The organism is Thermosynechococcus sp. GLH187 (assembly GCF_031583395.1).
In the GTDB taxonomy this organism is placed as follows: Bacteria; Cyanobacteriota; Cyanobacteriia; order Thermosynechococcales; family Thermosynechococcaceae; genus Thermosynechococcus.
Window position 1 is genome coordinate 1,258,777 of the sequence record NZ_CP134175.1, and the last position, 224,332, is coordinate 1,483,108.

Annotated in this window: 238 protein-coding genes, 4 tRNA genes, 1 pseudogene and 1 CRISPR repeat array (2 of these 244 running past the window's edge); of the genes and pseudogenes, 103 read left to right on the forward strand and 140 right to left on the reverse strand. The window is 53.5% G+C overall.

The annotated features are described in order from the left end of the window. Both apcB and RHI63_RS05990 read left to right on the forward strand, forming a co-directional pair. Nucleotides 1-278: the 3' portion of an allophycocyanin subunit beta gene (apcB, locus tag RHI63_RS05985; protein ID WP_149817471.1), read on the forward strand. The gene continues 208 nt to the left of window position 1, outside the view; only the last 278 of its 486 coding nucleotides appear in the window; its start codon lies off the left edge, out of view; the stop codon is at nt 276-278. Between the two features lie 142 nt (nt 279-420). After that, nucleotides 421-624, forward strand: coding sequence for a phycobilisome linker polypeptide (locus tag RHI63_RS05990; protein ID WP_206201483.1), 204 nt, complete (start codon nt 421-423; stop codon nt 622-624). A 144-nt stretch (nt 625-768) separates the two neighbouring features. Here the strand turns inward: RHI63_RS05990 and RHI63_RS05995 are convergent, their stop codons facing one another. Beyond that, the gene (locus RHI63_RS05995) at nt 769-1,104 is read right to left on the reverse strand and encodes a carbon dioxide-concentrating mechanism protein CcmK (RefSeq protein WP_024125880.1); all 336 of its coding nucleotides are present in this window, start codon (nt 1,102-1,104) and stop codon (nt 769-771) included. Nucleotides 1,105-1,299: 195 nt separating this feature from the next. Then, entirely contained in the window at nt 1,300-2,118 is an 819-nt protein-coding gene (gene tatC / locus RHI63_RS06000) for a twin-arginine translocase subunit TatC (protein WP_225901674.1), read from the reverse strand. Nucleotides 2,119-2,430: 312 nt separating this feature from the next. Here tatC and mfd point away from each other — a divergent pair, with 312 nt between their 5' ends. After that, on the forward strand, nt 2,431-5,859 hold the full coding sequence (gene mfd, locus RHI63_RS06005; RefSeq protein ID WP_310821996.1) for a transcription-repair coupling factor: 3,429 nt from the start codon (nt 2,431-2,433) through the stop codon (nt 5,857-5,859). Here the strand turns inward: mfd and rfbD are convergent. Beyond that, complete coding sequence (gene rfbD, locus RHI63_RS06010; protein WP_206201485.1) at nt 5,856-6,749, reverse strand: dTDP-4-dehydrorhamnose reductase; 894 nt, start codon at nt 6,747-6,749, stop codon at nt 5,856-5,858. The two genes, mfd and rfbD, sit on opposite strands and share 4 nt — an antisense overlap. Nucleotides 6,750-6,811: 62 nt before the next feature. Between rfbD and RHI63_RS06015 the strand changes: the two genes are divergently transcribed. Next, nucleotides 6,812-8,746, forward strand: coding sequence for an AarF/ABC1/UbiB kinase family protein (locus RHI63_RS06015; RefSeq protein ID WP_310821997.1), 1,935 nt, complete (start codon nt 6,812-6,814; stop codon nt 8,744-8,746). Here RHI63_RS06015 and RHI63_RS06020 read toward each other — a convergent pair. Next, nucleotides 8,682-9,812, reverse strand: a complete 1,131-nt coding sequence (locus tag RHI63_RS06020; protein WP_310821998.1) for a hypothetical protein — start codon at nt 9,810-9,812, stop codon at nt 8,682-8,684. The genes RHI63_RS06015 and RHI63_RS06020 overlap by 65 nt on opposite strands. 102 nt (nt 9,813-9,914) lie before the next feature. On the opposite strand from RHI63_RS06020, the gene RHI63_RS06025 reads away from it, so the two are divergent. The 6 genes from RHI63_RS06025 to RHI63_RS06050 all read left to right on the forward strand — a co-directional run bounded on the left by RHI63_RS06025 (nt 9,915) and on the right by RHI63_RS06050 (nt 16,209). Next, nucleotides 9,915-12,101, forward strand: coding sequence for an argonaute PAZ domain-containing protein (locus tag RHI63_RS06025; protein ID WP_310743521.1), 2,187 nt, complete (start codon nt 9,915-9,917; stop codon nt 12,099-12,101). A 410-nt stretch (nt 12,102-12,511) separates the two neighbouring features. Beyond that, nucleotides 12,512-12,820 carry a carbon dioxide-concentrating mechanism protein CcmK gene (locus tag RHI63_RS06030; RefSeq protein ID WP_011056791.1) on the forward strand — a complete coding sequence of 103 codons (309 nt, stop codon included), beginning with the start codon at nt 12,512-12,514 and terminating at the stop codon, nt 12,818-12,820. Between the two features lie 87 nt (nt 12,821-12,907). Further along, nucleotides 12,908-13,249 (forward strand): carbon dioxide-concentrating mechanism protein CcmK, encoded by a 342-nt coding sequence (locus RHI63_RS06035; protein ID WP_011056790.1) that lies wholly within the window; start codon nt 12,908-12,910, stop codon nt 13,247-13,249. Beyond that, nucleotides 13,249-13,548, forward strand: coding sequence for a EutN/CcmL family microcompartment protein (locus RHI63_RS06040; protein WP_149817455.1), 300 nt, complete (start codon nt 13,249-13,251; stop codon nt 13,546-13,548). Before RHI63_RS06035 ends, RHI63_RS06040 begins: the two co-directional genes overlap by 1 nt. An 18-nt stretch (nt 13,549-13,566) precedes the next feature. Continuing rightward, nucleotides 13,567-15,525, forward strand: a complete 1,959-nt coding sequence (locus tag RHI63_RS06045) for a ribulose bisphosphate carboxylase small subunit (RefSeq protein WP_310822000.1) — start codon at nt 13,567-13,569, stop codon at nt 15,523-15,525. A gap of 21 nt (nt 15,526-15,546) precedes the next feature. Then, the gene (locus RHI63_RS06050; RefSeq protein ID WP_206201490.1) at nt 15,547-16,209 is read left to right on the forward strand and encodes a hypothetical protein; all 663 of its coding nucleotides are present in this window, start codon (nt 15,547-15,549) and stop codon (nt 16,207-16,209) included. Here RHI63_RS06050 and rlmD read toward each other — a convergent pair. After that, the gene (gene rlmD, locus RHI63_RS06055; RefSeq protein ID WP_310744235.1) at nt 16,192-17,541 is read right to left on the reverse strand and encodes a 23S rRNA (uracil(1939)-C(5))-methyltransferase RlmD; all 1,350 of its coding nucleotides are present in this window, start codon (nt 17,539-17,541) and stop codon (nt 16,192-16,194) included. The two genes, RHI63_RS06050 and rlmD, sit on opposite strands and share 18 nt — an antisense overlap. Nucleotides 17,542-17,670: 129 nt before the next feature. Here rlmD and RHI63_RS06060 point away from each other — a divergent pair, with 129 nt between their 5' ends. The 3 genes from RHI63_RS06060 to RHI63_RS06070 all read left to right on the forward strand — a co-directional run bounded on the left by RHI63_RS06060 (nt 17,671) and on the right by RHI63_RS06070 (nt 19,281). Next, a complete protein-coding gene (locus tag RHI63_RS06060; protein ID WP_206201492.1) occupies nt 17,671-18,195 on the forward strand; it encodes an alpha/beta hydrolase in 525 nt (174 codons plus the stop codon). 395 nt (nt 18,196-18,590) lie between these two features. Further along, the gene (locus tag RHI63_RS06065) at nt 18,591-18,737 is read left to right on the forward strand and encodes a hypothetical protein (RefSeq protein ID WP_206201493.1); all 147 of its coding nucleotides are present in this window, start codon (nt 18,591-18,593) and stop codon (nt 18,735-18,737) included. Beyond that, entirely contained in the window at nt 18,730-19,281 is a 552-nt protein-coding gene (locus RHI63_RS06070) for an RNA-guided endonuclease TnpB family protein (RefSeq protein WP_225901703.1), read from the forward strand. Before RHI63_RS06065 ends, RHI63_RS06070 begins: the two co-directional genes overlap by 8 nt. 130 nt (nt 19,282-19,411) lie before the next feature. Here the strand turns inward: RHI63_RS06070 and RHI63_RS06075 are convergent, their stop codons facing one another. Then, the gene (locus RHI63_RS06075; RefSeq protein ID WP_206201495.1) at nt 19,412-20,563 is read right to left on the reverse strand and encodes a cysteine desulfurase family protein; all 1,152 of its coding nucleotides are present in this window, start codon (nt 20,561-20,563) and stop codon (nt 19,412-19,414) included. 125 nt (nt 20,564-20,688) lie between these two features. Here RHI63_RS06075 and RHI63_RS06080 point away from each other — a divergent pair. Both RHI63_RS06080 and RHI63_RS06085 read left to right on the forward strand, forming a co-directional pair. Then, a tRNA-Ile gene (locus tag RHI63_RS06080) sits at nt 20,689-20,761 on the forward strand. 77 nt (nt 20,762-20,838) lie between these two features. Then, on the forward strand, nt 20,839-21,210 hold the full coding sequence (locus RHI63_RS06085) for a ferredoxin-thioredoxin reductase catalytic domain-containing protein (RefSeq protein ID WP_206201496.1): 372 nt from the start codon (nt 20,839-20,841) through the stop codon (nt 21,208-21,210). Here the strand turns inward: RHI63_RS06085 and RHI63_RS06090 are convergent. Further along, the gene (locus RHI63_RS06090; protein WP_206201497.1) at nt 21,207-21,464 is read right to left on the reverse strand and encodes a spore coat U domain-containing protein; all 258 of its coding nucleotides are present in this window, start codon (nt 21,462-21,464) and stop codon (nt 21,207-21,209) included. The two genes, RHI63_RS06085 and RHI63_RS06090, sit on opposite strands and share 4 nt — an antisense overlap. Before the next feature lie 222 nt (nt 21,465-21,686). Between RHI63_RS06090 and RHI63_RS06095 the strand changes: the two genes are divergently transcribed. After that, nucleotides 21,687-23,021 carry an MFS transporter gene (locus tag RHI63_RS06095; protein WP_302679105.1) on the forward strand — a complete coding sequence of 445 codons (1,335 nt, stop codon included), beginning with the start codon at nt 21,687-21,689 and terminating at the stop codon, nt 23,019-23,021. Here the strand turns inward: RHI63_RS06095 and aguB are convergent. The 32 genes from aguB to rplC are packed head-to-tail and all read right to left on the reverse strand — an operon-like array spanning nt 23,018 to nt 40,016. Then, nucleotides 23,018-23,875, reverse strand: coding sequence for an N-carbamoylputrescine amidase (gene aguB, locus RHI63_RS06100; protein ID WP_206201499.1), 858 nt, complete (start codon nt 23,873-23,875; stop codon nt 23,018-23,020). The two genes, RHI63_RS06095 and aguB, sit on opposite strands and share 4 nt — an antisense overlap. Next, nucleotides 23,872-24,897 carry an agmatine deiminase family protein gene (locus RHI63_RS06105; RefSeq protein ID WP_206201500.1) on the reverse strand — a complete coding sequence of 342 codons (1,026 nt, stop codon included), beginning with the start codon at nt 24,895-24,897 and terminating at the stop codon, nt 23,872-23,874. Before RHI63_RS06105 ends, aguB begins: the two co-directional genes overlap by 4 nt. Nucleotides 24,898-24,906: 9 nt before the next feature. Next, nucleotides 24,907-25,182: a 50S ribosomal protein L31 gene (rpmE, locus tag RHI63_RS06110; protein WP_149817874.1), complete on the reverse strand. Its 276-nt coding sequence runs from the start codon at nt 25,180-25,182 to the stop codon at nt 24,907-24,909. Nucleotides 25,183-25,221: 39 nt separating this feature from the next. Next, complete coding sequence (gene rpsI / locus RHI63_RS06115; protein WP_149817876.1) at nt 25,222-25,635, reverse strand: 30S ribosomal protein S9; 414 nt, start codon at nt 25,633-25,635, stop codon at nt 25,222-25,224. Between the two features lies 1 nt (nt 25,636). Then, the gene (gene rplM, locus RHI63_RS06120) at nt 25,637-26,095 is read right to left on the reverse strand and encodes a 50S ribosomal protein L13 (protein ID WP_206201501.1); all 459 of its coding nucleotides are present in this window, start codon (nt 26,093-26,095) and stop codon (nt 25,637-25,639) included. A 16-nt stretch (nt 26,096-26,111) separates the two neighbouring features. After that, nucleotides 26,112-26,966, reverse strand: a complete 855-nt coding sequence (gene truA, locus RHI63_RS06125) for a tRNA pseudouridine(38-40) synthase TruA (protein ID WP_206201502.1) — start codon at nt 26,964-26,966, stop codon at nt 26,112-26,114. 6 nt (nt 26,967-26,972) lie between these two features. Then, on the reverse strand, nt 26,973-27,323 hold the full coding sequence (rplQ, locus tag RHI63_RS06130; RefSeq protein ID WP_206201503.1) for a 50S ribosomal protein L17: 351 nt from the start codon (nt 27,321-27,323) through the stop codon (nt 26,973-26,975). 22 nt (nt 27,324-27,345) lie between these two features. Further along, on the reverse strand, nt 27,346-28,311 hold the full coding sequence (locus RHI63_RS06135; protein ID WP_206201504.1) for a DNA-directed RNA polymerase subunit alpha: 966 nt from the start codon (nt 28,309-28,311) through the stop codon (nt 27,346-27,348). A 29-nt stretch (nt 28,312-28,340) separates the two neighbouring features. Beyond that, a complete protein-coding gene (rpsK, locus tag RHI63_RS06140) occupies nt 28,341-28,733 on the reverse strand; it encodes a 30S ribosomal protein S11 (RefSeq protein ID WP_011055959.1) in 393 nt (130 codons plus the stop codon). A gap of 42 nt (nt 28,734-28,775) precedes the next feature. After that, nucleotides 28,776-29,156 (reverse strand): 30S ribosomal protein S13, encoded by a 381-nt coding sequence (gene rpsM, locus RHI63_RS06145; RefSeq protein ID WP_024125578.1) that lies wholly within the window; start codon nt 29,154-29,156, stop codon nt 28,776-28,778. 33 nt (nt 29,157-29,189) lie between these two features. Next, on the reverse strand, nt 29,190-29,303 hold the full coding sequence (gene rpmJ / locus RHI63_RS06150; RefSeq protein WP_011055957.1) for a 50S ribosomal protein L36: 114 nt from the start codon (nt 29,301-29,303) through the stop codon (nt 29,190-29,192). A gap of 60 nt (nt 29,304-29,363) precedes the next feature. Beyond that, on the reverse strand, nt 29,364-29,588 hold the full coding sequence (infA, locus tag RHI63_RS06155) for a translation initiation factor IF-1 (RefSeq protein ID WP_011055956.1): 225 nt from the start codon (nt 29,586-29,588) through the stop codon (nt 29,364-29,366). Continuing rightward, nucleotides 29,581-30,168 (reverse strand): adenylate kinase, encoded by a 588-nt coding sequence (locus tag RHI63_RS06160; protein WP_206201505.1) that lies wholly within the window; start codon nt 30,166-30,168, stop codon nt 29,581-29,583. The genes infA and RHI63_RS06160 overlap by 8 nt, the downstream gene beginning before the upstream one ends. Then, nucleotides 30,168-31,478 (reverse strand): preprotein translocase subunit SecY, encoded by a 1,311-nt coding sequence (secY, locus tag RHI63_RS06165; protein WP_206201506.1) that lies wholly within the window; start codon nt 31,476-31,478, stop codon nt 30,168-30,170. The genes RHI63_RS06160 and secY overlap by 1 nt, the downstream gene beginning before the upstream one ends. Before the next feature lie 12 nt (nt 31,479-31,490). After that, nucleotides 31,491-31,955: a 50S ribosomal protein L15 gene (gene rplO / locus RHI63_RS06170; protein WP_206201507.1), complete on the reverse strand. Its 465-nt coding sequence runs from the start codon at nt 31,953-31,955 to the stop codon at nt 31,491-31,493. A 13-nt stretch (nt 31,956-31,968) separates the two neighbouring features. Then, complete coding sequence (gene rpsE, locus RHI63_RS06175) at nt 31,969-32,493, reverse strand: 30S ribosomal protein S5 (protein WP_011055952.1); 525 nt, start codon at nt 32,491-32,493, stop codon at nt 31,969-31,971. Between the two features lie 11 nt (nt 32,494-32,504). Beyond that, entirely contained in the window at nt 32,505-32,867 is a 363-nt protein-coding gene (gene rplR, locus RHI63_RS06180; RefSeq protein ID WP_206201508.1) for a 50S ribosomal protein L18, read from the reverse strand. Next, complete coding sequence (rplF, locus tag RHI63_RS06185; protein WP_206201509.1) at nt 32,868-33,431, reverse strand: 50S ribosomal protein L6; 564 nt, start codon at nt 33,429-33,431, stop codon at nt 32,868-32,870. Nucleotides 33,432-33,449: 18 nt separating this feature from the next. Then, nucleotides 33,450-33,851: a 30S ribosomal protein S8 gene (gene rpsH / locus RHI63_RS06190; protein ID WP_149817898.1), complete on the reverse strand. Its 402-nt coding sequence runs from the start codon at nt 33,849-33,851 to the stop codon at nt 33,450-33,452. Between the two features lie 29 nt (nt 33,852-33,880). Beyond that, nucleotides 33,881-34,426 (reverse strand): 50S ribosomal protein L5, encoded by a 546-nt coding sequence (gene rplE / locus RHI63_RS06195; RefSeq protein WP_206201510.1) that lies wholly within the window; start codon nt 34,424-34,426, stop codon nt 33,881-33,883. A gap of 57 nt (nt 34,427-34,483) precedes the next feature. After that, nucleotides 34,484-34,837: a 50S ribosomal protein L24 gene (rplX, locus tag RHI63_RS06200; RefSeq protein WP_225901675.1), complete on the reverse strand. Its 354-nt coding sequence runs from the start codon at nt 34,835-34,837 to the stop codon at nt 34,484-34,486. Further along, on the reverse strand, nt 34,837-35,205 hold the full coding sequence (gene rplN / locus RHI63_RS06205; RefSeq protein WP_149817900.1) for a 50S ribosomal protein L14: 369 nt from the start codon (nt 35,203-35,205) through the stop codon (nt 34,837-34,839). Before rplN ends, rplX begins: the two co-directional genes overlap by 1 nt. 12 nt (nt 35,206-35,217) lie before the next feature. Beyond that, nucleotides 35,218-35,466, reverse strand: coding sequence for a 30S ribosomal protein S17 (gene rpsQ / locus RHI63_RS06210; RefSeq protein ID WP_011055945.1), 249 nt, complete (start codon nt 35,464-35,466; stop codon nt 35,218-35,220). Continuing rightward, nucleotides 35,466-35,678: a 50S ribosomal protein L29 gene (gene rpmC, locus RHI63_RS06215; RefSeq protein WP_206201511.1), complete on the reverse strand. Its 213-nt coding sequence runs from the start codon at nt 35,676-35,678 to the stop codon at nt 35,466-35,468. Before rpmC ends, rpsQ begins: the two co-directional genes overlap by 1 nt. Before the next feature lie 2 nt (nt 35,679-35,680). Continuing rightward, a complete protein-coding gene (gene rplP / locus RHI63_RS06220) occupies nt 35,681-36,112 on the reverse strand; it encodes a 50S ribosomal protein L16 (protein ID WP_149817904.1) in 432 nt (143 codons plus the stop codon). A 14-nt stretch (nt 36,113-36,126) separates the two neighbouring features. Next, nucleotides 36,127-36,843, reverse strand: a complete 717-nt coding sequence (rpsC, locus tag RHI63_RS06225; protein ID WP_149817906.1) for a 30S ribosomal protein S3 — start codon at nt 36,841-36,843, stop codon at nt 36,127-36,129. 12 nt (nt 36,844-36,855) lie between these two features. Next, on the reverse strand, nt 36,856-37,224 hold the full coding sequence (rplV, locus tag RHI63_RS06230; RefSeq protein WP_011055941.1) for a 50S ribosomal protein L22: 369 nt from the start codon (nt 37,222-37,224) through the stop codon (nt 36,856-36,858). Between the two features lie 30 nt (nt 37,225-37,254). Further along, entirely contained in the window at nt 37,255-37,533 is a 279-nt protein-coding gene (gene rpsS, locus RHI63_RS06235; protein WP_011055940.1) for a 30S ribosomal protein S19, read from the reverse strand. A gap of 22 nt (nt 37,534-37,555) precedes the next feature. Then, on the reverse strand, nt 37,556-38,422 hold the full coding sequence (gene rplB, locus RHI63_RS06240; protein ID WP_302676458.1) for a 50S ribosomal protein L2: 867 nt from the start codon (nt 38,420-38,422) through the stop codon (nt 37,556-37,558). An 11-nt stretch (nt 38,423-38,433) separates the two neighbouring features. Continuing rightward, the gene (locus tag RHI63_RS06245) at nt 38,434-38,736 is read right to left on the reverse strand and encodes a 50S ribosomal protein L23 (protein WP_206201513.1); all 303 of its coding nucleotides are present in this window, start codon (nt 38,734-38,736) and stop codon (nt 38,434-38,436) included. Continuing rightward, on the reverse strand, nt 38,729-39,361 hold the full coding sequence (rplD, locus tag RHI63_RS06250) for a 50S ribosomal protein L4 (RefSeq protein ID WP_302676457.1): 633 nt from the start codon (nt 39,359-39,361) through the stop codon (nt 38,729-38,731). Before rplD ends, RHI63_RS06245 begins: the two co-directional genes overlap by 8 nt. Nucleotides 39,362-39,377: 16 nt before the next feature. Beyond that, nucleotides 39,378-40,016, reverse strand: a complete 639-nt coding sequence (gene rplC, locus RHI63_RS06255) for a 50S ribosomal protein L3 (RefSeq protein ID WP_206201515.1) — start codon at nt 40,014-40,016, stop codon at nt 39,378-39,380. 367 nt (nt 40,017-40,383) lie between these two features. On the opposite strand from rplC, the gene tgt reads away from it, so the two are divergent. The 7 genes from tgt (at nt 40,384) to RHI63_RS06290 (ending at nt 45,936) form a co-directional block, all read left to right on the forward strand. Continuing rightward, nucleotides 40,384-41,520, forward strand: a complete 1,137-nt coding sequence (tgt, locus tag RHI63_RS06260; protein WP_206201516.1) for a tRNA guanosine(34) transglycosylase Tgt — start codon at nt 40,384-40,386, stop codon at nt 41,518-41,520. Beyond that, nucleotides 41,504-41,977: a DUF2752 domain-containing protein gene (locus RHI63_RS06265; RefSeq protein WP_206201517.1), complete on the forward strand. Its 474-nt coding sequence runs from the start codon at nt 41,504-41,506 to the stop codon at nt 41,975-41,977. Before tgt ends, RHI63_RS06265 begins: the two co-directional genes overlap by 17 nt. A 3-nt stretch (nt 41,978-41,980) precedes the next feature. Beyond that, complete coding sequence (locus RHI63_RS06270) at nt 41,981-42,952, forward strand: bifunctional 2-polyprenyl-6-hydroxyphenol methylase/3-demethylubiquinol 3-O-methyltransferase UbiG (protein ID WP_149817921.1); 972 nt, start codon at nt 41,981-41,983, stop codon at nt 42,950-42,952. An 86-nt stretch (nt 42,953-43,038) separates the two neighbouring features. Next, nucleotides 43,039-43,470 (forward strand): BLUF domain-containing protein, encoded by a 432-nt coding sequence (locus RHI63_RS06275; RefSeq protein ID WP_206201518.1) that lies wholly within the window; start codon nt 43,039-43,041, stop codon nt 43,468-43,470. A gap of 1 nt (nt 43,471) precedes the next feature. Next, entirely contained in the window at nt 43,472-43,969 is a 498-nt protein-coding gene (locus RHI63_RS06280; RefSeq protein WP_225901676.1) for a DUF177 domain-containing protein, read from the forward strand. Next, a complete protein-coding gene (locus RHI63_RS06285) occupies nt 43,966-45,465 on the forward strand; it encodes an AAA family ATPase (protein WP_310822005.1) in 1,500 nt (499 codons plus the stop codon). The genes RHI63_RS06280 and RHI63_RS06285 overlap by 4 nt, the downstream gene beginning before the upstream one ends. Nucleotides 45,466-45,468: 3 nt before the next feature. After that, complete coding sequence (locus RHI63_RS06290; protein WP_206201520.1) at nt 45,469-45,936, forward strand: SH3 domain-containing protein; 468 nt, start codon at nt 45,469-45,471, stop codon at nt 45,934-45,936. A gap of 3 nt (nt 45,937-45,939) precedes the next feature. Here the strand turns inward: RHI63_RS06290 and RHI63_RS06295 are convergent, their stop codons facing one another. Further along, nucleotides 45,940-46,374 (reverse strand): hypothetical protein, encoded by a 435-nt coding sequence (locus tag RHI63_RS06295; RefSeq protein WP_310438370.1) that lies wholly within the window; start codon nt 46,372-46,374, stop codon nt 45,940-45,942. Nucleotides 46,375-46,389: 15 nt separating this feature from the next. Here RHI63_RS06295 and RHI63_RS06300 point away from each other — a divergent pair, with 15 nt between their 5' ends. From RHI63_RS06300 to RHI63_RS06320, 5 genes are read left to right on the forward strand one after another with little or no spacing between them, the layout of a single operon-like run. Beyond that, entirely contained in the window at nt 46,390-46,515 is a 126-nt protein-coding gene (locus tag RHI63_RS06300) for a hypothetical protein (protein ID WP_302676450.1), read from the forward strand. Nucleotides 46,516-46,517: 2 nt separating this feature from the next. Further along, the gene (murD, locus tag RHI63_RS06305; protein ID WP_206201522.1) at nt 46,518-47,882 is read left to right on the forward strand and encodes a UDP-N-acetylmuramoyl-L-alanine--D-glutamate ligase; all 1,365 of its coding nucleotides are present in this window, start codon (nt 46,518-46,520) and stop codon (nt 47,880-47,882) included. Further along, nucleotides 47,879-49,051, forward strand: a complete 1,173-nt coding sequence (locus RHI63_RS06310; RefSeq protein WP_310822006.1) for an AI-2E family transporter — start codon at nt 47,879-47,881, stop codon at nt 49,049-49,051. Before murD ends, RHI63_RS06310 begins: the two co-directional genes overlap by 4 nt. Nucleotides 49,052-49,055: 4 nt before the next feature. Further along, complete coding sequence (locus tag RHI63_RS06315) at nt 49,056-49,733, forward strand: hypothetical protein (RefSeq protein ID WP_206201524.1); 678 nt, start codon at nt 49,056-49,058, stop codon at nt 49,731-49,733. Between the two features lie 2 nt (nt 49,734-49,735). Continuing rightward, complete coding sequence (locus tag RHI63_RS06320) at nt 49,736-50,536, forward strand: DUF1838 domain-containing protein (RefSeq protein WP_206201525.1); 801 nt, start codon at nt 49,736-49,738, stop codon at nt 50,534-50,536. A 17-nt stretch (nt 50,537-50,553) separates the two neighbouring features. On the opposite strand, the gene RHI63_RS06325 is transcribed toward RHI63_RS06320, so the two are convergent. Next, complete coding sequence (locus RHI63_RS06325; RefSeq protein ID WP_310800564.1) at nt 50,554-51,108, reverse strand: anti-phage-associated DUF3780 domain-containing protein; 555 nt, start codon at nt 51,106-51,108, stop codon at nt 50,554-50,556. Nucleotides 51,109-51,116: 8 nt separating this feature from the next. Next, on the reverse strand, nt 51,117-54,212 hold the full coding sequence (locus tag RHI63_RS06330; RefSeq protein WP_302679114.1) for an anti-phage-associated DUF499 domain-containing protein: 3,096 nt from the start codon (nt 54,210-54,212) through the stop codon (nt 51,117-51,119). Nucleotides 54,213-54,286: 74 nt separating this feature from the next. Here RHI63_RS06330 and RHI63_RS06335 point away from each other — a divergent pair, with 74 nt between their 5' ends. The 5 genes from RHI63_RS06335 to RHI63_RS06355 are packed head-to-tail and all read left to right on the forward strand — an operon-like array spanning nt 54,287 to nt 60,989. Further along, the gene (locus RHI63_RS06335; RefSeq protein WP_302679153.1) at nt 54,287-54,637 is read left to right on the forward strand and encodes a DUF4351 domain-containing protein; all 351 of its coding nucleotides are present in this window, start codon (nt 54,287-54,289) and stop codon (nt 54,635-54,637) included. 27 nt (nt 54,638-54,664) lie between these two features. Further along, complete coding sequence (locus RHI63_RS06340) at nt 54,665-57,691, forward strand: anti-phage-associated DUF1156 domain-containing protein (protein ID WP_302679115.1); 3,027 nt, start codon at nt 54,665-54,667, stop codon at nt 57,689-57,691. A 44-nt stretch (nt 57,692-57,735) separates the two neighbouring features. Then, nucleotides 57,736-57,978: a CopG family ribbon-helix-helix protein gene (locus tag RHI63_RS06345; RefSeq protein WP_302679116.1), complete on the forward strand. Its 243-nt coding sequence runs from the start codon at nt 57,736-57,738 to the stop codon at nt 57,976-57,978. A 2-nt stretch (nt 57,979-57,980) separates the two neighbouring features. Next, complete coding sequence (locus tag RHI63_RS06350; protein WP_302679117.1) at nt 57,981-58,265, forward strand: type II toxin-antitoxin system RelE/ParE family toxin; 285 nt, start codon at nt 57,981-57,983, stop codon at nt 58,263-58,265. 18 nt (nt 58,266-58,283) lie between these two features. Further along, nucleotides 58,284-60,989 (forward strand): phospholipase D-like domain-containing anti-phage protein, encoded by a 2,706-nt coding sequence (locus tag RHI63_RS06355; protein WP_310800567.1) that lies wholly within the window; start codon nt 58,284-58,286, stop codon nt 60,987-60,989. 11 nt (nt 60,990-61,000) lie between these two features. Here the strand turns inward: RHI63_RS06355 and RHI63_RS06360 are convergent, their stop codons facing one another. Continuing rightward, nucleotides 61,001-62,017: an aspartate-semialdehyde dehydrogenase gene (locus RHI63_RS06360; protein ID WP_302679119.1), complete on the reverse strand. Its 1,017-nt coding sequence runs from the start codon at nt 62,015-62,017 to the stop codon at nt 61,001-61,003. Between the two features lie 189 nt (nt 62,018-62,206). On the opposite strand from RHI63_RS06360, the gene RHI63_RS06365 reads away from it, so the two are divergent. Continuing rightward, on the forward strand, nt 62,207-67,153 hold the full coding sequence (locus RHI63_RS06365) for a CHAT domain-containing protein (protein WP_310822008.1): 4,947 nt from the start codon (nt 62,207-62,209) through the stop codon (nt 67,151-67,153). A gap of 33 nt (nt 67,154-67,186) precedes the next feature. On the opposite strand, the gene ribH is transcribed toward RHI63_RS06365, so the two are convergent. Next, complete coding sequence (ribH, locus tag RHI63_RS06370) at nt 67,187-67,723, reverse strand: 6,7-dimethyl-8-ribityllumazine synthase (RefSeq protein ID WP_206201529.1); 537 nt, start codon at nt 67,721-67,723, stop codon at nt 67,187-67,189. A gap of 47 nt (nt 67,724-67,770) precedes the next feature. Next, nucleotides 67,771-68,223, reverse strand: a complete 453-nt coding sequence (locus tag RHI63_RS06375; protein ID WP_302679121.1) for a hypothetical protein — start codon at nt 68,221-68,223, stop codon at nt 67,771-67,773. A 134-nt stretch (nt 68,224-68,357) separates the two neighbouring features. Here RHI63_RS06375 and RHI63_RS06380 point away from each other — a divergent pair, with 134 nt between their 5' ends. Genes RHI63_RS06380 through RHI63_RS06405 form a run of 6 tightly spaced genes read left to right on the forward strand, consistent with a single transcriptional unit; the run spans nt 68,358 to nt 73,898 of the window. Continuing rightward, a complete protein-coding gene (locus tag RHI63_RS06380) occupies nt 68,358-69,191 on the forward strand; it encodes a thiazole synthase (protein ID WP_206201531.1) in 834 nt (277 codons plus the stop codon). After that, entirely contained in the window at nt 69,188-70,342 is a 1,155-nt protein-coding gene (locus tag RHI63_RS06385; RefSeq protein WP_310800569.1) for a glycosyltransferase, read from the forward strand. The genes RHI63_RS06380 and RHI63_RS06385 overlap by 4 nt, the downstream gene beginning before the upstream one ends. Nucleotides 70,343-70,394: 52 nt before the next feature. Further along, a complete protein-coding gene (psb34, locus tag RHI63_RS06390; RefSeq protein ID WP_206201533.1) occupies nt 70,395-70,565 on the forward strand; it encodes a photosystem II assembly protein Psb34 in 171 nt (56 codons plus the stop codon). 40 nt (nt 70,566-70,605) lie between these two features. Further along, complete coding sequence (gene tsaB, locus RHI63_RS06395; protein ID WP_310744241.1) at nt 70,606-71,184, forward strand: tRNA (adenosine(37)-N6)-threonylcarbamoyltransferase complex dimerization subunit type 1 TsaB; 579 nt, start codon at nt 70,606-70,608, stop codon at nt 71,182-71,184. Then, on the forward strand, nt 71,174-72,628 hold the full coding sequence (locus tag RHI63_RS06400) for a CIA30 family protein (RefSeq protein WP_310822009.1): 1,455 nt from the start codon (nt 71,174-71,176) through the stop codon (nt 72,626-72,628). The genes tsaB and RHI63_RS06400 overlap by 11 nt, the downstream gene beginning before the upstream one ends. A gap of 13 nt (nt 72,629-72,641) precedes the next feature. Continuing rightward, entirely contained in the window at nt 72,642-73,898 is a 1,257-nt protein-coding gene (locus tag RHI63_RS06405; RefSeq protein WP_206201536.1) for a DNA repair exonuclease, read from the forward strand. On the opposite strand, the gene RHI63_RS06410 is transcribed toward RHI63_RS06405, so the two are convergent. The 5 genes and pseudogenes from RHI63_RS06410 to RHI63_RS06430 form a co-directional block, all read right to left on the reverse strand. Next, on the reverse strand, nt 73,895-74,638 hold the full coding sequence (locus RHI63_RS06410; RefSeq protein ID WP_310743535.1) for a DUF928 domain-containing protein: 744 nt from the start codon (nt 74,636-74,638) through the stop codon (nt 73,895-73,897). The two genes, RHI63_RS06405 and RHI63_RS06410, sit on opposite strands and share 4 nt — an antisense overlap. 69 nt (nt 74,639-74,707) lie before the next feature. Beyond that, nucleotides 74,708-75,619 carry a serine protease gene (locus tag RHI63_RS06415; RefSeq protein WP_310742777.1) on the reverse strand — a complete coding sequence of 304 codons (912 nt, stop codon included), beginning with the start codon at nt 75,617-75,619 and terminating at the stop codon, nt 74,708-74,710. Between the two features lie 112 nt (nt 75,620-75,731). Then, nucleotides 75,732-76,234 (reverse strand): annotated as a pseudogene (locus tag RHI63_RS06420) (GTP-binding protein). A gap of 4 nt (nt 76,235-76,238) precedes the next feature. Then, entirely contained in the window at nt 76,239-77,162 is a 924-nt protein-coding gene (gene era / locus RHI63_RS06425; protein ID WP_206201538.1) for a GTPase Era, read from the reverse strand. Between the two features lie 9 nt (nt 77,163-77,171). After that, on the reverse strand, nt 77,172-77,666 hold the full coding sequence (locus RHI63_RS06430; protein ID WP_206201539.1) for a biopolymer transporter ExbD: 495 nt from the start codon (nt 77,664-77,666) through the stop codon (nt 77,172-77,174). A gap of 76 nt (nt 77,667-77,742) precedes the next feature. Between RHI63_RS06430 and gmk the strand changes: the two genes are divergently transcribed. After that, nucleotides 77,743-78,318 carry a guanylate kinase gene (gene gmk, locus RHI63_RS06435; protein WP_149817966.1) on the forward strand — a complete coding sequence of 192 codons (576 nt, stop codon included), beginning with the start codon at nt 77,743-77,745 and terminating at the stop codon, nt 78,316-78,318. On the opposite strand, the gene RHI63_RS06440 is transcribed toward gmk, so the two are convergent. Together RHI63_RS06440 and RHI63_RS06445 are read right to left on the reverse strand one after the other, a co-directional pair. Continuing rightward, nucleotides 78,315-79,037: an ABC transporter ATP-binding protein gene (locus RHI63_RS06440; protein WP_206201540.1), complete on the reverse strand. Its 723-nt coding sequence runs from the start codon at nt 79,035-79,037 to the stop codon at nt 78,315-78,317. The two genes, gmk and RHI63_RS06440, sit on opposite strands and share 4 nt — an antisense overlap. Further along, the gene (locus tag RHI63_RS06445; RefSeq protein ID WP_206201541.1) at nt 79,034-79,294 is read right to left on the reverse strand and encodes a hypothetical protein; all 261 of its coding nucleotides are present in this window, start codon (nt 79,292-79,294) and stop codon (nt 79,034-79,036) included. The genes RHI63_RS06440 and RHI63_RS06445 overlap by 4 nt, the downstream gene beginning before the upstream one ends. Before the next feature lie 114 nt (nt 79,295-79,408). After that, nucleotides 79,409-80,730: direct repeats of the CRISPR family, unit length 36 nt; unit sequence GTGCTGGGATTCTTTCCCAGCCGAATTAATGGAAAC. Nucleotides 80,731-80,897: 167 nt separating this feature from the next. On the opposite strand from RHI63_RS06445, the gene RHI63_RS06450 reads away from it, so the two are divergent. Both RHI63_RS06450 and RHI63_RS06455 read left to right on the forward strand, forming a co-directional pair. After that, complete coding sequence (locus RHI63_RS06450) at nt 80,898-81,911, forward strand: zinc-dependent alcohol dehydrogenase family protein (RefSeq protein WP_302679130.1); 1,014 nt, start codon at nt 80,898-80,900, stop codon at nt 81,909-81,911. Between the two features lie 14 nt (nt 81,912-81,925). Then, nucleotides 81,926-82,282 (forward strand): hypothetical protein, encoded by a 357-nt coding sequence (locus RHI63_RS06455; protein ID WP_206201543.1) that lies wholly within the window; start codon nt 81,926-81,928, stop codon nt 82,280-82,282. 1 nt (nt 82,283) lies between these two features. Here RHI63_RS06455 and RHI63_RS06460 read toward each other — a convergent pair whose 3' ends face one another. Beyond that, the gene (locus tag RHI63_RS06460; protein ID WP_310821363.1) at nt 82,284-83,435 is read right to left on the reverse strand and encodes a trypsin-like peptidase domain-containing protein; all 1,152 of its coding nucleotides are present in this window, start codon (nt 83,433-83,435) and stop codon (nt 82,284-82,286) included. Nucleotides 83,436-83,509: 74 nt separating this feature from the next. On the opposite strand from RHI63_RS06460, the gene RHI63_RS06465 reads away from it, so the two are divergent. The 3 genes from RHI63_RS06465 (at nt 83,510) to RHI63_RS06475 (ending at nt 84,740) form a co-directional block, all read left to right on the forward strand. Then, on the forward strand, nt 83,510-83,704 hold the full coding sequence (locus RHI63_RS06465; protein ID WP_149817974.1) for a hypothetical protein: 195 nt from the start codon (nt 83,510-83,512) through the stop codon (nt 83,702-83,704). A gap of 3 nt (nt 83,705-83,707) precedes the next feature. After that, on the forward strand, nt 83,708-84,202 hold the full coding sequence (locus RHI63_RS06470) for a hypothetical protein (RefSeq protein WP_310821364.1): 495 nt from the start codon (nt 83,708-83,710) through the stop codon (nt 84,200-84,202). 262 nt (nt 84,203-84,464) lie between these two features. After that, nucleotides 84,465-84,740 carry a transposase gene (locus RHI63_RS06475; protein ID WP_304941097.1) on the forward strand — a complete coding sequence of 92 codons (276 nt, stop codon included), beginning with the start codon at nt 84,465-84,467 and terminating at the stop codon, nt 84,738-84,740. Nucleotides 84,741-84,854: 114 nt separating this feature from the next. On the opposite strand, the gene RHI63_RS06480 is transcribed toward RHI63_RS06475, so the two are convergent. From RHI63_RS06480 to RHI63_RS06495, 4 genes are all read right to left on the reverse strand, one after another. After that, nucleotides 84,855-86,453: a radical SAM protein gene (locus RHI63_RS06480; RefSeq protein WP_310821365.1), complete on the reverse strand. Its 1,599-nt coding sequence runs from the start codon at nt 86,451-86,453 to the stop codon at nt 84,855-84,857. Further along, nucleotides 86,454-89,117 (reverse strand): type I DNA topoisomerase, encoded by a 2,664-nt coding sequence (topA, locus tag RHI63_RS06485; RefSeq protein WP_206199462.1) that lies wholly within the window; start codon nt 89,115-89,117, stop codon nt 86,454-86,456. 307 nt (nt 89,118-89,424) lie between these two features. Then, a complete protein-coding gene (locus RHI63_RS06490) occupies nt 89,425-89,937 on the reverse strand; it encodes an inorganic diphosphatase (protein ID WP_149821614.1) in 513 nt (170 codons plus the stop codon). Between the two features lie 220 nt (nt 89,938-90,157). Next, entirely contained in the window at nt 90,158-91,330 is a 1,173-nt protein-coding gene (locus RHI63_RS06495) for a hypothetical protein (protein ID WP_310742782.1), read from the reverse strand. Nucleotides 91,331-91,571: 241 nt separating this feature from the next. Here RHI63_RS06495 and RHI63_RS06500 point away from each other — a divergent pair, with 241 nt between their 5' ends. Next, a complete protein-coding gene (locus RHI63_RS06500; protein WP_310821367.1) occupies nt 91,572-92,978 on the forward strand; it encodes a type II CAAX prenyl endopeptidase Rce1 family protein in 1,407 nt (468 codons plus the stop codon). On the opposite strand, the gene RHI63_RS06505 is transcribed toward RHI63_RS06500, so the two are convergent. After that, nucleotides 92,946-93,722 carry an SDR family oxidoreductase gene (locus tag RHI63_RS06505; protein WP_310821368.1) on the reverse strand — a complete coding sequence of 259 codons (777 nt, stop codon included), beginning with the start codon at nt 93,720-93,722 and terminating at the stop codon, nt 92,946-92,948. The genes RHI63_RS06500 and RHI63_RS06505 overlap by 33 nt on opposite strands. Before the next feature lie 67 nt (nt 93,723-93,789). Here RHI63_RS06505 and RHI63_RS06510 point away from each other — a divergent pair, with 67 nt between their 5' ends. Further along, nucleotides 93,790-94,680, forward strand: coding sequence for an alpha/beta fold hydrolase (locus tag RHI63_RS06510; RefSeq protein WP_206199465.1), 891 nt, complete (start codon nt 93,790-93,792; stop codon nt 94,678-94,680). On the opposite strand, the gene RHI63_RS06515 is transcribed toward RHI63_RS06510, so the two are convergent. From RHI63_RS06515 to recN, 8 genes are all read right to left on the reverse strand, one after another. Continuing rightward, entirely contained in the window at nt 94,677-95,630 is a 954-nt protein-coding gene (locus RHI63_RS06515) for a heme o synthase (RefSeq protein WP_302677839.1), read from the reverse strand. The genes RHI63_RS06510 and RHI63_RS06515 overlap by 4 nt on opposite strands. 17 nt (nt 95,631-95,647) lie before the next feature. Beyond that, nucleotides 95,648-96,568: a heme A synthase gene (locus tag RHI63_RS06520; protein ID WP_399378062.1), complete on the reverse strand. Its 921-nt coding sequence runs from the start codon at nt 96,566-96,568 to the stop codon at nt 95,648-95,650. 145 nt (nt 96,569-96,713) lie between these two features. After that, nucleotides 96,714-97,283, reverse strand: coding sequence for a hypothetical protein (locus RHI63_RS06525; protein WP_206199467.1), 570 nt, complete (start codon nt 97,281-97,283; stop codon nt 96,714-96,716). 63 nt (nt 97,284-97,346) lie between these two features. Next, nucleotides 97,347-98,366: a polysaccharide pyruvyl transferase CsaB gene (csaB, locus tag RHI63_RS06530; protein WP_206199468.1), complete on the reverse strand. Its 1,020-nt coding sequence runs from the start codon at nt 98,364-98,366 to the stop codon at nt 97,347-97,349. Continuing rightward, nucleotides 98,363-99,085, reverse strand: coding sequence for a CbiX/SirB N-terminal domain-containing protein (locus RHI63_RS06535; protein ID WP_310800605.1), 723 nt, complete (start codon nt 99,083-99,085; stop codon nt 98,363-98,365). Before RHI63_RS06535 ends, csaB begins: the two co-directional genes overlap by 4 nt. Further along, complete coding sequence (hisS, locus tag RHI63_RS06540; RefSeq protein ID WP_310821369.1) at nt 99,055-100,323, reverse strand: histidine--tRNA ligase; 1,269 nt, start codon at nt 100,321-100,323, stop codon at nt 99,055-99,057. The genes RHI63_RS06535 and hisS overlap by 31 nt, the downstream gene beginning before the upstream one ends. A 41-nt stretch (nt 100,324-100,364) precedes the next feature. Then, on the reverse strand, nt 100,365-100,730 hold the full coding sequence (locus RHI63_RS06545) for a resolvase (protein ID WP_206199471.1): 366 nt from the start codon (nt 100,728-100,730) through the stop codon (nt 100,365-100,367). Nucleotides 100,731-100,797: 67 nt separating this feature from the next. Next, nucleotides 100,798-102,516, reverse strand: coding sequence for a DNA repair protein RecN (recN, locus tag RHI63_RS06550; RefSeq protein ID WP_206199472.1), 1,719 nt, complete (start codon nt 102,514-102,516; stop codon nt 100,798-100,800). 154 nt (nt 102,517-102,670) lie between these two features. Between recN and crtR the strand changes: the two genes are divergently transcribed. Genes crtR through RHI63_RS06565 form a run of 3 tightly spaced genes read left to right on the forward strand, consistent with a single transcriptional unit; the run spans nt 102,671 to nt 105,823 of the window. Next, on the forward strand, nt 102,671-103,555 hold the full coding sequence (gene crtR / locus RHI63_RS06555) for a beta-carotene hydroxylase (RefSeq protein ID WP_399364977.1): 885 nt from the start codon (nt 102,671-102,673) through the stop codon (nt 103,553-103,555). A gap of 14 nt (nt 103,556-103,569) precedes the next feature. Next, a complete protein-coding gene (locus RHI63_RS06560; protein WP_206199474.1) occupies nt 103,570-104,529 on the forward strand; it encodes an ABC transporter ATP-binding protein in 960 nt (319 codons plus the stop codon). Nucleotides 104,530-104,584: 55 nt separating this feature from the next. Further along, nucleotides 104,585-105,823: an endo-1,4-beta-xylanase gene (locus tag RHI63_RS06565; RefSeq protein WP_310744374.1), complete on the forward strand. Its 1,239-nt coding sequence runs from the start codon at nt 104,585-104,587 to the stop codon at nt 105,821-105,823. 2 nt (nt 105,824-105,825) lie between these two features. Here the strand turns inward: RHI63_RS06565 and RHI63_RS06570 are convergent, their stop codons facing one another. Beyond that, nucleotides 105,826-107,478 carry an aldehyde dehydrogenase family protein gene (locus RHI63_RS06570; protein ID WP_206199475.1) on the reverse strand — a complete coding sequence of 551 codons (1,653 nt, stop codon included), beginning with the start codon at nt 107,476-107,478 and terminating at the stop codon, nt 105,826-105,828. A 151-nt stretch (nt 107,479-107,629) separates the two neighbouring features. On the opposite strand from RHI63_RS06570, the gene sufC reads away from it, so the two are divergent. Both sufC and sufD read left to right on the forward strand, forming a co-directional pair. Continuing rightward, nucleotides 107,630-108,412, forward strand: a complete 783-nt coding sequence (gene sufC / locus RHI63_RS06575) for a Fe-S cluster assembly ATPase SufC (protein ID WP_310800048.1) — start codon at nt 107,630-107,632, stop codon at nt 108,410-108,412. Beyond that, a complete protein-coding gene (gene sufD, locus RHI63_RS06580) occupies nt 108,409-109,695 on the forward strand; it encodes a Fe-S cluster assembly protein SufD (protein ID WP_310821370.1) in 1,287 nt (428 codons plus the stop codon). Before sufC ends, sufD begins: the two co-directional genes overlap by 4 nt. Here sufD and RHI63_RS06585 read toward each other — a convergent pair. From RHI63_RS06585 to RHI63_RS06640, 12 genes are all read right to left on the reverse strand, one after another. Continuing rightward, entirely contained in the window at nt 109,692-110,315 is a 624-nt protein-coding gene (locus RHI63_RS06585) for a Crp/Fnr family transcriptional regulator (protein WP_206199478.1), read from the reverse strand. The two genes, sufD and RHI63_RS06585, sit on opposite strands and share 4 nt — an antisense overlap. Before the next feature lie 85 nt (nt 110,316-110,400). After that, complete coding sequence (gene fldA / locus RHI63_RS06590; protein WP_206199479.1) at nt 110,401-110,913, reverse strand: flavodoxin FldA; 513 nt, start codon at nt 110,911-110,913, stop codon at nt 110,401-110,403. A gap of 335 nt (nt 110,914-111,248) precedes the next feature. Continuing rightward, complete coding sequence (locus RHI63_RS06595) at nt 111,249-111,797, reverse strand: PepSY domain-containing protein (protein ID WP_206199480.1); 549 nt, start codon at nt 111,795-111,797, stop codon at nt 111,249-111,251. Nucleotides 111,798-111,848: 51 nt separating this feature from the next. Continuing rightward, nucleotides 111,849-112,523, reverse strand: a complete 675-nt coding sequence (locus RHI63_RS06600; RefSeq protein ID WP_310742790.1) for a Fe2+-dependent dioxygenase — start codon at nt 112,521-112,523, stop codon at nt 111,849-111,851. Between the two features lie 128 nt (nt 112,524-112,651). Next, entirely contained in the window at nt 112,652-112,873 is a 222-nt protein-coding gene (locus RHI63_RS06605; protein WP_206199482.1) for a hypothetical protein, read from the reverse strand. Nucleotides 112,874-113,011: 138 nt separating this feature from the next. Next, the gene (locus RHI63_RS06610; protein ID WP_206199483.1) at nt 113,012-114,415 is read right to left on the reverse strand and encodes a cell wall metabolism sensor histidine kinase WalK; all 1,404 of its coding nucleotides are present in this window, start codon (nt 114,413-114,415) and stop codon (nt 113,012-113,014) included. Beyond that, nucleotides 114,369-115,058: a response regulator transcription factor gene (locus RHI63_RS06615; RefSeq protein WP_149818035.1), complete on the reverse strand. Its 690-nt coding sequence runs from the start codon at nt 115,056-115,058 to the stop codon at nt 114,369-114,371. Before RHI63_RS06615 ends, RHI63_RS06610 begins: the two co-directional genes overlap by 47 nt. A 50-nt stretch (nt 115,059-115,108) precedes the next feature. Next, nucleotides 115,109-116,368, reverse strand: a complete 1,260-nt coding sequence (argJ, locus tag RHI63_RS06620) for a bifunctional glutamate N-acetyltransferase/amino-acid acetyltransferase ArgJ (protein WP_206199484.1) — start codon at nt 116,366-116,368, stop codon at nt 115,109-115,111. An 81-nt stretch (nt 116,369-116,449) separates the two neighbouring features. Then, nucleotides 116,450-117,037, reverse strand: a complete 588-nt coding sequence (locus RHI63_RS06625) for a Uma2 family endonuclease (protein WP_206199485.1) — start codon at nt 117,035-117,037, stop codon at nt 116,450-116,452. Nucleotides 117,038-117,043: 6 nt separating this feature from the next. Further along, nucleotides 117,044-120,079, reverse strand: a complete 3,036-nt coding sequence (ppc, locus tag RHI63_RS06630; protein ID WP_310800052.1) for a phosphoenolpyruvate carboxylase — start codon at nt 120,077-120,079, stop codon at nt 117,044-117,046. A gap of 102 nt (nt 120,080-120,181) precedes the next feature. Then, nucleotides 120,182-121,681 (reverse strand): DUF3352 domain-containing protein, encoded by a 1,500-nt coding sequence (locus RHI63_RS06635; RefSeq protein ID WP_310744379.1) that lies wholly within the window; start codon nt 121,679-121,681, stop codon nt 120,182-120,184. A 26-nt stretch (nt 121,682-121,707) separates the two neighbouring features. Continuing rightward, on the reverse strand, nt 121,708-122,712 hold the full coding sequence (locus tag RHI63_RS06640) for a phosphoribulokinase (protein WP_149818046.1): 1,005 nt from the start codon (nt 122,710-122,712) through the stop codon (nt 121,708-121,710). Between the two features lie 210 nt (nt 122,713-122,922). Between RHI63_RS06640 and RHI63_RS06645 the strand changes: the two genes are divergently transcribed. The 5 genes from RHI63_RS06645 to RHI63_RS06665 all read left to right on the forward strand — a co-directional run bounded on the left by RHI63_RS06645 (nt 122,923) and on the right by RHI63_RS06665 (nt 125,575). Then, nucleotides 122,923-123,105, forward strand: a complete 183-nt coding sequence (locus RHI63_RS06645; protein ID WP_024124949.1) for a 50S ribosomal protein L32 — start codon at nt 122,923-122,925, stop codon at nt 123,103-123,105. Nucleotides 123,106-123,108: 3 nt separating this feature from the next. Beyond that, complete coding sequence (locus RHI63_RS06650) at nt 123,109-123,282, forward strand: hypothetical protein (RefSeq protein WP_149818048.1); 174 nt, start codon at nt 123,109-123,111, stop codon at nt 123,280-123,282. A gap of 24 nt (nt 123,283-123,306) precedes the next feature. Further along, the gene (gene crtG, locus RHI63_RS06655) at nt 123,307-124,089 is read left to right on the forward strand and encodes a 2,2'-beta-hydroxylase CrtG (protein WP_206199488.1); all 783 of its coding nucleotides are present in this window, start codon (nt 123,307-123,309) and stop codon (nt 124,087-124,089) included. Nucleotides 124,090-124,160: 71 nt separating this feature from the next. Continuing rightward, nucleotides 124,161-124,946, forward strand: a complete 786-nt coding sequence (locus RHI63_RS06660) for a hypothetical protein (RefSeq protein ID WP_302676411.1) — start codon at nt 124,161-124,163, stop codon at nt 124,944-124,946. A gap of 110 nt (nt 124,947-125,056) precedes the next feature. Further along, a complete protein-coding gene (locus tag RHI63_RS06665) occupies nt 125,057-125,575 on the forward strand; it encodes a (2Fe-2S) ferredoxin domain-containing protein (protein WP_206199490.1) in 519 nt (172 codons plus the stop codon). Here RHI63_RS06665 and RHI63_RS06670 read toward each other — a convergent pair. Beyond that, nucleotides 125,552-127,789, reverse strand: coding sequence for a heavy metal translocating P-type ATPase (locus RHI63_RS06670; protein ID WP_310821372.1), 2,238 nt, complete (start codon nt 127,787-127,789; stop codon nt 125,552-125,554). The genes RHI63_RS06665 and RHI63_RS06670 overlap by 24 nt on opposite strands. 138 nt (nt 127,790-127,927) lie before the next feature. Here RHI63_RS06670 and RHI63_RS06675 point away from each other — a divergent pair, with 138 nt between their 5' ends. From RHI63_RS06675 to RHI63_RS06685, 3 genes are all read left to right on the forward strand, one after another. Next, nucleotides 127,928-128,527, forward strand: coding sequence for a Uma2 family endonuclease (locus RHI63_RS06675; RefSeq protein ID WP_302677856.1), 600 nt, complete (start codon nt 127,928-127,930; stop codon nt 128,525-128,527). A 94-nt stretch (nt 128,528-128,621) separates the two neighbouring features. Then, nucleotides 128,622-129,404 (forward strand): ABC transporter permease, encoded by a 783-nt coding sequence (locus RHI63_RS06680; protein ID WP_206199492.1) that lies wholly within the window; start codon nt 128,622-128,624, stop codon nt 129,402-129,404. Between the two features lie 67 nt (nt 129,405-129,471). Beyond that, nucleotides 129,472-129,543 (forward strand) — tRNA-Thr (locus RHI63_RS06685). 45 nt (nt 129,544-129,588) lie between these two features. Here RHI63_RS06685 and RHI63_RS06690 read toward each other — a convergent pair. Together RHI63_RS06690 and trxB are read right to left on the reverse strand one after the other, a co-directional pair. Then, nucleotides 129,589-130,344 (reverse strand): sulfite exporter TauE/SafE family protein, encoded by a 756-nt coding sequence (locus tag RHI63_RS06690; protein WP_206199493.1) that lies wholly within the window; start codon nt 130,342-130,344, stop codon nt 129,589-129,591. 19 nt (nt 130,345-130,363) lie between these two features. Beyond that, entirely contained in the window at nt 130,364-131,725 is a 1,362-nt protein-coding gene (gene trxB, locus RHI63_RS06695; RefSeq protein ID WP_310821373.1) for a thioredoxin-disulfide reductase, read from the reverse strand. A gap of 113 nt (nt 131,726-131,838) precedes the next feature. Between trxB and smc the strand changes: the two genes are divergently transcribed. Both smc and RHI63_RS06705 read left to right on the forward strand, forming a co-directional pair. Beyond that, nucleotides 131,839-135,345 (forward strand): chromosome segregation protein SMC, encoded by a 3,507-nt coding sequence (gene smc, locus RHI63_RS06700; protein ID WP_310822015.1) that lies wholly within the window; start codon nt 131,839-131,841, stop codon nt 135,343-135,345. A 121-nt stretch (nt 135,346-135,466) separates the two neighbouring features. Next, nucleotides 135,467-136,093, forward strand: coding sequence for a DUF3747 domain-containing protein (locus tag RHI63_RS06705; RefSeq protein ID WP_206199496.1), 627 nt, complete (start codon nt 135,467-135,469; stop codon nt 136,091-136,093). A 2-nt stretch (nt 136,094-136,095) separates the two neighbouring features. Here the strand turns inward: RHI63_RS06705 and smpB are convergent, their stop codons facing one another. Continuing rightward, a complete protein-coding gene (gene smpB, locus RHI63_RS06710) occupies nt 136,096-136,554 on the reverse strand; it encodes an SsrA-binding protein SmpB (protein ID WP_206199497.1) in 459 nt (152 codons plus the stop codon). A 103-nt stretch (nt 136,555-136,657) separates the two neighbouring features. Between smpB and RHI63_RS06715 the strand changes: the two genes are divergently transcribed. Next, nucleotides 136,658-137,284 (forward strand): bifunctional 4-hydroxy-2-oxoglutarate aldolase/2-dehydro-3-deoxy-phosphogluconate aldolase, encoded by a 627-nt coding sequence (locus tag RHI63_RS06715; RefSeq protein WP_310821374.1) that lies wholly within the window; start codon nt 136,658-136,660, stop codon nt 137,282-137,284. On the opposite strand, the gene RHI63_RS06720 is transcribed toward RHI63_RS06715, so the two are convergent. Beyond that, complete coding sequence (locus tag RHI63_RS06720) at nt 137,229-137,927, reverse strand: DUF1997 domain-containing protein (RefSeq protein WP_206199499.1); 699 nt, start codon at nt 137,925-137,927, stop codon at nt 137,229-137,231. The two genes, RHI63_RS06715 and RHI63_RS06720, sit on opposite strands and share 56 nt — an antisense overlap. Nucleotides 137,928-138,076: 149 nt before the next feature. On the opposite strand from RHI63_RS06720, the gene RHI63_RS06725 reads away from it, so the two are divergent. The 4 genes from RHI63_RS06725 (at nt 138,077) to RHI63_RS06740 (ending at nt 142,707) form a co-directional block, all read left to right on the forward strand. After that, nucleotides 138,077-140,149: a glycosyltransferase gene (locus RHI63_RS06725; RefSeq protein WP_206199500.1), complete on the forward strand. Its 2,073-nt coding sequence runs from the start codon at nt 138,077-138,079 to the stop codon at nt 140,147-140,149. Between the two features lie 623 nt (nt 140,150-140,772). Further along, entirely contained in the window at nt 140,773-141,165 is a 393-nt protein-coding gene (locus RHI63_RS06730) for a CHAT domain-containing protein (RefSeq protein WP_255521427.1), read from the forward strand. A 101-nt stretch (nt 141,166-141,266) separates the two neighbouring features. Beyond that, nucleotides 141,267-141,953, forward strand: coding sequence for a photosystem II repair protein Psb32 (gene psb32, locus RHI63_RS06735; protein WP_310744382.1), 687 nt, complete (start codon nt 141,267-141,269; stop codon nt 141,951-141,953). A 19-nt stretch (nt 141,954-141,972) separates the two neighbouring features. Continuing rightward, the gene (locus RHI63_RS06740; RefSeq protein WP_149818073.1) at nt 141,973-142,707 is read left to right on the forward strand and encodes a 2-phosphosulfolactate phosphatase family protein; all 735 of its coding nucleotides are present in this window, start codon (nt 141,973-141,975) and stop codon (nt 142,705-142,707) included. On the opposite strand, the gene RHI63_RS06745 is transcribed toward RHI63_RS06740, so the two are convergent. Continuing rightward, complete coding sequence (locus RHI63_RS06745; protein WP_310821375.1) at nt 142,697-143,575, reverse strand: 4-hydroxybenzoate solanesyltransferase; 879 nt, start codon at nt 143,573-143,575, stop codon at nt 142,697-142,699. The genes RHI63_RS06740 and RHI63_RS06745 overlap by 11 nt on opposite strands. Before the next feature lie 156 nt (nt 143,576-143,731). Here RHI63_RS06745 and corA point away from each other — a divergent pair, with 156 nt between their 5' ends. From corA to RHI63_RS06760, 3 genes are all read left to right on the forward strand, one after another. Further along, the gene (corA, locus tag RHI63_RS06750) at nt 143,732-144,922 is read left to right on the forward strand and encodes a magnesium/cobalt transporter CorA (protein WP_206199502.1); all 1,191 of its coding nucleotides are present in this window, start codon (nt 143,732-143,734) and stop codon (nt 144,920-144,922) included. A gap of 220 nt (nt 144,923-145,142) precedes the next feature. Continuing rightward, on the forward strand, nt 145,143-146,045 hold the full coding sequence (locus RHI63_RS06755; RefSeq protein ID WP_206199503.1) for a Tic22 family protein: 903 nt from the start codon (nt 145,143-145,145) through the stop codon (nt 146,043-146,045). A 9-nt stretch (nt 146,046-146,054) separates the two neighbouring features. Further along, nucleotides 146,055-147,122 (forward strand): esterase-like activity of phytase family protein, encoded by a 1,068-nt coding sequence (locus RHI63_RS06760; protein WP_310821376.1) that lies wholly within the window; start codon nt 146,055-146,057, stop codon nt 147,120-147,122. Here RHI63_RS06760 and RHI63_RS06765 read toward each other — a convergent pair. Both RHI63_RS06765 and ebsA read right to left on the reverse strand, forming a co-directional pair. Then, a complete protein-coding gene (locus tag RHI63_RS06765; protein WP_310800627.1) occupies nt 147,119-148,186 on the reverse strand; it encodes a phosphotransacetylase family protein in 1,068 nt (355 codons plus the stop codon). The genes RHI63_RS06760 and RHI63_RS06765 overlap by 4 nt on opposite strands. 45 nt (nt 148,187-148,231) lie before the next feature. Further along, the gene (ebsA, locus tag RHI63_RS06770; protein ID WP_206199506.1) at nt 148,232-148,606 is read right to left on the reverse strand and encodes a type IV pilus biogenesis protein EbsA; all 375 of its coding nucleotides are present in this window, start codon (nt 148,604-148,606) and stop codon (nt 148,232-148,234) included. A 138-nt stretch (nt 148,607-148,744) separates the two neighbouring features. Between ebsA and RHI63_RS06775 the strand changes: the two genes are divergently transcribed. Both RHI63_RS06775 and RHI63_RS06780 read left to right on the forward strand, forming a co-directional pair. Then, nucleotides 148,745-149,077 (forward strand): DUF760 domain-containing protein, encoded by a 333-nt coding sequence (locus RHI63_RS06775; protein WP_206199507.1) that lies wholly within the window; start codon nt 148,745-148,747, stop codon nt 149,075-149,077. Between the two features lie 33 nt (nt 149,078-149,110). Further along, a complete protein-coding gene (locus tag RHI63_RS06780; RefSeq protein ID WP_206199508.1) occupies nt 149,111-149,539 on the forward strand; it encodes a hypothetical protein in 429 nt (142 codons plus the stop codon). On the opposite strand, the gene RHI63_RS06785 is transcribed toward RHI63_RS06780, so the two are convergent. After that, complete coding sequence (locus RHI63_RS06785; RefSeq protein ID WP_225901511.1) at nt 149,536-149,832, reverse strand: TM2 domain-containing protein; 297 nt, start codon at nt 149,830-149,832, stop codon at nt 149,536-149,538. The two genes, RHI63_RS06780 and RHI63_RS06785, sit on opposite strands and share 4 nt — an antisense overlap. A gap of 75 nt (nt 149,833-149,907) precedes the next feature. Between RHI63_RS06785 and RHI63_RS06790 the strand changes: the two genes are divergently transcribed. Further along, a complete protein-coding gene (locus tag RHI63_RS06790; protein ID WP_310742797.1) occupies nt 149,908-151,191 on the forward strand; it encodes a glycosyltransferase in 1,284 nt (427 codons plus the stop codon). On the opposite strand, the gene RHI63_RS06795 is transcribed toward RHI63_RS06790, so the two are convergent. The 9 genes from RHI63_RS06795 to RHI63_RS06835 form a co-directional block, all read right to left on the reverse strand. Beyond that, entirely contained in the window at nt 151,179-152,402 is a 1,224-nt protein-coding gene (locus RHI63_RS06795; RefSeq protein WP_255521428.1) for a methionine gamma-lyase family protein, read from the reverse strand. The genes RHI63_RS06790 and RHI63_RS06795 overlap by 13 nt on opposite strands. Before the next feature lie 47 nt (nt 152,403-152,449). Then, nucleotides 152,450-153,658 (reverse strand): 2'-O-glycosyltransferase CruG, encoded by a 1,209-nt coding sequence (cruG, locus tag RHI63_RS06800; protein WP_255521429.1) that lies wholly within the window; start codon nt 153,656-153,658, stop codon nt 152,450-152,452. Next, nucleotides 153,655-153,975 (reverse strand): cell division topological specificity factor MinE, encoded by a 321-nt coding sequence (gene minE, locus RHI63_RS06805; protein ID WP_206199511.1) that lies wholly within the window; start codon nt 153,973-153,975, stop codon nt 153,655-153,657. Before minE ends, cruG begins: the two co-directional genes overlap by 4 nt. Next, nucleotides 153,972-154,775, reverse strand: a complete 804-nt coding sequence (gene minD / locus RHI63_RS06810) for a septum site-determining protein MinD (RefSeq protein WP_206199512.1) — start codon at nt 154,773-154,775, stop codon at nt 153,972-153,974. Before minD ends, minE begins: the two co-directional genes overlap by 4 nt. A gap of 38 nt (nt 154,776-154,813) precedes the next feature. Further along, a complete protein-coding gene (minC, locus tag RHI63_RS06815; protein WP_310821377.1) occupies nt 154,814-155,602 on the reverse strand; it encodes a septum site-determining protein MinC in 789 nt (262 codons plus the stop codon). After that, entirely contained in the window at nt 155,599-156,387 is a 789-nt protein-coding gene (locus tag RHI63_RS06820) for a nuclear transport factor 2 family protein (protein WP_225901512.1), read from the reverse strand. The genes minC and RHI63_RS06820 overlap by 4 nt, the downstream gene beginning before the upstream one ends. A 33-nt stretch (nt 156,388-156,420) precedes the next feature. Beyond that, entirely contained in the window at nt 156,421-157,263 is an 843-nt protein-coding gene (locus tag RHI63_RS06825; RefSeq protein ID WP_206199514.1) for a Ycf66 family protein, read from the reverse strand. Nucleotides 157,264-157,366: 103 nt separating this feature from the next. Further along, on the reverse strand, nt 157,367-157,519 hold the full coding sequence (locus RHI63_RS06830; protein WP_149818106.1) for a photosystem II reaction center X protein: 153 nt from the start codon (nt 157,517-157,519) through the stop codon (nt 157,367-157,369). Between the two features lie 61 nt (nt 157,520-157,580). Continuing rightward, entirely contained in the window at nt 157,581-158,495 is a 915-nt protein-coding gene (locus RHI63_RS06835; protein ID WP_310742799.1) for a phosphodiester glycosidase family protein, read from the reverse strand. 275 nt (nt 158,496-158,770) lie between these two features. Between RHI63_RS06835 and RHI63_RS06840 the strand changes: the two genes are divergently transcribed. Genes RHI63_RS06840 through RHI63_RS06850 form a run of 3 tightly spaced genes read left to right on the forward strand, consistent with a single transcriptional unit; the run spans nt 158,771 to nt 162,074 of the window. Continuing rightward, the gene (locus RHI63_RS06840; protein ID WP_310438328.1) at nt 158,771-159,757 is read left to right on the forward strand and encodes a cytochrome c oxidase subunit II; all 987 of its coding nucleotides are present in this window, start codon (nt 158,771-158,773) and stop codon (nt 159,755-159,757) included. Between the two features lie 33 nt (nt 159,758-159,790). After that, entirely contained in the window at nt 159,791-161,449 is a 1,659-nt protein-coding gene (ctaD, locus tag RHI63_RS06845) for a cytochrome c oxidase subunit I (protein ID WP_206199517.1), read from the forward strand. 19 nt (nt 161,450-161,468) lie between these two features. Then, nucleotides 161,469-162,074, forward strand: coding sequence for a heme-copper oxidase subunit III (locus tag RHI63_RS06850; RefSeq protein ID WP_206199518.1), 606 nt, complete (start codon nt 161,469-161,471; stop codon nt 162,072-162,074). Here the strand turns inward: RHI63_RS06850 and RHI63_RS06855 are convergent. The 6 genes from RHI63_RS06855 to RHI63_RS06880 all read right to left on the reverse strand — a co-directional run bounded on the left by RHI63_RS06855 (nt 162,071) and on the right by RHI63_RS06880 (nt 166,685). Then, complete coding sequence (locus RHI63_RS06855) at nt 162,071-162,784, reverse strand: DUF4079 domain-containing protein (protein ID WP_286626565.1); 714 nt, start codon at nt 162,782-162,784, stop codon at nt 162,071-162,073. The genes RHI63_RS06850 and RHI63_RS06855 overlap by 4 nt on opposite strands. Before the next feature lie 40 nt (nt 162,785-162,824). After that, a complete protein-coding gene (locus RHI63_RS06860) occupies nt 162,825-163,334 on the reverse strand; it encodes a hypothetical protein (protein WP_310742801.1) in 510 nt (169 codons plus the stop codon). A gap of 19 nt (nt 163,335-163,353) precedes the next feature. Continuing rightward, a tRNA-Arg gene (locus RHI63_RS06865) sits at nt 163,354-163,426 on the reverse strand. An 18-nt stretch (nt 163,427-163,444) separates the two neighbouring features. Next, complete coding sequence (locus tag RHI63_RS06870) at nt 163,445-164,161, reverse strand: ABC transporter ATP-binding protein (protein ID WP_310744384.1); 717 nt, start codon at nt 164,159-164,161, stop codon at nt 163,445-163,447. Nucleotides 164,162-164,164: 3 nt separating this feature from the next. Continuing rightward, a complete protein-coding gene (locus tag RHI63_RS06875; protein WP_310744385.1) occupies nt 164,165-164,404 on the reverse strand; it encodes a hypothetical protein in 240 nt (79 codons plus the stop codon). Nucleotides 164,405-164,561: 157 nt separating this feature from the next. Beyond that, nucleotides 164,562-166,685, reverse strand: a complete 2,124-nt coding sequence (locus tag RHI63_RS06880) for an EAL domain-containing protein (RefSeq protein ID WP_310821379.1) — start codon at nt 166,683-166,685, stop codon at nt 164,562-164,564. Nucleotides 166,686-167,223: 538 nt separating this feature from the next. Here RHI63_RS06880 and RHI63_RS06885 point away from each other — a divergent pair. Then, complete coding sequence (locus RHI63_RS06885; RefSeq protein WP_206199524.1) at nt 167,224-167,841, forward strand: hypothetical protein; 618 nt, start codon at nt 167,224-167,226, stop codon at nt 167,839-167,841. On the opposite strand, the gene RHI63_RS06890 is transcribed toward RHI63_RS06885, so the two are convergent. From RHI63_RS06890 to RHI63_RS06930, 9 genes are all read right to left on the reverse strand, one after another. Then, complete coding sequence (locus RHI63_RS06890; RefSeq protein ID WP_310800068.1) at nt 167,838-169,079, reverse strand: zinc ribbon domain-containing protein; 1,242 nt, start codon at nt 169,077-169,079, stop codon at nt 167,838-167,840. The genes RHI63_RS06885 and RHI63_RS06890 overlap by 4 nt on opposite strands. Beyond that, nucleotides 169,076-170,083 (reverse strand): tryptophan--tRNA ligase, encoded by a 1,008-nt coding sequence (gene trpS / locus RHI63_RS06895; protein ID WP_310744388.1) that lies wholly within the window; start codon nt 170,081-170,083, stop codon nt 169,076-169,078. Before trpS ends, RHI63_RS06890 begins: the two co-directional genes overlap by 4 nt. 143 nt (nt 170,084-170,226) lie before the next feature. Then, nucleotides 170,227-172,818 carry a M1 family metallopeptidase gene (locus tag RHI63_RS06900; protein ID WP_206199526.1) on the reverse strand — a complete coding sequence of 864 codons (2,592 nt, stop codon included), beginning with the start codon at nt 172,816-172,818 and terminating at the stop codon, nt 170,227-170,229. A gap of 40 nt (nt 172,819-172,858) precedes the next feature. Beyond that, the gene (locus RHI63_RS06905) at nt 172,859-173,083 is read right to left on the reverse strand and encodes a DUF167 domain-containing protein (RefSeq protein ID WP_206199527.1); all 225 of its coding nucleotides are present in this window, start codon (nt 173,081-173,083) and stop codon (nt 172,859-172,861) included. 6 nt (nt 173,084-173,089) lie between these two features. After that, nucleotides 173,090-173,503: a hemerythrin family protein gene (locus tag RHI63_RS06910; protein WP_206199528.1), complete on the reverse strand. Its 414-nt coding sequence runs from the start codon at nt 173,501-173,503 to the stop codon at nt 173,090-173,092. A 14-nt stretch (nt 173,504-173,517) separates the two neighbouring features. Next, nucleotides 173,518-174,372 carry a DUF4388 domain-containing protein gene (locus RHI63_RS06915; RefSeq protein ID WP_310821381.1) on the reverse strand — a complete coding sequence of 285 codons (855 nt, stop codon included), beginning with the start codon at nt 174,370-174,372 and terminating at the stop codon, nt 173,518-173,520. A gap of 37 nt (nt 174,373-174,409) precedes the next feature. Further along, on the reverse strand, nt 174,410-174,976 hold the full coding sequence (locus RHI63_RS06920; RefSeq protein ID WP_310821382.1) for an ATP/GTP-binding protein: 567 nt from the start codon (nt 174,974-174,976) through the stop codon (nt 174,410-174,412). A 46-nt stretch (nt 174,977-175,022) separates the two neighbouring features. Continuing rightward, the gene (locus RHI63_RS06925) at nt 175,023-175,418 is read right to left on the reverse strand and encodes a roadblock/LC7 domain-containing protein (protein ID WP_206199531.1); all 396 of its coding nucleotides are present in this window, start codon (nt 175,416-175,418) and stop codon (nt 175,023-175,025) included. 54 nt (nt 175,419-175,472) lie between these two features. Next, a complete protein-coding gene (locus RHI63_RS06930) occupies nt 175,473-176,027 on the reverse strand; it encodes a protoglobin domain-containing protein (protein ID WP_310821383.1) in 555 nt (184 codons plus the stop codon). Between the two features lie 444 nt (nt 176,028-176,471). Here RHI63_RS06930 and RHI63_RS06935 point away from each other — a divergent pair, with 444 nt between their 5' ends. Next, on the forward strand, nt 176,472-176,765 hold the full coding sequence (locus tag RHI63_RS06935; protein WP_206199533.1) for a hypothetical protein: 294 nt from the start codon (nt 176,472-176,474) through the stop codon (nt 176,763-176,765). An 8-nt stretch (nt 176,766-176,773) separates the two neighbouring features. On the opposite strand, the gene RHI63_RS06940 is transcribed toward RHI63_RS06935, so the two are convergent. Further along, nucleotides 176,774-177,145 carry a cupin domain-containing protein gene (locus RHI63_RS06940; RefSeq protein ID WP_310742806.1) on the reverse strand — a complete coding sequence of 124 codons (372 nt, stop codon included), beginning with the start codon at nt 177,143-177,145 and terminating at the stop codon, nt 176,774-176,776. Nucleotides 177,146-177,292: 147 nt separating this feature from the next. Between RHI63_RS06940 and dapB the strand changes: the two genes are divergently transcribed. Continuing rightward, complete coding sequence (dapB, locus tag RHI63_RS06945) at nt 177,293-178,108, forward strand: 4-hydroxy-tetrahydrodipicolinate reductase (RefSeq protein ID WP_206199535.1); 816 nt, start codon at nt 177,293-177,295, stop codon at nt 178,106-178,108. A gap of 9 nt (nt 178,109-178,117) precedes the next feature. Here the strand turns inward: dapB and RHI63_RS06950 are convergent, their stop codons facing one another. Then, nucleotides 178,118-178,981, reverse strand: a complete 864-nt coding sequence (locus tag RHI63_RS06950; protein WP_310744389.1) for a Tab2/Atab2 family RNA-binding protein — start codon at nt 178,979-178,981, stop codon at nt 178,118-178,120. Nucleotides 178,982-179,242: 261 nt separating this feature from the next. Between RHI63_RS06950 and RHI63_RS06955 the strand changes: the two genes are divergently transcribed. Both RHI63_RS06955 and trmB read left to right on the forward strand, forming a co-directional pair. Next, nucleotides 179,243-180,688, forward strand: coding sequence for an ammonium transporter (locus RHI63_RS06955; protein ID WP_310744390.1), 1,446 nt, complete (start codon nt 179,243-179,245; stop codon nt 180,686-180,688). 154 nt (nt 180,689-180,842) lie between these two features. Continuing rightward, entirely contained in the window at nt 180,843-181,484 is a 642-nt protein-coding gene (gene trmB, locus RHI63_RS06960) for a tRNA (guanosine(46)-N7)-methyltransferase TrmB (RefSeq protein WP_255521432.1), read from the forward strand. On the opposite strand, the gene RHI63_RS06965 is transcribed toward trmB, so the two are convergent. Both RHI63_RS06965 and RHI63_RS06970 read right to left on the reverse strand, forming a co-directional pair. After that, on the reverse strand, nt 181,481-182,185 hold the full coding sequence (locus RHI63_RS06965) for a triacylglycerol lipase (protein ID WP_206199538.1): 705 nt from the start codon (nt 182,183-182,185) through the stop codon (nt 181,481-181,483). The genes trmB and RHI63_RS06965 overlap by 4 nt on opposite strands. A gap of 4 nt (nt 182,186-182,189) precedes the next feature. Then, a complete protein-coding gene (locus RHI63_RS06970) occupies nt 182,190-183,077 on the reverse strand; it encodes an MBL fold metallo-hydrolase (protein WP_206199539.1) in 888 nt (295 codons plus the stop codon). 290 nt (nt 183,078-183,367) lie between these two features. On the opposite strand from RHI63_RS06970, the gene RHI63_RS06975 reads away from it, so the two are divergent. From RHI63_RS06975 to RHI63_RS06985, 3 genes are read left to right on the forward strand one after another with little or no spacing between them, the layout of a single operon-like run. Beyond that, nucleotides 183,368-184,525 (forward strand): sigma-70 family RNA polymerase sigma factor, encoded by a 1,158-nt coding sequence (locus RHI63_RS06975; RefSeq protein WP_310821385.1) that lies wholly within the window; start codon nt 183,368-183,370, stop codon nt 184,523-184,525. Nucleotides 184,526-184,579: 54 nt separating this feature from the next. Further along, a complete protein-coding gene (locus RHI63_RS06980) occupies nt 184,580-185,962 on the forward strand; it encodes a DUF1822 family protein (protein ID WP_310744392.1) in 1,383 nt (460 codons plus the stop codon). A gap of 30 nt (nt 185,963-185,992) precedes the next feature. Then, on the forward strand, nt 185,993-188,413 hold the full coding sequence (locus RHI63_RS06985; protein WP_310742810.1) for a CHAT domain-containing protein: 2,421 nt from the start codon (nt 185,993-185,995) through the stop codon (nt 188,411-188,413). A gap of 163 nt (nt 188,414-188,576) precedes the next feature. Here the strand turns inward: RHI63_RS06985 and RHI63_RS06990 are convergent, their stop codons facing one another. The 3 genes from RHI63_RS06990 to RHI63_RS07000 all read right to left on the reverse strand — a co-directional run bounded on the left by RHI63_RS06990 (nt 188,577) and on the right by RHI63_RS07000 (nt 192,332). After that, nucleotides 188,577-189,293 carry a Uma2 family endonuclease gene (locus tag RHI63_RS06990; RefSeq protein WP_206199543.1) on the reverse strand — a complete coding sequence of 239 codons (717 nt, stop codon included), beginning with the start codon at nt 189,291-189,293 and terminating at the stop codon, nt 188,577-188,579. An 85-nt stretch (nt 189,294-189,378) separates the two neighbouring features. Continuing rightward, nucleotides 189,379-190,692 (reverse strand): exonuclease subunit SbcD, encoded by a 1,314-nt coding sequence (gene sbcD / locus RHI63_RS06995; RefSeq protein WP_206199544.1) that lies wholly within the window; start codon nt 190,690-190,692, stop codon nt 189,379-189,381. Nucleotides 190,693-190,697: 5 nt separating this feature from the next. Further along, on the reverse strand, nt 190,698-192,332 hold the full coding sequence (locus RHI63_RS07000; protein WP_310821387.1) for an alpha-D-glucose phosphate-specific phosphoglucomutase: 1,635 nt from the start codon (nt 192,330-192,332) through the stop codon (nt 190,698-190,700). Between the two features lie 169 nt (nt 192,333-192,501). Between RHI63_RS07000 and RHI63_RS07005 the strand changes: the two genes are divergently transcribed. The 3 genes from RHI63_RS07005 (at nt 192,502) to RHI63_RS07015 (ending at nt 195,333) form a co-directional block, all read left to right on the forward strand. Next, nucleotides 192,502-192,574 (forward strand) — tRNA-Phe (locus RHI63_RS07005). An 11-nt stretch (nt 192,575-192,585) separates the two neighbouring features. After that, a complete protein-coding gene (locus RHI63_RS07010; RefSeq protein WP_310453559.1) occupies nt 192,586-193,524 on the forward strand; it encodes a cobalamin-binding protein in 939 nt (312 codons plus the stop codon). Nucleotides 193,525-193,743: 219 nt separating this feature from the next. Then, nucleotides 193,744-195,333 carry a glycoside hydrolase family 57 protein gene (locus RHI63_RS07015; RefSeq protein ID WP_310453560.1) on the forward strand — a complete coding sequence of 530 codons (1,590 nt, stop codon included), beginning with the start codon at nt 193,744-193,746 and terminating at the stop codon, nt 195,331-195,333. A 12-nt stretch (nt 195,334-195,345) separates the two neighbouring features. Here the strand turns inward: RHI63_RS07015 and ffh are convergent, their stop codons facing one another. Beyond that, on the reverse strand, nt 195,346-196,755 hold the full coding sequence (gene ffh / locus RHI63_RS07020) for a signal recognition particle protein (protein ID WP_302676361.1): 1,410 nt from the start codon (nt 196,753-196,755) through the stop codon (nt 195,346-195,348). Nucleotides 196,756-197,013: 258 nt separating this feature from the next. Between ffh and RHI63_RS07025 the strand changes: the two genes are divergently transcribed. The 5 genes from RHI63_RS07025 to RHI63_RS07045 all read left to right on the forward strand — a co-directional run bounded on the left by RHI63_RS07025 (nt 197,014) and on the right by RHI63_RS07045 (nt 200,780). Further along, nucleotides 197,014-197,241, forward strand: a complete 228-nt coding sequence (locus tag RHI63_RS07025) for a hypothetical protein (protein WP_206199549.1) — start codon at nt 197,014-197,016, stop codon at nt 197,239-197,241. 25 nt (nt 197,242-197,266) lie between these two features. Further along, entirely contained in the window at nt 197,267-198,703 is a 1,437-nt protein-coding gene (locus tag RHI63_RS07030; protein WP_399363684.1) for a circularly permuted type 2 ATP-grasp protein, read from the forward strand. Between the two features lie 129 nt (nt 198,704-198,832). Then, nucleotides 198,833-199,303, forward strand: a complete 471-nt coding sequence (locus RHI63_RS07035; RefSeq protein WP_206199550.1) for a CAAD domain-containing protein — start codon at nt 198,833-198,835, stop codon at nt 199,301-199,303. Nucleotides 199,304-199,311: 8 nt separating this feature from the next. Beyond that, nucleotides 199,312-200,004: a type 1 glutamine amidotransferase gene (locus RHI63_RS07040; RefSeq protein ID WP_310821388.1), complete on the forward strand. Its 693-nt coding sequence runs from the start codon at nt 199,312-199,314 to the stop codon at nt 200,002-200,004. After that, a complete protein-coding gene (locus RHI63_RS07045; RefSeq protein ID WP_315862923.1) occupies nt 200,004-200,780 on the forward strand; it encodes an RNA methyltransferase in 777 nt (258 codons plus the stop codon). Before RHI63_RS07040 ends, RHI63_RS07045 begins: the two co-directional genes overlap by 1 nt. Here the strand turns inward: RHI63_RS07045 and psbZ are convergent. The 11 genes from psbZ to RHI63_RS07100 all read right to left on the reverse strand — a co-directional run bounded on the left by psbZ (nt 200,777) and on the right by RHI63_RS07100 (nt 208,258). Continuing rightward, nucleotides 200,777-200,965, reverse strand: a complete 189-nt coding sequence (gene psbZ, locus RHI63_RS07050; protein ID WP_181496775.1) for a photosystem II reaction center protein PsbZ — start codon at nt 200,963-200,965, stop codon at nt 200,777-200,779. The genes RHI63_RS07045 and psbZ overlap by 4 nt on opposite strands. A 116-nt stretch (nt 200,966-201,081) precedes the next feature. Then, nucleotides 201,082-201,936: a M23 family metallopeptidase gene (locus tag RHI63_RS07055; protein ID WP_310821389.1), complete on the reverse strand. Its 855-nt coding sequence runs from the start codon at nt 201,934-201,936 to the stop codon at nt 201,082-201,084. A gap of 131 nt (nt 201,937-202,067) precedes the next feature. Continuing rightward, a complete protein-coding gene (locus tag RHI63_RS07060; RefSeq protein WP_206199553.1) occupies nt 202,068-202,823 on the reverse strand; it encodes a phycobilisome rod-core linker polypeptide in 756 nt (251 codons plus the stop codon). A gap of 33 nt (nt 202,824-202,856) precedes the next feature. Continuing rightward, a complete protein-coding gene (locus tag RHI63_RS07065; protein ID WP_206199554.1) occupies nt 202,857-203,597 on the reverse strand; it encodes a phycobilisome rod-core linker polypeptide in 741 nt (246 codons plus the stop codon). Nucleotides 203,598-203,600: 3 nt separating this feature from the next. After that, entirely contained in the window at nt 203,601-204,434 is an 834-nt protein-coding gene (locus tag RHI63_RS07070) for a phycobilisome rod-core linker polypeptide (RefSeq protein ID WP_206199555.1), read from the reverse strand. A 15-nt stretch (nt 204,435-204,449) separates the two neighbouring features. Further along, a complete protein-coding gene (locus RHI63_RS07075; RefSeq protein WP_225901515.1) occupies nt 204,450-205,091 on the reverse strand; it encodes a HEAT repeat domain-containing protein in 642 nt (213 codons plus the stop codon). Then, nucleotides 205,088-205,918 (reverse strand): HEAT repeat domain-containing protein, encoded by an 831-nt coding sequence (locus RHI63_RS07080; protein ID WP_206199556.1) that lies wholly within the window; start codon nt 205,916-205,918, stop codon nt 205,088-205,090. The genes RHI63_RS07075 and RHI63_RS07080 overlap by 4 nt, the downstream gene beginning before the upstream one ends. A 7-nt stretch (nt 205,919-205,925) precedes the next feature. Then, the gene (locus RHI63_RS07085; protein WP_149818199.1) at nt 205,926-206,162 is read right to left on the reverse strand and encodes a phycobilisome linker polypeptide; all 237 of its coding nucleotides are present in this window, start codon (nt 206,160-206,162) and stop codon (nt 205,926-205,928) included. 43 nt (nt 206,163-206,205) lie between these two features. Next, nucleotides 206,206-207,069, reverse strand: a complete 864-nt coding sequence (locus RHI63_RS07090; protein WP_149818201.1) for a phycobilisome linker polypeptide — start codon at nt 207,067-207,069, stop codon at nt 206,206-206,208. A gap of 113 nt (nt 207,070-207,182) precedes the next feature. Continuing rightward, the gene (gene cpcA, locus RHI63_RS07095; RefSeq protein ID WP_149818203.1) at nt 207,183-207,671 is read right to left on the reverse strand and encodes a phycocyanin subunit alpha; all 489 of its coding nucleotides are present in this window, start codon (nt 207,669-207,671) and stop codon (nt 207,183-207,185) included. Nucleotides 207,672-207,739: 68 nt separating this feature from the next. Then, the gene (locus RHI63_RS07100; RefSeq protein ID WP_011057792.1) at nt 207,740-208,258 is read right to left on the reverse strand and encodes a phycocyanin subunit beta; all 519 of its coding nucleotides are present in this window, start codon (nt 208,256-208,258) and stop codon (nt 207,740-207,742) included. Between the two features lie 433 nt (nt 208,259-208,691). On the opposite strand from RHI63_RS07100, the gene RHI63_RS07105 reads away from it, so the two are divergent. Next, nucleotides 208,692-209,405, forward strand: a complete 714-nt coding sequence (locus RHI63_RS07105) for a uracil-DNA glycosylase family protein (protein ID WP_206199557.1) — start codon at nt 208,692-208,694, stop codon at nt 209,403-209,405. 1 nt (nt 209,406) lies between these two features. Here RHI63_RS07105 and RHI63_RS07110 read toward each other — a convergent pair whose 3' ends face one another. The 9 genes from RHI63_RS07110 to RHI63_RS07150 form a co-directional block, all read right to left on the reverse strand. Continuing rightward, nucleotides 209,407-209,766, reverse strand: a complete 360-nt coding sequence (locus RHI63_RS07110; RefSeq protein ID WP_149818207.1) for a PadR family transcriptional regulator — start codon at nt 209,764-209,766, stop codon at nt 209,407-209,409. 391 nt (nt 209,767-210,157) lie between these two features. Continuing rightward, a complete protein-coding gene (locus RHI63_RS07115; protein ID WP_206199558.1) occupies nt 210,158-210,718 on the reverse strand; it encodes a 2'-5' RNA ligase family protein in 561 nt (186 codons plus the stop codon). Beyond that, nucleotides 210,718-211,374 carry a class I SAM-dependent methyltransferase gene (locus RHI63_RS07120; RefSeq protein ID WP_206199559.1) on the reverse strand — a complete coding sequence of 219 codons (657 nt, stop codon included), beginning with the start codon at nt 211,372-211,374 and terminating at the stop codon, nt 210,718-210,720. Before RHI63_RS07120 ends, RHI63_RS07115 begins: the two co-directional genes overlap by 1 nt. 3 nt (nt 211,375-211,377) lie before the next feature. Next, complete coding sequence (locus tag RHI63_RS07125; protein WP_206199560.1) at nt 211,378-211,968, reverse strand: DUF3177 family protein; 591 nt, start codon at nt 211,966-211,968, stop codon at nt 211,378-211,380. 63 nt (nt 211,969-212,031) lie between these two features. After that, nucleotides 212,032-213,381 (reverse strand): gluconeogenesis factor YvcK family protein, encoded by a 1,350-nt coding sequence (gene yvcK, locus RHI63_RS07130; protein WP_206199561.1) that lies wholly within the window; start codon nt 213,379-213,381, stop codon nt 212,032-212,034. Continuing rightward, the gene (locus tag RHI63_RS07135) at nt 213,365-213,775 is read right to left on the reverse strand and encodes a hypothetical protein (protein ID WP_206199562.1); all 411 of its coding nucleotides are present in this window, start codon (nt 213,773-213,775) and stop codon (nt 213,365-213,367) included. Before RHI63_RS07135 ends, yvcK begins: the two co-directional genes overlap by 17 nt. 74 nt (nt 213,776-213,849) lie before the next feature. Beyond that, complete coding sequence (locus RHI63_RS07140; protein WP_310821390.1) at nt 213,850-214,791, reverse strand: folate-binding protein; 942 nt, start codon at nt 214,789-214,791, stop codon at nt 213,850-213,852. 18 nt (nt 214,792-214,809) lie between these two features. Beyond that, complete coding sequence (locus tag RHI63_RS07145; protein WP_310438311.1) at nt 214,810-216,000, reverse strand: class I SAM-dependent methyltransferase; 1,191 nt, start codon at nt 215,998-216,000, stop codon at nt 214,810-214,812. Further along, nucleotides 215,997-217,052, reverse strand: a complete 1,056-nt coding sequence (locus RHI63_RS07150; RefSeq protein WP_310742815.1) for a thiamine phosphate synthase — start codon at nt 217,050-217,052, stop codon at nt 215,997-215,999. The genes RHI63_RS07145 and RHI63_RS07150 overlap by 4 nt, the downstream gene beginning before the upstream one ends. A gap of 84 nt (nt 217,053-217,136) precedes the next feature. Here RHI63_RS07150 and RHI63_RS07155 point away from each other — a divergent pair, with 84 nt between their 5' ends. The 9 genes from RHI63_RS07155 to nusA all read left to right on the forward strand — a co-directional run. Continuing rightward, complete coding sequence (locus tag RHI63_RS07155; protein WP_310742816.1) at nt 217,137-217,694, forward strand: hypothetical protein; 558 nt, start codon at nt 217,137-217,139, stop codon at nt 217,692-217,694. Nucleotides 217,695-217,833: 139 nt separating this feature from the next. Then, nucleotides 217,834-219,150, forward strand: coding sequence for a DNA methyltransferase (locus RHI63_RS07160; RefSeq protein WP_310742817.1), 1,317 nt, complete (start codon nt 217,834-217,836; stop codon nt 219,148-219,150). Between the two features lie 74 nt (nt 219,151-219,224). Next, nucleotides 219,225-219,941: a hypothetical protein gene (locus RHI63_RS07165; RefSeq protein WP_310742818.1), complete on the forward strand. Its 717-nt coding sequence runs from the start codon at nt 219,225-219,227 to the stop codon at nt 219,939-219,941. Continuing rightward, nucleotides 219,928-220,539 carry a DUF4033 domain-containing protein gene (locus tag RHI63_RS07170; RefSeq protein ID WP_310742819.1) on the forward strand — a complete coding sequence of 204 codons (612 nt, stop codon included), beginning with the start codon at nt 219,928-219,930 and terminating at the stop codon, nt 220,537-220,539. Before RHI63_RS07165 ends, RHI63_RS07170 begins: the two co-directional genes overlap by 14 nt. A gap of 87 nt (nt 220,540-220,626) precedes the next feature. Continuing rightward, complete coding sequence (locus RHI63_RS07175) at nt 220,627-221,637, forward strand: ArsJ-associated glyceraldehyde-3-phosphate dehydrogenase (protein WP_206199569.1); 1,011 nt, start codon at nt 220,627-220,629, stop codon at nt 221,635-221,637. 10 nt (nt 221,638-221,647) lie between these two features. After that, nucleotides 221,648-222,901 carry an organoarsenical effux MFS transporter ArsJ gene (gene arsJ / locus RHI63_RS07180; protein WP_206199570.1) on the forward strand — a complete coding sequence of 418 codons (1,254 nt, stop codon included), beginning with the start codon at nt 221,648-221,650 and terminating at the stop codon, nt 222,899-222,901. 74 nt (nt 222,902-222,975) lie between these two features. Further along, entirely contained in the window at nt 222,976-223,275 is a 300-nt protein-coding gene (locus RHI63_RS07185; RefSeq protein ID WP_206199571.1) for a hypothetical protein, read from the forward strand. 215 nt (nt 223,276-223,490) lie between these two features. Further along, complete coding sequence (gene rimP, locus RHI63_RS07190; protein ID WP_190278200.1) at nt 223,491-223,952, forward strand: ribosome maturation factor RimP; 462 nt, start codon at nt 223,491-223,493, stop codon at nt 223,950-223,952. 40 nt (nt 223,953-223,992) lie between these two features. After that, nucleotides 223,993-224,332, forward strand: partial view of a transcription termination factor NusA gene (nusA, locus tag RHI63_RS07195; protein ID WP_149818240.1) — the start only. 848 nt of this gene lie beyond the right edge of the window; the window shows 340 of its 1,188 coding nt (coding positions 1-340); the start codon lies at nt 223,993-223,995; its stop codon lies off the right edge, out of view.

Below are 224,332 nucleotides of genomic sequence, written 5' to 3' on the forward strand. Positions count from 1 at the left end.
GCAACATGTACACCACCCGTCGCTATGCGGCCTGTATCCGCGACCTCGACTACTACCTGCGCTATGCCACCTATGCCATGCTGGCTGGGGATCCTTCCATCCTCGATGAGCGGGTGCTCAATGGGTTGAAAGAAACCTACAACTCCTTGGGCGTGCCCATCGCTGCCACTGTGCAAGCCATCCAAGCCATGAAAGAAGTCACCGCCAGCTTGGTGGGTGCCGATGCCGGCAAAGAAATGGGCATCTACTTTGACTACATCTGCTCTGGCTTAAGCTAAGTACAGCTCTCCAGTCGCACATCTGTCTGGGAGTTAGGGGTTAGAATGTCAGCCTGTCATGGCAATTGTGCTTAAACAGTCTGAGTCTGGCCTTTAGCTCCCAGACGTGTAATCACCCTACACAGATTTGGAGTCCCATCCCATGCGCATCTTCAAAATTACCGCCTGTGTGCCGAGTCAAACCCGTATTCGCACCCAGCGCGAACTGCAAAACACCTATTTCACAAAACTGGTGCCCTACGAAAACTGGTTCCGCGAGCAACAACGCATCCAAAAAATGGGTGGCAAAATTGTGAAAGTGGAACTGTTTACGGGTAAGCCGGGGGTCAACACTGGTCTAGCCTAGGTACCCCTCTAAAACTGTTTCCTAGCGATTTTGAGGCTTCACTGTTGAGATAGTTGATTGGGGGGGTGTTCCCTTCTGAGGCAATTATCTGGGCGGTGGAGCTTTGCTCATCAGAGAAGCTTTAGAGAACTTTTCCCAAGGCTGCTAAACGAGAAAACGCTCCCAGCCATCGCCATATTGGAACCGCATTTTCGGGAAAACGGCCTCTAAATTCTCGTGGGGGCGCGGGATCACCGTTGACGACAGATAGAGCGTTTTTTCCTTAGGACTTTGAGCTGGAATTTTCTTGGCGGCTTCCACACCCGCTGCAACCGCAATTTGCACTTCAGAAACGTCGCCGCGCACAATAATCGTCAGGCGAGCACCACTGACCACTTCATAGCCCACAAGGGTAACACGCGCCGCTTTCACCATGACATCGGCAACGGCTAAGGCAGGGGGATGACCCAGTACTTCTACCATCCCAAGGGCAATGGGCATGAAGACCGCTCCTAAACACAAAAATTTGTTAAAGTAATGCCATTCTTGCGATCGCGAAGGGATGCACTAATTTGGCAACATCAGCATATCATCTCTATTGAGAGCCTTGATAAGTTCGAGGGGCGATCGCGATAATTGATTTTTATCGCCAAAATCATCTTTTCTGATTGAGTCTTTTTTGAGGGTATTGCAAGTTTAAGCCTCAGAACGCCCCACCCCCATCAGCTTGGCCAAGCCAATCCCCGTAAAGTAGAGGGCAAGCAGAGCACCCGCCAACAGTCCTTGAGTAATCGGATCAATGGAGGGGGTCAAAACCGCTGCCACGGCTACGGCAATAATCACCACGTAGCGCCATTGGCTGAGCATTTGCGGGATGGAAACAATGCCGAGGGCAATGAGTACCAACTGGAGAATCGGGACTTGGAAGGCGAGGCCGGTGGCAAGGAGCAATAGCAAAATAAAATCCACATAGCGATCGATCGACCACAGTTGCTCAACCACATCTGCCCCATAGTTAATGAAAAAGCCAAGGGCTGCGGGTGCCAAGAGGGTATAGGCAAAGGCCAAACCGGCAATAAAGAGAATGGATGAACCAAAAACCACCGGTGCCAGCAAGCGTTGCTCACGTCGTGTCAATCCCGGCAGGATAAAACGGATGGCTTGGTAGAGAATCATCGGCGTCGCTAGGAGGATGCCACTGTAGGCCGCCGCTTTACAGGAGACAAAAAAGTACTCCCCCGGACTTAGTTGCAGGAATTTCGCACCATGGGCTGGTTTTTCAAGGAACTGAATGATCCAGCGGACTTGGGTAAAGCAAAGAACAATGGTGACAGCAACAGTGCCGAGGACAACAAAGAGCCGCTGTCGCAACTCCTCAAGGTGATCCCAGAGGGACATTTCCACTTCATTGGGCAGTTCATCCTCAGGGTCAATGGGGTCGCTTGCCTCAAGGGTGCTGTCAACAATCGCTGAGGATTCTGGAGCCGGACTCTCAATATCGGGCGATCGCGTCATTCAATCTCTGCAATTCCTACTCTTTCACAATTATGAAGGAAGTGCCCACGGGGTTCCACCCTCTCTTCAGCAGTGATGTAGCTCTTTTTACAGGGATGGCACACACTGAAAACAGCCAAAGCGGCTACCAAACAGGAGCATCCCCCCTTCTTTACCCCCTAATTGTCGAAAAGCGCTTTAGCTAGAGTTTTCTGAATCCTTGTCCTGCTTTTTACAATGATAGGAGAGCGTAAGAATTATAATGCGTTAGCGCTGCCCCAAGGGGTCGCAATTCAATTCTGAAGTCTTGATCACCTGCACTGACACTCGTCTATGTCCTTAATGGCAATTCCCCGCAGTTGGGGTAAGCTGCCGCTGACGGCTGAACTGCTCAGCAAATTACAACACCAACGGGAACTGATCCTCACGGGGATGCCCCGCCTTGTCAAGGGCTTTGTGGCCACCACATTGGCGCAGCAGAGTCAGCAATCGCTGTGTGTGATTACTTCCACCTTAGAGGAGGGGGGACGCTGGGCGGCGCAATTGGAACTCATGGGTTGGGAGGCGGTGCTCTTTTACCCGACATCGGAGGCCTCTCCCTATGACCCCTTTGACTTGGAAGCGGAGATGGTCTGGGGGCAACTGCAAGTTCTAGTCGAGAGCGATCGCCCCAATATTGCAATTGTCACCACGGAACGGGCACTGCAACCCCATTTACCCCCACCAGAGCAGTTTCGTGCCGCCTGTCTAACTTTAGAGGTGGGTCAAGAGCACTCCCTAGGGGAAGTGGCCACCGCCTTGGCAGCCCTTGGTTATGAGCGGGTTTCTCTCGTGGAAACGGAAGGCCAGTGGAGTCGGCGCGGCGACATTGTGGATATTTTCCCCGTCTCGGCGGAGCTACCGGTGCGCTTGCAGTGGTTTGGCGATGAGATTGAGTCCATTCGCGAGTTTGATCCGGCCAGTCAACGCTCCCTACACACCGAGGGCGATCGCCTTGATGCCCTTGCGCAGGTAACCCTGACGCCCATTAGTTTTACTCCCCTGATTGCCCAAGCCCTGCGGGCAGCAGATCACGCCCATCTCATTTCAGAGGATCAAGAGGGATTGCGGCGCTATCTGGGGGTGGCTTTTCCGCAACCGGCTTCGCTCTTGGATTATTTGCCTGCCCAAACCCTCATTGCCGTGGATGAGCCGCCCCTCTGTGCTGCCCATGGCGATCGCTGGTATGAGCACAGTCAAGCCTACTGGCAAAGCCTTGAAACGCCACCCCCCCCCATTCATCGTCCGTGGTCAGCCAGTGCCCAAGCCCTCGAGCGGTTTCAACGGGTGCACCTCTACGAACTGGCCAGTGAGGGACTCGGTCTCAATTTATCAGCACGGGCGGTTCCAGCCATTCCCCACCAATTTGGTCGCTTGGCGGCAACCCTGCGGGAGGAACGGGACAAGGGGTACACCGTGTGGTTGGTCTCTGCGCAGCCGAGTCGCTCTGTAGCCCTGTTGCAGGAGCATGATTGCCCCGCCCAGTTTGTGCCCAATCCCAAGGACTTTCCGGCCATTGATAAGCTGCAACAGCAGCGACTGCCCATTGCCCTCAAGGCCAGTGGTCTAGCGGAAATTAGTGGCTTTATTTTGCCTACGTTCCGCACGGTGCTGGTGAGCGATCGCGAGTTCTTTGGCCAGCACAACCTAGTCAACCTTGGCTATGTGCGCAAACGCCGCCGCGCTGCTGCCAAACAGGTGGATCTCAACACGCTTCAGCCGGGGGACTACGTCGTCCATCGCCAACACGGCATTGGTCAGTTCCTGCGCCTAGAAACGCTAACGATTAACAACGAAACCCGCGAGTATCTCGCCCTGCAATATGCCGATGGCATTCTCCGCGTTGCTGCCGATCAACTCAACAGCCTCTCCCGCTACCGCAAACAGAGCGATGGCGTTCCCCAACTCAATAAGTTAACGGGCAACACTTGGGAACGTACCAAAGCCCGGGTGCGTAAGGCCATTAAAAAAGTAGCGGTGGATCTGCTGCAACTCTATGCTCAACGTGCCCAACAACAGGGCTTTGCCTTCCCTCCAGATACACCGTGGCAGCAGGAAATGGAGGACTCGTTTCCCTATCAGCCCACTCCGGATCAACTCAAGGCCATCCAAGAGGTTAAGGCCGATATGGAGAGCGATCGCCCCATGGATCGGCTGGTCTGCGGTGATGTTGGCTTTGGCAAAACCGAAGTGGCCATTCGTGCTATTTTCAAAGCCGTGATGGCAGGCAAACAGGTGGCCGTTCTTGCCCCGACGACAATCCTAACGCAGCAGCATTACCACACCCTCAAGGAACGCTTTGCCCCCTATCCGATTCAAGTGGGGCTGCTCAACCGTTTCCGCACCGAGAGTGAGCGGCAAGAGATCCTGCAAAAGCTGAAAACGGGCGAAATGGATGTTGTCGTGGGCACCCATCAACTCCTGAGCAAAACCGTTAAATTTCGGGACTTGGGGCTACTGGTGGTGGATGAGGAACAACGCTTTGGCGTCAACCAAAAGGAGAAAATCAAAGCCCTCAAAATCCAAGTGGATGTGCTCACCCTCAGTGCAACGCCAATTCCCCGCACCCTCTATATGGCCCTGTCGGGGGTTCGGGAGATGAGCCTGATCACCACACCACCCCCCTCGCGGCGCCCGATTCAAACCCACCTTGCCCCCTATGACCCAGAAACGGTGCGCAGTGCGATTCGCCAAGAACTGGATCGAGGCGGTCAAGTCTTCTATGTCGTGCCGCGGGTTGAGGGAATTGAGGAGGTAGCGGCAAAGCTGCAAGGGATGGTGCCCAGTGCTCGTATTCTCATTGCCCACGGTCAGATGGCAGAAGGAGAACTGGAATCCACGATGCTTGGCTTTAGCAATGGTGAAGCCAATATTCTGGTGTGTACGACCATCATTGAGTCCGGCTTGGATATTCCCCGCGTCAATACGATTTTGGTGGAGGATGCGCAGCGGTTTGGCTTGGCACAACTTTATCAACTGCGGGGTCGGGTTGGCCGAGCGGGCATTCAAGCCCATGCGTGGTTATTTTACCCCCGCCAAGAGGTGCTGACTGAAGCGGCACGCCAACGACTGCGGGCAATTCAGGAGTTTACCCAACTGGGATCGGGCTACCAACTGGCAATGCGAGACATGGAAATTCGCGGTGTGGGCAATCTCCTAGGGGCGGAGCAGCACGGTCAACTGGACAGTGTTGGCTTTGATTTGTATGTGGAACTGCTCGAGGAGGCGATCGCTGAAATTCGTGGCCAAGAGATTCCCACCGTTGACGATACCCAAGTGGATCTCAATGTCACTGCCTTTATTCCCGCCGACTATATGCCCGATTTGGAACAAAAGATGGCCGCCTACCGTGCGGTGTCCGCTGCAACGACAAAAGAAGACTTGATGCAATTGGCGGCAGAGTGGAGCGATCGCTATGGGGCATTGCCCAAATCAGTTCAGCAACTGCTGCGGGTTGTGGAACTCAAACAACTGGCACGGCAGTGTGGCATTAGTCGCATTCGTCCCGAAGGGAAGCAGCACGTCATCCTTGAAACCCCGATGGCGGAGCCAGCATGGAAACTGCTCCTAGAGCAACTGCCCACCCATCTCCAAAATCGGTTTGTCTATAGTCAGGGCAAAATTACCGTGCGGGGTCTAGGGACGCAACCGGTGGAGAAACAACTGGCGCAACTCATCGACTGGTTCAGCCAAATGAAAACAACCGTTGCGACAACCCCCTAAAGCACGGATTGCGGATCTAGTTGGTCTAAAAGGGGCTGAAGAACCGCTTCCCAAGGGGGGAGGGGAGTCCCCAAAACCGCCTCCAACTTCTCGCAGTTGAGGGTGGAAAAGGCGGGTCGCTTGGTCGGTGTCGGATACTCACTGCTGGGAATCGCCTCTAGGGTGGCAGTTGCATAGCCCTTGGCACGCAGGTGATCAAAAATTTTTACCGCAAAGCCATACCAACTGGTACTGCCGCGGGGCGTCAGGTGATAGAGACCGCTCAAGGAGGGATCCGCCTGCCAGCGTTCCAGCAGTTGATAGGTGACTTGGGCAATGAAGGGGGCAGCCGTGGGCGTACCGATTTGATCGGCAACGACCCGAACCACAGGACGGGTTTGAGCAAGGCGAACCATGGTGCGCAAAAAGTTCTTGCCCCGCAGGTCATACACCCAACTGGTGCGCAAGATCAGGTGGGCGGGGTGATGGGTGGCGATCGCCTGCTCTCCTAGCCACTTACTATAGCCATAGGCATTGAGGGGGGCAGTGGCATCGGTTTCGCGATAGGGTCGCGACTGCGTACCAGCAAACACATAATCCGTCGAGTAGTGAATCAACAACCCTCCCAAAGAGGCCATCGTTTCTGCCAAAAGACCCACAGCTGTGCCATTAATCCGTTGTGCCCGTTCCGGTTCCTGTTCCGCCTGATCCACGGCAGTATAGGCCGCCGCATTGATGACCACATCGGGGCAAAGGGTTTTTACTAGGTTGGGAATGGCCTCTAAATCTTCCAAGTCCAGTGTTACGGCAGTGCCTTGGCGAGCAATGGGAATGACTTCTACCCCTTGGGGAGCCTGCTGCACCAATTGCCAGCCCACCTGCCCCGTTGCCCCCAAAATCACTAGCCGCATTTTCCGCCCTCCCTGATGATGAACTGATTGTTAAAATACTTTAAGAGTTTGCGCGACTGCCCATGAATACGGCAATTGTCCCCAGTGATTCCGCGCCCCAAGAGATTGCGATCGCGGCTGAAACCCTTCCCAATGATCCGGAGACCTTTCAACCCTATGATCCCGTGGCCATTGGTGCCTACTACCGGCAGCGACCTTTACTGGTCTTCAGTCGCTGGTTGCGGATTCTCTGGCCAGTGTTTTGGCTGCTCTTTAACCGTTGGTGGGACAGGGTCACAGGCCAAAGTAAACAAAATCAACACCAGCGAGCGATCGCCCTGCGGGAAACCCTCACCCGCCTTGGACCAGCCTATATCAAAGTGGGGCAAGCCCTCTCCACTCGTCCGGATCTCTTGCCAGCGGTCTATTTGGAAGAATTAACAAAACTCCAAGATCAGTTGCCACCCTTCCCCAATGAAGTGGCCTTTCAGTTTATTGAGGAGGAACTGGGCGCCCCCCCCAGTGAGCTTTTTGCTGAACTGAGTGATCATCCCATTGCGGCTGCCTCCTTGGGACAGGTGTACCGGGGCAAACTCCACAGTGGCGAAGAGGTGGCCGTCAAAGTCCAGCGTCCCGGCTTGGCAGAAAGTATCACCTTGGACATTTACATTCTGCGGGGGGTGGCCTATTGGGCAAAACGCCTGATCAAGGAGATTCGCAGTGATTTAGTGGCCATTCTCGATGAATTTGCTGGTCGCCTCTTTGAGGAAATGGATTATACCCAAGAGGGACGGAATGCCGAACGCTTTGCCCGTCTCTATGGCCACCTCACCGATGTCTATATTCCCAAGATTTACTGGAATTATACGCGGCGGCGGGTGCTCACCATGGAGTGGGTGACGGGGGTCAAACTCAACCAACCGCAGCAAATTCAAGCCTTGGGGATTGATCCGCGCTACATGGTGTATGTGGGGGTGCAGTGCTCCCTGCGGCAGTTGCTCGAACATGGGTTTTTCCATGCTGATCCCCATCCAGGGAATCTGCTGGCCATGCCTAGCGGCAAATTGGCCTATCTCGACTTTGGCATGATGAGTGAGATTGCCCCAGAGCAGCGCTATGGCTTGCTGAATGCCATTGTCCACATTGTTAACCGTGAGTACGAAAGCCTTGCCTACGACTATGTTCATTTAGGGTTCCTAACCCCCGATACAGATCTGGAACCAATTATTCCGGCGCTGGCCTTGGTCTTTGAGGATGCCTTGGGGGCGAGTGTCTCGGAACTAAATATCCAACGCATTTTCGATCGCCTGTCAGAGGTGATGTACGAGTATCCCTTTCAGGTGCCTGCCTATTATGCCTTGATCGTGCGATCGCTCCTGACCATGGAAGGGATTGCCATGGGCGTTGACCCCAACTTTAAGGTACTCAGTGCCGCCTATCCTTACATTGCCAAACGACTGCTCACGGATCCTGCCCCAGAGCTGCGCACAAGTCTCACGAACCTGCTCCTCAAGGATGGTCAATTTCGCTGGACGCGCCTAGAAAATCTGCTGCGCAATGCCCGCGAGAGCCGTGACTATGACTTTAATGTGGTGCTGGAGCAGGCTTTAGATTTTCTCTTTTCGGAGCGGGGAGTGGAGTATCGCGATCGCCTAGCGGATGAAATTGTCAAGAGCCTTGACACGTGGGCACGGACAACCATAGGGCAATGGAACTTGGTGCAACTCTTACCCCTCGTCACCCGTCCCGTACCGGCAACGGCAAGTTCTAATATCGTCAGTGAAGCCAATGCCCTAGAGCATTTGCGCCGCATTTTCAGCATTTTGCAGGATACCCCCGGCTTTGACTGGGGCAAGGTGATGCCGGCAATTCTGCGGATTATTGTGCGCCCAGAGGTACAGCAAATGGGTCAGCGTATTGTCAACGGCCTCCTGCAACGGGCGATCGCCCGCTTTATTCGGGAGATGTTGCTGGCGGACTCGCAGCCCGCGCTTCAGACGACGAGTTTGTCTCGCTAGGTTCTGGGGATACGGGCGGTGGCGCTTCTTCAGTGGGTGTGGGTGTTGGTGAGGCTTCACTCGCAGGGGATGGTCTAGCCTCTGGTTTTGGTGTTGGTGGTGGCGTTGCCGGTGCTGGCATAGCAGGCTGTGGTCTTGGGGTGGCAGCAGGTTGCTGACCTCGGCACACTTCGGGGCGATACTCAAAAGCAAAGGTGAGCGCTAAGGCTTGGTACTGCCCTGTGGCCTCAAAGGATTGCTGACGTACCCGTTCTAGGGCGGCTTGATCGAGGAGTGCAGAACCACTGCTGCGAATAATCTGGGGATTGCGGGTGAGCAAACCCGTTTCGGGGGCGGCATTGGCAGGCAGCAATTGCCCTTGGGGAGTGACCACCACCGCAACGGTTGTTTCCCCCTGCAGGCGATCGCCACAGGCCTCTTGGGGATAAAAGTCCGTGATCCGCTGGGCTAAATTCACTTGTAGATTCGTCGTATTGAGGGTCAATCGCGTTTGATTAAACCACCGCGATAACGCTGCTGCCGCTTCGCCTTCTGTGGTTGCTAGGGGTTCTTCAGGGGTGGGTTCAGGCGTAGGCGTCGGTGAGACGAGTTCCGGCGCAACGGCCACATCCTCATTCGGGGTTGTCGGGATAACGGGTAAGGGGCGGGCGGGCGGGGGCAATTGCCATAGCGGCGGCAAAGGTTGCAGCGGTACTGGATTGGGTAGGGGCGGCAGTTCCGTCAGCGGCGGCAAGGGGGGCAGGGGTGCCAAGGGGGCAAAGGAAAGAGGGGGTGGCTCAATGCCTGTAAACGGTAGAGGCGGTGGTGCGGTCGTGGCAAGGGGCGGCAGTTCCGTGGGCAAGAGCGGTTCAATCGAAGGTAAATCCGCTTCGAGTTCCGGAGAAAGGCTGACCAAGGGCACCAGTTGATCACTGGCCAACTCTGGCGGTGTGGGTTCGGGCACCCGCACAAAGGAAAGAATCACAGCGTGCAGCAGAATTGAACTGGCGATCGCCAGCCGTGTTGGCTCCCACACCGGCCACTGGGAAACCCTTTGCCAAATGGGTTGCATTGGTAGCCGCAGCACCCCAGATCCTCCACACCTACCATTTATGACAATTGTATCTCGGCTGCTTAAATTTGTAACAAGACTTGCTATAATCATCCACATTTACATTCCCTGTAAATCATGTTCGCCCAATTTCCAGAAGTTGAAGTTATACTCAATCGTTTTTTTGTGAAAAATCTGACTCAACAGGATCTCAGATTTTATGAATACCAATGCCAATTTACTCAAGTGCCAGAGGAAGGTAGCGAGCAAAAAGCCCTTTCCAGCGTTTGCTACAAACTAGGTGTAACTGCTGTTCGACTAGGGAACCGCATTATTACAAGGCAGCCTATTGATACTAGTAAGATGCAAACTCAGGGTTGGCAGTTACAGCAAATAGGATGTAGAGAGCTGAGTTGTCAAAATGATCACGAAAGGCAGGCACTGGAATCCTTTGAACGCAAAATCCTAGAGTGCAAATTAAAAGAAAAATTTAACAAAACCAGAATTGAAAAAGATTACGAAGTCGGATTGATTTGGTGGATTCCTGCTGAAGAAGGGGTAGAAAAAAGGGGGGATGGCTGGGAAGTACATAGAGGTAGAGCAATCAACGTTAGAATTGAGCCAGATGGAAAATTATACTTGGAAATTGATATTCATCATCGCTTTTATACTCCATTTACACTTGAATGGTGGCTCAACGAATACCCCGATATTCAGATCAAGTACGTCAGAAATACTTACGAAGATAAAAAAGTTTGGATTCTTGAAGATTTTTCGAATAAAAGTCCAAATGACGTAGAAATAAAAGAACTCGGAATCAGTTTAGCGGATTACCACCGTCGAAAGGGTGCATCTGAAGAAGAAATAAATGAATCACGTATTGTAATTGTTAGAAAAACTAGTGACTATAAAGCTAAGCCAGTATATCATCTATCTCAAAGACTATCACCAGTTCTCACAGTGGAAATTTTAGCACAAATTGCTGAACAAGGCAGAGAAAAAAGTGAAATTCAAGGTGTGTTTGACTGCATTAGGAAAAACATTAACCTGCGTTTGTCGGAATCCCAAAAAACAGCCGAACTCATTTTCAAACACATCTATAATCTTAGTTGTCAACCAGAGCCGATCAAAGTTAACGGGTTTGTCATGCCTCGCGCAAAACTATTAGCTCGCAATAATAAAGAAATTGACAAAACAGCTAAAATTAGCTCCTTTGGCTGTGCAAAAATTGGTGAAAAGAAATTTGGTTGCCTTAATCTTTCTGATGATAAAACTGAATATCCAGAAGAAGTACGCAAATGCTTACTGGAAATAGCGAAAAATAGTGGCACCCAGATACAAATAGACTCCTATTTTACCAAAAGCGAATACCCGGAAGGTTATCTGGCTCAACAAAGATTCTGGCAGCAATGGGCTGCTCAAGAAATTAAAACTGTCTTAGTGGTGATGCCTTGGTCACCCAATGAAGAAAAACAGAAATTGCGAAATCAAGCATTAAAAGCAGGTATAGCAACTCAGTTTATAGTGCCAGTTAATGTAAATAATTATAAATCTCTCAATGTTTGCCTAGGGCTGTTGTGTAAAGCCAAGTGGCAGCCTGTCTATCTAAAACCATTAGATCATCCTGAAGCTGCTGACTTGGTTATCGGTTTTGACACAGGTACAAATGGAAGACTGTACTATGGCACTTCTGCTTTTGCAGTTTTAGCCAATGGTCAAAGCTTGGGTTGGGAGTTACCACATGTGCAACGGGGAGAAACTATCTCTGGCCAAGCAATTTGGCAAGTTGTGTCTAAGCTAGTGCTTAAATTCCAAGACAATTGTCATTCCTACCCTAAAAAGATACTACTGATGCGTGATGGCCTTATTCAAAAAGGGGAATTTGAGCAGACAATTGAAGAACTAAATAAAAAAGATATTGCTGTCGATATTCTCAGTGTCCGTAAAAGTGGCTCAGGCAGAATGGGACGTGAGATTTGTTCAACTGATAGCAAAGTAACCTATCAGGACGCTGCAGTGGGTACTGTTGTCTTGTTCGAGGAAACGAACTCATTTATTTTACAAAGTAGCGAGGAGGCAAGCAAGAAAAAATATGGAGGCAGTGCTAGACCGTTGCGCGTTGTGCACACCCATGGCAAGACCCCTTTAGAACTACTGGCTTTACAGACCTATCATTTGACTCAATTGCATCCTGCTAGCGGATTTTGCTCTTCTCGACTGCCTTGGGTACTGCACCTCGCCGATAAAAGTAGCAAAGAGTTTCAGCGCATCGGTCAAATCAGCGTTTTACAGAATATTGATCGAGAAAAGTTAATTGCTGTTTGATAGAACAATAGATTTTAATCTAGCAAAATACAGGGCAACATTGAAATACCTTATGCAGTCTGCCCAAACAGCGGCAGAACCCTCTTAATCGAGCAATCAATCTATGAGAAGGTAACCAGTTTTAGATAAAATTCTATGGATTAACTGATTCATACTCACCTGCCTTGAGCTGAAATAGGGGTCAAGGGCTTAAAATTAGGTTTGATAATACGAGAAACTAGAAAATATTATCAATCATTATATTGTCAAAAGAAACCCCTGACCCTATGCTTGTTTTAGAAATAATGAGGACGGTGATTAACGTTACGATAACAATCGGCTATCCCGTCATTATTTTCTGTAGCGATCGCTCTGATTGCAACTCTAGCTTTTGTACTGCTTACCCTTATTCTAATTAGGAGAGCTTACTCATGCCAATTGCTGTGGGAATGATTGAAACGCGCGGATTCCCCGCCGTCGTCGAAGCAGCAGACGCAATGGTAAAAGCCGCTCGGGTCACCCTTGTGGGCTACGAGAAAATTGGGAGTGGTCGGGTCACCGTGATTGTGCGGGGTGATGTCTCCGAGGTGCAAGCCTCAGTGGCTGCCGGGGTCGATTCTGCCAAACGTGTCAATGGCGGCGAGGTACTGTCTACGCACATCATTGCTCGTCCCCACGAAAACCTTGAGTACGTATTGCCCATTCGCTATACCGAGGCAGTGGAGCAATTCCGAAACTAAGGGGTTTGGCAGTTGGGTGGAGTTTTCAGTTGCATCGCTTATCGATCCTCTAGTTCTTAACTTGTCTGACGTTTAGGAGTTATTACAATGGCAATTGCCGTCGGTATGATTGAAACCCTTGGTTTCCCCGCAGTGGTGGAAGCCGCAGACGCAATGGTGAAAGCCGCTCGCGTTACCCTTGTGGGCTACGAGAAAATCGGCAGTGGTCGGGTCACCGTGATTGTCCGTGGTGATGTCTCTGAAGTGCAGGCTTCGGTGGCGGCGGGGGTCGAAAACGTGAAGCGTGTGAATGGGGGTCAAGTGCTCTCCACCCACATCATTGCACGTCCCCACGAAAACCTCGAATACGTCCTGCCCATTCGCTACACCGAAGCGGTGGAACAATTCCGCGAAAGCGTTAGTGGTATTCGTCCGATGGGTCGCCCATAGTGAAAATCGCGCGAGTGTGCGGCACCGTTACCAGTACTCAAAAAGAAGACACCTTAACGGGAGTCAAGTTTCTCGTCTTGCAATATTTGGGTGAGGACGGCGAATTTTTACCCGACTACGAAGTGGCTGCAGATACGGTGGGTGCAGGACAGGATGAGTGGGTATTGGTAAGCCGAGGCAGTGCCGCCCGCTGTATTATCAATGGCACCGACAAACCCATTGACGCAGCCGTTGTCGCCATTATTGACACCGTAAGTCGGGATAATTATTTGCTCTACAGCAAACGTACCCAGTATTAGCATTGGAGACTTCTCCCTATGGCGGTTCAAAGCTATGCGGCACCTCCGACGCCGTGGTCTAGGGATTTAGCGGAGCCAGAGATTGCCCCCACGGCTTACGTCCACTCCTTTAGTAACCTCATCGGCGATGTCCGCATCAAAGATTATGTTCACATCGCACCCGGCACGTCCATTCGTGCCGATGAAGGAACACCCTTCCACATTGGCTCCCGCACCAACATCCAAGATGGCGTTGTCATCCACGGCCTCCAGCAGGGACGGGTGATTGGCGATGATGGCCAAGAGTATTCTGTCTGGATTGGTGACAATGCCTCAATTACCCACATGGCGCTGATCCACGGCCCTGCCTACATTGGTGATGGCTGTTTCATTGGCTTTCGTTCGACGGTCTTTAATGCTCGGATTGGCGCAGGCTGTGTGGTGATGATGCATGTCCTCATTCAGGATGTGGAGATTCCACCGGGAAAATATGTGCCCTCAGGAATGGTGATCACGACGCAGCAGCAAGCCGATCGCCTGCCGAATGTGGAAGAGTCGGATATTCACTTTGCCCAGCACGTGGTTGGCATCAATGAAGCACTGCTATCGGGGTACCACTGTGCTGAGAATATTGCCTGTATTGCCCCGATTCGGAATGAACTCCAGCGTCAAAAAGACCCACCCATCCTACACGTTGAAACGCTCACCGGGGAAAAGAACACTATGACCGCAGATTATGGGACTCATGTCCGCCAATTGTTGCAGCAGGGATACCAAATCAGCTTGGAATATGCCGATGCGCGGCGGTATCGTACGAGCTCTTGGCAGAGTTGCCCGACGTTGACGGGGCGGCAGGAGTCTCAAGTGATGGCGGCGATCGCCCAACTCCTCAAGGAACACGAGGGTGAGTATGTACGCCTGATCGGTGTTGATCCCAAAGCCAAGCGTCGCGTTTTCGAGGAAATTATTCAACGCCCCGGTCAAGCTGCTGTGACTAGTTCTAGTAGCTATCGTCCTAGCGCAACCGTGAGTGCAGCCCCAGTGGGTTCCTTGGATGCCTCCGTTGTGGCTCAGGTGCGGCAGTTACTTCAGCAGGGCTATCAAATTGGCACAGAGCACGCTGATGCTCGCCGCTATCGCACTAGTTCTTGGACTAGCTGCGCCCCCATTCAATCCAAAGAGGAACGGGAAGTGCTCGCCGCCCTTGAGGCCTGCCTCCAAGAACATGCAGGGGAATATGTGCGCTTGATTGGTATTGATCAAAAGCAAAAGCGGCGCGTCCTTGAGCAAATTATTCAGCGACCCGATGGCGCGGTGGCGATCGCCACAAAAGCAGCAACCCCAGCGGCTACTAGCCCTGTCTCCGTCAGTTCGGCCAGCAATGAAACCGTTCTCAGCGCCGATCTCCTGAACCAAATTCAAGACCTGTTGCGCCAGGGCTGCCAAGTCACCACCGAGTATGCCGACCAGCGTCGCTTCCGTACCAGTTCTTGGCAAAGCGGCATCAAAATTACCTCAGCGCAGCAGCTCAATGACCTCAGGGCCTTCCTTGCCGAGCACCAGCGGGACTATGTCCGCCTCGTAGGTGTCAATCCCCAAGCCAAACAGCGGGTACTGGAAACGATTATTCACCGCCCCAATGGTAAAACCGCCAGCAATGGCAGTAGCACCCGTGGTCAAGGGTTCGCACCGCGCCCAACCGCCTCTAGTCAAGGGAGCACTAGCAGCCACAGTCTCAGTCAAGAGGTGGTTGAACAAGTACGGCAACTGCTACAACAGGGCTATACCCTCGGCCTAGAACACGTGGATGCCCGTCGCTACCGCACCAACTCTTGGCAAAGTGGCCCCCGCATTGAGGCCAAAAATCTCAATGAAGCCCTTGCTGCGATTCAGGCTTGCCTCCAAGAATACAGTGGCGAGTACGTGCGGCTGATTGGCATTAATCCTGCCGGTAAGCAGCGGGTGGCCGAAATCCTGCTCCAACAGGCTGCTAAGTAGCCCTCCCTGTGAGGTGCCCCAATGCCCCTGCCGCCTTTAGCCCTGCCCCCTTCACCTGCGGTTCGCATTGTTGGTGATGTGGTGGTGGATCCCCAAGCCGTTTTGGCACCCGGGGTGTTGCTTTGGGCAGAAGCAGGGGCTTCAATTCGCATTGCCGCAGGTGTCTGTATTGGTATGGGCAGCGTCATTCATGCCCACGGCGGCACCATTGAAATTGGCGAAGGGGTCAACATTGGCGCGGGCGTGCTGCTGATTGGGGCAGTGACCGTTGAACCCCATGCCTGTATTGGCGCCAGTACCACCGTGATGCAAACAACGATTCCGGCTGGTGCTGTGGTGGCCGCTGGTTCGCTTCTTGGTGATAGTAGTCGCCGTTGGCAGCCCCCCACAGAAACGAGTCCCCCCCAAGAGAGTGCCGTTTCCTCTGAGGATCCTTGGCAAGAGCCATCAACAACTGCCGATACTGCAGAGAATTCCACGCCAGAGCAGCAGGAGTCTACAGCCTCTCCCTCTAGCCATCAGGAAAGTCCAACCGCCGCGCCACCAGAGACAAGCACTTCGCCAACAGCTAAGACCAGCGTGGTCTATGGCCAAGCCTACGTTAGCAAGATGTTTGCCAAAATGTTTCGCGTAGAGCCAATCCAACCCACTGGGGAGAATCCTGCCCTAGGAAGTAGTCAGTAAAGCAACCGTTTCTACATGGGCTGTTTGCGGAAACATATCGAGGGGCTGAATTTTGGTTAGTTGATAGGCACCGGTAGCGCAGAGGTGAGCCAAATCCCGTGCCAAGGTGGCAGGGTGACAACTGACATAGAGAATGCGCGGCGGACGGTGGCGGAGAATCGCCTCAAGAACGGGGCGATCGCACCCTTTGCGCGGTGGATCAAGAATTAGCACATCCACGGCCTGATCGGACTGGGGTAGCCACTCTTCTGCTCTGGCACAGAAAAAACGAGCATTGTTAATACCATTGTGTTGGGCGTTGGCGATCGCCTGTTGTACCGAAGCAGGATGCACTTCCACACCAATCACTTCAGCGACAGCGCCGGCAAGGGGTAGGCTCAGTGTCCCGACTCCACAGTAGAGATCGACCAGTCGTTCGTGACCTGTTGGGGCAATCCACTCTCGCAGGGTGCTAACCAGTTGCTCCGCTTGCGCCGTGTTGACTTGAAAAAAGGTGGTCGAAGCAATCTGAAACCTCACCCCTGCCATCTCTTCCCAAAGGTACGATCGCCCCGCCAATACCTGGGTCTCGTCACCAAAGATGCGATTTCCCACTTGATGATTGAAGTTGACACAGACCCCCACCACCCCTTGAAACTGCTGTAACCAACCTTCTGCCTCTGCCTGCAAGCCAGCGGGTAATGCCCCCGCAAGCACGAGGGTAATGAGCTGCTCCCCGGTACGCTGACCAATGCGCAAGCCCAAGTGGCGCAACCCCGGTTCATGGGTCTGCTCGTTGTATATCGGCCAAGGTTGTAACGCTTGCTTCAGGGCAGCCAAGAGCGGATTGAAGCGCGGATCTTGCACGGGACATTGATTCAGGTTTACTAGGTGATGGGAGCCTTTTTGGTAATAGCCCGCAACCACGGTACCATGGCGGCGACCGAGGGGGTACGTCACTTTATTGCGATAGCCAAAGGGGTTAGAGGCAGCCAAAATCGGTAGGAAAATTTGCGGTTTCAGATGAGCAATGCGAGCGATCGCGTCCTTCACCAGTTGTTCTTTGGCCGCCAATTGCGCCCCATAGGCCACCCGCTGCCACTGACAGCCGCCACATTTATCCGCCACAATACAGCTTGGCCGCACCCGCTGCTCTGAGGGTTGCACCACCTCCAAGACCTTGCCGTGGGCATATTGCCGCTTGACATGGGTCAGTCGCACCCGCAGGCGATCGCCCGGAACCGTATCCGCCACAAAAACCACCCGATCCTGCCAGCGTCCTACCCCCTCCCCCGTGTGGTTCAAGGAGTCAATTGTTAGCTCAATGGTGGCGCCCTGCTGCCAAACGCTCATCAATTTACGTCTAAGCCTACTAAACGTTAGGGATAAGTTAAGGAGAGCCAGCAAGCTCTATTTTCGCTGCTATACTGCTAGCGGTGCAATCCGACGTTTGTACTGAAGTGATTTTGGAGTCGATCCCCTATGCTGAAGCGTCTTTCGCCTTGGTTACTGGCACTGGCACTACCCGTGGGTGCCCTTTTCACCACCCCTGCCAAAGCAGCTAACTTTGTCTCCCTCACCTATGGTCCTTTTCAGCGCTCCTTCCCGATGTCGGAGCTAGAGGAATTTGTGTCCACTCAAGAAGCTACGGGAGAATTGCGAGCATTGATGCGGATGGTTTCCAAAGATGACCAAGCCAAGCTCCTTGAATTCTTGGGTATGCGGCTGCCCTTTAATGTTGTGCAAACCAATAAAATTTTGAGTAGTCCCATTGGCAAAGATTTACTCAAACAATTTTCTCAGGTCACGATTCGCCGCGATAAAGCCGGTGAAGTGGCTCTCCGTGGTGCCATGCTCACTGCCGCTGCTTCTCCGGAAGGGTTGAGCATGATGTCGTTTTTGAAAAACTATCCTGCTGAAACCATCAACCTTGATTTGCGCAAGCTCAACCAAATGCTCAAGAAACAAGATGGCATTATGAGCATGCTCGGGAAACTGCGCCCATAGCGCTAGACGATTGACGAAGAGTTAAAATTAACGATTCCAGTGCAGGGGCAAAGAGGCTCCTGCATTTTTTAGCAATCTACCAAAATTCGCCGTAGTACTCCGTCTATACCGCAAAGCGGTTAGGTGGTGGTGAGGTGGCGGGCGACTGCAGGGAGCAGTCACTCAATCTCAGCTTGTTGCTGGACATATTGAGCTGGCACCGAACATCGGGCGCGACTAATAGCTATAGTCCACTCATGCTCACCCTGACGTACGAGTACAGGCTAAAACTAACCCAGCAGCAGGCCAAGCAGATCGACTACGATCTAGACGTGTGTCGCCAAGTTTGAAATGATGCGCTGAGGGAGCGCAAAGACTGGATTGCTTCGCGCAAATGTCCAGTCAATGCCTGCTCTGTGCCTAGCGAGTACATCATCCCAGCGGATGCCCCCTACCCCAGCTTCAACGTGCAGTGTCAACGATTCACCCAAGCAAAGCAGTTCAACCCTGATTTAGCGTCGGTTAACGCCCAAGCATCAGCAAGTCTTGAAGCGGGTGGTTAGCCTCGATGTTGGCTTGGAATACTTTCTCTCCACCTCGGACGGACTTCAACTAGCACGGCCTAGGTTTTTCGTAGAGATGCAACGCAAGCTTCAATTGCTGCAACGCAGACTGAAGCGGAAACAGATTGGGTCAGCCAACTGGAAGAAGATTCAACGCAAGGTGGCGAAGCTGCATGAACAGATTGCCCGCACCCGCAGGGACTGTCACTTCAAGGTTGCCCACCAACTTTGCGACGGGGCTGATGTGATTGTGGTGGAGGATTTGAATCTGATTGGCCTCAGTCGTGGGACGCTGGGCAAGCACATGCTGGATGCGGGTCATGGGCCATTCCTGAACTCGGTGTTGCCTTGGGTGGCCTGCAAGCGTGGCAAGGTGGTTGTCAAGGAGAAAGCAGCGGGCACCTCTCAAGAGTGTCCCAACTGTGGCGAAGCAGTCCGCAAAACGCTATCAATCCGTTGGCATGAGTGCCCCTGTGGCTGTTCAATGCCTAGGGATATTGCCGCTGCGGAATCGATTGATAGGCGGTGGGGCGCACCGTCTTGAAAATGCCCCTGGAGAGGTTCTGGCGGGGATGACTTTCGGGTCATCTAGTCAAGACTCTGTGAACGGGGAATCTCCTGCTATACGCGTTGGCCTAAGCCTGCCGTTAGGCATAGCGTTACCGGGATGAGCGTCAACTCTGGTGGCGTAGTTGTTGAATGCTGTGGTGAATCTGCTGAAGCGCTAAATCAATCTCGGTCTCTGTGGTGGTACGTAATAAACCAAATCGCAGCGAAGCATGAGCAAGGGTGGGCGATCGCCCCAAGGCAAGCAGAACGTGAGACGGTGTTGGTTTGTCGCTACTACAGGCTGCCCCCGTTGAGAGGGCAACATGGGGATAAATCGACTGTAGGAGGGCATTGCCCTCAACCCCACCAATACTGACATTGAGACAGTTGGGTAAACTCTGTTGCCAATCACCATTGAGATAAATGTCTCCAAGGGAGGCTAAGCCCTGCCACAGCCGTTCTTTCAGGTGCCGCAGATGGGGAATATCCGTGGCTTGACGTTCCTGAGCGAGTCGTACTGCTACCCCAAAGCCGACAATGAGGGGAGTGGCCAAGGTTCCGGATCGCCAGCCCTGTTCTTGACTGCCACCATGAAGTTGAGGCGCAAGTTGGACGCGGGGGCGATCGCGCCGCACATAGAGGGCACCAATGCCCTTTGGTCCGTAGAGTTTATGGGCAGTCAGGGACATGAGATCCACCTGAAGCGCCTGAACATCCAAGGGAATTTTGCCCAAGGCTTGAGCGGCATCGGTGTGGAAGAGTACCCCGCGATCGCGACAGCGGCGACCAATCTCGGCCAAGGGTTGGAGCACCCCAATTTCATTATTCGCGGCCATCACGGATACCAAGATGGTCTCATGGGTAAAGGCTTGCTCTAACTCCGCCAGATCAATGAACCCTTTCTCATTCACCCCCAGATAGGTCACCCGAAAGCCAAGGGACTCCAAATAGCGACAGGGAGCGAGCACTGCATTGTGTTCTGTCTGCACGGTAATGATATGGCGACCGCGACTGTAGTAGGCTTCAGCCACCCCCTTGATTGCCAAGTTGTCTGCTTCAGTGGCACCACTGGTGAAAATGATTTCTTCGGGATGGGCATGGATGGCTGCGGCAATCGTTTCACGGGCAAGATCAATGGCGGCGGCGGCCTCCCAACCGTAGGCATGGGCACGATTACTGGCATTGCCGGGGCGATCGCTAAAATAGGGCAACATGGCTGCCAGTACTTGGGGATCCACCGGTGTGGTTGCCAGTCCATCTAAGTAAATTGGCTTCATCCCCAGTCTTCTTGAAACCCCTTCTCCTTTAGCCTAGCAAGGAACCCCGCACTCAATGGCCATTCAGACCATCTGGCGGTAGAAAGCGCCAAGTGGGACTATATTGAAAAGTGATAGGCATTTTCCCAGGGTTGGCCGAGCGGATGAGGCAGCGAACTCATAATTCGCCATAGGCTGGTTCAACTCCAGCACCCTGGATCTTTTAATCCAGTCAACGCCGATCCAGCGATCGCCTTCCGCTAAACTGAAAGAAGTTTCGTGTCGCAAATTTTGCCATGAGTAGCACCTATAAACCGCAACAGGCCTCCGACAAAAATCTTGAAGCCATGCGCAAGTTTGCGGAAACCTATGCTAAGCGCACAGGAACCTACTTTTGCTCAGATTTGGGGACAACGGCGGTTGTTCTGGAAGGATTGGCCAAGCATAAAGACGACTATGGCTCTCCCCTGTGTCCCTGCCGCCACTATGAAGACAAAGAAGCAGAGGTAGAAGCGGCCTACTGGAACTGCCCCTGTGTGCCCATGCGCGAACGGCGGGAGTGTCACTGCCTTCTCTTTTTAACTCCGGATCATCCCTTTGCGGGTACAGCTCAGGAGATTTCCTTTGAACAAATTCGCGAGGAAACCAATCGCTTTACGGTTTCTTAGTATTCCAGTGTCACTACAATCGTATCGCTGTAGATGCCCGCAGGCACAAACTGCCGGGTGGGGATGCGACCAAAAATTTCAAGGGTTGTAGGGGCATGATTCACAGGCACTAAGGTACGCAAACTGCTCCCACGGGTACCATCCCCCCAGATTTGGGTGCGAGCGGCATCAATGTAAAGGTTGTAGTCAAGGCGCCCCCTGCCAGAGGTCATTTGTCGAGGGGTAAAACGACCGGCATTGCCAGTAGGCGCCAAAGTTTAGGCCAGTCACGCTGTTAATGGTGCAGTTTGCAAAAGTAACTGTCGGTAGAGCTAGGCCGCTGGCGATCGCGAGCAGGATACTGAGATGTAGCTGCACCACTCACAGGTATTTAAGAACAACCTACGCCAATCCAATCATAGTTCATCCGTGATTTCCCTTGGCAGACATCCCCCTAGGGGGGATATAGTAAACGCGTGGGTTCTGAGGTGGCCACCATGACCTTTCAACTTCCTCCCCTGTTGCAGTGCCTACGGAATCGAGCCTTTGCCGGTCTCTATACGGCGCAAACGATCAATCTGATTGGGGATGCGTTCACATGGCTCGGCTTAGCACTCCTTGCTTTTGAGTTAGCAGGAGAGAATTCAGGACTGTGGCTCTCAACTGCCTTAACTCTGCGGGTCACCATTTTTGTGCTATTGGCTCCTATTGCTGGTGTCTTAGCAGATCGATTGGATCGCAAGGGATTGATGGTGACTACCCATCTTGTGCGGATGGTTTTGGTATCCTTCTTGCCGTTTGTTACTGACGGCTGGCAACTGTATCTCGTAGTGGCTTTGCTGAGTGGCTTTCACGCCCTTTTTACCCCAACCTACACGGCCACATTACCCTTGATTACGACGGCTGAAGAGTGCCCACCGGCGATCGCCCTCTCGAATGCCACGTACCAACTCCTGAGTGTTTTAGGCCCAGCCCTCGCAGGTAGTGTTGCGGCGTTATGCAGTACCCGTTCAGTGTTCTTTTTGGATGCTTTGACCTTTTTGGTTGCAGCGGTGTTGATTGCTGGGCTGCCCACTGCTTTGATCGTACCTAGAGCAGGATCAGTCCCCCCCCGTAGCGGATTTCTTGAGGAGCTAAGTGTTGGTAGTCAGTGCCTTTGGTGGGATGCAGCAATTCGCTATGGATTACTACTGCAATTGGTGGCGGCGATCGCTGGCGCGGAAATTTTGGTGAATACCGTCGGCTATGTTCAGGGCACGCTACAGGCAGGAAGTCAGGCCTACGGCTCAATCATGGCGGCATTTGGTGTGGGTGCTACTTTGGCTGCGGTGATTTGGGGTTCTTCCTGTCGCAGGATGAGTGCAGTGGTGGTGATGGCCCTAGGGGGGATACTGACGGTGCTGCCGCTGTTGGCTGCCTATGGTGCCAATGTCCCTACCCTCGCTCTGTTGTGGGCGATCGCGGGTATCGGTAAAACCCTCGTCAATGTGCCTATGCAGACGGTAATTGCTGAGAGAGTGGCCGTGGACTTGCAGGGTCGGGTTTATGGCGCTCAGTTTGCTTGGAGTCATCTTTGGTGGGTCTTGGCCTATCCCCTAGCGGGATGGTTCGGCAGTCAGTTTCCAGCCCAACATTTTTTCTATACTGGCCTCAGTAGCATGGTGCTTTTCATCGCTTTTGTGGTGTTGACCCAACCGTGGCACCTGCGGCATCTCCCCGCTGGTTTTTGGCACACTCATCCCCATGAGCACGACAGCGAGCATGATCATTGCCATCGGCTACAGGCTCATCAGCACCTACACTTTCATCTCCAGCCAAGCCACGGCAATTAACTAACACCATCCGCAGTCAACAGGGCTTTGTAGAGGCCGGGTCGGCGATCGCGAAAGAAGCCATAGGCCGCCCGTAGGTGCTCAATTTCCTCTAAATCAAATTCATGGACAAGCACTGCTTCTTGGGTGCGATCAGCCTCGGCCACCAGATCTCCCCTTGGATTAGCAATAAATGAACTGCCATAGAATAGTTGTCCCCCCTCATCACCCACACGGTTGGCTGCCACCACTGGAATCACATTTGCCACTGCATGACCAACCATCACCCGCTGCCACGGGTCTTTGGTGTCCAGTGTGGGATCGTGGGGTTCACTACCAATGGCAGTGGGATACACGAGCACTTCTGCTCCCATCAGGGTCATCACCCGTGCAGCCTCTGGAAACCACTGATCCCAGCAGATGCCGACACCGATTTTGCCGTAGCGGGTACGCCAGACTCGAAAGCCTGTATTGCCGGGGCGGAAGTAAAACTTTTCCTCATAGCCGGGGCCATCGGGAATATGACTTTTGCGATAGACACCGAGGTTGACACCCCCCGCATCAATCATGGCCACACTGTTGTAATAGACGGTGCCCGCCTTTTCAAAAAAGGACACTGGAATCACCACCGCCAGTTCCCGCGCCAAGGCCTCAAAGTGAGCAATTGTTGGGTGGTTTTTCACGGGGTGTGCCCGCTGAAAGTGACTCTCCCGCTCTTCCTTACAAAAATAGTGACCTTCAAATAGCTCTGGCAGGACAATGACCTGTGCCCCCTGCTGATGCGCCTGCCGCACTAGATCACTGAGGTGCAGAATATTGGTCTCAACATCATCGGTCAGTTGAGCTTGAATGGCAGCAACGGTCAGTGTTCTCATAGTTCCTGCTGAGTAATGCAATGGAAGGCGCCTCCCCCTTCTAAAATCGTCCGTGCGGGAAGGCCAACAGTTTTGCGACTGGGAAAGAGCTTGGCGATCGCCTCAACCGCTTTGGCATCCGCTTCGACACCATAGGTGGGGACGACAACGGTGGTATTGGCAATATAAAAATTCACGTAGCTAGCGGGTAAAATCTCCCCCTTTCGACTCGTCACCCGCCCCGGCGAAGGCACTGGGATCACCTCTAGGGAGCGCCCCTTGGCATCCGTTAGCGTTTGCAACTGCTCATAAATCGTCAGCAGGACATCGTAGTTCGGATCCTCAGGGCTGTCGGGCAGCATACAAACCACGGTTGCTGGAGCCACAAAACGCACCAGCGTATCGATGTGACCATCGGTGTGATCGTTGGCCAGTCCCGATTCAATCCAGAGGATTTTGCTCACGCCAAGGGCGGGCTTGAGGCGGGCTTCCACTTCTGCGCTGTCTAAATAGGGATTGCGGTTGGGGTTGAGGAGGCACTGGCGGGTGGTGAGGCAGGTTCCTTCGCCATCCACTTCGATCGCCCCCCCCTCCAAGAATAACGGCATCGCCCCATAGGGGAGGCCGATGGCTAGAGCAAGGCGCACAGCCAAGTCACTATCGCCGGGAAGTTGATACTTCTTGCCCCAACCATTAAAGGGCAAACAGAGGAGTCGGCGCTCCCCTGCCTCATTGATTAAGCCCACAGGAGCGGTATCCCGCAGCCAAATGTCACCAAAGGGGAGCTGATAAAACTGTGGATTCAGATCCCCGAGATAAGAACGAGCAGTGGCTTCTCCCACCTCATCTAGCACCAGAATCTTCAGTTGCTCCCCGCGGCACTGACCTGTTACGGGATCGGGGTCAGCGATCGCGCGACACAGGGCAGTAAATTCTAAACGCACCTGCGGTAATAGTTCTCCCCACAAATCCTCGTGACTGGGGAAAGCTAACCAACAGGCGCGATGGGGCAGCCACTCAGCCGGCTGAAAAAAGGGGGACATGAAGAGCGATTAGCCCTTTTTGTTGGTTTTGGGTGCAGGTTTAGCGGCAGCTTTTTTCCCTTTAGCAGTTTGCTGGGGTTTGGCACCGCTGTATTTCCGGCGGAAGCGTTCCACCCGCCCTTCAGCGTCAACGATTTTCTGAGTACCCGTGAAGAAGGGATGGTTGCCTGACCAGATATCCACGTGCAGTTCGGGTTTCGTGGAACCCACGGTCATCACTACTTCACCGTCACAATAGACTTTGGCTTCGGGATACCACTGGGGATGAATGTTCGGTTTTGGCATAGGCGTCTCACCACAAACGAGAAGTAAAAGACGAAAATCCTAACGTTTTGAGTATTGGGGGGCTTTGCGGGCTTTGCGCAGACCGTATTTACGCCGCTCCTTGGCACGGGGATCGCGGGTGAGATAGCCTTCCGTTTTCAGCGGCTTGCGGTTTTCGATGTCCAGTTGACACAGGGCGCGGGCAATCCCTAAACGAATGGCATCTGCTTGCCCCGTCAAACCACCCCCCGTGGCATTGACATAAATATCATAGCTACTTTCAAGGCCAAGGGTTTCAAGGGGGGCTTTCACCAAGTTGAGATAGGTGGGGTTGTTTTGCAGGTAGTCAGCCCCATTGCGGCCATTGATCAACAGTTGACCGCTACCGGGGATCAGGCGCACCCGTGCCACCGCCGACTTACGGCGACCGGTTCCCAAATAAACTACCCGCTTAGACTGATCAGCAATCTGCATGTTAGGCTCCCGGAATCGTGTTAATGGTCAAAGGCTGGGGTTTTTGCGCTTGGTGGGGATGCTCTGGCCCAGCATAAACTTTCAGCTTGGTAAAGAGTTTACGGCCAAGGGAATTTTTCGGCAGCATCCCTTTGACAGCATGCTCAATAATCCGCTCGGGAATGCGGGCTTGCAGTTGATCAAAGGTTTCAATTTTCATGCCGCCGGGGCGTCCCGAGTGACGACGGTAGAGTTTTTGGGAGCGTTTTCTGCCGGTGACGGTGACTTTCTCGGCATTGATGACAATCACAAAGTCACCCGTGTCCATGTGGGGGGTGTAAATGGCTTTGTTTTTACCCCTGAGAATACGGGCAATTGCTGCGGCTAGCCGACCCAAGCGTTGATCAGCGGCATCAATGACATACCACTGGGGAGCAAGGTCATCCACGGCGGGCAGTGGTGTCTTTACGGTACTGGTCATCACAAACTCCATGATTCTATGCAATGGACAATTCAGGGCTAATGGAGGCTAACTGAAACTGGGGCATCGCCTCGGTGCACAGGGCAAGGGGGAAAGGCGATTCAGGATAACCCACCCCCAATAGACAAAGGCCTACAGGGGGGGCAGCATACTTGACGAGGTGGCGTTGCTCCTGCTGCCAAATTTCCGTAAAACTGGCGGGCGATCGCTGGCCTTGCCCCACCTGTACCAAGAGTCCCACCAACAGGCGCATCATGCCGTAGAGAAACCCCGAAGCTTGCACCTCAATTTCCACAAGGGCACCGCGCCGCTGGCAGCTCACCGCCTGCACCTCCACCCAAGAATGGGCACGATTCGAGCCCGAACGGTGAAAGGCACTGAGGTGATGCCGCCCCAATAATGGCTGAAGCACGGCTGCCATTTTTTCCACATCTAAGGGGGCATAGTAGTAGTGCCATGTCCAAGGGCGCAGAAAGATATTGGGGCAGGGATCGGTATAGAGGGTATAGCGATAGCGACGCCACAGCGCCGAGAAACGGGCATGCCAGTGATCGGGCACCACCGCCGCCGCACGAATCACCACATCGGCAGGCAAGCGAGCATTGAGAATCCCCGGCCAACGATGAACGGGAATGGGCGAGTTGACCGTGACGTGAGCCACTTGACCAGCAGCATGAACCCCTGTATCGGTGCGACCGGCTGCGACAACAGAGACGGGATGATTGACAACACTGGCGATCGCCTGCTCAATCACCTCCTGTACTGTGCGCTGTCCCACCTGCCGTTGCCAGCCGTGGAAATGGGTGCCCTGGTACTGAATAAGCAGTGCCAAGCGTTGGCCGCTCTGAGGAGGTGCGATCGCCGTCATCATTGCCTGCTACACCAGTTCAATGACCGCCAATTCGGCATTATCACCTCGCCGCCGCACACTGCGGATAATGCGGGTATAGCCACCCTTGCGATCGCCATAGCGCTCTGGAGCTTGGGCAAACAGAGCATGCACCAGTTGCTTATCGTAGAGATAGCCAAGGGCACGCCGCCGTGCCGCCAAGGAGCCATCCTTTGCCAAGGTGATCATCCGCTCCGCCTCTGCGCGTACCGCCTTTGCCCGCGCTTTGGTGGTGGTAATGCGGCCATGGCGAATCAATTCAGTGGTCAGTGCCCGCAGCAGTGCTTTTCGTTGATCGGCTGGCAGTCCTAGCTGGGGAACCCGACGTTGGTGACGCATAGACAAACCTCATTCAATCTCTCTAGTTACGGGCAGCTTTTTGGGGCGGTAGCGTAATGCCCAAGTGTTTTTGCAGTGCTTCGATCACTTCCTCGGCAGACTTTTGACCGAAGTTTTTGATCTCCAGTAGCTCTTCTTGGGAATACTCAAGGAGGTCAGCGACCGTATTGACTTGGGCACGCTTGAGACAGTTGTAGGCACGCACCGACAAATTGAGTTGCTCAATGGGAATTTGTCCCGTTTCGTCATGCTCATCGGTGGTGGTGGCCTCAGAGGTGTGCAGGGGCACTTCTTTCAAGGGGCTAAAGAGATCCACGAGAATCGTTGCCGCCTGATTGAGGGCATCTTGGGGGGTCAAGCTGCCATTCGTCCAGATTTCCAGTTTTAGATAGTCTTGGAGCTGGCGATCGCCCTCTGCACCCGCACTGCGCACCGAATCAACGGTATAGTTGACCCGCCGCACGGGCATAAAGACCGCATCCAATTGCAGATAGTCCAAGGCAAGGCGATCGTCCCGTACCCGCTCCACTGAGCGATAGCCGCGATCCTGTTCAATCTTGAATTCCATCTCCAAGGTTGCCCCCGGCATCAGCGTGGCAATATAGTGGTTGGGGTTGACCACTTCCACTTCAGAGCCAAGTTGCACCATGCCAGCAGTAACCGTCAATGGCTCATTCTCAGGGGCTTGGGCAAAAAGGCGACCCATTTGGGGTTCTGAGGTGTGGCTGCGAATCACCAACTGCTTCATTTGCAGCAAAATGTCCATGACATCTTCGCGCACACCGGGAATTGTTGAAAACTCATGATTCACACCGGCAATGCGCACCGCTGTCACAGCACTACCGGGTAAGTTGGCAAGAAGAACCCGCCGCAGGGCATTCCCCACCGTAATCCCTTGACCGGGGGCGAGGGGGTACAGCGCAAATTGGCCGTACTGCCCTTGATCCTCCTCAACCCGTGTTTCCAAACATTCAATTTGATATGCCATAACTGTGCTCCCAAGTGACCCAAACGAACCTAAACCCGCCGCCGTTTGGGGGGACGGCAACCATTGTGGGGAATGGGGGTCACATCCCGAATGAGGGTAATTTCTAGACCTGCGGCTTGCAACGCCCGAATCGCTGTCTCGCGACCGGAACCGGGACCACTCACCATGACCTCAATTTGCCGCATTCCCTGATCAATGGCACGGCGAGCTGCATTATCAGCAGCAGTTTGAGCTGCAAAGGGTGTGCCTTTTTTGGCACCTTTGAAACCACTGGAGCCAGCGGAGGCCCAAGCAATCACCTCACCATTGGGGTCGGTAATTGAGACAATCGTGTTATTAAATGTGGACTGAATGTGGGCAACGCCACTGGGGACATTGCGCTTTTGCTTACGAGGGCCAGAGCGTTTTGCAGAGGGTGCCATAATCTATCCAAACCGTGAATCAGGTAGCAGGAGCGGAAAAATTTATTTCTTAGCAGCGGGTTTTTTCTTACCCGCCACAGTGCGGCGACCACCACGACGGGTGCGCGCATTGGTACGGGTGCGCTGACCACGAACCGGCAATCCAAGGCGATGCCGCCGCCCGCGGTAGCAGCCAATGTCCATGAGCCGCTTGATATTCATGGCCTCGAGACGGCGCAGATCCCCTTCCACTTGGTACTCGTCAATCGCAGCCCGCAGTGCCGCAATATCGGCATCCGTCAAATCGCGAGTGCGGGTATCTGGGTTAACACCCGTTTTTGCCAAAATTTCCTTGGAGCGGGTCAAGCCGATGCCATAGATGTAGGTGAGGGCAATTTCAATGCGTTTGTCGCGGGGTAAATCAACACCAGCAATACGAGCCATGAATCTAGTTCCTATGTGTGCAACAACAGTGGGTTACCCTTGGCGCTGCTTGTGCTTCGGATTGGTGCAGATCACCATGACCCGACCACGTCGCCGAATGACGCGGCATTTTTCACAAATACGCCGTACCGATGCTCTTACTTTCATATCAGTTGCTCATGTAGTCGCAAATTTTATATCTTAGCAGAGTGGCCAACAAAGATCAAACTACTTTTTGCGCAGGCGATAGGTAATCCGCCCCTTGGTCAGGTCATAGGGGGTCAATTCAACCTTCACGCGATCGCCCGGCAAAATTTTGATGTAGTTGCGGCGAATCTTACCGGAAATATGGGCAAGGACATTAAAGCCATTGTCCAGATCCACCCGAAACATGGCGTTGGGCAATGACTCGGTCACTGTCCCTTCAATTTCAATAGCATCCTGTTTAGACACGGTTCACCTCCCCAATACGTGCTTGAATGGCAGCAGTTACCTCTTCGATCGTACGTGTTCCATCAATGTGCACAAACTTGGGATGACTCATGTACTGTTGAATCATCGGTAGGGTTTCCCGCTCATAGACCTGTACCCGCTTGAGGATGGTTTCAGGGGTATCATCGGAGCGCTGCTGACCATTGGCCGCTTGCTGAGCACGCTTGAGGGCGCGTTCCTGGAGAATCGCAGCAGGCACATCTAAGAAGAGCAAGTAATCATAGTCTTGGTGAATGCTTTTGAGCATCTCCTCAAAGACTGCTGCTTGTACCACATTGCGGGGAAAACCGTCCAAAAGCCAACCCGCAGCCGTATCTGGCTGTTGCAAGCGATTGGCCACCATATCCACAATCACCTGATCCGGTACCAGTTCACCGCGATCCATGTAGCTTTGAGCCTGTTGACCGAGGGGGGTGCCCGCAGCTCGCTCTGCCCGCAGAATATCCCCTGTAGAAATATGGGGAATCCCCAAAAGTGTGGTCAGAATTGCTGCCTGTGTCCCTTTGCCCGAACCAGGGCCGCCAAACAAAATTAAGCGCATTACTGCTTCACCATCCCCTCATAACGTTGTGAAATCACATAGGTTTGAATCTGTTTTGAGGTGTCAATGGCCACCCCCACCAAGATCAACAGGGAGGTCGCCCCCAGGCCTTGAAATGTTGTTACTTTGGTTGCACTTTCGACTGCCGTGGGAATAATCGCCACCAGACCCAAAAAGATCGCCCCTAGGAATGTCAGGCGGTTGAGAACCCGCTCTAGGTAATCAGAGGTGGCTTTCCCCGGTCGAATTCCCGGAATACTAGCGCCCATCTTTTTCAGGTTTTGGGACATATCCACAGGGTTAACAATCAAAGAAGCGTAAAAGTAGCTAAAGAAGAGAATCAAGAGCAAGTAGAAAATCACATATGCCCATGGGGTAGGACCTGCGGGGGAAACATAGCTGGCCAGTCGTGCCACGAGTTCGTTGCGGGTAAACTGCGCCAAGGTGGAAGGCAGAATGAGTACCGCTGAGGCAAAGATAATTGGCATCACCCCCCCTTGGTTTAAGCGCAGGGGCAGGTAACTGGTTTGCTCGCGGTAGAGTTTGCGCCCCACTTGGCGACGTGCCGAAACAATGGGGATGCGGCGAGTCCCCTCTTGCACAAAGACAATGCCGACAATCATGGCCAAAAAGACGGCCACCAAAATAACGATGCCGCCAATATTGCCCCCACTTTCGGCGAGGGCGATCGTCTGACCCACTGAGGCAGGCAAGTAGGCAACAATGCTCAAAAAGATCAAGAGTGAGGCTCCATTACCCACGCCCCGCTCAGTAATCAATTCCGAAATCCACATCACCACCATTGAGCCAGCGGTCAGGCCAAGGACAATTTCAGCAACAAACCACGCCCCCGGATGCAAAGCCGCACCGGGAATGGAACTGACAAAAATGGCAATGCCAAAACTTTGCAGAACTGCCCAGCCCACAGCCACGTAGCGAGTAATTTGGGAAATTTTGCGGCGGCCGGCTTCTCCCTCATCCTTTTGCAGCCGCTCCAAGGAGGGGAGAGCAGCAGTCAGCAATTGCATGATGATGGAGGCGTTAATATAGGGCAGAATGCCGAGGGCAAAAATCCCAAGGGCAGAGAGGCCACCGCCTGAAAAGATGTCGAGGAAGCGAATCACGGCATTATCTTGGACGCTCTGGGCAAAAACGGCGCGATCGATCCCCGGAATGGGTAGATAAATCCCCAGCCGTACCAAGATCAATAGCCCAATGGTGATCAGGAGTCGACCCCGCAGACCAGCCGCTTGAGCCATCTGCATAAAGGTTTCTTGGGCAGTGGGTGCCTTGCCGCGATTCACAATCATATTGGGGTTCCTCTATTCACTGTCGGCAGCAACGGAGGTCTCCACACATACCCCACCAGCAGCTTCAATCTTGCTGCGGGCACTGCCACTAAAGGCAGCGGCATGAACCTCTAGCTTGACGTTTAGCTCACCATCCCCCAGCACTTTGAGGGGATATTTGGCGGTGGTGAGAATGCCAGTCTCAAGGAGAGACTCAACCGTCACTACACTATTGGCGGGTAGGGTATTGAGACGACCCACGTTGATCGTAGTGTAAACCTTCCGGTTGACGAGGGGAAAGTGCTTGAGTTTGGGGAGACGACGGTAGAGGGGGTTTTGACCGCCTTCAAAGCCGGGACGGGTAGGGCGACCAGAACGGGATTTTTGCCCGCGCATCCCAAAGCCACCACTTGCCCCTTGACCTGCGGCAATGCCCCGACCAATCCGCCGTTTGCGTCGTCGCGATCCCGCTTGGGGGTGCAGATCTTGAAACCGCATGGACAACTCCTACCTATTTGCTATAGAGGTTTTCAATGGGGATTTCCCGCTCCTCGGCAACTTCTTGGAAGGTGCGCAAGGCCGCAAGGGCTTCGAGGGCGGCGCGGGCATTGTTGAGGGGGTTGCTGGAGCCTAGTTGTTTGGCCAGCACGTTGCGTACCCCTGCTAGTTCTAGAACGGTGCGCACAGAGCCACCAGCAATTACCCCGGTTCCCGGTGCAGCGGGGCGAATCATGACGCGGGCAGCACCGCCTTCGCCAAAAGTGGGGTGGGGAATAGAGTTGGACTTGGTGATCGGGACATCAATCAGGTGCTTTTTGCCATCGGCCACACCTTTGCGCACTGCACCAATGACATCGGCAGCCTTACCGACGCCCACACCCACTTGGCCACGCTCGTTGCCAACAACCACAATGGCGCGGAAGCTCAGTTTCTTACCGCCTTTGACTACTTTGGAGACGCGGCGGATCTGGACGACCCGCTCTTGCCAGTCGGTTTCTTTTTCAACTTTGCGGGGGTTTTTACGACGATTTGCCATCGGGTCATCCTCTAAAAGTCTAGTCCAGCTTCACGGGCGGCATCCGCCAAGGCCTTGACACGACCATGGTAGAGATTGCCACCGCGATCAAAGACAACGCGCTCAATGCCAGCGGCTTTGGCACGCTCTGCAATTAGTCGCCCCACTTCAATAGAGGCGGCACAGGTGCTGCCATCCCCCAGCTTTTGCCGCAGTTCTGGCTCAACACTGGAAGCGGCCACAAGGGTATGGTGCCGGGTGTCATCAATCACCTGAGCATAGATGTGCTGATGAGAACGAAAGACAGCGAGGCGGGGGCGATCGCTAGTACCTTTGACTTTGCGGCGAATGCGCTGATGCCGACTTTGGCGAGCCGCAGTACGAGTTTGTTTCATCTATTTCTTCCCTGTCTTACCAACTTTACGACGCACAAATTCACCCATATAGCGAATGCCCTTGCCTTTGTAGGGTTCAGGGGGACGTACGGCGCGAATACGGGCAGAGGTGTTGCCGACTAGTTCTTTATCAATGCCACTGACAAGGACAATCGTACCCTGCTGCACTTTTTTACCTTGGTTGTCCTCAATTTCTAGGGTAATGCCCTCAGGTGGCACAATCTCAACGGGGTGGCTGTAGCCCATACTGAGGACAAGGGTTTTGCCTTGGAGTTGGGCGCGGTAACCGACCCCTTGAATCTCCAGCTTTTTCGTAAACCCTTGGGAGACGCCTTCCACCATGTTGGCCAATAGCGTGCGGCAGAGGCCGTGGCGTTCTTTAGCAGGTCGAGAATCATCGCGGCGTTTGACAACAATATTTTCGCCCTCTTGGGCAACATTCACCTCGGGCGGCAAAACCCGACTCAGTTGACCCTTGGGGCCTTTGACCGTGACCTGCTGCCCGTCTAGGGTGAGGGTAACATTCTTTGGCAGGGGGATGGGACGCTTGCCAATACGAGACATGTGGGACTTCCTCCGAGCTTACCAAACGTAACAGAGTACTTCGCCGCCAATGCCCTGCTTCCGTGCCTCGCGATCAGTCATGATGCCGCTAGAGGTGGAGATGATGGCAATGCCGATGCCACCGAGCACCCGGGGCAACTCACGGGAATTGGCATAGACGCGCAGACCGGGTTTGCTCACCCGCTTGAGCGCAGTAATAATCGGCTGGCGCTGCTTACCGCGATATTTTAGGGAAACCACAAGATGCCGTTTGATGCCGTCCCCTTGCTCTTCAAAATCGCGAATAAACCCTTCCGCTTTCAGCACCTGCGCAATACTGCGGGTCATGCGCGTGGCCGGAATGGTGGTGGTTTGATGACGCGCAAGGTTTGCGTTGCGGATGCGAGTTAGCATATCGCCAATCGTGTCATTTACTGCCATAGTTGCTCCTTAAAAATCTGCCTCCGGCGTTAGTTCTCACGGAACGGCATGCCCATTGCTTTGAGCAGGGCGCGTCCTTCTTCATCAGTATTGGCAGTGGTGATGATTGAGACATCCATGCCGCGAATTTGATCAATGTCGTCGTAGTTGACTTCGGGGAAAATCAGTTGCTCGCGCAAACCTAGGGTGTAGTTGCCTCGGCCATCAAAGCTTTTGGGGTTGACACCGCGAAAGTCACGGATCCGTGGCAGTGCCAAGTTAATCAAGCGATCCAAAAAGGCATACATGCGATCGGATCGCAGCGTCACGGCCACACCAACGGGCATGCCTTTGCGAATTTTGAAGCCCGCGATCGCCTTCTTGGCGCGGGTGACCACGGGCTTTTGTCCCGTAATCGTGGCAATTTCGGCAATGGTGGCTTCAAGGGCTTTGGCATTTTGCGCCGCTTCCCCCAGACCGCGGTTGACGGTTATTTTGACAATCTTGGGGACTTGGTGAATGTTTTTGTACTGAAACTGCTGCATGAGCTGCGGCACAACGGTTTTGTTGTAGTGATCTTTGAGGCGTTGGGACATGGGGCTTCTCCTAGGGGCATTCTCTGGGCTGGGTCAGAGAGGGAAAACGGGTTAGACCTAATCAATGATTTCGCCAGTTTTCTTGAGCATCCGCACCTTACGGCCATCTTCGGTGTAGGTGTAACAGATGCGGCTGGCCACGTTGTGCTTGGTGGAGTAGAGCATCACTTTACAACTGTAGATGGGAGCCTCCTTGGTGATGATTTGGCCGGATTCTCCCTCTTGGCGGGGCTTCACATGTTTGGTTTTCAGGTTCACCCCTTTGACAATCACCTGACTGGTTTTGGGGAAGACCGCAAGGACTTCGCCGACTTTAGCTTTGTCGCTGCCAGCGATGACTTGAACCGTGTCCCCTTTTTTCACGTGCATGCGATAGCGCACTGGCTTTTTGTTTGCTTTCTTGGCCGCCATTAGAGTACCTCCGGTGCCAATGAAACAATTTTCGTAAAGTTTTTATCCCGCAGTTCACGAGCCACAGGACCAAAGACACGGGTACCGCGAGGGTTACCCTCTTGGTTGATCAAGACAGCGGCATTGTCATCAAAGCGAATGCTCATGCCACTTTCACGGCGGATGGTTTTGCGGGTGCGCACAATGACAGCGCGAACCACATCGGATTTTTTCACGGCCATATTGGGGGTGGCATCTTTGACGGTGGCAATGATCACATCGCCAACACTGCCGTAGCGACGGTTACCGCCGCCGAGCACACGGATGCAGAGGAGCTTTTTGGCGCCGCTATTGTCGGCAACGTTGAGATAGGTTTCCTGTTGAATCATGGCTGGCTCTCCTTAGGCAGTGCGAGGACTGAGAATCTCGGCAATGACCCAACGCTTGGTGCGACTCAGGGGACGGGTTTCCCGAATGCGCACGCGATCGCCCACTTTGGCTTCGTTATTTTCATCATGGGCTTTGTAGCGGCGGGTTTTGACGACAATTTTGCCGTACTTGGGGTGGGGGGCGCGGTTTTCGACGGCAACGACGACGGTTTTTTGCATTTTGTCGCTGACGACGACGCCAACACGTTCTTTAACTGCCATTAGTCTTGGCCTCCACTGCGGCGACGTTCATTCTCAAGGGTTAAAAGCTGTGCCAACTCGTGGCGCAGATGCTTAAATTGATGGGGCTTGACCTCTTGGCGGGTGGCTTTTTTGAAGCGGAGATCAAAGAGTTCTTTTTTAATGGCGGCAATGCGATCGCTCACCTCTTGATCACTCAGTTCCCGCAGGTCTTTCATTTTTGTCAGTGCCATTCTTAACCCTCCTGTTGTTCCTCTTCTTGATTGCGCACCAGAAAACGGGTCTTGATCGGCATTTTGTAGGCAGCAAGGCGCATGGCTTCGCGGGCAACCGCCTCCGGCACACCGGCAATTTCATACATAATGCGACCGGGTTTGACCACTGCCACCCAGTATTCCGGTGAGCCTTTCCCTGACCCCATCCGCGTTTCGGCAGGCCGCATTGTCACGGGCTTATCGGGGAAAATGCGAATCCAGATTTTGCCACCGCGGCGGATATAGCGGGTCATGGCACGACGGCCAGCCTCAATTTGCCGTGAGGTGATCCAAGCGGGTTCAAGGGCTTGAAGGGCATAGTCGCCAAAGTGGATAGAGTTACCGCGACTGGCAACCCCCGTCATGCGACCCCGCTGCTGTTTGCGAAATTTTGTACGCTTTGGACTTAACATCGCTGGCTTCCCTGTTAGTTAGAGCGATTTTCAAATTGGGGTAGGCGGCGTTGGGGACTGCGGCGACTGGGTTCCCGTGTTACGGCTTCGGTTTGTCCCGGCAGTACCTCACCTTTAAAGATCCACACTTTCACGCCCAAAATGCCGTAGATTGTGCGGGCGGTGCGGTAGGCATAGTCAATGTCTGCCCGTAGGGTATGCAGAGGAACGCGACCCTCCCGTGTCCACTCGGTACGGGCAATTTCCGCCCCATTCAGGCGACCCGCCACTTGGACTTTGATCCCCTCAATGCCTGCTCGCTGTGCCCGCTGAATGGCTTGGCGCACGGCGCGTCGGAAGGCCACCCGTCGCTCTAGTTGCTGGGTGATGTATTCCGCCAAGAGGCTGGCCTCAGCATCGACACGGTTGACTTCCACCACGTTCACTTTGATCGTGCGGTTGCTAGGGAGCATCTGCCGCAGTTGCTTGCGCAGTTCCTCAATCCCTTGGCCGCCTTTACCAACGACGACGCCGGGACGAGCGGTGCGAATTTGCAACTCCACTTGATCCGCTTTGCGCTCAATGCGCACTTCCGCAATGCCAGCGTTGGCCAGTTGCTTGTTAATAAACGTGCGGATGCGGTGATCCTCCTGTAATAGCTCAGGATAGCGATCGCTATCGGCGTACCAGCGGGAGCGATGTTCTTGTGTAATGCCGAGGCGAAAGCCAATTGGATGAATCTTCTGTCCCACGATGGTATCCTTCTACGATTCGTCAGCAGTGTTTTGGGGCGCCACAGCAATCGTGATGTGGCAGGTGGGCTTGCGAATTTGGTAAGCGCGGCCCTGGGCGCGAGGGCGAAATCGCTTCAGGCAAGGCCCTTGATCGGCATAGGCTTGACTAATTACCAAGGTGGCGGGATCCAAGCCTAAATTGTGGGTGGCATTGGCTGCCGCCGATCGCAAGACCTTTGTAATCGGCTCACAGGCACGATAGGGCATAAAGCGCAGCATAATCAGGGCATCGCGGTAGGTGCGACCCCGCAGTTGATCCAGTACCCGCCGCACCTTGTGGGGTGACATGCGGACATACTTGGCGCAGGCACGGGCAGTAGGAGAAGAGGTAGAAACCATAGACGGCTATCCCAGACGCGAACAAGAGAATCAATGGCGGGCTTTTTTATCGCCCTTAACATGACTGCGGAAGTTGCGGGTGGGGGCAAATTCCCCCAGTTTGTGACCCACCATCTGCTCAGTGATGTACACGGGCACGTGCTGCTTGCCGTTATGGACGGCGATCGTGTGGCCAATCATTTCTGGCACAATCGTTGAGGCACGCGACCACGTTTTGATCACTTCCTTGGCATTGCGCTCATTGAGGGCTTCAATCTTGCGTAAGAGATGATCCGCCACAAAGGGGCCTTTTTTTAATGAACGTCCCATAACCTAACTTCTCCGCAAAAACCTAAGACTGACGACCACCGCGACCCCGCTTGGAAGACTTCTTACGACGCCGCACGATGAGAGCATCGCTGAGTTTTTTCTTCTTGCGAGTTTTGTAGCCAAGGGTGGGTTTACCCCAAGGCGTGACAGGCCCAGGACGACCAATGGGGGCGCGTCCTTCACCCCCACCGTGGGGGTGATCCACCGGGTTCATCACCGAACCGCGCACCTTCGGACGACGACCTTTCCAGCGATTGCGACCCGCTTTCCCTAAGCTGATGTTGTTGGCTTCAACATTCCCCACTTGGCCAATGGTGGCATAGCACTCCTTGCGGAAGAGCCGCACTTCACCCGAGGGAAGCTTGAGGGTGACCATATCCCCTTCTTTGGCCACTACTTGTGCCATCGCACCAGCAGCTCGCACCATTTGCGCACCGCGACCGGGGATAATTTCCACATTGTGCACACTGGTACCCAAGGGAATTTTGCCCAGAGGAAGGGAGTTACCCACTTCAATAGGGGCATCGGGACTGGCAATAACCTCGGTGCCGGGGGTCAAATCTCGAGGATGGATGATGTAGCGTTTCTCGCCATCGCGATAGTGGAGCAGAGCAATGCGGGCATTGCGGTTGGGATCGTACTCCACAGTTGCCACTTTGGCGGGGACATTGAGCTTGCTACTGCGGCGAAAATCCACAATACGATAGCGACGCTTGTGGCCACCCCCCCGCCGCCGACTGGTAATGACACCGCGATTGTTGCGGCCTTTGTCGCGCTTGAAGCCACGGGTCAGCGACTTTTCGGGCTTGTCGGTGGTAATTTCAGCAAAGTCAGAAACAGTTTTTTGGCGAACGCCGGGGGTGTAGGGTCGGTAAACGCGAATGCCCATGATCTACTCCGTTAAACTTCGGGGAAGAGAACGATCTTGCTGTCGGGGGCAAGGGTGACGATCGCCCGCTTGTAGCGAGGACGATGACCAACAAACCGACCCACACGGCGCTCTTTAGGGGGCAGATGATAGGTATTCACTGCTGTAACTTTGACGTTAAAGAGTTCTTCAATCGCAGCCTTGATTTGCGGTTTGGTGGCGCGCCGGTCCACATCGAAGCTGTATTGATTGTTTTCCAATAAAATCGTGGCCTTCTCTGTGATGATGGGGCGCTTGATGAGATCCGCAAGAGCGCGGGGTTGGACTTTAGTCACCGTACACCTCCTGAATTTTGGCGATCGCGCCAGTGGTGGCAACAATGCGATCGGCATAGAGTAAATCAAAAACATTCAATTGATCGGCACGCAGGAGTTTCAGGGTGGGCACATTTCGCGCCGAGAGTGCCACCATTTCGGCAATGTCTTCCACCAGTAGCAGCACCTTTTGCTCTGGCTCAATGCCCCAGCGTTGCAGCGCCGTCACCAGTTCCTTGGTTTTGGGACGGGGCAAGTGATCGGCAAAGTCTTGAACCACAATCAAGTCTTCAACGCGGCTCATCAGGGCTGTGCGCAGGGCAAGCCGCCGCTCCTTACGATTCATTTTTTGGCTGTAGTCGCGGGGCTTAGGACCAAAGATCACACCGCCCCCCCGCCAGAGGGGAGAACGAATCGAACCAGCACGGGCACGCCCTGTTCCTTTTTGCCGCCAAGGTTTGCGACCGCCGCCGCGCACTTCGGCACGGGTTTTGGTGGAAACGGTTCCCTGCCGAGCATTGGCTAACTGCCGCACAAGGGCACGATGAACAATATGACTGGCGGTTTCAGGTTTTGCCGTCGTTAGATCAAGGGTGGCTTCACCACTGTCGGCACCCTGCCAGTCTTTAACCACACATGCAACCATAACTACTCTCCAGCCCTTATTTGCGACCGACAACCTTGGCGGGGGTAATGCTCACCAGTGCCCCCGGTTTACCCGGTAGTGCCCCTTTGATCAGGATTAAGTTGCGCTCAGGATCAACGCGCACCACCTGCAATTTGCGAATGGTGACTGCCGTATTGCCCATGCGACCGGCCATCCGCTTGCCGGGGAAAACCCGACCCGGGGTGGTTCCTGCCCCAGTGGAACCGGGCAGACGGTGGTTTTTCGAGCCATGCGCCATTGGACCGCGCTTAAAATTGTGGCGTTTTTGATAGCCCGCAAAGCCTCGGCCAATGCTGGTGCCGTGGACATCCACAAGCTGCCCCGGACTAAAAATATCAACGGTGATGGCCTGACCCAATTGATAGGCAGAGGCATCTTCGAGGCGAAATTCCCGCAGATGACGCATGGGGGGCGTTTGCGATTTGTTGAGGTGGCCGCGCTCGGGGCGACTCAGGTTTTTCTGCCGCACTTCGCCGTAGGCCACTTGAATGGCCGTGTAGCCGTCGGTTTGGGGGGTTTTGATTTGTGTGATCGGACACGGCCCCGCTTGTACCACCGTAATGGGGACAGATCGACCCGCCTCGTCAAAGATTTGGGTCATGCCCAACTTTGTCCCTAAAATACCAACTGTCACGATCGCGTTCCTTAAAAATACGAATCACAACAAAACAGCGAGAGGCAGCCCGTAGGCTACACCTCGGCAGATTCCTACAGTTAGGAATGGTGGATTGACCCAGCAGTTACACGGTCAAGACGATGACGCTCAAGGCGCATCCATCGTTGATCAAGGACAGGCGCAGGTAAAGATGGCAAGGCTATGATTGCAAGTTGCGAACACGCTGCCACCCCTGGATCAGTGGAACCAAGGACTTAAGGGGGTTGAGGCGATCGCGCCCACTCAGTATCCGTTTTTGGTCACAAGTTTTAATCATAGATCAGCGATTGTGGGTTTGTCTAGGCATTTGGTAACATTTTTTACGCCTTCTTGTGGATCCAGCAGCGTGTTTGAATTTGTCTGCCAGCAGGACTGTGCCCATACCCAAGCGCGGGCAGGCCTGTTTCACACCCCCCATGGCGCAGTGGCAACGCCGCGTTTTATGCCCGTGGGTACTTTAGCGAATGTGAAAACCCTCACCCCAGAACACCTCAAGGCGGCGGGCGCTCAAATGGTTTTGGCCAACACCTACCATTTGCACCTGCAACCGGGGGAAGACATTGTGGCCGCAGCGGGGGGGCTGCACCGTTTTATGGGCTGGTCAGGGCCAATTCTCACGGATTCGGGGGGGTTTCAGGTCTTTAGCCTCAGCGAAATGCGGCAAATTTCCGATCAGGGGGTGGTGTTTCGTTCACCCCACGATGGTCAAATCATTGAACTGTCACCCGAGCGGGCGATCGCCATTCAAGAGGCCTTGGGGGCAGATGTGATCATGGCCTTTGATGAGTGCCCCCCCTATCCTGCAAGCCGGCAGGCAGTGATCCAAGCGACGCAACGCACCCTGCATTGGCTAGAGCGCTGCATTGCTGCAAAGCAACGATCCGATCAAGCCCTCTTTGCCATTGTGCAAGGGGGAGTGTATGCCGATCTGCGGCGAGAATGTGCTGCGGCGATGCTGCCCTATGACTTGGCGGGCTATGCCATTGGTGGCGTGAGTGTGGGGGAACCCAACAGTGCCATGCATGAAATTGTGGCGGTGACGGCTCCCCTCTTGCCTGCCCATAAGCCACGTTATTTGATGGGGGTGGGAACTCACTTAGAAATGTTGCGGGCGATCGCTGCCGGGGTCGATCTCTTTGACTGTGTGATTCCCACCCGCTTGGCTCGCCACGGCTGTGCCATTGTCCAAGGGCAGCGCTGGAACCTAAAAAATGCTCGCTTTCGCCGCGATTATGAACCCTTGGATCCCACCTGTCCCTGCTATACCTGCACCACCTTTAGCCGAGCCTACCTAAGTCATTTAGTGCGTGCCAAGGAGCTACTGGCCTACACCTTACTCTCGATTCATAATGTGACGGAACTGATTCGGTTCACCCAAGCAGCACGCCAAGCCATTTTAGAGGAGCGATTTGTGGCGTTTGCGGCAGAATGGGAGCAGCGACTGTTGGTGAATGCCGAGGAACCGGATGCTGCGCTTCTCTGATGCCGTTTTATCAAGGCAGGAACGCTTGAGCCGCTGGGGCTTTTTGGGACTGACCACAGCACCTTTAGTGGGAGCGGCACTCTTTAACCATACGGGGACGCCGCCTTTTTTACTTTGTCTTTTTCGAGCAACAACGGGTATTCCCTGTCCAGGCTGCGGTCTGACCCGTTCCTTTATGGCGATCGCTCGCGGCAATGTTGAAGATGCCCTGAGAATGCATCTCTTTGGCCCTGTGCTCTTTCTCGCATTTACGGTGATGGCGGTTTTTATAGGCCTAGAGCTGAAAACTGGCCGGCGATTGCAGCACACCCCCTTTCGCTACATCAATGAACGCATTCAAAACTGGTGGTGGCTAGGGGTGATTTATCTTGGCTACTATGGTTTGCGGCTGTACAGCCTATTTCACACCGGGGAATTTTATATCAATCCCCTAAAAAACATCTTTCTGAGGAGTTAATCAATGACTATCTCCATTCATTACGTTGATCCCAAGACGAAAGCACCACTTAGAAAGGATCATACTGCGTACTATAGTGAGACGGGTTCTGTTTATCCAATTGTTAATCAGATTCCTAGATTTGTAGATTCAAGCCAAAACTACACCCAAAGTTTTGGTCTGCAATGGAATAAGTTCTCAAAAACACAAATAGATGATACAGATCAAAAACAATCTGAAACTCGATTCTTTGCAACAACAAACTGGCAGCCTGAGGAGCTTGCTGGCAAAAGTATTTTAGAAGCCGGTTCTGGTGCAGGTAGATTTACACGGGTTATCCTAGAAAAAACGTCTGCTTATCTTTGGAGTTTTGATTATTCAGAGGCGGTTGAGGCAAATTGGCAAAATAATTCTGATATTGCTGGCGGAAGATTACACCTATTTCAAGCGAGCATCTATGACATCCCTTTGCCTGAAGCCTCTTTTGATAAGGTGTTTTGTTTTGGGGTTCTACAACATACACCTGACTTTGAAGAATCTGTAAAAAATCTGATTAAATACGCAAAAATCGGTGCTGAGATTGTGGTTGATTTCTATCCGATTAAAGGTTTTTGGACAAAAATACACGCAAAATATCTTTTAAGACCCTTGACAAAAAAGATGTCACACCAAGCTCTGTTGAATTTAATTGAGAAGAATATTGATGGTTTAATTACGTTATTTGATTTTTTAGTGAAAGTTAAACTAGGCGTACTGACTCGATTTTTACCAATTGTTGATCTACGAACAATTCCTAGTACTGTGGATCAGCAAAAACGCCGTGAATGGGCAATTTTAGACACCTTTGATATGTTCTCGCCGGAGTATGACAATCCCCAAAGAATAAAAGATGTTGCTGCTATGTTTGAACGTCACGGAGCTAAGGTTACTTTTGCCGGATTTGTCAAATCAAGCGCTGGCACTAGCGCAGTGGTCAGAGGCGTTCGCGAAACTTAAAGTAAAGATCACGGGAGTCGTCTTTAGCAAGGGTCCCTTTCATGGGATATTGAAATCGGTTGTGTGCGATCGAGAACCGGAGACCCATGAGATTACATCGCTTGCTTTATCTCAGTTGTGCCACAGATGGCCTGTCCTACCCAGACCTGCGGGATATTATGGCCAAGTCAGAGGTGAACAATCTCCGCGATGGCATTACGGGAATACTGTGCTACGGCAACGGCATGTTTCTGCAAACCCTAGAGGGCGATCGCCAGAAAGTGAGTGAAACCTACGCCCGCATCCTCAAGGATCCCCGCCACCACAGCGCTGAGATTATTGAATTCAAAGCGATCGCAGAGCGCACCTTCATCAATTGGTCAATGCGTCTGGTGCAGTTGGGCGAGATGGACAGTGATAAAATTCGGTACCTGCGGTTAAAATACTCACCAGCAGCAACCTTTCAGCCCACCTCAATGACGGCTGAGCAATGTTTTCACTTCCTCAAAGAACTCTATGAAATGAGCCAAGGAACTTAGTGTGAGCGATGCCCACTGGCTAAGTATTCCCGATCTACTGCGGCTGCCCGCCCAGACCTATGAGTGGCGGGTGGATACCGGTTTTCCAGACTTGGCAACGCTAACTCCCGTGCAAGGAATGGTGACTGCCAGTCACCGCCACACCTACTTAGAAGTCAGCGCCAGTGTGCAGACAATTGTCACCCTCTCTTGCGATCGCTGTTTGCAGTACTATAACCATCGCTTGGTGTGTACCACTACGGAACTGATTTGGCTAGCGGAAACCCCAGCCAGTCAGCCCGACGATGATCTGGTGGAAACCTTGCCCGCTAACGGTCGCATTGATCTTGCGGATTGGCTCTACCAGCAACTCTGCCTTGCCCTGCCCTACCCCCAATACTGTGACCCCAATTGTGGCGGTATTCACCCCCCTGTCCCTGCGGACCCCCCCATTGATCACCGCTGGGCAATGCTTGCGCAACTACAATCGGTTCTGGAGCGTTCGGAACCATCGCCGTGAGTGCTCAGTCTGACCTTGAACTGTTGCTGCGGGCACGCTATCCCCTGTTGTATGTGGCCACAACAGAGGAAGAACGCCTTGAGGCAACACTGCACACAATTAGCGATCGCCTGAATCAGCGCCCCATCTACATTTGGGATTTTGTGGAGGGGTATCAGGGCAATCCCAATGATCTGGGGGTCGCCAAGCGCAATCCCCTCAGTGCCCTTGAATTTGTTGAAAAACTACCGCCACCGGCAGCGGCCATGATTCTGCTGCGAGATTTTCACCGCTTTATTGAGGATGTAGCGGTCTCTCGCAAACTGCGTAACCTCGCGCGGCAACTCAAGTCCCAGCCCAAAAACCTGATCCTGCTGGCTCCGACGGTGCAGTTGCCCCCGGAACTGCGGGATGTGATTACCGTTGTGGAGTTCCCTTTGCCCCAACGGGAGGAAATTCGCCTTGAACTGGTGAAGCTCTGTCAAAGCCTCGGCAACATTCCCGCAGAACCCATTCTCGATGAGTTGATCCGCGCCTGTCAGGGCTTGACCCTAGAGCGGATTCGCCGCGTCATTGGTCGGATCATTGCCCTCCACGGTGCGCTGGACGGCAGCCATGTGGATCTGGTCTTGGAGGAAAAGCGGCAGATCCTGCGGCAAACCCAAATTCTCGAGTTTTACCCCACCCAAGAAACCATTGCCGACATTGGTGGTCTTGATAACCTCAAGGAGTGGTTGCTGCGGCGCGGCGGTGCTTTTTCCGAGCGGGCACGGCGCTATGGGCTGCCCTATCCGCGGGGGGTGCTGCTAGTGGGAATTCAGGGCACCGGTAAATCCCTAGTGGCAAAGGCGATCGCCCACCAATGGCACTTGCCTCTGTTGCGATTGGATGTGGGGCGACTCTTTGGCGGCCTCGTGGGGGAATCCGAAGCACGTACCCGCGAGATGATTCAAATTGCTGAAGCCCTAGCCCCCTGCGTCCTCTGGATTGATGAGATGGATAAAGCCTTTGCGGGCATTGATGGCCGAGGGGATGGCGGTACCAGTAGCCGTGTTTTTGGCACGATTATCACTTGGCTAGCGGAGAAAACCTCTGCTGTTTTTGTTGTGGCCACTGCCAACAATGTGCAGGTCTTGCCCCCGGAACTGCTGCGTAAGGGTCGCTTTGATGAAATCTTTTTTGTCGGACTACCCAATGTGGATGAGCGGCGAGCGATTTTTGAAGTGCACCTCAGTCGTGTGCGGCGCGATCGCCTGCAAAACTATGATTTAGAGCGGTTGGCCTACGAAACCATTGACTTTTCTGGGGCTGAAATTGAGCAGTGTATCATTGAGGCAATGCACCTTGCCTTTAGCCAAGACCGCGACTTTACCACCGAAGATCTGCTGCACGCGGCCAGTGAGATTATCCCCTTGGCACGCACCGCCCGTGAGCAAGTGCACCAATTACAAGAATGGGCGGCCTCCGGGCGGGCACGGTTTGCCTCACGAATCCTGTCTCCCCCCACAGGGCGTTAGATCATGAAACCAGTGGTGCGTGTGCTGCAATGGCTCCTAGGAACCTTTTTGGGTTTAGGTCTGATTACCCTTGTGGCCGCTGCTATCATTACACCCCTTGTCTTTAACTTGCTCTGGCCACCCCCCCGCCCCGAGGTCGAAGCACAAAATTCACCACCGCCTACGCCACCAGAGTCGTCACCGAATTCCCCCTCACCCCCTCCTGAACCAACCCCGACCCCCTCACCGCAGCCAAACTCTGAAGGGCGGGTGATCTATGGCGATGGTTTACGGTTGCGCGATCGCCCCAGTCGCGAGGCAAATGCTCTGGGGGGTGTGGCCTTTGATGAAGTGGTGACGATCCTAGAGCGCAGTGAGGATGGGGAATGGCTGAAGATTCGCACCGCCAACAATCTTGAAGGCTGGGTACTGGCCTTTGGTGTGCAGGAAACAACAGCTCAATCTCCCACCTCCAGTGAGACGCCCCAGTAGGCGCTATTGGGAAAATTCCTGCATTTGCTGAAACGAACGGTACTCACGATCGCCACTCAGCCATTCCACGAGCGTGATTTTCACCCGCCCCCCCGCATTGGGAGTTGCCAGAAACTCCGCCTCTCCTTCGCTATTAATCACGCGATTGCGCAACTGGGTGGATCCCGCTTCCAGTAGTCGCTTGCTCGTCGGGTCATAAATCTCGTAGTAGATCTGGACATTGCGCGCTGGTGTCGCGGTTTCATTGCGCACGCGCCCCGTGAGGCGGTGGTACCAGACACCCGCAATATTCTCGCTCTGCAATTGGACATCGGTGACGCGCACCACTTTGGGCGCTTCGCGACGGCGGGCGATCGCGGGCTTGCCTTCAAAAGACAAGAACCCGACACTAGTCGTCAACAGCAGACCGCAGAGCCAAATTGTGCGTAAGCTAGGCATTGTTCTCTACCCGGTGTGACAATAATAGAGTCTAAGACGCAACATTTAGCGGGAGCGATCGGCCTCATTGGCCTTGAGGATACCACCTTAGTGACCGCTGCCCCGAGTCTGTACCTGCTGGATTGGATTCACCCCACTTAACTATGCCAACTGTTCATGTGATTGGTCTTGGTCGCTCTGGCATCGCCGCTGCCCGTTTACTGAAACGTCAAGGCTGGCAAGTGGAGGTGAGTGATAGTCGTCAAACCCCTGCCCTACAATCGCAGCAGCAACTCCTAGAAGCCGAAGGCATTGCTGTTCAACTCAACTACGACTTTGATTTACAAACCCTCGCCAGTGTGGGTCTGCGTGTCCCAGCGGAAATTGTCATTAGTCCCGGTGTCCCTTGGCAGTCTCCTGCTCTGATTGCCGCTCGCCAAGCGGGCATCCCCGTTCGGGGGGAAGTGGAAATTGCTTGGCAGACCCTCGCCCATCTGCCGTGGGTATGTATTACGGGCACCAATGGCAAAACAACCACCACCGCACTCACTGCCGCCATTTTTCAAGCAGCGGGGTACAATGCTCCCGCCTGTGGCAATATCGGCAATAGTATTTGCGAAGTGGCTTTGACCGCTAGCGCCCTTGATTGGGTGATTGCTGAGATCAGTAGCTATCAATTAGAGTCTAGCCCCCCCCTGCAACCCCAATTTGCCCTTTGGACAACCCTCACACCAGATCACTTGGAACGCCACGGCACCCTCGACGCTTATGTCGAAACCAAAGCTCACCTCATGAATGGTGCGAAACAGGCGATCCTCAATGGGGATGATCCCTACCTGCGTCAGCACATGGTGAATCGTTGGCCGCAAGCTTGGTGGATCAGTACCCAAGGGGCGGCAGCCCTACCCAAGGGGATTGAACAGGGCATCTATATTGCTAAGGATCAAGTGTGGTTTCAAGATCAACCCCTGCTGCCCACCCATGTCCTGCAAATGCCGGGTCAACACAATCAGCAAAACTTTCTTCTAGCCGTGGCAACGGCTCATTTAGCCGGTATTCCTGCCGAAACAATTGCCAAAGCGGTGGCAGGGTTTGCCGGTGTGCCCCATCGTCTAGAGCGGATTCGCCAATGGCGACAGGTGGAGTGGATCAACGACAGTAAGGCCACCAATTATGACGCCGCCGAAATTGGGCTGCGTTCTGTGACAGGGCCAGTGATTCTCATTGCCGGTGGACAGGCCAAAAAGGGGGACGATCGCGCTTGGCTCAAGCTGATTCAGGAGAAAGCCGCTTGGGTGCTCTTGATTGGTGAAGCGGCACCGCAGTTTGCGCAGCGCTTAGAAGCCACGGGCTTTACAAATTATGAGATCATGGAGACACTGGATCGGGCAGTGGCGGCGGCTGCTGAACTGGTGACCCAGTACCCGATCAAAACCGTTCTCTTTTCCCCTGCCTGTGCCAGCTTTGACCAGTACCAGAATTTTGAAGAACGTGGTGATCACTTTCGTCAACTGTGCTTAGAGCTATGAGCCAATCTGCGGCCTCGGGTCACTGGTGGAATCGCCTCTCCATTGCCAGTCGGTTTCTGATTATTGGCTTGGCAGGGCCTATCCTGACGGTGAATTTCTGGGCCTTTGCGACCATTCTCAAGTTTTTTGGGCCGCTGGTGGCGGTTCTGGTGCTGGCTTCCCTGTTTGCCTTTTTGCTGAACTATCCGGTGCGCTGGATGGAGGAGCAGGGAAATCCGCGAGGCCCCTCAGCCATTTTCGTCTTTCTGCTGGCCTTGGTACTGATTGCCATTATTGGCTTGGTGGTGGTACCCAATGTCTTTAATCAGGCACAACAGCTCATTGCCCGCTTGCCCGAATGGTTTAACTCCAGCCAACGGCGACTCTTGGAATTTGGCCAGTGGGTGGACTCCCTCAACCTGCCGGTAACGGTGGATGTGGATGCCCTTGCCAACCAACTCTTGGAAAAACTCAAGGATCAACTCCAAAGCTTGGCCCGTGAGGCTTTGAATTTAATCTTGGGCACCCTCAGCAGTGCGGTGGATGTGCTCATTAATCTGATTTTGACCGTTGTGCTCACGTTTTATTTGCTGCAGCATGGGGATGAATTGTGGGATGGCCTCCTCAGTTGGTTGCCAGATACGCTCCGCCCCACGGTTTCAGAAACGATACGCCGCAGTTTTGAGAGTTATTTCATTGGTCAGTTGGTGCTGGGGCTGTGCATGGGGATTGGCTTGACGACGATTTTCATTTTCCTCAAGGTGCCCTATGGACTGCTCTTTGGTGTCATTATTGGCGTGATGGCCTTGGTGCCCTTTGGCGGTACGGTGGGGATTATTTCAATTAGTTTGCTCGTCGCCCTTCAGGATGTGTGGTTGTCCCTCAAGGTAGCGGGATTTGCGTTTCTCTATCAGCAGTTTTTGGAGAATGTGGTTGCCCCTCGGATCATCGGTAGCTTTACGGGCTTAAATCCAGTCTGGGTTTTCTTGGCGATCCTGACTGGGGCTAGGGCTTCGGGGTTAGTCGGGGTTCTCATTGCGGTTCCGATCGCGGTAGTGATTAAAACGTTCTTGGTGAGTGTGCGATCGCGCCTCAATGCCGAGGATGTGGAGGAGACGGTCGCGTTGCCCAATAATCCACCCCCCTTGCCCCCTGTCTCTTCGTCAATGAAACCATCCTCAGTGGAGTAGAACGATGCTACGTGCCCTTCAACCCGGAGTTCTCACCTCCCTTGTGCTGATCAGTACCACAGCTGCCATTACCCTAGTCACGGCTTTTATTGGCTACCACCTAGGGCGAGAGTCATTGCGCGGTGTATCCCAGCCCGTCGTGAATCCGATTCTGGGCAGTGCCGTGAATGCCAATGATCAAACCCAAGGGGAGCGATCGCCCATTCTTGACGAGGCACAGATCATTGCCCAAACCAAAGCCCGCATTGCCGAAATGACTGAAGGTGCCAGCGATCGCGAGATTGTGCCTGCCCCCACCACTGCCAATGACCCCCCAGCAGCGGAACCGGCGACGAGTCGGACACTGCCCATCGTTGCTGAGGATAAGGGGGTGCGCCTAGAAATTAGCCATGTGGATACCATTGGCCAAGATTTAGCCCTGCACGTCAGCTTGAAAAACGACAGTAGCCAAGGGGTGCAGTTTATCTACACCTTTCTTGAAATCAAAAATGATAAAGGTACCCTTTTGAGTGCCCTCACCGAAGGCCTACCCACGGAATTACCCCCCGGTAGTGATCTGGTCAAAGGCACAATTTTGATTCCCAAAAGCCTCCTTGACAATGCAAAAACCTTGACCCTGCGCCTTGCCAGCTATCCGAATCAGGATGTGCAATTGCAGGCTGCCCATATTCCTGTGGAGTAGCCATGCCCGCCGCTGAATTTGTTCAAAAATGGTTGAGTGCTCGCGATTGGGTGCGGGTACGGGCAGATTTGACGGGCAAGACCACGTTTATGGCGTGGCAGGGAGCGGTGTATAGTTTTGTTCCCCAAGAGCGTCGCCGTCACCTCTTCAACATTGTTGGCATGAGTGCCGCTCGCTGTTTGCCCCATCCCGAGGGCGGGTGGTATTTTCTCTCCCGTGAATTGACGTTTTATCTGGATCCAGAAAAGCAATCCCTGTGCGATCGCTGGCACAATCCTTGGACAGAGGACGTGGTTCCCGTGATTCCCGTTGCTAATGATCCCGTGCAGGGGCTATTTCGCCGTGAGGTGCCTGCCCAAGTCAGTGAGCGAACCACTACGTTTCAGTTTGATCTATTTCCCTACTATGACAATCCCCTTGCGGGTGAGGAACGGTTTCAGGCCTACAGCCCCCAGCCGATCTACCAAGCGGCAGAACTCTTTAAGCTAACGGTGGCCACCGCCGATTTACAACAAGATACGGAGACGATTGCCGATGTCCATTTGTGTTGGAGTCGGATTGGGCCTTGGTTGCCTTGGATGAAGATGGGCGATCGCCCCGGTTATCTCATCTACAGTGCGACTGGCTGCAAAGCCCTGACCGTCGAAGACTTGCCCTCCCTCCTACAAGACCAATTAGAGCGACTGCCCCAATACCGTGAAGCCCCCACTGAATACCGCGAGGGTGCTGATATGACCTCTTGGCTGTATTTTCAGGAGCACTTTGAAGCCTATTTGGAGGGTGCACTGTTTCCAGTGACTTGATGAATACCAACCTGTCCCTATTCCCGTGGGGGCAGGCTAAAAAGCGGCAACTCGGTAAACTGTGGTTCTACAGGACGGCGTGAACGGGGGGTTGTTGGCGGAGCATCGGAGAGGGCAAAATACAGAGCACGCCGCCAACCGCGATCGCGATCTTCGGGGAAACCCGCTTCCGCCACCGTTTTGAGAAAGAGCCACCAGCGTTCTTCAGGACGTAGAGCCAGCCATTTGCGGCAGATGGTGGAAATTTGAGTGTCACTCGCCTGTTCCGCTGCCCAAGCTAAAACGCAGAGTTCTCGTCCGAGGAGGCGATCGAGGTAATTCATGCCTGGGTGCCACCGTCCTTGACGCAGTTTTGCCGCTCGCAGGCGGGCATTAAATTCCTTTTGCGCTACATCAGCAATAGCCACCCAAACCCGTCGTTCTATGAAAATGCGGGGTTCCTCTTCGGGGGGAAGAGTGCCGTAAACTTCAACGATGGCGATCGCTTGGCTGCGTTGACTGGGAATTTCGACGCGAAAGTGATCTCCCTCCAGAGAAATGGGAGCGCCAAAATTGCTCGCTGGCTTACTCATCGGGGATGCTACTGATACACGTCGTCGTGGGAGACATTCAACCCTAGCTCTTCGGCCAATTTCTGCAAATCATGGGCGGTTGTTAGATTGGCTTCCTGAAAGGTCAAGGTCAAAGGGGCATCGGGGGGAAGGAGCGTCATCATCTGACTCAGTAGTTGCTTGAGAAAGATAGCCTCCACTGCCAAATCAGAACCAATAGTCAATGACATGATTGCTTTTCCTTGACCCAAGTTGAGAACAACGCCGCGAAACTTTGTTTGGGCGCGATCGGCCACCTCCAAGCCTTGGAAAATCTTTTGCCGTGAGCTGATCAATGCCCCTTTGCGGGGTTTCCACTGCGCGGGTTGATCGGTAACGATGCTGGGTGTGGCGGGGTGGGAGTTGTGAACCGCAGGAAAGGTAAACTTGGCTTTGGTTGCTAGATCCTCGGCAGTGGCGAAAACTTGCAGCAGCACCTCTCCCTCACCAATCTGAATCGGTTGAGTATAAACCATGCCATTGCGGGGTTCAGAACCATCGAGGGTGTAGCGCAGTTCACCTCGGGGAGCGACAAATAACTCAACGAAGCGCTGGCCATCGCGAACGATTAATTGATTACGGATGGTCAGTTGATTCCGCCAAGTGTAGGCATCCCCTGTTTCACTCTTACCCGTGGGGTCTTTAACCAAGAAGGTGACCTTGAGGGCATTGGTGGTCAGGCTGGTTTCTTGGAGGCGGGGACTCAACTCTGAGACAGTGTCGCTCTCTTCGGCATAGAAAATCATGGCGTTGGCACCCACATTGATGGGCGTGACCCGTAGGCGGACGGTGCCCTTTTCATCGGGGTCTGATTCTGGAATGACTTGAACACTAGTGCGCTTGGGTCTGGGTTTCTTGGTCAAGTAGCCATTACCGAGGTCTTCCCAGCGACCCCGTTGACAGGCAAAGGTGCGCAGTTGATCGAGTCCCCTTGGGGGCAGCCAAGGCATTCCGGGCTGTTCGGCATAGCGATCGCCCACATCTGACCAGCGCGTATCATCTTGATTTTCAGGCCAGAGGAGCAATTCTGCCTTTTCCACTAGGGCATTGTAGTCTTTTTCAACATCGAGATAGAGCTTGATCGGGTCACGGCTGAGGGTCTGCTCAATTTGTAATTCGCCGTCAAAGGGCTGGTTGGGATCCCGTGTAATCAAGGGTTTTGAGACCAACTGTGGTTGTCGCCCTAGCCGTTGAATGGGAAACACCACTTTATCAAAGAGACTTTCGACGGTTGTTGTAAATTGATGGGCATACTCCGCTTGTTTGTTTTCTAGCTCCTCCCGTTGGGGATGACCCTTGGGGATGCGTTTATCGGCTTCTTGGGCGGCATAGTCATAGCGGGCGGCCTCAGTCAAACTAGCCATGTGGCTTTTTTCACCCGTCAGTACGAGGAGATGATTTTTCTGGGTCAAGTTGACAAATAACTCTGTCAGTTGCGCTGAAGGAATGGGATGATTGGGTTCGAGAATCAGGAGCACGCGATCGCGCCGCAATTTTTCAACGACTTCATCCGGACGCGGCAGAGGGAGTACATCGGTGTAGGCAGTTTTGCGCTTCGGTTCAAACATTTGCCGCAATTTACTGCGAATGCGCTCGTCAATTTTATTCTCAGGGGCTTCGGTGGCCAAACTTTTGAGCAGCTTGGTGAGATTTTCTTGGCGATCGAAGTAGTAGCGACCTTCAGCAGTGTGGTGCAGATACCAAGCGGTATTCTTTAGCTTATTAAAGGCAGCGGTAATCTCAGAGGCATGGGTCGTCGGCGTCAGCAGGTGTGCAACAATTTCATCGGGGGTTAATCCCTTGACGGCATTGACGGCGGTTGAACAACTAGCAGTCAACAGGAGGGTAGCAATCTCAGTGGCAGCTCGATGTTGGATCGTTTGATCAATGATTTGGGCATGGGCACTACCTTCGGCATCCCAAATATCGCGGCTAATCACATCCCGCATCTGGGAAATTTCAGTGAGTTTGTCGCGCACATCGGGAATTGAGAGGTCAAAGTGTTGGGCACCGAGAAGATACACATCATCGGTGGCTCGCTCCCACACCGATCGCAACAACAGGGAAGTGAGTTCAAGTAGGCCACGGGTTTGCTTAAAGTTCTCGTTTTCTTTGAAAAGAGCAATGAGATTTTTCAAGCGGGGATGGAAGGGATAGGTGTTATAAATTTCATTGGCTAGGTCAACTGCATCCCGTTGAATCGTTTTTGCTTTCGCTGCTTCTGTGAGTTTGGCGGCGTAGGCATTGGCAATGGCACGGATCGTTTCAGGGGGTGGCAACTGGGCAAAGAGGCGTTTTTTCAGGATGTCATAGACTTCATCGGTGGAAAGATCCACAGGGGTAATCACCCGTTCTTGACGCCCCAATTCTGAACGGGCATCCTCTAGGGCACGGTTAATTAGGCGGCTCCCTGTTTCATAGGCGGCAGCCAAGTCAGAGACAACGACACAGACATTGCTTTTTTTACTGGCAGCAGTGAGGAGGTTGGCAAAGGCACGGGTGGCAATATCAGCAACGGTTACCGTCCCCGCAGGGCGACTTGCCAAGTTTTGGAAGTAGGGAGGCAATTCATCCAACAGAATCAAAATTGGCTGAGGTTGATCAAACAATGCCAACCAATCTTCTTCGGCTGGAGCAAGGGGGCCTTGCTGCCAAAACTGTTGAAAACTCTCTGGTTGACTCAGTTGTGTGGCAATCTCCCCCCAGAAAAAGCGAGGCGGATCATTGCGGCCATTAAAGGCAGCGATCGCCGCACTCTCAAAAGGATAGCGATCGCTCAATTCTGGAACAATCTGTTGTCGCAAGCTCAGGTGCTTCGCCAAGAGACCAAAGCCCACCAGCAAATGGGTTTTGCCACCCCCCATGGCCTGCTTGAGATGAAAAACCGCTTGCGCAGAGCAGCCCGCCAATCGTTTCAACCCTTCCTCAATCAAGGAGCGCATCCCCTCAGTGATATAGGTACGCTCAAAGAAGGCAACACCATCCCCCTCAGCAATGATTAGCTCTTCTAACTTCTCAACTTGATCGCTAACGCGAATACTGAGAGCATTGGGTTGGAGAACACAGACCTTACGAACAGATTCCATAGGACGCTTAGAGACTTTGATCTATCATAACAACATTGTCTGTGCTGAACATGGGAGGGGCAAAGGTGGAGCAGATGTTGGGATTCACGAAGGATGAACTGAAGCAAACACGCTTCTATCGTGAGCTATATGACGAGATTTACAGCACAGCAAAGACAGAAGGGGAGATACTTGGTAGGCAACAGGGCTTAGAGGAAGGGCTACAACAAGGGCTGCAACAAGGTCGTCAGGAAGAGATAAAGGAGGGAGAAAGTTTGATAGTATTGCAGCTCCTAAAGCGGCGCTTTGGCGATCTTCCTGCGGTGATGGAAGAAAAAATTAGAAATCTCTCCCCTGAGAAAATTACTGCTTTGGCAGGCATGCTGCTTGATATTACCTCCCTTGAGGCGGTGAATGCTTGGCTACAGGAGCATTCTGAGGACTAGACTAAATTCACAGCAATCAAAGCCACAATGCCCGATCGCCCCCCAACTACCGAATCCCCACCCACCCTCTCCCCCTGCGCTTGGGCACATCGCCCCGCCCTCATTGAACGTCTTTTACCTGTCCAGAAACTTTCTGCCGAAGTCTATAAAGAGCGTATTGCATCATCAGGACAAACCCTTACAGGACTGGGGAATTTTTGGAAAGGTCGCAAACCCCTGATTCTTGCCAAGGCCTGCATTTTGGGGTGTCTCTTGCCCGCCACGGATGACCCGCAGCGCGATTTGGAAATTTTTGAACTACTGATGGGCATGGATGATGCCTCCCTAGCTGCCCGCACCAAAAAGAAACCCACCCCCAAAGAAATTGCTGCCAAAGTCACCCTTGCTCGCCTACAGGATTTTTTCGATATTTCACCGCCTCAGTTGCTCCTGCGCTCTGCCCCTGTGGATTGGTCAACCCCCCTCTATGCCAATGTGAAATTAGCTTGGCGCGATGATGTCCCCCTCTGGGATCGTCGTCACCTCGAAGCTGAACTCTTGCCCAAAGTGCCCTATCGGCAGCGCATTGAAAATCTCTACCGCCCCGAAGAAGTGGCCGATGTCCACGATCACATTTGGCAGCGGGTCAATACCCACTTGGGAACCCATGCCCATTCCTTTCCTGAACTCATTGAACAGTTGGGTATTCTGCGCTTTGGTCATCGCCCCCGTGTGGCAGATACCTTTTGCGGTTCGGGGCAAATCCCCTTTGAAGCGGCTCGCCTTGGCTGTGATGTCTATGCCAGTGACCTGAATCCCATTGCCTGTTTGCTGACGTGGGGCGCATTTCACATCGTCGGTGGCACTCCCGAAGAGCGGGCACAACTGGAGCAAGATCAACAGGAACTAGTGGCCAAAGTCCAAGCAGAAATTGATCAACTGGGCATTGAAGAGGATGGCAATGGTTGGCGTGCTCGTAACTATATCTATTGCGTAGAGGTTGTTTGTCCACAAACAGGCTGGCTCGTACCCTTAATGCCTTCATTTATTTTGAGTGAAGACTACAAAACAGTCGTTAGGCTAATACCTGATTATGTAAATAAACGTTATGATATTGATATTTATTCAAACGTTAGTGATAGCGAACTGAAAGCTGCGGAGCGTGGGACTGTAAGATCAGATGGGCGTGGCTCTAATCCATATTTGTTTCACGTAGTCAATGGTAAAGAATATCGCACAAAAATATCGACTTTAAGAGGAGATTATCGCAAGTCTGATCGAACAAGTGGCAATAAACTGCGGCAGTGGCAACTAGAAGACTTCATGCCTGCTGAGAATGATATTTTTCAAGAAAGGCTTTATGCAGTTTTGTGGTGTAGGCCTAAAGAATCAGGTAAGGGTGAAGAGTTTGAGTTTAGGCCTGTTACTGAAGAGGACTTGAATCGAGAGAAGATTATTGAAGATTGTGTTGCTCAGCATTTGCATGAGTGGCAAGAAAAAGGCTGGATACCCGATATGGCAATTGAGTCTGGGGATAAGACTGATGAGCCAATTCGGACACGTGGCTGGACATACTGGCATCATCTATTCACAGCAAGGCAGCTATTCTTGGGTGCATTACTCAGAGAGAATACTAGTGCATATACAGCATTGGGTGTGTGCCAAGCAATTAACTACAACAGCCGTCTTTGCCGCTGGCTAGGCCGAAAGACCCGAGGTGCTGGTAATAATGTCCAAACCTTCGATAATCAAGCTCTGAATACCCTATACAACTACGGCACAAGGGGTTTTGTAGGTCTGAAAGGTCTAATTACACAACAATACTCCGAGTCGCCTTTGCCTAACTTCATCAACTTATCTTTGGCCTGTCACGAAGCAAAAGCAACCAATACTTCCAATGATATTTACATTACAGATCCGCCCTATGGTGATGCGGTGAAGTACGAAGAAATTACTGAGTTTTTTATTGCTTGGTTGCGCAAAAATCCACCGCCAGAGTTTGCCGATTGGCTTTGGGACAGTCGCCGTGCGCTTGCCATCAAAGGGGAAGGGGAAGAGTTCCGCCGTAATATGGTCGAGTCCTACCGCCGCATGACCGAGTGTATGGCGGACAATGGCCTGCAAGTGATCATGTTTACCCATCAGTCGGGGGCAATCTGGGCAGACATGGCCAACATTGTTTGGGCAGCGGGGTTGCAGGTGACAGCAGCATGGTATGTGGTCACTGAAACCGATAGTGGGTTGCGCAGCGGTAGTTATGTCAAGGGGACCGTTCTGCTCGTGTGTCGCAAACGCCAAGGCCATCTCAGTACCACCCGCGATGATTTGGCATGGGACCTGCAAGAGGAAGTGGAGCAGCAGGTGAATTTGCTGACGGGGCTAAATCAGCAGGCGCGGGGATGGTATCGCGATGAAAATGTCTTTGAAGATGCTGATTTGCAGATGGCGGGCTATGCAGCTGCCCTGCGGGTCTTGACCCAATATGACCGTATTGATGGGCGCGACATGACCAACGAAGCCCTACGACCTCGCATTAAGGGCGAAACCACCTTTGTGGATGAACTGATTGCCTTTGCCGTGGATATTGCCAACCAGCACCTTGTGCCCTCAGGGCTAAGCCGCGACCTCTGGAAGGAACTCCAGCCAACAGAGCGGTTTTATCTAAAAATGCTGGATCTTGAACTGCGGGGCCTGAAAACCCTAGACAACTATCAAAACTTTGCCAAAGCCTTCAAAGTCCGCGATTTCTATCCCCTGATGGCCGACAAACGCGCCAACCACGTCCGCCTCAAAAGTGCCATCGAACTGGGCAGCAGCCTCATGGACAGCGGCAGTGAATTTGGGGGAACCCTTGTGCGCGGCATCCTCTATGCCCTCATGGAACTGCAACAGGATGAGGACGTAGATGTGGTGATTCAGCACTTGAGCCATAACCTGCCCGATTTTTATCGTCAACGGGAGCAAGTTATCGAAGTCTGCCAATACATCGAACACCACCTGCGCTACCACCGTGCCGCCGAAGCCAGTGCCGCCCGCATTCTTGCCGAAGCCCTCTTGCATCAACGATTAAATTAGGATATGAAGAACCCTCCTTGCTGCCATCGCTGGGTGAACTAACCATGCCTAAAGAAACTATTACCCTTGAGCTAGATTCAGAAACACGACGTGCTTTAGACACCTTAGCCGCTGAACTAGGGCGCGATCGCGCTGAAGTCTTTGATGAAGCAGTGAAACTCTATCTGGAAATGCACCTTTGGCAAGTCAAGCATATTCTTGAAGGCATCCATCAAGCCGACTCCGAACGTTTTGCAACACCAGAGGAAGTGGCTACTGCTTTTAATCGCTGGCATCAACCCCAATAAAAATGCAAATTCTGTGGACAAAGCTGGCGATCGCTGACCTGAATGCAGCTTATGAGTTCATTGTGGAAAGCAATCCAACAGCCGCCCCTGAACTGATCCAGCGCGTTGAGAAGGCACTAGAAACCCTACGTCAATTCCCTGAAATAGGGCGTGTTGGGCGTGTTAAAGGTACACGGGAGCTTGTGATTCCTCAAACGCCTTTTATCATTCCTTATCGAATTCAAAACAATCAAATTCAACTACTTGCTTTTATGCATAGCGCACGACAATGGCCTGACCAGTTCTAAAGCGAAAAGTTGGAGTCTATGACTGCTTTGCATCGCTTTTCCTCGCGTCTCCAACCCCTCGATCGCACCTTTCTTGAGGATCGCTTGCAGGGGGCAGTGGCCTACCGTCGCATTGCGGGCTATTTCCGTAGCTCCATCCTAGAACTGGTGGGCGAATCCCTCAGTACCATTCCCACCATCCAAGTGGTTTGCAACAGTGACCTTGACCCCCAAGATTGGCAAGTCTCCCGCCGTGCCCGTGAAGCGGCTCTTCTCGATCGCTGGCAAGAAGCGGATCCCGCCCTCGAAGCCGCTCTCTATCGTCCCCAATACCGCCGCCTCTATGAATTGCTCCGCCAAGGCAACCTCCAGATTCGGGTCGTGCCCGCGCAGCAGCTTTTTCTCCACGGCAAAGCAGGGGTCATTGAATCAACCACAGGCCACAAGACCTGCTTTCTTGGCTCCGTGAATGAGTCCAAACGAGCCTTTAGCACCAACTATGAACTCCTCTGGGAAGACCCCACCCCCGAAGGTGTAGCTTGGGTCGAAGCGGAATTTGCTGCCCTCTGGGAGATGGGCATTCCCCTACCTGAAGTGATTATTGAGCAGATTCACCGCATTGGCGATCGCCAAGAAGTCAAACTGATTGACCTTGCTCCCCCCGACCTCCCTGCTGCCAGCCTTGCTGAAAGCCCCCTCTACCGCCGTGGTGAAACCCTCCAACCGTGGCAACGGGACTTTGTCGCCCTCTTCCTTGAGCACCGTGAAACCTATGATCAAGTCCGCCTCCTCCTCGCCGATGAAGTGGGGGTGGGCAAAACCCTCTCCCTCGCCACCGCTGCCCTTGTGGCCAATCTATTGGGGGATGGCCCTGTCCTCATCCTCTGTCCTGCCCCCCTCACCCTGCAATGGCAAACCGAACTCCTCGACAAACTCGCCATTCCCAGCGTCGTTTGGATGTCCCAAGGCAAATACTGGCAGGATGCCCAAGGTCACATCATCCGCACCCGTGGCGTTGAAGACATTGCCCGCTGTCCCGTACAAATCGCCATTGTCTCTACAGGCTTAATCATTCAGCAATCCCCCGAATGTGAGGTTTTGCTGAGTCGCCGCTATGGCACGGTCATCCTCGATGAAGCCCATCGGGCACGGCGGCGGAGGGGTATCGGTCAAAAAGCAGGCCAACCCAACCACCTGCTGGACTTCATGCAGCAAATCGCCCAACGCAGCCGACACGTTCTACTGGGTACTGCCACCCCCATTCAGACCCAAGTCTATGAACTCTGGGATCTCCTCGGCATCCTCAACCAAGGAGCAGGCTTTGTTTTGGGAACCTACTCCCGCTGGCAAATATGGGAAAACACCCTCCCCATTGTCAAAGGCGAACAATTTCCCCCGACTGCCCGCGAAATGTGGGAGTGGCTGCAAAACCCCCTTCCCCCCGCCAAAGAGCACCCCATCTTTTCCGCCATCCGACTTCAGCTAGGGTTGGATGACAAAGAATACCGCGTCAGCACAGGATTTGCCAGCCTTCCTTGTTTTATCCAGACACGCTTAGAAGTTGAGCTACCCGCAGCATCTGAATTCCTCTACCACCACAATCCCATCGTTCGCCATACCGTTGTACGTCGCCGCCGTACTCTCGAAGAAAAAGGCCTCCTAGAGCGAGTGGGTGTCATTGTCCACCCCCAACCCGATGCCCCCTTAGGCACCTATGGTGACGTTCCCTTTATGGGTGTAGGCCTCATGGCCAACTATACCTTTGAGCGTGCCTACGCAGCCGCTGAAGAATTTAGTCATGCTCTTGGTCAACGTACCCGTGCCGCTGGCTTTCTCAAAACTATTCTCCTGCAACGCCTTTGCTCTAGCTTCGCGGCTGGACGGATCACCGCTACCAAAATCCTCAACCATCAATCCCTTGATGAGGACAGCGAACTTGCCCCCGCCACTTCTATCCTCAGTGACCCTACCCCTGCCGAACAGCAAGCCCTCGAACAGGTGATTGCCGAGCTAGAGCGTCCCGAAGCCCGAGATCCCAAACATGCTGCTGTCTTGGCCTTCCTCACCCAGCCCCTCACTGACGCCCAACCTTGGCTAGAGTACGGTTGCATTATTTTCAGTCAGTTTTACGATACCGTGACCGCCGTGGCCACTGCCCTGACCCAAGCTCTACCCACAGAACTCATTGCTGTGTATGCTGGTGTCGGCAAAAGTGGTCTTTGGCAAGGGGGACAATTCACAAGTGTCGATCGCGAAGCCATCAAAGACGGCGTCAAGCACGACCGCATCCGCCTCGTCATTGCCACTGATGCTGCCTGTGAAGGGTTGAACCTTCAGACCCTTGGCACCCTGATTAACGTTGATCTCCCTTGGAACCCCTCCCGTCTAGAGCAACGTTTAGGTCGGATCAAACGCTTTGGCCAACGCCGCCCCACCGTAGAAATGCTCAACTTGGTCTATCACCACACCCTTGATGAAAAAATCTATGAAGCCCTCTCGCGCCGCATGAAAGATCGCTACGACATCTTTGGTAGTCTGCCCGACACCCTTGAGGACGAATGGATTGACAACATCGAGGAACTCGAAGACCTCATGGACAAGTACCTCCACCTACGCCAAGAAGCCCGCAATGCTTTTGAATTGCGCTATGAACGCCATGTCAGCGACGATCCCGATCAGTGGCGCAACTGTGCGCGGGTATTGGCACGGCAGGACATTCTCAATGTACTCAGTCAACCGTGGTAAGCTCTTTGGGCTTAGAGGAGTCCTTGGGCAATCAGAGATTCAGCAATTTGCACCGCATTCAAGGCTGCCCCCTTGCGAATTTGATCGCCACACAGCCACAGTTCAAGGGCATTGGGTTGAGAAATATCTTGGCGCAGCCGCCCCACTAGCACTGGGTCTTTACCTGTGGCCTCTAGGGGCATGGGGAAATAATTGCGCTGCCAATCTTCAACAAACTGGACGCCTGCGGCCTGTTGCAGGCGATCGCGCGCCTCTTGCAGCGGAAAAGGCTCAAAGAACTCAACATTCAACGCTTCCGAATGGGCACGCAGCACAGGGACGCGCACACAGGTCGCCGTTAGCCGCAACTCTGGGGCATGGAAAATTTTGCGGGTCTCATTGACCATCTTCATCTCCTCTTGGCAGTAGCCCTGCTCATTGAGGGGAGAATTGTGGGGAAAGAGGTTAAAGGCCAAGGGATAGGGAAAGGCCTCTGTGCGTGGTGGTTGCCCCTTGAGAATATCGAGGGCTTGATCCTTGAGTTCTTGCATGGCCTTTGCCCCCGCCCCACTGGCAGACTGATAGGTGGCCGCTACAATTCGCCGAATCGGTCGCACCTGATGCAAGGGCCATAGCGCAACCGTCATCAAAATCGTTGTGCAGTTGGGATTGGCAATGATGCCTTGGTGGGTTTTTAGATCTTCAGGGTTGACTTCGGGCACCACTAAGGGGACGTTGGGATCCATGCGATAGGCACTGGAATTATCAATGGCGATCGCTCCTTCCTGAACCGCAATTGGTAGCCACTGCCGTGACACACTTGCCCCCGCCGAAGCCAAAATCAAATCCAGTCCCTTGAGGGTCTCCTCACTCACCGCCTGCACGGGCAGCACTGTCTCACCAAAAGAAAGGGTTTGACCGGCGGAGCGGGGCGAAGCCAACAGCCGCAACTCTGCCACTGGAAACGAGCGTTCCGCCAAAATGGCCAAAATTTCCGTGCCAACCGCACCTGTCGCTCCTAAAATGCCAACCCGTAATCCCTGTGCCAACGTTATTACTCCTAGGAAGATAAGCTCATTTTACGATCGTCGGGGATTGAGAAATTAAGAAAGCGTAGCATTTTGGAAATTTTACTGCCATATCTATAATGGCTATAGCCAATTTCCACCACAGCCTCTGCACTCCCCCACAAGAGTCGCCAGCGGCAGGACTCGATAAATCATCTGGAGGCTGGGATCATGAAAACTCTCCAACAGTACCTATTTTCCATCACCTTAGTCTTTTGGGGACTGTTGAGTGGCAACGTTTACAGCCAGATTACCCCAGCCACCAATGGCACTGGTACCACCGTCATCCAAAATGGTCAACAGATTGATATTGGTGGTGGCAGCCTATCGGGGAATGGCCAAAACCTCTTTCACCTGTTCCGTGACTTCAATATCAGTAACGGCCAAGTTGCCAACTTTCTCTCTAATCCGCAAATTCGCAACATTCTTGCGGGGGTCAATGGTGGCAACGCCAGTTACATCAATGGCTTGATTCAAATTACGGGTGGCAACAGTAACCTTTATCTGCTCAACCCTGCGGGAATTGTCTTTGGCCCCAATGCCCGTTTGAATCTCCCCGCTGCCTTCCATGCTTCTACCGCTCAACGGGTGCTGTTTGAGGGAGGGATCTTTGATGTCAATGGCCAGAATCTTTATCAATCCCTCAATGGTCAGCCCACAGGTTTTGAATTTCTGAGTAAAGGCCTCATCATCAATGAAGGTGAGCTGAGGGTGGGTCGTGGTCAAACCCTCAGCCTGATGGCGCACCAAGTGATCAATACGGGTACACTCGCAGCCCCCGCAGGAAATATCCACATTGCGGCTGTACCTGAAACAGGAATGGTGCGCGTCTCCCAAGAGGGAATGCTGCTCAGTCTTGAGATTCCTCAAGAGCGACTACCGACTGGGGGAGCGATCGCTGCCGTGGACTTACCCAGCTTACTCACTGGCAATGGTTCACAACCTGTCAACAGCGTCATTCAAAATCCCGACGGCACAATTCGCCTTGTCCATGACCCCAACAAAATTCCCACCACAACGAACACCGCCGTCATCAGTGGCAGCCTTTCCGTCGCCAATCCCATCGGTATGGGTGGCCAAATCACGATCACTGGTCAAAATATCGCCCTCATCAATGCCAACTTAACCGCCTCTGGTCAACTCGGGGGTGGCACGATTCTCTTGGGGGGCGATTACCTAGGGGGCACCACTGGCACTAACCGCTTGCATAGCAGTTTCAATGCCCAGAATCTCTTTATCAACAGCGGCAGTGTGATTGCAGCGGATGCCTTCAATCAAGGCAATGGTGGCACTGTCATTGCATGGGCAGACAACAGCACGCAATTTGCCGGCACGATCAGCGCACGCGGCGGGCAACTTAGCGGTAATGGCGGCTTTGTGGAAACCTCTGGGCGAGAATTACTCAGCGTTCGGGGAACAGTAGATGCCAGTGCAGTCAAGGGTCAGCCCGGTACATGGCTCCTTGATCCACGAAATGTCACCATTTCTAACTCCCCTACGAGTGGCGGGAGTTTCTCTGGGAGCAATCCTGATGTCTTTACCCCCACCACTGATGATGCTTTTGTTGTGAATACTGCCATTGAAGCTGCCCTGAATCTCGGCACTAGCGTCATCATCACAACTGGTGATACTGGAACCCAAGCAGGGGATATTTCTGTACTTGCCTCGATTACCAAAATAGGCGGCGGCGATGCCTCCCTAACCTTGCAAGCTGCAAATAACATTCTTGTTGCCGATGACATTCGCTCAGAAGAAGGCCGACTGAATATCATTCTCCATGCCGATGCCGATAACAGTGGTGCAGGAGCAATTAGATTAGACTCAGTTACACTCATTACCAATGGTGGCAATATTATTTTGGGGGGTGGCTCTAATCCCTTCACCAGTCCAGCGATCGGTGTCAGCACTGCTGGGGTTAATATCGGAAACTCTACTCTCAATGCAGGTGGCGGCCATATTAGGATTCATGGCAGCGGTGCAACAACTAATGGCCAAGAAGGGGTGCTGATCGGTGGGAGTTCAATCCTCACCTCAGGGTCTGGAGAGATCACCATTCTAGGGACAGGTAGTTCTAGTGTTTATAGCCCTGTGGATGGTATCTCGATTCAAAACTCCTCCATCAGCGCCGAAGCTGGCAATCTGACCTTAACGGGTACTGGGGGCAACGTCTCCGAAGGAGTTTCCAACGTTGGCATCCATCTTGAAGAGTCAGGAATTCGAACCACGACTGGAAATATTACCCTGACGGGTACTGGTGGTACGGGCTTTGCCTTCAACCAAGGAGGTATTCTGAGTCGCTTCACAAGTATTACCAGTCAAAGTGGTGACATTATCCTGAGAGGTACAGGGGGTGAATTCGGTGCTGGTCTTGGCTTTAAGGCAGCAACTGACACAGAGTACTCTGCTGAGGTCAGAACGGCTGGAAATGGGAAGATTCTCATCGAAGGTCGCGCCACTGACGGCAATCCTGGTCTGGTCATGGAAGTCTCTGACGCCCCCCTGACATTAGCTGTTCAAGATGGCATGCTCACATTAGCAGCTCAGGGGGGGATTGAAGTCTTGGGTGATCTTCTAGATATCCATAGTGCCGGGGCAGGCCGCCTTGTCTTTCAACCGATTGATGCGCATACTCCCGTCGGCATTGGCGATGGTGCAACGGGTAACTTAATCATTGATCAGTCTCTCCTCAACCAAATCACGGGTGGATTTTCTTTGGTGACCATTGGTCACCCTAATGGTACTGGTCTCATTGATGTTCGTCCCTTCAGCCTCAACTACAATCTTGCGCTGCAAACCCCCGGCGTAAGTTCCCTAGGTATTCAGTTCAATGGCTCTGGCACGACGAATCTCAATGGTCGCAATCTCACACTCAATAGCGGTGGCGGCGTTACTCAGGGCAGCCATGTCATTTCTGCGGGAACGCTGCAACTTCTTGGACAGGGGACTTTCACCCTCAACAATGTCAACAATAGGTTTCAAACACTCTCAGGCAATGTCAGTGGAAATGTGAACTTGAGTAATCAAGGTGCCCTAGGTATCGTTAGTTTCAACAATGGTGTCAATGGCCTCACCACTGGCATCAATACCAACGGCAATACCCTAATCCTCAGCTTAAACAGTGGGAACCTAACGCAAAGTGCACCGATTCGAGCAGGCAACTTGGGTTTAACTTTACAAAATGGCAGTGCAATCCTAACCAACCCCAATAACCAAGTGGGGATCCTAGCTGCTGAGCTGAACAGTGCGAGTGATTTGCAATTTGTCAATAACAGTACCCTTACCGTTGGCAGTGTTAACCCAACAGGCATTACAGGGCGCAACATTTTCCTACAAACACTAACAGGCGATATTGTTCTCAATGCGCCAATTTCTGCCGTTGGGACTGGGGATGCGATTGTCCTTGCTGCCGAAAATAACTTTATTAACAACTATGGCTCTAGTGTCTTTAGTACCCCCAATGGTCGCTGGCTAGTTTATTCGACTGACCCGAATCTCAATATCAACGGCGGACTCACAGGTTCAGAGCAATTCAACACCACCTATCCTGAGCTTGCCCTATTTTCTGGTTCTGGGTTTCTCTATCGGGTTTCTCAAGCACCGCCAACTCCACCCACGGAGCCATCCACACCGCCAACACCGCCAACTCCACCCACGGAGCCGTCCACACCACCAACACCTCCAGAACCCCAAACTCAAGAGAATCTGGGTCGGATTTTATTGGGAGAGGAGATACAAGGCACTCAACTGCCCCAGAATACCGCTCAAGTCATTTACTTCCCCGGAGTTGAGATCATTCGTCAGCAAATCAGTACTGCTTTTGATCAGGGAGACTACAACAGTGCGATCAAACTGCTTCAGCAGCTTTATTCCTTTGAGTTTAGTGAGTACTTTGATGAATTTTTCAGCACTCCTAGTCAAGAGGGACTACAGTTCCTTGACATTGAGCAAATCAAGGAATTATTGGGGCGTATGGCTGAAGAAACAGGTCAAAAACCTGCCCTGAGCTATGTCTTTTGGCGACCTGAACAGTTGGATATTCTCATCATCACACCGGAAGGGGAACCCATTTACCAACCCCTTCGAGTGCCCCAAGAAGCAGTGCGCCGTGTCATTGCTGCTTTTAATCGTGAGGTGCGAGACCCAACGAAAACCAATAGTGAATCCTATCTACCCTTTGCGCAGCAGCTCTACCAATGGATCATGGGCGGCATTGATGCTGAATTGCAAAATCGAGGCATTAATACACTGGTTTTTGCCCTTGATCAGGGGTTGCGGAGTGTGCCGATCGCTGCTCTGCACACGGGGTCAAATCTTATTTCCTCGACGGTCAGCGATAGTCCAATCGGTCGTCGTAATGGTCAGTTTCTAGTGGAACGCTATAATCTGGGTCTCATTCCCAGTATCAACTTGGTGGATACCCGCTACCAGCCGTTGCAAAATGCTTCTGTACTGGCAATGGGTGCCTCTCAGTTCACAAAGCAAAGTCCTTTGCCAGCGGTTCCCATCGAGCTGCAAACCATTACGCAACTGGTAGGACGAGGGCAAGTATTCCTCAATGAAGCTTTTACGGTCTCAAACTTGCAAACCCAGCGGCGGCGCAGTCTCTACCCTATCCTACACTTAGCGACCCATGGTGAATTTAATGCGGGTAAGCCACAAAATTCCTATATTCAGTTTTGGGATAGCCAGCTTTCAATGGCTCAAGTGCGGCAGTTGCACTTATTCCGGCCACCCACAGAGCTAATGACGCTGAGTGCCTGTCGTACAGCGGTAGGAGATACCAATGCAGAACTTGGGTTTGCTGGACTGTCACTCCAAGCGGGTGTAAAGAGTTCCGTTGCTAGCCTTTGGTATGTCAGTGATGAAGGGACACTGGCTTTGATGACGGCATTTTATGGACAGTTGAGAACTGCTCCGATTAAAGCAGAGGCCTTGCGACAGGCGCAGCTTGCCCTGATCCATCAGCAGGTTGTGATTGAAGAGAATCACCTGCGCAGTGCTGGGGTGCGGGGAGGGCTTTCAATTCCTTTGCCCCAAGAAGTTCAAACTGGGGGTGGGCGTCAACTTTCCCATCCCTATTTTTGGGCAGGATTTACGATGATTGGCAGCCCTTGGTAGCCCTAGGAAGCAATTTCTGCTTCACCATTTGGATTACCCATCAGCGAGAACGGGGGTACTGGGGCTGAGTTTGGCTGTGGGTGGATTGATGCTGCTGGGCAGGGTTTGCATCAGGTTTGCCATTTCGAGGGCATTGAGGGCATATTCCCAACCTTTATTGCTTTTAATGCCAGCGCGCTCAAGGGCCTGTTGCATCGTGTCGGTGGTAAGAATGCCGTAGATAATGGGCACACCCGTTTGCATAGAGGCCGTGGCAATGCCTTTGGTGACTTCAGCAGCCACATAGTCAAAGTGGGGGGTTTGGCCACGGATGACTGCCCCGAGACAAATAATGGCAGCATAGCGACGACTGGCTGCCAGTTGAGCCGCCACAAGGGGAATTTCAAAGCTACCGGGAACCCAGGCGTAGTCCACCTGAGAACCATGGGGATTGGGATCAACACCATGGCGGCGCAGACAATCTTGGCAGCCCTCTAGCAGCTTGGTGGTAACCAAGTCATTGAAGCGGGAAATCACAATCCCAAAGCGAGGCGTTCCCAGAACGTGATAGGTGCCTTCAAAAACAGCCATAGGTGGAGGTGCCAAATCTTACCCAAAAGAGTATAACCTGCAATGGCCTAGGAGGAGCGATCGCCCTGCTCCACGAGGAAGTCTTGGGACTGCCACTGCTGCACAATACTAGTTAACTTGGTAACAAATGGGTCAGACGCTAAATCAGGGTGAAATTCACTAATTTTTGTATTGGTAGGTGTCTCTGAAAGGCCAGAGGGAGTAGGTTCCGGCACACTAATGGGCAATGACTGGCAGATAATGGCTTCAAACTCACTGTTGAAGTGATAAATCGGTTGCTCACGCCGTTGCCATAGCTCTAAAATTTGCTCTACGGAAATGGCTTTATAGCGCCCCAGATAGAGGGCTTCAATGAGGGCAAGACGAATCCAGCGGGGAGGAAAATGGCGCAACCAGCGATCTAGGATGACCTCAACTGAGGAGCCATCCAAATCAAACCCATATTGACGTAGCAGGCGATCGGCAGCCTGAATGGCGGCATTGTTGCCAATATGTGCCATGCACCAACTGTTGCACTCCCAAGGTTATGGTGCCTCTATGATGCCACAAGTTTTCCAAGGTCGCAGCAGTGAAGAGCGTAACCCTGATATGGTAGAAAGGCAAACTCTAGTGCTGTTCACTTCACAAGTGCATCATGGTGACTGCGCCTCCTCCTGAGCTGCTAATTGAAGATGCCCCGCTAACAATCGCTGGGCGGCAGTTTCGTTCACGCCTGATGACCGGTACGGGCAAGTATCGTTCCATTGCGGATCTCCAGGCCAGTGTTGCCGCGAGTGGCTGCGAAATTGTTACAGTAGCCGTACGTCGCGTTCAAACCAATGCCCCCGGTCACGAAGGACTTGTGGATGCCCTTGACTGGCGTAAAATCTGGCTGCTGCCCAACACCGCTGGCTGTCAAACCGCTGAAGAGGCGATTCGCGTTGCCCGTTTAGGCCGCGAAATGGCCAAGCTCTTGGGTCAAGAGGACAACAACTTTGTCAAGCTAGAGGTGATTCCCGACCCGAAATACTTGCTGCCCGATCCCTTTGGCACGCTTGCTGCCGCAGAACAACTGGTCAAAGAAGGATTTGCGGTTCTTCCCTACATCAATGCAGATCCCCTGCTGGCCAAACGCCTTGAGGAAGTGGGCTGTGTTACTGTGATGCCGTTGGCCTCCCCCATTGGGTCGGGGCAAGGTCTGCGTAATGCCGCCAATATTCAAATCATTATTGATCAAGCCAGTGTTCCCGTTGTGGTTGATGCGGGCATTGGCACGCCCAGTGAGGCGGCCGCCGCGATGGAGTTAGGGGCAGATGCACTCTTGATTAATACCGCGATCGCCCAAGCGGGCAATGCGCCGGCAATGGCCAAAGCCATGGCACTGGCAACCACGGCGGGTCGTCTTGCCTACTTAGCGGGTCGGATTCCCGTCAAAGCCTATGCCAGTGCCAGTTCCCCCTTGACGGGGACGATTGCGACAGCACCATGATGGTTGCCCTCATTCTCCTGAGCCTGCTGAGCCTCACGGGAAGCCTGTTCTACATTGTTGCCGCTGCCCTCACCTATCAATTTTTCACCCCCCAGCGGACGACTCGCCTAGAGTCCTTGCCGGCGGTCTCGATCTTGGTTCCTGTCTGCGGCTTAGAAGCAAGGGCTTGGCAAAACTGGTCTTCACTGTGCGAGCAAGATTACCCCCTCTACGAAGTCCTCTTTGGGGTTCAAGACCCCAGTGATCCAGCCATACCGGTGTTAAAGGCCATTTGCCAGACCTATCCCCACCGGGCTCGCTGGTATCTTTGTCAGCGGATTTGCGGGCTGAACCGTAAGGCCAGCAATGTCGCCCAATTGTTTACCCATGCGCGCTATGGGGTAATTGTTGAAACCGATAGTGATGTGCGCGTTAGACCCCATTACTTAGCCACTTTGGTGCAACCCTTGGCGGATCCCCAAGTGGGGGTCGTTACCTGTGGTTACATTGATCACCATCCGCGCCGCTTAGGAGCTGCGTTTCTGGCCATGGGGCGATGCCTTGACTTTATCCCCAGTGTGCTTGTTGCCCGCTTCCTTGATCGGGGGCTGCGCTTTGCCATTGGGCCAACCGTGCTGCTGCGGCGGGAAGTCCTAGAAAAAATTGGTGGTTTTGAGATTGCACTCAATCGCATTGGTGAGGACTACCAACTGGGGTATGCAGCGTGGCGTGCTGGGTATCGCGTGGAGTTATCGTCCTATATTCTTGACAATGACTGCGCTGATGAGTCCTTTTTGAAGGCGGTGCAACGGGAACTGCGCTGGTGTCGCAGCATTCGTGCCAATCGCGGCAATCAGTATTTTGGCATGGTGTTTATGTTTGGCACCGTCTATAGTGCCCTGCTGTGGGGACTATTTCCAACCCCATGGACTCTCAGCGTCTTTCTGGGGGTTCAGGGCCTTCGCTGGTTGCAGGCGATCATGAGCATGGTCTTGATGGGTACCCCTCGGCTACTGTTGTGGCTCTGGCTATTGCCCCTGCGGGATGTGATGAGCTTCCTGATTTGGCTGGGGGGCTGTTTTGGCAATCGCATCTACTGGCGCGGTCGCTGGTTGCGGGTCTATCGCCACGGTCAATTGCAAGAAATTGTTAAGGATTCTCAAGACTCGTAAAGTTCGCTTGTTAGAATAGCTGCACTGTAACGCTGAATTGAGGTTTGTTTCGATGCGCTATACCACCGATGAGGGCGGTCGCCTCAACAACTTTGCCATTGAGCCTAAGGTCTATCAAGCACAGCCTTGGACACCGCAGCAAAAAGTACGGGCAGCCCTGTTGGTTGCGGGCGGATTGCTCTTAGTGGCTGGCTTGGTGGCGATCGCCGTCGGAGTGAGCTAAGCTGCTTTGTCTTGGTTTTGATACCAGCGATGCCACCCTAGTGGCAGGCCTCTATGACTTGGGGGCAGATCAACTGCTGGAGATGAAAACATGGCCCTTGGGTCGAGAACTGGCCAGCCAACTTCACCCTTGCCTTGGGGAACTGATGGGTCGCTACACTTGGGGTGAACTAGGGGCGATCGCTATTGGCTGTGGCCCGGGCAGCTTTACGGGAACGCGCTTGGGGGTCGTGACTGCCCGCATCCTAGCCCAGCAACTGGAAGTTCCCCTTTTGGGTCTGTCTAGCCTTGGCACAATGGCGTGGCACTATCGTGATGAACTCATAGAACGGGATGGGGTGGTGTCGCGTCGTGCCCAACAGGGGCATCAATACCTTGGCATTTACCGTTATCAGGGGGGGAGTCTCAACTCTCTTTGGGGCGATCGCCTGCTGGCAGACCACGAAGCAGAAACGCTTTTAGCCACTTGGCCTCACCCCTACAAACACCTGAGTCCCCCTAACCCCACCGACTATGGCCGCGCTTTGCTCACATGGGCAGCCCAACAGTGGCACGATACACTAAGGGCAGGGGAGAAACTTCCCCATTGGTCAAGCGTGGTGCCCCTCTATGGCAAATAACTGGGAACTTGGTCGCTTTCTCGATACACTGCGCTTTTTTCAAGCCCTTCCCTTTGTGGGAACCCTAGAACCTCTGCGCCCTGTGCTGTCACCCCTTTTACCGGATCTCTTTAAGCCGCCCGCCTATCGGGGCAGTGGTCTTGTTGTGGTGATGGGGGCAACGGGTCGAACCGGTCAAGCGGTGGTGAAAACCCTCTTGAGTCAAGGCTATGCGGTGCGGGCAGGGGTGCGCGATCGCGCCAAGGCGGAGAGTGTACTTCCCTCAGACCCTTTTTTAGACATTGTTGTTGCCGACGTGACTCAACCCTTGCCTGCCGATCTCTTGCAGGGCAGTCGGGCGGTGATCAACTGTGTTGGGGCAAAGGTACAGCCCAATCCCAACGCGTCACCCCCCGGCCTTGAAATTGTCGGTGCGAGTCCAGAGGCGGTTGAATTTGAGGGCATGCGGCATTTGTTGGAACGTGCCCAACCCTATTTTCAAAGTCAACCCAACACCTATCCCCTCTTTGACTATCGCTATCCCACGCCCCCCCTGAAGGAAGTTTGGGGTGCCCTCGATGATGTGGTCATGGGCGGCGTCAGTGCCAGCCAGTTTTACCTCAAGGATCACAGTGCCCTCTTCACGGGGCTGGTTTCTACGGAAAATTCTGGGGGGTTTGTCTCGATTCGCACCCGCAACCTCACCCCAGCCCTCAATCTCCAAGGCTACACGGGCATTCAACTCCGGGTTCGCGGCGATGGGCAGCGCTATAAATTTTTCCTACGCAGTGACCCCGCTTGGGATGGCGTCGGCTATGCCATGTCCTTTGATACGGTGGCCGATCAGTGGATCACGGTTGAATTGCCCTTTAGCCACTTTATTCCGGTGTTTCGGGCCCGCACCGCCACCAATGCGCCGCCTCTGAATGTGGGGCAAATTTACTCGCTGCAACTGATGCTCAGCAAATTTGAGTATGACGGTGCCCTCAACCCCCACTTCCGCCCCGGCACCCTCAGCCTTGAGATTGAGTCGATTCAAGCCTATGGGGGGTTGCCCTTGCCCCGCATGATTCAGGTGAGTTCTGCGGGGGTGACCCGTCCGCAACAAGCGGATCTTGACCTGAAGGGGCAGCCCCTAGCGGTTCAATACAACGACCAATTGGGGGGCATCCTCACCTGGAAACTGGCGGCAGAAAATATGCTGCGCCAAAGTGGCCTCCCCTACACCATTGTCCGTCCCTGTGGTTTGACGGATCAGCCCGGTGGCAAAGAGCTGCGCCTTGATCAGGGCGATCGCCTGACGGGTTCTCTGAGTCGCGAAGATTTAGCGGCGTTTCTGGTCAGCTTACTGAATTTGCCCGTGGCCTGCTATCGCACCGTAGAAGTGGTGGCCACAGATCAAACCGCCGAGGCCTATCCCAATTGGGCAGCACGCCTTGCCCAAATCCCTAGCGATCGCCCCTAGGAGACAGTGCGAAATGGTACGTTTTCTCCATGTTGCCGATGTTCACCTTGGCTTTAATAAGTACCGTCAAGAGAATCCCAATCGCACGTTTGATTTTTTCACCGCCTTTGACAGTGCCCTGCAAACCTACGCCATCGAGGCACAGGTGGATTTTGTCCTGATTGCCGGTGATCTGTTTGAGGAGCGGCTGATTACCCCCGGCATTCTCAATCAAGCGGAATACGTCCTCGACAAGGTGCGATCGGCGGGGATTCCCGTGCTGGCGATCGAGGGTAACCACGATAACTGCCCCTACGGTGTCAAGTCCAATTGGCTCCGCTACCTCTGTGAAAAAGACTATCTCTATCTCCTAGAACCTGACGAAAGTGGCCAATTACAGCCGTGGGACGCCGAGGCAGCGCGGGGTGGCTATATGGATCTCCCCTGTGGCGTGCGCGTCATTGGTTCCCAGTGGTATGGTGCCAGTGCCCCCCGTGCCATCCAACAGCTGGCCAGTCAAATTCAGGCACTACCGCCCGCTGCTGGTGCGACGATTTTGCTCTTTCACCACGGCCTTGAGGGGCAAGTCTCCCGCTACCAAGGGGCATTGCGCTACAACGATCTTTTGCCGTTGCGCCGAGCCGGTGTTGATTACTTGGCCTTGGGGCATATTCATCGCCACTACGCCGTTGAGGATTGGATCTTTAATCCTGGCTCCGTTGAGGCCAATTCGATTCAGGAAAATCAGCAGCAAAATCCGCGGGGGGTTCTCTTGGTTACCCTCGATCAGGGGCCACCCCAAGCGGAACTGAAGCGCGACTATTGGCAGCGTCCCATCCATCGCTACACCCTCACCCTCACCCCCAGTGACACCGTGAGCCATGTGGAGAGCCAACTCCAGCAGTTGGTGCAGCGGCATCGCTCAGACATGGCAGAGGCGATTGTTGAAGTCACCCTAAAAGGCGAAGTGGGGTTTGAGCGCGGCGATTTGTCTGTGCGATCGCTCCAAGGGGAATTGCAGGAGGCAGCCAATGCGTTCATTTTTCGATTGGGGTTTGCCGCAACCCCTGTGGCCTATCAAACCTACCGTGATGCGACGGCTGAACCACCCCCCCGCGCCCAGATTGAAGAACAGGTATTTACGGATCTGCTGGCCAGTGTTGCTGAGTATCGCGATCGCGCCGAACCCTTGGCCAAGGTGCTGATGCACATCAAAGAAGATCTGCTGCAACCCAACGCCAATATTCCTGACCTTTACCAGTGGCTGGCAGACCTTTCCCTAGAGAGTTAGGGCTGGGGTGGTAAGGGGATGAGGGGTTGATTCGCCACATTGGCCAACTGGACAGCGGCAGACTGCAACAGGGCTTGCCATTTTTGCTGAAGTTGGGCATTCCCCGGCTGCGCTAGGCGTTGTTTGGCCAGTTGATTGAGGGTGTCGTACCAGTAGCCCGCCATGGCAAAGGCATCCGCCACATCTTTAGCTTGCACGATTCGCTGCTGTTGGCTTGGCGATAAGGGCATCGGTCGAAACCAACTGACGGTTTTGACGGCTGTGGTGCCATTGGTACAGGTGAGGGTGAGTTGCCACTGGTAATCCACACCATTTTTGAGGGCAACATTCTCCACAGGCCAGCCAATAATACCCGCTTCTGTGGGGGCAAGACGCTCTTGGCGATAGACTTCTGTGCCTTGGGGATCCCGCAGCGTCAGGGTTAGGGTTGCCCCCTTGTTGGCGGGAATGAAGCTATAGAGGGTAGGGGTGGGGGTGCTGCTAAGGCCATTGTTATCCTTGGGCACGAGGGCAACCACAGTTTGTTTTGGCTCAGTTAGACAGCTTTCGATGCCACCAGTACTTTCCCGCAGTAGCATGGGACGGGCAATCCGCGTTGCAGCTCCCTCACGGTTACCGGGGCGGCCAATATTAGCGGGTGGACGATAACTTGCCCAAGAGGCATGGGCGATCGCCCCAATCATGACCACTGCCAAACTTAGGGGAACGGCAAGGGGGCGGATCCCAAATTGAATAGCCATATCACTCAATCCTCGCAATTGAACAGGCAATGAACCGGGACTCAGTTCAACAGGTCATTGGAATTCTTTCTAAAAACCAAAAAAGATGTTGCGAATGACGCTGACACCCGTATTGACGGTATTCAAAATTGAATTGATGTTCTCAATGCGATCGCGACTATCGGGTTGACTCGGTGCGGTCACAACCACAGGCGCAGTGCCACTGGCGATCGCCTGATTATCTACTTGCAGAGAGAGAAATACACCCGCCGCTGGCGCACCCGTCAGAAAGGTGTTAATCGGAATCGCGTAATTAAACCCCGGCTTAATCAAGCTGGCAATGCTCGCTGCCGCCTCTGGACTCAAGCCTTGGCGCTCAAGGGAGCGGGGGTCTTCTGTATCACCGAGACCATGAACCCCGACCACACGCCCTGCACTATCCAAAACAGGGCCACCACTCATGCCGCGACGGGTAACATTGGTGTAGATCATTTTATAGCCATCGATGGGTTCAATCAAAAAGCCGGAGATACGGCCATCGGTAAACTGCCGCACTAACTGACCACTGCCCCCCGGCTGCGGCCACCCCGAGATAAAGACCTGCGACCCTTCCTTGGCAAAGTCAGAGTTTGTCAGCGTAGCCACCTGATAGTCTTTTTTCTCGCTTGTGAATTCCACAATAGCTAAATCTGTATTCGGCAAAAATTTAATCTTATTGAAATCAACGGCGTAGGCCTGCTGATCAATGGGAATCACGCGGTAATTATCCTGACGATTGACAACGTGCTTTGCCGTAAGCACATAGTAGGTCGAACCGGAGCGGGAAATAATGGCACCAGAACCGTGGGCATCTTTCCCCACAATCAAGACTGTGATGTTGCGGGCAATCTCGTTAATTTGCTCACCACTCAGGGGTTGGACTTGACCCACTGCGGGTAAAGCCATTGCCACTAACCCCGTTGCTCCGAGCGTCGCACCCCTCACCCATGCGTAGCTCATCATACTTCCTACCTGACGACACCGATAGGACGATTCTAAGGGGCAAATTGTTGCCTTGCCAGTGATGGTGATCAGTGATTTTTTGTGCGTTGGGTCAACTTCCGTACCATTCTGTTTAGGCTGCTAAATGGGATGCGAGAAAGGCAATCACCTGATCTAGCCCAAGGCCAGTTTTCAAGTTCGTCATCACATAGGGGCGATCGCCCCGCATTTTCAGGGTGTCCCGTTTCATTACCTCTAAATCAGCCCCTACATAGCGGGCAAGATCAATTTTATTAATCACCAATAAATCCGACTTGGTAATCCCCGACCCGCCTTTACGGGGAATTTTATCGCCAGCAGCCACATCAATCGCGTAAATCGTTAAATCCACCAGCTCTGGGCTAAAGGTCGTAGCCAAGCGGTGTGGGGACATCCCCCCGTTTCAACACTGAGAATTCGCTCGGGGGGAAGGGCTTGGGAACGCACCAAAAACTGGGCATCCTCTTGGGTGTAAATATCATTAGTCACAACCGCTAGGCGATCGCGATCGCCCAAAGCTTTACAAAGGGCATCCACAAGGGTGGTTTTACCTGACCCCACAGGCCCTGCCACACCCACTCGCAATGCTGTCTCCATCGGCTTAATCCTTCTCAATGCGATAGCCCAGCTCCGCCAAGCGCAACCGATCCTGTCGCCAGCGGGGGCGTACCTTGACAAACAGTTCTAAGTAAATCTTGCCACCAATGAGAGTTTGAATTTCTTGGCGGGCAGCGGTGCCCATTTGTTTGAGCAACTGACCCCCTTGGCCGATAATAATCGCCTTTTGGGTTGGACGCTCCACATAAATCACGGCGTGGACACGAGTCAGGTTGCGATCTTGCTGCACCTGTTCAATCGTCACGGCCACCGAATGGGGGACTTCCTCGCGGGTGTGATGCAAAATTTGCTCACGGATCAATTCCGCCATGATGAAGCGCTCCGGCTGATCGGTGACCATCTCTGGCGGATAGTAATAGGGGCCAAGGGGCAACTGCGCTTCAATCGCCGATTGCAATACACCAACTCCCTCTCCCGTGAGCGCCGAGCAGGGATAGGCTGGCCAAGGGCCAAGGGTTTGATAGTCCTGTTGCCGCTGTGGACGCTCCCCTGCCGGCAAGAGGTCAATTTTATTGATGGCCAAAAGCACAGGGGATTTTACTTTAGCCAGTAATTCTGCTACGTAGCGATCGCCCCCACCGGGGGCACTTGCCGCATCCACCACAAAGACAATGGCATCCACCCGATTGAGAACGCCCTTGGCATTATGCACCAGCACTTCCCCAAGGCGATGGTGAGGCTTATGGATGCCGGGGGTATCCACAAAGATCAATTGCGCCGTTGCCGTTGTCAGGATGCCCCGCAAGCGATTGCGGGTGGTTTGCGCTACGGGAGAGGTAATGGCCACCTTTTGCCCCAGCAGATGGTTAAAGAGGGTGGACTTGCCTACATTGGGGCGACCCACTAAGGCGACAAAGCCAGAGCGAAAGCCGTCTGGGGCAACAGGAATACTGGAAATGGGTTCCACCGTAACTGCCTATGGATTCGAAGGCGTGGGTTGATCGTTGGCTGGTGGCGAGGGGAGAGGGTTAGGGCGGGTCTGTGTACTCAGCACCGGTTGTTCGACGGGTTGCGTGGCCAAGGCCACACGATTGCCCCCGAGCGATCGCAGGAGATCCAAGACTTGGATGACTTCGTTGTAGCTCACCACCTGTGATGCCCGCAAAATCACCATTCCTTGGGGATTCGTTTTCAAGTAGGTGGCCAAGCGTTCATAGAGTTCACTGCGGTTGACGGGGTCTTTATCCACAAAAAGTTGCCCCGCCGGATCAATGCTCACCACCAGCATCTTTTGCGACTGCGCTTGACTGGTGCTGGCTTGGGGCAAATTCAAGGTAATCGCCTGCTGCCGCGTCAGACTCACCGCCGCCAAAATAAAGAACGTGAGGATACAAAAGACCACATCAATCAGCGGCAGCATTTCAATGCGAGCATTTTCACTCTCACTGGGCAAATGAATCTTCACGGCCATTCCTCAACCACGCTGCCTTAATGATAAAACTCTGAGCAAACAGAGTAGGATCAAAAAGTTTCCCACCCGTGCAGTTATGACCAGTGCAACCCCCCAGCCCGGACAACTCATTGTGATTACTGGCCCTAGTGGGGTCGGCAAAGGGACGCTTCTACGGCAACTGCGACAGCGACATCCCGAACTGGCACTTTCGGTTTCGGCAACGACCCGTCCGCCACGCCCCACGGAGGTTGAAGGGGTGGATTACTATTTTGTCTCTGTAGAAGAATTTAAGGGAATGATTGCTGCTGGGCAACTCTTGGAATGGGCAGAGTTTGCCGGCCACTACTACGGCACCCCACGCGATCCGTTGCTGCAACTCATTGCCCAAGGAAAAACCGTCATCCTTGAAATTGAACTGCAAGGGGCACGCCAAGTTCGCCAATCCTATCCTCAAGCGCGTCACATTTTTATTCTGCCGCCATCTTTAGCAGAACTTGAACATCGTCTGCGTAGCCGTGGCCAAGATAGTGAGGAGGCCATTGCCCGCCGTTTAGCTCAAGCGGAAACCGAAATTGCTGCGGCCCCAGAATTTGATGTTCAAATTGTCAATGATGATTTGGAAAAAAGCCTGATTGCTCTCGAAACAGCAATTTTTAGCCCTGTGCCCTAAGGCTCTGCCCGCACAATTCCGAGGTAGAGTTCCCCCACTTTAGGGTCATTGAGTAGTTCGCTGCCCAATCCCTCATAGCGATCTTTGCCCATTTCTAAGACATACCCGCGATCGCTCATGGCAAGGGCTTTGCGGGCATTTTGCTCCACCAGAATAATAGCGGTGCCTTGGGCATTAATTTCCTTGATTTTGGCAAAGACATCATTGACAAGAGCTGGGGAGAGAGCCGCGGAGGGTTCATCCAAGACCATAATTTGCGGGTCTAGCATCATGGCGCGTCCCATGGCCAGCATTTGCCGTTCTCCCCCGGAAAGTGTGCCTGCCCGTTGCTGTCGGCGCTCAGCCAAGCGGGGAAAGGTGTCATAGACCCGCTCTTTGAGGGCCTTGAGGTTGCCGCTTTTCGTAAAGGCACCCATCTCCAGATTTTCTTCAACCGTCAGGGTACGAAAGACATTGGCAATTTGCGGCACGTAGCCAATTCCCTTTTTGACAATTTGGTTGGGACGCAAGTAGGTAATATCTTCGCCAGCGAGGGTAATTGTGCCGAGGCGGGGCGTCAGTAACCCAGCGATCGTTTTTGCCAAGGTTGATTTTCCCGCTCCATTGGGGCCAATGACCGCCACTAGCTCGCCGGCTTCGAGACGAAAATTAACGCCCCGTAGAATATCCACATCGGGAATATAGCCAGCATAGACATCAGCAACGTGGAGCAAGCTCATGGTGCAAAGGACATCGCCAGAGGTTCAACATCCTCAGTATAGAGGTTTCGCGCTGTGTCCCTAATTTTGCTCCTGAAGGCAAAAGATTGCTGTTGTGAATTGAGATCCTTGAGGACTTGATCAAGCACCTCTGGACAAAAATATCCTCTCAGCTCGGCAATTTTCTCAAACCCAGTCTCCACAACGCTTTGAGCAATTTCTAACAGATTTGGAGGTGCTTGAATTTTCCCGAAATTCAGTTCCAGAGTGACTTTCACGTCCTGTGACCCTACGGATCTAAAAATTTTACAAAAACAAAAAAATGATCTCGTCTAGGTGCTTGAAAATGACCTGTGCTATAGTAGTCGTAGAGCACCTTCTAGGAGGGTGCCGTGCTGGGATTCTTTCCCAGCCGAATTAATGGAAACAGTTGTACCTGTTATGTTGTGGAATCTTCTGTCAAAGTGCTGGGATTCTTTCCCAGCCGAATTAATGGAAACCGCAGGTTGCACGGATTCCGCAGGTTGCACGGTTTGTGCTGGGATTCTTTCCCAGCCGAATTAATGGAAACAACCAACGGCTAGATGCTTTTATGGAAAAAGATGGTGCTGGGATTCTTTCCCAGCCGAATTAATGGAAACCCTGATTGAGTAGAAAGCGCCAGTCGATAGCCGCGTGCTGGGATTCTTTCCCAGCCGAATTAATGGAAACATAAGCTTCAAGCCACCCTCAAACTCTCGTTCTAATGTAGTGCTGGGATTCTTTCCCAGCCGAATTAATGGAAACATTGTGCTGCTAATGAAGATTTCGATGTTGTGCCCTGTGCTGGGATTCTTTCCCAGCCGAATTAATGGAAACAAGTCTTTGGCGGAAAAAAGCGTATCTCTGTAGAAAATGTGCTGGGATTCTTTCCCAGCCGAATTAATGGAAACAGTATTCTGTAGAAAGTTTTAGTGGACTGTTAAAGTGCTGGGATTCTTTCCCAGCCGAATTAATGGAAACGCCTTAGCAGCGCCACCATCCCTCGCTGGCTAAGTGCTGGGATTCTTTCCCAGCCGAATTAATGGAAACATTACCAGCGGCGATAATCTGGGTTTTTGAATGAAGGTGCTGGGATTCTTTCCCAGCCGAATTAATGGAAACTTTAGATGGTAACTATTTTGTTTTAGATGCAGAAAGGTGCTGGGATTCTTTCCCAGCCGAATTAATGGAAACCTTTTTTGGATGATAAACCTGTTAAGTTATTGCATGTGCTGGGATTCTTTCCCAGCCGAATTAATGGAAACTCTTTGGTGAAAATTTCAAAAGCAAGGGGTTCAAGTGCTGGGATTCTTTCCCAGCCGAATTAATGGAAACACCAGCGGCTACGATTTTTGTGTTTGAATGAAGTTTGTGCTGGGATTCTTTCCCAGCCGAATTAATGGAAACTCTCTTTTCCTGTTCCTTCTTTTTCTGGTTTTTTTGGTGCTGGGATTCTTTCCCAGCCGAATTAATGGAAACATGGACGTTAGGCTCTTTCCCGTTCTTCACGTCATCGTGCTGGGATTCTTTCCCAGCCGAATTAATGGAAACTAGGCCTCGTCAAAAATGACACTGTCAAAGTAGGCCGTGCTGGGATTCTTTCCCAGCCGAATTAATGGAAACATTCTGCGGCAGTAGCTTTGGATTCTGCATTAGCGTGCTGGGATTCTTTCCCAGCCGAATTAATGGAAACACTTCCTCCTAAAAGGGGGCTTCAGGGGGGGAGATCAGTGCCTGAACCTGAGGTGGCAAGCAAGGTCGCGGAACCAGTAACAAGCATCCCTGACCTTTAGGGCGGGCAGTGTGTCAAAATTGGTGTTAAGTCGTGCACCCAGCGGAGTCAACGGAAACGCAGCAACAATGAAAGCCGTTGCCATCACAGAATTTGGTGACCCCGATGTTTTAGCGCTGCGGGAGATGCCTGAGCCGCAGATTCAAGCTGCCAATGAGGTGAAAATTCAACTGCGGGCGGCCAGTGTGAACCCCATTGATACAAAGCTGCGACAGCGGGGAACATTTTTTCCCGATCGCCGGCCCGCCATTCTCGGCTGTGATGGCGCAGGGGTGGTCGTGGCTGTGGGTGCAGCGGTGCAGCGGTTTCGCGTAGGGGATGAAGTTTATTTTTGCTATGGGGGCTTGGGCGATCGCGGCGGCTGCTATGCCGAATACACCGTTGTTCCTGAAGTTGCCGTTGCCCACAAGCCCAAAACCCTTTCCTTTATTCAGGCCGCTGCCTTGCCCCTAGCAGTGATTACGGCCTGGGAAGCCTTGGGCGATCGCGGGGCAGTCCCGCCTTTGAATGTCCTCTCCACCGCAAAAACCGTTCTCATCCATGCCGGGGCGGGCGGGGTGGGGCATCTCGCCATTCAACTGGCGCGGCGATCGGGGGCAACAGTTGCCACAACGATTAGTTCCGCAGCCAAAGCCCGTTTTGCTGAACGTCTCGGAGCCACCCTTGCCATTAACTACACCACCAGTGATTGGGTACAGGCAGTCTTGGACTGGACAGAGGGCAAAGGAGTTGATTTTGCCCTTGATACCGTTGGTGGTACCACCTTTAGCGACACCTTCAAAGCGGTGCGTCCCTATGGCACCCTCGCCACCCTCTTGGAACCCGCCGCCGATACGCCGTGGAAAATTGCCCGCCAACGCAACCTCTTGATCCAACTCACACTGATGCTGACGCCGCAACTCATGGGGTTGAGTGATGCCCTTGCCCATCAGGGCAAAATCCTTGAGCAGGTGGCCACCCTCGTGGATCGCGGCGAACTAGAGGTTGTTGTCGATAAAACCTTTCCCCTCGGTGCAGCGGCGGATGCCCATCGCTATCTCAGCCAACGCTTGGTGCAGGGTAAGGTGGTACTCGTCCCATAATTGGGGATTTTCTGATGGTTGCTCAGATTCTTGCCGCCCTTCTCATCGGGCTGGAACAGGCTCAAGGGGTGCCGACATGGCTCAGCCAAACGCCCCGCAGTGATGTTTATCGGGTTTGCCGCATTTTTAACGGACGCCTTAGCTATTGTGGCCGTTGGTTCACAGGGGAAACGGTGCTGTTGCAGAACAACTTCTATCGCACCTGCCGCATCTTTAATGGACGCCTCAGTTATTGTGGCTGTTGGTTCACAGGGGAAACGGTGCTGTTGCAGAACAACTTCTATCGCACCTGCCGCATCTTTAATGGGCGCCTCAGTGACTGCGGTCGGTGGTTCACGGGGGAAGCAGTACTGTCGGAGCCTCGACGCTAACTTATTCTGGCTGCGAAGAGGGATACAATTCTGGTGGCATTGGCTCCGGTTGCAGGCTCACGGTTTGCCGGCGATCGCCCCGTTGAATCTCTAAGGTAATGGTCTGCCCTAGCTTTGTTTGCTCAACCACGCTTTGCACCTGTTGCGGGGTGGGTTGATTGAGATCGTTAATTTTGGCAATCCAATCTCCCACTTGCAGACCCGCTTTAGCCGCCGGCGAATTGGGGGCAATACCAACGATTAGCGTCCCTTGGGTTTGATTCAGTGTCCAGTTGGGCTGATCTTGACGGATTTGGGCAGCCACTTCTGGCGTCAATTGCACCATGCGAATCCCCAGATAGAGGTGCTGGGCGCGCCCCGTAGTAATAATCTGTTCAGCAATGCGATAGGCCGTATTGATGGGAATGGCAAAACCCAGGCCCTGCGCTTGGGAAATCACGGCGGTATTGACGCCCACCACTTGACCAGCAGCATTCAGAAGAGGGCCCCCGGAATTGCCCGGATTAATCGCCGCATCCGTTTGAATGAAGTTCACCCGCTTATCGGCAGCGCCAATTTCATTACTGGCACGCCCCGTTGCACTAATAATGCCGGCGGTTACGGTGTTACTTAGCCCCAAGGGGTTACCGATGGCGATCGCCCACTCGCCCGGGACAAGGGTATCCGAATTCCCCAGCTGTACGGTGGGTAAATTTTCGGCATCAATTTGAATAACAGCCACATCCGTCAGGGAATCTGCACCCACCACCTTGCCATCATACTGGCGACCATCGGGGAGCGTGACTCGCACGGCACTGGCGCCTTCCACCACATGGGCATTGGTCATAATCTTGCCATCGGGGGTAAATATAAACCCAGAGCCTTGACCTTGGCGCAGCGGCACATCTGGTATTGGAAAAGGATTGAGAAAACTATCCTCTTGACTGCGGGGCAGTCGTAGGGTGTCAATGCTCACCACCGCTGGCCCTGCCTCAGCAACCACCTTGGCAATGAAATTCTCCCCCGCATTGGGTCGCTCCGTGGGGGCAAGGGGAGGCAAAGATGCCCCCGTATTAGGGGTGGGGGAGTTGCGATCGGGCAAACGCAATGGACAGCCCGTCAGTGCCACAAGGGCGATCGCCATCCCAACGAGACTCAAGCGCGTGCGAACCATACTCAACTCAACTCGGCAGCAGATCCACTCTAGCCTTATCCTGAAAATAGTGAGTTTGTCGAACCTCTGCTGGCATGCTGACTGTGATTAGCTACCTCGAACAGCCCATGACCTTTGATAGTTTCTTTGGACCTGTGACCCTGCAGCCCGGTCGCAATGAAAATGTCGATGAGCGGCGCTGGCGCAACTGCAAAACCCACAATGCTGACCTGCAAGCGCTGCTCAAAAAGGGGCTTATTGTGGTCGAAGACGTGGGGGTCAGCTCATAGGCCATGACGGATGCAGTCACTGCCCTCTTTCAGCAAGGGCAACAGGCCTTCGAGCGGGGAAACTACCAACAATCGATTGCTCTTTTGGGACAGGCGGCGGCGCTGGCGGAGGGAAATGCGGTGCGATCGGGGGAAATTAGCCTCTGGTTAGTCACGGCCTATAGTGCTGCTGGCGATCAAGGGGCTGCCGTCAGCCTCTGCCGTCAACTCCAACGACACCCAGATCATCACACGCGGCAGGAAAGTCGTCGCTTGCTGGCGATTTTGGAGGCTCCCCAACTCAAACGCCGTCCGGAATGGTACAGCGAAATTCCCGACCTATCCCATGTGGGCGATCGCGCCTACACGTCCCCCTACAGCCGTTCCCCGAAAAAGCCATCGGCTGCCACCCCAAAACCCCAAGAACCACCCTCTCCTGCTACGCCTTTACCGAATGCCTTCATCTGGCTTGCCCTCACGGGCTTGGGCGTGGTCACACTCTTGGCAGCTTGGATATAGTAAACTTCCCACCGACTAAAGTCGGGGGCTTTCAGTATCGGAATCTAGGAACACATGGGTAGAGAGCCACGGCAAGGAAACGCTGGTGTCTATCGATGAGAGGGGGTTTGACTCTCGAGTGGAGTGTGAGTATGGGTGGTCAGCGCAAGGCGAACGAATTGATGGAGAGCGAGCGGGGAAGCGTCAGAAAAGAGAGAGTTGAGTCGCAGGACGGTATAGACACCAGAAAGACTTCATCGCCCCAATCCTGTTTTCAGGATATTTGAATGCGGTAGGGTTTGTGAGCTGGCTGAGTCAGTACTGTTTGCCGGCATTAAAGAGACCTTCGTTGTTGATGATGGATAATGCACCAATTCATCCAAAAGGGGCGATTCAGGCAGTGGTGAAAGCGGCGGGTCACGAGGTGTTATTTTTACCGAAATACTCTCCTGATTTGAATGTGATTAAGCACGACTTCAGTGCGTTGAAGCGATCGCGGATGTATGCAGGGTCAAACAGTTCGATTGATGAGGTGATTGGCAATTGTTGTGCTGGATAATGTCTTATTCTTTATTGGAATAACTATATTTGCCCACTTGTGCATCAGTGGAACCAACAACGTGTCTTTTCATCCGCCTAAAGTCACTAAAGAGGGGTATCAGCGCAGACCGGCCTAGGCGATCGCGCGCTGCAGATGCTTTTGCAAGGTTTGAGTGGGCAGGCCACTCTGGAGATGCTGCCACGGTAAGATCGTCTCCTCTGGCCAATGGGCAGTGACGTAGGCTTCAAAGTCGGGCAACTGTCCGCGCAGTTCCTTAAATGCCCGCCGATAACTGCCCAAGGAAGTGCCGTAGTGGCGTACCTGCTCAAGCAGGGGAGCAAGCCGGCGATCGCCCCGCGAAATTAAAGCTTGAATCAGCGAGTCATTATAGGATTCAGGACGAAACTCAATCCCCAATTTGGCCAATTCTTTTTTCAGGAACTTCAGGCGTTTTTCGGCCACGGGTTGCACGCCCCACCACTGAAAAGGAGTATGGGCCTTGGGCACAAAGGTACTACAGCCAAGGGTGAGTCGCAGGCGCGGCGCTGTTTTTTTCAATTGGCGAAAGAGATCCACCGTAGCTGCAACATCGGCATCGGTTTCTGTGGGCAGTCCCACCATGCCATAAAACTTTAGCCCCTTGAGGCCGCCGGCTTGGGCATGGCTGGCAGCGGCAAGAATCTCCTCAGTCTCAAGCTTTTTGTTGATCACTTGGCGCAGCCGCTCAGACCCCGTTTCGATGGCGATCGTCAGGGATTGACTGCCCCGTTGACTCAAGAGTTGGGCAAGGGATGCAGTGACCGTATTTGTGCGCACAGACGCTAAACTCACCCGCACATGGTCAAATTGTGGTTGGCCTAGATGCTCAATCAAGGCGGGAAATTCGGGATGCTGGGTAATCGAGGCACCCAAAAGCCCTAGGCGATCGGTGACCGCTAGCCCCCGCTCAATGGCAGGAATCAGTGTTTCGAGACTGGGCGTGCGAAAGGGCAAGGTCAAATAACTGGCCAAACAAAAGCGACATAGCTCTGGACAACTGCGCACCACCTCCACCATGTAAATCTTTTCCCAAGCGGCGAGGGGGGTGACCACCGTTGAGGCAGCAAGGGTATTGCCGCGATGGACTTGTTTGGTCACTGTGGCGGGTACCGTGGGCTTTCGGGGTTCAATTCCTTGAATCGGGCCTGTGGCACTGGCATAACTGACGGCATAAAGACTGGGGACATAGAGGCCGGACACTTGGGCAAGGGCTTCCAACTGTTGCGATCGCGGGGCAGCGCGCACCTGTGCCATGGTCGTCAAAAACGGCTCAAGGAGGGGTTCGGCATCCCCCAGTAAAATCACATCGAAAAAGTCGGCAAAGGGTTCGGGATTGGCCGTCAGCACTGGACCACCGCCAAAGACCAAAGGATGGCGATCGTGGCGATCGCGCTGCCAAATGGGAATGCCCAACTGCTCCAAGAGGGCCAATAGATTGCCGTAGTCCAACTCCCACGAGAAGGAAAAGCCCACCAACTGCGGATCCCGAGGCAGTGGCTCCTGCACATCGGTAAAGAGGCGACTCACGGCCACATCAGGACGGCTGGCCAGTTGTGCCCACACTAGTTGATACCCTAAGCTGGTAATGCCAACGCTGTAGGTATTGGGAAAGCCGTAGATGACCCGCAGTGCCTCTGGCCGCGGGCGGGATCGCTCAAAAAGGAGGGTTTCAGCAGTAAAGGGGGAATTCACCTAGGTTTCCGTTGACTTACGGCGGCTGGTTTTTGCGGTCTTGGTGGCCGTCTTTGTACTGGTCTTTTTGGTGGTTGATTTTGGTTTCGGGGCAGTGGCTGTTGCGCTGCGGCGGGTTTTCTTCGGTGCTTTCTCCGCCAAGAGGGGCAGGGCTTGCTCAAGGGTCATGGTCTCTGGACTCACCCCCTCCGGTAGTGAGGCATTCACCTTACCGTGGTTGACATAAAGACCATAGGGACCATCAAAGACTTGCACTGGCTCGCCATCCTCTGGGTGAGTCCCCAACACCGCGAGCACCTGCTTCTTGGCACGGCCACGACTGGATTTTGGGGTTGCCAGTAGCTCTAGGGCACGCTCTAGGGTAATCGTATAGACATCATCCTCCCCCTTGAGGGAACGATAGTCCTTCTCACCGTCGGGGTCATGGACAATGTAGGGGCCAAAGCGACCTTGATTGGCCTGAATCAGCTTGCCCGTTTCGGGATGAACTCCCAATGTGCGGGGCAGCGACAACAGCGTAATCGCCAAGTCTAGGGTAACTTCGTCGGGACTGACCCCCTTGGGTAGAGAAGCTCGTTTGGGTTTTGGATTGGCCGCTGTGGCTTCCCCCAACTGTACATAGGGGCCAAAGCGTCCCGTGAGTAAGAAGATCGGTTCCCCGGTTTCAGGATGCACGCCCAGCTTGTCGGGACCCTCTAGTTTTTGGCGAATTAATTGCTCCACTTGTTCGCGGGTGAGGCTACCGGGAGTGGCATCTTGGGGCAAGGAGGCTTTAATGGGTTCGCTGCCATTGCCATTTTGATAGACGACAAAAGGACCAAAGCGACCCACCACCACTTCGGCATTCAGTTCTGGCAGGGCGATCGCCCGGGCTTCTGTGGACTCAATTGTGCGCTCCCGCTCTTTGACCTGCTGCTCAAGGCCATTTTCACCCAAGTAGAAGGATTCAAGGTAGGGCTGCCACTGCACCTCCCCCGTGGAAATATCATCAAGGGTTTGCTCCATCCGCGCCGTGAAGTTAATGTCCACTAAGTCGGGGAAGTATTTCTCCAGCAGTGCCGTAACCGCAAAGGCAGTAAAGGTGGGTTCAAGGGCATTGCCCCGCCGAATGGCATACTCGCGGTCTTGGATCGTGCTGATGATCGTGGCGTAGGTGCTGGGACGCCCAATGCCGGCTTGCTCGAGGGCTTTGACCAGGCTGGCTTCGGTGTAGCGTGGCGGCGGCTGGGTTTCGTGACCGACACTTTCAAGGGCTTGGCAGCGGAGAATATCCCCCACCTGCATCAGGGGCAGCATCACCTCTTGGCTTTCAAGGGCGGCATCGGGATCATCCGACCCTTCCACATAGGCACGGAAAAAGCCGGGAAAATCAATGCGTTTACCGTGGGCACGGAAGAGGGCATCCCCTGCCGTAATCGAGACCGTTAGCAGGGTGACGCGGGCATCGGCCATTTGTGAGGCCACTGTGCGCTTCCAGATCAGGTCGTAGAGTTCCAGTTCCCGATCCTTAAGGCCAGTTTCTTGGGGGGTGCGAAACTGACTACCCGCAGGGCGAATCGCTTCGTGGGCTTCTTGGGCGCCCTTGGTTTTGGTGGTGTATTGGCGCGGCTGGGGCGACAAAAAGGCTTTGCCATACATGGCTTCCACACAATTGCGGGCAGCAGCGATCGCCTGTTCCGACAGATGCACCGAGTCCGTGCGCATATAGGTGATATAGCCCTCTTCATAGAGCTTTTGGGCAATGCGCATCGTCTCTTGGGCGGAGAGGTGCAGTTTGCGGTTGGCTTCCTGTTGCAGCGTCGAGGTGGTAAAGGGGGGAGCCGGTTTGCGGGTTTGTTGGCGCTCCTCCTGTTCAGTGACCGTCCATGTTTCCGTCAGCAGGCGATCGCGCAGGGCATTGGCCGCCGCCTCATCCAAAAGCAAGACCGCCTCAGGGTTGCGCACCTGTCCTGTAGCAGGATCAAAATCATTGCCCGTGGCCAAGCGTTGACCGCCGACACTCACCAAACGGGCTGGAAAGAGGGTTCCCCGTTGATCCAGCGTGGCCTTGAGATCCCAAAATTGCCCCTTGCGGAAGGCCAGCCGTTCCCGCTCCCGTTGCACCAATAGACGCACTGCCACCGACTGCACCCGCCCCGCCGACAGATGGGGAGCAATTTTCCGCCACAGCAGGGGCGACAGGGTATAGCCCACTAGGCGATCGAGGATACGCCGCGTTTCTTGGGCACGCACGAGTTGTTGATTGACATCGCGGCAATTGCGCAGGGCTTCTTGGATGGCCTCTTCCGTAATTTCATGGAAGACCATGCGCCGCACGGGCACCTTTGGCTCCAACAGTTGCAGCAAGTGCCAACTAATACTTTCGCCTTCGCGGTCTTCATCGGTCGCAAGCAGGAGTTCATCAGCAGTTTTCAGGGCCGTTTTCAGGTCTTTGACAACTTTTTGCTTGTCTTTGGGGACAATGTAGAGGGGTTCAAAGCCAGCAGCGACATTCACCCCTAGGGTTGCCCACTCCTCCCCCTTGAGTTCAGGGGGCACATCAGCAGCGCTGCGGGGCAGATCACGGACATGACCCATCGAGGCTTCAACGCGATAGTCCGGGGGCAGAAATTTGCGAATGGTACGGGCTTTTGTCGGGGATTCAACGATGACAAGGGTGGACATAGCAGATGCTGCGGGATGGGTTTTTCGGCACTCTCAAGTTTAGCGATCGATCATAGAATTGTGTTCTCCCACCGTATCATGGGGAGCAAGGAGAAGCACTTCTTATATTGATAACCCTAGCCTAACCAATAGGCGATGCGGAGAATCTGTTTAGTCAGCATAACGGTTTTTTTGCCCGTGAAGTCTCTTGCCGCGTCGTCTTTCTTGCCGATGGCCAAATTATTGAGGAAGGATCGCCCCAAGAACTGTTTCGTCGTCCGCAACAGGAGCGAACCCGCCTCTTTTTAGAGCCTGTGCTGGTAAGATACTAGCCCTTGTAGGCCTTGATGCATTTTTCAACAAGGGGCTGCACCGCATCCACATCCTGCCAGCCAAGAATTTCAGTCACTTTCTTTTGCAGATTCTTGTAGGTACGGAAGAACTCAGCGATTTCTTCGAGGCGGTGGGGCGCAATGTCCTTGAGGGACGTCACCTCAGCATAGCGAGGATCATCAACAGGCACACAGAGAATTTTCTCGTCGCGATCGCCACTGTCAATCATCTCCAGCATGCCAATGGGACGGGCAGGAATCACACATCCCGGAAACGTCGGCTCATCCATAATCACTAGACCATCGAGGGGATCGCCATCATCCGCCAGTGTATTGGGAATGAACCCATAATCATAGGGATAGGTCACCGCCGAATAGAGCACGCGATCGAGGGCAAAGACGTTCATTTCCTTGTCAAACTCATATTTATTCCGACTGCCCCCCGCAATTTCCACCAGCACATTGACAACACCCGGCTTGGGTTGGGCAGGAATACGGCTCAGATCAATACCCATAGAATCATGTCCACGCAACAAGTCTCCATTTAATCGAGATCGGGACATTGAAGCAAGCACCCAATCAAGAACAGCCCTAAAGCGCTTGTAGCTATAGATTGACATACTCCCCCGCCTAAAATCGAGGGATTCTTGATACTTCAACGGCGCGATCGCTCCTCCATGTCCCGATGCCCCATCCCGACGATAGCCTTTGTTTGGTCAGAGTGTTGGACTAGATATGATGTTCTTCGGTTAGCAGTGGCCATAGTCCCCAAAGGGCAAAGAAAAGGAACATGAGGCCATAACGATGAGATAGGAAACTGAAGTCTAGATGCTGATTCAGTATACTGATCAGAAAAACGCCACACCCCATAGGAAGGGCTTGGATCACTGCAGCGTAGATCATGAAGGAACGGAGTAAATTTGTTCTGGGAACCTTGATCAACTGCAGTGAGAGTAAAACAGCGATCAATAATGTCAGAGCAATAACTCCAGTGCTGGCAAATGGCATGGAAACATTCAGTTCATTTAACTTGTTCCCAGCAAAAAACGGTGGAAATGAATCAGGTAGAATAAGGTAAAATGGCATCACTATAAAGATGAGCGTTAGTATAGAGAGAGATAAGTAAGTCAACGCTACTCGCCTGGCAGCAATCCGCCAAAAAAGAACCAGTAATGGGGGCAGTAGTGTTAGAAAATTGCTTCTTGAAGCCAAGGCAATGCCTGTAAAAATACTCGTACTAACCTTTGCGATGACTGAATTAGATGACAAAGCTTTTATTTGCAGAAAGATTGCTATTAAAATATAAATACTATTAGCAATCAAATCACCACCCGAAATATATTCATGCTGAAATGCAGGTGATAAAACTGCTAGAAATATAAACATTACAATGGCTGAAACATGACTTTCTAGATATATTGTTGTTAAACAAAGAAATACTGCTATCCAAAATAGATTTTGATAGGCGCTGTTGCCCATTAGGATAAATGGTGCAGCAATGAGTATAGCACCGGGTAGCGGCGTGATCTGTCCACCGAGATGAGTGGTTGCAAAATAGGGGTATCGTCCCTGTATAAGTTCCCAAAAAGCAATATTCAATGCTTCGTCGCGATCGCTCCCACGTCCTAGAAGACCTGCTGTTTCTAGTGGATACAGAATCCAAAAAGAGGTGATACCAAAAACAATAGTGATCGCAAGGACACCAAAATAAAATCTGGAAACAAAAGCGAAAATCTTAGTCTTAAATTTTAGCAGAAATAAGAATACCAGTGTAACAATTAAAATATAGCTAGAAACGCCGATTAAACCGAAATATTTTTGAATCAGTGCCGTTGATGGCAATGAAAAAAGCAACAAAAAAGCAACTAACAAATAAACCTTATAGCAATTACCTTTCACCATATTGAGATTAAACCTAAGTATTTTTACAGGAATATTAAAACCGCATTTGCACTACGGCTAGCCAGTTAATGGCGAGAGCCATCTCTTTTTACAATCATAGGGTGGAGTTAGCAATACCGAGCATTTGAGCTAAAGACCTGTCAATCACTAGCCATGCAACAGCTCCTAGCAAAAGGACTAGATTGATCCCTTGGGTCGCTTTCCGCTAAGGTTTTGGGGAGTCCCTTGTCAGCTTTGCCCTATGTCTCTAAAGCGGTTGGTGCTTGCAGCCCTCAGTGTCGTGGTCGCTGCCCTCATGACGGTGTCGTTGCTGGGCAGTTATTTAGAACCCCAAGCCCAAGGGCAAATTAACCTATTTCAGACCAATTTGTCACTACAAGCCCGAGAATGGCAGGGTCTGGGAGATGCCACAACCCGCGATCGCCTAGTGGGCAATTTAGAAGCTGCCATCCAAGCCTACGAAGCGGTGCTGGCAACCCCCACACCGCAAAATCAGCCTCTGCGTCTGCAGTTGGGACTGCTCTATGCTGAAGCAGGGCAGCGCGATCGCGCCCTCAACACATGGCAACTCCTCATTAATAAGGCTCAAGGGACAACCCGCTGTACCGCAGAAGTGCTGATGGCTTTGTGGGCTGATTCCCCCCAACTGCTTCCCGATGGGGAAACGTTGATTAAAAACACCCTTCAAGGCTGGTTTCGCGATCGCGCCCTCGAACGCCTCTATGAACTGCAACAGCGATCCGACGCCCTGATGACCTTGACCCGTGCAGAACAGCAGCGCGCCCAAGCAGCCTTCTATCGCCTTGCCCTGATTGGCACAACTCCTCTGCTAGGAAGTTTGATTGGGATTGTTCTTTGGATGGTCTGGATCTATCAACACCTGCGCCGCCGCCATCAAGGGAACACTCTGCCACCCCTGACCCCCGTGACATGGGGCTGGGAAACCCTCTGGGAAGGCATGGTAATCTGGTTTGCTCTCTTTTTTGCCATTAGCTTGGTGCTCATGCCCTTGGTGCGCTCCCTGATTGGCATGGGACTGCCGTTGCCCTCTGCGATGGCTCAAACGCTGTATGCCTTAGTGAGCTACGGGATGATGATGGTTGCTGGCTTGGGCTGGCTGTGGTACTTTCTGCGTCCCTTTGGTAAGCGCCCTGCGGATTGGTTATGTTGGCAAGGGGGGTTAGGGGGTGCCTTGCGTTGGGGGGTCGGCGGTTATTTGGCGGCACTGCCCTTAGTCGTGGTCAGTTCGCTGATTAGTCAAGCCCTGCTGAAAAATCAAGGGGGCGGCAATCCTTTACTGGAAATTATTTTACAAAGCCGCGATTACACCACCTTTGCCCTGCTTTATATCATGGTGGCAGTGATGGCGCCCTTCTTTGAGGAGATTCTCTTTCGGGGATTCTTCTTTCGTTCGGTGCAATCCTATCTGCCCCTCGGCACTGCCATGGGGGTGACGGGACTCCTCTTTGCCATTGCCCACCTGAATTTAGCCGATCTATTGCCCTTGACGGTTTTGGGAACCGTGCTCAGCTACATCTACTGGCGATCGCACAATATCGGTGCAGCCATGATTCTCCACAGCATCTGGAACAGTGGCTCCTTTTTGGGCTTGCTCCTATTGAGCGGGGGGACGGAAGCGGGGTTCTAACTGCTGCACCAACCAGTGGCGGGGCACCAACCGACCAGCAAGGGCAAGGAAGCGATTGGCGGGCTGACCGGGAATGACCGTGGCCACATCGGTTTGCAACGCCGCAAGGGTTTCGGCAACCACCTGTTCGGGAGTGTCCTGCCGGGCAATGAGAGCCGGGTTGCGGGTCATATCGGCACGCTCAAAGAAGTTGGTGGCAGTGGGTCCGGGACAGACGGCAAGTACCCGAATACCCAAGGGTTTGACTTCTGCCCACAGGGCTTCGCTGAAGTGGCGAACAAAGGCTTTGCTGGCGGCATAGACGGCGAGATAGGGCAGGGGCTGAAAGGCAGCAATGGAGCTAACGTTGATAATCGTGCCTTGACGACGGGGGCGCATTTCTTGGAGCACGAGATGGGTGAGTTCTACTAGCGCTGTGATGTTCACTTGGAGCATGGCCGTCAATTGCTGGCGATCGCGCTCGTCAAAGGCCCCATAATCGCCAAAACCAGCATTATTGACTAATACATCCACCGTTAGTCCTAGGGATTGAATCTGTTCATAGAGGCGGAGCGCCGCATTGGGTTCGCTAAGGTCTTGGGGAATACCTACAACCGGTACTTGGGTGCTGAGCTGCGTCTTTAGCTTTTCTAGGGTGTCGAGGTGGCGACCAGTGAGAATCAAAGCGTGCTGGCGATCGGCCAAGGCTTGGGCAAAGGCCTGCCCTAATCCCCCCGTTGCCCCCGTAATCAGTGCGGTTGCCATAAAATAAAATTGTTACGAAACTTAAAGATCGCTATTCTAAAAGTAATACATTTCGGGAATGGGCAGAATGACCTCTACGCTTTCAGCCACCGCAGCTTTTCCCACCGCAGATTGGACTTGGCGTGGCCATCACATTCGCTACAGCGTCAATGGCAGTGGTGCCCCAGTGGTGTTGGTTCATGGTTTTGGTGCCTCTATTGGTCACTGGCGCAAAAATATCCCTGCCCTCACCGCCGCAGGTTACCGTGTTTATGCCCTTGATTTACTGGGTTTTGGTGCTTCGGCAAAGCCGGATTTAACCTACAGTTTGGATCTGTGGACCGAGCTACTGGCGGACTTTTGGCAAGCCCACATTGGGGAACCCGTGGTTTGGGTAGGGAATTCCATTGGTGGTCTGCTGTGTCTGATGATGGCGGCTCGCTATGGCCACACCTGCCGTGCGGTGAGTGTTCTCAACTGTGCCGGGGGACTCAACCACCGTCCCAATGAACTGAATTGGATGCAAAGCCTCTTTACGGCCATCTTTCGCACCTTGGTTGCCTCTCCCGGCATTGGTCATTTGATCTTTAACCAGATTCGGCAGCCGGAGCGCATCCGCAAAACCCTGACCCAAGTCTATGCCAATCCCGACGCCATTACCGATGAATTGGTGGAACTACTGCATCGACCCGCCATGGATGCCGGCGCCAAGGAAGTGTTTGCCCGTGTGATTTCAGCACCGCCGGGACCGAAAATTGTGGATTTGCTGCCAGAAATTCAAGTGCCGATTCTGGTGCTCTGGGGTGAGGTGGATCCTTGGACGCCGGTGTCGGGGACTCAGCACTTTGCAGCCCATCAAGATCGCTTGCCGATTCGCATTGAGCGACTGCCCAATACTGGCCACTGCCCCCATGACGATCGCCCGGAGCTGGTGAACCCGATCCTCATTGAGTGGTTGCAACAGTTGGGACACGCCTAACTCAAGAGGCAAGCAAGGGCATCGAGGCTTTCTGGCAACTGGGGCAAGAGAATGCGATCGCCGACCATGGCAGCACACAGCAGCATCATATAGAGAATCGAGAACTTAAAGAGGCTGCGTGCCTGTTCTTTGTCCTCTGGGGCTTGGGTCAACTGCCACGCGCGGTAAATAAACCAACTACCAAGGGCGATCGCCACCACACCATAGCCCCAGCCCACGACACCACAGGGGTAGATTAACAGCAGACTGGTGGGCACCAGTGCCAAGGTGTAGAGAAAAATCTGCCGTGCCGTGACGCGATCGCCGTTAACCACCGGCAGCATCGGCACCCGCACACGGGCATAGTCCTCTTGAATCAGCATCGCCAACGGCCAAAAATGGGGCGGCGTCCAGATAAAGATAATGGCAAACAGCACCCAAGCCGCCCAACTCAGTTCTCCCGTCACCGCTGCCCAACCCACCAAGGGGGGAATCGCCCCAGCCGCACCGCCAATCACGATATTTTGCGGCGAAGACCGCTTCAGCCAGTGGGTATAGACTCCCACATACACCGCAATTCCGGCCATAGCAAGGCAGGCACTCAGGAGATTGGCAAAGACCGCCAAGAGGCTAAAGGCCGTTGTTGCCAAGAGCACTGCTAGAAACACCGCTTCCCAAGGAGCCACCCGACCCGCTGGCAAAGGGCGATGGCGCGTCCGCTCCATAATGGCATCAATATCGCGGTCATAGAGACAGTTGATCGTATTCGCTGCCGCCGCTGCACAGGCACCACTGACAAGGGTTATCAGGAGCAATTGGGGAGCCACCCGACCTTGGCTTGCTACTTCCATTGCTGCTGCAGTTGTAATCAAAAAGAGCAGAATTAAGCGCGGTTTGGTGAGTTGGACATAGTCCACTAATTTTGTCGAGAGATCCCCCGTTGAGGAGGAAAGTCTGGCTAGGAATGTCATGCGAGCCTCAAGATCGTTCAAAATTCATGCTTCAGGGAACCAGCTTGGCGATCGCGCCATGCCAATGTGGAAATGGCAACCAACACCCCCAAGAGGGTGGCGCCAATCATTTGATGGGCAACGGTGAGTGCCGGCACCTGTAGCTTTAGTTGTAGGGTGCTCCAGCCCAAGGCTACTTGCAGAGCCACCACCGGCAGAAGCGAGAAACTCAGTTGCCGCAAGAGGGGAGCCGAGGCTGGGCTACGCCAAGCAACAATCACCACCCCTAAAACGCTCAGGGTGGCTGGGACAACACCGATCAGATGGCTATTGAGGACTACACACAGGCGATCGCCATAGAGGCACTGCTGCACTGCCCACTGCGAAGACACCAAGCCCCCTAACAAACTTTGGCCATAGACACATAGCGCGGCAATCACTGCGGCAATCCGCAACCAACGGGCGCTCCCCGTACCCCGAAAGGGAGCTAAACCAACGGTGATGGCTGCCAAAAGGCAAAAGAAGAGCAGTCCTGTGCCCAGGTGAGCGGTAACAATTTCAAAGCGCAGCAACTCAGTCACCGTCAGGCCACCGAGAATCCCCTGCACAATCACAAGGCACAATGCCGCAGCAGCAGCAGAGGGCACCCAAGGGGGCAGAGCTTGCCGCCAAGCCACACTCAATCCTACAAAGGCGATCGCCATCAGCCCTAAACTGGTGGCCAGCAGGCGGTGGAACCACTCTAGGAAGATCTGCAAATCCATTTGCGGTACCAGCGTGCCAAAGCACAACGGCCAATCGGGACAGGCTAAACCGGCATCCATCACCCGTGTGGCACTGCCCACCGCCATCAAAAAGAGGGTAAAGACCGTCATCAGCAGCACGAGGCGAAAAATCCACTGGCGACGGGCACTGGGATCACTGCCTAGGGTCAAGGGTGAGACATGAAAAGGCCCCAGCACGGATTTTTCCTCGACAGCAACAACTTCTTCATGGTAAAGAAGCTAAGGGGGAGATCAGGGCTGGCGTGAAAATCTATAGCTTTTCTTTAAGTTTTCGCTAGAGTATAAATTTTTCTTGCATTTGATTGCCGAGTTTGAAGGTCTAAAACGATGGCTCTCCGGCACTGGGTTGACGCTGCAAAAAGTGGAGAAAATCCAAGAGTTCTTCATCGCTCAGTTGCTGGCGCGATCGCTTGCCATAGCGTTGCAGCAAACAAGCCCGCCCTTGGGCTTCTGTCCATCCCAAGCGTTTCATTTCCACGGTAGTTTGGGCAATTTCATCCGCTAAATCCACGGGTTCGCGCTTAGGGGGGGGCTTCTCGCTAGCCGGTTTGACCGCTGGCTTACTGCGGCGGGAATTGGCAGGAGTGGTGGGTTCCAAGAGCAGATCAGTATTGCTGGCCTCTGACCAAGGAGCTGCCTCGAGGACTGCGGGGGTGCGGGGAATCAGTTCCGCCTCCGTTTGCACAGGGAGGTGAATACCGAGAAGTTGCAGGGCACGCTGGCGAGCACTATCTTCCGCCTGTTCTAGGGTGGGGGCAGCAGCCATCCCCGTGGCTAGAATCGTGTCGCCCACAAGGAGGGTGGTTTTGACAATAAAGAGGCCGTCATGGATTTGCAATAAATCACTGACAATGCTGCCGGTGGGATAGCGGCGGTGGAATTCGCTCATGGGGTTGCCGCAATAAAACGACGCATCGAGTTGATCTTATCCTATCCTTGCTGAAGGGCTGGCCTAGAGGAGATTCAGTACTGCCTTGTGAACCGCAGCCGATTGCAGGTAGGGTTGATAGTCGGGCACGGGGGCTGTGAAGGTGTGTTGCCATTGGTGGATCAAGGCAGTGGGGTCAGGGGGCAATGCTGCTAGTTCAACCCCCGCCATACCCGTATCGGCCATGAGGTAACTCACCTTGGGATCATAACTGAGGGCAAAACAGCGACAACCCACACTAGCCGCCATGATCAGGGCATGGAGGCGCATGGCGATCGCCCCCGCCGTTGTCGCCAACAGTCCCTTCATCTCGCGGGGATCCTCACAGGACACGAGTTGCGTCTGCTCAGGGACTAATGCCCCATAGAGATCCTCAGCCAAGGGCAAATCCTGTTGGGGCTGAAAGGGCAACAGCAAAAGCGGTACCCCCGTCTCTGCCTGCCACTGCCGCAAGGCCATTTTCAGAAGCTGCCAGCGATCGCCCGTGAGGTGTCGATGGGGACGTAAACACACAGCAATGGGCGCCTTGTCCTTGGGAGGTAGCACAGGACGGGCTGACATCAGCCACACGGGATCGGCACCCTGTTGATGGGGAATGCCCCACTGCCGCAAGAGAGCCGCTGACCCAGAATCGCGCACCGTGACTGCAAGACAACGCCGCAGAAGGGCCCGTGTCCACCAACGATAGAAAGGCGATCGCAGAGGGCCAATCCCCTGTGCCCAAGCAATAGTGCGACAGCCAAAGCGCTGTGCAAGGGTCATCAAACCAAGGTAATAGAGGGGGCTGCGCCAACTGGTGACATCCTGAATGAGGCTCCCACCACCCCAAATGAAGGCTTGGCTCTGTTGTAGGGTGCGCAGCACCTTTGGCCACTGGCGGCGATCGCAGGTAGCAACGCCATAGCGGACTGCTGTGGCTGTAGGATTGCCGCTGAGGACGACCGGTGAAACGTGGGGCGGCAACTGTTCGAGGAGCGTTGCCAAGAGGGCTTCATCCCCGGCATTGCCATAGCCGTAGTAGCCACAGAGAAAGACTTGACTCATGCGACAGGCTCCACTAGCGGCACTGCCTGAAGAATGTCTTGAAGAACATTGATCAAGGCAGGGGTGGGTTGAATGGCTGGCACCAAGGAAACAGCGTGGTGGGGATACCTGACTTGCAATGTCGCCAGTTGGCTGTGAACCTGATCAACGGTTTTACCGCCAAAGAGAAAGTAGCCATAAATTTTGCTACTGGTATACCCCTGAGCCATCCGCGTCTCAAGGGCATGGTCTAAACTTCCCACTTCGGTCAGCAGCGCTGGACGCACACCACAGGTCTGACACAGTTCCTCAAACCAAGGGTGAACTTCAGGCCGACGACTGCCGTGGCCAAGGAGAATATCGGCGGCTGCATCGGCGATCGCCTGCCGTAACCACGCTTGAAACAGGGGTTGCCCCCCTAAGAAGGTCAATAGTTCTAAAGGTAAAGGCGAGTCAGTACTCGCGATCGCCTGCGGCAGATCCACCACCACATGGTTGCCCGGTAGTAAAAACAGGGGTAGAATGACTACCCGCTGAGCGCCTTGACGTTGCGCTTGGCCACTGAATTCCTGAATCTTGTTAGGTAGTGGTTCTTCCTCAAGGGTGCCCCAGCCCACCATTCCTAGGCGGGTGAGTTGCTGACACAAAAAGGCCATTGCCGCCTGTGGCTCAGGGGCAGGACTGCCGTGGCTAATGAGAAAATAGGCCATCATGATGGGGCAGAAAAGCGCGATCGCCAAGTTTCGCTCAACAGTTCCTGTTGCGGTACCAAGACCTGTTCCCCAGAGGCCAGCCACTTCACCTGTACTGTGCCATCGGCCGCTTCGCTCTCGCCAATCACCAAACAAACGGTGGCACCGACGCGATCGGCGCGTTTCACCTGTTTACCAAAGGCACTGCCGCTGAGATCCATTTCTACGGTATAGCCTTGATGCCGCAATTGCTGTGCCAAAATCAGGCCTTGGCGTTCGGCAGCTTTGCCACGGGTCACCATATAAAGGTAGGGTTGATCACGCGGCGGCAACGGGCGATCGCGCAGGAGTAAAATCAACCGTTCCAGTCCCATCGCCCAACCAATGGCGGGGGTGGCAGGTCCCCCTAATTCCTCGACAAGGTGATCGTAGCGCCCCCCTCCACAGACGGTTCCCTCGTTGCCCAAACGCAAATCCTGAAATTCAAAGGCGGTATGGGTATAGTAGTCGAGGCCGCGCACAAGGGCAGGATTTATCTGGTAGCGGATACCCAGATCCTGCAAGAGGGATTGCACCTGCTCAAAATGGTCGCGCGATCGCGGACTGAGATAGTCCAACAGCCGCGGCGCTTCCTTCACAATCGCTTGGGTGTGAGGGTCTTTGCTATCGAGAATGCGCAGGGGGTTGCGGTGCAGACGCTCTTGGGAATCGGGGTCTAACTCTGCTTTGTAGGGGGTGAGGTAATCCACCAAGGCCTGGCGATAGGCACTGCGATCCTCGCGATCGCCCACGGAGTTGAGCATCAGGGTTAACTCCTTCAGTCCCAAGGCCTGCAAAATATCTAAAGCCACAGCAATGACTTCGGCATCGGCACGGGGATCGGCACTGCCTAAAACTTCCACCCCCAACTGGTGAAACTGGCGATAGCGACCGGACTGTGGCCGCTCGTAGCGAAACATGGGCCCTAGGTACCACAGGCGTTGGACGCCCCCTTGGCTGTGCAAACCATGTTCAATATAGGCGCGCACCACCCCCGCCGTGCCCTCTGGCCGCAGCGTCAGCGACCGTTGAGCGCGATCGCTAAAGGTGTACATTTCCTTACTGACAATATCGGTGGCTTCGCCAATGCCCCGCTCAAACAGAGGGGTTTGCTCAAAAATGGGAGTGCAAATTTCGCGGTAGGCAGCGCGATCTAAAATCTGGCGAGCAATGGTTTCTAAATACTGCCAATAGACCCGCTCAGCGGGCAAAATATCGCGAGTTCCCCGTGGTGCTTGCAAACCCATGTGTGGTCAATGCGCAAATGAAACAGACGTATTATACCTGCCTAGCTTCCTAGTAACTTCTCCACCCGCTCTAGAACCTCGCGAATGTGCTTTAATTCCCCGAGAATTTCCTTGAGGAGATCATCTGTCGGATTGGGGGGCGTGGTTTTTAATTCCACTTGGAGGGTGGTAATGCCCATCACGTCACGGGCAAAACGAGCCACTTCATTGGGGTGAAACAGCAGCGGTTCACGACGGCTTTTGCGATGCTCTGGATTGAGGCGTTGGGGATCAAAGGGGGGATTCATGGTTTCATGATTGGTGTTGACATAACGATAAATAGACGCACGGGAGCGGCGGAGAGTTTGCTGCACTTGATCAATGGTCATTAACTCATCCCCGCCCGCAGGATAGGAAGAACGCTGCATTGAGAACGGCCAAACGGTAATGTTGCTATCAAACTTATTTTACTGTAAGGATATGGACATCAAATGGTTAGGTTTTCATGCTAATTCCTTTGGCGTTAGGCGGAAAGGGGCGTTGTTGCTGTGCCAATAGGCCACTGGCAAATGACAGTGCCATTGCCGAGCGATCGCCCCCCGCTAAATCCGCAAGGGCTTGGACACGTGCCTCACTGGTTAAGTATTGCACACGAATTACCGTTGTGGCGGTACTGGGATCAATGTCCTTTTGCACCAAATAGTGATGATCAGCCGCTGCCGCAATCAAGGATTGATGGGTAACGCACAACACCTGATGGGTTTGCCCCAATCGGCTTAAACTCTCGGCGATCGCCCCCGCGACGCGGCCAGAGACCCCGACATCAATTTCATCAAAAATTAGCGTTTTCGGTGTTTGCTGTGTCGTCAAGCAGGTCTCCAACGCCAGTAAAAATCGGCTCATTTCACCGCCAGAGGCCACCTCCCCAAGGGGTTGCAGGGGTTGACCGGGGTTGGCGCTCCAGAGAAAGGTAATCTCATCACTGCCGCTACTACTGGCTTCTGTGGTCGTCAACTGCACAGTAAAACGGGCTTGGGGAAGTCCAAGGGGGCAAAGGTGGGTAAGGAGGTCTTGTTCGAGGCGTTCTGCCGCCCTTAGTCGTAATTCGTGAAGTTCAGCACTGGCTTGTTCAAGGGCCTGCCGCAGTTGGGCAACTTCTGCCGCTAGGCGCTCTTGGCTGATGGATTGTTGACTCAGGGCTGCTAATTCTGCTTGGATGCGATCGCGATAGGCAATAACACTGGCCAAATCAGAGCCATACTTGCGACACAGGCGTTGTAATTGGTGAATGCGCTGACCTAGGGCATCGAGCGTAGCTGGATCCGCATCGAGGCGATCAGCATAACTGCGCAGTTGGCGGGCGGCTTCTTCGGTGTGGGCGATCGCCCCCTCTAACAATTCGCTCATCGGCTGAAGCGCTGGATCCCAGTCGACAATGGATTGCAGTGCCCCTTGGGCTTGCGCCAGCAACGTCACCACACTGGGTTCCCCTTCGTAGAGGAGGTAATAGGCCTGTTGGCTTTGGCTTTGCAGTTCCTGCACATGGCTGAGGCGTTGGTAATCCTGTTGCAATTGGGTCAGTTCTTCAGGGTCGTCTAGGGCAGCCGGCAGCAGTTCTTGCAGTTGAAAGTGCAGTAAGTCGAGTCGCTGGAGCCGTTGCTGTTCCTGAGCGGCAAAATCCTGCAATTCCCGTTGCCGTTGTTGCCATACTCGGTAGGCGTCTGCCACCCGCTGCCGCTGGCTCATTAAGGCCTCGCCCCCATAGCGATCGAGCCAATCCCGCTGTTGAGAAGCGCTGGCCAGTTGCACTGCCTGTCCTTGAGCTGTCAGGCGCACAAGGTGCCGCCGCAATTCCTGAAGTTGCTGGCGATTCACTAGCACACCATTGACCCGGCTGCGACTGCGAAAGGTTTCCCCCTTGAGACTAAACTCGCGGCTACAGATCACCTCATCCCCTTCAGCATCAATTTCTAGGGTGGCCAGCCAGTCTCTCACTGGGGGGGTCAGGGTGAAAATAGCTTCGATACAGCCCTGCTCTGTCCCCGATCGCAATTGCCGCGCCGAGAGCTTCCCCCCAAGGAGAGCATCAATGGCATCGAGGAGAATCGACTTGCCTGCCCCCGTTTCCCCCGTGAGGACATTCAACCCCCGCTGAAAGGTCACCTCTAGCTCCGCAACGAGGGCAAAGTTCTGAATCCGCAGCGTTTGTAGCATTGTGGCTCCACTAGAGCAACGGTTCTAGGGCCATCCTTGAGCAAAGGGCGGTGACCCACTTTTGGGATCGTGCGACTTGATTTTGTACCGCTGATTAGCCTACATAGTATGAAGGTAACATTTTGCAACAATGTGAGGAGCGACCGCGCGGATGATCACGGAGGCAGCGATCCCGGCCACGGTTCCCAAGGAATTTTTAGGTCCACCGGTGGGCTTTAATCCCACTTTAGTGATGTTTTTTGCCGCATTTGCGATCGCCATTCTATCCACTTGGGGCTACTTTCAGGGTCACTGGCCGGGCTGGGTCTCATTTGTGGCCAATATGCTGGCCTTGCACCTCATGGGCACAGTAATCCACGATGCCTCCCACAATGTTGCCCACAGTAACCGCATCATGAATGCAATTATGGGTCATGGCAGTGCCCTGATGTTGGGCTTTGTTTTCCCTGTCTTTACGCGGGTGCACATGCAGCACCATGCCCATGTCAATGATCCCGAAAACGATCCCGACCATTATGTTTCCAAAGGGGGACCCCTGTGGCTAATCGCGCCCCGCTTTTTCTACCACGAGGTTTTCTTTTTTAAGCGGCAGCTTTGGCGGAAGTACGAACTCCTAGAGTGGTTTCTCAGTCGCTTGACGCTGGTGGGCATTGTCACCTTTGCGGCGCTTAATGGCTATTTAGACTACGTGCTCAACTATTGGTTTTTGCCCGCTGGGGTGGTGGGTCTGATGTTGGGGCTATTTTTTGACTATTTTCCCCATCGTCCCCATACCGAGCGCGATCGCTGGCACAATGCGCGGGTCTATCCCAGTCGCCTCCTGAACATTCTCATTTTTGGCCAAAACTATCACCTCATCCATCACCTCTGGCCGAATATTCCTTGGTACAAAGTGCAGCCGGCCTACTACGCCGTTAAACCGCTTCTCGATGCCCACGGCTGCAAACAAACCCTTGGTATATTGGAACCAGGGAATTTCTTGCCCTTTCTCTATGATGCTTTGGTGGGTTTGCATTTCCATCGCCCTCGTTCTTCCTGAGGTGAATCTCCGATATGCTGGCTGACGCTGCGGGCGATCGCCCCCCTGTGGTGGCGGTTGAGAACTTACAAAAGTCCTACCGTAGCGGATTTTGGCTGCGGACGGTGCTCACGCCCCTCAAGTCTGTCTCGCTGCAAGTGCACCAAGGGGAAACCTTTGGCCTGCTGGGACCCAATGGTGCCGGTAAAACCACCCTGCTGAAGATTCTCTTGGGGCTAGTGCAACCCAGTGCAGGGCAGGGTACGCTGCTGGGACATCCCTTGGGCGATCGCGCTGTGCGACAGCGGATTGGCTACCTGCCGGAAAATCCCTACTTTTACGACTATTTAACCGCTTGGGAGTTTCTAGAGTTTACGGCGGGACTCTTTGGCCTCAGTGCTGCCACCCGCAAGGAACGCATTCCTCTGCTGTTGGAAATGGTGGGCCTCAACCTCAAGGATGCCCGCAAAAAGCAAATGCGCCGCTACTCGAAGGGGATGGTGCAGCGGGTAGGATTGGCGCAAGCCCTGATTAACGATCCCGAAGTGGTCTTTTTGGACGAACCCATGTCGGGTCTCGACCCCCTTGGCCGCTACCAAATTCGCGAGATCATTCTTTCTTTAAAACAGCAGGGCAAGACGATCTTCTTTAATAGCCATGTGCTGGCGGATGTCGAGGCCATTTGCGATCGCATTGGTATTTTGGCGCAAGGGCAATTGATTTGCGCAGGCGGTGTGGATGAACTCCTTGGCAGTAGCGAAGCTTATCACGTGGTGGGCAAAGGCGGTCATGTGGACGGCCTTCAGGAATGGCTCTATTCCTTAGAAATTCAGGGCGATCGCTGGCAAGGCGTGATCAAAATTCCCCTCCAACGCTTCCTCACCCTCGTTGAAGAGATGGGCGGCAACATCCTCCAACTGCGCCTTGCGCGCCCCACCCTCGAAGAGTTTTTTGTCGAACAACTGCGTCAACAGGGGATTCAAGTGACCCATTAGGGAGCTTGGGATAGCGACAATCCGTCTGAAGCTGTAGTGATCTAAGGGTTGATTCATGCTGAACTGGCGCCGTTTTCTCTGGTTGAGTTGCCTAGCTGCTCTTTTGGTGGTGGCCTGCGGTACCTCTGCCTCTTCTGTGGCCACTGATGCCCTCAGCCAGCAAATTGAGCAATTGCGACAGGCGCCCCTCACCGTCGTTGTTGAGAATGGCCAAGGCCGTCCGATTCCCCATGCCCGCATCCAACTGCTGCAGCAAAGCCATGCCTTTCCCTTTGGCATTGCCCTCGATACGGAGATGTTTCGCCCCACCCCACCCGCGGCTGCGCCTTGGTACAAACAAACGGCTCAGGCAAACTTCAATGCCGCCGTCCATGAAAATGCCCTCAAGTGGTATCAATTGGAGCCAGAGCAGGGCAAGCTGGACTTTACCATGGCTGACACCATTTTCAGCTGGGTGCAGGCCCAAGGCTGGCCAATGCGGGGGCATACCCTTTTTTGGGAAGTAGAGCAGTTTAATCCCCCATGGCTGAAAACACTGCCACCAGAGCAATTGCGCGCAGCGGTGAAAAACCATGCCATTGCCGTGTGTCGCCACTATCGCGGTCGGATCAACGAATTTGATGTCAACAATGAGATGCTCCATGGCAATTTTTTCCGCAGTCGCTTGGGTGAGGGCATTGTCAAAGAGATGTTTGCATGGTGCCGTGAGGGCAATCCCGATGCGATTCTCTATGTCAACGACTACGGCATCATTGAGGGCGATCGCCTGAATGACTATGTTGAGCAGATTCGTCGTCTCTTGGCGCAAGGGGTTCCCCTTGGCGGGATCGGTATTCAAGCCCATCTGGAATATCCCTTGGATGAGGCCAAAATGCAGCGTGCCCTCGATACCCTCGCCCAGTTCAATCTGCCCTTGAAAATTACGGAAGTGAGTGTGAGTTTGGCGGACGAACAACAGCAGGCCCAGACCCTGCGCCAAATTTACCGCATTGGTTTTGCCCACCCCGCAGTCAAGGAAATTTTGCTTTGGGGCTTTTGGGCGGGGAACCATTGGCGTCCCCAAGCCGGACTCTATCGCCAAGACTTTTCCGCCAAGCCAGCGGCGATCGCCTACCGCAAACTCCTTTTTGAGGACTGGTGGACAAGGGTGACGGGTCAAACCAATGCCCAAGGCCAATGGCAAGGACGCGGCTATCTTGGTCGCTATCGCTTAACAGTGACAGCCCAAGGCCAAACCCGCACACAGGAGTTGACACTGCCTCAAGGGGGGAAAACCGTCACCGTTCGGCTATGAGCCTAGCCCCGCATCGCCGCCATCAAGAGGGACAGCCAACCCAAGGGATTGCCGCCAGCGTAAATGTCCATGACCGCCTGCGCCAGTTGGGGTAGGCTGCGATGGCCATAGAACCAAGGGGGCGTGACCGGTAACTGGAAGGGAACACGAACCACGGCTTTTTCGGGATAGTCAAACAGGAAGCTATTGTGAACCACGCCCACCCCAGAACCAATGGCCGCTGGTGTATGTCCAGGAAAGGCTCCCCAAGGGGTACAGCCCAACCCATAGGCCAAGGAAACCCATGCATTGATGGCAATAGAACCATAGCGCAATTGGGCGATCGCCTGTTCCAGCACGTCTGCATAGCTGGCCTCAGTACGCGGATCAACGATTAGACTACAGCCGAGGGTACCCCAGAGCCGCTCATTGACAAAGGGCACGGCAGTGGTGAGGTAGGCGGCGGCATCGCTAACGGGCAATTGCACCTCTGCCAACAGACCACAGAAGACCTCCTCTTGGAAAATGCGGGGATTGGCCGTGGGGGTGAGGCCTTCAATCAGGGTCCAGGGAATCGTGCCTTCGACAGCGGGACTCAGCACTGTGGCTTGGGGATAATCCGCCAGAAACGACTCATAGCGGGCGATCGCCCCCGGATAATAGGCAGGGCGAGGGGGAATCGCTTGCAGTTGTGCCTTCAGGGTGTTGAGGAATGCCTCTCGCTGGGACCATCCCGCAGCCGTGACGAGGATTTGCGCCCCAATGCAGTTAAAGCTGGCGTTATGGACAAGGGCACCGGCCACTTGGCGGGCTTGGTAGGTCAGTTCTGCTGCTGTCCATTCGCCGGGAACGATCAACAGGGGAGTGACATTTCCCAATTCTGCTGTCACGGGTTTGGTTAGCTTCCGTTGTTGGCGGGCTTTGCGGATGGCCTGTTCTGCAGCGGTTTCCCCCCAAACTAGACGATTGTAGGTGTGGTGGGACCCAGTAATATGAATGTGCTGCGTCAATGGATGATGGCAGAGGGCTTCCCCTAGGGCGGCATCTCCTTCAACAATCTCAAGGAAACCCGCCTCAATTAAGGGCGCACAAATCTTGCGAAAACACTCCGTCAAAGGCGCCAAGAGGGGATTCATCTTCAGTAGTGCCACTCGATTGGCCGCCACCAGTTGATAGAGGGCATCCGCCAAGCACAATGATGTGATATTGCCCGCCCCCAGCACCACAGCGACCCCCGGCGGCGGTGGGTTACGGTAAGCACTGCCCTGACTTGGGGGTTGATCGGGTTGGAGCCAAACTTCGGCTTTCACCCCAAACCAAAGTAAACGCTCTTGCCAATTGCGCGGCAGAATGTCAGCGATCGCCTGACCACTGGGGGCAGTTCGCCAGCGCGGCACTGGAGGAGTTGCCTCGTGACGCAGGGCATGGAGATAGTGATCGAGCTTGAGAATTAAGCCCAAAGGGCCTGTTGTCCATTCTTCCCCTGCCCAAACCCCCTGGGGGTCAATACCTTTGATTTGACAGGCCAAGGTCACCCATTCTGGAGCATGGCGACGGGCAAGGGTCTTCATGGCTTGAAGATAGCCCATGCGCTCTCGCGGTGCGAGGCATTGCCAGCGGCTGGCCTGCTGATGGAGGCGTTCCAGTTCGGGAATGGTGGTTGTTGAGAGTGTCATAAAAGGTGGTTGATTTTCTCCTGTGGGCATGGTTTGACAGCGGTGCCGGTGTACTGTTGTCGTCAATACTCCTCTGCCAAGAAACTCAATCGCGATCGCCAGCCTGCTGCGCTACATTAAAAAATTATGAACGATGCAAGGGAGGTAAGGCGTGATTCGTCCCGACAGCGAAGTCATTTTAGAGGTGCGTGATCTCACGGCCAGTGTGGAGGACACCCCCATTCTCAAAGGCCTGAATCTGACGATTCGCGCTGGGGAAATTCACGCCATCATGGGTCCCAATGGCTCCGGCAAAAGCACCTTCTCCAAAATTCTCGCGGGTCATCCCGACTACACCGTAACTGGTGGCGAAGTGCTCTACAAAGGCAAAAATCTCTTGGACTTGCCCCCAGAGGAACGTGCTCGCGAAGGCGTCTTTTTGGCGTTTCAATACCCCCTTGAAATTCCGGGGGTGAGCAATCTCGACTTTTTGCGGGTGGCCTACAACGCCAAGCGCAAGCATCAAGGTCTCGAGGAACTGGATGCCTTTGACTTTGATGATCTCGTGCGACAGAAAATTGAACTGGTGAAGTTGGATGAAGGCTTCCTCAATCGCGGGGTGAATGAGGGTTTCTCCGGCGGTGAGAAAAAGCGCAACGAAATTCTGCAAATGGCGCTCTTGGAGCCAACCCTTGCCATTCTTGATGAAACCGACTCTGGGCTTGATATTGATGCCCTGCGCATTGTTGCCAATGGCGTCAACCAACTCACTCGCCCCGATAACTGCATTCTCCTGATTACCCACTATCAACGGCTGCTGGACTACATCGTGCCTGACTATGTCCATGTGATGGAGGGGGGACGGATTATCCTCACTGGCTCGAAGGAATTGGCACTAGAACTGGAAGCGCGCGGTTATGACTGGGTTCGCGAAGAGGAGGGGGCTGTATCATGACCATTACAGTCAACGCCAATTCCGATCAAGCGGATCTGCCCAAGGCCAGTCGCACGAATGAACTCAATGATCTATTGAACTGCGCACCGCCCCCGCGCCATGCTGAGTTAGAATCCCTGCGGCAAGCGGCCCGCGATCGCCTCCATGAGCAAACCTTGCCCACCCCCCGCGATGAGGATTGGCGCTTTACGGATTTATCGGCTTTACGGACGCGATCCTTCCAAGCCCCCATTGCCCCCCTCAATCCAGAAATTGTTGCCGAAGTGCGGCATCTGCTGTGCGAGCGCAGCTTTCCAACCGTTGCGCAAATTGTTCTGATTGATGGCTATTTTTGCGGAGAACTCTCCCGTGTGAATGCCGCTGGGGTTGAGCTATTGCCCCCTTCCCTGCCAGCGATCGCGCCGCCAGAGGTCTTTAGCGATCTCAATGCCGCCATGCTTGCGGATCGGGTTTGTCTGCGTCTATCGGGGACTCTCCCTGAACCTGTGGAGGTGTTCTGTGTCAGTAGTCGGCAGCAGCAGAGTGTGGTGTCACCGCGTCTGACGGTTCAAGTTGCTGCCCAAGGTGAAGCTACCCTGATTGAACGCTTTTTGTCCCTCACGGGCGATCAACAGTTCACCAACAGTGTCACGGAACTCTCCCTAGGCGCCAGTGCCCGCCTGCGCCATGTGCGGATTCAACACCAATCACCAACGGCGATTCACATTGGCTGTACAGCGGTGTGCCAAGCCCAAGACAGTGACTACGAGGGGCACGCCGTTGATTTGGGGGGATGCTTGAGCTGCCACAATTGGCAGGTGCAGATCCAAGGCAGTGGCAGCCAGACAATCCTGAAGGGACTGGCGATCGCCATGGATAGCCAAATTATGGACACCCACTCGGCAGTGTTCTTTAATGCTCCCCATAGCGGCAGTGAACAGATTCACAAGTGCATTCTTGGCGATCGCGCCCACGGCATTTTTAATGGCCGTATTGTTGTGCCACAGGTTGCCCAACTAACCGATGCCAGTCAACTGAACCGCACCCTGCTGCTTTCGGACAAAGCGCGTATTGATACCAAGCCTCAATTGGAGATTGTTGCCGACAACGTCAAGTGCTCCCATGGTGCCACGGTGAGTCAACTGGCCAGCGAGGATCTGTTCTATCTGCGCAGTCGGGGTCTAGAGGTGAGCCAAGCGCAGGATTTGCTGGTCAAGGCCTTTGCCCTTGAACAACTGACGGATCTTCAACCCGAGCCCCTGCAGCAGGAAGTGGAAGCGGCGCTCTTGGCTAAGCTACACTAACCCCTGTTCTTTGGGCAGCATGAATCTTGGCCAAGAAGAATCAGGTGGCGATCGCGCCCCCAGCGGAGCTGCTGTTGCTGACGCAGTTGGTGGAGCAAGCGGGTTACGGTTACCCGAGTAATGCCTGTGTAGCGGGACAGTTGGGCATGGGTGAGCCGCACAGGGAGGCGAACACCCGCGGGGGTGCTGACGCCAATCATTTGCCCCAAAACCACTAAAACTTCATACAATCGCTGCACAGCAGTGGGATAATGACCGGCCTTCAGTAACAGATCACTGTAGTACTGCCGATACTGTTGCCCCTCGCAAATGAGGCGTGGCAAGTGGGCAGATGCGTGTACCTCAGCGGCCGTAAATGAGAGGAGGCGACTTGGGCTCAGCGCCTGTATTTCATAGCAAAGATCAGGGGAGCCACAAACGGCCATTCCCGCCGTCCCTAACCCAATAAAACAGAGGTTGCCGTCGCTGTCGACGAGGTTGATCTCAATAATCCCTGTTTGAATCAGCCAAACACGCTCCCGCAGCACGAGGGATGCGTTGCGGCCTAGTTCAGAAGCTGGGTAGGCTTTCGCCACAGTTGTGGCTGGATCAATAGGTGTATAGAGGGGGACGGACATCATTCCCATACCCAAAAACGGAATGATTACTATTATCAAAATTCAAAAGAGAGGCAACCCCGCATTCACTGAGTTGCCCCAAAACCGTCTAGAGACCAAACTCTTGCTTGAGTTGTGCGACCCACTGCTGAACGCGTTGATCCGTAAGATCGGACTGGTTGTCTTCATCAATGAGTAAACCCACAAACCGATCTCCCCGCAGCGCTTGGGAGGCATTGAATTCATACCCCGCCGTCGACCAGTATCCTACCGTCTCACCACCCCGTTCACTGATTTTTGCCTCAAGAATACCAATGGCATCGCCAAAGTTGTCAGCGTAGCCCACTTGATCTCCTGCGCCAAAGTAGGCCACTTGTTTGCCAGTGAAATCAATGCTGTCTAGCTCCTCGTAAAAGCCCTCCCAGTCGGCTTGAAGTTCGCCCACATTCCACGTTGGACAGCCGATAATCAGACGATCATAGGCCTCAAAGTCAGAGGGACTTGCTGATGCTATATCATGCAGTTCTACCACCGCAGCATTGGCAAAGGCGGACTGGATTTTCTCTGCAATCATCTGGGTGTTGCCAGTTTGGGTTCCATAAAATAAGCCAATTGTTGCCATCGATAACATCCCCGTAAGAATTGTTTGCCGGCGTTCTCCTTGGAGGTTCTGGGGCGATCGGCAGGATTGGGGAGCCTGTGAACACTGTCGTGCTCCCCTATTTATTATTGCAAATTTATTTCAACTGGAAACCTGTTTTAGAAGACTCGCTGTTGATCGTCCAAAAATTTCGAGCCTCTGTTCAGCACCGATTGTGCCCTCAATGGAGTCGTCGTAGTTGGCAATCAAAGCTCCCTTGTACTGAAGCAGCTATGGTCAAGAGGCCAACCAAGGCAGAAGGTTCTTAGGAATCTGAGTAAGCGATCCCCACCATCTAGGCGGTGCTGCTGGCGAGATCACCCGAAGCGCTTACCGCGCATTTTCCAGCCCGTTAAAAACATCAGGAGCAAGACGCCACTGAGCGCCAAGATGTAGAGAGGCTTGAAGGCAACACCCAAATAGGCTCCTTCATGGATCTGGAGCAAGACAGCCAGCTGCTGTTTTGGCAAATGCAGCCACTGTTGACTCAAGTGGTAAGCAACTCCTGTGATGGCACTCACCAAAAGCGGCAGCAAGACAACAATAGCTCCATACTGATGGATGAGTCTCAGGCTGCTGCTTGGCTGAGCCAGCCGGTGGTACTGCTTGAGTCGTCTGGGATTGATTAACCTAAAACCACTGACGGTCAGTACGACCACCCCTAAGCCCAAGCAGAGCACATAGAGCAAACTGAAGGACTCCCCCAAAAAGGCGCCCGTATGGATTGTCATCATCAATTTGCCAAAGTCTTTGGATAGTCCTAACCAACTGCGACCCAACCGATAGGCCAAGCCTGTCCACATCGTTAACCCCAAGGGCAGCCACAGCGCGATCGCGACTTGACGATGCAGTTGACGTATTTTCATTCTCGCCCGTCTCCATTCAACTCAGTAGATTCCTGAAAGGAATACCTTGGCTTAAACATCTGCCCATTTGCGCAGTAAATTGGCGTGCACCTTGCAAAGCAGGTCAAACTCAATGGTTTTCCCCTGTTTTTCAAAAATGCTGCGACGAACAGTATCCAGTTCAAACAGCAGTTCTCGTTCCAAGGGATCTCGAACTAAACTTTGCACCCATGTGACTGCTACAAGGCGAACACCCTGACTCAGTGGTTCCACTCGATGCAAAAAGATGGCTGGATACGCAATCATTGAGCCCGCAGACAACCTAAAGGACTGTTCGCCCAAACTGGTATCGAGAACCAAGGCTCCCCCTTCATAGGTACAAGGATCACTCAGAAAGAGGGTGAGGGACACATCAGAGCGACTCAACTGCTCACCGCTACCCATTAGGGCATTATCCATATGGGTGCCATAGACCATGCCGGGTTCGTAGCGGCTAAAAAGGATGGGACGGATGACCTTAGGTTGTACATAGGCTTGGAAGAGATGATTCCTTGTTAAGGCTGCAAGCACGATTTCTGAAGCCAGCGCATACGCTTCACTGTCTTGCGCCAATTGTTGATTGTCTTTAACCGTTCTTGCATAGAGCCCGGCAGTCAATTTGCCATCTACAAAGACCCCTGACTCAAGGATGGCATTTAGGCGATGCAGTTCTTCAGAGGTTAAGACTTGATGGACTTGCAGTAGCATTGGCTCGCTTTCCTAGGGGCTGACCCATAAAGACAACAACTTGGGGGGAGGAAAAACAAGGTTGACATCCTCCCCGGCCTGAAGGTTGTAGATTCCTCACCTCGGAATTCGGACTTCCTACTCTAACTTTACGAATGGGAATAGGACCACCAGCGTCGGCGTCGATAACGACCCTCTCCACCTTCCTCGCCTTCGCCCCATTCACCTCCTTCGGCCATCAGGTAAATGCTGGAGCCAATGGTTCGGTTTTTCGTAGCAGCGACAGCAGAAGCGCTGGCAGCCGGCGCTGGAAACTCATAGGAGACCCCTCCCTCTTCATTACCGGCACTGAGATTGCTGCAACTCGCCATTGTGCTTGCCAATCCTAGGGAGACAAATAGGCAGAGGGCTTTTGAACCGTAACTATTCATAGGTTGCTCCTTGTTCAATGGGCTTTTACTCTATGATTGTGCTCAAGAAAAGTAACAATCTAGGGAAGGTTGCTGTACTTAGGAGCGGGCGAGGAGCTTGACTGTAAAGGTGGTTCCCTGATGCCGCTGACTCTGGACGTCTACCGTGCCCCCATAGTGCTCAACCAGCGCCTTCACCACTGCTAAACCTAACCCTGAGCCTTGGGCATGGTACAACTGTGCCTCCTGAGAACGCCAAAAGCGATTAAACACTTGGCAGATGTCTTCGGGAGGAATACCGATGCCAGTATCCTGAACCTCAACAATCGCAAACGCCCCCCTTTTTTTGAGGTTAATGGTTACAGCCCCATGGCTAGGGGTATAGTGAAGCGCATTATCCAAAAGATTGCTAAAAATCTCATAAATTTGTTCAGGATTGCCATAGACATAGGCATTGGTATCACAGTGATAGGTCAGATGAATCTGTTTTTTCTTAGCGCGATCGTACTGTAGCTCAACGAGTGACTCCAATAGCTCATCCAAGTCAACATTGACCCATTGACTCTGATCAAGTTTATGATGATCCATACGCGCTAGGAGCAATAGCTGATTGATCAAGGTATTCATCTGGTAACAGGCGGATAAAATTACTTTGAATTTATTTGATTGGGATGGTTCAAGATTCTTGGAGTATTGCTCTAGCAAGGAAATCGAAGATTGAATTGCCGTTAGGGGATGTCGCAATTGATGGGAGGCATCTGCAGTGAATTGTTTTAATTGATTGAGTGAAATGAGAATCGGTTGAAGACTTTGATTAGTTAACCAAAATGCTGCCAAAAGGGTAATCATACTAATGCCGAGGATATTCAATAGAAAGATAGATTTTAAGTATTCTAGCTCCCGATCTAACTCAGCGGTTGATTCTATGACACAGACATAGCCAATGGCTTGGCGATGAGGCTCCATTTTGTTTGCTCTGGCATATACCGGCAGAAAGAAATAGCGATATTGATCTTCTTTGACAATTGTTCCAGCGTCAGAAAGATGATTCGGTATACTCACTTTGTCCATCCTTCTGCCTTCATAAACAATTAATTTCCTATCCTTGTCATACCATTGAACACTCTGAGAAAAATGACTGGGGAAGTTTGTCATGACTTCATAGACAGACTCAAAATAATACTTGCCCATTAATTGAGAAACTGTAATTGGTTGCAAGTCTCCTGAAACATTTTTAGGAACATACCCTTTATATTTTGGTTCTTTCTTTAACTCTTCATACTCGTGCTGCAGGATTTCCAAGATATTTGCAGACTGGGTGCCTACTTCTTTTAGATGATCGTCGAGTTGATTGTAGCGGTGATAAACAATCAGAGAGTAAATTGAGAATGAAGAGATAGATAAAATTCCAGTAATCACCAAAAAGTATATAAAAAATAGGCGATGCCGCAGATTGCTAACTCGGCGATTCAAAGTTGGGATTAAGCCGATAGCCAAAACCATAGACAGTTTCAATAAAATTAGGAGGAGCCCCGCCTGCGTTCAGTTTGTGCCGCAGTCTCTTTAAGTGTACTTTAACGGCTTCTTCCCCTGGCACTTCCTCCAATGACCACGCATGATCGATAATTGCTGAGCGGCTAAGGATGCGACTGCCGTTACGCAACAACACCTCCAAAATGGCATACTCTTTGGGGGTCAGCTGGAGCTCTTGGTTGTTATAGGTGACTTTGGCTTTGTCTAGATACAGGGTGAGGGCGCCCCACCTAAGAACAGAGGAAAATGGTAACGACTGACGCCTCAGTAGGGCACGTACCCTGGCCAACAGTTCAGCCAGATCAAAGGGCTTGACTAGGTAGTCATCGGCGCCGGCATCAAGACCCATGACTTTGTCAGTACTGGTATCTCGAGCCGTTAGGATCAAAATAGGCAGCTGGTAGGCTCTCTGGCGAAGGATTTGGCATAGTCTTAGGCCGTCCATGCGCGGTAAGCCCAGATCTAAAATCAGTAGGTCAAAGGCAGTGGCCTCTAAATACTCAAGAGCTGATTCGGCATCATGTACCACTTCAGGGGTGTAGCGCTGATGGGCTAGGGATTCGGCAATTAAGTTGGCGATGGTTTGATCGTCTTCAACAATTAAAATCTTCATTAAGGCCGGCGGCGTGGGGACACCCCTGTGTTCGTTGCCCAGCTGTAGGACTAGGTGGTGTACTCGGCATTAATTTTAACGTAATCATAGCTGAGGTCACAGCCCCAAGCGACACCTCGACCACTGCCATGACCAATACTGACTTCAATCACCACCGGCTGTTCGAGGGACTGCTGGCCACTGGGATCGCTACTAGCGGCGGCTTGATTGACTAAGTAGGCATTGGCAGCGGCGCGATCGAAGGGTAAGGGTTGACCTTGGCGCATCATGGCAATTCCCCCAAGGGAAATGGCCAGATTACTGGCATCAAAGGGCACCCCAGCGCGGCCAGCAGCGGCGGCAATGCGTCCCCAGTTGGGATCCCGTCCATAGATGGCTGATTTGACGAGCATTGAACCCGCAATGGTTCTGGCCACTTGACGGGCAGCGGCATCATCACTGGCACCACTCACCTGAACTTCAATGAGACAGGTCGCCCCCTCGCCATCACGGGCGATCGCCTTGGCTAAATGGACACAGACCGCCGTTAACATTTCCTCAAGGCGGCTGGCTGCTGCGCCCGGCGCCGTAATCGCAGGGGTGCGCGATTGTCCATTGGCCAAAGCAATCACACTGTCATTGGTGCTGGTATCGCCATCAACGGTAATTTGATTGAAGGAGCGATCGCAGGCACGTTGCAGCATCTCCTGCCACAGAGGGGGCGACACAGCAGCATCACAGGTAATAAAAGCCAGCATCGTCGCCAGATTCGGGTGAATCATCCCTGACCCCTTGGCCATGCCACCAATGCGAATGGGCTGCCCCTCCCACTCGGCTTCGAGGGCAATTTGCTTGGGCACCAAGTCTGTGGTCATAATTGCCCGCGCCGCGGCATCTCCACCTGCATCACTCAAGTTCGCTGTCAGTGTCGGTAGAGCTTGGCGCATTTTCTCAAGAGGAATGGGTTGACCAATGACCCCCGTCGAAGCCACGAGCACCATCTCTGGACTTACCCCCAAGGCCGTTGCCACCATATCTGCTTGGGCGAAAACCGCCTGCCAGCCCTGTTCTCCCGTAGCCGCATTGGCCTGACCGGAATTACACAAAATCGCCTGCGCTGTTCCCTTCGTTTGTAACCGTTGACGACAGTAGGTGACAGGTGCCGCACACATGTGGTTCGTCGTAAATACCCCAGCGGCGATCGCCGGCACATCGGAAACAATCAAGGCCAAATCCAGTGCCCCCGAAGCCTTCAGTCCTGCCGCAATGCCCGCAGCTCGATAGCCTTTGGCGGCAGTCACACCACCCGTAATCTGTTGCCAGTGGCTCATAGCGTCGTCAATAAGAGAATCGTTGCGATTATATCAAGGGTCTTTCCCAAAACAGCCACTATTAACGGTTTTTGCAGAAGTCTAGGGGAAAATACGACTCAAGGGGAGCCGTTGTTCAGTGATCGGCAGGGCGATCGCTCCCGTCGCGGGCACAATTCGCCGATTCAAATACCCAAAGGTTGTCGGTGTAATTTGCGCTGGTTCACTATAGGCTTCGAGAGTGCGATCCACCAAGTTAAAAAGCCAGTAGTGGGGAATCCCTGCCTCGGCATAGAGCATCAATTTCACAGTGCGATCGTACTCTAGGGAAGAGTCCGCCACCTCAATTAGCAATTGCACTGCCGCTGCTGTCGGATGCGCCGTGGCGTAATCATCCTCCCGATTGTCAACAAGGGTAATGTCTGGCTCAGGTTCACTGTGATCTGCAATTACAATCGGCGATTGACAGCGTAGGGTTGCCCGCTCACCCACCATTGGCATTAAGACCCGCAGGAGTCGGGTGATACAGGTTTCGTGGGCTGTCCCCTTAGCCGCCATCTTAATCAGTTCCCCCCGCACTAATTCGATGGGATCATCCTCGCCCAAAAAGCCGAGTTCAGCTAAACGGTGATAGTCCTCAATGCGGAAGTGCAGCGGGGATGGTGTTAATGTGCGAGTCGTCGGGTTCATGATTGTTTAGCCCGTATTGCGCATACCTGCCGCCACACCATTGATCGTCAAGAGAGCGCCCCGCAGCAACTCACCCCGGCCATAGCGGGAGCGGAGAATCGCCCCAGAGGTGGTTTGGCTGTTGTGCTGGCGTAGCCGTTTCAGGAGAGATACTTGCAGGAACCCCAAGGGAACAATGGTGCGATTGCGCAGTTGCACCGATCGCTGCAGGGCGGGATCGCCATCGAGTAGCCGCTGATGGCCAGTAATCGTGAGCACCAGTTCCGTGGTCAGGCGATGTTCCTGAGCAATCTGATCGTAGAGGCGGAAAAAGGCTTCACGGTTTTGGGGTTGGCTGAGTTCTTGGACATAGTAGCGGGCAATCTCTAGATCCACTTTGGCAAGGGTCATCTCAACTTTGGAGATCACCATGCGGAAAAAGGGCCATTTGTAGTAGAAGTAGCGCAACAGGGAGAGATGCTCAGCGGGTTTTTCCTCAAGGAATTCCTTCAGGGCAGTGCCCACACCATACCAAGCCGGCAGCAGGAAACGGGTTTGCGTCCAACTAAAGACCCAAGGAATTGCCCGCAAACTCTCAAGGGTTTTCTTACCTCCCCGCCGCGTGGGTCGGGAGCTAATTTGCAGTTGGCTAATTTCTTGAATCGGAGTAACTTCGTTAAAGAATTCAATGAATTCTGGCTGCTCATAGATGAGATGGCGATAGCATTGGCGCGATCGCGTGGCCAACTCCTCCATAATCTCGTGCCAAGGCTCAATTTCATCAATACTACTGCGCAGCAAACTCGCTTGGATCACCGCTGTCGCCACTGTTTCGAGGTTAAAGAGCGCCAATTCCGGCAACGAGTATTTAGAAGCCAGCACCTCGCCCTGCTCCGTAATCTTGATTCGTCCTTTGATCGTTTGCTCTGGCTGTGCCAAAATGGCTGCGTAGGCAGGCCCACCCCCCCGTCCCACAGAGCCACCCCGGCCGTGGAAAATCCGCAGTTGGAAGCCAAAGTTTTCAGCAATTTTTTGTAGCCGTTGCTGTGCTTTATAAATTTCCCAGTTGCTGCTGAGGAAGCCCGAATCTTTGTTGCTGTCGGAATACCCCAGCATCACTTCCTGTAAAAAGGGAGTGCTATGACTGCCTAGATAGCTGTGGCAAAAGGGGAGAGAAAATAATTCCGTCAACACCGCTGGGGCGTGCTTGAGATCCTCAACGGTTTCAAACAAGGGAATGGCCTGAAGGGTACTTGTCCCGGTGGCTGGGTCGAATAGCCCCGCCTCCTTGGCAAAGAGGAGCACCTCCAACAGATCGCTGACCTCGTGGCTCATGCTGATGATGTAGGTATTGCACAAATCCGTGCCAAACTCTTGCTGAAGTTGCCGCACCATGCGGAACGTTTCAATGATTTCATTGGTGCGATCGCTAAAGGGGAGTTCCCCCGGAATCAAGGGGCGACGGGTTGAGAGTTCACTGAGGAGCCAGCGAGTGCGTTCCGTTTCCGACAATTCCGTATAGGGACAGGGGAGAATGCCCAAATAGGCGGTAATTTCATTAAGCGCCTCAGCGTGACAGGTGCTTTCTTGGCGAATATCCAAGGCTGCCAAATTAAAGCCAAAAACCTCGACTTGGCAAATCAAATCATCCAGTTCGCGGCAGGCCAGTCCCGTTTCCTTGAGGTTGCGCTGAATTAGCAGCAGCTCCGCTAAAAAATCTTGACCATGGCGATAAAATTGACCACTGTTGAGATCTTCGGCCTCATGGCGGCGAATACAGTAGGTTTGCAGCGCTCGGTTGCGATCGCGGGTATTTTGCAGCCGTTTGAGCACATAGGTGAGTTTCAGACGGTAGGGTTCCTGCCGATAGCGCACGGCATACTGGTCATAAACGCTAGGGAGTTGCCGTTGATCCTGCTCAAGGGAATCCAGTAAATCCGGCAGCACATCACACCAGTGCAGGGACAAGCTCAGCAGATTAATCAACCGCTCAACGGACTTAATATATTCCTCAAGAACTAGGTTGCGCTGATAGCAGGCGGTTTGCCACGTTACTTCTGGTTTGACGTAGGGATTGCCATCGCGATCGCCCCCCACCCAAGAGCCAAAGCGACAGAAGCTGCAGCGGGGTGGCTGTAGCTGGGGAAAGGTTTCCTGTAGGGCTTGCCCAAGGCGGCGATAGAGCTTGGGAATAACAGCAAAAATCACCTCCTTAAAGTAGTGCAGGGTGTATTCCACCTCGTCGAGCACTTCGGGCTTAAATTGGTGCAGCTCATCGGTGCGCCACCAGAGGCGAATTTCCTCCATCAGTTGTGCCCGCAGGGTTTGGGCATCCCAATCCGTCAGGTGGGGAGAGGCTCCCTCTAGCACATCCAGTTGCTCGAGTAAGCGGGCAACCCGCCGCTGCTTATCACGAATCGTTTGCCGCACAATCTCTGTCGGGTGAGCGGTGAAGACCAGCTTAATGTCCAGTTGATCCAGCAGCTTTTGAATATGGCGCGGCGGTACATTCAGTGTATGCAGCCGCGGAAAAAGCCAAGCAAAGGAACCATACTGCTGAGTGGCGGGAATGGCTTCGTAGAGACTATGCTCTAGGCGTTCACTCGGTCCACTGCGCACATCCGTTGCATTGGCAGCATGATGGGGCAAGGGAAAGCCTTCACCACTGACACCGGAAATCGGTTCACTCATGACACTGCGGCGGCACAGTCCCTCTTGGGCAGCTCGTTCGCGATTGTATTGTTGCTCGTAGTGCTGCTCGACAATGTTGATAATTTGAAAGTAGAGGTTAAAAGCACGCGCTGCTCTGATCGCTTGATTAAGTTCGAGGGATTCAATGACCTTCAGCAGTTCCCCTTCTGGGGCATGGAGCGCATGGCCTTCTGGCGAAGAGAGAGCACCCAAGCGCCGCAATAGATCAACCAATTCTTGACCGGATTCTGCCGCCAAGACATCTACCAAGACCTCTTCCACCAGTCGCAAACGTGCCTGTAGGGTGCGGGCTGCTAAACTTTCACTTTCAATCAAGCGATCGCGAGTGGTCGCATCGAGGACTGATGTCATATTTACCCCAGTCTGCAAACATAATACTCCCTACTTTACCCAATCCTGAGCCAGGGCAGTACAACAATTGATAACAGGCGTATTAAGGATTTGTTAACAGTTCTAATCTTTTTTGCTGCTGAGAATCAGTTCTAGGTGTTGCAAGCGATCGCGCACGCCATAATTCACCAAAGTCATGCTTTGCAGACGTTCCAGCCAGCCGGCACTGATGCCATTGAGATACTGAAGTAGCGGCCAACGCTGGCTCAAGGGAGCAAATAGCTCTGGCCAACGGGCATAGACCAACCCACGAATCCCTTGCCGCTGTCGCAGGAGGTTCTCCGGCAGCCAAGACACCTTTTTATGCTGGCTAGGGAACAGTACCGATAGGGAGGAGGCCAAGATCAGGCGATCGCCCCGTTGCTCATAGGCCGCGGCCACATCAGAGACCAAGCCTTCACTGGTCTGCGGGTCAAGAATTAATTTCACCCAAGCAGTGACGGGTTCTTTATTCAAGACCAAGCGATTCACCTCATAGCCATTGGCGCGGGCAAGATCATCCAATTGTTGCAGCACAGTTGCCGCCTCTGGGGTATTGCGCGTCTGCCACCACCATTGCCACTGTTCATCGCCTTGGTGCCAAAGGGCAAGGCTAAAGCGATCGCTGGCCAAGGGAAAAATTTGCCTCGTCACGTCCAAGGGTATCTCTCCTGTCAAATCCCGCAGCAGTTGGCTGGCAATCTCATCCCCTTGGGGCGTTCTGCCAAAGCGGTAGTCTGCCAAAGCCTTGGTGAGTTGGCTATAGCCCTCTGGCAAGTGGGAACCCGCAACCACCACCGTCGGCAGTGGTTCTTGGGCACGGCGGAACTCAAGGTCAAGGGGATCAGCAGCTAGTGTCGGATCACTGGTGCGGTGCAGCAGCGTTTCCAGATGCAGCTCGTTGTTTTGCGCCTTCACGGCCAACAGCAGGCGATCGTAGGTGGGTGCCAGTTCACGATCCTCACGACTTAGGGATTGCAGGTTGGCATAGTAGAGGGCCGTAGGTTGAGCGTCTAATTGAGATCGCGCCGCTTGATAAAAGCTCAAACCCGCCAGATTGCCATCCCCAGTCACCGCTGACCCCAAGCTAGCGATCATGGTCTCCACATCGGCAGCAAGGAGCAGGCGATCGCCCAGTCGTGCCGTCACCAAGTCCTTACCCACTTGGAGGGGGATATTTTGATAGACTTGCGCCTCAAAAGGATGGCTTTGCCAGTAGGTCTCTAAGAAAGCCGTTGCTGCATCTGGCCGCTTCAGGGGCAGAATCCACAACTGCCGCGGGGATGGACACACTTCAGGACAGGGGAACTGGGCAACCGTCACCCCCTCTCCCACCCAAGTACTGACCTCAGACCACGACCAGCCCCAATCAGCCAGTTGGGATACCCCAAAACGCTCCCACAAAAAACGCAACGGATCGCTACTGGGACGTTGATTGAGCCTGAGGACACTCTGGGCTTGGCGGGGGACAAAGATCAGGTCATCGCTATCGGCAGCGAAGGCTGGCTGGCCACAGGTGAGAACCAACCAGCAGAGGATAAAGACCAAAAACGATGACCATAGCGATCGATGGTGCGGTTGCATCAGTGCCCTCAATGTGGCAGGCCAAATTAGCGGTTGGTGACAGTGGCCACATCCCGCGAGGTCAAGCGCTCATAGGTCGCCCGCATTTTCAGCCCCGTCAGCACTTGGAACAGACCCGAACCATTATCGGAACCCGGATAGTCACGGTGCTTCAGCAGCAGTTCCGTCATTTCACCATAGTGCTTGGTGGAGGTGTTGCTCAGGTGGCTTTCGATGTAGATCAGTTCATCGAGTTTTTCAAAGCGACCGTCCACTTCTAACACCGAAACGGGGTGACCATAGTATTCATCAGGCCCGTAGCTGAGGCGGATGCCCGGATAAGAGCAGGTGAGCTTACGACCGCAGGGAATCCAAGTAATCGTGGAGCCTTCATCAAAAAGATAGACTGGCTCAAAGCCGGGGATGCCTTCCCGTTGCAGCATCCGTACCCGCAGGATATTGCCGACTTTTTCCTCTTTGACCAACTGGGTCGGCAGAATTTGCAAGACCACGTCAGCGTACTGCTTTTGGGGATCGATATAGGCCATGAAGTCGGGTCGACGGGCATTGATGGAGGCAATCACGTCTTCGTAGCTGTGACCCCGCTCGGCCATGTCGCGCTTGATCTTCCAAGCAATTTTTACATCGTCGCTGATGTCGAGATAGACACTAAAGTCAATCAGCGATCGCACCCGTTCATCGTAAAGGGGATGCAGCCCTTCAATCACAATCACGTGGTTAGGATCAACCCTCTCTGGCGGGTCAATCGTCCCCGTTTCGTGGTTGTAGATGGGTTTCATGATTGATTCGCCATTTTTGAGAGCCTTGATCTGCTCATACATCAGATCAAAGTTGTTGGCACGGGGATCAAGAGCCGTAATCCCCGTTTCTTTCCGCTGCTTGCGATCCAGACTGTGATAGTCATCCAAGCAAATCACAGTCATAAACTCTTCGCCAAACAGATCGGCCAGTCGGCGCAAAAACGTTGATTTACCACAGCCGGAGTCTCCAGCAACGCCGATGAGAACCACACGGTCTGGCTTACTGCTCATAGCTGACGATTCCCTTTGCTCGTAGAAGTGGACATCCCCTGATGGGGTGGTTCAGTATTCCCTTACTGATATTACAAGGGTGGTGTCCCTCTGTGATAGTTTTTTGGTCAAAAAGAGGAACATTGCCCTCCATAGGGGGGAGCGGTGGTTGCCCTAGGGAAGCGTTTGGGATACACTAGTAGATTGCGAAAGTTAGTCCTAGGGATCATCATGGCCTGCCCCAAGAAGAAAACCTCGAAGTCCAAGCGCAGTATGCGTCGTGCGGTCTGGAAGCGCCAAGCTGCCCTTCAAGCGCAACGTGCCCTTTCCATTGGCAAGTCTATTTTGACCGAGCGCGCCCAAGGCTTCTACTTCCCTGAAGCTGAAGAAGAAAACGAAGACGAACAGGAGTAATCCATGGCCACTCCCACGGAGCCAAGCCGCACCCCAAAACTGGAAACCCCCAAGTACGGCTTTAATACTTTTGCTGAGCGGATCAATGGTCGTGCTGCTATGGTTGGTCTTGTGGCTCTTTTGTTATGGGAATATTGGACAGGAGAGGGCTTGCTCCACTGGTTGGGCTGGGTCTAGGGGACGCATTTAGCACTTTTTTGCATGATTCCCTACAACCTCAGTGACCCCCGCCTCTTTGGCATTATGGTTGGGGTCATGTTTTTGATGGTGGTCAGCCGCCTCGTTCTGGTGGCCGGCTTTTTTTCGCTTGTATATGTGGTGGCTCGCTGGACGCCCCTGAGGAAACGGCGGGTCAATTTGCGCCCCTACCAGCGGGGACAGTTTTGGCAGGAGTTTGGCTGGTCGTTGGTGACAGCGGCTATTTTTGCGTTGGCGGGGGCGATCGCCGCAGTGATGTGGCAGCGGGGCTGGACAGCGGTTTATCTAGAGTTAAATTCCCTTTGGGACTACATTTACTTTCCCTTGAGCATTGGCCTTGTGCTGCTGCTTCACGAGACCTATTACTATTGGCTCCATCGCTGGATGCACCAACCGAAAATTTATCGCCGTGTCCATCGGGTGCATCACCATAGCATTGTGGCCTCGCCTTGGACGGCCTTTTCATTTCACCCGTGGGAAGCGCTTCTACAGGCCATTTTCCTGCCGCTGATTATTGTGCTTGTGCCGCTGCACCCCTACGCGATCGTGATTCAGCTCAGCCTGATGACGGTCTCCAGTGTGATCAACCACCTGAATTTAGAGATTTATCCCTGTGGCTTTGCCGAGCATTGGTTGGGACAGTGGTTGATTGGCGCCACCCACCACAGTTTGCACCATAGTCAGTTTCGCTGTAACTATGGCCTCTATTTCACCTTTTGGGATCGCTGGCTGGGGACAGAGAGCCGCGATTACCTGCCCCTGTTTCGCGATCGCACCCAAGGCTGAAGAAAGAATGAATTCTGCATAGGCCAATTGGCCAAGGCGTAGGACAGTTCGTCTAGTTCAGTGGCAGTGAGATGGTCAAGGCACTTTCCTTTCCGATGATGGCGGAGCGGCAACATCCTTTAATTCAGCCGCTACTCACTTGGTCTGATGAAGCACTGATCAAAGCCTTTCAGGAGGAGCGCGATCGCGGCTGCTACTTTGTTGCTCTGTATTGTCGCTATGCCGCCCTTGTCTATAGTGTGCTGCAACACCACGGGCGATCGCCCGTACAAGTGGACTATCTCTTTGCCAAGGTGTGGCATGGGCTATTTTTTAGCCTTGACCGTTTGGAATTTACTCCTGAAGGGGTGAAAATTGGCGATGAGGAAGCTCGCTCCCTGCGCAATTGGATTGTCAACCGCACTGCTACCCTGATTCAAGAGGAACTCCCCGGCATTGAGCACATTACCTATGTCCTGCAGGATGCGCCACCGCCCCTTTGGTGCTACTTAGAAGCCAGCCTTGCCTACTTGAGTCCCCTGAGCCGCCTCGTGCTAGTGACCACCCAAACCTTTCACTGGAACCTTGAGCGCGTGCGCGCCTATTTAGAAGTTCAAGGGGAAACCTACAGCCTTGAGGAACTCAACCAGCATTTAGAAGAGGGGCTAGTACGCATCGCGGAGTATCTGCCGCCGGATATTCGCCAAATTTACTTAATGCCCGATCTCGCTTCAGAGGAACCCCCCACCGTTCAACCCACTCTCGAAGAACTCTTTCCCAATAGCGTTGAGGAAGTGGGCACCCACCTTGAGAGTAACCCGACGGACGCTAGTATTGATAACCTACTGGCAGAGTGGGAGCGGATTCTCTCCAGCTAAGATTATTTTTCCACAGGTGAATCTCACAACGATCTGGGATGCCCCCAAGACCGTCCCTTGTATGCTAGACTCAATTTGTTGAGAAAAATTTCTAACAAGGTTTGACGTTCATGGGTCTGGGTGTTATTGATTTGCCGACATTTTCCCTTGAGGGCACTGTCGAAGCGGTCTTTTATAAGAAGGGGCGACCCAAAGTCGTGATTCTAAAAACCGCCACAGGAACGGTCTGGGTTAAGCTAGAAAAGTCTCTGCGCCGTGAGTTAGCGCAACCCCCCAAGGTGGGCGATCGCCTGCGGTTAGAGGGAATGATCAGCGATAAGTACGATGGCTGGGTCAAGCAATACAAGGCCAGTCATTTAGAATTTTTAGCAACGGCTCAACCCGCAGCGGCAAAGCGTTCTCAGCCCTGTAAGGTGCTCATTTGTCAAAAATCCTCCTGCTGTCGGCGGGGTGCCAAGGAACTCTGGCAAGAACTAGAGGCACAACAGCTCCCCATTGCCCTGAAGGCGACGGGCTGTATGGGGGAATGCAAACGGGGACCCGCGGTGGTTGTCCTGCCCCACAAGAAACGGCTGACCCGCGCCAATGCCCAACAGATTCGCGAGCTAGTTTGCTCGACTGAGGCTTAGGGAATTCAGGACAACGGCAATCGAACTCACAGCCATACAAGCGGCAGCAATTCCGGGGGTGAGACTAAGGCCCCATAGGGGTAATCCAACACCGGCTGCAAGGGGTAAACCGACGATATTGTAGGCCACTGCCCAAAGAAGATTCTGCTGAATTTTGCGGAAGGTGGTGCGGCTAAGGCTTAGCACAGCGAGCACATCCTCTAGATGATTGCGGGTGAGGATAATATCCGCTGCTTCAATGGCCACCTCTGTACCCGTACCAAGGCTAATCCCCACCTGAGCTGCCGTTAGAGCTGGCGCATCATTCATGCCATCCCCGACCATGGCCACGGTTTTGCCTTGGGCTTGCCAACCTTCAATAAGAGCCAGCTTTTGTTGCGGTTGGAGGTCTGTGTGAAGATGGGTTGTGGGTAAGCCTAGTGGTTCTAGGAGTTGCTGTGCGGCTTTGGCCGTGTCTCCCGTCAGCACATGGATCGCATAGCCTTGGGCTTGCAGGGCTTGAACGGTGCTCACTGCCTCTGGGCGCAGGCGATCGCGAAAGGTCACAACGGCAATCAACTGGCGATCGCAGGCCAAGGCCACATGGGTTTCCACTTCTAGGGAGGGGCAGTCAACCCCCTGATCACGCAGCCAACTGAGGCGACCCGCCTGATAGTAATGCCCCTCAATCCAACCGCTGATCCCCAGTCCGAGGGCAGTTTCCACCTCTGTCACCGTTGCTAGCTCTGTTGTCTGGCCGGTCGCAACCCACGCCTTCTGAATCGCCACTGCAAGGGGATGGCGACTCTCGCGCTCTAAACTGGCTAGCAGATACAGCACCTCTTGAGAGGAGTGATCGCCATAGAGGTTGATCTCGGCCACTGCCAGTTCACCGGTCGTCAGTGTGCCCGTCTTATCAAACACAATTGTGTCCAACGTCTGACTGCGCTCAAGAACATCACCACCTCGAATAATTAAGCCTTTGGCAGCGGCGTGACTGGTGCCCACAAGCAGCGCGATCGGGGTGGCAAGGCCAAGGGCACAGGGACAGGCAATCACCAGAACACTCAAGGCTAGCTTTAAGGGCAATAGGGGTGTGCTATTGGTCATTTCTGGGAAGAAATGGGGGGCGATCGCGCTCCAAAAGAGAGCCGTTGCTGCCGCCAAGGCTAGCACCCCATAGCCAAAATAGCCGGCCACCCCATCCGCCATTTGCTGCACCGGTGCTTTGCGATTTTGTGCCTGCACCACGAGGTCTAGAATCTGCCCCAAAAATGAGGCACGACCACAGCGTTCCACCCGTAGGGTAACGGCAGCACCAACATTGCAACTGCCCGCCAGAACGGATGCCCCCACCCCCTTGGCCACCGGTAGAGATTCCCCTGTGAGCATGGATTCATCCACCAGGGTTTCCCCGGTCACAATCGTGCCATCGGCAGGAAAGGGTTCTCCAGCATCTACCCACAGCCAGTCCCCGACTTGGATACGACTGACGGGAATGGGCCAGCGATCGCTAGCGGTCAAACTGGGTTGCCATAGCGCCTGTTGTGGCTGAAGCGCAAGGAGGGATCGCAAGTCCCGTTGTGCCTGTTGACGTACCCGTTGCTCCAGCGATCGCCCCAGCAAAATAAAGCCAAGGATCATCACCGGTTCATCAAAGAAACACGCCCAGCCCAAGGCCGGCCAGAGCCACGCCACCGTACTCGTGAGGTAAGCCCCCAAGGCGCCAAGAGCCACCAGCGTATTCATATTCGGGCGACGTTGGAACAGGCCCATCATTCCTTCCCGCAGAATTTCCCACCCCGGTAGGACAAGGGCAATGGTTGCTAGCCCCCAATGCCAGATCATTGCCTCTAACATGGGCCAGTGCCCCGGCAGCAGATCAATCCCGTGGCCGACACTGGAGAGAACAAGGAGCACAAGGGCGATCGCCAACCTTGGCAAAGAGGTTTCCTCAGAGGCCGTGGGCAGTTCCAAAAGGGCATTGGCTTCTGCGAGGGTGGCTTGAAAGCGACCTTGGTTCAGGCTCTCGACAATGGCGCTGGGGGTCGTCTCAGCGGGGGAATAGGTGACAACGGCGGTTCCCGTGACCAGATTGACTGCCGCAGCATCTACGCCCGGCTGCTCTTTTAACTGATTTTCCAGCGATCGCACGCAGCCAGCACAACGCAAGCCGCTCACCCGCAGGATGGCTACCTCAGGGGCGTGAGAATCAACACTTGAACTTAGGGACACGTCGCACCCTCTCCAAAAAGAACTACGTTCAATCTCCTAACTGCGTCCCCACCGCCTATTGTGGCACGTTGGCTTTGGGATGTCAGGGAAAGGGCGAGCTATCCTAAAGAAGTGAGGTTTTCACGAGAAATACAGAGAATGGTGACTGCCAAGGAGACGGGCGATCGCTATTTCACACCAGAAGAATACTTCGCGTGGGAAGAGCAGCAGTTAGAAAGGCATGAGTTGATTGATGGTTACGTGTATGCGATGGCGGGTGGTACAAGAAACCACAGCGATATTGCTGGTAACTTTTTGTTAATTATTAAATCCCACTTACGGGGTAAAGGCTGCAAAACCTATACTTCTGATTGTCGCGTGAATATTTTTGAGACATCGAATTTTACCTATCCCGATCTGAGTGTCACCTGTGACGATCGCGATCGCCAGAGTCCCTTTTTCATCACTTATCCCTGTCTGATTGTGGAAGTGCTCTCACCCGCCACCGAAGCCTACGATCGCGGCAAAAAGTTTGATCTCTACCGTCGTAACCCCAACCTCGTGGATTATGTGCTCGCTAGCTCAGAGGAAATGGCGATCGACATTTACCAGAAAAATGAAGGGGGGGATTGGCTGCTGCGCTGCTACCGCGCGGGCGATCGCGTTGAGTTGAGGAGCATTGACCTCAAAGTGCCTATTGAACAGTTTTATGAAGACGTTGACCTCTCTGCCCCCGCCGTAGATACCACTGCTCCGTGAAACGGCAAGCGGCTCTCCCTATGAACGCCGAGGCTATCGAAAAAGCAAAATTGGGTATTCTTTGAGAGGAGAGTAAATTCAAGGGGTACCAGACATGTTGCCGTTAACGGTGAGTCGCCTCTGGACAATTAGCCGTAATGTTTTCAATGAAACCCTGCGGGAGCGGGTTCTTTACGTCACTGCTGTTTTTGCCATTGGCCTCGCCTTGGCGGTTGTGATTTTGGGACAGGTGTCAGCAGGCACCCAAGACAAAATTAGCCTTGATGTGGGGATGGCAGGAATTTCCCTCTTTGGCTTGCTGATTGCTGCCTTTGTCGGGGGTGGTCTGCTCAATAAAGAGATAGAAAAGCGCACGATCTTAGTGATGTTGGCGAAACCCATCAGTCGCGCGGAATTTATTATTGGCAAACATTTGGGTCTATCGGCGGTTCTGCTGGTACTGGTAGCACTGATGACGCTGATTCTGTTTATTCTGATGAGCTTGAATCAGTTTGCCTATCCCGCAGGACCTTTGATGGTGACCTCTTTCTACATTGCGCTGCAACTCGCCCTCTTGACGGCAGCCGCTTTGCTCTTTGGCAGTTTCACCAGTTCATTGATTGCCACGCTGTTAACGGTGGCACTGTACTTTATGGGGCACTTTAGTCAAAACTTGGTGATCCTCAGCCAAAAGATGGAGAGTGATGCCGTACGGCAACTGATGCAGTTTCTCTATCTGATCTTTCCCGATTTATCCCGCTTGGATTTTAAGAATACAGCGGTCTATGGCATGCTGCCCTCTGTACCAGAACTCGTGGCCAATGCCTTCTATGGCGTGATTTATACGGTAGCACTGCTGGCGATCGCCACTTGGATTTTCTCCCGTCGCAATTTTTAAGAAAAACCCACCGCCCCGCTGTGCAATTGCTCCCCCAATGGGCTATGATAAAGCTCTGGGAATTTTTGCCCGTGTAGCTCAGTGGTAGAGCACACCCTTGGTAAGGGTGAGGTCACGAGTTCAATCCTCGTCACGGGCTTTGTTGGGCAAATCTCATGGAAGTTGCCATCGCGAGTGGGGGCATTTATCGCTGTCGCTGCCAGTAAATGAGTGCCAGTACGACGGCCAAAAGAACCACTGTACGGCGTAACAGCAGCGGGTTAACCGCACGGGCAAATTTACCCCCCAAAAGTCCGCCAACAATGGCAGCGATCGCCATCCCCAAGGCAACGGGCCACACCACCTCCCCCGATACAACAAAAAACGCGGCAGCGGCAACATTGATTCCAAAGGCCAAAATGTGCTTCAAGCCATTGAGGCGCGTCAAGCTTTCCCCGAGAACAATGCCCAGCACGGCGAGTAGAATCACACTCACCCCCGCGCCAAAATAGCCGCCATAGACCGCCGCTAAAAACACAAGGGGAATAGCTCCCACTTCAGATACGGCTGGCGCACTGATTCGCCGCAGTAACCAAGCCCGCACCTGCTCCTGAATCCCCAAGAGGACGGCGGCCAAAAGCAGCAAATAGGGAATCAAGGCATTAAAGAGTGCCTCGTTGGTGTGCAACAGTAACATTGCCCCTGTGATGCCCCCGGCCACCGCACTGGGAAAGAGCCAACCAAGGCGCCGTTGCTGACCCTTCAGATCCTGCCGTTGCGCCACTGTCGCCCCCAAATAACCGGGTACCAAAGCCACCGTGCTGGTGAGATTGGCAACCACTGGCGGCAAGCCGATCGCCACCAAGGCAGGAAAACTAATCAGTGTTCCCCCACCGGCAATGGCATTGACAAAGCCCGCCGCCAGACCTGCAACGGTCAGCAGTCCGATCCCGCTGATCATGCCCCTGACTAGCTAGAGCCTAAGCAAGGTAGCGTTGGATGGTCTCGCGGTACTGACTCTTGGGTTTCATCCCCACGATCACTTCTAGGAGTTCTTTGTTCTTGAAGAGTTGAATCGTGGGTGTACTGGTAACCCCTGCTTGCTCGGCGATCGCGCTATCTTCAGTAATGTCAATTTCAATCAGCTGCACCCTGCCATCGAACTCCTCGACTAGGCGATCCAAAATCGGCTTGAGGGTGTGGCACGGGCCACAGGTGGGCGAGACATATTTCACCAGCAGCAGGCGATCGCTCTCGTGGAAAAGCTTGCGCAAGGCATAGCTACCCCGATGCTTAATGGCATTGGGATCAAACGCCTGTTCTGGGGAGGTCGTAGGTTTCGTCGTTTCTGCGGGTTTGGTTTCGGTTTCCGTTTGGTGAAACTCCTGAATTAGCCCCCGCGCCGAGAGCCAGCGTTCCGCATCAAGGGCGGCCATACAGCCACTGCCTGCCGCTGTTACTGCTTGGCGGTATTCATGGTCTTGAACATCCCCTGCGGCAAAGACCCCTGCCACATTCGTTTGTGTCCCGTGGTGGGTGACGATATAGCCCACACTATCCAATTCCAGAAAATCTTTGAAGAGTTGGGTGTTGGGGGTATGACCAATGGCGTAGAATAGGCCGCGCACCGGCAGGACGGATTCTTCCCCTGTGGCTTTATTGATAATCCGCAGACCCGTCATTAAATTGCCATCGCCAAGGATTTCCCGTGCTTCAGTTTGCCAGTGAACCGTAATTTTAGGATTGGCAAACACGCGATCCTGCATCGCCTTACTAGCGCGCATTTTGTCACTACGCACAAGAAGATGGACGTGGGAGCCATATTTAGTGAGATAGACTGCTTCCTCCGCTGCACTATCACCGCCGCCAATCACCGCCAACTCGACATCCTTGAAAATCGGCGTTGCCCCATCACAAATGGCACAGGCGGAGACCCCCTTAGTCCAATACTGCTCTTCGCCGGGGAGATGGAGTCGTTTGGCCGTGGCACCCGTACAGATAATGACGCTGTGGGCATAGACCTGCCGCTCTGCTGAGCTAATGAGAAAGGGGCGTTGACTAAAATCCACCTGAATCACATCTTCAGTGACCATTTCTGTGCCCCAGCGCTCTGCTTGCGCCTTCATCCGTGCCATCAGTTGCGGCCCTTGAATGCCTTCCGGAAAGCCGGGAAAGTTTTCCACTTCGGTGGTGGTCATGAGTTGTCCCCCCGGCAGCCCCCCAATTTGATAGCCTTCAAACATAAAGGGCTTGAGGTTGGCGCGAGCGGCATAGATGGCTGCTGTGTAGCCCGCAGGGCCAGAACCAATAATGACAACGTTTTCAATCCGTGGCGGTGTCATGGCTAAAACAAACTCGAAACGACTATGAGTTATTTGATTTTAGCTTGATTTTCCGTGGCAAACAAGGGAAGCATCTTTGGGCATAATGAAACGGTTAGGCACGCTCCTTGGCTGTGTATATCAAGCAGTTAGAACTCACGAATTTTAAGTCCTTTGGCGGCACAACCGTGATTCCGCTGCTGCCGGGGTTTACGGTCATTTCAGGCCCCAATGGCTCAGGGAAGTCGAACCTCTTGGATGCGTTGCTGTTTGCCCTTGGCCTTGCGGGGTCTAAGGGGATGCGGGCAGAACGATTGCCAGATTTGGTGAACCATAGCCAAACGCGGCGTGGCCATAGTGTGGTCGAAACGCGAGTCACAGTGACCTTTGCACTGGATGCTGAAACGGAATGGCGGGTAACGCGGCGACTGCGGGTAACCAAGCAGGGCACCTATACCTCTACCTATGCGGTGAACGATCAACCCTGTACCCTCAATGAACTTCACGAGCAGTTGCAGGCATTTTGTATCTATCCCCAAGGCTATAACGTGGTCTTGCAGGGGGATGTCACCAGTATCATTTCTATGAATGCCAAGGCGCGGCGGGAAATTATTGACGAACTAGCGGGGGTGGCAGATTTTGACCGCAAGATTGCCCAAGCACGGGAAAAACTAGAGACCGTCAAGGAGCGCGAAGAGCGCTTTCGCATTGTTGAGCAGGAACTCATCCAACAGCGCGATCGCCTGCAACGGGATCGCCTGCAAGCGGAAAAATATCAAGCCCTACGGCTAGAACTGCAAGAGCGAGAGCAATGGCTGTTGGTGCGCCAATGGCAAGCCCAGGAAGCGCAAAAGGTGCAACTACAAACACAGATTCAGACGCTACAAAAAGAACAAGCCCAACGCCAAGAGCAACTGCAACAAAAGGCACGGGAGATGGCAGCGGCAACGGTTACGCTAGAACAACTCAATCAACAGGTGAAAGCCCTCGGCGAAGAAACGTACCTCCGCCTGCAAGCAGCGTTGGCGGATCTCCACGCCCAACAGCGGCAGTGTCAACGCCAGCAAACAGCCTACCAACAGCAGCAGGCACAGTTGGCAGAACAACTCCAGCAACGGCAAGCTCAGTACCACAGTCAACGGTTGCAGCAACAGCAACTTACTCAAGAGTTAGAACAGCAACAGGGCGATCGCCCCCCCTTAGTGACAGCCGTTGCCACCAGCCAAGCCACCCTCGACGCCCTACGGCAGCAAGCTCAGGAGTTGAATACGGCAGCCCAAGCTTGGTTTCAGGAGCACAGCCAGCGACGGCAGCGGATTGATGCCCTGATCCACGAACTGGAACCGAGTCGCAGTGAACTCTCTCGCCTTCAGGAGCGATCGCAACAATTGCGGCAACGGCAGGGGGAATTGCACCAAGCGGCCACCAGTTTAGAAGCTCAACAATTGGAATTGCAAGACGCGCTCACAAAAGCTGCAGCAGCAGTCCAACAAGAGGAGCAGCAACTACAAAACCTCGCCCAACAACTGGCCACAGCTCAGCAACAATTGAGCTTAACAGAAGAAACCTATCAACGCCTTGAGCGAGAACAGCGCCAAAAGCAGCGAGAACTGGATCAACTGGAAGCACGGCAACAGGCGGTTCAGGAAAGCCAAGGGAGTTTTGCGGCGCGGCTCATTTTAAGTGCTGATCTCCCCGGCGTGTTTGGGCTGGTGGCACAGCTCGGTCAAGTGGAACCCCGCTATCAACTGGCCTTGGAAATTGCGGCCGGGGCACGCCTAGGCAATATCGTTGTGGCGGATGACAGTGTGGCGGCAGCAGCGATCGCCATCCTGAAGCGGGAACGGGCTGGTAGAGCGACATTTTTGCCCCTGAACAAGATGGCACGTCCCAAGACCCTACCCCTTATCTCCTTGGCAGGCTGTATTGACTATGCCTTGAATCTTGTGACCTTTGAGCCGCAATATGCCCCCATTTTTGCCTACGTGTTTGGCAGTACGCTGGTCTTTGAGAGCCTTGAGGCGGCGCGACCCTACCTAGGGCAATATCGGATGGTCACCCTAGAGGGAGACTTGCTAGAACCCTCAGGGGCAATGACCGGGGGTAGCTATAGTCGCACAAATACCCTCCGTTTTGGTCAGGGAGCCACCCCCCAAGAATCGGCAGAAGTCCAACAACTGCGCGATCGCCTTGGGGAACTGGAACGCCTCTTAGATCGCCTCATTCAAGAGCGCACGCAAAAACAGGGGAGAGTGAATGAGCTGAGCCAAGCCCTGAGTGACGCCCGCCAAAGCCATCGCGATCGCCAGCGGCAATGGGAGCAACTTCAGCAGCAACAGCAGCACCTCAACCGCCAGCAAGCAGACTTAGCGCGCCAACAGCAGCACCTTAGCCAAGAGTTAACCGCCGCAGAGACTGAACTCGCGCACCTAGAGGCTCGTCTTCCTGAACTCGAAGCAGAACTCGCCGCCGAACGCCTTGCCCTCAATGCCCTTGAAGCCAATCCCAGCCATCAGCAGTGGCAGCAGCTTCAGGAACAGCTTCAGGCACAGGAAAAAATTCACGCCGACCATGTGGCCGCCCTGCAAGCGGTGGATCAAGCCTTGGGCGATCGCCACCGTCAACTCGAGCAACTAGCACGAGACCTAAAACAAACAGAACAGGAGATTCAGCGACTGCACCAAGCCCAACAGGAGACGCTTTGTCAGCAGCAAGCCCTCGATCAGATGCTTGGGGACTTAGCGACGCAAACTCAAAGCACGCAAACTGCCTTGAGGGAATTGGACGCCCGCCTTGGCCACCTCAAGGGCGATCGCGATCGCCAAGACTACCAACTACGACAGCAGCAAAAGGACTACCAACAACTGGAATGGCAATACCAAAAAGCCAGCGACACCCTCACCACGCTGCAAGCCCAACTTCAGGAATTCAGCACCATCGAGGCACCCCCTTTACCCCAGCCATGGCCGGAAGTGCCCGCCAATCTCTCCCTCAGCGACATTCAACAGCAGTGCCAAGCCCTCGAAAAACAGCTGCGTGCCATGGAACCCGTCAATATGTTGGCGATTCAGGAATTTGAGGAAACACAAGGGCGGCTTAATGAGCTACAGGAGAAGCTCGCCGTTCTAGAAGCGGAGCGCACGGAGATCCTACTGCGGATTGAGAACTTCACCACCCTGCGTCAGCAGTCCTTCCGTGAAGCTTTTGATGCCGTCAATGCCAACTTCCAAACCATTTTTGCCACCCTCTCCGAGGGTGATGGCTATCTGCAACTGGAAAGTCCTGAGGATCCCTTTGCCGGGGGTCTGAATCTGGTGGCACATCCCAAGGGGAAACCCGTACAACGCTTGGCCTCAATGTCGGGGGGAGAAAAATCCCTCACGGCCCTCAGTTTTATCTTTGCCCTACAACGCTATCGCCCTTCCCCCTTCTATGCCTTTGATGAGGTGGATATGTTTCTCGATGGTGCCAATGTTGAGCGCCTTGCCAAAATGATTCAGCAGCAGAGCCAAGAGGCACAGTTTATTGTTGTCAGTCTGCGGCGACCAATGATTGAAGCGGCTCAGCGCACGATTGGCGTCACCCAAGCGCGGGGTCAACATACCCAAGTGATTGGCCTCGATTTGACCGCTCACCATTGATGCCTAACGGTGGCTGAAAAATAATTCCTAGATTTTCGATAGTTGATCGGCGTGGATCGTAGAGGAACAGTAGAATCCATTTAACTGTCAAAACCTCGAAGTTCTGCTGAGGAGTGTCCCTATGAAATACTGGCAAAAATTTGGCCTGAGCTTACTGACGGTGGCCTGTTTGGGAACAATTGCCCCTCGACCTGCCCAAGCCAATATGTTTACACAAACGGAAGTGGATCAAAGCCGCTATGTGGTGATGGCTGTGCCCCTTGCCCGCGGTGGCTATCGCCTCTTAGTGGTGGAGCAAATTAAGGATACTCGTCCCTGCTGGAGTGAGTCGGGCAGCAACCCCGTGGTGATTGACCCACTGTTGACGACGTTTGACTTTACGGGCATTTGTGGGCGGGCTACGGATAGCAATGGCTACTCGATTCGGGTGGCGCAACAGGATTTAGGGTTGCAGTATGGTCTGCGCATTGAACAGGGGGATGGCGAGTTACTCCTTGTTGGCAGTAGCAATCGCGGTGGCCCGCGTATGGTCATTGGCCGCACCCACGGTATGCAGGAAGGGCAATTTCTCAAGTTTCATCTGGAACCCACTTGGCGGCTAACGCGGCGCACCTATGAGGGGCAAGTGCTGGGTCATGTGTATTTCACCAATGACTCTTGGGAAGCAGCAACCGGGAGTATCCCTGCCCCTGCAACGCCCATCGGCACGGAAACCAACATTGATCCCATACCCACTCCCCAAAGCTAGGTTTACCGCTGCTTCATTGCCCGCTCCATCTCCCGTTTATCTTGGCGCTGCTTGAGGTCTTGGCGTTTGTCGTGGAGCTTCTTACCACGGGCTAGCCCTAGGGAAACCTTGACCCGCCCATTTTTTAGGTAAAGCTTCAGGGGCACAAGGGTTAGCCCCTTTTGTTCCACCTTGCCCACTAGCTTGCGAATTTCCTGTTTGTGGAGAAGGAGCTTGCGATCGCGCAGGGGGTCATGGTTGTAGGATTGGTTAGTGCTCTCATGGGGCGAAATGTGCACATTCATCAACCAAACTTCACCATTGCGGATGCGGGCAAAGCCATCCCGTAAATTCACCTTGCCAGCCCGAATGGATTTGACCTCAGTGCCAAGTAACACGAGACCACATTCATAGGTTTCCAGAATTTCGTATTGGAAGCGCGCTTGGCGATTTTCACTCAGGACTTTAACGCTATCACCCATTTGAGACTCACAAGGGTATTGCCAATATACCGTAGTTTAGGGGTAGGCGGAGTTTTCATCTTATCACTGCCCTCCCACCCCCCTGCTCAATGGTTATGACGCTATGCCCAAGCCGCAGCAGTTAGCGTTTTTGCAAGGCCTGCCTTTGATTGCAGTGGTGCGTGCTGCTCATCCTACTGCAGCGATCGCCCACGCTCAAGTCTGTATCCAAGCGGGCTTCACCTGCCTAGAGGTGACTTGGACAACCCCCGATGCTGCTGGCGTCTTGCAACAACTCCGTCAAGACGCTCCCCACTGCACCATTGGCGCTGCGAGCCTGCAAAACCCAGAAATGGTTAAAGGAGCGATCGCTGCTGGCGCACAATTTTTAGTGACCCCCCATACAGCCCTAGAGGTGGTGCCCCTCGCAAAGGCGGCCAATTGTCCTCTGATTTTGGGGGCATTAACGCCAACGGAAATTCTCCACGCTTGGCAAGCCGGGGCAACGGCAGTGAAGGTTTTTCCAGTGATGGCGGTGGGGGGGGCGAGCTATCTACGCGCCTTGCGACCCTTGTTGGCTGAGATTCCCCTGATTCCCTGTGGCGGTATTGGTTGGGGGGATGTGGTACCCCTCTGGAAAGCGGGGGCGATCGCCATTGGTATGGGCAGTCAACTGGGTACGGATGTCACAATGCTCAAGCAGCAGGTGGCTCAGGCTCGTCAGGCGTATCAGGCACTGGCGCAGGGGTAAGGGTGCGCACCCGCTCAGCATGGAACCGTTTGCGGCGCCAGCGTTTGCCCAAATCGAGGCCAATGGTTTTGTGGAAATCATCCTGCACCTTTGCCGTGAGGCGGTAGGACACTTGGCGGACAATTTGAGCCAAGACGCGATTGCCTGTCCCTTGAATCAGGCCATGGGGCAAACGGTAGATAAACCGCGGAAAGTACATTTCCACCCGCAAATCCAATTCCCAATTGACCCGCGTGTAATCAATGACATTCAGCGCCAACAGGTCGCTATCCGTCTCAGGGGTGGCTCGCATCGGTACCAAGGCCATGGCCGCTTGAAAATTCACCTCATAGTTCAAAAACGGCTGTTCGGGCACAGGAATTGTTTCAATGCGATAGACCCCCTGCTCTTGGGGCAGTAGGTGCAGTCCAATTTTGGGTTCCACTTCATAGCCATGGGAACCATAGCGGCCAATGGTGAGAATGTAGCCATGCTTGCCCACAGGTTCTGTTTTCATGGGATGGGCGCAGCGGTGAAACCATTCTTGGTGATTGTTCAAATAGGTCTCGTAGCGTTGAACGGGCGCATAGACTTCCATCCAGCCTTGGAATTGGTTGTGAAAAATAAAGGGGGGTAGCTTTGTCCCCTCTTGGGCATCGGTCATAGTATTAGATCAGCATTTGGTGATTTTGATCCTGACATACGGCTGGGGGCGATCGATCGCTACTGCGGGGAACCTTGGAAATATTGTCCCTGTCCAATGGTTGGTTTACATTTCGTTACATTACTATTCAGTTGCTTGAGGCTCCAGCGATGCCCCCTGTCCCTCCTTGGCTCGCCATTGAACACTTGGACAAGCCGTGGATTTTTTGGCCATTGTGCTTGATGGTGCTTCTCAGCAGTATTGTTTTGCGCTGGGGGAAAGTGCAGCAGCAGTGGGCGCGGGTCATTGTCGTTGGCAGTTTAATGGCCGTGATGCTGCATTATCTGCTGTGGCGATCGCTGGCTACCCTCAATCTACGCACCCCCCTAGAAGCTGCCCTCAGTCTTCTCCTATTGGCCATCGAAGTTTTCATGATGGCGGGCTATGGCCTGCAACTCTACCTGCTCTTGCACATCAAAAATCGTCGTCCTGAAGCCGATGCTGCTGCCCTTGCGGTCAAAAGTGGCCACTATCAGCCTTGGGTGGATATTTTTATTCCGACCTACAATGAACCTCTGACGATTTTGCGACGCACGATTGTTGGCTGCCAAGCCCTCGACTATCCCCACAAACGTATCTATGTTCTTGACGATACCCGTCGCCCTGCCCTACGGGAATTGGCCTGTGAACTGGGCTGTGAGTACCTCAGCCGTCCAGACAATCGCCATGCCAAAGCGGGCAACCTGAACCATGCCCTTACGCAGACCAAGGGTGAACTGATTGCGGTCTTTGATGCTGACTTTGTTCCCACTCGAAATTTTCTCACCCGCACTGTGGGCTTTTTTCAGACCCCTGATATCGGCCTTGTCCAAACCTACCAGAGCTTTTACAATCCCGATCCCATTGCCCGTAACCTTGGCCTCGAGGATCACCTACCCCAAGAGGTGGAAATCTTCTCCCGTCATTATCAAGTCCTGCGGGATGGCATTGAAACAGCGCTGTGCTACGGCAGTTCCTTTGTGGTGCGGCGATCGGCCCTCGAGGCCATTGGCGGCTTTGTTACTGAATCCCTCAGCGAGGACTACTACACAGGAATTCAATTGGCGGCAGCAGGTCATCGGTTGATTTACCTGAATGAAAGTCTCAGTGCAGGCTTGTGTGCAGAGGACATGACGGCGCATATTCGTCAACGTCAACGCTGGGCACGGGGCACCCTCCAAGGATTATTCATTGTGGCAAGTCCACTGCGGGTACCCAATCTCACTGGGCTTCAGCGCCTTGCCCACCTAGAGGGGATCACGCAATGGTTTCACAGTCCCATGCGTTTGCTGTTGCTGCTGTTGCCCTTGATTGCCGCCTTTTGGGGTGTCGTCCCCCTTGAAACCACCCTGCGGCAGTGGCTTTACTATTTTGTGCCCTACTACTGGCTGCTGTTGAGTACATTCCGCTGGCTCAATGGTCAAAGTCGCTCTGCCTTGGTATCTGATATTTATGCGGTTCTTCAATGTGTGCCGTTGACATTGACAGTGATTGACACGTTGTTGCGTCCCTTTGGTCGCGGCTTTTGGGTGACTCCCAAGGGGAGTTATCGCGATCGCTACCATTTTCAGTGGCACCTAGCGACACCGCTCCTCGTGCTTTTTCTTCTCTCTGTGGCGGCTGCTGTATTAAATTGGCAGGCATTACACACCAAGGGGCTACTATTGGCTTGGGTCTGGAACCTCTACAATCTGGTAATTCTCGCCCTTGCCCTCTACAGCCTCATCGAACGCCCCCGCCCCGATCCCTATGATTGGCTCAATGTCCAGCAAACCGTTGAACTCCATCTCGCTTGGGATCAAACCACTGCCCTGTGGGGCACGACAATTCGCCTTTCTGAAGGGGGGGCGATCGTGCATCTGCATCAACCCCTCCCCCCCTCCGCAATGGGTGTACCCCTCACCTGTCGGCTTTTGGAGGCAGGCATTGACCTCAGCGGCCAAGTTGTTGATATGCCCAACCCAACGACCCTAGAGATTTACTTTGACCCCCTGACCTTGGCTCAATACCGCCAATTGGTCACCTTACTTTTTTGTGAACCCAACCGTTGGCAATGGCAAAAAGCCCCCAGTGAATTACAAACCCTGTGGCTGCTTCTGCACACTCTCATCTCGCCTCCCCTGAGTCGTCACTGGATGCGGATCACCCGCCCTAGTCAGGCAAAAGCGTGGCATCGAGCCTATAGCTATGCCAATGAAAAATGATTTTTGCCAGCTCTTTGTAACATTAAGCTTATAGGTCTTAAACGAGGGGACTATCCATCCAAAAGCCGTCCACAAATTGCCTAGTTGCTCCATCGCAACGAGTCCACCATTACTCGCTGGCTCAATGTCTATCGTCCAGTGTTGAATTCTGCATTGGCAGTCACTGTCTCTCCTCTGAAAAAAACACTTGAATGGTGCATTGGCTAAGATATAGCTTGGCTAGAGCGACAACACTTTCTTGGAACACTAAAGATGCACCGACACCTCCTCCGAATCTGTATTGCTCTGGTGTTGGTGCTGTCTCTTCAGTCCATTGCTCAAAGTGCCTTACCCGCTGGTGCAGGGGAATTTCTCACAGGTCGCGAGGCCACTTGGCAACGGGAATATGAAGTTTATTTTCAAAATCAATTTACTAGTCGGCGACTCAATCCCTCTGCCATTCAGCGCATTCTCAGGCAAATGTCCAAGCGTACGGGTCGGCGCACAGCTCTTTTGCACTTGGTACCAACGGCCAACGAGATTAAGCTCTTAGTTACCTCTCTACAGGGAGAGCCACTGTTGCTGACTGTGCCAGCAGTGTCGCAAGCTGATCTGATGGCATCGTTCATCTGGCTACCCATGCCTTGTTTCGCCCCGGTCAAGCCCAAGAGTCCTTTATTCAACTGTGGGGCAGTGAAACAGTCACGCTGCAAAACCTCCCCCAACTTAATCTAGAGCAACCCCCTCTCGAACTGCTGGTTTTGAGTGCCTGTCAAACCGCTCTGGGAGACGATCGCGCGGAGTTAGGCTTTGCGGGTCTTGCCCTTCAATCGGGTGCCAAAAGTGCCGTCGCTAGCCTCTGGCAAGTGAGTGATGCGGGTACCCTAGAACTCATGGAACACTTCTATAGCCATCTGCACCACACTGCTAGTAAAGTTGCTGCTCTGCAAAAGGCTCAATTACACCTTCTGAGATATTCAAGATTCCAAGCACCTTATTTTTGGGCAGGCTTTACACTCGTGGGCGCTCCTTGGTAAAGCAATTTTCTGGCCATCGTTTTAAGATTTGTTAGAAGAAAATTTATTTTTGCAAGCAACATCTGAGAAAATTGCATTGAGAGATACAGGATTAAGCACAGATGCATTGGCAAGTGGCTTGGAAAAACGGCATTCGCTATCTTTTGCTGGCACTACTCGCTAGTACGTTGTGGGTCACCCCCGTCTGGGCAACCAGCGCGATCGATATCCCTTTGCCGGAAACAGCGGCCGGGGTCGTTGATGAAGGTAATGTGCTTAGTGCCGTCACCCAAGGCAGTGTCGGGCGATCGCTCCAAGACCTCTCCGAGGCAGCGGGCATCAATGTTCATGTAGTTACACTGCACCGCCTCGACTATGGTGAAACCCCCCAGAGCTTTGTGGATGACCTCTTTAACCAGTGGTTTCCCGATCCTGAGTCCCAAGCCAATCAGGTGATCATTGCCCTCGATACCGTTACCAATGGCACAGCGATTCACTATGGCGAGGCCGTGGCCGAACGCTTGAATCCTGAAACTGCCGAAAGTATTGTCCAAGAAACGATGCGGGTGCCCCTACGGGATGGCAACTACAATCAATCAGTCCTTGACACCGTCGATCGTCTTGCGAAAGTCCTCAAAGGCGAACCGGATCCAGGCCCGCCCGTAGTACGCGAAGTGGTTGTCGAGAAAACCTACAAGAGCAAAGAGGAAACCGACGATCGCTCCGCCACAATTATCGTCGTTGCCCTGCTAATCGCCGCTACAGTGATCCCAATGGTGACATACTTTATGTATCAAGGATCATCGTAGCCAAGCTCCCCTTCCATTTATGAAAATCTATACCTACCACACACCAGAGCGTGTACCAGCCGACTGGCAACCCGACTGTGCCATTGCTGTTGATGTCCTGCGGGCAACCACTACGATCGCCACTGCTCTTGCGGCTGGGGCAGAAGCCGTTCAAGTCTTTAGTGATCTAGCAGAGCTAGAACAAGTGAGTCAGCAGTGGCCGGCAGCCAAGCGGATTCGCGTTGGTGAACGGGGTGGGAAAAAAGTTGCTGGCTTTGACATGGGCAACTCTCCTGCTGAATGCTTGCCAGAGCGGGTAAAAGGATGTCGCCTCTTTATGAGCACCACCAATGGCACCCGTTCCCTTGAGCGAATTCAAGCCAGTCCCCTCGTTCTTGCCGCCGCCCTTGTCAACCGTGCTGCCGTTGCCGAGTTTGTCCAAAAACATCAACCGGAAACCATCTGGATTGTTGGTTCGGGCTGGGAAGGTAGCTATTCCCTCGAAGATACCGTCTGTGCTGGCGCGCTGATTCATCACCTCTGGGGTCAGCAGGATGCCCCCCTCGAAGCCCTTGCGGGTAATGACGAAACTATTGCTGCCACTGCTTTGTACCGCTACTACCAAGATGATCTATTGACCCTCTTTCACCATTCCAGCCACGGGCAGCGCCTGCTCAACCTTGGCAATGAAGCCGATCTCAAATATTGTGCCCAAGTGGATATTCTGGCCATTGTGCCGTGGCAGGTTTCCCCCAAGCTCTTGACTAAGGCCTAGGGCACCACATCCCCACCCAGAGCAAAAAGCCCAACCAGACATTTTCATTGAAGTAACGACCATAGGTCTGAATGGGGAGCGTTGTGGTTTGGGTGTCACGGCGTTCGTGGGTATAAATTTGTAGAGATTGCCGCAGCCAAAAGTAGGTGGTCACGGCCAAGGCCAGCCAAAATCGCCAAGTGAGTCCCGCACTCCAGCCAACAATGATCAGGAACACCACCGTCAGCCCATAAAATAGCGCGATCGCCAAGGGCGCATAGGCACCGAAAAATAAGGCACTGGAATTTACTCTCAGTCGGCGATCGTCGGGGCGATCGGGCATGGCATACACCGTATCAAAGGCCAATGTCCACATCACCACTGCCACCCACAACCACGCGGTGGTCAAGGTTAAGCGTCCCTGTACCGCTGCCCAAGGAATGAGGACAGCAAACCCCCAAGCCACTGCCAAAACGAGTTGCGGAATGGGAAAGACTCGCTTCGCCAAGGGATAGAGCAGAATCACCGGCACTGCGGCCACCGCCAGCCAATACCCCAAGGGAGTGAGGTAAAACGTCAATCCCCAAGCACAGAGGAAGGCAATCACCATCAAGCCCAAGGCCACACTGAGGGAAAGGCGGCGACTGGCTAGGGGGCGGTTTTGAGTCCGCTGCACATGGGGGTCAATATTGCGGTCCCAGCAGTCATTGACAATGCAGCCCGCCGCACTGGTGGCGATCGCCCCCACCGTGATAATCAGCAGCAACTGCAACGACGGCAAGCCCTCACTCGCCAAAGTTAAGGACCACAGCGCCGGAATGAGGAGAATCAAACGACCCGCAGGCTTATGCCACCGCAACAGTTGGGCAATGGCCACCCAAGTTGGCACTGAGGTTCTCGAAACTTGAGAATTCACCACACCGCTCCCACCGTGAATGCCACTACACTTAAAAATCTTAACTTTTCAGGCGATTTTGGGACGTTGCCGCCCCATTTGCCCTAGGTTTCTAGTTAGCCCGTTTGCACTCTGTCGATTTCCCCTTTTATGGCCAGAAAACCCTTTCACTTTTTCCGTAGTGCTGCCCCGCCAGACCCCACACCCCCCGCCGAGGAAGAAGATAACTATCTCGAAGATTACTTCTTTGATGAACCCGGCGCCATGCCCGGTACCCTCAGTATTGAGGCCGATGCGCCACCGCCGACAATTATTCTCATTGACTATCAGCCGGATCAGGCCAGCCGTCGCGTTTTAGAAACGCCGGAAGAATGTGGCCCCTACCTCAGCAGTCCCTCCGTCAGTTGGATAGATGTTCAAGGGATTGGCGATGAAGACGTGATGCGGCGACTTGGCCAAGTTTTTCACCTGCACCCCATTGTCCTTGAAGATATTGTCAATGTCCCCCAGCGCCCCAAAGTTGAGGATCATGACGATTACCTTGTGCTGATTACCCGCATGGTCACCCCCAAGGAAAATGAACACGGCTTTTATACTGAACAAGTGAGCTTTGTCTTGGGGCCGCATTTCTTGCTCACAGTACAAGAAGAACCCGAACGGGATTGTTTTGACATGGTTCGGCAGCGGATTCGCACCAGTCGCGGCATCATTCGTCGCTATGGCCCCGATTATTTAGCCTATGCCCTTTTGGATGCCATTATTGATGGCTTCTACCCGGTTCTAGAAGACTACGGCGAGCGCATTGAGGAATTAGAAGATGCCGTAGTTACCCGTCCTAGTCGCGCCATTCTCGAAGAAGTCCACCAAGTGCGCCGCGAATTACTGGCGCTGCGCCGTGCCATTTGGCCACAACGGGATGCCATCAATGCCATGATTCGCGATCCCAGCCCCCTTCTCTCCGAGGAAGTGCGCATCTACCTACGAGATTGCTATGACCATGCCATTCAAGTGCTAGATATGGTGGAAACCTACCGTGAACTGGCGGCCAGTTTGATGGATGTGTATCTTTCTTCCGTTGGCAATAAAATGAACGAAATTATGAAAATTCTGACGATCATTTCGACCATTTTCATACCGCTGACCTTTATTGTCGGTATCTATGGCATGAACTTTGATCCCGATACCTCCCCTTGGAATATGCCTGAACTGGAGTGGTATTGGGGCTATCCAGCCTGCTGGGCGGTCATGCTTACCGTGGCGGGCAGTTTATTTTTCTTTTTCTGGCGCAAGGGCTGGTTCCAAAGCAGCACCAGTATAGGCTCCCTAGATACTGAACGCTAGTTCCCCATCGACTTTAGAAACTTGCCCCTTGTCCCTTGCGTCAAATTGGCTTAGGGTGGGAAAGCAAAGGGAGTACTTCATATGTAAAAATACTCACTTGTTACGTGCATAAGTTTTGGTGTGAGTTAGGTACTACAGGGCGATCGCCCCTCTCTCCACACGTGAAGAATGGGATTGGGAGAGTTAACCGACTGCAATCAAGCATGAATTAGGAGACTGTATGAAAAGATTGGCACACTTGGGTGTTTTGGCAGGGTTAGTGAGTAGCCTATGGCTAGCACCCGCCATCAGCCGCTATGACATTGCCACTGCCTTGCCCGAAGAACAAGTGTTGCGCATCCTCAACAATGTGCCCATTTTTATGATCACCAATGATAAGGGGGAACCGCTGACCTTTGAGATGCCCAATCCCCAAGATCAAAGCAAGAAAATTCAAGTTTTTACCTTCTTTGTCAATCAGCAGGATGCCCAAACTGCCCTGAACACCATTAAAACCCAGCAACCGGATGTGGGTCGCGTGGCGCGGGTCTCGGCAGCCGCTCTCAGTGGGGCGGTGAAAATTGCCCTCGAAAGCCAAAAAAATCCTGCCATTGGTGTGGACATTATCCCCTCCAGACCACAACTGGAAGCAGCGGTGAATCTGCTCAAACAAAGTGGCGATCTAGTGGAACGCGATGGCAAAATTCTCACCAAGGATGGTAGGCCGTTCATGGGCGGTACCCCCCTCTTTTTCCTAGCAGATAGCAAAACAGGCAACCCCATTGCCATTGAAGCCCAAATGCGCGAAAACGGCCAGACCCGCACCCAGCGGTTTATTCCCTTTTACTTTGATAAAACCCAACTCCAACGGGAAGTGGATCAAGCCCGCCAGCAGCGTCCTGAACTGGCCAAGGATACCGGGATTCGCGTCGTCATGCTGGATAATTTGGTGGCAACCATGTTGAGCACCAACGATCCTGTGGCGGGTCAAATTCAACTGGTACAAACCCCTGAGGCGATTCAGTTTGCCGTGCAACAGAGCGGTGGCAATAATGCCCAGCGACCCAATCAAGCGAATCAACCCGCGTCTCCCCAGCGCCCAAATCAACAGGGGGGCGGTCAAGGCACAAACCGCAACCGCTAAGACACACCCATGCCCTGGCGACACCTGCTAACGGCAATTCTGCTCCTTGGCTTCCTGTGGGGATGTGCCCTGCCTCAAGTGCGAGCAGAGGAGCGCCTGTTTCTGAATGTCGGGGTGGAATTTCGTGGCGAAGTGCAATTAGCCGTTGGCAGCCAGTGGCAGAATACCGAGGTGGGGGGGCTGTCGGGTTTGATCTACGATCCGCGTCAACAGCAGTTCTATGCCATTAGTGACGATCGCCAGCAACCTCGGTTTTACACCCTCGAAATCACTCCCGAAACCATTACCCCCAAGGACGTAACCTTTCTCCAGCAGCCTAATGGTGAGGTGTATCCGCCCAACACTGCCGACACTGAGGGGATTGCGCTGACGCCTGAGGGGCACCTTGTAATTAGCAGTGAAGGGGTAACGGCCACGGCTAGCCCCCCTTGGATCAAAGAGTTTGAGCGCGCGAATGGACGAACCATTGCAGCTCTCCCTATGCCCAAGTACTATCTCGCCAATGGTCAGCAGGGCATTCGCAATAATCTTGGTTTTGAGGCACTGACGCTTTCGCCGGCGGGCGATCGCCTGTTTGTCGGCGTTGAATCGGCCCTTGCCCAAGATGTCCGCCCCAATATCCCCATTTACTGCCGCCTGCTCCATTACCTGCGGGGGGATGTTGCCCCTGTGTTGGTGGCGGAGCATCTCTATCCCTTGGAACCCTCAGAGGCCCTGTTTAATGGCCTCGTGGAGCTACTTGCCCTTGACAATGGTGGCCATTTTCTGAGCTTGGAGCGCACCTATAGTCCGGGAGCAGGGCATGGCATCAAGCTCTTTGAAGTATCCCTAGCGGGGGCGACAGATACCCTTGGCATGGCCACGTTACCGGTTGATCTGCGCACTCTCCGCCCTGTGCAGAAACGGCTGATTTTGGATTTCAAGACGCTGGGGATTCCCTTGACCAATTTGGAGGGGATGAGCTTGGGTCCCCCCTTGGCCGATGGGGCGCGATCGCTCTACATCATTGGCGACAACAACTTTGATGGCAAGACGCCGACCCAAGTCCTGATTTTTGCCTTAACCTTCCAGCGCTAGGCCTCAACGGTCAAGAGTCCCAGTTGTGCTAACAGGCGATCGCCCTCCACATGCTCCTGCATCATTTGTTCGACGCATTTGACTTTAGCGATTTCATGGAGGCGCACCTGACCAAAGGCACGATCCACAATTTCCACGGCTGTTAGGGTGTCTAAGTCCACCGAGAGAATGGGAATTTCCAACTCTTCGGCACGGGCAAGAATCGCAGGGGAAGGCGGCAAATGCCCCGTGAGGATCAGACAGTGGGTGGAGGTCTCCAAGGCCGCCCATTGAATATCGGTGCGATCGCCCCCGGTAATCACCGCCATATTGTTCGCTTTACGGAAATACTTCAAGGCAGCACTGACGTTCATTGCCCCAATGGTGAGTTCTTCTACCAGCAAATCCAAGCGATCCGGACGGCACAAAACTTCGGCATTTAACTGGCGTACCAATTCCTTGACACTGACACTGCGCAGCAACTGACTGCGGGGCAACATACCAAAAACTGGAATTTGGTGTGCCTCGAGATATTGGCGAATGGCAGGCAAGGGTTGGGCTTCAGGTTGGGGAATATCGTTGATGATCACCCCCAATAGGCGATCGCCCAATTCCGACTTGGCGAGGAGGAGCGATTCCACCACCAAGGGGGACTCGTAGCGCACCACCAGTAAAATGGGTGCATCCAACACCGCTGCCATCTGAGCTAACCCCAAATCAAACAGCCGCCCCTCGGCTAATGTGGCTGGCCCTTCGAGGAGCACCAAGTCTTCACTATTGATAGTGTGATAGGCTGCTAGGGCTTGGCGATAATCCTGCTGATCTGTGCCCATGAGCCGTGCCTTGATGGCTTCTGGCGTCAGCGTGAGCAATGTCGGCCGCACATTCTCTAGGTTGAGGGTTTGCTGTAAAAAACTGACATCGGCTTCAGTGTCTTCACTCTCGGTAGCGGGTTGGTAGGTGCCCAAGGGCTTACCATAGGCAATGCGCAGATGGCGATCGCGACAGAGCTTGGCCAAGCCTAAAACCGTTGCCGACTTACCGCTATAGGGCACAATGGAACCAATTAATAAATGCTTCGCCACCGTTTAGTTACTCCTCCCACAACCCCAACCCTGAACACGCTATCCTTAGTCAAGCCGTAACAGCTTACGATAAAACGCTTTTGAAAAATCGGCAATACGATGTTTTTTATAGTTAATAATTACATCAATGAGATGATCCACCAGTTCAAACGTGGTGATGGACATTTCGTACTGGAGATCAGGCGAATTATCAAAGGTCACCGTACAACGGGATAAATCCGCCGGCAAATTGGCGATTGTCCATGTGGCAATAAAATCAACATTGTTACCGCCTTCAATCCCCCGTTGTCCCTCCAACTTCCCCAAACGGTAGAGGGCGATGCCCAAGGGCAGCAGCGGACGTTTCTCAGCACGCATATAGGGGGCAAAGATATTGACTTCCCGGGGGTTGGCAGGCTGAAGCTGATCGAGGGCGGTCATGCAAGAATCCTTGTGTATTCAGTCTCACCGAGTGCTGAGGTCTATTCTACAGGTAGAGCAGGTAGCACGGGAGTCTTCGCTCTAGTAGCGCATTTTGGTTTGGTAACATATAGTTAACATAACTAACGAGCACTGCCTATGGTTTTTGATCCCGGAAACGCTAATTTCTACCAGTCTTCTACGGATGATGGGCAGCCCAATCTGCTCCTGAAGTACCTGCAAAGCCAATCGCCAGAAGTTTTGACCCGTATTGCCCGTTCCGTCAGTCCAGAAATTCGCCAAATTATCAGCCAGAATGTCCAAGGTCTCGTGGGCGGCCTTCCCTCCGAGGATTTTAATGTCCAAATTGCCACCGATCGCGACAACCTTGCGGGGTTATTGGCCTCAGCCATGATGACGGGGTATTTTCTGCGCCAGATAGAACAGCGCATGGAACTGGAAATGAGCCTCGGCGATTTACCTATGCCCTAGGTTCTACCCACATACTTATTGTGAGTCTTGCTTGTGTCCGATCCTTGGCAACAGTTTAAGGCACTGCCTTGGCGATCGCTGGTGCCCACAGGTCTTCTTGTTGCCCTGCTTGCAGCGCTGTTTGATACGGGGCTTTACTATATTGCCGGTGCCGTCGCATCTGTCGGCGAGGCGTTGATCATCCTACTTCAGCCTCCTTTGGGTCTCCTAGTCCGCCTTGGTCTGAGCATTGGCCTTGGAATGGTGGCAGTGATCTCTTTGGAGGTGTGGTTTAACCCAGCGCCGATCTATAGCGGCACCCTCTGGGCGTTATTTCTGTGTGTCCTAATGGCCAGTGTGTTCTTGAGCTTTTTTAGCGGCACATTGGGACTGCGCCCCCTATTTTTTCCACTCACAGAGGTGTTCCTGATTGGCACAGCCGTGGGGATTTTTTGGCAGGGTCGTCGCTACTGGCGGTATTAATTCGCTTCCTCAAGACGAGACGCAGGGAGCTTCGGAACGACGGCACTAATCTCAGGATTGAAGGTGGCATCAAAGGCATCGGCTCCCTGAAACAAATACCACACGGCCTCAATCACACAGGCAATGCGAGCAATGCTACCCAGAGAACCGTAGGGCACCGTCGAAAAGAGTAGCCCCAGCATGAGGTAAACGCCACCCCACAGGGGTTGGCGCAAATAAAACTTATGGAGTCCGGGGAGAAAGATGCCGGCCAAGGCTAAGAGAATGGCGATCGCGCGATTACGGTAGCCCATTATTGCTCACTGTGAATGACTCTAAATGCGATATTCAGTTAATCTTTAGCAAAACGCAACCTTGAGGAGTCTGGATTGCCACAACCACTATCTGTTGCTGTCTTTATTTGCCTAGAATGGCAACCCAATGCCGGGGGACACGTCAAATGTTGGGAACGTTTTGCGGAAGCTGCCAGCCACTACCCAGACTGCGTTGACCTGACCATTTACTTCCTTGGTGCCAAACAGCAAACCCTAGAGGTAGCAGCCAATGTTCGCTACCAATTGCTACCGCCCCAGTTCAGCACGCACTCACTGGAAATTATGCGCCAAGGGGCAGGCGTGACCGATGTAGCTCCCTTGCATTGGGGATTGCGCCGTTATTTACCCCAACATCAGGTGTTTCACATTACGGATACTTTTAGCTTTGCTCAAACGGTGCGCCGCTTTTGTCGCCAGTACCATCGTCCTCTCCTCAGTTCGATTCACACGGATTTGCCCTTATTGACCCGCACCTATTCGCGGGAAATTATTTGGCGCATGAGTGGCCGCAGTTGGGGGCGAGAATTTTGGCGGTGGCTATGGCTGGAGAAATTACAAGTGGATCAGTGGTTTGGTTACCGAGCCGAACGTAAATTAGCGGGCTTTATGCGTGCTAGCGATCGCGTCTTGGTCTCGCGGCAGCAGGATGCCGATTGGCTGCTCACGTTTTTGCCCCCTGAGCGGGTGGCGTGGTTTCAGCGGGGCATCGATCGCGATCGCTTTCATCCGCGATTTCGCAATCCCCAATGGCTACGGGAGGAGTATCACCTGCCAGAGGTGCCGATCGCGCTTTTTGTCGGTCGGGTAGATGCCAGTAAAAATGTGCTCCTGTTAGCGCAGGCAGCTCAAGTGTTAACCAATCAAGGAAAGGCATTCCATGTGTTGATTGTTGGCGAAGGGGCACAGGCTACCCTTGTCAAAGACCTTTTGGGCGATCGCGTCACCCTCACAGGCAAGGTACCCCAGGAAAAATTAGGGGCAATTTATGCCAGCAGTGATCTATTCGTCTTTCCCTCAGAGTCGGAAACAGGGCCCAATGTGGTGGTGGAAGCACGAGCGGCAGGATTACCCGTTGTCATTTCTGGGTTTGATGGCGGGCGCAAATATGTCCAAACCTCAGGGGAGGATGGGGTGGTGGTTTACAGTCGCGACCCCCAAGATTGGGCAGCCGCCATTACCCCGCTGTTAGATGATGCCCACTATCGCCAGCGGATGGGAACACAGGCACACCAGATCACCCAAGCAACGTGCCCCACGTGGCAGGACGCCTTTGAGCAGAGCATTTTGTGCCAATGGGAAGCGGTTGCCCAAGCCTACGGCTGGCCTCAAAAAGCCTGATCCTCTAGGAGAGCCTCTAAAATCAAGGCCATATGGGTCCAGTGGGTTCCCCCCTGACAAAAGACAATATAGGGTGGACGCAAAGGGCCATCGGCAGACAGTTCCGACGTGCTGCCGTCAATAAACGTGCCCCCAGCCATCACTAGATCATCGGCATAGCCGGGCATGGGCGCAGGTACAGGATCAAGATAGGAACCCACCGGGGAGTAACGTTGCAACGTACGGCAAAAGGCAATCAGCTTTTCAGGACTGCCCAATTGGATCGCTTGAATGACATCGCGGCGGGGGGCAAGGGGGGCGGGGTTGACGGGATAACCCAATTGGTCAAAGACATAGGCCAAGAGATGGGCGCACTTGAGGGCTTCGCCGACCATTTGCGGTGCTAAGAACAGCCCTTGAAAGAGCAGACGATGTTGATCAAATGTGGCACCCCCTTCGTGGCCAATCCCCGGTGCCGTGAGGCGATAACTGGCTTGCTCAATGAGATCAGCGCGTCCTGCTAAGTAGCCCCCCGCGGTGGCGATCGTGCCGCCGGGATTTTTAATCAGAGAACCCGCAATCAAATCGGCGCCAACATGGGGCGGTTCTTGGGTCTCGACAAATTCGCCGTAGCAATTATCCACAAAACAAACCACATTGGGATTTTGCCCCTTGATCAGTTGGATCATTTTGCCAATGTCCTCAAGGCTGAGGCTCGGCCGCCATGTATAGCCACAGGAGCGTTGAATGAGCACCATGCGGGTTTGAGGTTGGACACAGGTGGCGATCGCCCCCCAATCCGGTTCGCCCGTACTCAGGAGGGGAATTTCGCGATAGTGAATCCCAAAGTCCTTGAGGGAACCTTGGCCATGACCCCGCAGGCCAATCACCTCTTCTAGGGTGTCGTAGGGGGCACCGGCAAGGGACACCAGTTCATCCCCAGGGCGCAGCACACCAAATAGCGCCGTGGCGATCGCGTGGGTACCAGAAACAAATTGCACCCGCACCAAGGCCGCCTCAGCCCCCATCACCTGCGCAAAAACGCGATCCAGCACCTCACGCCCTAGGTCGCCATGACCATAGCCCGTCATGCTACTGAAGTGATGCACCCCCAGCCGCTGCTGCCGAAACGCCCCTAGAACCCGATCCAAATTTTCCTTAACGCGGCCATCAATTTCGTTAAACGTTGGGGCAAGTGCCTCTTGGGCAGCAGTTACAAGTGGAGTTTTCACGTCGAGACTAATCATTGAGCAACGGCAAGTGTCATAAAGATAAAGACTTAAACCAAAGTCTGAGTCTTGGCAGGATAAATGCGTCCTCGCCACTGCTTAGGGCGTTGCCAAGAGGAGAGGGTAATTCGCAGGGCGGCGAGGGGATCCGCAAGGGGAGACAGCCAAAAGAGCCAGTGCCCTTGACCCGTCTGCCAATCATAGACAGGGGCGATCGCCAGTGTCATGCCGCAGCGGATCAGCACCAGCAAGCCATTGAGCAGTGTCGCCATCTCTAAAGGAAGGCTGGGAGTAGTCATTGCCAGTGCCATCAAGCCCAAAATCAACAGGGGCAACGGTAATCCCTGTACTGCCCAGAGGAAATAGGCATCGCCCCAGAGCTGGGCGGCTGGGGTGGCATCCTTGAGATCCAGCGATCGCCCCCATTCTCGCCATGTTTCCGCCATGCCCTCATACATCCGCACCTTGAGCACCTTGGAGCCATCGCGAAAGGCCACCCGTGCTCCCCTAGCTGCTGCCGCCCGCACTAACGTTACATCATCACAAAAGGAGGAAGCGGCAACCTGGTAGCCGCCCATTGCCTCGAGGCGCGATCGCCGAATGAGTAGGCACTGACCATTGGCCAAAATCCGCTCCGGCTGAGTTTCCACAGCGCGCGCTGCGCCAAAGCGGTAGATCAGCGTCAAGAGCAACGCCGGTTGCAGCCACCATTCACCGCCGGTCTTGAGGATAAAGCGAGGCGAGAGAGAAATCAGATCCAGTTGCTCCTGCTCTGCTGTCGCCAAAAGACTAGCCACAAGGCCGGGTTGCGGTTGGGTATCCGCATCAATGCCCAAAATCCACTCACTATCGGGATGGGCACGACAAAAGCCCGTATGTAAGGCCCAAGGCCGCCCCACCCACCCCGGCGGTAAGGGGGGATCAAACTCCAGTCGCAGACGCGGATCGCGGTGTTGCGCTGCCTGCACAATCTCAGCCGTGCCATCTTGGGAATGACTATCAACAATCAGAATTTCCCGCACCTCGTAGCCTTGACGCATTAAGCCCTCTAAACAGGGTTGCAACCGCTGTGCCTCATTGAGGGTGGGGACAACAATTGAGACTTTGGCTAAGTTCTCTGGGCGGGAGGGCTGGGGGGTTAAGGGAGTCGGTCGTCGCCAACCTAGCCCTAAACGGGCGATTAAAACAGCTGCCCAAGGTGCCTGTGCCAGGATCGCGGCGCTGGCGATCGCTGCTATGCCAACTGCAACGGTACTCAATTTTCTTCTGCCTCGTCCTCTGCTGGCGAATTTTCGGGGGGCGGAACGTCCTCTGGAGACAGTTTCAGCCGTTTAATCGGTAAATTGGCAATCAAAGCCGTTGTCCGCTGATCCGACTCTAGGGAAACCGCTAGCCCCTCCGTTTCTAGCTCCACATAGCGGGAGACCACCTCTAAAATATCGCGCCGCAGATTGTCCAAAATTTGCGGTGTCAGGGCCGTGCGATCGTGGGCAAGAACTAACTTTAAACGCTCCTTGGCAGTGGTGCGACTGGGGGGAGTACGGGTAAACAGCCGCTCTAAAAGTTCACTGATCATCCCTTTGCCCCAAACAAGCGTCGAATGCGACCAAAGAGTCCACCGCTTGCCGCCTCTAAATCAAGAAACTCAACCTTTTCCCCCTCCAAGCGACGGGCAATATTCATAAAGGCCTGCCCCGCTAGGGACAGCGACTCTGCCAAGACCAAGGGTTCCCCTTTGTTGGTGGAAACAATCACCTTCTCATCCTCGGGGACAATGCCAATCAGGGGAATCGAGAGAATTTCTTGGACATCTTCGACGGACATCATATCGTTGGCAGCCACCATTGCTGGGCGTAAGCGATTCAAAATGAGATGGCTATTGCGAATGCGGTAGGCCTCCAGCAGGCCAATCACGCGATCGGCATCCCGTACAGCGGCAATTTCTGGCGTGGTCACCACCAAGGCTTCCTGCGCAGGGGCAATGGCATTGCGAAATCCCGCCTCGATCCCCGCTGGACAATCAATGAGCACGTAATCATAGTGCTTGCTCAGGGCTGAGGCCAACTGTCGCATCTGTTCTGGGGTAATGGCATCCTTATTGCGGCTTTGGGCTGCGGGCAGCAACACCAGCCTATTCAGGCGTTTATCGCGCACAAGGGCTTGATCCAAGCGACACTGCCCGGTCAGCACATCAATGGCGGTGTAAACCACGCGATTTTCCAAGCCGAGTAGTAGGTCAAGGTTACGCAAGCCAAAGTCGGCGTCAATGAGCACCACCGATCGCCCCAATTTGGCCAAAGCCACACCAATATTGGCACTGGCGGTTGTTTTCCCCACGCCCCCTTTGCCCGAGGTAATGACAATCGTGCGCCCCATTGAACTCCCTAGGAATTGGCTTACTAGAATAGATTATCTCAAGGTGCCTCGGATACGGCGAAGGCTCGCCCCCAAGTATCGGCGGGGGCAATCTGAATCCCTTGGTCTGTGGCGTAGGCCACCTCTGGATAAGGCGGGTTTGGCGGCTCTGGGGTACGTGCCAACAGATCAGCAATCCGTAACTGTGTGGCTGCCATTTCAAGGGTCATAATCCGTGCCCCCCGATTGCCCTTGGCACCGGCGTGGGCGATACCGCGTAATCGCCCCCAGACGATAATATCGCCGGCAGCAATGATACTGGCTCCTGCATTGACATCGCCAACAATCACCACAGTGGCGTCATGGTGAATTTCCATGCCTGATCGCAGGGTTGTTTTCAAGTAAAGGGGGTTGGCCATGGGGTCTGAGTCCCCCTCAGTCTCTTTTGCAATTAAGGGTGGCAGTTCCCCCTGCTGGACACTGTAGCCAAGGGTAGCGGCAGCGATCGCCGTCTGGCGGCGTTCGGTAATAATCTTGTCCATTCGCAACTGATGCTCGCTGAGAGCCTCGGCCAACTGTTGAAGCTGTGACTGATCTAAAAGCCGCTGTCCGCAGGCACAATCTACGGGTAAGGTCTCTGACCAGAGGTGTTCTTGACCGACAAGGTAAAGTTGCAACTGCGGCCACAGGTCAATCCAGTCTAAATCGGCCGGCAACGTGAGTCGGTAGCGCCCTCCACAGTGTTCTAAAGCAAGGCCGCTGACAATGGGTGTGCTTTGCTCCACCTCAAGAGTTACCGCAGGGCTTTCAGCAGGTTCCTCTACGGGGGTTGACTCAGACTCACTCATGGTTTTTCCACTCGCAGTCGCTGTGTAATCAGAACCATGCCCGTATCGCGAATTAAGGCCACAGAGACCCAGCGATTACCGGCTTCTTGAGGCGCACGTCCCACCTTAAAAATCCCGCCCGCAGAGAGGAGTTCCAATTTGACGGGGCTAGGATTGGCGTAGGTTTGGGCGTTGATGGGCTGATCGCTGGCGGCGCCAAGGAGAATGGCATTGCCAATGGGTTCTTGCACAATCGCATCAAGGCTAAACTCTTCACCCGCACGCACGGCTTGGGGGAGGGAGAATTGCACCGTAGGCGGTGTCGCACCAATCGTGATCGTAGTTTTTTCGCTGGTAATGTCTTGGCGGATGATTTTGCCGTTGCGGATGACTTGGGTGGCTTGCAGGTTGCCACGAATGTTTTGCGGGCGATCGCTCGTGCCGCCGGCTCCTTCAATGGTTGTACTAATCTCTAGAATCCACTCATTTCCCTGCTGTTGCCAACGGTTCACCGTCGTGCGGTAGCGGATGTCACGGTAGGGTTGCCAAAACGTCGGCAGTTGTTTGCGCAAAATTTCAAGGGTGAGGCCGTCCCCTGTTTTGAACTCAGGGTCATAAAAGGCTAGCACTGCCTCTAGATTCTTTTGACTGGCTGCTGTATCCAACCCGTTAAGGAGGGATTGCAACGATTCTGGCAGAGCAGCCGGAGTGGCTTGCGCGAGGGGAGCCGCCCAAGTCTGCTCCTGTATCCCCCCACAGATCACTGCCAAGCCAAGAACTGAAACCAAAAAAGAGCGACGCATCATTCACTGCCTTTGCGACTCGTTTGCCATTAAGGTCTATTCATCAAAATTGGCGGAGTTATCTTGCTCGTCAGTGGGAGGACGATCCAAGGGTTGATAGGGCACATATTCACTGCCATCCGTTGTGCCTTCCGGACGGGGGCGGGGGGGTCGCCGTCGCACAGGGCGATCGCTCACTTCCGCAGTTTCCGTAATCGGCGGCGGCGGTCGGCGGGTTGGCCGGCGGGTTGTCGGTGTTGGTGGACGATAGGGTTCATCGACAATCTCATCTGCCGGTGGTGGGGTCGGTCGCGGACGCCTTGAAGGGGGACGCCGAACACTGGGGCGGCTAGGGGGTGGGCTACTGCGGCGTGAGGGTAAACGTCCGACCGGGGGGGCATCCTCTACATCCTCGTCTTCATAGCGCGATCGCGACACCTCACGACTGCCCCGAATTCGCCGCAGGGGTGGGTAATCCTCCTCCTCTTCCTCTTCATCCTCGTAGGGTTCGAGTTCCTCCAGCTCCGCTCGATAGGTGTAGCTACGGCTCACGGGTCGCTCTTCATCCACAATCGGGGTATTTCGCCGCGCCTGCTCGGTGGCCACCCGTCGTAGCCGAATACTCTCGTAGGCAAAAAAGGCAGCGGTGCCTGTTAGTAGAAACTGGCCAAAGAGCAGAATTGGATCGAGGCGCCACCCTTGGAAAAAGAGAATCCCACCGCACAGAAGAGCCACTGCGGCGAAGAAAATATCGTGATCTCGCGCTAACTCTGGCTGAACCGAGCGCAGAAAATAGAGGAGCGCCCCCGCAACCGCTAGGCCAATGCCCAAAATACCAGCAGGCCCAAGCCCGACATTAACAATTTGACCAAGGAGGGGGGAAAAGGAAAGATACGTCATTTAACCGGTTGATTGAAGGGGCAAAATAAAAGACAGAGTCACAGCGCTATGGCCATGACTCTATTTTAGCGATGATTGCAAAGCCCACCAGCTGCTTGGCTGCCTATGAAGAACGCTGCACTTTATCAATTTGACTAATGGTGATCAAAGCAGCGAAGGTTAAACCCAGCACCACCGCGCCGGACAATAGCCCAATAAAGAAACCTTTAAGAGAAGGGGTAATGGTCAACAGTAGAGGGTACGCAGAATGAATCATGGCTGTTGCTTGCAGGTCAAAGTGAACACTAGGATTTTAACAAAATCTGGCTTCGCTGCTATTAGACCCAGTGTCGCCAAGCTCGGAGTCGCGTCAGTAGCCGCTGCTGAAGGCGTTCCCAAAACGCAAAGGAAAGGACGCCTCGGGATTGCTCTCGTGGGACTAAGCCGATATTTGCCCCGACCGGTCTGAGCGATCGCCCCATGGCCATCGCCGCTTCGCGAGCCTCTTCTCTAGGAGGAATAAACGTGAGGGTGGGAGCGGGTAGCCAACGCGCCAGTTCGCAATAGCGATCGCGGGGATGATTTTTTACTTGTCCCTGCACCACCAACGTCGTCGATTCGCCACCATCCACCGCCGTTGCATCAGTGACGCCCTGCTCCAGTAAAAACGCCTGAAGCTGTGGAAAGGAGAGCCCCGGCGAACCACCATTGCCCCGCCCATCGCTGACGACGAAAATATATTCATTGCCCCGTCTGCCGAGAATCGCCTTAGGAGAAGTGCGATCGCTGTCATCCACAGGTAGCTTCCTGCCGCCCTCTAAAAGCTGCTGCGAGCCACTCACCACATGAAACGGCTGCGCAGGTAAGCTGCCTCGGTAAAACTCCATCCCCCCTTGAGCCGGGAAATGCACAATCGCTAAATAGCCCCCCTCATAGGGACGCACCACCTGACCATTCACGATGTAGGCTCCGAGAACCCCCGCTGGAATCGTGCCTCGACCGCTTAAGCAGGTCTGCCGTAGTGCCCCATAGTCAATACCCTCAGGCTTTAATTCCCCCATAACCCATTTCTGATAGTCCTGAAAGGAACGCAGGGAATTCGCATTTAACCAGCGGAAGAAATTCGTATTCATCGCTGCCACAGCTCCCGTCCGCCGCGCAAAAGCCGCTGTCGTTTCTAAATAGGTATCTTGGCCATTGGGGGCAGGTTCTGTCATGACCACCCGATAATCCGCCATCGGCGCAGCCACCATATATACCTGCGTTTGATCCACTCTATGGGTCGAGTACTGAAGAGTGGCTAATGAGAGGCCAACCCAAGGCAACACACTCAGCATCTATTTTCCTCCAGCACAGCCTTCAGTTTCGGTGGGCTATCTCTAACCTAGGACGCAAAAACAGATGATTCTGTCCCCAAGCTGCTTTAAGGATAGTGAATAAATCAACATAAATCTTTAGGTTCTTTTAACCCACATCCTTGGGGAATCTGCCTAGGATCAGGGTGGGATTTTCTGGACGCTTTGGCACCATGGAACAAATACCCGCTTCAATTTGGACACTCACCGCTGGCATTGTTGTTACCCTGATTAGCTTCTGGGTTGGTCATCACCATGGCCTCCTGCCGGAACAGGCCTCTGAGCAGGCTCCCTTGGTGGATAACTTCTTTGACATTATGCTCACAATTGGTACCGCTCTCTTTTTGGTGGTACAGGGTGCGATCATCCTCTTTGTGATTCGCTATCGCCGCCGTGCCGGTGAGGAAGGGGATGGCCTACCCATAGAGGGCAACTTACCCCTAGAGGCCTTCTGGACGGCCATTCCTGCCCTGATTGTGATTTTCCTTGGTATCTACAGCGTGGATATTTTCCAGCGCATGGGGGGACTGAATCCGGGGGATCATGCTCTGCACTCCATGCACACCCCTAAACCAGCAGTGGCGGTTGTTGCCGAAGCCCCCTCAAAAACCACCAGCGATGCAACTGCCCTTTTAGCAGCAGCGCCAACCCCTGAAATTGGCATTGGTGCCAGCCCCGATGTTCAAGGCAAAGCCCCAGACGTAGTGGTGGATGTGGCGGGTATGCAGTATGCATGGATTTTCACCTACCCCGACAGTGGCATTGTCTCCGGCGAATTGCATATCCCAGTGGGCAAGGATGTCCAATTGAACCTCTCCGCACGGGATGTGATCCATTCCTTTTGGGTGCCGCAGTTTCGCTTGAAGCAGGATGCGATTCCGGGTGTGCCCACTGAACTGCGCTTTAAGGCTACCAAGGTCGGGACATACCCCGTCGTCTGTGCTGAACTCTGTGGTGGCTACCACGGTGCCATGCGCACGCAGGTGATCGTGCATACTCCAGAGGATTTTGAAGCGTGGCGTAGTCAAAACCAAGCGATCGCAACGACTCCCGTGATCCCCTCCCTGAGCGATCGCCATGTCGAGGAGATGGGCGTCACCCCCCAATTGGTGGCGCAAGTAGAAGCAATGACCCACCACCATTCTCCGTCAAAGCTGTAGTTTTCTTCCTACTGTTGCATTCTTGAGAGAGTTATGGCGCAAGCACAACTGCCGCTAGATACCCCCTTGTCGCTCCCTGAGCATCCCAAGGCGTGGAAGTGGTACGACTATTTCACCTTTAATGTTGATCACAAGGTAATTGGCATTCAATATTTGGTCACCGCCTTTATCTTTTACTTGATTGGCGGACTGATGGCGGTGGCCATGCGCACGGAGCTGGCAACGGCAGATTCAGATTTTCTCAATCCCAATCTCTACAATGCTTTCATGACCAACCACGGCACCATTATGATTTTCTTTTGGGTGGTGCCAGCGGCCATTGGTGGCTTTGGCAATTACTTGGTGCCCCTGATGATTGGGGCGCGGGACATGGCCTTTCCCCGCTTGAATGCCTTAGCCTTTTGGCTGAACCCGCCGGCGGGGGCATTACTCTTGGCCAGTTTCCTGTTTGGCGGTGCCCAAGCGGGTTGGACCTCCTATCCGCCCTTGAGTACGATCACGGCCACTACTGCCCAGAGTATGTGGATTCTGGCGATCGTCCTTGTGGGTACCTCCTCGATCATGGGATCGGTGAATTTCATCGTCACCATCTGGAAGATGAAAGTGCCTAGTATGCGCTGGGATCAATTGCCCCTCTTTTGCTGGGCCATGCTAGCTACCTCTCTGCTGGCTCTAGTGTCAACGCCCGTGCTGGCGGTAGGGCTGATTTTGCTGCTGTTTGATATTAACTTTGGCACCTCGTTTTACAAACCCGATGCCGGTGGGAACGTTGTCATTTACCAGCACCTTTTCTGGTTTTACTCTCACCCGGCGGTGTACCTGATGATTTTGCCGATCTTTGGCATTATGTCTGAGGTGATTCCGGTTCATGCCCGTAAGCCTATCTTTGGCTATCAGGCGATCGCCTACTCCAGTTTGGCCATCTGCTGCGTGGGTCTCTTTGTCTGGGTACACCATATGTTCACCAGTGGTACGCCCCCTTGGATGCGGATGTTCTTCACGATTTCGACACTGATTGTGGCGGTGCCGACAGGAGTAAAAATCTTTAGTTGGGTCGCCACCCTCTGGGGGGGCAAGATTCGCCTCAACAGTGCCATGCTCTTTGCCATTGGCCTACTGTCGATGTTTGTCCTTGGTGGCCTCAGTGGTGTGACCTTGGGGACTGCCCCCGTGGATATTCACGTCCACGACACCTACTATGTGGTGGCACATTTCCACTATGTCCTCTTTGGGGGCTCCGTGTTTGGTCTCTATGCGGGGATTTACCACTGGTTCCCCAAAATGACAGGACGGCTCCTCGATGAGCGCTTAGGGATTCTCCACTTTGTGCTGACCTTTATTGGCACGAACTTGACCTTTTTGCCGATGCATGAGTTGGGTCTTAAAGGGATGCCCCGCCGCGTGGCCATGTACGATCCCCAGTTTGAGCCAATTAATCTCATCTGTACGATTGGTGCCTTTGTCCTAGCTTTCTCAATTATTCCTTTCCTGATTAACATCATTTGGAGCTGGAATAAGGGCAAAATTGCCGGCGATAACCCTTGGGGCGGTCTCAGCTTAGAGTGGACGACCAGTTCACCGCCGCTGATTGAAAACTGGGAAGTGCTGCCTGTGGTCACCAAAGGTCCCTACGACTACGGCATTGAGCAGCGCAAGGAAAGCACTGATGAGGATGAGGACGAGGAAGAGTAGGACGCTTTAGGAGCAAGCCATGCAAGGTACTGTTGACTCTCAAGCGACGGCCATAGCCGTTGATCATGCCCATGAGCACCCTGATTTTCGGGTTTTAGGGTTGCTGGTCTTTTTGATTTCTGAATCCCTAATGTTTGGTGGCCTCTTTGCGGCCTATTTACTTCTGCGGGGCATGAATGAGCAATGGCCGCCCGAAGGCACTGAGGTGGAACTTCTTGTGCCCACCATCAACACCATCATCCTTATTTCCAGTAGCTTTGTCATCCACTACGGCGATGTTGCCATCAAAAAGGATGACGTTCGCGGCATGCGCCAATGGTACTGGATCACGGCGGCCATGGGGGCAGTGTTCTTGGGCGGTCAAGTTTATGAGTACCTCACCCTCGGCTACGGCCTGCGCACCAATGTCTTTGCCAACTGCTTTTATGTGATGACGGGCTTCCATGGCCTCCATGTCTTTGTGGGGATTTTGCTGATTTTGGGGGTGATCTGGCGATCGCGCCGTCCCGGCCATTACAGTGCCCACAAGCATACGGGGGTCACCATGGCAGAGATCTACTGGCACTTTGTGGATGTGATCTGGATTATCCTCTTCACCCTGCTGTATATCCTGACTCGCTTTTAGGGGCAGGTCTTGAATTGGGGCGATCGCGGATCAAAGTTGCACTGATAGACCACAGGTGCTTGCCAACTCAAGGGAATTTCCAAGAGGTCACGGGTACCCGTAATTCCCTGCAAAAGAAAAAGAACAAGGGCAAGGGAATTCAAGCCAATGTGAATCCGCCGCCACCTGAGCGATCGATCTTGGTAAATCTCCCCCACAATGGCCACAGAAAAAATCATCAGCATCACCGCCGCCAAGCCAAAGTAAAAGTGGGAAACCCACCACTCGTCATCACGGCGAAAGACCCCCGGTTGAAAAGCTAGAATGGTCACCCCCATCCCTGAGAGGGTGGCAAAAACAGCACGCCATAGCTTCGATTGAGCACGATACAGCAGCGCCGTTGCTGCAATGGTGACAACAAACATCAGTGCCACGAGGACAACAGAGAGCGGTTGCAGTGTCTGATTCTCCGCCTGCATCAAGAAGCCCTGAAATCCAAACACCACTGAATAGGCCAAGGCCACCAATGTGATGCCAACCACGCCGGCTGCTAAAAGATTGCCCAATTTGACATGCAGGGTGCCCACTGTGGGTGGGATGGTGGTGTCTTTGAGACGACGCTGCCGCGTTTGCAGAGCAAAGAATGTGGTGATGCCAATGACCGGAAAGACAAATGTGCAGGCCAAGATGGGATGCAACAGCAAAATGATGTCTTTGAGGTTGAGAAACATACTGGCTAAGAACGATAAGGCCAGTTTTAGGGTAACGAATCTAGGGGCGGGGCAAATCAAAGAACAGCACTGTTGTCAGTAAGCCAACTGTGGCCACCAACAAGGTCACTAGGAATCCCCAAAGCCGGGCATCTGTGCCCGCTTGTCGCTTAGAAATATCCTGCAAGGTGGACTCTACCGTATCAATCCGCTGCCCTAACTGTACTTCTATGGAATTGATACGCTGCTCCAGTTTGGCCTCCACAGCCTTCATCTGTTGCTCCAGCTTAGCTTCGACAGCATTGATGCGCTGCTCCAGTTTGGCTTCGACGGCGTTGATGCGCTGCTCTAGCTTAGCCTCCACAGCATTGATACGCTGTTCAAGTTTGGCCTCGACAGTATCAATTTTGTCCTCAAGCCTTTGGAATTTCTCGTTACTCGTGGCGATGTGAATATCCAGCTTTTTATCCATGGCTTGGATGGCAGCCTGCATTGACTGCATATCGGCCTGCATCCCTTGGATAGCATCTAAAACTTGGCTCAATTCGGAACGGGTAACGGGTTCAGTCATGATGCTGATGCTTGATTAACGGACGTGGAGGGATTCGAACCCCCGACCCTCAGAACCGGAATCTGATGCTCTATCCACTGAGCCACACGTCCAGCCTTCTCATCATAGCATTAACCAAGGTAGGCTTGCTGAACCCGTGGATCATTCAGGAGATCTGCTGCACGACCGCTGAGGGTCACTTGACCCGCTTCAAGCACATAACCGCGATCGCCCAATTGTAAGGCTAGGTGCGCATTTTGCTCGACCAGTAGCATTGTCATCCCCTGTTGCCGCAGTTGTGCCAAGATGGCAAAAATTTCCCGTACTAAATTGGGCGCTAAGCCTAAACTGGGTTCATCAAGGAGCAGTAAGCGAGGACGACTCATCAGGGCACGAGCGATCGCCAGCATTTGTTGCTCACCGCCACTAAGGGTTCCCGCCAGTTGGTATTGCCGCTCCCGTAGTCTAGGAAAGCGCTTGAGTTGTTCTTCGAGGTCTTGTGCAATCTGCGCCTCATCTCGACGACAGTAGGCACCGAGAAGAAGATTGTCGCGTACGGTTTGGCGGGCGAGAACCTGACGCCCCTCTGGACAATGGGCAATGCCCAGCCTCACTAATTCATGGGGCGATCGCCCTGCAATCGATTGACCGGCAAAGCGAATGGTACCTTCACTGGGAACGAGTTTAGAGATGGCACGCAGCAGGGTGGTTTTGCCAGCACCATTGGCACCCACAAGGGTAATGCACTCGCCGGCTGCAATGGCCAGACTCACCTCGCGCAGAGCGCAAATGCCACCGTAGTGGACACTCAGGGACTCAATTTCCAAGATGCGCGCTTGAGAAGTCATCCCCTAGGCCGTGGTCTGTGATTCCTCCGTATTGGGGGAGCTACCCCGCGCCTCTTCCCATTCAGCAATAGCGGCATTTTCGGTTTGGGCAGCAGCACTGGTGACGAGGGCGCTAATTTCCCGAGGAGAGAACCCTTCTTCCAGTAGCTCCATATAGATAGGATGGAGGTTGCGTTGCAGTTCTTTGAAGATGGCGCGGGCGCGATCGGTATAGCGAAAGTTTTGGTCAAATAAGCTGGCCATCTGAGAAATCCAAGAGCACTGCCACTATCCTAAATCCTATCGGCACACCCATTGCTAGTGGTGGCGCGGACTTTTGTTTTCTTTCCCTTGGGCAATGATGGCAAGTCAATTTGTTATTCACTTTTCGATTGAACTTGACTTGAAGGTGCTGGTGTTGTTAAAGGATGTGTTCCTGTAGATACACCTCAGCCTTGTCCGTAGTCAGCGGTGGGGCAAAAAGATAGCCTTGGCCAGAGGGACAGCGCAGCGATCGCAACAGTTGCAGTTGAGTTGTGTTTTCAATGCCCTCGGCGATGCAATCGAGGTGGAGGTTGCGCGCCAGCACCAAAATCGTGTGAACCACCTCCAGATCTTCTTGGCTGCGATCTATTTGGGAAATGAAGGAGCGGTCAATTTTAATGCCATCGAGAGGCAGATTGCGTAAATAGCTCAGGGAGGAATACCCAGTGCCAAAGTCATCAATATTAATGCGCACCCCCATCGCCTTCAGCTCGGCAAGAATTTCGCGGGCAGAATCCAAGTGCTGCATCAAGGTACTTTCAGTAATTTCTATCTTTAGAAAGTGCCCTGCTAAATGGTAATGCTCAAGGGTTTGTTGAATCTCAGCTACAAGGGTGGGCAAAGAAAATTGATTGGCGGACAGATTGATGCTCATCGTAAAGCCCACGGACTGAAGCTTGGGATAACGCTGTTGCCACTGCTGCAACTGTTCACAGGCATTGTGCAAGACCCAGCGGGAGAGTTCAAAAATCAGCCCCGTTTCTTCAGCGACGGGAATAAAAACTTTGGGGGAAATCAGCGTATCCCCCTTTTGCCAGCGCAGGAGTGCCTCAAAACCTTTGAGAGATTGGCTCCGGAGCTTGACGATGGGCTGATAGTGGAGGACAAAGTCCCCCCGTTCAATCGCTTGCCGCAGTTCCACTTCTAAGTACAGGCGATCGCGCACCTGTTGCAGCATCACAGGATCAAAGACATCAATGCGATTGTGTCCCTTGGTTTTAGCGTGGTACATGGCCATGTCAGCATCCCGCAGCAGTTCCTCACTACTGGTGTAATGGGGGTTACCCATCACAAGACCGATACTCACCGTGCTGTACAGGGTGTAGTGATCGATTTCAAAGGGATGGTTGAGGCGATCCTGCAGTTGGTGGGCAATGGCTTGGGCATGTTCTATCCCCTCAATATCATTGAGCAAGACCGCAAATTCATCTCCCCCTAGACGTGCCACTACGTCCTGAGGACTCACACAACGCGTCAGCCGCTGAGCAAAGGCTTGGAGGAATAAATCCCCTGTGCCATGTCCCAGACTGTCATTGAGGGTCTTGAAGCGATCGATATCCAAGCAGAGAACAGCATAGTGGTACTTGGGGTGCTCGGCTGCATAGCTGAGGGTAAGGCGCAACTGTTCCTCAAAGAACCAGCGGTTGGGTAAATGGGTGAGGCGGTCATGGCGGGCTTGGTAGAGGAGTTGGGCTTCGATTGCTTTGCGCTCTTGAATTTCCGCTTGCGCCTTTTGATAGAGTTCTGCCTGCAGGATGGCGATCGCCAACTGGGTCGAAATTTGCTTAATCAGTTCAATTTCACTGTCTTGCCAGTCGCGGGGATGGGCGCACTGATGACAGATGAGCAACCCCCACAGCCGCCCTTCGACAATAATCGGTACCACTAGATTAGCCTTAACCTGATAGTGCGCCAGCAAATCGCGATAGCAGGAGGTAACAGGCGCTGTGTCTAAATCATTTACCACATGGATGCGACCGCGCTTGTAGGCTTCAATGTATCGCTCTGTAAAGCAGGAATCCCCCACGACATCCCCAAGGGCTGACAACCAAGGAGGGATCACCGCTTCAACGTCCATAATGCCGCGCCAATCCTCAAGGAAGCGATAAATAAGCACGCGATCGCAGCCCAAGAGTTCTCGCACATCCTTGACGGCAGCTTCAAGAATCGTGGCCAGATCAAGGGATTGGTGAATGTGCTGGGTAATTTGTACCAGCAGGCGATCGTACTGGGCTTGGCGCAGAAGTTGTTGTTCCACCTGATGGCGATCGATGGCATGGCGGATACTGCGCGCCAGCAAGTTGGGGCTGAGTTCCTGAAAGCTCAAGTAGTCCTGAGCACCACTGTGGAGGATCTGCGTGGCCAGATCCGGACGATCGCTGGGATCAATCACAACTAAGGGTAAGTGTGGATAGCGTTGCTGGAGTGTTTGCACTGCTTTAAGAACGTGATCCCCTTGAGCAATAAGGACAAGGAGATTGGGCTTGGCCTGAGCAACCACCCCAGGGGTTAAATGAGAATACGGACAGGTGTGAACTTGATAGCAAATGTAATCAATCTCGGCGAGATGGGGATATAAAATTTCACCCGATTGGGGGATGTTTTCGATCAGTAATATGTTGATGGATGGCAATAAGCATTTTTTTTGAGGATATTTTTGCGCAGAGTCTTCTGCGACGACTTCAAGGGTCGCTAGTGATTCTAAAGGGCAGTCATCAACAGCGGATAAAACAAGGAGTTTCTCAATCATTGCTAAGTCATCATTCAACACATTAAAATCACAAACTATACAAAAACTTATCAAGGAATATTATTTGTTGCTTCTTCCTAAGTCCATCATACAGCCCTTTTCTAAACTATTGGAGCAGCGATGGCGCTTCATCCCTCAAAGAGCGGTTTTGAGGTTTTTCTGACCGTGATCCCGTCACTGTGAAAAGGGGTGGGGATCGCTGTGAGATCGTGATAGAGAACACGTTTAGACTGCTATCAAAATTGCTAGGTTAGGAGCAGCATTCCCCAAAGGCAGGGGGTTGATCATTGTGCTGCAAAAACAACTTCAAAGCTGGCTGCGGGTTTCTTTATCGACATTGACGCTGGCGATCGCCCTTGTAGTTTCCCCATCCCCGGGTCTCGCCCAGCGGGATTTGATCCCCATTGACGGTTCCGATGAGGATATTCAGCTTCTCTTTGATCTGGTTTATTATCCGCGCCGCGATCCTGCCCGTTTTCGGCTGCAAAACAGTGCTGAGGTGGAAGCCTATCAGTTGATTCGCACCATTTTGCGTACGGGCACGACCCTCTACATCCGGCAGCGCCAAGATGATAATTACGGCTCCTATAGTTTTAGTCGCGATCGCTTGATCTTGCGTCCCCGCGCCCTTGCCCATTGGCCAATTTTTATCGAAACGCTGCGCCACGAGGGCTGGCACGTCGTTCAAGCCTGCTTTGCCGCCAAACGAGATTTGGATTCCTTGGTGCCCGTGGGCATTCGCGTCAGCCCCGGTATCGTCGCGGATCTCTACCGCAAGAGTGGCTATAACCCCGAAGACATTCCAATTGAGGCCGAGGCCTTTGCTGCTGAGCGGGTACCCAATATGACATTGCAGGGGCTACAGCGCGAGTGTGCCGACTGGATCAACCGCCCCAGCAAGAATTAGAGAGAAGAACGGGTCGATGCACCGCAATGCCGACAATAGGGTAAGTGGCGATAGGTGGGCTGCTGACAATTGGGACAGGGCATCCACTGCAAATAACCACAGTGGGGACAGTGTTGATCGAGATCCCGCAGTCGTTTGCCGCAACGGACACAGCGGAGTTTTTGGACTCGCCCTGCCGCCTGTCGCTGTGGATTGAGGAAAAGAGCTTGCGCCACTTTAATCATGCCAAACCCCACCGCTGGAATCAGCAGGATATAGAGGTAGCTGACCAAAAAAAGCAGACCGCCAAAGAGAGCAAGAATGACATTAGCCAGCCACTCAAAGAGGGCTCCCACCTGCAATAGTTCAAAAATCTTCAGCACCAAAGGAATCAAGAGGATCACCAGTAGGTGCCAACTCATGAGGGCAAGCAGGCCATGGCGGTGGCGATCGGCAAAACGATGCACCACTAGGGCGATCGCAATCAGCGGTAATAGAAAGAGGGCTTGTAAAACAAATTGGAGACTGGGATACCAAAACTGAGAGCGCTGATATTGGTTCTCAAGCTGGGCAAAGGTGGCGTCCTCGGCTAAAAATTTTAAGAAGGCTTGGCTATCGGCTTCTTGGAGAATCGCCTGTTCAAGGGCCGCCATCTCATTTTTGAGAGCGGCAATTTGGCGGTTGTTGGCCTCAAGGGTGGCTTTGGCCTTGGCGGCTTCCACCAAGTTGATCGATTGATCCGGGGGTTGCCCCGCAAGCTGCTCTAATAGTGTCGAGTCATACTCTTGACGAATGCGGGCATTGGTGGCCTCGAGGGTTTGAATTTGTGCCTGTTTCTGCTGTCGTTGCTGGAGTCGCTCCCGATAGGTAGGGCGGTTGACGGCATCTTGATACTCTGCATAGGTGAAGCAAATGGCGGAGATGGTTCCCAGTTTGCCCTTGCTGCTTTCCTGTAGGCGCTCCACAGCGGTCTGGAGCGGGGGGTCAAGGCTAATCTGCTGCTCTAGAAAACGAATGTCGCGCTCCCTAGCGGTGTCTTGGCGATAGGCTTGCCAAGGAGCATAACAGGGCTGGGCTTGACTGGGACTCAAAGGCCAATTGCTAATTTCGCTGAGGCCACTAAAGACATTAATGAGGATAAAAATATCCACCAAGATAATGACAATGAGACTGACCCAATTCAGGGGTTCGTCATTGACAAGGCGCGATCGCCGCCAAAATCCCCGCCAGAGTCGCCTCAACCCGCTTGTGATATTCATGGCAGCGTAAACCCAAAGGCAAGTTTTACCCGCTCTAGGGTTGCATTGGCCACGCGGGCGGCCTGTTCTTGGCCTTTTTTGAGCAAATCCTTGAGATAGCGGGGGTCTGCCATAATCTCTTGGTATCGCTGCTGAATCGGTTCTAGGGTAGCAATCACCGCATCGGTGAGGAGGGGCTTAAACTGTCCCCAGCCCATATCGGCACATTCTGCTGCCACTGCCTCTTTGGTTTTTCCCGTGAGTACTTGATAGAGACTCAGCAGGTTATTGGCTTCGGGGCGATCGGGATCGTCAAAGGTCAAGCCACGAATCGGGTCAGTTTTGCAGCGCTTGATCTTCTTGCGAACCTCATCCGGCGAGTCCAAAAGGTTAATGCGACTCAGTTCCGAGGGATCCGACTTCGACATTTTCTTGGTGCCGTCGGTGAGACTCATCACCCGTGCTCCCGCCTTGGCAATCAAGGGTTCCGGTAGCTTGAGAATTGGCGGCTGATTGCGGGCAAAGAGGTAGTTCACACGAGCGGCAATATCGCGGGTCAGTTCCAAGTGTTGCTTTTGATCTTCCCCCACAGGAACTAGATCGGCATCGTAGAGCAAAATATCCGCGGCCATGAGCACAGGATAGTCCAGTAGTCCTGCCGCCACGTTTTCCCCCTGCTTGACGGCTTTTTCCTTGAATTGAATCATGTCCTCCAGCCAGTTGAGGGGGGTAATGCAGTTCAGTAACCAAGTGAGTTCGGCATGGGCGCTGACGTGGGATTGGACAAAGATGGTGGCGTGGGCTGGGTCAATGCCACAGGCCAAGTACAGAGCAGCAACAGTATAGGTATTAGCCGCCAGTTCTGCGGGATTGTGGGGGACGGTAATGGCATGTAAATCCACCACACAAAAGTAGTTTTCATACTCGGCTTGCCCCGCCACCCAGTTGCGAATGGCTCCGAGATAATTCCCCAAGTGCAAGCTACCTGTGGGCTGGACTCCCGAAAGCACCCGTTTTTTGGTCACCCCAACCTCCTCTAATTGTGTTCCTACTATGCTACAGCCCTTTTCCTATGGATGGAACACGGCTTAAACGATGAAAGCCCCTATCCCATGGCAGGGTCATCTGGGCTTGCCCAATGCCCGCAGGGGTCTGGGTGATGATATTGCTAACTTGGCGCTGAGTCCTGCTGGGTCGCTTTAGTGCGTGCTTCTAATTCTTCAAGGCGGCTTTTTAGAGTTTGATTTTCCTTTTGTAACTCGTTGAGGGTGGTCTCAAGGGTCTTGAGGCGGTCATCGCTGCCAAGGGCTTTCTGAACTTTGGCGATTCCTTCATCAACTGATCGTTTGATACGGCCGTCGGTGGTGCGATCGCCCAGCTGCTGCAGCAGGCCTAAAACTTGGGGATGGTCAACTTGACTCAGGGCTTGGACAACGGCCATCTGGGTAAAGAAAAAGGTCTCGTGGCTGAGTTGCTCTAGCCGTTCCAGAATTTGCTTCAGTTGGGGATGGTGGCGATCGCCAATGGTGCCAAGGGTACGAATGGCGGCCAAGCGTAGGGGTTGCGGGACATCAATAGCGGTGTAGTCAAGAACCAAATTCACCGCCTCTGGAGACTCCTTGAGTTGCCCCAAGCCAGCGATCGCCCCACAGCGTACCACCTCATTCCAGCCTTGTCGTTTTTCCAAAGCCTTCCGCAGTCGTTTCAGCACTTTTTCGAGCTTGGGTTTCGGTTGCGGTTTGGCAGCGGCAATCACACCAATTCCCTTCAGGGCGGCAGCTTCAACGCTATAGCTGGGGTCGCCGTGCTTGGCAATGGGCTTGAGAAGTTCGTAGGCTTTGGCGGACTTAAACCCAGCAATGGCCTCCACTGCGGCGGCACGAACATGGGGGTGATCATCGGCTAGTGCCAGCTTGAGCGCCTCTAAGCTTTGATCCAGTTGAATCGTGCCCAGCACTTTGGCAATTTCACGCCGCACTCCCCAAAAGGGTTCCCGTTGCAGCGCCGCCGCCAAGGTTTGCACAACTTCTAGGTTTCCTTTTTTGCCTAGGGCAATGGCAGCTTGAACCCGCCCCAAAACATCGGGGTCGTACTGCAGTTGGGCTTTGAGTTCAGGGAGGGGGTACTCTAGGGTAACGGTTTTGAGGGTATGGTTGCCGGCATCAAAACTCACAAAGGTGGGCTGCTGTGGCAGCGGCAAATAGAAGGTGTGCTCTGGTTCATGAATGCGCAGGGGAATGGTTTTGACCGTCACCTGCCCCTGATCATCCACCGTACCGATGCCAACAGGAATCCGTAGATCAAAAAGGTTGCGCTCTAGGGGCGTGACCCCATCGGTCACCTGCTGCTGCTTGACGGTAAGAACGGCTAGTTGATCGGCTACCTCCCAGCGATAGCTCACATGGAAGTCGGGATGTCCCCCACGAAAAACGTATTGGTCAAAGAGGGGAAGTAGGTTGCGCCCAGTGGCCATTTCAATCGCCCGCAGCAGATCCACCGTTTCCACAGCTTGGTGGGCGTAGGTGCGGACAAAGGTTTGAATGGCTTTCCAGAATAACTCTTCTCCGAGTTCCTGGCGGATCATGTGATAGACACAGGCGCCTTTTTCGTAGAGGTGGCGATCGTAGAGTTCAATGGCTTCGCGATAGACATGGGTGACAATGGGGCGGCGGTAGCGATCGCTATCCTCACTGAGGTAGTTGCGCAATTCCTCAAGGCGATAATAGGCGGCAAAATCAGCGCCATATTCCTCCTCAAACCAGAGCACCTCGGCATAGGAGGCCATGCCCTCCTTGATCCAAGCGTGAGACCAGTGCTTGATCACCACCAGATCGCCAAACCACTGGTGTGCCAACTCATGGGCCACTAAACTTTCACTGCGAAAATCTTCAGCGGCGGCTCGCTCATCCAACAGACAGCGGTCTGTCAATAGGGTTGTCGAGGTATTTTCCATGCCGCCAAAGATAAAATCGGCCACACAGACTTGGGCATATTTGGGGTAGGGATAGGGATAGCCGTAGATGCGGCTGAAAAAGTCCATCATCTTTGGCGTTTTGCCCAAGGTGCGGCGGGCATCAGCAGCGCGATCTTTAGCAACGTAGTAGGTGACGGGCTTCCCCTGCCACTGGTCATCAAAAACCGCAAAATCCCCCACCGCTAGGGTCATCAGATAAGTGGGATGGACCTGGGGTTGATACCAGTGAAAGATTTGCCACTCTCCCTCGCTGTAGCAGGCACGCAATTCCCCATTGGAAATGGCCTGTAAGGGTTGGCGCACCCGCGCTCGTACCTCTGACGTCGCCAGCTGCCCAGGAGAATCAAAGCAGGGAAACCAATAGCGGGAGTCCTCATCTTCCCCTTGAGTCCAAGCTTGGGGGGGATCAGTGGCAACAAAGTACAATCCCCGCTGGGGTTTCTGCAGACGGTAGTCAATGGTGATCACCAGCACCTGATCTGGATGAATCCCCAAGCTCGCATCAAGAGAAATATCCAGAAATTCACCATCGTAGTGGAAGGCTTGGGGTTGGTGCTGCACAGTCACACTCTGGATCTGTTGCCCCACGGCATTGAGGCGCAGCTGGCGCACTTGGGAGTGCAATGGTCGTAGATGGATATGACACTGTCCCCAGCATGCTTGGGTCTCTAAATCTAGGGTCAAGTCCAAGCAGATATGTTCCACCTGCCCCACTCGATCGGGACTGTAGTGGGGACGCGCACCGCTGAGAACAAAGGATTTGGCTGGAGTGACATCAAGAGTCATAGGTCATGTTGAGCCGCACTTGCTCTTAGTCTAAGGGGCATCAATCGAGGAGTTCAACCACCTTATAGCGACTGGTATGACCCTTAATCAGCTGAATACGGGACTTGGGTACCTGAAAATAGGCCGCCAAGACAGCAATGAGTTCCTCATTGGCTCTGCCCTCAGTAGCTGGGGCACGCACCGCCACCACTAGCTGGCCGTCAGAATTCACGGAAACAGAAGAGGTTCTTGCATTGGGTTTGACCACCAGATGGTATTTCTTCATGCCCTCCTAGCCTGAAGCATGGGCACAGATGTGCTGCCCAATTTGCTTGTCAATTTTCATAATGTGATTCACTAACCAGTCTGCTAACTTACCATGGATCCGGGTGGCGATCGCCGCATCCGCTTGGCTGTCGCGGTACTGCTGCTGCAGCTCTTCAATCATCTCGATGAACTGTTTATGGGCGCAGCGGTTAACTTCTGCTAGGGGGCACTGGTATTTTTCAGCACAGCCTTCTTCATTCCCGAAGTGCCACTCTGCATAATACTTCATGAAAGCAATTAGCTGTTTAATCGCAGCGCTTCCCCGACCCTGTTCAATGGCATCCGCCAGATCATTGACAGCACAGACGAGTTCCTTGTGCTGTATATCAATCATGGGCACGCCGGTCTGCAGCTGCTCTGTCCACGCGAAGCGTTGCATTGTTTTTTATCCCCCTAGACCGATTGCGGGTGGGTTTTTGTTTTCAGAAACGTAAAGATTCCCTCTAGAAAGGAGGAGCTAATTTCTGTTGTTTCAATGAGTTCTGGTTCCCTAGGGCTGGCGGCGGGAGCAGCAATGCCAGCAATTTCCTCGGCAATCCCCACCACTATTAGGCGAAAACAAATTTTTTGCACCTCTAGAATGGGTAAGTTCAACGCTTCACTGATTTCTTGGAGGGTTTTGGTACCGTTAGCGTACTCCCACACTTGCCACTCATGATGATTGAGGCGGTAGGGGGGCTGTCCTTCAATCGTGCTGGCAATGGTTGAACTCGGCAAGGGCAGCTTGTCCATTAGGGCTGTCCAATCCCGCAGCAGTCGTAGACCCGCCAAGGAAATTTCCATGGGTGAGGCACTCAGTCCCGTCATTTCGCCAAAAGGCAGTGGATGGTTGGCATCGAACTTAAACCAGCCCTCATTGAGACTAAAGAGGTGAGGAATCGGTGTCAGTACCTGTTGCTTGAACAATAGCCGCAGCTGTTCTGGCTCAAGGGCACCTTGGGTTTTCAAGCACAGTCCAAGGGATCCGGTTAGGGAACAAAAGGGTAAGAGGCGTTGAATGGTAGTTGGGCGCAGCCAGCCCCGCTGCTCAATGAGCCGTTGCAATCCTTGGTGATCCAAGGTCGTTGTTGCGGCTACAATCTGACCCAAGTGAAAGAAAATATAGTACTCCTGCGCCTGCGGCATCAGCGGCATCATCCCCGCCATTTCCACGGGCTTAATGGAAAGGCAACCCGTTTTTTGCCCCTGCTCCAGAAAATGAAAAATTTCCCCCAACGAAAACTCTGATAGATAGCCGGTGATTTTCATAGATTCCCCCTAGTGAGTTAAGTGATTCTGCGTTCAGTTACGTGGCTAGAGCACTGCGGTTTAATTGCGAGGATTGGGCACTGGCATAGGCTTGAATGAGTGCCATCATGGCAGCGGCAACAGAGGACTGATCTAAAGCATTCACAGGCACCATGGGTGGGCGACGGTGGGGACTCAAGTAGCCAAGGGCGATCGCGATCTCTTCAGCAGGCCACGCATTGGGATTATCGGCATGGCTCAGACCCACTAGCATTGGAATCTTTGTGCGATGGCGCATGAAGGCCAAAATCCGCCGTGCCGCTCGAAAATCTTGGGGACGGTGGGAACTGACCAGCAGGATAAACGCATGGGCTTTGTGAATAAGAATATCCCACATAAAGTCAAAGCGTTCTTGACCAGGCGTGCCATACAGATGCAGGGCAACATTAGGACCAAACTGCAGTCGCCCAAAATCCATCGCTACCGTTGTCTTTTCCTTGAAAGCAGCAATTTCATCCGTTGCCTTGCGATCGGTATCCACCACCTCAATTTCGCTGATGGTACGGATGAAGGTGGATTTGCCTGCGCCCACTGGTCCTGTGATGACAATGCGCATAATTTCCATGGGTTGGCACCTCAATTACGGCAAAACACAGAGGAATCAGGCTGTTCTAAACATTCACGGCTTGCCCCATACCCATAAGTTGGGTTTGCAATTCAGCCAGAACATTTTTAATTTCAAGGTTGATAATGCCCAATTTGGCAGAGGCATCCGCCAGCACAAGGAAAACCGCATCTTCGGTACAACTGGTGAGAATGCCATACCCACTGGCACCCTCTACAAGGATGCGCTCGATTTTGCCCCGGCTTAGCTCTCGTCCAATACGTTCCCCCAACGACAGCATGGCCGCTGACATTGCTGCTACCCGTTCATCATCCATTCCCCCCGGCAAGGTTGCCGCCAGCGTCAGACCATCGGGAGACACAAGGGCGGCTCCTTGGACATTACTGGCATTGGCAACAAAGTTTTGCAGTGTAGCTTCAAGTTTTGCGGCATTAATTGGCATAATCTAATCCTCGTAAAGATATGGGAACTTTTTGAACAATGACTGCTAGGTGACCTACATGGCAGCAGCCCCTGTGGCAATTAGCCGTTGAAACAGTGCCTGGGTCCAACCGGTTTCCTTAAGAACCGCTTGGGAAGACACCTCGAAGTAGGCCTGCTCAATAAAGGCAAGATCAATCATGCAAATTTTGCCTAGGGCATCACTGAGAGCCTCGGATTTGTTGGCTTCCCTTAACTTTTGCCGCACGGCGTTGACAACAATTGCCATCGCGGGTACCACATGCTGTGGCCCAATGCCAATGCGCACGTGAACCAGACCAATTTTCCAGCGTCGCTCAGCGTAGGCCTTGCCCCAACCATCCATCCCTGTGAACATTTCATGGAACCAGTCGATGAAGGTTTGATGGAGGCGATGAATGCGTCCTTCTGTGGCGTTGAGAATGGCATTCATCTCTTCATCCCGTCCTAGGTAGTCATAAAAAATGTCGGCCATTTGGGGGGCAATTTCCTTTCCCCACGGCGCGGCCTCCGCCAACAGGGATTTGTCTGCATCAGTCAACTGGACTCGCCGTACCATCGTTGCCATAAAGTTGACTGGCTCGATTGCCATATTGATCACCTCGAAACACTCAATAATTGAACACAAAAGCTTGGCCTAGGGTGGACAAATACCCTCCCTTACATAAAAAGTTAGAAACGGCTAAGGGGAATACCTCTCTTGCTTTTGGGAATAACTCCCTAGGTTGGATAAGGATTTACTCAATTGAAGCCTACTTCACCCCTCCCCTGACAAGGAACACAATCGTATCATAAAACTGTCAACAGCCCCTTAAGGGTATCCCCGGCAACAACAAAATAAATCAAAATAGTTAGAAATATTCTTTAATTGTCTAATTAGATTTCTACAAGAAATAAAATAATTTTTAAGAAATAGCGCCAATATCTCCATGCGCTTGACGGCGCTGCCAAAAGTATGCCAGCCTAACATTGTCATCCATCTAGAAAACTGTGGATGATCATAGGTCTTGATCTTGAGTTATGAGAGGGTAGTTGTATGTCCGATCGCTTGACCTACCAAGGCGAAATGGAAACGAAGCTGCAACAACTCGGTGCCCAGCTTGACCAACTCAAGGCAAAGGCGGATCAAGCGGGTGAAGATGTCAAGGCAGATATTGAAGCTAAAATTGAAGCCCTCAAGGCCAAACGCGATGAGATTACTCAGCAATTGGCTGCCCTCAAAGAAGCGGGCGATGATGCTTGGGAGTCCCTCAAAGCAGGGTTCCAGAGTGCGTGGGATGAGTTGAGCAAGGCCTTTGAGGAAGCAGCCAGTAAGTTTAAGGGTGAATAACTGTTTTCTTAGCTCCAACCCTCAATGGTGACATCGACGCGATCGCCCTCGTGGGATAGGGGCGCAATGTTAAGGTAATACAACGGCTGATCGGCAGAAAGATTCCGCAGCCAATGGAGACATTGGGCATCCACATGGACATAGGAGCCGGTTTCCACGGGGGTACGGATCAAGGCGGTTGCTGCCACAGAACTCGCAGGGGGCGTCATCGGGCAGGTAATGAGTTCTCCCACGCCCGACACAATCAGAAAGATGTCATCGCCTCGATGGTGATAGTGGGGATAATTGGCTTGTCCGGGTTCAATGCGATAAAGGCTAGAGGCTAGTTCCGCATTGTGGTGATCCAAAGGACAAACGGCGTAGCCTGGTCGCTTAGGCATCCAGTTTTGGCAACGCTCGATTAATTCAGGAAAGGAGAAAACTAACATTGTGCCCTTAGGATAAATCTTGACCATTATGAATATTAAATTATTGTATCGCCAAGCGATCGCGCTATCCTAGCCAATGGCCGCGGTTCGGAGTTTTGAATGAGTACACCCATTCCGGTCATTGTTGTCGGTGCTCTCGGCAAAATGGGACGCGAGGTCGTTAAAGCCGTACAACAGGCTGCCGACACTGCCCTCTATGCTGCTGTTGATCGCAAGCAGGTGGGGGAGGATATTGGTGAAGTCCTAGGGCTAGGGGCGCTGGGCATTCCAATTAGTGGCAGCTTGCAAGAGGTGTGTGTCGCCGCTGCCCAAGAAAAACAAGGGGTGGTGATGGTGGATTTTACCCATCCCACAGCCGTCTACGAAAATGTGCGCATGGCGATCGCCTACGGTATCTATCCTGTGGTCGGAACAACGGGCTTGAGTCCAGAACAAATTGAAGATCTGGCCGAGTTTGCCGACAAGGCCGATATGGGGGGGGTGATTGCTCCCAACTTCTCCATTGGTATGGTGTTACTGCAGGAGGCGGCCATCCGGGCGAGCCAGTATTTTGACCATGTGGAGATCATTGAACTGCACCACAACCAAAAGGCTGATGCTCCTAGTGGTACCGCCATTCAAACCGCGCAGCGTTTAGCAGAATTGGGTAAAACCTTTAACCCACCGCAAGTGCAGGAGTCGGAACATCTCAGGGGTGCCCGCGGGGCGTGTACGGAGGGGGAGATTCGCATCCACAGTGTGCGCTTGCCGGGACTGATTGCCCATCAGGAGGTGATTTTTGGCGCACCGGGGCAAATTTATACGTTGCGCCATGACACCAGCGATCGCCAGTGCTATATGCCGGGGGTACTGCTGGCAATCCGCAAAGTACGGCAGCTCAAGCGCTTGATCTATGGCCTAGAGAAGCTGCTCTGATTTAGCAATTTAGACTGCAGGTATTTGCTGCAACAACCAAAAGCCTTGCAGGGTCTCCTGTTCTGGTCTTTCCTTCACGGCAATGAAATGCAAGCCTTGGCTTTGGGTACAGGCGTCCCTAAAGGCGGCCAGTTCTTTCTGAATCTGGGGATTGCGGCCACTGATGAGTACCCAGCGATCGCTGGCTCCCGTTTCCAACACTAGCAACGGCTGAGGTTCTTCCTCAAAACTCAAATAGGCCGGCTCTAATCCCGACAGCCAACCCGCCAAGGGCAGTGCGCGCTGCGAATAGATAATTAACCCCGGCAGTAGCGTATCGTCACTGAGGGTCAAAAAGGGCAGTGGGGGTACCTCACCAAAGGGCAGTTCCCATTCACCAGCCGTTTTAATTTCCCCCAGAGGAAGACCACTGAATTGCCAGCGATCGCCCCTCAGGGCTGGTGGTAAAGGTTGAGGCGCAGGGAGGATCAACTGGGGTGGCGTTGCCAGATCGGCTTGGTAGTTGGGTAGGGTTGGATAGAGGTTTGTGGCGCGATCGCGCAGCCAATCATAGAGGGCAAACGTGCGCCGACTGGGCACCATCACTAATCCTGCCGCTTCTCCCCCCCGCGTAATAATGCTGGTCATGGCTCGGCGGAAAAAACGTACCCGATCGGGTTGAGCGCTGTTTGCCAGTCCCAGTTGCTGCCGCCATTGATCCATGGCTTCTTTGAGGGCAGCTTCTAACCAGCGGGCATTGGCTTCAGCTCCGGCACAAGTTTTGCTGAACTGAAATTGTTGCTGGCGATCGCAAATCAGCAATTCCCAGATTTTTTTGTTGCTTTCATCCACAAGGGGACGGGAATAAAAATCCAACTCCCAGATCGTATCCATTCACACCTAGAGGAACGTTACCCGCAAACTTGAAGCTATTTGCCTTTCCTAGGATAGGCGGTTTTGGCCGTCAAGGTAAATGTATAACCCGATACAGATTTTCCACTGTGAGAACTGGTGCAATCAAAGGTTAATTGCGGGTCAATGCTTTGCTCAGCTCCAGCCAAACAACAGCCAGATCACTTTCTGGCGCAATGGTGCCGCAACTGCGATTTCTCCTCCGCTGAACCCATGTGCAACTCTACTCCATAATCGTTGAGAATGAAAGCGATGTCCAAGTTAAAACTGAAACGTGCGAGACGGCAAAAGCGCCCGTTACGCAACCTCGACCGGCAGCCCAATTTCCGCTGGCGATCGCCAGCCCTTGTCGCCTGCATTCCCCTAGCTTTAATCATTGTGGCTGTTTGGGGAGTGGCTGCTCAGGCACAGGATGAACCCCTCACCCCTGAAACAGTTCAAGGCGTACTCAACACCATTTGGGTACTCATTGCAGCCATTCTGGTGATTTTCATGAATGCTGGCTTCGGCATGTTGGAAACTGGCTTCTGCCGCCAGAAAAATGCTGTCAACATTCTTTCTAAGAACCTCATTGTTTTTGCCTTGGCCACCCTTGCCTACTGGGCGATCGGATTCTCTTTCATGTTTGGTACCGAGGGCAATGCTTTTATTGGCTTGGGGGGCTTTTTCCTCAGTAGTGAAAACCCCGAAACCTACGGTCTTGATCCCTTTCCGGAGGGCTTACCCATCGCTGTGGCCTTTCTGTTCCAAGCTGCCTTTGCAGGAACCGCAGCCACCATTGTTTCTGGGGCAGTGGCCGAGCGGATCAAGTTTGTTGACTTTTTGATTTTCAGCCTCCTGCTCACTGGTATCTCTTACCCCATTACGGGTCACTGGGTTTGGGGGGGTGGCCTTCTCAGCAACATTGGTTTCCTTGGCCCAGATATTGCCTTTAAGGATTTTGCCGGTTCAACGGTGGTTCATGCCGTAGGCGGTTGGTCGGCACTGATGGGCGCTGCGTTCCTAGGACCACGGCTTGGCAAGTATGCCGCAGATGGTACGCCTCGGGCGTTGCCCGGCCACAACATGGGCTTTGCCATGCTGGGGTGTTTGATCCTCTGGATCGGCTGGTTTGGTTTTAACCCTGGTTCTGAACTGGCCGCGAATGAAGCTGTACCCTACATCGCAGTTACAACAAACTTGGCGGCGGCAGCCAGTGGGGTTGCGGCAACAATTACTGCTTGGCTAGCCATTGGTAAACCTGACCTCTCCATGATTATCAACGGTATTCTGGCGGGATTAGTGTCCATTACAGCACCCTGTGCAGGTGTGTCTTACTGGAGTGCCGTGATCATTGGTGCCATTGGCGGTGTGATTGTGGTCTATTCTGTCCTTTTCTTTGACCGCATCAAAATTGATGACCCCGTTGGTGCCACCTCTGTCCACTTGGTCTGCGGCACTTGGGGTACCTTAGCTGTTGGCTTGTTTGACAAAGAGTTAGGCTTGCTCACCGGCCACGGAGTGACTCAGTTGATTGCCCAGATCATCGGTATTTTGACAGTCGGTGGCTTTACTGTACTGCTGACCAGTATCTTTTGGCTGGCTCTGAAACAAACGCTTGGCATTCGTGTTTCCGAAGAAGAGGAACTCAAAGGCTTGGACATCGGCGAGCATGGCATGGAAGCCTACAGCGGTTTCTTGAAGGAGTAACTCGCCTGCCAATAAGTTTGGGGTCGTACCACGCCGCTGGACGATCCCATTGCCCTAGGTGGTTTTTGCTGTCCTCAGCGTTTGAGGGCAGTTTTTTTCTAACTTTGCAGTGATATACGCTACGCTATAGCGGCAGTACATTAGGGAGTTTTGGATGAGCGATCGCGCCATGGCGGTACGGGTGCGACAACACGTTAACCCTCTCAGTCAAAAGTTCCAGCAGGACATTGCTGTTCCCGATTGGTCAACGATTTACGAGCAACCCTCGCAGCCTTTACATCTCGATATTGGCTGTGCCAAGGGGACGTTCTTGTTAGAAATGGCAGCACTGTATCCAGAGCAAAATTTTCTGGGTCTGGAAATTCGCTACCCGCTGGTGGTGGCAGCCAATGAGCGGCGCGATCGCCAGCAACTTCGGAACCTCCACTACCTTTGGGGCAATGCCAATGTCCACTTGGGCAAAATCCTCCGCGGACTCCCCCTGCACACCGTCACGATTCAGTTTCCAGATCCGTGGTTCAAGCGCCGTCACCATAAACGCCGCGTCGTCACCCCTGAACTGGTGGCCACCCTTGCCGAACTCCTGCCCGCTGGTGGGCGTGTTGTCCTTCAGTCAGATGTCTTTGAGGTGGCTGAATCAATGGTGCAACAGTTTCGTGCCCATGCCGCCTTTAGCTCAACCTGTACCGATTGGTTACCCCAGAGTCCTTGGCCCGTCGCGACAGAACGGGAAAAATGTGTCCTCAGTAAAGGATTACCCGTTTACCGCTGGCAATTTGAGCGGTGTGCCCTCTAACTGGCTTTCAAATACTGCTGCCAAGTAGCGACAATTGCTGGGGAGCCGTACCAAGGGGCATCGGGGCGATCGCGCAAGCGACTGCGAGGCGCATGGAGCACATCTTCATAGACCAGATTCTCTGCCCCCTCAAGGTGGGCTGCTGCCACCGGTGTCACCCCATCTCCCCAACAGGCACCCTCGCCACAGGTGAGTTTATAGCTTTGATACGTAAACCAATTGGCAAACGAACCGCGTGGTGTGCCATAGATGGCCTTGCCCGCCAGACAGACATAGCGAATTTTGGGGTAATAAGCGCCGGGGTAGGTGGTGTTCACAAAGTCAAGATTGCGGCGCGTCCAACGCTCCTGACTCCGATGGGGAGTACCCAACGTGATTAGCGTGTGCACCCATTTGTGACCCGCCCAAACTTGGCTCTCATAGGGTTGATCCCCTAGGTAAATGCGGCTAATCCAGCCCCCCGCTGAGTGGCCAATGAGATGCACGGCGGACGCCCCTGTTGCATTCAGAACATGCTGAATGGTGGTATCCAAGGCCTGTAAAATTGGCGCCACCGATCGCCCCCCCAACGTGGGAAACCACGAGCGTACCCTGAGGGGCACCACCTCCGCCACAAACCCCAATTGCCGCAGATAATCCCGCAGTGGGTAGTACTCAGGGGCAGCCGCTAAATATCCCGGCAAAATAACGACAGGCAACACAGGACTAACTTGCTTGAGGCGTCGCCGGGAAGTGTATCACATTTGGATAGACGGAAATCATTAGCCCCTCGCGAGCCAGCAGCGTCTGCGGAAATCGTGCCCGTGCCAACTCACCAATGCGATCTAGACAGTCATCATCATGGCTAGGGTCATGGTGAAACAAAATCAGTTGCTTGACCTGGGCGGCTTGGGCAAGCTTAACCGCCTCCTGCCATGTGGAATGCCCCCACCCCACCTTGCTCTGCTGCGGGTGATAGTATTCTTCATCGGTATAGGTGGCATCGTAGATCATCACATCGGCGCGATCGGCCAAGGCAAACGCCCCCGGATGCAGCTGATCAGGCAAATGCTCCGTGTCTGTGATATAGGCCACATGGATACCCTGCCAACTCACACGGTAGCCCACCCCCCCACCCGGATGATTCAGGGCTTCATTACTCACCACCACACCGCCGCCTAGGTGTACCTGTTCGCCCGCCTCCAAGTCATAAAAACGCAAATCTCCCCCCATAATCTGCAACGGGACAGGAAAGTTGGGGTGCAGCATTTGATCATTCAGTCGTCGTTCAATGCCCTGACCATTTTTCCCCGGCACTGCGTAGATATGGAACTGATTCCCCGGTACAAAGGCGGGCTGAAAGAAGGGAAAACCCTGAATATGATCCCAGTGGGTATGGGTAAAGAATAAATGTGCCGCCACCGGATGTTGACTCATTAAGTGCTCCCCCAGAACCCGTAAACCCGTACCGCCGTCAAAAATGATGCGTTGACCATTAGCTTGAATTTCCACGCAGGGAGTGTTACCGCCATAGCGGACAGTGTGGGAACCGGGACAGGGAATACTGCCGCGCACGCCCCAAAACCGAATGGTGAGTGGGTTAAACATGGGCATATCGCAAATCTTGATCGTAGTGTGCCACAGAAAACACGCTTGACTTGTGATATGGATCATCCTCCCCCTGTGACGCTAGGAGTTGATAGAGTGGGGGCTAGCCGCCACGAAGGTTGGTGAAAAATTTTTTCTAAAATCTGCAAGGTGAGTGCATATTTGTAAAAACGCCATTGGATAAATGAATAGAGGGTTGTAACAGGAGGATGGATGAATAATGAGGAGTGAATAAAACAGGCAGTCACGTTTCTTCGTACGGTTGTCCTTTGATTGATATCTAGTGAGAGCGATTGATGACACGCCAACCCTGCGATAAACTCATTGCTTTGCTCCGATTTGACGGTTCCGATCGCCCGCGCTGGTATCGAGATCGCCAACTACAGGCCTACTTCACAGCAGCGGGGTACAACCTCGAGGAGCCAGAGCCGACGGCTGTCTTCCTCCTCCAAAAATTACAGAGTCAGCCGAACCATGATGATGCCCAGTACTGGCAGCGGGGTCTATTTTGCTATCTCCAAGAAACTAGTTGGTCTGTAGCCATGACCCTGCGGGAGAAACTGGGCGGGATGCATCAGGTCAGTGACTGTTTTCAGCAGGCTTGCTGTCTCACTAATGATCCCCTCAAGTTATTGAGCAAATTTAAGCCCGAGCGGGGTACGCGGCTATCCACCTATGCCTATCTCCGTATCTATGACGGTGTGTATGCTGCGCTGGTGGGGGTTCGGAAATCAGATTGGGGCCTACTCAAACACAGTGGTCTGCGTTCTCTCTCCTCAGCCTTGGGGAACCAAGGATACACAGAAGATCGAGTTCGTCAAGTTTGTGCCCTTGTCGAATTGTGGCAGGAGTTGGCGGATCAGACCACTGCTCCCGATCAGGCACTGCTGGCTCAGGTGGCTAAAACCTATCGTCAATGTTGTCCTGATCTCCCCGCTGTAACCCCTAGCGAAGTTGAAACCCTGCTCCGCACAGCGATCGCTGCCTTGCGAGCTTATCGCCAACCACAGGTGGTGAATCCTGCTGAGCAAAGGTTTTGGGACACCCTAGAAGGAGGAAATACGCCTTGGGAAGCAACCCTGAAACAGGAAGAACAGGAAACCCTTAAACGGGTCTTTGAAATGATGAAAAATGCGATTGCAGCACTGGATGACACTAGTCGTCAGGTGTTTTGTCTGTACTATTGCGAGCAGGTCAGCCAACAAGCAATTGCCCAGCACTTAGGCTTTGCAAAACAATATCAAGTGTCTCGTGCCCTAGAGCGGATTCGTGGTCATTTGGCGAAAGCGGTACTCGCCGGCCTTAACCAACCCACGCATCCTGAACGCCTTAAGGAGGCAACAGTGGCTGTCAACCTGTGGTTGAAGGAGGGTTATAAAGTGTTAGCAGGGTCTTGTCAGCGGTGTGATCAGGTAGGTATGGCAGAACACTGTCGTTATGAGGGTGCATCTTGACTGTTTTGTAAACGGTATGAACTTTTGGGAGTTGTTGTACTTAGGTAAGGAACCATGACATCGCTATCACTTTCGTTTCTCACTGCCATAGATGCGCCACCGATGGCGCACACGGAACACGTTCACATTGATTTAGCAGATGCTGGCGATCGCCAGTGGATCGAGCAGATCACAGCGGCCGCCCGCGCTTACCGTCGTGGCAGTGTCCGAATAAATGCGATGGCCTATGTAGCTGTGCGTGACTGGTTCGCAGCAATGGGCATTAGTGCCGACCCCTTCCTCTCCACCGTCGAACTGCCCATCTTCTGGGAGTTTGTCAACGGCACCCTGCTGAAGACCGCCATCGGTCAAGTGTTGATTGTGCCTGATACTTCTATAGAGCTTGACGAGTGCCGCATTCCTCAGGAATGGTTGCACATTGCCGCTTGGAAACCCGATTACATCTTGGGCGTACAAGTCTTTGCTGAAGAAGCGCAGGTCAGACTCTGGGGCTATGCACCGACTAGCAGTGTGAATCGTTCTGCCATTGATGCCTTGAGCCGTACCTACACCCTCGATCGCGAGGACATGATCGAAGATGTGCCCCTCCTCGCTGCCTTGCCGGCCTGCCATCACATCCCTGTTCCATCACCTGCCGCAACTGCGATTCCCACAGCCACGCTTCAGCAAATTGCCAGTGGTGAGATGCTCTTGCCCCGCTTGGTGTTGCCCCTAGAGGAATGGCTGCACATCATTGGGCAACCTCGCCATCGCCTTGATCTCTTTTTGGCCTGTCATCCGCAGCGGCTGAGTCTCTGGCTTTATGCCAAGACCAAGGGCGTGAGCAACCTGTTGGGTCAAGTGTGGCAAGACGTGCAGGAACTGCTTGAGGAGGGCGCGATGCTCAATCCCTATCTCAGTTGGAAGCTGGGCTGGACATCGCCAGAGTGGGCATTGCGCTCCAATGACACCTTAGAAGCCATGCAAGCTCAAGCTCAATTACGCCAAGCCTTGGAAACGGAGGATTGTCGCCAAGCGGTTGCCCTCCTCAAAGACCTGATTGCCACCACTGCCGATGAAGGATTGCGCTGGATGGCGGCAGAATATCTCCACGCTCAAGATGCCACTGCCCCAGAAGCAGGGGTGTGGAAAACTCGTACCGTGGACTTGGGTCTTGCCCTCGGCGGACAGTCCTTCGGCTTGGTCATGGCCGTACTGCCGCGAGATACGATGTCTGCCAATATTCTTGTGCGCGTCACTGCCCTCAAGGTAGGTGAAACGTTGCCCCCAGACTTGGTTTTGATGATTACTGAGGCCAATGGCAATACCTTTGCCCAAGTCACTAGTCGGCAGCAGGATCAAGCGGTGCAGTACAAGTTTTGGGGACAAATTGGCGAAACTTTTGGCATCACATTGGCCTATGGAGATGCTAAGATCACGGAAACTTTTGTTGTCTAGCTGCATTGGCTCTTTTTGATTGCCGCTGCGATGAAACACGTCTGTCTTGAAATCTACGGGGGTTGCCTTGAGCAGCATTCCTTCAAGGGTCGCCTATTATTGGGGACAGAAAGCCAAGTGGATGCCTATGGGGTGTATCCTGTAGAGTTTCCAGCAATGCCTCACCTTCCGCACCGGTATCGGCAGTGGCGCGACGCCTATCACGGCTATGCGAAGAATACTCGTCTGGGGGCTAGCGGTAACCAGATTACGAACATTGGTACTCAGCAACCCACCCTCCTTAAAGAGGTACGGCAAAACTACACTGACCTTGTGACTACCCTTGGCACGTGGTTGCACAATACGCGCATCAGTTATCTCTGCGAGGAACAGATCAATGAGCAAACTTCACTTTCTAAGGAGCAGACTTCATTTTTTGGCCTAGGCAACTTTATCTTGCCGCCGCCGATGAACGAGATTCACCGCATTTCTGTGCAGACAGATTTTGTTGAACTGTGGCACTATCCATGGCACGACTGGACACCGATTCGCCAACACAGCAATCTGGATGTGGTGTTTTCACCAATGGTGTATCAGTCCCTGAAGTCTTCGACAGCGCACCATGAGGGAGTACGGATTCTGGCAATTTTTGGCGCGAGTGGCGACCTTGATCTCAAGGGGGATCTTGAGGCTCTCAGGGCGTTACCCAATGTCGAACTCCACTGCCTGCGATCGCCCCAATTAAGTGAACTCTATTCCCTGTGGTGTCAGCCCTGGGACATTCTCTTTTTTGCTGGGCATAGTCAGGGTAATGGCATTATTATCAACAATGAAGAGGAACCATTACAGATTTACAGGCTTTATGAGACGCTTAAAACCGCAGTGAAGCAGGGGCTGCAACTGGCGATCTTTAATTCCTGCGACAGTATTCCCCTAGGACAGTTTTTGATTCAGTTGGGCTTGCCCCACGCGATCGTGATGCGCGAAGCGGTTCCGAATATTGCCGCTGAGTTGTTTTTGAAGTACTTTTTACAGAACTTTCACGGCGGTGCAGATCTCTATGCCGCTGTAGCTCAAGCGCGATCGCAATTACGCGAACTGAGTCGCTGTGATGAGTATCTGCCGGGAACGTCGGCCCTGCCCCTCATTTGCCGCCATCCCCAAGCGCGCTGCCCCCACTGGCACCATTTACGCCGATCAGAAGCCCCTGCTGTTACAGTTGGTGTGTCTGGGGGCGATCGCTCCTCCCCAAGGGTTTCTAAATTTCCCGCATTCCTCTACTGGTGTCGCTGGCAACTGGAACTGGCGCAACTCCTGCCCCACGCCCAAGATCCTAGTCGCTGGGTGACAGCAATTCCTGGGGGTTGCAGTCCCCAAAGGCCACAGCAAAACTACCAAGATGCCTTTGCGAATGTTGCCCACTGGGTCTGCGGCCTCGAGCGCACTATCGGTGGCTTTTCCCCTCAAGCGGAGTTGGCCTTTTTCTTTCCTGCCCTAGAGGCTGAGGCTCGGCAACTTCTACCGCGGATCTCTAGCCAACAGCTGCTGCCTTACTTGGAATCCTTGGTGGTGGAGCAGCGGGGTCTCCCCCGTGTCCGTGCCGCTTTTTTAATTGCGCAGCAATATCCCAATGTCAGCCACCTCAGTACAGCGTTTCAAGTTTTAGAGGATACCTTACGCCAAGACACCAAGCCCCAAGTGCGCGAAGAGCTATTAGCGGAGTGTCAGCAATTTCTCAAGGAGCTAGATGCCAAGCTGGTCAGGAGCGTTTGGGACAGCACCACGGGAGAGCGCCTACAGCAGTTTTTACAGCGGCTGCTCCATTATCCCCAACAGTCTAACCGCCTGAAACTGGCGATCGCCTCTGTTCTGATTACGGCAAAAGGCCGTTGGGCGGTTGAAGCTAGCAATGTTGCCCTAGAAATTTTTCGTAACTCCTCATACCTAGAGGATGTGATCCTTGCCAGTTGCTGTTTACACCAAGCGGGGGTGCGGCAGTGGGAGGTTGTTGGCCGACTAGAGCGCTATTTGGGCTTGGCCACGGTGCAGTCCCACCAGATTGCCCTTGCCGGCGCCCTTGGCATTGTTAGTCCGAATCATCCCCAAGCCATTGACACCCTTGAGTTAATCATTGAGCAGCAGGCCTACGATCTGGAAACATTGATGGCGGCGGTGCGGGCCCTTCACCGCATTTCCCCTGAGCATCCCCTTGTGTTGGCGACCCTGCGATCGCTCTTGGTCAAGGCGCAGGAAACCCAAGATATTCTCGGCTTTTACTATGGCCTAGCGGCTCTCGATGAATTGCAGCAGCCCCTAACTCCCTACATCTCAACTACAGTCATCCCGTGGGTTTGCCAGAAAATTGCGGTTTTTAAGGCGCAAGAAGAACCCTACCTGATGGCTCCCTATACCGTGCTGTGGTACTGTAGCCGCCATATTCCCTACCAAGAACTTGCAAATCTTTGGCAATAGTTAACTTCCCCGAAGGGGCGGGAGATCGAGCGCTTTCTGAGGATCAACCGTAGCGACTAAAGAAAAAATGGGGTCGTCGCAATGACTGACCCCGCCTGCCGATTCCTCAGAGAGGAGAACACTAAAACTTAGCCTAAGGCAGATGAGAAAAAATGTCAACAAGCTAGAAGAAAAAGTTTGCCCAAGATGCCGAGCACCCTCTTGCCCTGTCTCCCTCAGATTCCAAGCCATGGGCTTTCGCCCTAACCTCTGAGAAAAGTGACCACTGCTTTGGGGGGTGCTCAAGGTTGAAGAGTTGCTCAGCCCTCAACACCAATTGCGGGAGTAGCGTTGATCGAATTAGGGATTGTCCTTGCAATTCGGTGAGCTGATAAGATTGACCGACTACAACGCAAAGCACCACCTTTTGTTCTTCAGGGTCAACGATCCAATATTCAGGAATGCCCATTTCGGCATACTCTCGACGTTTTGTGTGATAGTCGCGATCGCGAAGCGCGCCCTTTGGGCGATCGCGATTCCCATTGCCCGGACTAACCACTTCTACCACTAAAAGCGGTGGGCGTTCGACGATCGCCGAAAGCGGATTTTGTTTGCGCAGAGCGTCCCATTCTTCGCGGTGCAAAATGCATAAGTCTGGTTCCCGTGATGTTCGCAAGCCAGTGCGCACGCCAATGCCACCGGGGAAAATTTCGAAGGGTAAATGATTCCCCTTAATTTCGTTTTCAAGCGTGGTGAATAAAAATCGGATAATTGCGATATGTAGGGGGCTACCGGTTGGCATGGTAATAATTTCGCCATTTTCTAATTCAATGCGATGATCTGCCGCATCATAATCAAGGAACTCCGCAAAGGTAACCTTTCTAACGGGAGTCTGAGTCATGGCTGAATCTCGCAAATTCAAACACAATTTTTAATGCCTAACTCCAGCCTAGCCTACCGGACTTGAGTCAAAGCTTAACTTCAGGCTAGGAGAGCAATTTCAGTTGCTGAATCACAGGTTCGGGCGTTCGCGCAGCGCGCCCTTCAGGCGATCGCGGCATCTCTGGAGTGTCTTGACTCTCTTCTTCAGAGTGGCCATTAAGGGTTTGGAGTGCCGCTAGCAGATCTTGGTGCAGCGGTTCAAGGTCAGGGTGATGATCCAGATAGAGTTGCAGGGCATGGCTGGGGTCAAGGCACTGTTCGAGGGCAACTTCTGGCAGGCGGGCAATGGGCTGGCTATTCACTAGTTGGGGCAGAAGGCTGACGCTGTGGGCACTCTCTAGTGCTTTTTGCAGCTCATGGAGGTTGATCAGGGGAATTTGATCGGGGCGCAGTTGATACATGACCCGCACCACAGCCCCGCTGATCTCCCCGCTGGCGATCGCCCCCAAGAGGGCGGCTTGGGGATCCAGTTCCAGCTCGGTTAAGTCCACACGAATGGTGCGGAAGGGGCGGGTGGGTAGGGGACAAAACTGAAATTCTGTTTTGCCCTTAGCAAGGTTCACTAAGACATAGCCCTTTTCTTCCCCCTCTTCACCAAAATCCACCCGCTCAATGCTGCCGGGATAGACCACGGGTGGATCGTGACACAGGACTTGATGGCGATGCACATGGCCAAGGGCAACATAGTCAAAACAGGGGCGCGCCAAAAAACTCAGGGGAATCGTAAAACCTTTGCCGGCACTCAAATAGCGTTCAGAGCCGTACTGGGCGGTGTCCACCATGGCATGAGCCAGTAAGACAGTGGGCAAGGCCGGATCAAGTTGGCGAATTTCCCCCTCAAGGGCAAGGCGCAGCCGCTCTAGGAGCAGTTGATGCACCTCCGCAAGGGAAAGGCCACTGGTTTCTGGCCGAGTGAGGAGCGTAGATCGCGTTAACCAAGGGAGGGTAATGACTTGAACACTACCCCGGCGAGTTTCAATGCGATGGGTAGCCAAGCGATCGCCCACGATAAAACCGGGCACCCCAAGGGTGCGATAAAGACTGAGGCTCGCGCCCCCCTGTCCTTGGGCGTGCTGATCGTGGTTGCCCACCAGCAAAACCGTGGGAATGCGGGCATCGGCCAAGCGGCGAAATTGGCTGGCAAAGGCTTCATGGACGAGAGGGGGTGGCGTGGCATCGGGAAAGGCATCACCGCCAAAGAGCACCAGATCAACGGGTTCACTGAGGGCACGGTCAATACAGGTGGCCAGAGCAGCAATAAAATCCTCAAGGCGCGTATTCAAGCCGGTGGCCGGGTTAATGTGGCCATGACTGAGGCCACTGCCCAGGTGAATATCGGACACATGGAGAATTTTCATAGCGATCAGGTGATGACCGTGGGGCGATCGCGCCCCGTTAAGCCTTGGATATTCGCCACTTCATTGGCCAGTTGAATTAAATCGGCGAGTGCTACTTGGGCATCGAGGTGCTGCTGGGCAGGATTGGGTTCAAAGCGCTCCAAATAGACCCGTAGTGTTGCCCCTTGGGTTCCCGTTCCCGATAGGCGATAGACAATGCGACTGCCATCCTCAAAAATCAGCCGAATCCCTTGATTTTGGCTGACGCTGTGATCCACTGGATCGGTGTAGCTAAAGTTATCGGCAGTGGCCACGGTGTAGGCACCCAAGGTCTGACCCACGAAGCTGGGCAGTTTTTGCTCCAGTTGGCTCATCAGGGTGTGGGCGCGATCGCTCTCAATGCCTTCGTAGTCATGGCGGGAGTAGTAGTTGCGGCCATAGGTTTGCCAATGGGCTTTGACAATCTCGGCCACGGAGGTTTGGCGGACAGCCAAGATATTCAACCAAAAAAGCACAGCCCAGAGGCCATCTTTCTCGCGCACGTGGTTGGAGCCAGTACCAAAACTTTCCTCACCGCAGAGAGTGGCTTTACCGGCATCGAGGAGGTTGCCAAAAAACTTCCAGCCCGTGGGGGTTTCATAACAGTCAATCCCCAGCTTGGCTGCCACGCGATCGGCCGCCTGACTCGTGGGCATGGAACGGGCAATCCCCGCTAAGCCGTCTTTATAGCCGGGCACCAGGGTGGCATTGGCGGCCAAAATCGCAAGGCTGTCGCTAGGGGTAACAAAACAATTAGCCCCTAAAATCATGTTGCGATCGCCATCGCCATCGGAGGCCGCACCAAAATCAGGAGCCTGCTCGCCAAAGAGTTGCTGCACCAAGTCATGGGCATAGACCAAATTGGGGTCGGGATGACCACCACCAAAGTCCGGTAGCGGCACACCATTTTGCACCGTGCCTTGGGGTGCCCCTAGGCGTTTTTCAATGATCCGATGGGCATAAGGTCCCGTAACCGCGTGCATGGCATCAAAGACAAGGTGCAGCTTCCCGGTGCGAATGACCTCAGCAATACGATCAAAGTCAAAAAGAGTCTCCAGCAATGTTTGATAATCGGCGACGGGGTCAATGACTTCAACAATCATTTCACCCAAGGGAAACTCCCCAAGGGTGTGCAGATTGACATCGGGGGCTGTGTAGATTTTGTAGCTGGTGAGGGCAAGGCTCCGCTCATAGATCGCGTTGGTCACTTTCTCTGGCGCAGGCCCGCCATTGGCAATATTGAACTTAACGCCAAAATCTCCCTGTGGACCGGCGGGGTTGTGACTGGCTGAGAGAATAATGCCACCGATCGCCCCATACTTGCGAATCACACAGGAGGCGGCTGGCGTTGAGAGAATGCCATTTTGCCCCACCTTGACCCGTGCAAAGCCATTGGCTGCAGCCATTTTGAGGATGACTTGGATCGCCTCAGCATTGAAGTAACGGCCATCCCCCCCTAAAACAAGCGTTTGCCCCTGCGGTGCCTCAATGGTGTCAAAAATCGCTTGAATAAAGTTTTCTAGATAGTGGGGCTGCTGGAAAACAGGTACCGCCTTACGCAACCCAGAGGTGCCGGGTTTTTGATCCTTGAAGGGAGTGGTGGCAACAACTTGAATACCCATTAGGAGGCTCCACAAGGGGACTGTCACTATAAGGGCAGCTTAGTCGGCTCCAGAATCGTGGTCAAGACCTTTCCATATAGTATGCGAGAGTATGCCTTTGCCCTAATTGATTTTCTGAGAGACTTGTCATCGCACCTAGACGCTTGCTACAATCATAAAGCACTCTTCAGCCGGGATAGCTCAGTTGGTAGAGCAGAGGACTGAAAATCCTCGTGTCGCCAGTTCAATTCTGGCTCCTGGCATCGCCGACAAGATGCGCCTCGTTTCGCTCCTACCGAGTGCCACAGAAATTGTTGCTGCCCTAGGATTGACACCGTTTCTTGTGGGGCGTAGCCATGAATGTGACTATCCGCCAGAGGTGAAGACATTGCCTGTTTGTACACGGGCAAGGCTAGATGCACAGCAGTCAAGTTTAGCAATTGATCGGGCGGTTCAAGACCTCCTGCGATCGGCTCTGGGCATTTATGACTTGGAACTGGCGACCCTGCAAGCGCTAAAACCGACCCACATCATTACCCAAGATCAATGCGATGTTTGTGCTGTAACCTTGGCAGAGGTGCAAGGGGCGATCGCCAGACTCTTTGAGCCACCACCGCAGTTAATTTCCCTCCAACCCCATTGCCTTGAGGATGTCTGGCAGGATATTCGGCGGGTGGGTCTTGCCCTCGGTGTCTCTCCCGACCCCCTACTGAATTCGCTACACACCAGAATTCATGCCTGTCAAGCAGGGGTGCGCGATCGCCCGCGGCGGCAAGTCGCGACCATTGAATGGATTGACCCCCTCATGGCCAGTGGCAATTGGGTACCGGAATTGATTGCCCTCGCGGGGGGTGAAAATGTCCTCGGTACAGCAGGAAAACATTCCCCCTACATTGAGTGGTCAACACTTCTGGCGATCGACCCGGAGGTGATCATTGTCATGCCCTGTGGCTTTGACCTCGAACGCAGCCGTCAAGAACTTGACCAAGCCTTGCACACTTATCCCCAGTGGCAGCAATTGCGTGCCCTGCAAACAGGTCAACTGTACATTGTTGATGGCAACGCCTATTTCAACCGCCCCGGCCCCCGCTTAGTGGATTCCCTTGAAATTCTTGTCGAGATTCTCCACCCACCCCAAGAACCAAAATTTCAAGGCATGGGTTGGCAACCCTACAGCCCTTTTCCCAAGGATGGCACACGCTCACAGCTGTAAAAGCCAGTGCCGGCAAGGATTTGATTTCCTATCCCCTATTTCAGCAAAGGGCAGCTGTACGCGCCATCAATCACAGGAGGATGGCACCAACGATAAATCTGAAGAAAAGATAAAAATTACCCGTTGCAGATTTGGCTATTTCGCCTAAGATGAGGGAAACTCAACTGATCTCATTGATCCCCTGCCGTTGTCCCAAATACATAAATAGGCAAGCTTCCTATGGCAATTGGTTATTTAGCGCTGGTTTTGCATGCTCACCTCCCCTTTGTCCGCCACCCCGAGAGTGACTACGTTTTAGAAGAAGAGTGGCTCTTTGAGGCAATTACCGAAACCTATGTGCCCCTGATCTGGATGTTTGAGGGGCTAAAGCGTGACGGCGTGGACTTCAAAATCACAATGAGTATGACGCCGCCATTAATTTCAATGCTGCGGGATCCGCTACTTCAGGAACGCTACGATCAGCACTTGGCAAAACTAGAGGAACTGGCAGAACTAGAGGTAGAGCGCAATACCTACAATGGCCACATCCGCTACCTTGCCGAGCACTATGCCCAAGAATTCAACCGCGTACGGCAGACATGGGAAAACTACGATCGCGACCTCGTCAAGGCCTTTAAGCAGTTTCAAGACACCAATAACCTTGAAATCATTACCTGTGGTGCCACCCACGGCTACCTACCCCTCATGAAAATGTATCCCCAAGCGGTGTGGGCACAACTGCAAGTGGCCTGTGAGCACTATGAACAAACCTTTGGCCGCCCGCCCAAGGGCATTTGGCTGCCAGAGTGCGCCTATTACGAAGGCCTAGAGCGAATGCTGGCCGATGCGGGTTTGCGCTATTTCATTACTGATGGCCATGGTATTCTCTATGCCCGTCCGCGGCCTCGCTTTGGCACCTATGCGCCTATTTTCACCGAAACTGGGGTGGCTGCCTTTGGCCGCGATCATGAATCCTCACAGCAGGTGTGGTCGTCAGAGGTGGGCTATCCGGGGGCGCCTGAATACCGTGAGTTCTACAAGGACTTGGGGTGGGAAGCAGAGTACGAATACATCAAGCCCTACATCATGCCCAATGGCCAACGCAAAAATACGGGAATTAAGTACCACAAAATTACGGGTCGTGGCCTAGGACTGGGAGAGAAGCAGCTCTATGACCCCTACTGGGCTCGGGAAAAAGCAGCCGAGCACGCCGCCAATTTCATGTTTAACCGCGAAAATCAAATTCGCTACCTGCACCACCTAATGCAGCGTCCGCCAATTGTGGTCTCTCCCTACGATGCGGAACTTTATGGTCACTGGTGGTATGAAGGGCCTTGGTTCCTTGACTTTCTCTTCCGCAAGGTCTGGTTTGACCAAGACACCTTTGCCATGACCCACTTGGCAGACTATCTGCGCGCCCATCCCACCCAGCAGGTGTGCCGTCCGTCCCAGTCCAGTTGGGGCTACAAGGGGTTCCATGAATACTGGCTGAATGACACCAATGCTTGGATTTACCCCCACCTCCATAAGGCCGCTGAACGGATGATTGAACTGGCCAAGGGGGAGCCGTGGGATGAACTGAGTTGGCGTGCCCTCAACCAAGCGGCACGGGAATTACTCCTTGCCCAATCCTCAGACTGGGCTTTTATTATGCGGACGGGAACGATGGTACCCTATGCGGTTCGCCGCACCCGTAGCCACTTGATGCGCTTCCACAAGCTCTATGATGACATCAAGGCACAAAAAATTGATGCGGGTTGGCTGGAAAAAGTGGAAGCCATTGACAATATCTTTCCCCACATTAACTATCGGGTCTATCGCCCCTTGTAGTCGGAGCAGTGGTTAAAGAACGCCAAAGCCTTTGCGTTTCTTTTGCTTCTTGGGCTTTTTGGGAGCCTGAGCACGACCCCCTCGACCCATTGGGTTCATACCCGGCATACCCATTCCCGGAAAGCCCCCTTGACCCATCTGCTGCATCAGGGATCGCATCCGCTGGAAATCGCTGACCAACTTTGTTACATCGGCTACTTGATAACCAGAACCTTTGGCAACCCGTTCACGGCGACTGGGGGAGCTAGCGAGAAGTTCAGGATTGCGACGCTCTTCGCGGGTCATGGAGTTAATCATTGCTTCCGCCCGTTTGAGTTGTACTTCGCCCTGCTGGAGTTGCTCCGTTGAAATTTTATTCATGCCGGGGATGAGCTTCATAATTCCCGCAAGGGAACCCATATTTTTTAGTAGGCGCAGTTGCTTGAGGAAGTCATCAAAGTCAAACTGGGCTTCGAGGATTTTGCGGGACATTTTTTCGGCATCGGCCAAGTCCACTTCCTCTTGGGCTTTTTCGACAAGGGTGAGGACATCCCCCATCCCCAAGATGCGAGAGGCCAAGCGATCGGGATAGAAAGGTTGGAGAGCCTCGACTTTTTCACCAACACCAATAAACTTAATCGGTTGTCCGGAGACTTGACGCACCGAGAGAGCTGCACCGCCGCGTGTATCCCCATCCAGTTTGGTGAGAATGGCTCCCGTAATCCCCACCTGCTCATGGAAGGCACGGGTGAGGTTGGCCGCCTCTTGCCCCGTCATCGCATCTACTACTAAGAGGGTTTCGTGGGGTTGTACCGCATCTTTAATGGCCGCCAGTTCTGCCATCATCTCGGCATCAATTTGTAGGCGCCCCGCTGTGTCAATAATCACGGTATCCACACCGAGTTCCTTGGCTTTGGCCACCCCTTGGCGAGCAATTTCCACGGGGCTAACTTCTGTACCCATCTCAAACACGGGCACGTCAATTTGTTTGCCAAGGGTAATCAACTGATCAATCGCAGCGGGACGATAGACATCGGTGGCCACCAAGAGGGTGCTGCGGCGTTCTTTGCGCAGGTGCAGGGCGAGCTTTGCTGTGGCGGTGGTTTTCCCCGTTCCCTGTAAACCGGCCATGAGAATAATCGTGGGGGGTGGCTCCACGTGAGCAAGGGGACTGTGGGATTCCCCCATGACCTCAACAAGGGCATCGTAAACAATTTTGATAAATTGCTGATCGGGACGAACCCCGGCAATGACCTCAGCACCGATCGCCCGCTGACGCACATTTTCAATAAAGTCTTTAGCGACCTGGAGGTTGACATCGGCCTCTAACAGGGCACGGCGCACTTCCCTAAGAGCTTCTTGGATATTGTTTTCGGTAATTTTGTCTTGACCCCGTAGGGTTTTCCAAGCAGATTCAAGGCGTTCAGCAAGGGCGTCAAACATGGATTACAGCTCAAGGGGCAACAAGAATTTCATTGATCTTAGAGTATCTATCGTAGCAAACCGTCTTCCCCATACCGTCTTGGCTGCCGATTTAAGCAAGGGGCTGCGAGTTGCAATTTGTAGCAAAGTTAGCAGTGGTCGTCAACCGTATCCGCTAGGCTTTCACGGTAAGATAAAAACATTGGGGTTAGAGTCTTTATTTTTATCAGGTTCTATAAAGACGGCCTATTAAAGGCTCTGATCGGCGGGAGGTGTCCAATGCTTGTGATCCTCACCCAAAATCAGATTTTACCGTCACAGTCTGTGTGTCAATCCTGCTTGTTTGCTGATCGCCAAGGCAAACCCCGCTGGCAGGAGGGTCAGCTCCGTTGTGGGGCGCCTCTAGGGAGTACTGCTGAAGCGGGATGTCAACACTTTCGCTGTCAAATGGGGTTTCATTTAGTGGCGGTGTCAGATTTGCCGACTCCTCTCGAGCAAGACCATTGAGGGAAATCGCCACCAAGGAATATCAATGCTGGAATTTGAGAACTACGATCCGGAAGACTTTTACGACGAGTGGTTTCTAGCCAAAGGCCAACCACGACCTTTTATTGAACCGCTGTTACAACGGGTGCGATCGCTGCCAGCGGGAGAACTGCAACAGCGCCAAAAAACCGCCCAACAGGTGATGTTTAACATTGGCGCCACATTCACGGTCTATGGTGCTGCCGAGGGCACCGAGCGGATCATGCCCTTTGATATTCTGCCGCGGGTCATTCCCGCCCAAGAGTGGCAAGCCCTTGAACGGGGTCTCAAGCAACGGATTGCGGCGCTCAATACATTTATTGCTGATGTCTATGGTGAGCAAAAAATTATTAAGGATGGTGTCATCCCACGGGAAATCATTGAGTCGGCCAAGGGCTATCTGCGTCCCTGCCATGACCTGAAGCCGCCGGGGGGCATTTGGTGCCATATTACGGGTACCGACTTAGTGCGCGATCGCGATGGCACCTTCTATGTTCTAGAAGATAACCTGCGCTGCCCTTCGGGGGTCTCCTATGTGCTAGAAAACCGCCGCGTGATGAAAAGCACGTTTCCCCTTGTCTTCAAAGAACTGCACATTCAACCTGTGGACGAGTACCCCAGCCGTCTCCTAGAAACGCTGCTGAACCTTGCGCCCCCCGGCCTACCGGATGCGACCGTGGTGGTACTGACGCCGGGGATGTACAATTCCGCCTATTTTGAGCATTCCTTCCTTGCTCAGCAAATGGGGGTAACGCTCGTGGAAGGGCGGGATCTGGTGGTGGCTGATGGTTACCTACAAATGCGCACAACCAAGGGTCTGAAGCGCGTGGATGTGGTCTATCGCCGCATTGATGATGACTTCATTGATCCAGCGGTATTTCGTCCTGATTCGATGCTGGGGGTCAGGGGTCTGATGGAGGTTTATCGCCAAGGGCGGGTGGCGATCGCCAATGCCCTCGGAACTGGCGTGGCCGATGACAAGGTGATTTATGCCTATGTGCCGCAAATGATTCGCTATTATCTCGGTGAGGAACCCCTACTACCCAATGTGCCCACCTACCTGTGTTGGGAGCCACAACAGTTGGATCATGTGCTCAAGAACCTCGATTCCCTCGTGGTGAAATCTGCCAACGAGTCCGGCGGCTATGGCATGCTCATTGGTTGCCAAGCCACGACTGAGCAGCGGGCAGAATTTGCGGAGCGCATCAAAGCCAATCCCCGCAACTACATTGCCCAGCCCACCCTTTCGCTGTCGCGCGTGCCCACCCTGCTGGGGGATGAAATTGTCGGCTGCCATGTGGACTTACGCCCCTATATCCTGTACGGCAAGGAAATTTATGTCCATCCCGGTGGTCTGACGCGGGTGGCAATGAAGCGTGGCTCATTGGTGGTAAATTCTTCCCAAGGGGGCGGGAGCAAGGATACTTGGGTGCTTAATGATTAGAGCCGTCTTTTGGGGACAGGGGATGCTAGCGGTAAGGCACCACCTATGTTAAACAATTATTAGCTATTAGCCAACGCTGATCGGTGAACTTAGCCTAAACTTGCTGAGGTACTGAAGGAACTTAAGCACATGAATGAATTTGAGACATCCCCAACCACAGAAACTACCCATACGGAAAAGCCTATTTTTGAACCAACGCCGGCACCAGCACCCTTAGCGGAAGTAGAGTCTCAGCCAGCGCCGCCGAAAGTGGGCGGTCTCACGGATGAACAGTGGCAACAGGCTCGTGAAAAACTCTATTGGCTCCTCACGGTCTTCCCCGATCAGGTTAGTGCATTTGTGGGTGAATACAAGCAGCCCCTGCGCACCCTCCTCATCATTCTTGCCACCATTCCTTTTGTGGCACTAGCGGTTGCCATTTTGGAAGTAGTGAATGCCATTCCCCTCCTAGGCCCGACCTGTGAACTCGTAGGCTTTGGCTACACTTGTTGGTTTCTGTATCGCTATGTCCTCTTTGAGTCCGGTCGCCGTGAACTTGGCCAAAAGGTGAATGAGTATAAATCCCGTATCCTTGGGAATGAAGGCGCCAGTTCTTCTTAAGCGAGTTCATGCGCCTGCATTATCTCCAGCACGTGCCCTTTGAGACCCCTGCCTACATTGCCCAGTGGGCGATCGCCCGTGGTTTTGATTGGCAAGGCAGTCATCTCTATGCAGGCGAGCCGCTACCCGCATTGACGGAGGTGGATGCGCTGATTGTGATGGGCGGCCCTATGGGGGTACACGATGAGGCTGTTTATCCATGGTTAGGGTCTGAAAAGGCCTTTTTGCGCCAAGCGATCGCCAACGGGTTACCCATTTTCGGGATTTGTCTTGGTGCTCAGCTCTTGGCACAAGTCCTAGGGGCAGAGGTCACCCCAGCACCCACGAAGGAAATCGGCTGGTTTCCCATTGAACTGACAGCAGCCGCCCAAGCGCATCCTTGGTTTCAGGATTGGCCACCCCAACTGACGGTGCTGCATTGGCATGGGGAGATGTTTAGCCTCCCTCCGGATGCAATGCCCCTCGCCAAAAGTGCCACCTGTCCGCAACAAGGATTCTTGTGGGGCGATCGCGTTGTTGGTCTTCAGTTTCACTTAGAAGTGACCCCCGCTAGCCTTGGGGAGTTGATTCAGCACTGTCAGGACGAGCTAGTGCCTGATTCCTACATTCAATCGGCAACTGACATTCAAGCCCACGCCGCGCAAACCGCATGCTTGACTCCCTATCTGGAACGTTTACTTGAGCGCTGGATTCAGTCGTGATCATTACCAGTCGGCAGAATCCCTTGGTGCGCTCGATCCGTAGGCTGCACCACCGCAAATATCGCCAAGGGCACTTGCTTTTAGAGGGGACTCATTTGCTCCAAGAGGCACTGGCAGCCGGCTATCGCTTATCAGTGGTTTGCTATACCAGCGCTTGGCAAGCAAAGCAATCGCCAACATTTTGGCAGCAGGTTGTCCATAGGAGCGATCGCACCGTTGAAGTCAGTGAAGAGGTACTGACTGCCCTCTGTACGACAACCACTCCCGATGGCGTTGTTGCTGTTGCCAACTATACACCCCTTCCTACCTTGCCACTCCAGCGTTTAGGTCTGTGCTTAGTCACGCTTCAGGATCCGGGCAACTTGGGAACGATTATTCGTACCGCTGCCGCCGTGGGTGTTGAGGGGCTATTGTTGACCCCCGATTGCGTGGACATGACCCATCCAAAAGTGTTGCGTGCCAGTGCCGGCCAGTGGTTTCGCCTACCGATGCAAACTGTTAGCGATGGTTTGGCCACTCTCAAAGCCTACCAAGCCCAAGGATGGCAAATAGTCGTCACATTACCAACCGCGCCACTGATCTATTGGCAAGCGGATTTTCGTCAACCGACCTTACTGGTCATGGGAAATGAAGGCCAAGGGTTACCCCCGGCCTACCAAGATCTCACGTTTACGGCACTGCGGATTCCTCAGGAGCCAAATGTTGAATCCCTCAATGTGGCGATCGCCACAGCAGTGCTCTTGTACGAAGTCTATCGCCAACGCTGGCTGAACTAAACCACAAAAAAGTTGAGAACGCCTACCACTAGCACTAGGGCAATCCATAGCCCAGAGCCAAGGAAAATTAACTGCTTTGAGCGATCCCAATCTTGGGGAGAGGCGTAGGCCACTGGCACACCCACCACCATCACAAAGGAGAGGATGACAAGGGCAGCAAGAGCCAGTTGAAAGAGAATCGTCATTGTTGCTAACTCCCAAATCTTATCAGCGGCAATGGTAGCGAAGCGGCTACCTCTGAACTAGCATTATCCCCCATTTGTTGACCCTAAACTAGGCTCAGAAGCGAGTTATATCGCAACTACTGCCAACCCTGAGCCAGCCACGATCGCGGATCGACGCACTCGCCATTAACGTAGAGTCCCCAATGTAAATGGGGTCCTGTGGAGGCACCCGTATTGCCAACCGTACCAATGACTTGCCCTGCCTCAACCATTTGTCCCTCTTGGACGTGAATTTGATCGAGGTGCAGGTAAATCGTCAGCACCCCTTGCCCATGATCAATACCGATCGTGTTGCCATGGATGAGAAATCCTTGGGATTCTCGCCCCACTAAGGCCACTCGCCCCCGCTGCGCCGCTACTACGGCTGATCCCTTGGGGCCTGCATAGTCCAAACCACGATGGAAGTAGTCCTTGGCCAAAACCCCGTTGTAGTACCGCCGTACGCCGTAGGGTGTGGTCACAGGGCCACTGTTGGGGCGGCGAAAGGCACCTTGCCAGAGTCTTTCGGGGGTGACCAGTGCCTTAAAGGCATCCACGCGATCAAATTCCAAATCCGTTCCTGAGGCGTCTTTGCCCGGTGGGAGCCAAATCCTTTGCACAGGAAAGGAGCGATCGCCCACCCACAGAAGCATATTGCGGGTTTCATTTCCTGAGCGAACCACCAATGAACGGCGGCCGGGGGTCTGGAGTGGTGTTGTGGCCACAAAGGCACGCCATTGCTGTGGCCCAATGGAAAAGACCGGCAGCGCTTTGCCCGCCACCTCGACCGTGGGCTGTTCTGAAGCGTTGACCACAATGGCCAGCGTATCTCCCAAAACAGGGCGATCGGGACTGACGGTGACCGTAATTGGAATCGTAACTTGACTACTGGCGGGCAGAATGGTGGCAGTGATAATGGCAGGTACTAGCCACGGGAAAAGGCAATCGCGCATAGCGGCAAGAAACAATGAGCCTCTAGATTGGGCACGCAAAAATGCACTGGGGTTCCAAGCAGGAACGAATGAGAAAAAGCCGCCAGTAAATTTACCGACGGCTGGATGATTAAAGCATCCTTGGGCGTAATTTAACGACGGCGGGGCACTTTGGCTAAGTAATCAATATCAGCGGCACGCAACTGCTGGGCATAGCGAGTCTTGGGCGCGATCGCTGCTGCCAAATCGCGGTATTTGCGGGGGTCGCCCTCCGGTAGCCGCCGCTCTTGGAACTTGCGATCGTAGAATTTCTCCAGCGTAAACCGCCAATCGGTGGTAGTGGTGCCCACTTTGTCGCGGTATTCAAAGCCATAGCGCGGCGTCACGAGGTTAAAGGGACGTCCCTCCATCCGCTTGCGCTGGTAGGGCACCGTAAAGTCACCAAAGGCATTGGTGTATTCCTCACTGTCGAGGAGGGCATCGACAAAGCCATAGAAGCCAAGGGTGCCGATTTTAATTGACCAAGCAATTTTTTCCTCTTCGTTGTAGGCACTGCGCCCCAAGAACCGCCGCAGGCACACATCCACCAAACGGTAGTTGTCGTTCACAGCCACCACCGTATTGTAGAAGCGCTCTGATTTGGCCAGACCGCGAATGAAGTCCCGCACCGTAATCACTCGGTTCACTAATTGGGATTCCAAGGTGATTTGACGGTTAAAGGCTAAGGTGGCATGCTCACTAAACACCTGCCGATAGCAGGCCCAGATCACCTCGCGGATTTCCGGGTAGGAGGCCGCATCCTCAAGACGATAGATATAGGGGCTATCTTCGTTTTGATCGGCAATGCCAAAGGTAGCGACGCGGTGGTTTTGAGTCGTCGGCTTGTAGGCGAGTAGAGGTAAGTCCATGGATCTCTCCCAAGTCAAAGAGTGAAACAATAGCTAGCGCAGCGGAAAGGTCGCCGTCGGGTTGATCGACGCCGGTACAGTCGGGCGATCGCGCCGCGTGGTATCGGGGATTTGCACATTGGCCGTGGACACTGGCTTGAATTGCACAGGTGTCACCTTGACTGATCGTGCCATCTCCAAGAAATTGCGAATGTCGCCCCACTTGTAGCGACTGTTCTCTAACTTATCGCGCCAGTAGTCACCATAGCGAGGGGTCACCAGATTAAAGGGGCGATCTTTATAGCGACGACGCTGGTAGGGCACAGTGTTATCGCCAAAGTTTTGCGTATATTCGTCACTATCCACAAGGGTATCCACAAAGTTCTGCCAACCGTCGGTGGCAATGCGAATGGACCACGCCAGTTCTTCATCTTTGTTGTAGGGCGCACGCCCAAGGAGTCGCTTCAGGGCAATTTCCACCAAGCGATAGTTGGAGTTCGTCTCCACCACCAAGCGACGGAATGTCTCCGATTTGGCCAAGCCGCGAATAAAATCCCGTACCGAAATGGCACGACTGGCTAGTTGGGACTCCAAATGGGGCTGGCGGGTACTCTTGAGGACGACGTGCTCACTGAAGACTTGGCGATAGGCCGCCCAAATCAGTTCGTCAATATCTGACTGATCCACTACATCCTCAAGGGAATAGCGCCAAGGGGTGTCTTCATTGGGCACTTCATAGCCCGGTACCCGCTGATTTTGGGAGCTAGGGGCATAGCTCAGCAAGGGAATCGTCATGGCTTACACCTTTGGTTGAGAGGGCAAATAACGATAGGGCAACGCAACGGGCACAGGTTTGACCGGTGTCGGCGGTAGATCCCGCTCTTGGGCGGTGTTGGGAACCGTCACCAAACTGGAGGTGGCCCGTGCCACATGGCGTTGAGTATCGAGGGTAGGCACCACAATTGAACGCGCCATAGAGAGGAAGTTGGCTGGAATCGCGCCGCGGATAATTTGCTTGTCCAGTGGCCCTGCAGTGTAGTAGCGCACTTGATAGTAAGAACGACCACTGAGGGACATTTCCTTGTTGCGCCAGTAGTCGCTGTAGCGGGGATTAACGAGGTTAAAAGGACGCGCCATGCGCCGCCGCCGTTGGTAGGGGACAATATCGGCACCAAAGTTTTGCTGGTACTCGTCGCTGTCCACCAAGGCATCAATAAATCCTTCTAGGCCACGGGTGGCTAGAATAATCGACCAAGCAATCTGCTCCTGCTGGCCATAGGTGGGGCGGCCAAGGAATCGCTTGAAGGAGACATCCACGAGGCGGTAATTGGAATTGACGGCTGCCACTTGCTCGCGATAGACCTCGGACTTACCCAAGCCACGGATAAAATCCTGTACGGAAATGGCACGATTGCGCAGTTGGGATTCTAGGAAGGGCTGACGGTAGGAGTCCAAAATCAGGTGCTCGCTGAAAATTTGGCGATAGGCTGCCCAAATCAGGGCATCCACGTCTGCGGCATCGGTGGCATCGGTGAGGCGGTAGATGACGGGATCATCCTCGGCGGGGACTTCATAACTGACCACCCGCTGGTCAAGGGTTCTGGGCTTCACAGCCAGCAAGGGTAACGACATAACTTTCCAATCCTTTTAGGTGTGCATGGACAGAGAGTCCCTCTGGAGGGCAAGTTGACAACGGGAACGCACAACAATGTCGGGGTCGCGATCGCTCAAATGATTGAGGAGGAAACGCACCGCTTCCCGAAGGGCACGAGCAGCCGCCTGCTGATGCAGATGATCGAGGGCAACACCCACGGCATAGCGAACCGCCCAATCCGCTGCTTCACTGTTGCGTTGAAGAACTGTGAGTGCTTCCCTTAATTGAGCCTCTCTTGCCGTCTCTTCAGGGATTAACTGCCAGCGGAGCGTTCCTAAGGCCTTTGTGGCGGCGCGGCGAACACTGGGGGCAAAATCCGACTGCGCGGCAGCCAATAAGACCCGTAGGGCGGCAGGATGACCAATACTCCCCAAAACTCGCACCCCATAGGCACGGGCACCATAGTTGTATCCATCCAACTGTGCCAACAGCGGCTCCACAACCGCATCCCCAAGGGCAATGAGGCCTGCCACAGCGGCTTGGGCAGCAGCGGGGTTGTTGTACCCCAAAACCGCAATCAGCGTGGGAATAGCAGCGGTGTCTTTTTGCTGGGCAAGCTGAACCACCGCCTCGCATAGGGCAGGAGCAGAGGTGGCAGTCTCAACGGCATGGATATAGGGATGGAGATCACTCACAGCAGTTGATCCAATCCTTGAAAGAGGGAGAGGGTCTGTGCGGCTGGGGCGGCCTGCCGCAGTTGCTGGCTGAGGATGCCGTGGAGGGCAATGAGCTTGAAGCTCGCTTCAACACCCGCCTGCAAAATAGCCTCTGCTGCGGGTAGATAGCCCATCGCTCCCAAATCCAGAAGCGCTGTCCGTCGCAGTTGCACATCCTCACTGTTGAGAGCCGCTAGCAGGCGATCGCCATACTCGGCCGCTCCCGTGAGCTGAAAAAGTGCCCGCGCAGCGGCAAATTGGACTCGCGGCATTTCATGGGCCAAGAATGGCTCAATCAGGGCAATGGCTTCAGTGGCACCAAGGTGACCCAAGCTTTCAATCACGGCTTCCACTGGCTGCACCAGATGCGGGCGACCGGGGACGAGCCGCGCCATTGCCACACCCCCTTCTAGGAGCGATTGCAGGGGCGCGATCGCTTGAGGGTCTCCCAACTGACCAAGAGCAATGGCCGCCGCCTCACGGACATAAAAATCCTCGCAGCGCAAGCACTCAATTAATGCCGGTACGGCTTGGCGATCGCCCAACTTGCCCAAGGCACGGGCGGCATTCCGCCGCAGAGGGTAACCCCCCAATTCTGTGCGATCGGCCTCATCGGCCAAAGCAGCAATCAAGGCGGCCACAATCGCCTGCCGCTCCGCTGCCGTTGCTGTTTCTAGGCCAAACTTCCCCAGCCACCACGCCGCATAGTAGCGGAGACTGGTATCCGTCCCCTGAAGCTGCGCCAGCATTTGGGGAACCGTCAGTTGTACCGGTTCAGAGACCGCCGTCATTCCCTCTCCAGACATCAGCCAATTAGGAGGCGACCACGGGGGTAATGGAAACGATTTTGCCCCCCATGCGGGTAATGCGCTGCATCTCTTCATTCATGCGGTTGTAGGGCACCGTAATAAAGGTGCTACCGCTGCGCCGAATCGGAAACCCCATTTTGTCAGTTTCTTCGTTTTGACGCAGACCCACAACCTCGTAGCGGAAAACGCGAGCGCCGGAGGGGCTAAGGGCAGCACTTCCAGACGCAGTTTGACCAAACATGACACCTGACTCCCAATCTCAAAAGGACGCTAAACAAACATTCCTAGGCAGGATTGACACTGACAATGCGAGCACCCGTGCGCTGAAGCTGCTGCATTTTGCTCGACAGTTGCTCATAGGGCACCAAGAAGGCGGTACTGCTGCGGCGCACCCCCGGATAGCCCGGTTGGCGAATGCCCGCCACTTCAATGCGATAGACGCGGCCACTTTCACCAAAGGAACCACCCAAGCAAGCCCGTGGGGGAACATCGGCACTGGGGGTGTAGTAGGCAAAGGCCGTATCGCTACTCGAAGGCGGCACCACCGTATTGGGACTGTTGGTGGCCAGATCCCGCGCTAAACGGGACATGCTGCCTTCTGCTTGGGCGCGATCGCTATTGGCATAGCCACGATAGAGACGGAACATGCGGTTAAAGCCCACTGTTTTCTGACCCGGCTGGCTATTAAAGCCACGGTAATAGGGCACGACCCAATCCCCAAAGCTATCGGTGTATTCGGGGGAATCAATGTAGGAGTCAATGTCGGCATCAAAGCCCTCATTTTCGTAGAGATCCAAATGGAAGATTACTTCCGACTCGTCGTAGGGTGCCCGCCCCAACAAATGCTTATAGTTCAGTTCAATGACACGGGTTTGAAAATTGCCGTAGAGAAACTTCTCTTTGTATAGTTCCGACTTGGCCACTGCGCGCACAAACTCCCGCACGGTAATTTTGCCATTGCGCAACAGTGACTCCGCACTCACCAAACGCTCCGATGCCATGACATAGTCATTGCCCAAGACCTGACGGTAAACGGCACGGATGACAGTCTCTAGATCTTCCTCGCTCCAGTTGGCACGCAGCTCCACCCGCGGAGCATCACTGAAGGCGGAGGTACCCAAGCGCGAAGCAGCAGCAGTAATAGCCACGGTACAAACTCCTAAATATCGAGGGTACAAACAAGCCCGGTGCTGTAAACAAAGGGTCAGCCCAACGCCGACAACATCTGCTTACCTCACCGGGCAACGAAGGGAAACGCCTATTAGCTGAGGGCGTTAATGGCGTAGTCGATGTAGGCGTTGGCTTCCACCGCAGCTTGGCCCGTCAAGCCATGATTGGCTTTGATGTATTTCAGAGCTTCCACATACCAGCTTGGGGAGAGATCAAACGTGCTGTTGATTTCAGACAAGCCAGCGATGAGGTACTCATCCATCGGACCAGTGCCACCGGCAACGAGGCAGTAGGTCACCATCCGCAGGTAGTAGCCGATGTCACGGGCGCACTTGGCTTTGCCTTCGGGGGTCGAGGCATATTGAGAGCCTTGCATGGTGGTGGTGTAGGGGAATTTTTGGTACACCGCTTGGGCTGCGCCGTCAATCAGGCTCTGAGCATTGTTGGTCAGGGCGCGAGCAGCTTCCATGCTGGCCACAGCGCGCTTGAAGCGACCGTCAACCGCTTGCAGCTCGGTGTTGCTAAGGAAACGACCTTGGGTATCAGCGGCGGCAATAGCTTCAGTAATCGGCGTTTTCATGGATAAAATATCTCCCTAAAAAATGTGCGTGTTCAGAACGGTCAAAGTTACAAGACGGTAGCTGTGTCTTAGGCAACAGCGGCAGCGGCACGATCAAAGTAGCCAGCAATCTCAGACATCAGGGCGCTGCAATCGCCAGGAGTGATGCCATTGGGATCATTGGCGATCGCGATCGCGGCATCTTTCATTTTTTGGATAGCCACAGCCACGGAGGAGCCGGGGGTACCAAGGGCTTGGTAGGTTTCCCGCAGACCGTTCAAGCAGCGATCATCGAGCACGCTGGAGTCACCGGCCAAAATGGCGTAGGTCACATAGCGCAAGATGATTTCCATGTCGCGCAGGCAAGCAGCCATACGACGGTTGGTGTAAGCATTCCCACCGGGTTGGATCAGTTGGGGTTGCTCTGCAAAGAGGGCACGAGCAGCGTTAGCAACGATCGTGGAGGCATTGCTGGTGATGCGGTTGACGGCATCCAGACGCTTGTTGCCTTCTTTCACCAAGTTGGACAGGGCATCGAACTGGGCGTTGGTGAGGAATTCACCGCGGGCATCGGCCTGAGCGACAACTTTGGCAAATGCATCTAGCATGGATCAATTCTCCTTAAAGGTTGTTAAAGAAGTTAGAACTTCTTGACATTCCTGCCCCTAGCGGGATTGCAGGATTTTTATGGTGTTTTTGTGTCAACCCATAAAGGCTGTGTCAAGCAACCTTAGAGCGACCAAGCTGATCCTTGGTGTGGATATGTCAGGTCACGAACACCACAGTGGTGGGTGCCGGAAAGGTCGAATAACAGCCTGTGTTTCCCTAGGTGAGGTCAACAACCGTGCTGTTAAACCCTTCAGGTATTTCTTATACAATGCGGTGGGAAACCTGTTTCGCCGTAGTTATTAATTTGTAAAATACTTTTGTGAGATAAATTAAGCTTCCCGCGATCGCCATAAAATTGGTGCGATTTGTCCTAAGTTTTTCCTAAGTTTCGTGAAGTTTCTTTAACATTATTCTCAGGAAGTTACGATCCACATGAGTGAACCGTTGCAATTTAGCTTATTTGACACCCTCGCCCCCACCGAGGCCGAATCCCCGCCACCGACGCCTCTCGATGCTGCTACCTATGATCAAATTCCGCTGCGCGCTGAGGTGCCTATTCCCGCCGGTACCTACCGCGACTTGGAGGCGCTTGCGGCGCATTGTCAGCAGTGTCAACGCTGTGGCTTAGCGGCCACCCGTACCCATGTGGTGGTCAGCCGTGGTAATCCCGCCGCCAAGCTGATGATTATTGGTGAAGGACCGGGTCAAGCGGAGGATGAAACGGGTCGCCCCTTTGTTGGCAAGGCAGGGCAGCTCCTCGATAAAATTCTGGCTTCGGTCAATCTCGATAGTGAACGGGATGCCTATATCTGCAACATTGTGAAGTGCCGCCCTCCCGGCAATCGCGTCCCTGAACCCGCTGAAACAGCAGCCTGCCTGCCCTATCTGTTAGAGCAGATTCGCTTGGTCAATCCCCGCATTATTCTACTGGCGGGGGCAACGGCTGTGCGCGGCTTGCTCCAAGATCAGCGGGGGATTACAAAAATTCGCGGTCAGTGGATCGAGTGGCAAGGACGCTGGTGTATGCCGATTTTTCATCCTGCTTATCTGTTGCGAAATAACTCGCGGGAGCCGGGCAGTCCCAAGTGGCTAACGTGGCAGGATATGCAAGCCGTGCGCGATCGCCTGCGCCAACTTGATGCTTAGATTACTCCTGACGGTGGGGATGTTCCTGCAAATAGCGTAGCCAAAGCTCCGAAAGTTCCCGCGCCTGTTGCTCCTTTTCGCCAACAATGTGGTACATTCGCCGCGGCCGACCGCGACCTTCCACCTTCTTCCAATAACCATCAATAATTCCCTCATCCTCGAGGAATTTGAGGGCGCTGTAGAGCACCGTATCGGAAAGGCGGTAAAGAGGATATTCGTTTTCAATGGCTTGAATCAGCGCCGTGCCATAGGAGTCCCCCTTTTCCACAAGGGTATAGAGCACATAGCACACCGCAACTTCCTTGCTCAGGTAAACGGGCGGTGGCTGGCGGAAAAAGGTGTAGATATCTTCCAGTTTCATAACCTTATCCTCAGCAATGGGCTACTGCTGATCCATTGACTCCCCAAAATTCCTCAGATCATGGAAGCGTCTGAATTCAACTCTGTTGCTCCAAACGATAGAAAACACAAATACTCCCCCCTTAATATCAGCACTTGCCTCTAGCCTTATATAGCGCATGAAAGTCACTAAGTATTTATCACTACCAAGACTACAATATTGTTTTACAACCCTTTCCTGAAATATAGGAGAAACAGTCTTCTCCCCTGTCGGCTTTCACGATTTTAAGCGTCTGCCGTCCTTGTAAAAAGGGCTGTACTTCTGATTTTAGGAAGTTTGAGAGAAAAGTGTTCCTTGCATCATAATTCCGCAGTTGGCAAAAATCAAGTCATTGACCTGTTGTAAATTGATTTCAAGGGTGATCAGCAGCAAAATTTCTTAACAAAAATTCACGATAAATCTGCCAGCGGCGGCCATTGTGGACCAGCAGTGTGAGGTGGGATACCCAACAGCGAGCCGCAAAGGATTGTGCTTGAAAGTCTGCCCAAGCGTGGCGAAAGTTGTCCTTGGTTAAATCACGAAAGGCGATCGTCATGTGGGGGGTAAAGGCATGGCGTTGCGTAGGGGGGAGGTGCAGGGGCTTCGCTACGTCTTTGACGAGATCTGCTTGTAGTGTCTTGAGGGCTGGGGTGGGTGCCACGTGAATATAAATGACTCGTGGGGGAAAGGCGGCAAAGCCATCGAGGATCAACTCCACTGGAGCGGCTTGCTCGGAAAAAGTTTCTAGAGCTTGCTCCAGATTTACGACCGCTGCATCTGGCCACCAAAAGGGGGGATAGAGGGTAACGTGGGGGGGAGAGCGCAGTGCCGCTTGGCTTTGGTAGCGATCGCAACAATACTGCTTGAGGCGGGTGACTTCCGCCTGAATGTCAGCATTGGGCAACAAAGCAATAAAGTAATGCCGCCGGTTCATTAGCGCTGTGCCACAACGGTCCAATGGCGATCGGAGGTGAGGGTGGCTTGCCACTGCTGCGGCGGCTGCGGCAAGGTTTTGAACAGATCCCCCATTTCCGTTAAGGTCAGTGCCGCATGGAGCGAATCGGCAAACAGTTGCCGTTGTTGGGGTGTGTCTTGACCCGCATATTGCTCAACCAAGGCTTGCAGTTCGGCCAATGTTTCTGGGCGATAAAGGTCACGGATAAACAACGTCCCTTGGGGACGCAGCACCCGCAGCATTTCGCCAAGGGCAGGCTGCGGATCCGCTAGGTGATGGATCAAGCTATTACTGATCACAACATCAAAACTCGCGTCGGCAAAGGGCAAGGCTTTGGCATCCCCTTGAATAAAGTTTAATTGCGGACTGTGGTGGCGGGCGATCGCCAGCATGGCTGGACTGAGGTCAATCCCTGTTAGTTGCCAATGGGGATAGCGTTGATGCAGCATTTGCAGAATCCGCCCGTTCCCTGTACCCACATCTAAAACTTTTAGAGGTTGCTCAACACTGGCTAAGACTGCGGCTAAATCTTCACAGAAGGCGGCATTAACAGCAGTAAAATCCATGGCGTCATAGGCAGCAGCCGTTTCTGGCGTCTCCATGACCTCAGGTTCAAGAATGCGTTGCAGCGGCATAGGCTATAGACCCGTCGCCGATCGCCCCTGCTTGGGTAAGCGCACAAACACAAAGTAGCTCAGATAGAGCATATAGATGACAAGGGCAACGGCGGCAAAGAAGCCAAGGGTACCGGCGCGGGCTTGGGCATGGAAAATATCTTTGAACATCAGGGGTGGCTCGAGCCAGACTTGGCAACTGGGGGTCTGAACGGCACCAGCGACAAACGCACAGGGCAAATAAAAGGCCTGACCAATGGCGGCAAGGATACAGTAGAGCGTGATTGCCCAGCGCCAGCTACTAAAGACCTGACCAATCAAATCTTGGCGATCGCTAATTTCTTCATTAAGATCCACCCAAAACCAGAGGCTAATGGGAATCAGCACCAAGGCCATAAATCCGGTGACGTAGGCCACTGGCCACTGCGGCATCATCAGGTACACCGTAATCGCCAATAGACTGGCCACCCGCCAATAGATAATCAGCAGTTGGGTAATCGCTGGCACATTTTTAACCGTTGACCACAGCAACAGGATCAAGGGAATAATTACAGTAAAGAGCACCGCAAGGCGGTAGTCCATCCACACGAGCGATCGCAGAAGTTCCAAGGACATGGCAGGCCACAGACCCAAGTGCAACGGTTCTATTATTAGGGATCGCCTTCCCAAGGCACAAGGCTAGAGCGATCGCACTCGCTCATACCAACGCATCAGAATGGCTGCTAACTTTTGCGAATCATGGCGCACGGTTGGCGTGGATTCGTCCATCACATCCGCAAGGATTAGTCGACAGTTTTGACGGGTCAGGGCTTCCCGATCAATAGCCACAGCGGTACTTCCCTGCTGCCCATAGCGTTCAAGGTGAGCGGCACTGGGGGGGTATTTTTGCACCAGCACCGCATCAAACAGGCGATCGCCCGTGACCGCATCAAGGGCACGCACATGATCACTCACAGCATAGCCATCGGTTTCCCCCGGCTGCGTCATAATGTTGCAGACGTAAACACAGGGGCACTGCCGCTCCGCTAGGGCTTGGGCAATCTCAGGCACTAAAAGATTGGGAATGATACTCGTGTAGAGACTGCCGGGGCCAAGGATAATGTAGTCGGCTTCACGGAGGGCTTGAATGGCGCGGGGCAGGGCTTTGGGGGCTGGGGGCGAGCAACCAATTTCGACAATTTTGCCGCGGGCGGCTGTAATGTTGGACTCCCCGTGAATGAGACGACCATCGGCAAGGCGTGCCCAAAGGGTCATATCTGTTAGGGTGGCTGGCAACACTTGACCACGAATGGCCAAGACCGCTGAACTGGTGGCGATCGCTCGCTCCAGATCCCCCGTGATATTTGTCATCGCCGTCAGAAACAAATTGCCAAAACTGTGCCCTGCTAAGCCATCCCCCGCTTCAAAGCGATATTGAAACAGTTCAGTGACGATTTTCTCCTCATCGGCAAGAGCCGCCAAGCAGTTGCGAATATCCCCCGGTGGCAACACCCCAATTTCCCGCCGCAGTCGTCCGGATGAGCCGCCATCATCGGCCATCGTCACAATGGCAGTGATATTAGCACTATAGAGCTTGAGGCCTCGTAAGAGGGTGGAGAGACCAGTTCCCCCCCCAATAGCAACAATTCTTGGCCCCCTGCCTAGCCGCCGATGGGTGAGCAGCCGCTCCACCAAGGCCTTGTCGTCTTCTGGCAACAGGACTTCCGTAATCGAGCCAAGGGTGCGGGCATAGCCCCAAGCAATCAGTGCCAACCCCCCAAGCAGCAGTAAAGGGCCACTGATGTAGCTAGGAACAAACCGGGCAATGCCTTGGAGAAACTTCTCTAGAAATTGCAGAAAGTAAAAGATGGGCGTGAGATTGATACTAATGGCAAAGCCCAGACTAGCCAGCAAAACGCCAACTGCACTAATTAGGAGCCATCGTTTCACCAGTAGCCCAGGGAGCAACCATTGGGACCACAAACGGATTTTACGACGGGCTGGCCGTAGCTTCGCTGAGAGTGGTTGAGCCTTATTCGCTCTCCTCATCCGCACCAATACCCAAATAGGTTTTGCTCAGATAGCGGGCTAGGCGCTGCAGAGGATTGGCCACTTGTTTTTTGTGTTCGGCATGATTACTGTTAATGGGAACACCTAAAATCCCGGAAAATTCATCATCGCTAATTTCCCCTGCTTGGTGCTGAGCAAAGGAATCAACCACTTGAATGAGTTCATCGGTGGAAAATTCAAAACCATGCTGACTAGCAAAATCCACCACTTTCGGTGCCATCTCTCCTCGCAGGGCAGCGAGTTCCTCAGCATCTAGTTCGGCAGCGCCGCTGATATTGCCATCCCCTACCCCCAGAAGGTTCTCCAGTTCATCTCGTAGTTGGGCATCTTCAGCGGTCTTTTGCATGAACGCTAACACCTGTGCCGTCGCCATAGGCTTCCTTCCTTCGGTCAGTAAATTTTCTGCACGAACCGATTGGATTATAGCATTCTCTGCTGAGAGTATTTTTAGGCAACAGTTCTTAAGAAGGGCACCTCAACCACTTGAGCAATGATGCCCTCTGGGGTGTGCAAGGTTAACCCGGCACCGCCCACTTTAGTGCGCACATAGCCTAGACCAAAGGCACCCCCATTTAGGGGCGTACAACTGGTGAGCAGACCCACTTTTTCCCCTTCCAAAAGTAGGGGGGTTGGGGCGGGAACAACGGCACTCAATTCCAGTCCCCAGAGATGTTGTTTGACCCCTTGGTAGGTGTTGAGGCGGGCGATTGTCTCTTGGCCAATGTAGCAGCCCTTATTGAAAGAAATCGTATGCCCCAGTCGGGCTTCGAGGGGGTTATAGTCTTCGGTGAGTTCAGCCTCGGCAGCGGGTCGCCCTTGGCGGATGCGTAGGTGTTCCCAGTCGGTATCATTCAGTTGGGGATGGGCATTGAGGAGATCTGTGAGGGGGCGATCGCTCCAAAGGGTCAAGCCCGGAATCGCTAAGCCACTGGTGGCAGCAATGGTTATGGGAGCGTTTTCGTAGGTGAGAGTCACATGAGCGTAGGGCTGGGAAAACGGTTGCAGACCCAATTGGTCAGCGATCTGATCCGAAACGGCACCGAACACTCGGTAGCAGTAACTGTCAGAAGTGCGATCGCTCACCTGCACATCGTCGCCAAAGAAGATGTACTTATCGAGCCATTTCAAGAGAAACTCGCGGCGCTGCGGTGACACCAGTAGATCCACCCACTCCATATGAACAAGTAGGGTGACAAGATCAAGGGTGCGCGCCGTCGAGGTCAGAAAAACCGTATCTGCCCCTTGGCCGGGTTGCAAGACAAGACAGTTATTGGAGCTTTGATTGTGCAAAAACTTTAGGCGATCGCCCCCCCTGAGGCGTAGGCGCCCCCAATGACTGCAATCATAGACTGCACCACTGACAGAGACTGTTTCCAGTAGATCCGTCATTCTTTTACTCCTAAGACGTCATTCTTTTACTCCTAAGAGAAGCAAGTCCCGCTCAAGGAGCGATCGCACCCCTGCAAGATTGAAGCCCGGTTGCTCAGCTAATAACTCAGCCACGTTTTTTTGACCCGTCGCAGCCGCCAAGAATTGCTGCTCAGCCTGATTGAGCTGAATCACATCATAGTGACAGTTAAAGACACAGACCCCCGGCCAACCCTCTAAGCAGGGGTGTCGCCACGGAATAGCCACCAGCAAAGCCGCATCCTCAGACCAATCGTGACGGGGCAGCGGCGGCTTGGCCAAAAAGAACTCAAAGTGGGTCATTGCCTCAGGGTCAAGGCATTCAATGAGTTGATATTGCTGGATCGGATCTAAGTGCTGTGCGCGGTGCAACAGTTCTGGCTGGCTGCCCAATAGCCGCTCCAACCGCCAAACTTGAGGGTTAGAAAAGCCAACGAATTCTAGGCCAGAGGCAGCAATGAGGTCAAAGAGGCTGGCGATCGTGTAGTCAATTTCTTGGGGATGCACGTACATGTCGGCAAAGCATTCATCCCGCTGATTTTCGAGGCTCCAGCGCTCCTGCTCACGCTTTTTCAGGCGATTGTTCTGGGGCAATGCGGCAAAGAGTTGCCGTCCAATGGCCACCCCCTCGCGATAGTTGTGGCGATCGCTCCCCTGAAGTAAGGCAATGGCCTGCTGCATCAGTTTAATTTCCCAGCGACCGTAGGCTCCATAAACAAAGATGTGCAAAATGCCGCCGGGAGCAAGAACATCGGCGAGAGCTTGAATGCCCCGCTGCGGATCCGGCAGATGGTGCAGCACGCCCACACAGTTAATCATCTGGAACCTTTGCCCCAGTTGTGCCACATCCTCTAGGCTCAGGTGGTGAAATTCGACATTGGTGGCGCCCGATCGCCGGCAGCGCTCGCGGGCAATCTCCAAAGCACCCTCACTGAGATCCAACGCAGTAATCTTTGCCTGCGGATTCAAATGGGCGAGATATTCCGTTCCTACACCAGTGCCACAGCCAGCATCGAGAATGGCAACGTCCAACTGGGAGGGATAGCGTCCTGTGCAAAAGCTATAGGCCGCCGGCCAAGACCAGCGCCAGTTGTACCCCGGTGGTGGCTCATCAAGGAGCGGCTCCGGCGGAAAAGGATAGGTATTGTACAGTTGCCGCACAGCAGCAGTAATCTCAGCCGCCGAGGTCATGATGGTTCCCCTTGAGATAAGCGTCGTAATAATTCTCGGGTGGTTGCCTCTGGGTCAGCCGCATCCATAATGGCGCGGACAACGGCCACCTGAGTCGCCCCGGCCTTGACCACCTCATCAATATTACTGAGATCAATGCCGCCAATGGCAAACTGCGGCATCGGGGCGTGTTTGCGGGCGTATTGGAGATAGTCAAAGCCCACAGCCGCTTTACCGGGTTTGGTAGGAGTCGCAAAAATCGGCCCAACACCCACATAATCGGCACCTTCAGCAATGGCACGCTCCAGTTCTTGGGGATTGGTGGTCGAGCGTCCCACGAGGCGATCGCGCCCTAAAATTTGCCGAGCCAGTTCCATGGGAATATCCGTCTGTCCGAGGTGGACACCATCGGCATTGGCACCCACGGCAATATCCACGCGATCGTTGACCAAAAACAGGGCGCCGTAGCGTTGGCAGAGCGCTTGTAACTGGCGAGCCGTGGTTAGACGGGTGTGATCATCACTGGTTTTGTCGCGGTATTGCACAAGGGGCAGTCCCCCCTTCAAAGCAGCTTCGACGGTTTCCAGCAGGCGATCGCTGGGGGCAGTCACCAGATAGAGCTTTGCCCCTTGCAGGCGTTGCGCTCGAGCGTGGCGCGGGTTGAGGATCAGGGCTTGCTCGAGAATGTAAACGCGATAGCGGAGAGCTTTGGCGGTGTCACTCAGCTCAGTATTGGTTAATTTCGCGTATTCTTCAATCACTCGTAGCGCTTCTTGGACACGGGCAAAGTTAGCGGTGAGCACCTCGCTGAGGGTCTGGCGATCGCGCTCTTGGGGATGACGCAAAGCAGTCCCCGGATCCTGATCCGTTTGTCGTGCCGCCCGCAACTCTGGGGTATGGTAGCGGCCAAGGGTTTGGCGCAAATCTTTACATTCTGCACTCAGGGCAGCATCTTCGCGGCCAAAGCGGCACCATTCCTCAATCACCCGCAGACCTTCGCGGGCACGGTCAAGGTTGGCATCGAGAATCCGCCGGATGCGTTGCCCCTCAAATCCGGGAGCTAAATTTTGCATAGCACGTCCGATCCCCACAGAAAAGAATCAACACAGTTCTGTTCACCGTTCATCGGCATTGTTGATAGCGCAATGAAGTTTTTGATGAGCCGTTTCAGCATTCACTCCCAGCCGTGGTTGAGTCACCTATGTTTGATCCTAATGGGTTGGGGGACGCCCGTATTGGCGGCAGAACCGATTCCCATCCCCGTGCCACCGCCAGAGGTGAATACCGTCATCCCGATTCCTGTGCCTCCCCCAGAGGTGAGTACGGCGCCAATTCCCACCCCACCGCCGCAGCAGCTTGACAACTCCCTCGAACGATTGCCGGTGCCTAGTGGCCCGATTCCGATGGGATTTGTGGGTCGCGATCGCGCGATGAATCAATTGCCGCCCCCACCAGACATTTCTGATGCAAACTTGGCAACACTCGCTCCCGTAGCCCCCAGAACGCGGTTTCGAGTCATTGTTTTGGATTTGCGGGAGGATGATCTGGCCAATCAAGAACGCCTGCGATCGCTCGTTCCCGAAGTGATACCCATTACCCTTGGCCAGCGCCGCGCCCTACAAGTGGGCAGTTTCCAAAACGAGGCCAATGCCAACGAAATGCGTACCTTTATGGAGGTCAATGGCTTCCGCGCTGAGATTCAACGTCTGCCCTAAACAACCTCAATTGGCTCAGGAACGACGCGAAGAGGCCTAAAGAGTGCCCGCTTTTTCAGCAGTGAAGTGAACCCCCTGCCCAAGCAATCAATTTTTCATAGACTTAGAGGATTAGGAGCAAATCGCCACAGGAGTTGAGTTGCTAAAACATTCTGAGGATACAACCGTTCCCAAAGACAATAGCAATATCAACAGGATAGATGAGCAAGACCGCGCCTTTCATGACTGGTATCGGTTTGTGCTCTCTTATCCGCCCCATCTTGTGAGGGACTACATAGAAGACTTTGGCTTGAATGCAGAGAGTGTCATCCTCGACCCTTTTTGCGGCACAGGCACAACGCTGGTTGAGTCGAAGCTGCGTGGAATCCCCTCATTGGGTACCGAAGCCAATCCATTTGCCCATTTTGCGACGTGTGTTAAGACGGATTGGGATGTTGATCCGGATTTACTCTACCGTCACTCCTGTGAGATCGCAGAATTTGCCCTTGACATCCTGCGGCAGCAAGGGATAGGGGACTCGGTGCCTTTTGAGGGGAATATTGCGGATCTACCGTTACGCCAACTCTCGCCAGAACAACATAAACTCATCCTTACGGGGTCGATCAGCCCGATTCCCTTGCACAAGATCTTGGTACTCCTTGACTGCTTAGAGAAATACAGAATAGAACAGGTCTATCGGCATCAACTGCTGGCGATCGCCAACATACTGGTTTTTGCCGTGAGTAATTTGCGCTTTGGCCCTGAAGTGGGTGTTGGCAAGCCTAAAGTTGATACACCAGTGATTAGTGCTTGGCTCGCCAAAATTGATGAAATGGTGGAGGATTTGCGGCAGGTCAAAAATCAAAATGATGCCCCTGCCCACGTCTATCTGGCGGATGCAAGATGTCCTGACCGAGTATTGCCGCCGCAGTCCGTTGATGCGGTGATCACCTCACCCCCGTATCCCAATGAAAAGGACTACACCAGAACAACCCGCCTCGAATCGGTGGTCTTGGGCTTTATCAAAACCAAGGCGGATTTACAAGCTTTCAAGAAGGGTCTGATCCGTTCCAACACGCGCAATGTGTACAAAACCGATGACGACGATCAGTGGATTCAAAACCATCCTGCAATTCAGGAGATAGCAGCTGAAATTGAACGCCGCAGAATTGAGCTGGGTAAAACGTCTGGCTTTGAGAGACGCTACAGCAGGGTAACAAAGCTCTATTTTGGTGGCATGGCACGTCACTTGGCTGCCCTGCGATCGCGCTTGCGTCCCAATGCTCAATTGGCCTACGTCGTGGGTGATCAAGCCTCCTATTTGCGGGTGATGATTCGCACAGGTCAGTTATTGGCTGACATTGCCCAAGCCCTTGGCTATGAGGTTGTGCGCACAGATCTCTTCCGAACACGGTTTGCCAGCGCCACGAAGGAGCAACTGCGCGAAGAAGTGGTGATCCTACGCTGGAAAGGATAGTCGAGTCAGTCCAGATGGGCTGTACCTTAAGAATTACTGTAAAATAAGGCATCAACTGGCAGTACACCCACCCTATGGTTACCTCTTGGGCGAAATGGTCATTGCCGCAACCTCAACGGCGCTCAACTCCGCTGCACCACAGGCGATTGGCCAAAGGGCACGCGACGCGATCGCAACGACTGCGCTGGAAATCTTTTGTGTTTAATCTGCTGTCTGAGCGTCTTTTGCTGGTCATCGGCGGATTGGGGGCAGGTCTTCTCCTGTGGCAAACCGATGGCCCCCTGATGGTGGCCACCCTGAGTGGCGTGGGTACGATTTTTCTCCTCAGTCGCTGGCAACGCCGACTGTTGACGCTATGGCAAGACCTGCGCCAACAGATGTCCCAATGGCTACACCATCCCTTCGCCTTTACGGTGGTCGGGGGTTTGCTGGCCTGTTTGGGTACCTATACCCTTTTGCATTTGGGTCAACACACCGCAGATCCATGGCTCGTGGTGGCGCTTGTGATCCTCGGCATCCTTTTAGTGGCCGTCATTGCCCTGCTTGGGACGCTCATGGGGCAACTGCAACAGCAGCATCAGACCCAACAGGTGTTCCAATGGTTTGCTGACCTCACCCATCCGCAACCGCTGCATCGGCTAGTGGCTATTCGCCAATTAGCTCGCATCTCTAAGGGGGCAGAGCGTCGCCAAGTGCAGGAAGCCCTATATCTGCTACTGGGACAGGAAACGGATGCAATCGTTCGCCGTGCTGCCCTTGAGGTGCTCGATCATCTTGATGATGCCGCCTGAGTCCCTCAATTGGCTGGAGCGATGGTGCTTGGCTCGGTTGATTCGAGCGATTGCTAGTGTCATTGGGGTTGAGCCACAGCGATTCGGCTACGTTGGCTTTGTTGAAATCACACGGCAAGTGAAGCAGGGGCGATCGCCCGCGCAGCAGCAGGCTATCGTGGCCACCGTCTTTGATCGGTTAGTTCCCCCCTTCATCAGCACCTTGGTACGCACACTCTTTCGCCCGACTCGCTGGGTTTGTGAGTGGAATGCGTGGTTTGCCACCCGCCTCACGGGCTGGTTAGTGGGAGCCAGCGATCGCTACTGGGTCGAGGTCATTCCCCCCGATCAACCCCGCCAATGGCAACACAGTGGCGTGCGCATTCAAAAATGCCGCTATCTTGCTGAATCTCAATGCGTGGCTCTGTGCATGAACCTGTGCAAAAAGCCCACGGAGCAATTCTTTCGGCAGCGATTTGGCATTCCCTTGACGATGACGCCCAACTTTAGCGACTACAGTTGCGAAATGGTTTTTGGTACCCCTGCCCAGCCGATTCCTGAGCCAACCATTCCCCACTGTTGGGACGATCCGAGTCAGACCCCCTGCCCCCACATTTAAGACCATTCTCTTGGCGAATCATTTTTGGCGATTGACAATTCAAGATTATTTGAAATAACGTAGGGATGTCCCGCTGGAGCAGCAACGATGGGCGTTGGCATCGGCATTAATGGCTTTGGCCGCATTGGTCGCTTGGTTTTGCGTGCCGCGTGGGGTTGGCCTGAACTGGAGTTTCGCCACATTAACGAGATTAAAGGAGGCACAACCGCTGCCGCCCATTTACTAGAGTTTGATTCGGTGCATGGCCGCTGGCCCCAAGCCATTCAGGCCAAAGAGGGGGCGATCGCCATCAACGATCAGATCATTAGCTTTTCGGAAGCAAAAACCCCAGCAGAGGTACCTTGGCAAGAACGAGGAGTCGAGATTGTTCTGGAATGCTCCGGTAAATTCCGTACCGCTGAGCAACTGGCGGCCTACTTTGCAGTTGGGGTGAAAAAAGTGATTGTTGCTGCCCCCGTCAAGGAACAGGCCCTCAACATTGTCATGGGCGTCAATGACCATCTCTACAATCCCCAAGAACACCACTTGCTCACCGCCGCCTCCTGTACGACAAATTGCCTTGCCCCCGTCGTTAAGGTCATTCACGAAACCCTTGGCATTCGCCACGGCTTGATCACCACGATCCACGATGTCACCAATACGCAAACAGTGGTGGATGCCCCCCACAAGGACTTGCGCCGTGCCCGCTCTAGTCTGATGTCTCTTGTGCCGACAACCACGGGTTCAGCCACTGCTATTGGGCTGATTTATCCTGAACTCCAAGGCAAACTCAATGGCTTGGCGGTACGGGTGCCCCTGTTGAATGCGTCGCTCACCGACTGTGTTTTTGAAGTGAGCCGCCCCACCAGTGTGGCCGAAGTGAATGCAGCTCTTAAAGCTGCCGCCGCCGGGGAACTCAACGGAATTCTCGGTTATGAGGAGCGCCCTCTTGTTTCCATTGACTATTGCAACGACCCCCGTTCCAGCATTGTCGATGCCCTCTCCACAATGGTTGTGGATGAAACGCAGGTGAAAATTCTCGCATGGTACGACAACGAATGGGGCTACAGCAATCGCATGGCCGAATTAGCTCGTCACGTCGCCACTACGTTGCCCTAAGGAGTCTGCTATGGCTGTGTCCACCAGTGTCCGCAACTATATGATTGTTACCCTCGCCTACTGGGGGTTCACGATTACCGATGGCGCACTGCGGATGCTAGTGCTGCTCTACTTTAACCAGATTGGCTACACACCGCTGCAAATTGCCTTCCTATTTCTCTTCTATGAAATTTTTGGCATTGTCACCAACTTTCTCGGTGGCTGGATTGGTTCCCGTTTAGGGCTGAATGTCACCCTCTACGCGGGCATTGGTTTACAGGTGATCTCGCTGATCATGCTCACGCCCCTAACGCCAGAATGGCCTTTGTGGTTTGCGGTGCCCTATGTGATGGCGGCACAGGCGATGTCGGGGGTGGCCAAAGACCTGACAAAGATGAGTTCTAAGAGCGCTATTCGCTTAGTGGTGCCCCAGGAGGCAGAGTCACAGCTCTTTAAGTGGGTGGCGATTCTGACGGGTTCTAAAAATGCCCTCAAGGGGGTGGGTTTCTTTGTTGGCAGTGTGTTGCTGACATTGGCGGGCTATAGAGCGTCTCTGTGGATCATGGCGATCGCGCTTATCTTGATCCTGTTCAGCGGTTTGTTATTGCCACGGGGGATGGGGCAGATCAAAAAGAAAATCAAATTTCGCCAACTCTTTTCCAAGAGCAAGGAGATCAATATTCTTTCTGCTGCTCGCTTTTTCCTCTTTGGGGCGCGGGATGTCTGGTTTGTGGTGGGTTTGCCCGTCTATCTCCAAAGTGTTCTCAACTGGTCATTTTATGAAGTGGGGGGCTTTCTCGCCCTGTGGGTCATTGGCTATGGAGGTGTCCAGTCCTCGGCACCCCTGCTGTTGAAATACATCAATCGCGGTCGCCCTCCCCAAGCCGCCACTATTCAGTTTTGGACGTTTACACTGACGATTGTGCCAGCAGTCATTGCCTTGGGCTTGATGAGCCACTGGAATCCCAATGCCGTCATTATTGGCGGCTTGCTCCTTTTTGGCTTGATTTTTGCCATGAATTCGGCAGTCCACTCCTACTTGGTGCTGGCCTACACCGATGATGAAAAGGTGGCCTTGAATGTTGGCTTCTACTACATGGCCAATTCCGGCGGGCGACTAGCGGGAACGGTTCTCTCTGGCCTCATCTATCAAATTTGGGGCATTGTCGGCTGTCTGTGGGTTTCGATGGTCTTTGTCCTCTGTGCTGGACTCATTTCCCTAAAGCTCGAGGATCCGAAACGGCAGCAGCCCTACCCCTCGTTGGTTGTGGGGGATGGTGAATAACTGCAACATTTTCCCCTAGGGGTTAGAACTGAATAAAATTGAGATATGGTGAGGTTCCCCGAGGAATTGCCCTTATGATGCTCCCCCAAGAAATCATCGGCCAAAAAGTGTGGTTGGAAGTGGAACCCGAAGATGCCTACTATGCGGGTGAGAAAATTCGAGTACAGGCGGAAATTAGCCAGCCCACTGCTCCCCCGTGGTACTATGCTCGCTACATTAACCCGCCCCGCTGGTTCCGCACCCAAGGCCAGTGGCTCACCCACCATGAGGCGGAGATGGCAGTGCTCTTGAATCCCGTCTTGGAGGATTTGGAGCTGGGGGAAGAGGATTACGACGGTGATGAACTGACGAATGGTGATTTTAGCGATCGCTAGGAGCGTCTCGGGTCTGTTGGTCAGGGTGGCGATCGCCCACTGTTAGCTGCTATACTAAGTGCTAGGAAGAGTGGTGTATTGGCAGCACCCATGAACGTTCTATTCTGAACGGTTCAAAAATCTCCTTCCCCTCGGGAAGTGAGGTTGTCACTTTTTGAGATTGTTTGGGTGTGGTGGGCAATGTCCCGCCTTTTTTATTTCCTATGCAGATACAGATGCTGTTGCCTGTGGTGCAAACCCTTGCCCAGCAGGTTGCCGACCAAGAACACCTTGATCTGGTGAGTGTGCAGTGGCTGACCCATCAATCGCCCCCAATTTTACGGGTGGAGGTGCGCCATCCTGAGAATGACACCAGCTTAGAGGATTGCGAACGGCTGAGTCGGGCACTGGAGATGGCTTTGGATGGGCTGCCAGAGTTGGAGTTTGCCTACGTTCTCGAGGTGTCGAGTCCGGGCCTGTCGGATTACTTGAGTAGCGATCGCGACTTTGATGCCTTTCGTGGCTTTCCTGTACGGGTCACGACCACCGCACCCCATCGGGGCAAAACCCTTTGGGAGGGCAACCTGATTCGCCGTGACGCGGTGAATGTCTATCTCAATCAACGGGGGCGATCGCTGGCGATTCCCCGCTCACTCATTGCCAGTGTCCAACTGTACACCCCCAGCAGTGAGCCTTAGCAGCAGTTGATCTACTAAATGAACGAGGTTGTAACGGACGATGACCATCTATCGCTTACCCGGCCTACGGGCCATGATCAATGAAATCAGCCAAGAGCGGAATTTGCCCAAGCACGCGGTACATCAAGCCCTCAAGGAAGCACTGCTCAAGGGATACGAACGCTATCGCCGCAGTCTGCGCCCGGATCATAGTCACTTTGAAGAAGACCACTTTGCCAACTTTGAAGTGGAACTAGACACCGAGCAGGAGGGCTTCCGCGTTTTGGCCACCAAAACGATTACGGAAACAGTGGCGAACCCCGATCGCGAAATTGCCCTTGCCGATGTGATTGAGGTGGTGCAGGATGCCCGTGTCGGCGATACGGTGCTGTTGGATGTCA

Excerpts from the sequence above, each read along its gene's own strand:
- RHI63_RS05990 (WP_206201483.1), top strand. The coding sequence starts at position 421 with ATGCGCATCTTCAAAATTACCGCCTGTGTGCCGAGTCAAACCCGTATT.
- RHI63_RS05995 (WP_024125880.1), bottom strand. The coding sequence starts at position 1,104 with ATGCCCATTGCCCTTGGGATGGTAGAAGTACTGGGTCATCCCCCTGCC.
- tatC (WP_225901674.1), bottom strand. The coding sequence starts at position 2,118 with ATGACGCGATCGCCCGATATTGAGAGTCCGGCTCCAGAATCCTCAGCG.
- mfd (WP_310821996.1), top strand. The coding sequence starts at position 2,431 with ATGTCCTTAATGGCAATTCCCCGCAGTTGGGGTAAGCTGCCGCTGACG.
- rfbD (WP_206201485.1), bottom strand. The coding sequence starts at position 6,749 with ATGCGGCTAGTGATTTTGGGGGCAACGGGGCAGGTGGGCTGGCAATTG.
- RHI63_RS06015 (WP_310821997.1), top strand. The coding sequence starts at position 6,812 with ATGAATACGGCAATTGTCCCCAGTGATTCCGCGCCCCAAGAGATTGCG.
- RHI63_RS06025 (WP_310743521.1), top strand. The coding sequence starts at position 9,915 with ATGTTCGCCCAATTTCCAGAAGTTGAAGTTATACTCAATCGTTTTTTT.
- RHI63_RS06030 (WP_011056791.1), top strand. The coding sequence starts at position 12,512 with ATGCCAATTGCTGTGGGAATGATTGAAACGCGCGGATTCCCCGCCGTC.
- RHI63_RS06035 (WP_011056790.1), top strand. The coding sequence starts at position 12,908 with ATGGCAATTGCCGTCGGTATGATTGAAACCCTTGGTTTCCCCGCAGTG.
- RHI63_RS06045 (WP_310822000.1), top strand. The coding sequence starts at position 13,567 with ATGGCGGTTCAAAGCTATGCGGCACCTCCGACGCCGTGGTCTAGGGAT.
- RHI63_RS06050 (WP_206201490.1), top strand. The coding sequence starts at position 15,547 with ATGCCCCTGCCGCCTTTAGCCCTGCCCCCTTCACCTGCGGTTCGCATT.
- rlmD (WP_310744235.1), bottom strand. The coding sequence starts at position 17,541 with ATGAGCGTTTGGCAGCAGGGCGCCACCATTGAGCTAACAATTGACTCC.
- RHI63_RS06060 (WP_206201492.1), top strand. The coding sequence starts at position 17,671 with ATGCTGAAGCGTCTTTCGCCTTGGTTACTGGCACTGGCACTACCCGTG.
- RHI63_RS06075 (WP_206201495.1), bottom strand. The coding sequence starts at position 20,563 with ATGAAGCCAATTTACTTAGATGGACTGGCAACCACACCGGTGGATCCC.
- RHI63_RS06085 (WP_206201496.1), top strand. The coding sequence starts at position 20,839 with ATGAGTAGCACCTATAAACCGCAACAGGCCTCCGACAAAAATCTTGAA.
- RHI63_RS06095 (WP_302679105.1), top strand. The coding sequence starts at position 21,687 with ATGACCTTTCAACTTCCTCCCCTGTTGCAGTGCCTACGGAATCGAGCC.
- aguB (WP_206201499.1), bottom strand. The coding sequence starts at position 23,875 with ATGAGAACACTGACCGTTGCTGCCATTCAAGCTCAACTGACCGATGAT.
- RHI63_RS06105 (WP_206201500.1), bottom strand. The coding sequence starts at position 24,897 with ATGTCCCCCTTTTTTCAGCCGGCTGAGTGGCTGCCCCATCGCGCCTGT.
- rpmE (WP_149817874.1), bottom strand. The coding sequence starts at position 25,182 with ATGCCAAAACCGAACATTCATCCCCAGTGGTATCCCGAAGCCAAAGTC.
- rpsI (WP_149817876.1), bottom strand. The coding sequence starts at position 25,635 with ATGCAGATTGCTGATCAGTCTAAGCGGGTAGTTTATTTGGGAACCGGT.
- rplM (WP_206201501.1), bottom strand. The coding sequence starts at position 26,095 with ATGACCAGTACCGTAAAGACACCACTGCCCGCCGTGGATGACCTTGCT.
- truA (WP_206201502.1), bottom strand. The coding sequence starts at position 26,966 with ATGATGACGGCGATCGCACCTCCTCAGAGCGGCCAACGCTTGGCACTG.
- rplQ (WP_206201503.1), bottom strand. The coding sequence starts at position 27,323 with ATGCGTCACCAACGTCGGGTTCCCCAGCTAGGACTGCCAGCCGATCAA.
- RHI63_RS06135 (WP_206201504.1), bottom strand. The coding sequence starts at position 28,311 with ATGGCATATCAAATTGAATGTTTGGAAACACGGGTTGAGGAGGATCAA.
- rpsK (WP_011055959.1), bottom strand. The coding sequence starts at position 28,733 with ATGGCACCCTCTGCAAAACGCTCTGGCCCTCGTAAGCAAAAGCGCAAT.
- rpsM (WP_024125578.1), bottom strand. The coding sequence starts at position 29,156 with ATGGCTCGTATTGCTGGTGTTGATTTACCCCGCGACAAACGCATTGAA.
- rpmJ (WP_011055957.1), bottom strand. The coding sequence starts at position 29,303 with ATGAAAGTAAGAGCATCGGTACGGCGTATTTGTGAAAAATGCCGCGTC.
- RHI63_RS06160 (WP_206201505.1), bottom strand. The coding sequence starts at position 30,168 with ATGCGCTTAATTTTGTTTGGCGGCCCTGGTTCGGGCAAAGGGACACAG.
- secY (WP_206201506.1), bottom strand. The coding sequence starts at position 31,478 with ATGATTGTGAATCGCGGCAAGGCACCCACTGCCCAAGAAACCTTTATG.
- rplO (WP_206201507.1), bottom strand. The coding sequence starts at position 31,955 with ATGCGGTTTCAAGATCTGCACCCCCAAGCGGGATCGCGACGACGCAAA.
- rpsE (WP_011055952.1), bottom strand. The coding sequence starts at position 32,493 with ATGGCAAATCGTCGTAAAAACCCCCGCAAAGTTGAAAAAGAAACCGAC.
- rplR (WP_206201508.1), bottom strand. The coding sequence starts at position 32,867 with ATGAAACAAACTCGTACTGCGGCTCGCCAAAGTCGGCATCAGCGCATT.
- rplF (WP_206201509.1), bottom strand. The coding sequence starts at position 33,431 with ATGTCTCGTATTGGCAAGCGTCCCATCCCCCTGCCAAAGAATGTTACC.
- rpsH (WP_149817898.1), bottom strand. The coding sequence starts at position 33,851 with ATGGCAGTAAATGACACGATTGGCGATATGCTAACTCGCATCCGCAAC.
- rplE (WP_206201510.1), bottom strand. The coding sequence starts at position 34,426 with ATGTCCCAACGCCTCAAAGATCACTACAACAAAACCGTTGTGCCGCAG.
- rplX (WP_225901675.1), bottom strand. The coding sequence starts at position 34,837 with ATGGCGGCCAAGAAAGCAAACAAAAAGCCAGTGCGCTATCGCATGCAC.
- rplN (WP_149817900.1), bottom strand. The coding sequence starts at position 35,205 with ATGATTCAACAGGAAACCTATCTCAACGTTGCCGACAATAGCGGCGCC.
- rpsQ (WP_011055945.1), bottom strand. The coding sequence starts at position 35,466 with ATGGCAGTTAAAGAACGTGTTGGCGTCGTCGTCAGCGACAAAATGCAA.
- rpmC (WP_206201511.1), bottom strand. The coding sequence starts at position 35,678 with ATGGCACTGACAAAAATGAAAGACCTGCGGGAACTGAGTGATCAAGAG.
- rplP (WP_149817904.1), bottom strand. The coding sequence starts at position 36,112 with ATGTTAAGTCCAAAGCGTACAAAATTTCGCAAACAGCAGCGGGGTCGC.
- rplV (WP_011055941.1), bottom strand. The coding sequence starts at position 37,224 with ATGGTTTCTACCTCTTCTCCTACTGCCCGTGCCTGCGCCAAGTATGTC.
- rpsS (WP_011055940.1), bottom strand. The coding sequence starts at position 37,533 with ATGGGACGTTCATTAAAAAAAGGCCCCTTTGTGGCGGATCATCTCTTA.
- rplB (WP_302676458.1), bottom strand. The coding sequence starts at position 38,422 with ATGGGCATTCGCGTTTACCGACCCTACACCCCCGGCGTTCGCCAAAAA.
- rplD (WP_302676457.1), bottom strand. The coding sequence starts at position 39,361 with ATGGTTGCATGTGTGGTTAAAGACTGGCAGGGTGCCGACAGTGGTGAA.
- RHI63_RS06265 (WP_206201517.1), top strand. The coding sequence starts at position 41,504 with ATGCTGCGCTTCTCTGATGCCGTTTTATCAAGGCAGGAACGCTTGAGC.
- RHI63_RS06270 (WP_149817921.1), top strand. The coding sequence starts at position 41,981 with ATGACTATCTCCATTCATTACGTTGATCCCAAGACGAAAGCACCACTT.
- RHI63_RS06275 (WP_206201518.1), top strand. The coding sequence starts at position 43,039 with ATGAGATTACATCGCTTGCTTTATCTCAGTTGTGCCACAGATGGCCTG.
- RHI63_RS06290 (WP_206201520.1), top strand. The coding sequence starts at position 45,469 with ATGAAACCAGTGGTGCGTGTGCTGCAATGGCTCCTAGGAACCTTTTTG.
- RHI63_RS06295 (WP_310438370.1), bottom strand. The coding sequence starts at position 46,374 with ATGCCTAGCTTACGCACAATTTGGCTCTGCGGTCTGCTGTTGACGACT.
- murD (WP_206201522.1), top strand. The coding sequence starts at position 46,518 with ATGCCAACTGTTCATGTGATTGGTCTTGGTCGCTCTGGCATCGCCGCT.
- RHI63_RS06310 (WP_310822006.1), top strand. The coding sequence starts at position 47,879 with ATGAGCCAATCTGCGGCCTCGGGTCACTGGTGGAATCGCCTCTCCATT.
- RHI63_RS06315 (WP_206201524.1), top strand. The coding sequence starts at position 49,056 with ATGCTACGTGCCCTTCAACCCGGAGTTCTCACCTCCCTTGTGCTGATC.
- RHI63_RS06320 (WP_206201525.1), top strand. The coding sequence starts at position 49,736 with ATGCCCGCCGCTGAATTTGTTCAAAAATGGTTGAGTGCTCGCGATTGG.
- RHI63_RS06325 (WP_310800564.1), bottom strand. The coding sequence starts at position 51,108 with ATGAGTAAGCCAGCGAGCAATTTTGGCGCTCCCATTTCTCTGGAGGGA.
- RHI63_RS06330 (WP_302679114.1), bottom strand. The coding sequence starts at position 54,212 with ATGGAATCTGTTCGTAAGGTCTGTGTTCTCCAACCCAATGCTCTCAGT.
- RHI63_RS06335 (WP_302679153.1), top strand. The coding sequence starts at position 54,287 with ATGTTGGGATTCACGAAGGATGAACTGAAGCAAACACGCTTCTATCGT.
- RHI63_RS06340 (WP_302679115.1), top strand. The coding sequence starts at position 54,665 with ATGCCCGATCGCCCCCCAACTACCGAATCCCCACCCACCCTCTCCCCC.
- RHI63_RS06345 (WP_302679116.1), top strand. The coding sequence starts at position 57,736 with ATGCCTAAAGAAACTATTACCCTTGAGCTAGATTCAGAAACACGACGT.
- RHI63_RS06350 (WP_302679117.1), top strand. The coding sequence starts at position 57,981 with ATGCAAATTCTGTGGACAAAGCTGGCGATCGCTGACCTGAATGCAGCT.
- RHI63_RS06355 (WP_310800567.1), top strand. The coding sequence starts at position 58,284 with ATGACTGCTTTGCATCGCTTTTCCTCGCGTCTCCAACCCCTCGATCGC.
- RHI63_RS06365 (WP_310822008.1), top strand. The coding sequence starts at position 62,207 with ATGAAAACTCTCCAACAGTACCTATTTTCCATCACCTTAGTCTTTTGG.
- ribH (WP_206201529.1), bottom strand. The coding sequence starts at position 67,723 with ATGGCTGTTTTTGAAGGCACCTATCACGTTCTGGGAACGCCTCGCTTT.
- RHI63_RS06375 (WP_302679121.1), bottom strand. The coding sequence starts at position 68,223 with ATGGCACATATTGGCAACAATGCCGCCATTCAGGCTGCCGATCGCCTG.
- RHI63_RS06380 (WP_206201531.1), top strand. The coding sequence starts at position 68,358 with ATGGTGACTGCGCCTCCTCCTGAGCTGCTAATTGAAGATGCCCCGCTA.
- RHI63_RS06385 (WP_310800569.1), top strand. The coding sequence starts at position 69,188 with ATGATGGTTGCCCTCATTCTCCTGAGCCTGCTGAGCCTCACGGGAAGC.
- psb34 (WP_206201533.1), top strand. The coding sequence starts at position 70,395 with ATGCGCTATACCACCGATGAGGGCGGTCGCCTCAACAACTTTGCCATT.
- RHI63_RS06400 (WP_310822009.1), top strand. The coding sequence starts at position 71,174 with ATGGCAAATAACTGGGAACTTGGTCGCTTTCTCGATACACTGCGCTTT.
- RHI63_RS06405 (WP_206201536.1), top strand. The coding sequence starts at position 72,642 with ATGGTACGTTTTCTCCATGTTGCCGATGTTCACCTTGGCTTTAATAAG.
- RHI63_RS06410 (WP_310743535.1), bottom strand. The coding sequence starts at position 74,638 with ATGGCTATTCAATTTGGGATCCGCCCCCTTGCCGTTCCCCTAAGTTTG.
- RHI63_RS06415 (WP_310742777.1), bottom strand. The coding sequence starts at position 75,619 with ATGATGAGCTACGCATGGGTGAGGGGTGCGACGCTCGGAGCAACGGGG.
- RHI63_RS06430 (WP_206201539.1), bottom strand. The coding sequence starts at position 77,666 with ATGGCCGTGAAGATTCATTTGCCCAGTGAGAGTGAAAATGCTCGCATT.
- gmk (WP_149817966.1), top strand. The coding sequence starts at position 77,743 with ATGACCAGTGCAACCCCCCAGCCCGGACAACTCATTGTGATTACTGGC.
- RHI63_RS06440 (WP_206201540.1), bottom strand. The coding sequence starts at position 79,037 with ATGAGCTTGCTCCACGTTGCTGATGTCTATGCTGGCTATATTCCCGAT.
- RHI63_RS06450 (WP_302679130.1), top strand. The coding sequence starts at position 80,898 with ATGAAAGCCGTTGCCATCACAGAATTTGGTGACCCCGATGTTTTAGCG.
- RHI63_RS06455 (WP_206201543.1), top strand. The coding sequence starts at position 81,926 with ATGGTTGCTCAGATTCTTGCCGCCCTTCTCATCGGGCTGGAACAGGCT.
- RHI63_RS06460 (WP_310821363.1), bottom strand. The coding sequence starts at position 83,435 with ATGGTTCGCACGCGCTTGAGTCTCGTTGGGATGGCGATCGCCCTTGTG.
- RHI63_RS06465 (WP_149817974.1), top strand. The coding sequence starts at position 83,510 with ATGCTGACTGTGATTAGCTACCTCGAACAGCCCATGACCTTTGATAGT.
- RHI63_RS06470 (WP_310821364.1), top strand. The coding sequence starts at position 83,708 with ATGACGGATGCAGTCACTGCCCTCTTTCAGCAAGGGCAACAGGCCTTC.
- topA (WP_206199462.1), bottom strand. The coding sequence starts at position 89,117 with ATGTCCACCCTTGTCATCGTTGAATCCCCGACAAAAGCCCGTACCATT.
- RHI63_RS06495 (WP_310742782.1), bottom strand. The coding sequence starts at position 91,330 with ATGGTGAAAGGTAATTGCTATAAGGTTTATTTGTTAGTTGCTTTTTTG.
- RHI63_RS06500 (WP_310821367.1), top strand. The coding sequence starts at position 91,572 with ATGTCTCTAAAGCGGTTGGTGCTTGCAGCCCTCAGTGTCGTGGTCGCT.
- RHI63_RS06505 (WP_310821368.1), bottom strand. The coding sequence starts at position 93,722 with ATGGCAACCGCACTGATTACGGGGGCAACGGGGGGATTAGGGCAGGCC.
- RHI63_RS06510 (WP_206199465.1), top strand. The coding sequence starts at position 93,790 with ATGACCTCTACGCTTTCAGCCACCGCAGCTTTTCCCACCGCAGATTGG.
- RHI63_RS06515 (WP_302677839.1), bottom strand. The coding sequence starts at position 95,630 with ATGACATTCCTAGCCAGACTTTCCTCCTCAACGGGGGATCTCTCGACA.
- RHI63_RS06525 (WP_206199467.1), bottom strand. The coding sequence starts at position 97,283 with ATGAGCGAATTCCACCGCCGCTATCCCACCGGCAGCATTGTCAGTGAT.
- csaB (WP_206199468.1), bottom strand. The coding sequence starts at position 98,366 with ATGAGTCAAGTCTTTCTCTGTGGCTACTACGGCTATGGCAATGCCGGG.
- hisS (WP_310821369.1), bottom strand. The coding sequence starts at position 100,323 with ATGGGTTTGCAAGCACCACGGGGAACTCGCGATATTTTGCCCGCTGAG.
- RHI63_RS06545 (WP_206199471.1), bottom strand. The coding sequence starts at position 100,730 with ATGCAGCGTTCTTCCTATCCTGCGGGCGGGGATGAGTTAATGACCATT.
- recN (WP_206199472.1), bottom strand. The coding sequence starts at position 102,516 with ATGCTACAAACGCTGCGGATTCAGAACTTTGCCCTCGTTGCGGAGCTA.
- RHI63_RS06560 (WP_206199474.1), top strand. The coding sequence starts at position 103,570 with ATGCTGGCTGACGCTGCGGGCGATCGCCCCCCTGTGGTGGCGGTTGAG.
- RHI63_RS06565 (WP_310744374.1), top strand. The coding sequence starts at position 104,585 with ATGCTGAACTGGCGCCGTTTTCTCTGGTTGAGTTGCCTAGCTGCTCTT.
- RHI63_RS06570 (WP_206199475.1), bottom strand. The coding sequence starts at position 107,478 with ATGACACTCTCAACAACCACCATTCCCGAACTGGAACGCCTCCATCAG.
- sufD (WP_310821370.1), top strand. The coding sequence starts at position 108,409 with ATGACCATTACAGTCAACGCCAATTCCGATCAAGCGGATCTGCCCAAG.
- RHI63_RS06585 (WP_206199478.1), bottom strand. The coding sequence starts at position 110,315 with ATGATGTCCGTCCCCCTCTATACACCTATTGATCCAGCCACAACTGTG.
- fldA (WP_206199479.1), bottom strand. The coding sequence starts at position 110,913 with ATGGCAACAATTGGCTTATTTTATGGAACCCAAACTGGCAACACCCAG.
- RHI63_RS06595 (WP_206199480.1), bottom strand. The coding sequence starts at position 111,797 with ATGAAAATACGTCAACTGCATCGTCAAGTCGCGATCGCGCTGTGGCTG.
- RHI63_RS06600 (WP_310742790.1), bottom strand. The coding sequence starts at position 112,523 with ATGCTACTGCAAGTCCATCAAGTCTTAACCTCTGAAGAACTGCATCGC.
- RHI63_RS06605 (WP_206199482.1), bottom strand. The coding sequence starts at position 112,873 with ATGGCGAGTTGCAGCAATCTCAGTGCCGGTAATGAAGAGGGAGGGGTC.
- RHI63_RS06610 (WP_206199483.1), bottom strand. The coding sequence starts at position 114,415 with ATGGTTTTGGCTATCGGCTTAATCCCAACTTTGAATCGCCGAGTTAGC.
- RHI63_RS06615 (WP_149818035.1), bottom strand. The coding sequence starts at position 115,058 with ATGAAGATTTTAATTGTTGAAGACGATCAAACCATCGCCAACTTAATT.
- argJ (WP_206199484.1), bottom strand. The coding sequence starts at position 116,368 with ATGAGCCACTGGCAACAGATTACGGGTGGTGTGACTGCCGCCAAAGGC.
- RHI63_RS06625 (WP_206199485.1), bottom strand. The coding sequence starts at position 117,037 with ATGAACCCGACGACTCGCACATTAACACCATCCCCGCTGCACTTCCGC.
- ppc (WP_310800052.1), bottom strand. The coding sequence starts at position 120,079 with ATGACATCAGTCCTCGATGCGACCACTCGCGATCGCTTGATTGAAAGT.
- RHI63_RS06635 (WP_310744379.1), bottom strand. The coding sequence starts at position 121,681 with ATGCAACCGCACCATCGATCGCTATGGTCATCGTTTTTGGTCTTTATC.
- RHI63_RS06640 (WP_149818046.1), bottom strand. The coding sequence starts at position 122,712 with ATGAGCAGTAAGCCAGACCGTGTGGTTCTCATCGGCGTTGCTGGAGAC.
- RHI63_RS06645 (WP_024124949.1), top strand. The coding sequence starts at position 122,923 with ATGGCCTGCCCCAAGAAGAAAACCTCGAAGTCCAAGCGCAGTATGCGT.
- RHI63_RS06650 (WP_149818048.1), top strand. The coding sequence starts at position 123,109 with ATGGCCACTCCCACGGAGCCAAGCCGCACCCCAAAACTGGAAACCCCC.
- crtG (WP_206199488.1), top strand. The coding sequence starts at position 123,307 with ATGATTCCCTACAACCTCAGTGACCCCCGCCTCTTTGGCATTATGGTT.
- RHI63_RS06660 (WP_302676411.1), top strand. The coding sequence starts at position 124,161 with ATGGTCAAGGCACTTTCCTTTCCGATGATGGCGGAGCGGCAACATCCT.
- RHI63_RS06665 (WP_206199490.1), top strand. The coding sequence starts at position 125,057 with ATGGGTCTGGGTGTTATTGATTTGCCGACATTTTCCCTTGAGGGCACT.
- RHI63_RS06675 (WP_302677856.1), top strand. The coding sequence starts at position 127,928 with ATGGTGACTGCCAAGGAGACGGGCGATCGCTATTTCACACCAGAAGAA.
- RHI63_RS06680 (WP_206199492.1), top strand. The coding sequence starts at position 128,622 with ATGTTGCCGTTAACGGTGAGTCGCCTCTGGACAATTAGCCGTAATGTT.
- RHI63_RS06690 (WP_206199493.1), bottom strand. The coding sequence starts at position 130,344 with ATGATCAGCGGGATCGGACTGCTGACCGTTGCAGGTCTGGCGGCGGGC.
- trxB (WP_310821373.1), bottom strand. The coding sequence starts at position 131,725 with ATGACACCGCCACGGATTGAAAACGTTGTCATTATTGGTTCTGGCCCT.
- RHI63_RS06705 (WP_206199496.1), top strand. The coding sequence starts at position 135,467 with ATGAAATACTGGCAAAAATTTGGCCTGAGCTTACTGACGGTGGCCTGT.
- smpB (WP_206199497.1), bottom strand. The coding sequence starts at position 136,554 with ATGGGTGATAGCGTTAAAGTCCTGAGTGAAAATCGCCAAGCGCGCTTC.
- RHI63_RS06715 (WP_310821374.1), top strand. The coding sequence starts at position 136,658 with ATGCCCAAGCCGCAGCAGTTAGCGTTTTTGCAAGGCCTGCCTTTGATT.
- RHI63_RS06720 (WP_206199499.1), bottom strand. The coding sequence starts at position 137,927 with ATGACCGATGCCCAAGAGGGGACAAAGCTACCCCCCTTTATTTTTCAC.
- RHI63_RS06725 (WP_206199500.1), top strand. The coding sequence starts at position 138,077 with ATGCCCCCTGTCCCTCCTTGGCTCGCCATTGAACACTTGGACAAGCCG.
- psb32 (WP_310744382.1), top strand. The coding sequence starts at position 141,267 with ATGCATTGGCAAGTGGCTTGGAAAAACGGCATTCGCTATCTTTTGCTG.
- RHI63_RS06740 (WP_149818073.1), top strand. The coding sequence starts at position 141,973 with ATGAAAATCTATACCTACCACACACCAGAGCGTGTACCAGCCGACTGG.
- corA (WP_206199502.1), top strand. The coding sequence starts at position 143,732 with ATGGCCAGAAAACCCTTTCACTTTTTCCGTAGTGCTGCCCCGCCAGAC.
- RHI63_RS06755 (WP_206199503.1), top strand. The coding sequence starts at position 145,143 with ATGAAAAGATTGGCACACTTGGGTGTTTTGGCAGGGTTAGTGAGTAGC.
- RHI63_RS06760 (WP_310821376.1), top strand. The coding sequence starts at position 146,055 with ATGCCCTGGCGACACCTGCTAACGGCAATTCTGCTCCTTGGCTTCCTG.
- ebsA (WP_206199506.1), bottom strand. The coding sequence starts at position 148,606 with ATGACCGCCCTCGATCAGCTTCAGCCTGCCAACCCCCGGGAAGTCAAT.
- RHI63_RS06775 (WP_206199507.1), top strand. The coding sequence starts at position 148,745 with ATGGTTTTTGATCCCGGAAACGCTAATTTCTACCAGTCTTCTACGGAT.
- RHI63_RS06785 (WP_225901511.1), bottom strand. The coding sequence starts at position 149,832 with ATGGGCTACCGTAATCGCGCGATCGCCATTCTCTTAGCCTTGGCCGGC.
- minE (WP_206199511.1), bottom strand. The coding sequence starts at position 153,975 with ATGATCAGTGAACTTTTAGAGCGGCTGTTTACCCGTACTCCCCCCAGT.
- minD (WP_206199512.1), bottom strand. The coding sequence starts at position 154,775 with ATGGGGCGCACGATTGTCATTACCTCGGGCAAAGGGGGCGTGGGGAAA.
- minC (WP_310821377.1), bottom strand. The coding sequence starts at position 155,602 with ATGAGTGAGTCTGAGTCAACCCCCGTAGAGGAACCTGCTGAAAGCCCT.
- RHI63_RS06820 (WP_225901512.1), bottom strand. The coding sequence starts at position 156,387 with ATGATGCGTCGCTCTTTTTTGGTTTCAGTTCTTGGCTTGGCAGTGATC.
- RHI63_RS06825 (WP_206199514.1), bottom strand. The coding sequence starts at position 157,263 with ATGACGTATCTTTCCTTTTCCCCCCTCCTTGGTCAAATTGTTAATGTC.
- RHI63_RS06830 (WP_149818106.1), bottom strand. The coding sequence starts at position 157,519 with ATGATTCATTCTGCGTACCCTCTACTGTTGACCATTACCCCTTCTCTT.
- RHI63_RS06835 (WP_310742799.1), bottom strand. The coding sequence starts at position 158,495 with ATGGTGGCTGCGCCGATGGCGGATTATCGGGTGGTCATGACAGAACCT.
- RHI63_RS06840 (WP_310438328.1), top strand. The coding sequence starts at position 158,771 with ATGGAACAAATACCCGCTTCAATTTGGACACTCACCGCTGGCATTGTT.
- ctaD (WP_206199517.1), top strand. The coding sequence starts at position 159,791 with ATGGCGCAAGCACAACTGCCGCTAGATACCCCCTTGTCGCTCCCTGAG.
- RHI63_RS06850 (WP_206199518.1), top strand. The coding sequence starts at position 161,469 with ATGCAAGGTACTGTTGACTCTCAAGCGACGGCCATAGCCGTTGATCAT.
- RHI63_RS06855 (WP_286626565.1), bottom strand. The coding sequence starts at position 162,784 with ATGTTTCTCAACCTCAAAGACATCATTTTGCTGTTGCATCCCATCTTG.
- RHI63_RS06860 (WP_310742801.1), bottom strand. The coding sequence starts at position 163,334 with ATGACTGAACCCGTTACCCGTTCCGAATTGAGCCAAGTTTTAGATGCT.
- RHI63_RS06870 (WP_310744384.1), bottom strand. The coding sequence starts at position 164,161 with ATGACTTCTCAAGCGCGCATCTTGGAAATTGAGTCCCTGAGTGTCCAC.
- RHI63_RS06875 (WP_310744385.1), bottom strand. The coding sequence starts at position 164,404 with ATGGCCAGCTTATTTGACCAAAACTTTCGCTATACCGATCGCGCCCGC.
- RHI63_RS06890 (WP_310800068.1), bottom strand. The coding sequence starts at position 169,079 with ATGAATATCACAAGCGGGTTGAGGCGACTCTGGCGGGGATTTTGGCGG.
- RHI63_RS06900 (WP_206199526.1), bottom strand. The coding sequence starts at position 172,818 with ATGACTCTTGATGTCACTCCAGCCAAATCCTTTGTTCTCAGCGGTGCG.
- RHI63_RS06905 (WP_206199527.1), bottom strand. The coding sequence starts at position 173,083 with ATGAAGAAATACCATCTGGTGGTCAAACCCAATGCAAGAACCTCTTCT.
- RHI63_RS06910 (WP_206199528.1), bottom strand. The coding sequence starts at position 173,503 with ATGCAACGCTTCGCGTGGACAGAGCAGCTGCAGACCGGCGTGCCCATG.
- RHI63_RS06915 (WP_310821381.1), bottom strand. The coding sequence starts at position 174,372 with ATGAAAATCACCGGCTATCTATCAGAGTTTTCGTTGGGGGAAATTTTT.
- RHI63_RS06920 (WP_310821382.1), bottom strand. The coding sequence starts at position 174,976 with ATGGAAATTATGCGCATTGTCATCACAGGACCAGTGGGCGCAGGCAAA.
- RHI63_RS06925 (WP_206199531.1), bottom strand. The coding sequence starts at position 175,418 with ATGCCAATTAATGCCGCAAAACTTGAAGCTACACTGCAAAACTTTGTT.
- RHI63_RS06930 (WP_310821383.1), bottom strand. The coding sequence starts at position 176,027 with ATGGCAATCGAGCCAGTCAACTTTATGGCAACGATGGTACGGCGAGTC.
- RHI63_RS06935 (WP_206199533.1), top strand. The coding sequence starts at position 176,472 with ATGTCCGATCGCTTGACCTACCAAGGCGAAATGGAAACGAAGCTGCAA.
- RHI63_RS06940 (WP_310742806.1), bottom strand. The coding sequence starts at position 177,145 with ATGCCTAAGCGACCAGGCTACGCCGTTTGTCCTTTGGATCACCACAAT.
- dapB (WP_206199535.1), top strand. The coding sequence starts at position 177,293 with ATGAGTACACCCATTCCGGTCATTGTTGTCGGTGCTCTCGGCAAAATG.
- RHI63_RS06950 (WP_310744389.1), bottom strand. The coding sequence starts at position 178,981 with ATGGATACGATCTGGGAGTTGGATTTTTATTCCCGTCCCCTTGTGGAT.
- RHI63_RS06955 (WP_310744390.1), top strand. The coding sequence starts at position 179,243 with ATGAAAGCGATGTCCAAGTTAAAACTGAAACGTGCGAGACGGCAAAAG.
- trmB (WP_255521432.1), top strand. The coding sequence starts at position 180,843 with ATGAGCGATCGCGCCATGGCGGTACGGGTGCGACAACACGTTAACCCT.
- RHI63_RS06970 (WP_206199539.1), bottom strand. The coding sequence starts at position 183,077 with ATGCCCATGTTTAACCCACTCACCATTCGGTTTTGGGGCGTGCGCGGC.
- RHI63_RS06975 (WP_310821385.1), top strand. The coding sequence starts at position 183,368 with ATGACACGCCAACCCTGCGATAAACTCATTGCTTTGCTCCGATTTGAC.
- RHI63_RS06980 (WP_310744392.1), top strand. The coding sequence starts at position 184,580 with ATGACATCGCTATCACTTTCGTTTCTCACTGCCATAGATGCGCCACCG.
- RHI63_RS06985 (WP_310742810.1), top strand. The coding sequence starts at position 185,993 with ATGAAACACGTCTGTCTTGAAATCTACGGGGGTTGCCTTGAGCAGCAT.
- RHI63_RS06990 (WP_206199543.1), bottom strand. The coding sequence starts at position 189,293 with ATGACTCAGACTCCCGTTAGAAAGGTTACCTTTGCGGAGTTCCTTGAT.
- sbcD (WP_206199544.1), bottom strand. The coding sequence starts at position 190,692 with ATGAAAATTCTCCATGTGTCCGATATTCACCTGGGCAGTGGCCTCAGT.
- RHI63_RS07000 (WP_310821387.1), bottom strand. The coding sequence starts at position 192,332 with ATGGGTATTCAAGTTGTTGCCACCACTCCCTTCAAGGATCAAAAACCC.
- RHI63_RS07010 (WP_310453559.1), top strand. The coding sequence starts at position 192,586 with ATGCGCCTCGTTTCGCTCCTACCGAGTGCCACAGAAATTGTTGCTGCC.
- RHI63_RS07015 (WP_310453560.1), top strand. The coding sequence starts at position 193,744 with ATGGCAATTGGTTATTTAGCGCTGGTTTTGCATGCTCACCTCCCCTTT.
- ffh (WP_302676361.1), bottom strand. The coding sequence starts at position 196,755 with ATGTTTGACGCCCTTGCTGAACGCCTTGAATCTGCTTGGAAAACCCTA.
- RHI63_RS07025 (WP_206199549.1), top strand. The coding sequence starts at position 197,014 with ATGCTTGTGATCCTCACCCAAAATCAGATTTTACCGTCACAGTCTGTG.
- RHI63_RS07030 (WP_399363684.1), top strand. The coding sequence starts at position 197,267 with ATGCTGGAATTTGAGAACTACGATCCGGAAGACTTTTACGACGAGTGG.
- RHI63_RS07035 (WP_206199550.1), top strand. The coding sequence starts at position 198,833 with ATGAATGAATTTGAGACATCCCCAACCACAGAAACTACCCATACGGAA.
- RHI63_RS07040 (WP_310821388.1), top strand. The coding sequence starts at position 199,312 with ATGCGCCTGCATTATCTCCAGCACGTGCCCTTTGAGACCCCTGCCTAC.
- psbZ (WP_181496775.1), bottom strand. The coding sequence starts at position 200,965 with ATGACGATTCTCTTTCAACTGGCTCTTGCTGCCCTTGTCATCCTCTCC.
- RHI63_RS07055 (WP_310821389.1), bottom strand. The coding sequence starts at position 201,936 with ATGCGCGATTGCCTTTTCCCGTGGCTAGTACCTGCCATTATCACTGCC.
- RHI63_RS07060 (WP_206199553.1), bottom strand. The coding sequence starts at position 202,823 with ATGGACTTACCTCTACTCGCCTACAAGCCGACGACTCAAAACCACCGC.
- RHI63_RS07065 (WP_206199554.1), bottom strand. The coding sequence starts at position 203,597 with ATGACGATTCCCTTGCTGAGCTATGCCCCTAGCTCCCAAAATCAGCGG.
- RHI63_RS07070 (WP_206199555.1), bottom strand. The coding sequence starts at position 204,434 with ATGTCGTTACCCTTGCTGGCTGTGAAGCCCAGAACCCTTGACCAGCGG.
- RHI63_RS07080 (WP_206199556.1), bottom strand. The coding sequence starts at position 205,918 with ATGTCTGGAGAGGGAATGACGGCGGTCTCTGAACCGGTACAACTGACG.
- RHI63_RS07085 (WP_149818199.1), bottom strand. The coding sequence starts at position 206,162 with ATGTTTGGTCAAACTGCGTCTGGAAGTGCTGCCCTTAGCCCCTCCGGC.
- cpcA (WP_149818203.1), bottom strand. The coding sequence starts at position 207,671 with ATGAAAACGCCGATTACTGAAGCTATTGCCGCCGCTGATACCCAAGGT.
- RHI63_RS07100 (WP_011057792.1), bottom strand. The coding sequence starts at position 208,258 with ATGCTAGATGCATTTGCCAAAGTTGTCGCTCAGGCCGATGCCCGCGGT.
- RHI63_RS07105 (WP_206199557.1), top strand. The coding sequence starts at position 208,692 with ATGAGTGAACCGTTGCAATTTAGCTTATTTGACACCCTCGCCCCCACC.
- RHI63_RS07110 (WP_149818207.1), bottom strand. The coding sequence starts at position 209,766 with ATGAAACTGGAAGATATCTACACCTTTTTCCGCCAGCCACCGCCCGTT.
- RHI63_RS07115 (WP_206199558.1), bottom strand. The coding sequence starts at position 210,718 with ATGAACCGGCGGCATTACTTTATTGCTTTGTTGCCCAATGCTGACATT.
- RHI63_RS07120 (WP_206199559.1), bottom strand. The coding sequence starts at position 211,374 with ATGCCGCTGCAACGCATTCTTGAACCTGAGGTCATGGAGACGCCAGAA.
- RHI63_RS07125 (WP_206199560.1), bottom strand. The coding sequence starts at position 211,968 with ATGTCCTTGGAACTTCTGCGATCGCTCGTGTGGATGGACTACCGCCTT.
- yvcK (WP_206199561.1), bottom strand. The coding sequence starts at position 213,381 with ATGAGGAGAGCGAATAAGGCTCAACCACTCTCAGCGAAGCTACGGCCA.
- RHI63_RS07135 (WP_206199562.1), bottom strand. The coding sequence starts at position 213,775 with ATGGCGACGGCACAGGTGTTAGCGTTCATGCAAAAGACCGCTGAAGAT.
- RHI63_RS07140 (WP_310821390.1), bottom strand. The coding sequence starts at position 214,791 with ATGACGGATCTACTGGAAACAGTCTCTGTCAGTGGTGCAGTCTATGAT.
- RHI63_RS07145 (WP_310438311.1), bottom strand. The coding sequence starts at position 216,000 with ATGACCTCGGCGGCTGAGATTACTGCTGCTGTGCGGCAACTGTACAAT.
- RHI63_RS07150 (WP_310742815.1), bottom strand. The coding sequence starts at position 217,052 with ATGCAAAATTTAGCTCCCGGATTTGAGGGGCAACGCATCCGGCGGATT.
- RHI63_RS07155 (WP_310742816.1), top strand. The coding sequence starts at position 217,137 with ATGAGCCGTTTCAGCATTCACTCCCAGCCGTGGTTGAGTCACCTATGT.
- RHI63_RS07165 (WP_310742818.1), top strand. The coding sequence starts at position 219,225 with ATGGTTACCTCTTGGGCGAAATGGTCATTGCCGCAACCTCAACGGCGC.
- RHI63_RS07170 (WP_310742819.1), top strand. The coding sequence starts at position 219,928 with ATGATGCCGCCTGAGTCCCTCAATTGGCTGGAGCGATGGTGCTTGGCT.
- RHI63_RS07175 (WP_206199569.1), top strand. The coding sequence starts at position 220,627 with ATGGGCGTTGGCATCGGCATTAATGGCTTTGGCCGCATTGGTCGCTTG.
- arsJ (WP_206199570.1), top strand. The coding sequence starts at position 221,648 with ATGGCTGTGTCCACCAGTGTCCGCAACTATATGATTGTTACCCTCGCC.
- RHI63_RS07185 (WP_206199571.1), top strand. The coding sequence starts at position 222,976 with ATGATGCTCCCCCAAGAAATCATCGGCCAAAAAGTGTGGTTGGAAGTG.
- rimP (WP_190278200.1), top strand. The coding sequence starts at position 223,491 with ATGCTGTTGCCTGTGGTGCAAACCCTTGCCCAGCAGGTTGCCGACCAA.